The sequence below is a fragment of the Methylosinus sp. KRF6 genome, from assembly GCF_018887255.1.
GTDB classification, from domain to species: Bacteria; Pseudomonadota; Alphaproteobacteria; order Rhizobiales; family Beijerinckiaceae; genus Methylosinus; species Methylosinus sporium.
This window is the reverse complement of the sequence record NZ_JAHLJF010000001.1, coordinates 457,444-684,442: the sequence shown is the minus strand read 5'-3', so window position 1 is coordinate 684,442 and position 226,999 is coordinate 457,444. Positions and strand designations below refer to the sequence as shown.

Here is a 226,999-nt window from a genome sequence, read left to right as displayed (position 1 = left end):
ACCTTCGTCCCTTGCCGGTCTCGAAAGCCACCACGGCGGCGCAGCTCTTGCTCGCCGCGATCGTGCTCGCCGGCGAGGCCTTCGCTTTTCCGCTCGGGGAGGCGACGAGCCTCGTCTTCGCCGTGGTGGCGGCATTGACCGTCGCTTCGGCCAGCGTCTATCTCTGGCGCTGGATCAAGCTCATGGGGCCGGACGATGTCGGAACGTGAGGTGGAGGCGACGCGTGTTCCCGTCGGGCTCGGGCTCGAGCGGCCGCTGGCCTTGTGGGCGGCGGCGATTCTCCTCGTTTTCACGCTGTTTTATTTCCTGAGCTCGGTTCTCGCGCCTTTCCTGGCGGGGCTCGCGCTCGGCTATCTGCTCGATCCGGTCGCCGATCGGCTGCAGACGCTCGGCCTCTCGCGCCTCGGCGCCTCTTTCGCAATTTTGACGGTGTTCGTCGTGCTGACGGCGGCGATCGTGCTGCTGGTCGCGCCGGTGCTCACGCGGCAATTGACCGAATTCGTCGAGAGTCTGCCCGGCTATCTCACCACTCTGCAGGGGCTGCTCGCGCGCGTCAGCCGCGAGGCGACCGGCGACTTCATGCGCAGCGTCTATGAGAAGCTCGGTCTGCCGGTCTCCGACGCCTCGCTCGACACGCAGAAATATGTGAACGACATCGCCAGCGAGGCGGCGCGCATGGGCGCCGCCTTTTTGAAATCGCTGGTCTCCGGCGGGGCGGCGCTGGTCAATATGGCGTCGCTCGTGGTGATCACGCCGGTCGTCGCCTTCTACATTCTGCTCGACTGGGACGATATGGTCGCGACGCTCGATTCGCTGACGCCGCCGCGCTATCGCGAGGACGTGCGCGCCATCGCGCGCGACATCGACAAAGCGCTCGCCGGCTTTCTGCGCGGGCAGGCGCTGGTCTGCCTGTTCCTGGGCCTCTGGTACAGCATCGGCCTGTCGCTCATCGGCCTGAATTTCGGCTTTCTCATCGGCGTCGGCGCCGGCGTGCTCAGCTTCGTGCCCTATGTCGGCTCGATCACCGCCTTCGTCCTCTCCATCATCGTCGCCACGGTTCAGGGCTGGCCGGACTGGCGGCTGCCGGCCATGGCGGTGGCGGTCGTCTCCACCGGCCTTTTTCTCGACGGCAATGTTCTGTCGCCGCGGCTCGTCGGCGGCTCCATCGGCGTGCATCCGGTGTGGCTGATGTTCGCTCTGCTGGCGGCGGGATCGCTGTTCGGCTTCACCGGCCTGCTGCTCGCGGCGCCGGTGGCGGCGGCGCTCGGCGTCATCTTGCGTTTCGCGACGCGGCGCTATCGGCAGAGCGCGCTGTTTCTCGGCCCCGCCGCGCCGCCGCGGGAGAGCTGACCCCGATGCCCGGCGCAGGCGACGCTCGCCGCGGCCCCGCCCAGCTCTTTTTCGATCTGGTGGGCGCGCCGCGCCATGGCGACGCGGATTTTTTGATCTCGCCCGCCAATCGCGCGGCTCACGAGATGATCTCCCGCTGGCCGGACTGGCCGGACAGCGCGCTGCTGCTCGTCGGCCCGCCGGGTTCCGGCAAGACCCATCTCGGGGCGATCTTCGCGCGCCGACATGACGCTCTTCTCGTCTCCCCGACCGATATTCCCGAGCCCGGCGCGCTTTGCGGCGCCTGCGCGCTGCTCGACGGGCTGGAGGCGGTGACGGATGAGACAGCTTTGTTTCATTTGATGAATTTCATTCGTGAAAGCGGCGGGTCGCTGCTGATCTCGTCGCGCCGGCCGCCGTCCGCGCTGAAAATCGCGCTTCCCGACCTATTGTCGCGTTTACGTCGTGCGCCGGTCGTAGAAATCGGCGCGCCGGACGATTCGCTGATTCGCGCCGTGCTGGAAAAGCTGTTTCGCGACCGCCAATTGGCGGTCGAGGCGACGCTGGTCGATTATGTCGCGCTTCGGCTCGAGCGTTCGCTGGATGCGGCGCGCGCCTTCGTGCGGATGCTCGACGAGGAAGCGCTCTCGCGCGGCCGTCCGGTCACGCGCGCGCTCGCGGGCGAGCTTCTCCAGCTCATCGACGCTTCGCGCGGCGCGTGAGGGCTTTCGTATGGCGGAAAATCTGTCAGAATCGCGCCGGCGGGCGAGAGGTGGGAAAAGCATGACGAAGCATATTCAGGACAATCTCGAGGCCGAGCGGACCGGAGCCGACATTCCCGTCATGGACCAGCCGGGCGAGCTTCTGGAGCATCCCGAAGAGCTCGCCGCTCTGCCGCAGCGTTTCATCAATCGCGAATTGTCCTGGCTCGAGTTCAACCGCCGCGTTCTCGAGGAGGCGTCCAACCGCAATCATCCGCTGCTGGAGCAGCTGCGCTTCCTCTCCATCTCCGCCAATAATCTCGACGAATTCTTCATGGTGCGCGTCGCCGGCCTGCGCGGTCAGGTGCGCACCGGCGTCGCCACTCTTTCGCAGGACGGGCTGACTCCGGCCGAGCAGCTGGTGAAGATCAACGAGCGCGTGGCGCTGCTCACCACGGCGCAGACGCGGCGCTGGCGCGAATTGCGCCGCGAGATCGAGGATGTCGGCATCGTCATCGTGGAGCCGGGACATCTCTCCAAGGGCGACCGCGAATGGCTCGACGACCATTTCCTCTCGCGCGTCTTCCCGGTGCTGACGCCGCTCGCCATCGACCCGGCGCATCCTTTCCCCTTCATCCCCAATCTCGGCTTCACTCTGGCGCTGGAGCTGGTGCGTCCGGGCGACCGCAAGACGCTTCACGCTCTGGTGCGCCTGCCGCCCAAGATCGAGCGCTTCGTGCGCCTGCCGAGCGCGCAAGGAACGGGACATGGGACGGGGCAGGGGCGCGAGCGCTTCATGCTGCTCGAGACCTTGATCGCCATCAATGCGCAGAAGCTCTTCCCCGGCTATCAGCTCAAGGGGCAGGGGATTTTCCGCCTCATTCGCGACAGCGACCTCGAGGTGGAGGAGGAGGCGGAGGATCTCGTGCGCCTGTTCGAGACGGCGCTCAAGCGTCGTCGCCGCGGCTCGGTCATTCGCCTCGAGGTCGCCTCGGACATGCCGGAGGCGCTGCGCGCGCTGGTCGCCGAGGAGCTCGACGTCGGCGAGGACGAGACTTTCGTGGTCGATGGAATGCTAGCGCTGAACGATCTTTCCGAGGTGGTCGGGCTCGATCGGCCCGATCTCAAATTCAAGCCCTATACGCCGCGCTTCCCCGAGCGCGTGCGTGATAATGGCGGCGATTGTTTTCTCGCCATCAAGCAGAAGGACCTCGCGGTCCATCACCCGTACGAATCCTTCGATGTCGTCGTGCAGTTCCTGCAGCAGGCGGCGCGCGATCCCAATGTGGTCGCGATCAAGCAGACGCTCTATCGCACCTCCTCCAACAGCCCCATCGTGCGCGCTCTGGTGGAGGCGGCGGAGGCCGGCAAATCGGTGACGGCGCTGGTCGAGCTGAAGGCGCGCTTCGACGAGGAGGCCAATATCCGCTGGGCGCGCGATCTCGAGCGCGCCGGCGCGCAGGTCGTGTTCGGCTTCATCGAGCTGAAGACGCATGGCAAATTGTCGATGGTGGTGCGCCGCGAGGGCGGAAGCATCGTCACGTATTGCCATGTCGGCACCGGCAATTATCATCCGGTGACGGCGCGCATTTATACCGACATCTCGCTCTTCACCGCCGATCCGGCGATCGGCCGCGACGTGTCGCGCATCTTCAATTTCATCACCGGCTATGCGGAGCCCGCCGGGCTCGAGCGCATGGCGGTGTCGCCCATCTCGCTCAAGACCAGGCTGCTCGAGCATATCGAGCAGGAGATCGGCTTCGCCAAGGCCGGCAAGCCGGCGGCGATCTGGGGAAAATGCAACGCCCTCGTCGATCCCGAGATCATCGACGCGCTCTATCACGCCTCGCAGGCGGGCGTGTCGATCGAATTCGTCGTGCGCGGCATATGCTGCCTGCGGCCGGGAGTGCCGGGCCTTTCCGACAATATCCGCGTCAAATCGATCGTCGGGCGCTTCCTCGAGCACGCCCGCGTCTATTGCTTCGGCGGCGGCCACGCGCTGCCGCACGCCAAGGCCCATGTCTATATCTCGTCGGCCGATCTGATGCCGCGCAACCTCGACCGCCGCGTCGAGGTGCTGATGCCCATCACCAATCCGACCGTGCATCAGCAGATTCTCGATCAGATCATGCTGGCCAATCTCATCGACAACGAACAGAGCTATCGCGTCTTGCCGGACGGCTCGTCCTTACGCATAACTCCCCCGGAGGGCGAAGAGCGGTTCAACGCCCATAAATACTTCATGACCAACCCGAGTCTCTCTGGCCGTGGCAAGTCTCTCAAGGAATGGCGTCCGCGATCGCTCCTCAAGCCGCGCGAGGAGTGACGCGGTCGAGACCGAGGCCGGGGCGCTCTCGCGAGCGCAGCGGCCTGTCGCGATCGTCGACATCGGCTCCAATTCGGTGCGCCTCGTCGCCTATGTCGGGCTGCACCGGGCGCTGACGCCGATATTCAACGAAAAGGCCATGTGCGGTCTCGGACGCGGCGTCGTCACGACGGGCCGCCTGCCGGAGGACGCGATTCGCAAGGCGTTGCAGGCGCTGCGGCGTTTTCGCGCTCTCTGCGAGATCATGGAGATCGACGACATAGAGGTGATCGCGACCGCGGCGGCTCGCGACGCCGTCAATGGCGCCGCCTTTCTCACTGCGGCGAGCGAGGCGATCGGCCGCGAGATTTCGCTGCTGTCGGGCCGCCGCGAGGCCGAGCTTTCGGCGCTCGGCGTGATCTCCGCCATTCACGAGCCCGACGGCGTCGTCGGCGATCTCGGCGGCGGCTCGCTCGAGCTCATCGATCTGCATGGCGGCGAAATGGGCGAGGGGGTCACGCTGCCGCTCGGCGGCCTCGCGCTGATGGACGCCGCCAGCCGCTCCACCCGTCAGGCGGCGCGAATCGCCCGTAAGGCGATCGAGGACGCGCTGCCGTTGCAACGGCTCAAGGGCCGCGCCTTCTACGCCGTCGGCGGCACATGGCGTGCGCTGGCGCGGCTGCACATGCGCCAGCGCAATTATCCTCTCGATATGATGCATAACTACCGCATCCCGACCAGCGACGCGGCGGAATTCGCCAGCCTGCTGGAGCGCGTCGACAGCGAGGCGCTGGCCGACATCGCCGCGGTCTCGACGGCGCGCCGTCCACTGCTCGCCTATGGCGCGATTGTGCTCGACGAGGTGATTCGCAAGGCGCGGCCCAAGGAGATCGTCATCTCGGCCGCGGGCGTGCGCGAGGGGCTGCTCTATGAGCGCCTCACGCCGGCCGAACGCGCCGCCGATCCGCTGGTCGCCGCCGCGCGCGAGCTCGAGCGCGCCATGGCCCGCGCGCCCGGCTATGGAGATGATCTCATCGCCTGGACCGACGCGCTCTTTTCCTCTTCGGGCCTACAGGAGACGGAGGAGGAGGCGCGGCTGCGCCACGCCGCCTGTTTTCTCTCGGATGTCAGCTGGCGCGCCCATCCGGACTATCGCGCCAATCAGGCGATGAATGTGATCGCCAATTCCGCCTTCGTGGCCGTCGATCATCCGGGCCGCGCCTTTCTGGCGCTGGTGGCGGTGCTGCGTCATGCAGGCCCCGACAGCGAGGGCGCTCTGCCGGTGCGCGGCCTGATGTCGCCGCGCCTGCTGGAGCGCGCCCGCGTGCTCTCGGCGGCGCTGCGCGTCGGCTATCTGCTGAGCGCGGCCATGCCCGGCGTCTTGCCGCTCACGCCGCTCGTCGCGAGCGACGGGAGGTTGATTCTGTCTCTGCCGGGGGAATTCGCCGATCTCGTGAGCGAGCGGCTGGCCAGCCGTTGCAAGGCGCTCGGCCGTCTCATCGGAGCCGAGGCGGTGATAGAGGCGACCGCCTCCGTCGTCTGACGGAGGCGGCGCTCGTTTCAATAGGCGGCGCGCGGCGCGACACGCTCGCTCGACGTCACCGTCAGGGCGCCGGCGTCGTCCGAGCAGGCGAAGCGCAGCGTCTTGGCGACGGCGGTGTCGAGATTGGCGGAGGAGCCGCTGGAGATCGGCACGATGAAGCGCGTCGTCGCGGTGGCCGGCGTCGCCTCCTCGAGCGTGGGCGCGTCGAAGACGATCACCGTCAGCCGGCAGGCGCCGCCGCCGCCGACAAAATAGCTCAGCACATGCTTTCGACCCGCGTCGAAGCTGGCCGCAGCGAGCGGCTTCAGCGTCACCGGCGCAGCGACCGGCCCATAAGGCTCGGCGTGCAGGGCCACGCCCGCCGTGAGGCTCAGCACAGCGGCGAGGGCCAGAGCGAAGATGCGTTTGCCTGCAGTCATCATGGTCTTGTCCTTCCTCATACGGCGCTGGGGAGCGCCCCTCTGCGACCTGCGCGTCCTCGAGGCGCCGAAGCCGTCCCGAGTTCACGTTGCGTCGCAACATGAGCGTATGTTGCATCGCAATAGCAGAATTTCAAGGCGCGGTTTGTCGCAGGGGCGTCTCTATAGAACTATTCGATTCTACAATGAATTCAGATCGAAAGGCGGGTTGTGCGTCGCAAAATAGAGCGGGGGAGCCTATGCCGATCAGGTGGGCATAGCGCTACCCATACCCATACTAGAGGATGGGTCATAGAATGGGTGAATGGGTGGGATTATATCCTACCCATACGTCAGTCGGATTGAAGGGAACGGAAAGAGCGAGCCTGAAGGCGCGCCTCGCAGATCTCGCGTGGAGGGGCTCAGCGTCCGGCGGACTCGTCCAGCTCCTGCCAGTCGAGCGTGACGACCTTGCCCTTTTCGACCGCCAGAGCCAGCCTTCCGGCTTTCAGCTGCAGCGCTTTCTCGCCGAAAATCGCCCGCCGCCAGCCGGAGAGGGCGGGCACATCCGCCCCATCGTCGGCGGCGATGGCCTCGAGGTCCTCTACGGTGGCGATCATTTTGGTGGCGACGCCCGTCTCTTCGGCGACCTGCCGCAGCAGAACCTTGAGCAGCTCGACCGTGGCTCCGCTGGAGCTGCCGCGCTTCTCCCGCTCTATGCGCGGCAATGTGGCGGGATCGCGCGCCAGCGCTCTCTCCACGGCGGCGACGATATCCGCGCCGGAGCGCGAGCGCTCGAGCCCGCGCGGGAAGGCGCGCAGATTGCCGAGCGCCTCCTGCGTGCGCGGGGCGGCGAGGGCGATCTCGATCAGCATATCGTCCTTGAGCACGCGCGAGCGCGGCACGTCACGGCCCTGCGCCTCGCTCTCGCGCCAAGCGGCGAGTTCCATCAGCACGGCGAGGTCGCGCGGCTTGCGCACGCGATGGCGCAGGCGCTCCCAAGCGTTCTCCGGGCTCTGCTCATAGGTCTCGGGCGTGGTCAAGGTGCGCATTTCGTCGGCGAGCCAGTCGAGCCGGTTGGAGCGCTCCAGCCGCGCGCGCAAATGCGTGTAGATCTGCCGCAGATGAGTGACGTCGGCGATGGCGTAATCGATCTGCGCCGCCGACAGAGGCCGCTTCGACCAATCGGTGAAACGTGAGGATTTGTCGAGGCTCTCTTTGGAGATGGCCTTCACCAGCTCGACATAGGAGACCTGATCGCCGAAACCGCAGACCATCGCGGCGACCTGCGTGTCGAACAAGGGCGCGGGAATCAGCCGCGCGAGCCGCCAGACGATTTCGAGATCCTGGCGGGCCGCGTGGAACACCTTGACCACGCTCTCATTGGCCATCAGCTCGAAAAAGGGCGTGAGGTCGAGCCCTTCGGATAAAGTGTCGACGGCGAAGGCCTCCTCGGGCGAGGCCAGCTGAATGACGCAGACCTTGGGCCAGAAAGTCGTTTCCCTCAAAAACTCCGTATCGACGGTGACGAAGGGATGACGGGAGAGACGGGCGCAGGCGGCGGCGAGATCTTCGGTAGAGGTCAAGAGGCTCATCGACATTCAGTCTTAGAGTAATTTTTTGTGGTTCAGAAGTGTCTCAATGCATGTTTTCGACCGTTTTTCTGGCTCGGGGGCGATCGGAGCTGCGCCTTAGCCGCACTGCAAGGCCAAAAATCGCGGCGGCCGCGCGTCTCGAAGTCGTCGGCGCCGCCGTTTGCGCCGCTGCGGTTCCGGCGCGGGCTCGGTTTTTTCCCATTGCCCTCGAAGCGTCGAAATGAAATCATAGCGGAATACTCGACAATAGGAGCCCCTGGCCACATGGCGCCTCTCGCTTTCGCCTCGACACCGTTTCATTGCGCGGCCCGCTTCGCTCTCGCGGCGGCGTTTTTCCTCTTTTCCGCCGCGGCGGACGCCAAGGGCGACGCCGGGGCCAAGGGCGACGCTTGGGCCGGCTGCCGCGCCGCCGATCCCGACAAGCGCATCGAGGGCTGTAGCGAGGTGATCGCCCGCGGCGACAAGGAGATAAAGCCGAACCGCGTGGCGGCTCACGTCAATCGCGGCGGCGCCTATCACGCCAAGGGCGATTATGAGCGCGCGCTCGCCGATTACGACAAGGCGCTGGAGATCGATCCCAATTCGGCGGCGGCTCTGGCCGATCGCGCCGCCGCCTACCGCGCCAAGAGCGATTTCGACCATGCTCTCGCCGATTACGACAGGCTCGTCGCCTTACAGCCGAAATCTCCGGCCGCCTATCTCGGCCGTGGCGGCGCCTATCAGAGTAGAGGCGATCTCGGCAAGGCCATCGTCGAATACGATAAGGCGCTGGAGCTGGACAAGAAATCCGCCGCCGCGCTGAGCAATCGCGGCCGCGCTTGGCGCGCCAAGGGCGATCTCGACCGCGCGCTGGCCGATTTCGACGCGGCGGTAAAGCTCGAGCCCAAATCCGCGCAGGCCTATCTCAATCGTGCCGCGCTCTATCAGGCGAAGGGCGATCTCGACCATGCGCTGGCCGATTACGACAGAGCGATCGAGCAGGACGGAAAGCTCGCCATCGCCTATAATAATCGCGGGCTGACTTTGCACGCCAAGGGCGATTTCGACCGCGCCGTCGCCGATTTCAGCAAGGCCGTCGGGCTCGACCCCAAATATGCGCGCGCCTATCTCAACCGCGCCAACGCCTATCGCGGCAAGCGCGATCCCGAACACGCCAAGCCAGATCTCGAGCAGGCGCTAGCGCTCGACCCCAATCTCGCCGCGGCGAAGAAAGGGCTCGACGAGGTGACGAAACAGCTCGCCGGCCGCGCCGCGGCTGCGCCGGCGCAATAGCGCGCGCCGTCAGGAGGACTTCGAGGGCGCCTCGTCTATGGCGAGAAAGAGCCGATCGACGCCGGTCCCGGCGATCGGCGGAGATCGATGCGGCAGAGCGGGGAGCTCGGCGCTCGCCGCCTTTTCGCCCCGCATCAGCGCGACCCAGCCGCGCTCGAGCCGGCGTATTGGCTCCTCCGCGAGCGGATCGGCCTGCGGGCTCGGCGCGATCCATTGCGTGCCCGGCCCGCGATAGGTGGTGACGAGGCGAAAGCGCACGAAATCGACGTGGAACAGCCGGCAGGCGTCGTCCTCGATCGTCTCCATCCGGACCCGCAACTCGCCCGCCCGCGTCGCCTCGCGATAGAGGCGCGCGAGGCGCATCGCATCGTTCACCAGCCATTCGGCGAGCCAATCCGGCGCGACGCCAGCGTCGGCGAGAGCCTCGGCGATGGCGTGTGGCAGGGTCTCCTCGGCGCCGGCGACGCGCAATCGCACAGGCCGCGCGAGCGTCATCCTATCGAGCGCCTCGGCGATCCTCGGCTCCAGCTCGCGCGGCAATAGACAGATCGAGCGACGCTGCATCAGCTGGCGAAAGGAGCGCCGCGACGGCGGGGCGGCGGCTTCGTCACATCGCATCGGCGCTCTCCCAAGCGGGGAAGGGATCGACGAGCGAACGATAGGCGGAGGCGTCGAAGCGCTTCGGCTTTTGCGGCCCGACGAGGCAGGCGTCGAGCGCGGCGCGAATCGCAGCCTCGTCGATGCCGATTCCGATGAAGACGAGCTCCTGCCGGCGATCGCCCCAGACCTCGTCCCAATTGCGCTCGAAATGGCGCTTCCAATCGTGATGATCGGGCCAATGCTGCTTCGGCACCGCGATCCACCAATAGCCCATTGCGGTCACGCGGGCGATCGCGCCGGCGATCGAGAATTCGCCGACCCATTTCGGCCGGGTGGCGAGCCAGAAATGCCCCTTGGCGCGCACCAGTCCGGGCCAGGTCGCATTGATGAAAGCGTTGAATTTTTCCGGGTGGAAGGGACGCCGCGCCCGATAGACGAAGCTTTCTATTCCATATTGCTCCGACTCCGGCACATGCTCTTCCGGGCTGTAGAGCGCCTTGTGCCATAGCGGATGGCGCTGCGCCTTCTCTTCGTCGAAGAGGCCGGTGTCGAGAATGGCGTCCATCGGCGCCGCGCCGAAGTCGGTCTCCACGATGCGCGCGTCGGCGTTCAGCGACATCACCACTTTGCGCACCAACGCCAGCCGCTCCTCCGACACCGCCGAGGCCTTATTGAGGACGATGACGTCGGCGAATTCGATCTGCTCGACGAGGAGATCGACGAGGGTGCGGTCGTCGTCCTCGCCGGCGACTTCGCCACGGTCGCGCAGAAAGTCGTTCGAGCCATAGTCCTGCAGCAGGCTGGCCGCGTCGACGACGGTGACCATCGTGTCGAGCCGCGCGAGATCGGAGAGGCTGGCGCCATTCTCGTCGCGAAAGGAGAAGGTGCTGGCGATCGGCAGCGGCTCGGCGATGCCCGTGCTCTCGATCAGCAGATAATCGAAGCGGCCGTCCTCGCCGAGGCGCCGCACCTCCGCGAGCAGATCGTCGCGCAAGGTGCAGCAGATGCAGCCATTGGTCATTTCGACGAGCTTCTCGTCGGTGCGCGACAGCTCCGCGCCGCCGTCGCGGATGAGGTCGGCGTCGATATTCACCTCGCTCATATCATTCACGATGACGGCGACGCGCCGGCCCTCGCGATTATTGAGCAGATGATTGAGCAGCGTCGTCTTTCCGGCGCCGAGAAAGCCGGAGAGGACAGTGACGGGGAGGCGGGGGTCGGGGGTCTGGGCCATGGCGCGCCATATGTTATGTTATAACATGTAAAGGCGTAGCCGAGCGGGATAGCGGCGTCAAGCGGAGGCGAGGGCGGGCGTGGATTCGCTTATGTTTCGTCTATGTGCGCCTATATGACCATGCTATATAGGGACATTAACATGTGATATTAGGAGAAACGCATGGAAAATAAGCTGCTTGACATGTTTGACGAGGGATACCGAGAAGCCGGGATATCTCCTTCGGTTCGCGCCGAGGCTTTCGACGATTTCCTGACGATGAAGTCGATTGCCGCCAAGCGGACATGGACCTTCGGGAATGGTCTGGGAGCGAATGCCGGCGCCGTTTGCATGGGAAGCCATTCCAAGGAGCTAGTTCGCAATTTGTGCGTCCGCGTCGACGCCCTCACCCTCGCGCAACTCGATGCAGTCACAGACTTGATGGAGTGCTCGAAGCAAGAGTTCGTCTTGGAAGCCGTGTCGAGCGCAATAGCAAAGGCTACGACTAATTTGCGCGTGCAAGGCCTCTCTCAGCCATTGGAGCAATCGCTGCGGACTCAATTAGAGAAAGCCGAGTTGAGCTACGAATATTCCGATGATGCTAAAGGTGGTGCGCTGCGCTATCGCGGCGAAGTTATTCTCAATCGTGATTCTCGAAAGCATGAAAATACGGTCAATGCAGTCAGAAATCTGATTGCGAATGGCGAATAAGTCACGCCAATTCGCTAGCGTAGTCCGCGTCATGGCGGAGAGCGGACAACGCTGAACGTTCGAGCCCGGCTCGTCGTGGAAGTCTTGAACCGGCTAGACCTTAGGCGCCAAGTGGTGGGCGTAGGGCCTATTTCCCCTTCGCCGCCGCCAGCACCTCGGCCGCATGGCCCGGCACTTTCACCTTGCGCCAGATTTTCTCGATCTTCCCGTCCGGGCCGATCAGAAAAGTCGAGCGCTCCACGCCCATATATTTGCGGCCGTACATGCTCTTCTCCACCCACACCCCATAGGCGGAGAGCATTTCCTTGCTCTCGTCGGAGGCGAGCGGGAATGTCAGCTCATATTTGGCGCGGAATTTGTCGTGCTTGGCCGGCGAATCCGGCGAGACGCCGACCAGCGCAATCTTCACTTTGGCGAAATCCGCTTTCAAAGCGTTGAATTCGATCGCTTCCTTGGTGCAGCCGGAGGTGTCGTCCTTGGGGTAGAAATAGAGCGCCAGCTTCTTGCCGGAAAAGCCGGAAAGAGAGAGCGTCTCGCCGCCGGCGCCGGGCAGCTCGAAAGAGGGGGCGGCGTCGCCTTCGCGCAAGCCTGTGGATTTCTTCGCTTCGGTCACTGCGCCTTCCTTTCGTCTCATCCGCCGTTACAATCGGCAGGATGCAGAGGATGGCGCGCTCCGCAAGAGATTCTGGTAGAAATCCCCAGTTGCGCGCCATTCGAGTTGTGATCTTCTCGACGACGTGCAGATTCGGCGCCGGCGCGCGCGGACCCGCGCGGTGCAACCGAAGGGCTGGCGTTTGACGCAGAGGATAGACGAGAGCCCGGCGGTCGAAACGCTGGCCTCGCGCATTTTATTGGGGTTTTTCCCGCGCGGCTGCACCGCGATCCGGCTGCGCGGCTTTTGCGCGCTGCGTTGTCTTTCCGTCATGGCGGTGTCGACGCTGCTCGTCGTCGTGGTCGCCGTCGGCGCTTTTTTCGCCGCGCTCGCTCGCGGCCCCATCGCCTCCGACTGGCTCGCGCCCAAGATCGTCGAGGCGCTCGACGATCTCTATTCGCATCGCTATCAATTCGGGCTGAGCTCGGTGGCGATCGCCAGCACCGATCACGGCCTCACTTTCACGGTCAACGGCCTCGCCGTGAAGGACGGCGAACGCACGGTTCTCGCCGCGCCGCGCGCGCAATTGTCGGTCGACCCGCGATCGCTGCTCATCGGCCGCCTGACGCCGCGCCGGCTCGACGTGCTGGACCTCGAGCTGCGGCTGGAGGTGCTTCCCAACGGCGTGGTGGCGATCTCGGCGCCCGGCGCCGATCCCGTCGCCATTCCGCTGGACGCGCCGCCTCCGCAATCGGAGCCGACCGCCGAGCCGCAGGCGGCGTCCGCCGCGGCCGCGCCCGTCCCCTCGCTGCGGCAGGCCGCCGGCGCTCTGCGCGCGGTGATGAATTTCATCGTCGATCCAGAGAGCCCCGTCGCCGCTATCGACAAAATCGGCGTCTCCAACGCCCGTCTCGTCATCGACGATCGCACGCTGGACAAGACCATCGTCTATGACGATCTGGCGCTGAGCTTCGACAGGATCGTCGGCGCGCGGCGATTGCGTCTCGGCGCGACCGGCCCTTCCGGCCATGTCGGCGCCGAAGTGGAAGCCAAGGGCGCGATGGGCGAGCGGCGCTCGCTCGACGCGCGGCTGCGCGGCCTCTCCATGGAGGAGGTCGCGCTCGCCGCCGGCGCCCGCACGCTGCCCTTCGACACTGACGCGCCCCTGTCGCTCGATCTGCATTTCGCGCTCGCCGGCGACGGCCGCGTCGTCGAAGCGAGCGGGAAATTCTCCGTCGGCGAGGGCTTTTTCCGGCTCGAGGAGCCGGACGCCGAGCCTTTCATGCTCCAGGAACTGTCCATCTCCGGCCGCTGGGACATGGAGCGCCGGCTGCTCGCCATAGAGCCGGTCGAGATCCGCACCGGCGTCGCGCGGCTGACCTTCAAAGGCGCGCTGACGCCGCCGGCGGAAGGGGCGGGGATCGTCGCGCTTTCTTTCGATCTCGTGCGGCCGGGCGTCTTTCTGCCGGAGCGTCATGGCGAGGCGCCGCTGGCGATCGAGAGCGCCGGCCTCACCGCGACGCTCGATCTCGTCGCCAAGAGATACAAGGTCGAGCGCGTCTTCCTCGATGGCCCCGAAGTGCACGCCACGGCCTCTGCGGAGGTCGATGGCGCGCAGCCGGATGGAACGCATCTCAAATATGCGATCCGCGCGACGCAGACGCCGATCCGCTCGGTGCTGCGCATCTGGCCGACGCAGGTCGCCGCGCCGACGCGCATGTGGATGGACGAGCATATCGCGGCCGGCGTGATGCGCAGCGGAACGCTCACCGCCGATCTCGACCAGCAGGCGATGATCGCCGGGCGCTACGAACGGCCGCCGCCGGATGCGGCGCTGCGCGGCGATTTCGATCTCGACAATGCGACGCTCGTCGACGCCGTTCCGGGCCTGTGGCCGATCAACGGGATGAACGGCCATATCGCGCTCACCGGCCGCACCGTGTCTTTCGTCGCCTCCTCCGGCGTGATGGAGAGCGCGCCGGGCCGCAAGCTCGCCATCGCGGAAGGCGTCTTCCGCGCTCCCTCGCTCGGCCCCGATCCGGCGCCCGCCTGGATCGAATTGAAGCTCGTCGGCGGCGTCGAAGCGGTCGCCGACATACTTTCCCTGAAGAGCGTCGCCCCGGCCGCCAGCCTGCCGATGGACGCCAATCAGCTCAAAGGCCAGATCGAAGGCAAATTGCGCATCGATTTCGAGCTCGGGCTGTCGGCGAAAGAAGAGCATACGCGCATCACGGTCGACGCGGAGACGACCAATCTCTCCATGGAGCGCTTCATCGGCAAGGAGCGGCTGGAGGGAGCCGCTCTGCGGCTGATCTCGGATCGCGAGGGGCTGCGCGTCACCGGCGCGGGCCGCGTGTTCGGCGCGCCGGTGACGCTCGATCTGCGCCGCGCCGCCGGCGAAAAGGGACAGGCGCAGGCGCAATTGTCGCTGTCGCTCGACGACGCCGCGCGCCAACGCGCCGGCTATGGGTTCAACGGCGTTTCCGGCGTCGTCGGCGTGCAGGTGCAGACCAAGCTGCCGATCGAAGATTCCGAATCGCAATTCGAGATCGATTTCTCCAAAGCCGCGCTCGATCATCCTCTGCCCGGTGTGACCAAAGCGCCCGGCAAGCCAGGGCGCGCCAGCTTCACTCTGGTGAAACGGCCGGACGGCTCGGCGCTCGAGCAATTGCAGGCGGAGGCGGGGCCGCAGCAATTTTCCGGCGTCGTCGAGCTCGCTCGCGACGGAGCGCTGCGCTCGGCCAAGCTCGCCCAGGCGAAGCTCTCGCCCGGCGACGATATGCGTCTCGAGGCGACGCGCAGCGGCGAGGGGCTGAAGCTCGTCGTGCGCGGCGCCAATATCGATGCGCGGCCGCTGCTGCGTTACCTCACCCAGCCTTCGACCGAGCCGGCCGCCGCCGCGGCCGCGGGCAAGCCGCCCACGAGCGACGACTTCGATCTCGATCTCAAATCGCCGATCGTCACCGGACACGGCAAGCAGATCCTCTCGAATGTCGATCTTCGCTTCGAGCGGCGCGGCGGCAAGCCGCGGCAATTGTCGCTGACCGGCAATTTCGGCCGCGAGCCTTTCGCCGCAATGCTGACGCGCCATCCGAGCGGCGCGCCGCAGATCGATCTCTCGACCAGCGACGGCGGCGCCTTTCTCTCCTTCCTCGATCTCTATCATCGCATGGAGAGCGGCGCGCTGTCGGCGACCCTATTGCTCAATCCGGGCCGTTCCGACGGCACGATGCGCATTCAGGATTTCTATCTGCAGAACGAGCCGGCCATTCGCCAGCTCGTCATGCAGGGCGCAGCGCGCGTCGACGATAAGGGCGCCGCGCATTTCGACCCGGATTCGGTGAAATTCGCGCGCGTGCAAGCGGCCTTCACCTGGGCGAACGGGCGGCTCAATCTGCGCGATGCGGTGATGTCGGGAACCGACATCGGCCTCACGGTGGACGGCTATATCGACATGGCGCGTGACCGCATCGACGTGTCGGGCTCTTTCGTGCCGGCCTATGGGCTCAATAATCTCGTGTCGAATATTCCGGTCATCGGCCTGATGCTCGCCGGCGGCCAGCACGAGGGCGTCTTCGCGGTGAGCTTTCGCGTCAGCGGCGCCTTCAGCGCGCCGGTGCTGACCGTCAATCCGCTGTCGGTGATCGCGCCGGGCCTGCTGCGCAAGGTCTTCGGCGTCATCGACGGAACCGGCACGGGCCGGCTGCCCGAGAGCGCGCCGGCGCCGCGCTGAACGAATCCTATTCCTCGCCGCGCTCCAGCAGCACATGCTTCTTCTTGCCGAGCGACAATTTGGCGACGCCCTCGGCGAAATCCTTCTCCGATAGCACAGCCTTCTCGTCCGTCACCGCAGCGTCATTGAGGCGCAGGCCGCCGGCCTTGATCTGCCGCCGCGCCTCGCCCGTGGAGGCGACGAGCCCGGCTTTCACAAAGGCGGTGAGCACGCCGATCCCCGCCGCCACTTCGCTCGCCGTCACAGCGACCTTGGGCAGAGAAAGCGCCAGCGCGCCTTCCTCGAACGTGCGGCGCGCCGTCTCGGCGGCGAGCTCGGCCGCCTCGCGCCCATGCAGAAGCGCGGTCGCCTCGGTGGCGAGAATCTTCTTCGCCTCGTTGATCTCGGCTCCGCCGAGCGCGGCGAGCTTCTCGATCTCGTCCAGAGGCAGGAAGGTGAACAGCTTCAGGAAGCGGACGACGTCCGCATCCTCCGTATTGCGCCAATACTGCCAATAATCGTAGGGCGCGAGCATAGCGGCGTCGAGCCAGACGGCGCCCGCCGCCGTCTTGCCCATTTTGGCGCCGGAGGAGGTGGTGAGCAGCGGCGCGGTCAGCGCATAGAGCTGATGCGTCCCGAGCCGGCGGCCAAGATCGACGCCCATGACGATGTTGCCCCATTGATCGGAGCCGCCCATTTGCAGGCTCGCGCCATAGCGCTTGGCGATCTCGACGAAATCATAGGACTGCAGGCACATATAGTTGAATTCGATGAAGGACAGCTCCTGCTCGCGCTCGAGCCGCAGCTTCACCGAATCCATCGACAACATGCGATTGACCGAGAAATGCCGGCCGACGTCGCGCAGAAAATCGATGTAATTGAGCTTGGTCAGCCATTCGGCGTTGTCGAGCAGGATGGCGTCGGTCTTGCCGTCTCCGAAGCTGAGGAATTTCGCGAAGGTCTTCTGGATCGCCGCCTTGTTGGAGTCGATCGTCTCGATCGACAACAGCTTGCGGCTCTCGTCCTTGCCGGAAGGGTCGCCGACGCGCGTGGTGCCGCCGCCGACGAGCGGCAACGGCTTGCCGCCCGTGCGCTGGAGCCAGGAAAGCAGCATGATCGACAAGAGATTGCCGATATGCAGCGAGGCCGCCGTGCAGTCGAAGCCGACATAGGAAACCAGCTCGCCGGAGCGGGCCTTTTCATCCAGCCCCTCGAAATCGGAGCATTGATGCACGAAGCCGCGCGCGATGAGCGTCGCGAGGAATTCGGATTTGGGGCGGAATGCGTCGGACATGGGGGCAGGGTGTTACGGGGAAAGGGGGCCGGGCGCAAGGGTGGGGACGCGTTCGCGACGTCGGCGCGCGGCGCCCCCGACGATTTCGCGCTCCAGCCCACGAAAAAAGGCCCTCTGGAGAAAATCTCCAGAGGGCGAGTCTGTGAGGTCGAGAGTAGCGTTCGACAGGCCGAGCAGGGCGCGCGGGATGCGCAGCCAGCCGAGCCGGCCGAAAAGGCAATTCAGGTTCTGAAGTTCTCGCGGGTCCTCCTGGAGGGGCTCGCTTCGCCGGGCGCGAGCGTCCGGCGAAGTCTTTGTTGCGACGGAAGAGGATCAGCCGAACGCCGCCAGCGGATCGTGGAAGACGCAGCCGGCGCGCTCGATATCCTCGAGCGTCCACAAATTGTCGCCACGCACATGCGGCTGTGCGATCAGCGTCTTGCCGTCCGAGCGCACGCCATGGCCTTCGGCGATGACGTCCGAAAGCTCGCGATCGAGATATTGCTCGAACAGATTCTGGGCCTCGTAGCGCTCGGGCTCCGACAACCACTGGCGCTCGCCCCAATCATCCGTCAGCGAGTGCTTTTTGCCATTGTATTCGTGCACGCGCAGCGAGCCGGAACCCTTGGCGAGCGTCGGGATGAACGGCACTTGCGACACGCGGTCGACATAGACCTCGTGTCCGTTCTGGAGCAGCCAAGCGTAGGGGACGAAGCCGCTCTTGGGATCCTCGTAGCCGAGCCGCTTCCACTCATTGTAGATTTTGCCGTAGTGATCGGCCCAGCCGGGATAATTCGCCTCGAACCATTCCTGGTCCTGCTCGTCCGGCAGCGAGACGCGCGAGAAGCCGAGCGGCCACAGCGCGAAAGCGGCCAGCGCCAGATCGTGATGCGCCCAATAGGCGTCGCGCTTGGCGTCGCGCAGCGAAGCCGGGCTCTCGACGCCATATTTGCCGAGACGTCCGATCCAGATTCCACCCCAATCCTCATAGACCCAGCGGTTCCAGGTCTTCACCCACGGCTCGACCTTGAACTTGGAGCCATATTCGAACAGATAGCCGAGCGCCGGCGTGAAATATTTCTGCTGCGTCCAGAAGGCGTTGTTGAGATCGGTGTTGAGATATTTGGCCGCCGCCGGATCATTGGCGATCGAGACGATCGTCTGATAGCCGTTCGCCATATGGCGCAGTTCGTCCGTCTCGATCGAGAGGAAAACCGTCGGCGTGATCTCGTCGCCATTGGCGGCAGCCCATTCCGTCACCGCGACAATCAGCGGATTGGTGAAGCAGGCTTCGCCGACGAGCTGCAGATTGATCGAGCATTCGACCGCGTCGCCGGAGATGAATCCGTCGGAGAAGACGCGCTTCATGCCCTTCCACAGCGGGCCGATGGCGCGCGTGCGGCGCGCGTCATTATGGCCGGCCGGATCATGATAATGCTTGGAATAATAGTGGTTGATGAAAGCGCATTGATGCGTGTGACGAATCTCGTCGAGCACCTGCGCGAGATAGCCGTTCTTCTGCTCGGCGGCGGTGGCCGAATCCCACAGCATCGCCGAACCCGAGATCGCATTATATTCGCCGACCTCGAGGAAGTTCGAGATCACCTTCATCGTCTCGCCCCAGCGAGGATGAATCTTATTGCCTGCGCCGAGGCGCGTGAGGCCGTCGAGCAGCGTGCCGAACTGCCGCTCGTCCTTGGCCGCCTCCATGCGGGCGTATTCCTTGGCGATGACCTTGAACTGCTCCTTGGTCTGGTTCGCCATACGGTATTTGGTCGCGTATTTCGTGCGATTTTGCTTGAAGTCCCAATTGAAGCTCTGCAGCCATTTATGGACTTCCTGCGGCTCGATTCCGACCGGCGCGCGATTGACCTTCAACGCGTCGGTCGCCGCATTGGTTGCGAGACTGATAGGCATGATTCCTCCGCTGGACTTTATCTTGTGACGTCGCTTCGTTCGCGGTTGCCGCACGCGTGGCGGGCGCGCTTCCCAAAGCAAAGCGCGACACGCCGACGCCCTTGCGGTCCAAAGACCAAAAACAGTTTCGACGTCGGTTCTTTCACAGCAAGGTGTGTGCCGTAATTCCATGGTGACAGAAAAACGAAGCTAACATGCGGTGTCAGCAGAATATTTGTGCTTAAATAAAAGACATTTTCGGAAACATATAATACGATAGCATAGATACAGAACGTAAAAATTCATGCATACATGAAACTATGCGATAGCTGATATTATAATAAGAGATTTAAATCAAGTCTCATATTAGAATATTCAATATCATATTTATGCGGTTCGGCGCGCCGCCACGCGACATGTGACGAATTGCTGAATTGACGCCGAATTGGCGATTCGTGGCTCGCTCGCGATCAGCGTCTCGTCGTCGCCATGACGCGTGACGCTCTTCCTGCTAGCTTGCGGGTCACCGCGATCGACGAGGCGGGTGTCGATGAAGTCGAGCAATGTCGTTTTCGTCCATGGCTTGATGGGTTGGGGGCCGAATGATCTCGGCGGGCTTCCCTATTGGGGCGACGCTCCGGCGCAATTTGCGCCGCGCTTTCGTACCCATCTCGCCAAATGCGGGCCGCTCAATTCGGTCCATGATTGCGCCTGCGAGCTATTCGCGCAGATCGTCGGCGCGCGCATCGATTATGGCGAGAGCCATAGCGCCGGCGCCGGCCATGCGCGTTTCTCGCGCGATTACGCCGGCCGCGGCTTCGTCGATGGCTGGTCGGCCGACAATCCGGTGATACTGATCGGCCACAGCGCCGGCGCTCAGACCTGCCGGATGCTGCAAAATCTTCTGGCTCGGGATTTCTGGGGCGTCGGGTCGAGCGCCGATTGGGTGGAGGCGATCGTCGCCATCTCCGGCCCGCTCAATGGCTCGACGCTCGCCTATCGTTATTGCGACGAAGAGCAGGGCAAGCCGAAACTGCTGCCGAGCGCGCTGGTCGCCGGCGCGCTCGCTGTCGTTTCGGCGCTCGCACGCGTCGGCGCGTCGCGCCTCTATGATCTGCATCTCGATCATTGGGCGCATGAGGACGACAGCGGCGCGGCGTTCCTGAGGCGGCTGGATGCGACCCGCTTCGTCGAGAGCGGCGACAATCTCGGCTTCGACGTCACCTTGCACGGCGCCGCGCGCCTCAATCAGACGATGGAGACATTCGAGAATTGTCTCTATCTCGCATTGGTTTCCTCCGCGACGCGCGAGGAACGGTTTTTGAATTTGCCGTTTCTGAGCGCGCGGCATCGCCCCGACCGCACCATGGATCTGACGATGCGGGACTCGGCCGCCTATATCGCGACACGGCCCGAGTTTTCGGCGCCTCCGACGCCGGATTGGGGAAGCGGCGATTTGACGATGGCGCTCTGGCGAGAGAACGACGGCGTGGTCAATACGATTTCGCAGCGCTATCCGTTCATCGGCCGCGCGCATCCGGTCGGCGGCGAAGGAATATTCGGTTTCGAGGATCGCATCGAGCCCGGCAAATGGCGCTGGCATCGGCTCGACGAAATTTTCGGGCGGGCCTTCGACCACAATGACGCGATGCATGGCGCGCGCATGAAGCCTTTCGAGAAGGGCCGGAGGGAGGCGCAACGGGAACTCTATCGAAAGATCGCCGATTTTTTTGCGGCGTTCGATGCATCGCGTGACGAAACGATCGTTCGAAGGCAAATTGTATAAAGACGAGGATTGCCGTGACGCGGCGCGGCAATCCTCTGGCGCCATCAAAGCGGATTTGAAGCTCTTAAGGAAGAGCCGCGCGTCGAGGCGCGGCGGGTTTCGATGATGGCGAGACGCCTTTCCAGCCCTTGGATCGCTTTGACGACGCCGCCGAGCGTCGGCGTAGCCGCAGGAAGAGAAGCGACCGCGCGGCGAAGGGCCGACACCTCCGCCCGCAGCTCCTCGAACGCCGCCGCGTCGATCGGCGCAGAGCGGCGCTCCTTGTCGATCGATCCGGTCACATCTTTCGGCGCGGAAACTCTTGCGGCGATCTCCGCCGGCGGCAGCCAAACGAGAGGATCGGAGGCCGAAGCCGACGCGGATTTCGGAGATTGTGGCGCGCCGAGCGCTTCTCTTTGCCCGACGAAGGCGAAAACGACCAAAAAAACAAGCGTAGTGAAGAATAGCGACATAGCTCTCTCCTCGAGAATCGATAATTCGACGAACCGGGAGACGCTGACGATTTCAACAGGGGGCAGGCTGGCGCAGCTTGGTTAACAGAGGCACAACGACGCAAAAAATCGCGGCGCGCTGGAGAGCGCGCCGCTCGAGAATTCTCGCCTCGGAGAAGGCGGCTCACACGTCGAAGCCGCCGTCCCCGCCGCCGTCGTCATAGCCGCCGACATCGGTGTCGTAATCGGCGCTCTGCACATCGGGGCCGCTGGGCTCCGGGCCGCCATAGCCGGCGTCGGGATAGCCGCCCTGGTCGCCGTAGTAATTGTTGATGATCGTGTCGCCGCCGCTGCTCGCGTGCTCGAAGCCCGAGCCGATGCCGAGATTGCTCCCCGCGCCGCCCATGCCGCCGCCATGGAACAGGCCGCGGATCGAGTCGGCGAGCAGCACGCCGCCGGCGACGCCGGCCGCCGTGCCCAACGCGCCCTTCAGAAAGCCGCCGCCGGGGGCCGCCGCCGCCTGCTGAGGCGGATAGGCCTGCGGGGCGTAGCCGCCGGGAGGCGGGGCAGCATAGCCCGGCGCGCCGGCCGGAGCCGCGCCCCAGGGGCCGCCCTGCTGCTGCGGGTAGCCGGGCTGCTGGCCGTAGCCCGGAGGCGGGGCGGGACGCGGCGGGGGCGGGGCCTGGCGCTGAGCGCCGCCGAACAAGCCGCCCAAAAATCCGCCGGACTGCTGCGGACGGCTCTCGAGCTCCTTCACGCGGCTGTCCAGCTCCTGCAGACGTTGATTGGCCGCCTGCAGCGCCTGATCCTGCACCAGCACCGTCTGCGCCAGCAGATAGGGCGCGCCGGGCTGCGACTTCAGCTGCTCGGCGATGAAACTCTCCGCCTCCTGATCGCGCTGAGCGCCGGAGGCGCTGCGCGTACGCTCGAACAAACCGGCGAGCAGTTGGCGTTCTTCGGGTGACATGTGTCTCTCCCAGTTGGAACCAGCCCTCTTCGCGGGCGTGGCGCCAGAAATATGGGAGCGCTTTTTCGCTCTCACAAGGGCTGCGGCTGCGGTCGAGCCCGAGATTTTGCCGGCTCAGTCGCCGGCGAGCGCCATGTCGTCGCGGTGGATGATCTCGTCCGGGCCCTTGAAGCCGAGCAGCCCTTCTATGTCGCGGGACGAGCGGCCGATGATGCGGGCCGCATCGAGCGCGTCGTAAGTGACGAGACCGCGGCCGATTTCGCCGCCCGAAGGATTGCGGATCACGACGCAATCGCCACGCGCGAAGCCGCCTTCCAGAGCGGTGACGCCGGCCGGCAGCAGGCTCTTGCCGGAGAAGAGCGCGCGTTCCGCGCCTTCGTCCACATGCACGACGCCCTTGGGCTCGAGCGAGCCGGCGATCCATTTTTTTCGCGCCGTCACCGGCGTGGAGGGGGTCAAGAACCAGCTGCAAGGCCCGCCCGCGGCGATTCGCGAGAGCGGCGCCTCGACCCGGCCGTCGGCGATGACCATATGCGCGCCGCCCGTGGTCGCGATCTTGGCCGCCTCGATCTTGGTGCGCATTCCGCCCCGCGAAAATTGCGAGGCGGCGCCGCCGGCCATCGCCTCCACCTCCGCCGTGACGCGCGGCACGATCTCGAGCAGTTTCGCATCGGGATTGCTCGCCGGCGGGGCCGTGTAGAGCCCGTCCACATCCGAGAGCAGCACCAAGAGATCGGCGCTCGCCATCGTCGCGACGCGAGCAGCGAGGCGGTCATTGTCGCCATAACGAATTTCGGAAGTGGCGACGGTGTCGTTCTCGTTGATGACCGGCACGGCGCGCAACGCCAGCAGACGGGTCAGACATTCGCGCGCGTAGAGATAGCGGCGGCGCTCCTCCGTATCGCCGAATGTCACGAGAATCTGCCCCGCAGTGACGCCGATCTCGCCCAAAGTCTCCGCCCATATGCGGGCGAGGGCGATCTGCCCGACGGCGGCGGCGGCCTGGCTGTCTTCCAGCGGCAGCGGGCCGGAGGGCAGGCCGAGCACGCTGCGTCCCAGCGCCACCGCGCCCGAGGACACGACGAGAACATCGGCGCCGCGACGATGCAGGGAGGCGAGATCGCCGGCGAGCCGCGCCAGCCACTCGCGCTTCACCTTCGCCTCGCTCGGATCGACGAGCAGAGAGGAGCCGACCTTGACGACGATGCGGCGGAAGGAATCGAGCTTGGGGCGTTGCACGGAAGACCAGTCGGTTGGCGGAGGAGGAATGCGGCGACTTATAGCCCTTCCGCGCAGAAAGCCTACCCCATGGCCGCCGGCGAATGGAAACCCGCGTGAAACGAAGGAGATATTTTCAGCCGCGCATTCGACGCCGGGCGCCGTCATGCTTTCGGCCCGGCTTCACTGTGCGATCGACGCGCCGCGATTGCGCAGGAAGACGACATAGCCGAGAAAATTCGGGCGTTGCGCCAGAGCGCGCGGCGGCGACCATTCCGCCCCTTCGGCGAGGCCGAGGCGATAGGGAATGCGGAGCCGACCGAGCCGCGCGAGATAGGCGTCGATATTCTCGACCGTCTGCGCGCCGCGATAGGTCTGAAAGACCAGCTCGTCGACGCTTCCCGCCAGCGCGTTCAAATCCTCGGGCGAGGCCTGCGACGCCCAATCCATGAGGCCGGTAACGCCGAGCGCGCAACTCTCCGGCAGTTCCCGGCGCAAGGCCCGCAAAAAGGCGGCATAATTCTGCAAGCCGCGCGTCACCGCGTCGAAATCGATCTGCACGCCGGCGACAGGGCCCGGCTGCGCACGCCAGGCCTCGAGCCGACGGCGAATCTGGGCGACGATCTGCGGCGGCCAATCGAGGCTGCGCACGCGATAGACGAGCCATAGCGTCGCCTTGTGCGGGCCGGGCTCGGTGACGCCTTGCGCCTTCATGCGGACAAAGCCGTTGTGATCCGGCCCGATCTCGCCCGAATGCAGATAGATGGTCTTCGCCGCAGCGAGTTCGGCGCGCCCTCTGACGCCGGCCCAGAGCCAGAAGGCGTCGTAATCCGCCGCCTGCACGCGAGGGCCGGCCGCGGCGGCGGAGGCCGCGAGCAGGGCGCCGAGCGCGAGGAGAAAGACCGCTTTCGTCACCAGTAATATTGCAGGCCGCGCGCCCATTGCGTCGCGCCATAACGTGATTTCAGCGTCTGGAACCACGCCTTTCGCTGCGCCTTGTCGACGTCCTTGCCGCCGCAGTCGTTGCTGCCCGCCGGCGCATAGCAATTGATGGCGCGATAGAGCGCATAGGCTCTGTCGGCGTCTTTCGTCGCCGGATCGGCGATCAGCCGCTGATAGACGTCGCCGCGCGAAAAGGGCTCGCCGGGGAAGATGGCTTTGGCGCCGCCCAATTCATCCGCGGCGGGACGCCAGGCGTCGAAGTGGGCGAAGCCGGAACGGCGGACGAAATCGCCGAGGCAGAGCAGCCCATGCGATGAGCGCGGATCGGCGGCGAGTTCGGCGACCACCGCTTTGGGCGCCGGGCATTTGTACGACTCGTTCGCGGGCGACGAGAGGAAGATCGCCGATTTGGGAAGATCGGAGACGTCCGGCGCCGCGGCGTCGTCCTCGGCGAGGCCCTCGGGCGAGAAGTCGCGCAGGAAATTCGCATATTGGCCGCGCGTCGCCTCCTTGTAGAGGAGCAGGAATCGGGCGAGCTTTCTCTCTTCCGCGCTCGCCTGCGGATCGGCGACGGCCATGCGCAGCAGAATCGGCCCCGCCGTATGGCGCAGCAGGATCGCGCGAATGCGCGGCGAGGCGAGCCGCGTCTCCGGCAAAAAGACCTTGTTGGCCATGCCGGCGCGCTCATAGCTCATGGCGAGGCCGAGCTCGACCGCTTCTCTCCACAAGGGATTGGCGAGGGTCCCGCGCAATTTCGTCCAATGCTCGATCGCCGCCGGAAATTGCCCGGAGGCCATCAGCGCCTGACCGCGCAAAACCTCGCGGCTGAAGGCGACATAGGAGCGCGGCGTCGCATTGGGCGCTCCGAGCGCCTGCAGCGTCGCCGAGAAATCGCGATCGGCGTAATAGGCGCGCGCGGCTTTCAGAAAGCCGAACAATTCCTCGCGGCCGGCGAAGACGGACGCCTCGGCGTCGAGCGCAGCGGCGGAGAGACTCTTTTCGGCGCCGTCGGCGCGCAGCTTCATCAGATCTTGCGTCGCCAGCAGGATCGGATCGCGGCTCTCATGATCTTTGGCGGCGGTCAAATATTTGGCGTCGATCTCCTGCACCAGATCGACGCCGTCGAGACCGGTCCTCGCGCCGCTCTCTTGCGCGATCTGTCGGCCGTATTCGGCCGCAAGACGCTCCTCGTCCGCCGCCAGCCAATAGACGCGCCGCAACAGGCCCTGCGCCGAAGCGGCGTAGCGCCCCGCCGGATAGGATTTAAGATAGGTCTGAAACGCCGTCTGCGCCGCCGTCAGCGTGGCGCGATCGGTCACATTGGGCGCGGCGGTCCCGTCGAAATCGGCGAAGGCGCCGATCTGCGCCTTGTTGAGCAAGGCGCGGGCGGTCATGTAACGCGCCGCTTCGCGCAGCCAGGCGTTGCGCGCCGAATCGAGCTTGCCGAAACGCGCCAGCGCAGAATCGAAATCGCCTTCGTAGAAAGCGTCGGCGCCGGCGAGATAGGAGGCGAATTCCTGCGCCGTCGCGGCGGAAGGCGCGATTTGCGCGAGCGCGGCCGGAAGAGCGGCGGCGTCGGGCTTTTCGCCGCGGCAGGATGGGGCGATCTCGGCGCGCGCCGCGGTCAGCGCCCGGCGCTCCTCGGCGGAAAGGGCAGGCTCGGCCTCGACCGCTGCCGCAAAAGCGATACGCCCGGACTCCATCGAGACGCAGCGCGATCCCTCGCCGTCGGCGAAGGCGCTCTGCGCCCCGTCTTTCCCGCGTCGCGCGGCGGCGGCGGTTCGGCAGGCGTCGGTAAAATCGGGCCGCGGAAACAGCACGGAGGAATAGAAGTCGATCTTTTCGACGCCTTTCGAGACGGCCTCGTCCTCGGGCCGCAGCTTCGGATCGCCGTCGATCATCAAAAAGAGAAGATTGAGCCTACTGTCATTGGCGGGATTGAGAAAGGGCATGGCGCCGAGACCGGCGTAGCCCTTTTGATCGAGCGCCCAGCGCTCGGGAGAGGGGTCGCCTCCGCCACATGCGCGAGCCGCGCCGGCGACGATCAGAAAGACGAGGCAGAAGGCCGCCGAGAGGAGAGGGCGCATCGAAACGATCCCGATTACGAAACGCGCGCGGAACTCGGCCGAAGGCTCGCGATTCTCACCTGCGTCGAGAGGCGCCGCCCGCCGCCGTCTCGGAGTTCGGCTGGAGTGGAAGCCCGCAAGACTGGCAGGAGTGGAGGGACTCGAACCCCCAACCCCCGGTTTTGGAGACCGGTGCTCTAGCCGATTGAGCTACACTCCTGCGGTGACGGCGCGCCGTCGGGGCTCTCAATGCCGCATCACGGCCGCTGATGCAAGCGCCGGGGAGGGGCCTCGGCGCATTTTGCGGGTCAAGAATTGCCGCCCGACAGCACGGTGACGGCGCGGCGGTTCTGCGACCAGCAGGAAATGTCGTCGCAGACCGCGACCGGCCGCTCCTTGCCGAAGCTGGTCGTGCGGATGCGCGCCGCGGCGAGCCCGCGCGAGGCGAGATAGCTCTTCACCACCTCGGCGCGGCGAGCGCCGAGCGCGAAATTATATTCGCGCGTGCCACGCTCGTCGGCATGGCCTTCCACGGTGAAGGAATAGCGGCCATAGCGTTGCAGCCAGTCGGCCTGCTTGTCGAGCGTCGCCTGCGCCGTCGGCGTCAGCTCGCTCGAATCGGTCTCGAAATAGACTCGGTCGCCGACATTGACGACGAAATCCTGCGGGCTTCCGGGCGCCGCATAGCCGCCGCGGCCATTGGCGCCGGCGAGCGCGGCATTCTCATCCTCGGCGTTTTTGGCGCAGGCGGAGAGCGAGACAGCCGCCAGAACGGCGACGGCGAAGCGCAGGGCGCGCGCGGCGGAAAGCAATGCCAAGTCCTCGGCCATGACCTCGAATCTCCTCTGACGACGGCTGTCGTCGCCAGTCCTATCCGCGCAGGGGTTAAGCGAAGGTTCCGTCAACCTTGACGAAAGCTTGTCGCGTCCCGATGCGGCGCGCGAAATGTCGGCAAGGTTAACGTGAGCTCGATCGTCGATGCGATCCGTGGCGCGAGTGAGGCGAAAACGCGGCGCGAAAGAAGTCGCGCGCACGAAATCCCGCGCACAGGGAATTGCTTATGGGGAATGCGGGGGCTGGACCGCATTGCGGATCATTGTTAGCAGTTCGTTCATCATGTGGCGGGGGAAATTGAAGACGATGCGCGATTCGAAACGCTCCGCCTTCGGCGTTTGCGCGGCGCTCGGCGCCCTGGCGCTCGCCGGCTGCGTCGATACGGCGGTCGAGATCGGCCAGCCGCGCCCGGAGCAGCTCGCTCAGCGGCGGCGCGCGACGCCGCGTCCCGGCGTCAGCCCGCGCGGCGCGCCGATCACGCTCGCCAGTCTCGAAGGCGCGCCGGAGGAAGCGCTCGCGCGTTTCCGTCCGGCTTTCGCCCGTGCCGCCGAGAGTCGCGACATCGCCTCCGCCGTCGAGCCGGACGCCGCCTATCGTCTGCGCGGCTATCTCACCGCCTATGCCGGCGCCGAAGGGGCGACGCGCTTCGCTTATGTGTTCGACGTCTTCGACCGCAACGGACGGCGCGCGCATCGTCTCACCGACGAGGTCGCCGTGAAGGGCGTGGGCGATCCCTGGACGCTGCTCGACGAAAAGGCGCTCGCCGAGGTCGCGGCGCGCGGCGCCGACGAGCTCGCCGCTTTTCTCAGCGACACGCCCGAGGCGATCGCCGCCGCCGCCGGCAATGACGCGGGAGTGACCATCGCCGCCGCGACGCGCTCGGAGCCGGCGCGAACCGCCGAAAAGCCATTGGGCTTCGCTGACGCGAAGTGAGCGCCTCGGCCAGCGTTGACGATCTCGCCGGCTTTAGGTATCGAATTATGACACATGGTCGCGTGGGCGATAGCCGGCGCGCCAGGGGATGGGGTGCCCCCTATAACCGCCGAAAAGGCTGATGACTCCTGCTCTATGTCCGACGATCGACGAGATCGGCGAACCCGGGCGCTCGCGCGCCTATATGCAGGAGGAAACAGATGAATCAGGATCTCTCGGTTTTCGTCACCCCTTTCGCCCTCGTCATCGGATGCGCGCTGATCGCCGCCGGCGGCCTCTATTTCATCGACATCCAATTTCTGAAGTCGCGCCTCCAGGCGGTCGCGGCGCTCGTCGCAGGCGCGATTATTCTCGCTGCGCTCGAGGTCGTGCTCGCGGGCAGCAGCGTGTCCTTTTTCAAGGCGCAGCAGGTGCAGACTTCCGCCTGCGAACTCGAGGGCGAATCGGCGCATCCGGAGGCGCGCCTCGGCGTCGACGTCCAGATCATCCACAAGCACATTCTCGCCTGTATGCAGGAGGCCGGCTATGAATGGTCGCCGACGCATCGCAATTGCAAGGATGCGCCGGTCGCCACCAATCCCTATTGCTATCTGCCGGTCGCCGGTTTCGACCGCACGATCACGGCGTTCCAGCTGAGATTCGAATAGAAGCGACGCGCGGGCGAGGCTAAGCTCGCCGTTCGCCTTTGCGGGGCGCTTGCCGGTCGGAGGATATGCTCCATTTGACCTCGAGACAGAGGGGAAGGCGGCGCCCCGTCGGGAAGAGACGGGAGACTTGCCGATGAATGAGGACATTTCCGCCTTCGTTGCGCCGCTGACGCTCATGCTGGGCGGGGGGCTGCTCGCAATCGGCGGCCTCTCCTTCATCGGGATCGATTATTTCGACAGCAAGTTCAAAGCGCGCGTCGCCTTCGCCATCGGCCTCGCCTTCATTGTCGCGACCGAGCTCGTCTTCGTCACCAGCAGCAGCAGCGGGCGCTATTTCGCCGGGCTCAAGATCGACGTCACCGATTGCGAGCTCGACGGCGAGAGCAAGCTGCCCGAGGAGCGGCACAAGAACAGCCGCGTGCTGCACGATCACATCGTCGGCTGCATGGAGCGGCTCGGCTATGAATGGAACGCCGACCACGCGCATTGCAAGGAGGCGAAGATCGCCACCAATTCCTTTTGCTATCTGCCGACTCGGCCGGTGGCGCGGGCGATCGTGCGCTTTCAGACCGCCTTCGAGTGAGCGATCGCGCTCTCGATTTTCTCCGACCGATCGAACCAAACCATTCAGACGCGATCCACCGCCTCGCCGGGAACGAAAGCGTCGAAAGCCGCCCAGAACTGCTCGCGCAATTCGTCGCGCTCCATCAGCAATTCGTGACGCGCGCCGGGAAGCTCGATGAGGCTCGCGACCGGAAGCCGCTGAACGAAGCGCTCGATCGCGCGCGAGGACACGATTCGATCGCGTCCGCAGAGAAACGCCATGACCGGCGTGCGCACGGCGCGGGCGTATTGCGGCGCGGCGAACTGCTTCATCAGCCGGAAGGCGGCGTTGATCCAGCCGACCGTCGGATCGCCGATGGCGAGATGCGGCGCGGCGCGCACCACATCGGCGTTGCGGGAAAATCGCGCAGGATCGGATGTCAGCCGATTGCCCTCGAAGGGCAATTCCTCGAGCGATTTCGGGCCGCCGCCGGGCACATAGACCGCGCCGAGCCCGAACATGTCGAGCGTATCCGCCACGGCGCGCGCGCCGATGGGAAAGCGCAGTCCCTCGAGATCGATCATCGGCGCCGAGACGATGAGGCGATCGAAGGGCGAGCGCGCCGAATGGACGCGATCGAGCAATATGGCGCCGCCCATGGAATGCGCCAGCGCGTGCCAGGGAGACGGGCAGTTCAATGCCAGAACATCCGTGATGAAGGCGTCGAGATCGCGCTGATAGAGCGCGAAATCGTCGACATGGCCCTTGCGCGGATCGGAAAGATCGCGTTCCGAGCCGCCCTGTCCGCGCCAGTCCAGCGTCACCACATGAAAATCGCGCGCGAGCAGGTCGTTGATCGTCTCGAAATATTTTTCGATGAATTCCGCGCGGCCCTGGAACAGCGCCACTGTGCCGATCGCCCCGCGCGGCGGCGCGAAGCTCGCCGCCCGCAAGCTGCGTCCGTCCGCCGTGCGAATGGCGAAGACCGAGGCGTTGGGCGGCGCGGGATTGTCGGGCGTTCCGATGAGCTGCGTTTCGGTGAGCGGCATGTCGGGCGATCCTGCTGCGGCCGGAAAAGTCGCGGCGAATTTCCGTCTATCGCATGGCTCGCCCGGACGCAAAAGGGCGACGCTCGGGACATTGCAGTCGAGGGGCGGAGCCTCGGCCGCGGCGTCGACGCCATCGAAGCGGACGCGCTCGACAAAATCGCGGCTCCCGTCCCGGCGCCTCTTGCGGGTCGCAAAAGCCGCTCCCACATAGAATTCAGCGCGGGCCGTAGCGGACGCGCTTCATCCCCGGCGCGAGCGGGGACGGGCTCCCCATCGCGCTTCCACTGTCGCTTCTAGGAGGACAATGACATGCGTCACTTCGATCTTTCGCCGCTCTATCGCTCGACCGTCGGCTTCGACCGGCTGTTTTCCCTGCTCGATCAGGGACCGGGCGCGGAGGCTGCTCCGACCTATCCTCCCTACAACATCGAGCGCACGGGCGAGAACGACTATCGCGTGACCCTGGCGGTGGCCGGCTTCGCGCGAGAGGACATCTCCATCGAGACTCGCGAGAACACGCTGACCATCAAGGGCGCGAAAGAGCCGCAGCCCGAGACCGGCGTCAAGCGCGAAATCCTGCATCAAGGCATTGCGGCCCGCGCCTTCGAGCGCCGCTTCCAGCTCGCCGATCATGTCGTCGTGACCGGGGCGACCCTCGTCAACGGCCTGCTGCATGTCGATCTGGTCCGCCAGATTCCCGAGGCGCAAAAGCCGCGCCGCATCGAGATCGGCGCCGGCGCCCCGGCGCAGACGATCGACGCCAAAGCCGCCTGATCGGCTTTCGGAAGCGTCAAAAAAAATCGAGGCGTCCCGCGAGGGACGCCTCTTTTTTCGTTCAGCCGCCGGGCGTCGGCTTGGCCGGCTCGCCCACGGACGGCTCCTTGGATTGCTCCGCCGAGACCGGATTGGCGGGAGCCGCGGCAGTGGGCGGCGGCGTGGCGGGCGTCGCTGGAACGATGGTCTGTTGCGCCGGCGCCGCCTGCTGATGGCCGACGGCGGCCGGTTCCGGAGCCGCCGCGCGCGGCGGCTCGGGAGCAGCTTGGATCGGCTGGGCAGGGGCGGCGACGGGAGAAGGAGAAGGCGCAGGAGATGAAGGAGAAGGAGCGGACGCGGGCGCCGGGGCCGCGCCTTGCGGCTGGGTCGGACCGGAGTGCTGTTGCGCCGGCGCCTTGCGCTCGGCCGGCTTCGCGACGGCGGGCTTGGCAGTCGTCGGTCTATCCTGCGGAGCTGCGGCGCGCGCCGGCGGTTTGGTCGCCTCGGACGGTGACGAATGGGGCGGGCGCCGTGTCTCGGCGTTGTCCTGCCTGACGGCGGCATGGGCGCGCGCCGGCGTCTCCGCGCGCCGCGCGAGCGCGGCCGATTGCGGCGCGGGGCGACGCGGCTCGCCGCCGAGGCCGGGCACGACCAGAGGATCTTCCGCGGCGGCGCGCGGCCCGTCATAGGGCTCCGGCCCAGGCCCGCCACGATAGGCGGCGGGCGGCGCTTCGACGAAGCCCGGTCCGACCTCGTCCGGCCCAATGCGCCAGGAGCGCAAAATCTCGCCCTCATAGGGGTCGATCAGAAAGCGCCGATAATGGCCGCGGCGATCGACGCCGGTCGCCACCACCTGATCGCCGCGCCGGCCGAGCCCGCCGACCAGACGAAATCCCTCCTTGCCCAAAATGCCGGCGATCGCGCGAGGCGTGGCGTTGGGCGCGGGCTCCGGGATCGGCTGGTGAAAGGCGTAGCCGAACGGACGAAAGAAGAAATCCGCCGCGGCCGGCGTCGGCGCCGCCATCGGCGCGAGGCTCGCCATCGCGAGCAAGAGCTTCGGCCGCAGTCTCGATAGCGTCATGAACCGCTCCACATCCATCTCATCGTCTGGCCCCGTCTCGATTGCCGAGCTTGGGCGACCATTGCGGCGAGCTTTGGACGCAAGAGGCGCGCGCCGGCGACGGAATGCGCCGGGAATTCGGTTTTGTAGCGGCAGATTGCTTGTGCGAGGGACGCAAATCTGGCAACAATATTTCCCGCCGATATGTCAGCCATGCTGACCATTCTGCGCCAGACGCTCGCGCCACCCTGCGAGCGACGCTATGATTTCGACGACCAAGGACGGGGGAGCGGGCGCGGCGATCGGGCCGGGCGGCCCCCGGACTCGCCCGGGAGACGCCGCTATGACCGCGATCGACGCCAGAGATCCCTTCCTGCCGCAGGCTCAGGGCCTCTACGATCCGTCCAAGGAGCACGATTCCTGCGGCGTCGGCTTTGTCGCCAATCTGCACAACGCCAAGAGCCATGAGATCGTCGAGATGGGTCTGCAGATCCTGCTCAATCTCGATCATCGCGGCGCCGTCGGCGCGGACCCCAAGCTCGGCGACGGCTGCGGCATTCTCGTGCAGATTCCGCACCAGTTTTTCAAGGAAGAATGCGCGAAGCTCGGCTTCGCCCTGCCGGAGCCCGGTCATTACGCCATCGGCCAATTCTTCCTCTCGCGCGACGAGGCCGAGCGCGCCAAGGCGAAGGAATTCATCGAGGCCGCCGCCGCGAGCCAGGACCTCGTCGTGCTCGGCTGGCGCGACACGCCGGTCGATTCGAGCGATCTCGGCGAGGCGGTGAAGGCGGTCGAGCCGGTTCATGGGCAGGTCTTCATCGGCCGCGGCCGCTCTGTGACCGACGATATCGATTTCGACCGCCGCCTCTATCTCGCGCGCAAGACCGCCTCCAATGAAATCTATGCGCGGGGGCCGGCTGCGCGCGAGCATTATTCGGTTTCCGTGTCCTCGCAGACCATCGTCTACAAGGGCATGGTGCTGGTCTCGCAGCTCGGCGAATATTTCCTCGATCTGAAAGACCCGCGCTTCGTCAGCGCCCTGGCGCTGGTGCATCAGCGCTTCGCGACGAACACTTTCCCGTCCTGGCGCCTCGCGCATCCCTATCGCTTCGTCGCGCATAATGGCGAGATCAACACGCTGCGCGGCAATCTCAACTGGATGGCCGCGCGTCAGGCCTCGGTCGCCTCGCCGCTGTTCGGCAACGACATAGAGAAGCTGTGGCCGATCTCCTATGAGGGGCAGTCGGACACCGCCTGCTTCGACAATGCGCTCGAGTTTCTCGTGCAGGGCGGCTATTCGCTCGCCCATGCGGTGATGATGCTGATCCCGGAGGCCTGGTCCGGCAATCCGCTGATGGATAGCGACCGCAAGGCTTTCTACGAATATCACGCCGCGCTGATGGAGCCCTGGGATGGCCCCGCCGCCATGGCCTTCACCGACGGCCGCCAGATCGGCGCGACGCTGGACCGCAACGGCCTGCGTCCGGCGCGCTATCTCGTGACCGAGGACGGGCTCGTCGTCATGGCCTCCGAGATGGGCGTGCTGCCGATTCCGCAAGACAAGATCGTGCAGAAGTGGCGCTTGCAGCCGGGCAAGATGCTGCTCGTCGATCTCCAGCAGGGACGCATCGTCTCCGACGACGAGATCAAGAAGGAGCTCGCCTCCTCGCATCCCTATAAGCAATGGCTCGAGCGCACGCAGATCGTGCTCGAGGATCTGAAGCCCGTCGAGCCGCGCGCCTCGCGCGCCGATGTGTCATTGCTCAATCGTCAGCAGGCCTTCGGCTATTCGCAAGAGGAGCTCGATCTCCTGCTCTTCCCCATGGCCGTCACCGGCCAGGAGGCGGTCGGCTCCATGGGCACGGATACGCCGATCTCGGCGCTTTCCGACAAGCCGAAGCTGATCTACACCTATTTCAAGCAGAACTTCGCGCAAGTCACCAATCCGCCGATCGATCCGATCCGCGAGGAATTGGTGATGAGCCTCGTCTCCTTCATCGGCCCGCGCCCGAATATCCTCGATCACGAGGGCTCGGCGAAGCGCAAGCGGCTCGAGGTGCGCCAGCCGATTCTCACCAATGAGGATCTCGAGAAGATCCGCTGCATTGGCCATATCGAGGACAGCTTCGACACCAAGACGCTGGACATCACCTATGACGCCGCGACCGGCGCCGCCGGCCTGCGCGAGGCGCTGAACCGGCTCGGCGAGCGCGCCGAGAAGGCGGTGAACGGCGGCTATAACATCATCATCCTCTCCGACCGCATGGTGGGGCCGGATCGCATTCCGATTCCGGCGCTGCTCGCCACGGCGGCCGTGCATCATCACCTCATTCGCCGCGGATTGCGCACCTCGGTCGGTCTCGTGCTCGAGACGGGCGAGGCGCGCGAGGTGCATCATTTCGCGCTGCTCGCCGGCTATGGCGCGGAGGCGATCAATCCTTATCTCGCCTTCGAGACGCTCGAGGCTTCGACGGCGGAATTCCCCTCCGACGTCGATGGGCCGACGGCGATCAAGCGCTTCATCAAGGCGGTCGACAAGGGTCTGCTGAAGGTCATGTCCAAGATGGGCATCTCGACCTATCAGTCCTATTGCGGCGGGCAGATTTTCGACGCCGTGGGTCTCGCGCAGAGCTTCATCGACGAATTCTTCCGTGGCACGACGACGCGCGTCGAGGGGGTCGGCCTCGACGAGATCGCGGCCGAGACGGTGCGCCGTCACAAGGACGCTTTCGGCGACGTCGCCATCTATCGCGACGCGCTGGATGTCGGCGGCGATTACGCCTTCCGCATTCGCGGCGAGGCGCATAGCTGGACGCCGCATACGGTGTCGCTGCTGCAGCATGCTGTGCGCGCAAATGCGCAGGACAAATATCGCGCCTTCGCGCAGCATTTGAACGAGCAGGACGACAAGCTGCTCAATCTGCGCGGCCTGTTCCGCGTCAAGACGGCGGAGGAGGATGGTCGCGCGCCCGTGCCGCTCGAAGAGGTCGAGCCGGCGAGCGAGATCGTCAAGCGCTTCTCCACCGGCGCCATGTCCTTCGGCTCCATCTCGCGCGAGGCGCATACGACTCTCGCCATTGCGATGAACCGGATCGGCGGCAAGTCGAACACGGGCGAGGGCGGCGAGGAGCCTGAGCGTTTCAAGCCGCTGCCCAATGGCGACAGCGCGCGCTCGGCGATCAAGCAGGTGGCCTCTGGACGTTTCGGCGTGACGGCGGAATATCTCGTCAACTCCGACATGATCCAGATCAAGATGGCGCAGGGCGCAAAGCCCGGCGAAGGCGGCCAATTGCCCGGCGACAAGGTCGATGCGGTGATCGCCAAGGTGCGCCATTCGACGCCGGGCGTCGGCCTCATCTCGCCGCCGCCGCATCACGACATTTATTCGATCGAGGATTTGGCGCAGCTGATCTTCGATTTGAAGAATGTGAATCCCCGCGCCGACGTCTCGGTGAAGCTCGTCTCGGAAGTGGGCGTCGGCACGGTCGCCGCCGGCGTCTCCAAGGGCCGCGCCGATCATGTGACGATCTCCGGCTATGACGGCGGCACGGGCGCCTCGCCGCTCACCTCCATCAAGCACGCGGGCAGCCCGTGGGAGATCGGCCTCGCCGAGACGCATCAGACTCTGGTGCTGAACAATCTGCGCGCGCGCATCGCTGTGCAGGTCGACGGCGGCCTGCGCACGGGCCGCGACGTCATCGTGGGCGCGCTGCTCGGCGCCGACGAGTTCGGCTTCGCGACCGCGCCGCTGATCGCGGCCGGCTGCGTGATGATGCGCAAATGCCATCTCAACACTTGCCCCGTCGGCGTCGCGACGCAGGACCCTGTGCTGCGCAAGCGCTTCGTCGGCCAGCCCGAGCATGTCATCAACTTCTTCTTCTTCGTCGCCGAAGAGGTTCGCGAGCTGATGGCGCAAATGGGCTATCGCCGCTTCGACGAACTGATCGGGCAGATGCAGATGCTCGACAAGGAGAAGGCGCTCGTCCATTGGAAGGCGAAGGGCCTCGACTTCTCCAAGCTGTTCCATAAGCCGGCGGGCGAGGGCGCCGCGATCCGTCACAGCCTCACGCAGGATCACGGCCTCGACAAGGTTCTCGACAACAAGCTCATCGAGGCGGCGCGCGCCTCGATCGACCGCGGCGCGAAGACGTCCATCGAGACGGCGATCCGCAATGTTGATCGCTCGACCGGCGCCATGCTGTCGGGCGAGGTCGCGCGCGTCTATGGTCTCGCCGGCCTGCCGGAGGACACGATCGACATTCGCGCTTCCGGCACCGCGGGGCAGAGCTTCGGCGCCTTTCTCGCGCGCGGCGTGACGCTGCGTCTCGAGGGCGAGGCGAACGATTATGTCGGCAAGGGGCTCTCTGGCGGCAAGGTCATCGTCTATCCCTCGCGCGAGGCCAAGCAGATCGTGCCGGAGAAGTCGATCATCGTCGGCAATACCGCGCTCTATGGCGCCGTGGGCGGCGAGGCCTATCTGCGCGGCGTCGCCGGCGAGCGTTTCGCCGTGCGCAACTCGGGCGCCTATGCGGTCGTCGAGGGCGTCGGCGATCATGGCTGCGAATATATGACCGGCGGCGTCGTCGTCGTGCTGGGGCCGACAGGGCGCAATTTCGCGGCCGGCATGTCGGGCGGCGTGGCCTATGTGCTGGATGAGGACGGCGGCTTCGCCGAGCGCTGCAATCTCGCAATGGTCGATCTCGAGCCGGTGCGCGACGAGGAGACCGCGATGACGCAGGCCTATCATCAGAGCGGCGACCTCGAGCAGCATGGCCGCGTCGATGTGATGAGCGATATGACGCGCTTCGACGCCGAGCGTCTGAAGCATCTCATCTCCAATCATCTGCGCCACACGGGCTCGGCGCGCGCGCGCGCGATCCTCGACGATTGGGAGAGCTACAAGCCGAAGTTCCGCAAGGTGATGCCGGTCGAATATCGCCGCGCGCTCACCGAGCTTCTGGCGCGCAGCCAGAGCGGCGAGAAGCTGAAGGCGGCCGGCGAGTGAGGCGGACGCCGGCGCGTCACGCCGCCGGCGCTTCCACCCGAATATGAAGGACTTCCGGCGGCGCGCCGAAGCGCACCGGCAGTCCCGTGCATCCCAATCCGCCGGAGACGATGAGGTGCCTCTCGTCTTCGACTATATGGCCGTGGACATAGCGACTGCCGTAGATCGACGGCACGATCGGCGCCCAGCCGAAGATCCGCACCTGTCCGCCATGGGTGTGGCCGCAGAGCGTCAGGGCGACGCGTTCCGGCACGCGCGGAAACACGTCCGGCTCATGCGCCAATAAAATCACCGGATCGTCGGTGGCGACGGCGGCGAGCGTCGCGGAAAGATCGTCGAGCCCGCGCCATTTGCGCCGGCCGACGGTGATCGCATATTGGTCGGCGAGGCCGGCGAGCCATAGCGAGCGGCCCTTATGCGCCAAACGCACGGCCGCATTCTCATAGACCGGAATCCCATTGTCCTCGAGCGCGGCGCGGGCGATCGTCTCGCCGCCGCCGCGACGTTGCGCCGTGCGATCGTCCCACATGTCGTGATTGCCGAGGATCGCATGGACGCCGAGCGGCGCTCTGAGCCGAGACAGCGCCCGCGCCCATTGCGCCGACGGAATCGGCGTCGCGAAATGATGCAGTCCGGCGACATAATCGCCGAGCAGAACGACGACGTCGGGCTCGAGCGCGTTCATGTGATCGACGATCGCGTCGATGCGCTCGAGCGACATCCATGGGTCGCAAGCGTGGAGGTCGGAGAGCGCGGCGATCTCGAGCGGAAAACCCTTCGGCCACATGCGCGGCGCGACGCGATAGCGGGCGACCCGCGGCGCCTGCAGCGGCCCATAACCTAAGGCGTAGGCCGCTCCCGCGAAGGCGGAAGCCGCGCTCGCGACCGCGCCCCTCAAAAAGGCGCGGCGGGTCAACAGCGGCATGGTCTTCTCCCGAATGGACGCATGACGTCTAAGCCGATCAATGCGTCCGTTTCGAGTCGCGGCGACGCGGATCACCTCGAAGGGAAGGGGCCTTCATCGAGGAAATAGCCATAGGCCTGCGCCGGCCGCTGCGGAATCGGGTCGATCGCCGTATAGGCTCCAGGCCGATAGGAGCGGTCATAGGGATTGCGCTCCTGCGCATAATACACGGGCGCGACATAGGGGACGGGCGCGGGCTCCAACGCGCGATAGCGCATCAGGTTCCGCTGCGGCCGCGGCCACGGCGCCATCTCCTCCGACGCCACATCGATGCGCCGCGGCGCGAACGTGGCGCGACCATAGCTCGGCTCCTCGTCGCGCCAGTGGCGCGGCGGACGGGAAGCGTGAGGCGGCCAGAAATTCATGGTCGCGCGCGGCGCGAAATCATCGGGCCCGAGCCCGCGAATGACGACCGGTCCGCGCGCGCCGGCGTAGGCCGGCGCAGAGAAGCCGGCGAATGCGGCCAGCAAGGCCACAGGCAGAATCGTCGCACTGATACGCATAATCGACGCCTTTCGTCTCGAAGCGGAGCGCGGCAAGGCGGAAATTTGCGCCGACGTTTCAAATCGGCGCGGCTCCCTGTCGCGCGCCTCTTCGGAGCAAGGCGCGTTCCCAATTCGTTAACCTTGGATGCGCGTCGGCCGAAGCTTTCGTCAGCCGAGCTTCGCCTTCAACGCATGGCCGGCGAGCGTCTTGCCGAGCGACCACACCGCCCCCGGCGCGTGATGCGCCTCGGCGATGACCTTGTCGAAGGACCGCTCGATCCAATCGCAATCGAAATCGTCTATGGTGAGCGGCGGCAGCAGCTTGATCGTGTGATTGCCATGGCCGGCGACTTGCGTCAGCACCTTGTGCTGCTCGAACAGCGGTATGCTGATGAGCTGGCAGAACAGTCCTGAATTCACCGTCTCCAAAAGATTCCACGCCGCTTTCAGCTTCAGCGAGCGCGGCTCGCCGAATTCGATTCCGATCATCAGGCCCTTGCCGCGCACATCGGCGACGAGTTCGTAACGCTCGGCCATGGCGCGGAAGCAAGCGAGGAGGCGTTCCCCTCTGGCGGCGGAATTCTCGACGAGCTTCTCGCTCGCCATCACCTCGAGAGTGGCGAGGCCGGCGGCCATTGCGAGATCGTTCTTGCCGAAGGTGGAGCCGTGCACGACCGCGCGATCCATGCGGTCGAACATTTTATCGAAGATCCATTTGCGCGTCAGCACCGCGCCGACCGGCACATGGCCGCCCGAGAGCGCTTTGGCGACGAGCAGGAGATCGGGCTCGACGCCATAATGCTCGACGGCGAAGAATTTGCCGGTGCGGCCGAGGCCGGTCTGAATCTCGTCGGCGACGAACAAGGTTCCGTATTTGCGGCAGAGCGCCGCCGCCTGCGCGAGGTAGTCCTGCGCCGGCATGTTCACGCCCTTGCCTTGAATCGGCTCGACGAAGAAGGCCGCGACGTCGCGATGGCGCAGCGCCTCCTCGAGCGCGGCGAGATCGTCGAAGGGAATCTCGCGCGTATCGGGGAGCAACGGGCCGAAGCCCTTCTTGAAAATCTCGTCGCCATTGAGCGACAGCGCGCCATAGGTGAGGCCGTGGAAGGAATGCGCGCAATGCAGAATTCCCGCGCGTCCCGTCGCCGCGCGCGCGAATTTGATCGCCGCCTCGACCGCCTCCGCGCCGGAGTTGGCGAAGAAGACTTTCTCCATATAGGGCGCGAAGGAGAGCAGCCGCTCGGCGAGCAGCGCGGCGGGCACGGACACGTCGAGCTGCACGAGATTGGGCAGCTCGGCGCCGAGCACGCTCATCAAAGCCTCGCGCAGCGCCGGATGATTGCGGCCGATCGCGAACACGCCCCAGCCGCTCAACAGATCGAGATAGCGCGCGCCTTTGCGATCGTAGAGATATTGGCCGGCGCCGCGCACGAATCCGACATCGTAGCCGATCGTCTTCAGCACGCGCACCCACATCTCGTTGAGATGCTGCGCGTGCAGCGCGAAACGCTCGCTCTCGCGTTCCGCATAGAGCGAGGCGAGATCGAAATTCGGGGCGCCGCCAGCCTGCGTCTGCTCACGATCGTCTCGTGGTGTCATGAAGGTCATGCGTTCATTGTCCGTGTTTTTGCGGCGGCGCGCGGTCTTCTCGTGGGAATTGCGGCTCATCGGCCGCGCCACCAGCGGCGGCGAGGGCACTATGTCGCGGCTTCGCGCCGACCGCAACATATGGAGGCGCAAATTGTTTCTCGCCCCTACGTCCGGCGCCCGGCGGGCCGGATGGATCCGCGAGGGCCGAAAGCGATTTGGGCGAAAGGCGACAGCGCTCGCGCGCCGAATGTCGCTCTGGCGCCGAATGACGCCGCTTTGATGGCGAAGATTCGGCGTCGCGGAGCGCGCATGTCGCGTCGCTTTCCTACTCTCAAAGCCGTTATCGCAGCTTGGATGCGCTCGTACGGTATTTCGCGTAACCCGCGCCGAGGTCGCGGAACGCCAAGCATTTTCGGGCTTTGTATCCACAGCGAAGGCGCGCGAGACAAAAAAGTCGGTTGGAGGAAAGCGTGGCGATGATATCTTAACCACAGTGATTCACGGGCGAGCGTCGCGATTCGAGTCTTCGAAGGCGAGCGGAGCGCATTCGTTCCGAATCGGCAGGGGGAGTTGGTCTGTTGGGCGCAAAAATTTCATTCCAGAATGAGTTGAGCGCGTCGACGATAAATATCGAAAACGGCGAAGCCGGGCTCGATCTCGTCGAAGTGTCGGGAACCATCAAATGGTTCGACGTTTCGAAGGGATATGGATTTGTCGTTCCCGATGATGGCGGCGCGGATATTCTCTTGCATGTGACGATCCTGCGTCGGTCCGGCTTCCAGTCCGCCTATGAAGGCGCGCGCGTCGTTTGCGAGGCGCAAAAGCGCGTCAAGGGAATGCAGGTGTTCCGCGTCGTCGCGATGGACGAGTCGACAGCTGTTCATCCCTCGCAGAACGGAGCCGCGCGCACCCATGTCCAGGTGACGCCGTCGAGCGGCTATGAGATCGCCATCGTCAAATGGTTCAACCGGGTAAAAGGCTTCGGCTTCCTGACCCGCGGCGAAGGCACGGACGATATCTTCCTGCATATGGAGACCGTCCGACGTTTCGGACTGGCCGAGCTGAAGCCCGGCGATAGTGTGCTGGTGCGCTACGGCGACGGCCCCAAGGGCCTGATGGCGACCGAAGTGCGGCCGCTCGAATCGGCGCTGCCGGCCTCCCATTAGAGCCGCGCGAGACGCGAGTCGTCCGGGCTTGTTTTGTATTTCCCGATCGCATTTGGCAGAATGGCCGTCGAGCGCCAGCTCTCGACAGTGTCGTGATATGCGCGGCGGCCAGGATGCGGCGAGGATGAACATGTCGGGTGCGTTGTCGCGGAGCATGTCGAAGCTCGTCGTCGCTCTTCTTTTCCTTTTCTTCGGCGCCGTTGTCGCGAGTCGCGCGAAGGATGCGGGACCGCCGCCGCCCGCGGTCAAAATGGCCGTCGAATCGCTCGAGATCGTCACCGCCACCGGCGCGCATCGGCTGCGCGTCGAAGTGGCGCGCACGCCCGACCAGCGCGAGAGGGGCCTGATGTTCCGCACATCGCTCCCCTCAGACGGCGGCATGTTGTTCGATTTCCGCGAGGAGCGGCCGGTCGCCATGTGGATGAAGAACACGCCGCTGTCGCTCGATATGATCTTCGTCTCGCGTTTCGGCCGCGTCGTCTCCGTGGCGCTCGGAGCGGAGCCCTATTCGGAGCGCGTCATTTCCTCGGGCGGGCCGGCGCTCGCCGTCATAGAGCTGGCCGCCGGCGCGGCGCAACGCCTCTCCATCGCCGTCGGCGACACGGTCAAACATCCGATTTTCGAGCGATAGAGCGGCCCGTCCGCGCGCTCGCGCTTGTGAGCGGCGCGCCCGCGTGCTAGCGAGGCGTTCGGCGGAAATGGGCTCCGCGGCCTATTCGCGAGACGGGGTATGGCGCAGCCTGGTAGCGCGGAAGTTTTGGGTACTTCAGGTCGCAGGTTCGAATCCTGCTGCCCCGACCATTGGCGCGGAGTCCCCGCCACAGCGCCGATTTTTCGTTCCGGCCGGCTCGCGAGCCGGCTCTTGCCGAGGCCGATATGACCGCACGCATTCACCGCCCGTCCCCCAGCGCGACGCAATCTGGTCCCGGACCGGCCAAGCCCTGGGTGCTCGAATATGAGAACGAGACGCCCCGCGAGCTCGATCCGCTGATGGGATGGACCGGCACCTCGGACGCCAAGGCGCAGATCAGGCTACGTTTCGCCACCAAGGAAGAGGCGATCGCCTATGCCGAGCGCAAAGCGCTCGTCTATCGCGTCGAGGAGCCCAAGCCCGGCTCGCCGTCGCGCCGGATCATCTCCTACGCGGATAATTTCAAGACGCAGCGCGTCGGCCAGTGGACGCACTGACGGCCGTCACGACCCCGTAGCTCAGCTGGATAGAGCAACCGCCTTCTAAGCGGTAGGTCGCAGGTTCGAATCCTGCCGGGGTCGCCAGCGGTCGACGACCGGCGACTGCGGGTTCTCCCCAATCGAGGCCATATCGACGAGAAAGCGCCCGAGACGACGCCGGCCGAATATGCTAGAGAATAGGCGTCGACTCCGTAGCTCAGCTGGATAGAGCAACTGCCTTCGAAGCAGTAGGTCGTAGGTTCGAATCCTACCGGGGTCGCCAGCGAACACCCGAGAATCTCCGCCGTATTCGACCTTCACTTCAACGCGAACGGCACGATCGCATCGATGGCGAACATGCCGGTCGAGCGCCTGTAGCCGCTCGCGCCGAAGAATGGCGCCGCGCCGGTCAGGGATGCGTCATAGCGCAGTTCCGGCCGCAGGGTCAGGCCGGCGATCGGCAGGCCTTTGGGAATTTCCGGCGTGATCGTCAGCCCGGCGGTGATCGCGAAATAGCTCGTTCCGCGTCCCTCTGGCTGGAAGATCGCCGAGGGCGCGTAGAAGCCATGGTCGATGTTCATATAATCGAAATAGCCCGGATAGGCGCCGACGAAATAATTATTGTGGTCGCGCCAGAATTCGACGCGGCCATTGAGCTGGAACACGTCGTCGATCTTGTAGGACGCGTATTGCGCCACGCCATAGCCGTTGACGCCGCGCGGGCGACGCGGAATGAGCGCGGCGTTGAAACCATAAATGTCGGCGAGCCTGCTCAGAACGCCTTCGGATAGTCCGGTCGCCGAGAGCGCGTTCCATCCATCGTCGTGGACGTAATTGATATCCGTGCTCAGTGTGAGCCGATCCGTCGCCTTCCAGGTCAGCGTTACGTCATTGCTGTAGGACAGCGCCCGATTGGGATCGCAGGCGCATTCGTAAGGGATGTTCGGCCAGCCGACGCCGAGCGGATCGAGCTGCTTCGGATCTTCCGGCCCGATATGAGTCGTCCCCAATATGGTCAGTCTGTCGTCGAAGGCCTTTATGCGCAGGCCGGCTTGGAAAGAGGCGGCGCTGTTGTTGTCGCCGGGCCAGCCGAGGCTGGCGCTGTCGCCCGACATGACGCTCGCATGGACGAAGAGCCAGGAGGCGAGATCGGATGAGATCATCAAGCCGGTCTGCTTGAGCGGGATGCCGAAATTGAAAATATAGGAATGAGTGTAGAAAATGCTGTCGACGAGTTCCGCGCCCTCGAGCGTGACGAATTGGCCGATCTTCACATCGAAGCCTCTGTCGGTGATCCAAGGCAGATGCAGCGTTGCGAAGGCCTGGAGAATGTCGAGCTGCGTGCGGTCGCGCATCGCATAATCGAGCTCGCCGAGAAAATGCGTGTAGCGCGCATCGGAGCCGACCATCGCCTGAATCTTGAAGCCGAAGTCGAAGTCCTTGGTCGCCTTCGGATCGGGCAGGCGCTGCATGGCGATCACGCCGGCGTTGAATTGCGGCTGATCGGCGCGATCGGTGAACAGATGGCCCCAATTGAGCTTGTTGAAGGGATTGTCGAAATTGAAAGTGGAGCCGGCCTCGGCGAATCCCGTCACGGCCAGAGCGTCGAGCCAGGACGGCGGCGGCCTTTTTTTCTTCGCCGCGCTCTCGCTCGAAATTGCGCTCGAGGCCGTCGCCGCATTCGAAGCGGCGGGCGATGTCGGCCACCCGAGAAGCGCGCGGGAATCGTCGTCCTCCGCCGATGCGGGGGCGATCGCGAGCGCCATCGTCACGACGGCGGCCGCGAGCAACGACCGCCATGTCTCGACCGCCATGTCTCGACCTCGAACAGGTCAGCCTCTTTTAAAAATTCGAATGAAACGGAATGATCGAAAACGTCGTCGAACCGACGATGATCCCGGCGACGAATGCGAGAGCTATCCGATTCCTCCGCGGCGAGCCAGTCGGCTATTCCACGCGCCCGGCTCGCGGCTCGCAGAGATAATCTCGCGAGCGCATTTCGATCAGCCGCGATATGGCGCGGGCGAATTCCTGAGCCTCATGTCCCATCGGCGCATGATAGAGATCTTGCGCCTCGGTCTCTGCAGAGAGAATGAGCCGCGTCTTCTTCTCGTAGAGAATGTCGACGAGCGTGATGAAACGCTTGGCCTCGTTGCGCCGCTCGAAATTCATTGCCGGGACGTCGTCGACGAAAATCGTGTCGAAGGCCTCGGCGAGAGCCATATAGTCGGAGGCGCCGATCGGGCGCGCGCACAGATCCTCGAATGAAAATCGCGCGATGCGGCCGGCCGCTTGCGGAACGATCACATTGTGGCAAGCGACGCGCAGCTTCGTCGGTGCGCCTGTGGCGACGCCCGTGAGCCGAAGAAACAGATCGTCCAGCGCCGAGCGGGCGCCGGCGTCGGCGGGGGTGAAATAGGTCTCGCCGAGCGCGATCTTCTCGAGGCGGAAATCGGCGCGCGCGTCGAGGCGCATTATGTCGAGCCGCTCCTCGAGCAGCGCTATGAAGGGCAAAAAGAGATCGCGATTGCGGCCCCCCTCGTAGAGCCGGCGCGGCTCGACATTGGAGGTCGCCACCACGACGACGCCTTCCGCCAGCAATCTGGTGAAGAGACGCGCGAGAATTGTCGCGTCGGCGATATCGGCCACGGCGAATTCGTCGAAGCAGAGGACGCGCGTCTCGCGCGCGATCTCCTGCGCTATATGCGCCAGCGGATCCGGCGCGGCGCTGCGGCGGGCGGCGGCGAGGCGTTCGTGAACCTCCGCCATGAAGGCGTGAAAATGCGCGCGGCGCTTTTCCGCGAGCGGCAGCTCGGCGAAAAAAAGGTCCATCAGCGTCGTCTTGCCGCGCCCGACGAGGCCATGAATATAGACGCCGCGCGGGCCCGCGCAGGGCGCGTGGCGTCCGAGCCAACCGCGCAGCCGCGCGGCGAGACCGCCCGCCGCCGCCGGCGGCGATGGCTTGCGCGCCAGCGCGCGCGCCAGCGCCTCCAGCCGCTCGAGCCCGGCGAGCTGCGCCGGGTCGCGCTCGAGCGCGCCGCTCGCGACGAGCTCCTCATAGCGGGCGAGGAGGGGGCGCGGCGCCGTCATGAAAGGCGCCGCCGAGTCGAAGCGATCACAGCCGGCGCATCCTGCCGCTGGCGGCCGCGAAGGCGCCTTCGCGCAGCTCGCAATAGAGCAGGCGCTGCGGATCGACCGGGCCGGGCATGACGATCTTGCCGCGCGGCGTGCGGGCGAAGCCGAGGCGGGCGTAATAATCGAGATCGCCGACCAACAACACGAGGCCGTGGCCCGCGTCGCGTGCGGCGTCCAGCGATTTCTTGACCAGCGCCTCGCCGAGCCCCTGCGAGCGGAAGGCCGGCTCGACCGTCAGCGGGCCGAGCAGCAGGGCAGGGGCCTCGTCGATGAGGATGGAGGTCATGCGATTGGCGCCGACCAGCAGCGTGCCGACATGGGCGACGAAGGAGAGCGACAAATCCGCCTCGACGCCCTCGCGCAGCCGATAGGCCGTGCGCGCATAGCGGCCCGGACCGAAAGCCCGCTCCTCGAGCTTTTCGATTTGGGGCGCGTCGGCCGGGGTCTGCGGCGAGAAGCGGATGACGAGATCGATCATCGCTCGCGCATAACATGCGCGGCCCGGCCGGCAAAGACCGCGAGCAGCCGGGCGGCCGCATTGCTTCCTCGAAGTTCCGCCAAGGTCGAGCGATGAATCATTTCTGGAGCTCGATCGCATGAATCGCCGCCGATTTCTCCTCTGTCTCGCCGCGTCCGGGGCGACGCCCTTCGCCCGCGCCGCGGATGCGGCCGAACTTTCCGCACGCGTCGAAGCGATCGAGCGACGCGCCGGCGGGCGGCTCGGCGTCGCGGTTCTCTCCGGCGACGGGCGACGTTTCGCCCACCGCGCAGATGAACGATTCCCGATGTGCTCGACCTTCAAAGCGCTCGCGGTCGCGGCCGTGCTGAAGCGCATCGACGCTGGCGCGCTGTCGCTCGAGCGCAAAATCGCCTATGGCCAAGCCGATCTCTTGGATTATGCGCCGGCGACGAGGGCCCACGTCGCGGACGGAGCGATGAGCCTCCGCGATCTCTGCGCGGCGGCGATGCAGCTCAGCGACAACACCGCCGCCAATCTCATTCTGGGCGCGCTCGGCGGGCCGCAGGCCGTGACCGAAACGGCGCGCTCGCTCGGCGATGAGGCGACGCGCCTCGATCGCGACGAGCCGACGCTCAACAGCGCCATTCCCGGCGATCCGCGCGACACGACGACGCCAATGGCGATGGCGCGCGACCTTCGCGAGCTGATCATGGGCAGAGCCTTGTCGGAAACGTCGCGGCTCCTCCTCGAAGACTGGATGATCGGCAATAAGACCGGCGCGAAGAGGCTGCGCGCCGGCCTTCCGCCGGATTGGGGCGTCGGCGACAAGACCGGCAGCGGCGAAAACGGCGCAGCCAATACGATCGCTATTTTCCGCCCGCCGCGCCGCGCGCCGCTCTTCGTCGCGGTCTATCTCGCCGAGGCGGGCGGATCGAAAGAGGAGCGCGACGCCGTGCATCACGACGTCGCGAAATCGATCGCCGAGACTTTCTGACCGGCCCGAGTCTTGCTCGAAAATCGCGCATGACAGCGATCGAGATCAGACCGGCGACGCTGGCGGATGCGCAGACGATCGCCGCCCTCCATGTCTCCTGCTGGAGCGAGACCTATACGTCTCTGGCGCCGGCGGAAATTCTCGCCGAATACACGCTGGAGACCCGCCTCGCGCAATGGCGTGAGACCTTGGACGGAGCGGGGCCGCAACAGCCGCCGCCGAACGTGTTTCTGGCGCTGCGGGAGGGGAGCGCCATAGGCTTTTCCGCCTGCGGCGCGCAGCAGAGCGGCATTCTGGGCGAGCGCGGCTATGCCGGCGAGTTTCAGGCGATTTATCTGTTGAAGGAAGCTCAGCGGCTCGGCGCCGGGCGCGGCCTCATGCGCGTGATGGCGCAGGCGCTGCGCGAGCGCGGGATCGAATGGGGGAGCCTCTGGGTGCTGCGGCATAATTTCACGGCCCGGAAATTCTACGAGAAGCTCGGCGGCCGCAAGATCGGCGTCGAAGGCGATTGGCGCGGCGTGCCGGAGGTCGCCTATGGCTGGCGCGATCTTCGGCTGCTGATCGATCCGCCGCCGGCGAAGCCCTGGTGAATGCCGAGCGAATTTTCCATTCGCGCCGCGACGGCCGAGGATGCGCCGACGCTCGCGGCGCTCAATCTCGCCTGCTGGCGCGAGACCTATGAGGGGCTGCTGCCGGCCGAGACCTTCGCCGCGCTCACGCTCGAGGAGCGGCTCGACCATTGGCGTGGGGCTTTTCAGTCGAGCGGATCGCGCGTCGCTCTGGCTTTCGATGTGGACGGAGCGGCTGTCGGCTTCACGCATTGGCGCGCGCATGAGTTCGTTCTCGGCGGACGGCTCGGCCGCGGCGGCCAGATTTGCGCCGTCTACCTACGCCGCGCCGTGCAACGGCGCGGCCTCGGCCGCCGGATGATGCGGCAGATGGCGCGGGAGATGCGCGCGAGCGGCTGCAAATGGGCGAGTCTCGTCGTGCTGCGCGACAATCTTCCCGCCCGACGCTTCTATGAGGCGCTGGGCGGGCGCCGCTTCGGGCGCGAACTCTCCTGGCGCGGCGTTCCGCAGATCGCCTATGGCTGGCGGGATGTGGCGGGTCTTGCCGCTCACCAATAGGGAGAGACCGGCGCGCCGCCGAATACCTCCGCTATGCGGGCGCGCGTGGCCGGCGTCGCGCTCTCGGGAAGCGCGTCCAAGGGAAAGAATCCCGCCTCGGCGATCTCATGGTCGGGGCCGCGCGGCGCGCTCTGCCGAAAGGCCCGCGCGACGAAAAAGGCCACATGGTCGCGCTTGGAGATGCGGCGGTTGAGATAGACGCCGCGCAGTTCGGCCGGCTCCTCCAGCTCTATATTGCCTTCTTCCGCCAATTCGCGGGCCAGCGCCTGCTCGAGCGTCTCGCCCGGCTCGACGCCGCCGCCCGGCAGATAATAGCCCGAGATATAGGTGTGCCGCACCAGCAGCACGCGCCGCTCGGCGTCCACTACGAGGCCGCGCACGCCGAGCGTCATCGGTCGGATGACCGTGGCGGCGAGCACCACGAGACGCGTCGTCAACAAGGTCCGCCAGCCGGGCTCGCTCATCGGCGCCGCGCCCGCGAAGGAGACCCCGCCGATTCAAATGTCTGGCGTTCCATGGTTCGACACTCTAGAACCGCTCTAATTCGTCGCCGGCGCGACCGAGCACGCCGAGAGCTAACTAGCGCCGTCGCTCCGCCATGCGCAAGGAGCGCAAGATTGAAATCCTTCTGTGATCTCACGGAACGCGAGATACTCGCCGTCGCCATCGCCTCGGAAGAGGAAGACGGCCGCATTTATCAGAGCTTTGCGGAAGACCTCTCCGAGCGCTATCCCTCATCCGCCAAGGTCTTCGAGGAGATGGCCGAGCAGGAGGGCGCCCATCGCCATGCGCTGCTCAGCCTCTATCAGAAGCGTTTCGGCCCCAATCTGCCGCCCATACGCCGCGAGGATGTGAAGGGCTTTCTGCGCCGCCGGCCGATCTGGCTGACGCGCAATCTCTCGCTGGAGACGATCCGCAAGGAAGCGGAAGTCATGGAATATGAGAGCGCGCTCTTCTATCAGCGGGCTGCGGCGCGGGCGACCGACGTCGGCGTGCGCAAGCTGCTCGGCGATCTCGCCGCCGCGGAGCAGGGCCACGAGACGCTCGCCATGCGTCTCGGCGCGCAGATCCTCACGCCCGGCGCGAAAAAGGAGGAGGATCTCGCCTATAGGCGCTTCTTCATCCTGCAATATGTGCAGCCCGGCCTCGCCGGGCTCATGGACGGCTCGGTCTCGACTCTGGCGCCGCTCTTCGCGGCCGCCTTCGCCACGCACAATAACTGGGAGACCTTCCTCGTCGGCCTCGCCGCCTCCCTCGGCGCCGGCATCAGCATGGGCTTCGCCGAGGCGCTCTCGGACGACGGCTCGCTGACCGGTCGCGGCTCCCCGCTTCTGCGCGGCGGCGTCTGCGGACTGATGACGACGCTCGGCGGCCTCGGCCATACGCTTCCCTATCTCGTGCCGGATGCGATCCCCGACAGCTTCGCCATAGCGACGACGATCGCCGGCGCGGTCGTCTTCGTCGAGCTATGGGCGATCGCCTTCATTCGCGCGCGTTACATGGATACGCCGTTCCTGCAGGCGGTGTTTCAGATCGTGCTCGGCGGCGCCATCGTGCTCGCCGCCGGCATATTGATCGGCGGCGCGTGAGGACTGCCCATGGGATTTCTGCTCGCTCATCTCTCTGACGCCCATATCGGCCCGATCCCGCGGCCGAGCCTGCGCGAGCTCGCGGGCAAGAGGCTCACCGGCTACGCCAATTGGATCAATAAGCGGGCGCAGGCGCATGATATGGGTCTGCTCGGCCGGCTCGTCGAAGACATGGCGGCGCAAAAGCCCGATCATGTCGTGATGACCGGCGATATCGTCAATATCGGCCTCGATGCCGAGATCGCGGCGGCGCGGCTCTGGCTCTCCAACCTCGGCAGTCCCGAGACTGTGAGCTTCACCCCCGGCAATCACGACGCCTATGTGCCCTCTGCGGTCCCGCGCGTCGCCGAGACTTTCGCGCCCTGGACCACTTCGGAGGAAGGCGCGGGCTTCCCCTATCTGCGGCGGCGCGGCGGAGTGGCGATCATCGGGCTCGATTCCGCGATTCCGACGGCGCCTTTCGTCGCCTCGGGCCGGCTCGGCGCGGAGCAGCGCGAGAAATTGGCGGCTCTGCTCGACAAGACCAAGGCCGAAGGACTCGTTCGGGTCGTGCTGCTGCATCATCCGCCGCATCGTGGCGGCGCCAAGGCGTTGCGCGGCCTCGACGACGCCGCCGAGCTGGAGGCGATTATCGCGCGCCATGGCGCCGAGCTGGTGCTGCACGGACATAATCACAAGATCAGCCTGCATCGCCTGCCGGGCGCGCATGGCGAGACGCCGGTCGTCGGCGCGGCCTCCGCCTCGGCCAAGGCCGGCGGGCATAGTCACCGCGCGGCCTATAATCTCTATTCGATCGAGCGTGAGGGCGACAAAATCGTCATCTCCGCCCGCTCGCGCGGGATGCTGGAAAACGGCGAGACGATCGGGGATTTGGCCGCGCTCGCGCTTTGAAGAGCGTCAGCGCGTCAGATGCGGACCAATCGCATAGACGCCGAGCTGCCAAAGCAGAAAGAAGAACGCCGCCGCGCCCGCTCCCTGCGCGAGAAACAAAATCGCCCGATAGATTTTCTCGCCGACTCCGCCGAGGCGTGGGAGGGCGGGCAAGCTCGCTGATCTCGGGGCGATCTGCTTCTTTTTCTTCGCCGCCTCCTCGGTGAAGGCGCGGGCGCCGCCCTGTCCGGCGAAATCGAACCCCAGCGCCTTTTCACGCTCGATCAGCCGATGAGCGATATATTCGGTGATCGCCTCCACCACTGTCGCGACATTGTCGGTCTCGCCGATCGTGATGCGGCCGTGGCGCGTGTCCTGCAAGAATCGATAGGTGCGGCGGTCGCGCCCCATTTCGACGAAGCCGACATGATCGATGAACAGTCGCGGCCGATCGCCATGCGAGACGCCGATGTCGAAGAGATCGCAATCCTTCGGCGCCTGGGCGAGGACAGGCTCCAAATGATCCCGCAAAATCTCCAGCCGCGCGATCTCGGCGTCGCGCAGATCCGCGAGAACGCCGGAGCGCTCGGCATTGGCGAGCCGGGCCCGCCGCATCGCCCCGGCCAGATTGGCGACGCGGGTCTCCTTGGTCTCCGTCGAGAGGGCGCGCTGGCCCGAGCCGCTCCGCTCGACGGCGGCGGCCCGCCGGTCGGTCACGAGGGCCGCAGCGGCGGACGCATCGCCGGTCGTCGCCGCTTGGCTGTCCCTTTTCGACTCGTCCATCTCACTCATTCGCACGAAAGACCGCATGGAGTTGCTCATTCATTATACCCTGTCGCGACCGAGATTCGACCGGAAAGCGCCGGGCGCCGTGACGCTTCGGCCGGCGTTCCTCATCTCCTGTATCGCACCATTATCGGCGGCGGCCTTCGCCTTGTTAGACCATAATGGCGGATAAAACATGACCGTCGTTACAGACCCGCCAATAGGGTATCGGGAATAATACTTATAATTCGACGTGAATATTACGCGATCCAGCCTCTGTACCACAGTGGCCTCCTCGTCATCCATCGATGCGAGCGGCGGCTCCGCCGACAGCAGAGCTTGCGGAAGAGTCGACATTTGCGCCGCCTTCCGGCAAATCTCCGGCCGACGAGAGAGCGGGCGCCCGCGATTCGTGCGCAGGAGGAGGCCGCCGCCCGCCGCAGGCCGCGCGCAAGCTGGAGACCCATATGGCGCCTCATGACGCCGGCCTGCCGACGGTGGGCGCACGCTTCGGACGGATCGCATTCGGCTCGATCTGCTCGCTCGTCTCGATCATGGAAGCCGCTGGCGGCAGGGAGCATATGCTCGTCGCCGGATTTTTCGCAGCGACCGCCATGCTCCTCATGCGGCCGGCGCCGGGGCGCATTCGCCAAGGAGTCGATTTCGCGCTCGATTTCTGCGCAATAGGCGGGCTCGCCCTCCTTTGCGATCCGTCCGGCGTGCTCTGGCGTGCGCCGGAGACGCTGTCCAGCCTTTTCACATTGACGCCGATCGGCGCGGGCTCCGCGGTCGGCCTCTATCTCTTCGGCGTCTCCATTCTTCCTGGATCGCCTTTCGCGCTGCGCGCGGCGCTGTTCCTTCTCCCCTTCCTGTTCAGCCTCCTGGTCGCGCTCGGCTCGCGGGTCATCGGCGAATTGGGCGGGCTGATCTTCCTCGGCCTCGACGTTCCGCAGACGGCGCGCGTCGTCGCGGCGCGGACGCTCATTGTTTTTCTCTTGAACGAGGCGGTCATCGTCGGCGCGCCGCTGGCGCTCGGCCGCTATCTGCCGCAGCAGTGGCGCCCGCATGGCGTGCTGATCCTCGCCGCTCTGATCGCCGCCGTCACGCCGGAGATCGCCAGCCTCGGCGCGCATCCGCATGTCGCCTTGCTGCCGGCGCCGCTCGCCATCATCGTCGCCTCGCTGCTCGCCGCCGCCGCTCAGGCGGGCCTTTGGGGCGAGACCTATCTCGTCACCCAGGCCATGGCAGGGATGCTGCGCGGGACGCCGTCTCTGCCCGTCATCGTGCTGAACGACTGGAAGACGGGCGCCGCCAAGGGCGCCGTCTACGGCTTTGTCTTCATGGCGCTGCTGCTGGTCGCCGGGCTCATTGTGAGCTTCCCGCCGGCGCTCGGGCTTCTCGTCGCGGCGGGGCCGGTCGGCGGCGCGTTGATCGGCGCGGCGACATTTCCGCTGCTGCGCGCCATCGTCGAGAGCACGGATTCGACCCCGCCATTCTACGCGAGGCTACGTCACGAATATGAGCGGACCGCCAATTTCCCGCGCGGGCTCATCGCCGGCGCCGCGGTCGGTCTCGCGCTGCTATTCGGCCTGCCGGGCGAGGACGGCGGCGCGCGCTTCCTCTTCGGCGCCGGGGCGGGGCTGCTCGCCTATGCCGGCGTCGACATGGGCTTCGATCTCTATGCGCTTCAGCAGAAGCGCCGCCAGCATTTGCGCAGCTGGTGCGTCTATGCGCTCGGCGCGCTCCTCGGCGGTCTCGTCGGCGGGGCGGTGGCCTGGTATCTCGACGCCGATCAGCTCTCGACGATCACCAAGAAATTCTTCGCCTATATCTCGCTGAGCTACGCCGCCGACGGACGGCCGGTCGCCGATTATGTGATCCGCCCGCTCTTCTCCAAATGGGGCGCGACCAATCTCGGCTTCGTCGACGGCGGCGTTCGCCTCTTCTTCGACGAGTCGCTGTCGGGCGTCATTCAATGGGTGTTCGCCGCACCCTTGTTCTCGATCAATCTCTTTTTCCTGACGGCGCTGGTGCGCCGCAGCCTCGCGCCTTTGCGCCAGCTCGCGAGCTGGGAAGGTCTCGACATGCTGGTCGAGAATGCGGTGCGCGTGCTGCGCTGGGGCCTGTGGATGGCGCCGGTCATCTATTCCTTCCTGAAGGCTTCGCCCGATCCCGCTTGGTACAATCAGGACGGCCTCATCCGCACCGGCGTCGCCATATGGATGAATCACGCGCTGCCGGACCAGGATTTCCGTGCCTGGAGCCTCGATATTTTCACGGCTCTGCTCGCCTATGACGCGATCCGCGTGCTGATCTGGTTCGACCATATGGGTCTGCGCGTCGCGACCTTGGTGAACCTCTCCTTCGTCGGCGGCGATGTCGCCGACGAGAAGGCCGCGCGCTTCATCGGCAAGGCGCAGAAGAGCCGCGCCATTCCGGAAGGCCTACGCCGCTTCGCGACCTGGGCGCCGCTGCTGCTGCCCTTCTACATTCCGCGCGGCGCGGAATGGGATCAGGCCTGGAGCGCGGCCGAGCGCATGACGCATCTGAGGCCGCCGTCCTATTCCTATCTCATGGGCGGCTATATGGCCTATGCGGGCGCGCTCTCCATCGCGCTCGTGATCTTCCTGCTGATCCAGCTCGCCAAGGCCGGCAAGCTGCCGCTGGAAGGCATCACCGGCGCCGGCGGCGCGCCCGGCTCCAAGCCCTTCGAGCTGACCAATGGCCTCGTCACCAGCCAATGGTTCGAGGATGGCCAGGGCGCTATGCGCGTCGAGGGCGTCGCCCGCGGCGGCCCGCCGATCGATCTCACCCGCCGGCCGGACGATCACGCCCATCCGCGCGGACGCTTTCTGTTCTTCCGCGAGGATGGCCGCGATCTCTGGTCGCTCGGCTCTGCGCCGACCTGCGTTCGCTGCGAGAAGGTCTCGCTGGAAAGCGAGGGCTGCACTTTCCTCTATTTCCTAATGGAGCAGGGCGGCTTCGCCATTGAGGCGAAGATCGCGCTCGCGCCGGACGAAGCGGTCGAGATCACGCGCCTGCGCCTCGTCGATCTCGAGCAGCGCCCGCGCAAGATCACGCTCGCGACCTTGCGCGAATGGGTGCTGAACGAGACCGGCGTCGAGCAGCGCGACGCCGCCTATAACGCCATTCACATCGGCACATGGTTCGTCGGCGGGCTGAATGCGATCATCGCGCAGAACCGCCTGCTGAAGGGCGGCGCGCGCCGCGACGTCGATCGGCGCCTCTCGCCCGAGGTCGGCTTCCATGCGATCGGCGCCAGCGAAGGAACGCGGCTTCGCCTCATCGGCTATGAGGATGTGAAGGCGCGCTTCTACGGCCTCGGCGCCGCTGGCGCGCCCGACAGTCTCCGAGACGGGGACATACCGCGCGATCCGTCCGACGAAGGCTTGCTGTTCGGCTTCGAGCCGATCGCCAGCCTGCGTGCGGAGCTGGAGATCGCGGCCGGAGGCGCGGCGGAGATCGTGATCGTCGACGGCTGGGCGCGCGACATTGGCGCGGCGACGCGCATGATCGCCGAGCATCTCTCCCGCGACTTCGATTTCGCGAGCGTGGAAACGGCGCTAGCGCGCAAGCGCGCGCTGCTGCACCCGCCGGCGCCGACCGAGCATCGCTACGCCTTCGCCGAGGACGGCCGCAGCCTGACGCTTCGGCCCGACACGACGCGGCTCTACGCCCATGTGATCGCCAATGCGGTCGGGCAGGGCGCTGTCCTCGGCAATCATGGCGATATTTATTCCTTTCACGGCAATTCGCGGCTCAACAGCCTGACGCCCTTCCGCATGGGCGAGGGCCGCATGACCCCGGCGGGACAGGCCATCTATGTCTACGACCTCGCCCGTCAGGACGCCCATTCGGCGACCTTCGCGCCGATGCGCCGGCGCGACGCCGAGCATTCCGTCGAATATGGCCTCGGCTATGCGATCTATCGCTCGAGCCGCGACGATCTCGATCTGGAGCTGACCGTCTTCGTCTCGCCGGACCAGCCGGTCGAAATCAAGCTGCTGCGCATCATCAATCGGCGTGATCACGAGCGTCTGCTGCAGATCACGCCAGCGATGGAGATCGTCCTCGCAGAGACGCCGAACGAAAGCCTCGGCCGCGTCGAGGCCCTCGCGGGCGAGAATGAGCGCGCGCTCTACTTTCGCAATCCTGACAATAATTTCGTCCAGGGATGGGCCTTCGTCTCGACATCCGTCCCGGCGGAATTCGCCGAGACGTCGCGGCGGCGCTTCCTCGGCCATGAGAGCCGCGATCCGGCGCTTCCCTATATGGTCGAGCACGGCCATCCCGACGCCGGCGCGCCGGAGCATCAGCGCAAGGTCGCGAGCTTTTCCGGCGCGATCGACGTTCCCGCCAATGGCGAGTCGCTCGTCGTCGTCGCCCTGGGGCAGACGCCGACGCTCGAAAGCTCCAGGATTCTCGCCGCTCTCGCCAGCGACCCGGCCTATGCCGTGCGCGCGTTGGAAGAAACGAAGCGCGATTGGGAGCAGCGCCTCGGCGTGCTGCGCGTGAAGACCAATCGGCCGGAATTCGACCGGCTGGTGAACGACTGGCTACCCTATCAGCTGCTCGTCTCGCGGCTCTGGGGCCGCTCCGGCCCGGCGCAGCGCTCGGGCGCGACCGGCTATCGCGACCAGCTGCAAGACGTGCTGCCGCTCATCCATCTCGCGCCGGAGCTCGCCCGCGCGCAGATTTTGAAGCACGCCGCGCATCAGTTCATCGAGGGCGATGCGGTGAAATGGTGGCATGACGCGCCGAACGGCGGCTGCGGCATCGCCGACCGCACCCACGCCTCCGACCCGCATCTGTGGCTGCCCTATTTGACGGTCCGCTATGTGAAGGGAACGGGCGACGACGCCATTCTCGACGCGATCGAGCCCTTCCTCGAGGCCGAGCTGACGCCAGCCGACCGGGAAGGAAACGCCAGCGTCCCGCTGACCTCGCGCGACAAGGACAGCCTGCTCGGCCATTGCGCGCGGGCGATCGACTATTCGCTGGATCGCTTCGGCGCCCATGGCCTGCCGCTGATGGGCACGGGCGATTGGGACGACGGACTCAATCTGCTCGGCGCGCAGGGGCGCGGCGAGAGCGTCTGGGTCGGCTTCTTCCTGCATGGAATTCTGGCCGATATCGCGCCTTTGTTCGAGGCGCGCGGCGACGCCGAAAGAGCGGCCCGCTATCGCGCGCGCGCCGAGGCGCTACGCGCCGCGCTCGATTCCTGCTGGCGCGGAGACCGTTTCCTGCGCGCCTATGCCGACGACGGCAGCGAGGTGGCGCCGATGAGCGCCATGACCGCCTCTTGGCCGATCCTCGCCGGCGCAGTGGATTTCGCGCGCGGCAAGGAGACGCTCGACAATGCGCTGGCGGCGCTCGCGCGGCCGGATCGCATATTGCTGGTGACGCCTTTCTTCGACGAGAACTCGCGTCCCTATCCAGGCCGCAGCGCCGAATATCCGCCGGGCGTGCGCGAGAATGGCGGCCAATATTCGCATGGCGTCTCCTGGCTGATCGACGCGCTGACGCGCCTCGCGCTGGAGGCCGCCGCGCGTGGCGATCACGCAGAATCCGACACGCTGTTCGCACGCGCGTGGGACGCATGGTTCGCCATCTCGCCGTTGTCGCGCCTCACGACGCCGGAGCAGGCCGATATTTACGGCCTCGCGCCGCATCAGCAGCCGGCCGACGTCTATGAAGGCGAGGGCTATGAAGGCCGCGGCGGCTGGAGCTGGTACACGGGCGCCGCCGCGCGAATGCTGTCCGCCGCCTATGGGCTGCTCGGCTTGGAGATGATCGACGGCGAGCTCAGGCTGCGTCCCGACGCCTTCGAGTCCAAGGGCGAGTTGAAGCTCGAGAGCGTCACTTGGCGCGGAAAGAACTTCTCGGCCTGAAGCGTATGTTTTCACCATGAATCGGCGTCCGCGGCGCGGACGCTTGTGGACAAATTGATTTCATTTTAGCTTTTCGCCGCTCGATCGGCAGCTTTCGCTCGGGCCTCGATCTCGATGCGGCGTTTTTGTTCATGAGCTCATGGGCGCGTATCTGCTCCTGTGTCGCGGCGCTGTCGTTTCTGCATTCGACGGCGTGCCGCGCCGGCGCGTTTCTGCAAAAGCCGGGCGAGGGGATCATCATCCTCTCGACGAGCTTCTCCGACGCCCATAAGGCCTATGACTCGCGCGGCAAGCTCGTCGCCGCGCCCTCCTATGCCAAATTCGAGACGCAGGCCTATGTCGAATATGGCCTCATCGACGAAATCACCTTCGTCGCAGAGTCGAGCTACATGCGCTTCCGCGGCGCGAACGAGCAGCGCCAGCTCGAGCAATTGCAATATCTGACGGCCGAAGCGATCGCCGGCGCGCCAATCTATCTGCCGCCCGGCCTCGGCGGCGGCGCACGTTACGAGGGGCTCGGCGCAGGCTGGATCGGCGCCCGCCTGCGGCTGCTCGAATGGGGCGCGACCATTCTCTCCGTGCAAGGGAGCCTGCGCGCGGCGACGCCCGCCGCGCAGACCTATCTCGATATGAAGCGGCGATTGCAGGAGGATGTACGTCTGCAATTGGGCTGGCCTGTCGAGATTTTCGGTCTGTCCGGCTTCGGCGACATGAAGCTCGGCTATCGCTCTCTCGGCCAGAGCGGCGACGAGCTGCGCGGCGAGACGACCTTCGGCCTTCGGCCCGTCGATGGCGTGCTGCTGCTGGCGCAGAGCTTTCTCTCCTTTTCTCCCTGGAGCGGATCGGCGCCTTTCATGTCCTCGCAAAAAGCTCAGGTGAGCGCGGTTTGCGACGTCACAAGCGAGATCGCCGTGCAACTCGGCGTCCGCGCCTCGCTGCGCGGCGTCAATGATTCGGCCGAGCGCGGCCTGCTCGGCGCCCTATGGTATAGGTTCTGAGAGGAACCGCGGGCGAGGGGAAGATGACACGCTGTTTCGGACTCATTCTGGCCGGCGGCCAAGCGCGGCGCATGGGCGGCGTCGCCAAGCCGCTGATCGAGGTCGGCGGCGCGCCCATCCTCGAGCATGTCGTGCGCCGGCTCGCGCCCCAATGCCTGCGCCTCGCGCTCAACGCCAATGGCGATCCGGCGCGCTATGCCGCCTTTCATCTGCCGATCGTGCCGGACGAGGTGGAGGGTTTCGCGGGGCCGCTCGCTGGGGTGCTCGCCGGGCTCGACCATGTCGCCGCCAATTTCCCGGATGTTCCGCTCATGCTGAGCGTTCCGGCGGATACGCCTTTCGTTCCGCTCGATCTCGCGGCGCGGCTCGCCAGCGCGCGCGCCGCGGCGAAGGCGGAGATCGCCGTCGCCAAATCGGCCGACCGCGTGCATCACGCCGTCGCTCTATGGCCGGTGGCGCTGCGCGAGCCGCTGCGTCATGCGCTGGTGAAGGAGGATTTGCGCAAGGTGTCGGGCTTCATCGAGCGCTACGCCAATACGCTAGTGGATTGGCCGGTCGAGCCCTATGACCCGTTCTTCAACGTCAATCGGCCGGAGGACATAGAGCAGGCCGAGCGCATAGCGGCGGCCCTTGAGTCTCAGCGGTCGTAGACGAATTCGATACGACCGATGATGTTCTCGACCGGCACGAAGCCGACGCCGCCTTTCTCTGGAGCCAAACGCGAATCCGCCGCATTATCGCGATTGTCGCCCATCACGAATATATGATGCGCCGGAACGACGAATGTGGATGTCGTCGCGAGAGGCGGCGGCGTTTCGCCAAAGCCGATGACTGTCTCGTAATGCGTAAAACTTCGTCCTTCCGGCAAATGCTCGCGAATGATCTGTCGGCCCGAATAGACGACCGATGGAATGAGCACGCGCGACACAGGCTCGCCGTTGATCCAAAGCTTGTCGTGATCGAGCTTGACGTGATCGCCGCTCAAGCCGATGACCCGCGCCAGATGGTCGCTTCCATTCGGAGCTATGAAGACGATGACATCGCCGCGAATGGGCTCGAGATTTGGCCATCGGCCCGAGATCGGCAGAGGAAACCATTCATAGCTGTGTCGGCTCAATCCGTAGGCGAGGCGATTGGCGTAGACGGTCTGTCGGTATTCGATGGTCGGCTCCATGGACGCGCTCGCGGAATAAAAGCTCCGAAACGTCGGCCCGATATTCGGAACGACCGCCCATATGGCGAGAAACAACAGAATTCCGACCGTGATCACGCGACGGAAAAGCCGCCGATCCGCGACGTCCGACGGATCGAGCGTTTCTGCATCCCTCATGCTATGACCTCAGAAAAGCGTCGATGAAACGAGCGGCTCGCACGAGGAAATAGCGTAAAGCGCCGCAATAGTCACCCGAAGCGTCGGCGCGCGCTTATCCCTCACACAAACCCCGGATCGATCGTCCCCGTCCGCTCGAGCCAGGCCGGCGTCGGCAGATTCTGCCCGCGTAGGAAATCGAGATTATAGAGCTTGGAGGCGTAGCGCGTGCCGAGATCGGCGAGGATGGTCACGATCGTATGGCCCGGCCCCAGCTCCTTGGCGAGGCGGATCGCGCCCGCGACATTGACGCCCGAGGAGCCGCCGAGCAGCAGGCCTTCATTCTCGGCGAGATCGAAGAGAATGGGCAGCGCCTCAGTGTCCGGGATCTGATAGGCGAGATCGATCGGCGCGCCCTCGAGATTGGCGGTGATGCGCCCTTGGCCGATGCCCTCGGTGATGGAGGAGCCCGAGGCCTTCAGCTCGCCGGTCGTGTAATAGGAATAGAGCGCCGCGCCGAGCGGATCGGCGATGGCGATTTTCACGGAGGGCTTGCGCTCCTTCAGCGCAATGCCGATGCCGGCGAGCGTGCCGCCCGTGCCCACCGCGCAGACAAAACCGTCGATCGCGCCCTCGGTCTGCGCGAAAATCTCCGGCCCGGTGCCGCGAATATGGGCGTCGCGATTGGCCACATTGTCGAATTGATTGGCCCAGATCGCCCCTTCCGGCGTCTCCTTCGCCAACCGCTCCGCGAGGCGGCCGGAGAGCTTCACATAATTATTGGGATTGGCGTAGGGGACGGCCGGCACCTCGACCAGCTGCGCGCCTTGAAGGCGCAGCGTGTCCTTCTTCTCCTGGCTCTGCGTCTGCGGGATCACGATGACGGTGCGAAAGCCGAGCGCATTGGCGACCAGCGCGAGGCCGATGCCGGTATTGCCGGCCGTGCCTTCGACGATGGTTCCGCCCGGCTTCAGCGAGCCTTCCGCTATGGCGGCCTGGACGATGGAGAGTGCGGCGCGGTCCTTCACCGAGCCGCCCGGATTCATGAATTCGGCCTTGCCGAGAATGCGGCAGCCGGTGGCCTTGGACGCCGCCTTCAATTCGATGAGCGGAGTATTGCCGATCGCTTCGATGACATTGGCGGCGAATTTCATGTCGGACCCGTCCTTTGAGCGCTCAGAATTCGCGCTAGCCTATGGAGATAGAGGAAGCAAGGATTATTCCTCGCGAGGCGGCTCGCCACGCGAGAGGCGAAAGGTCGCGGCGTGGACGGCGCTCTCGCCGGGCGCGAGAATCCGCATCGACGGCTTCTCGTAGAGATCGCCGGAAAAATCCTCCGGGTCGCCATGACCTGTCCAGGCCTCGATGCAGAGAAAAGGCGCCGGCGGCAGCGACCAGAGCGCGATATGGGGAAAATCCTCGAGCTCGATCGCGAGAACGAGCCCGTCGCCATTGTCGTAAAGGAGACGGCGGCTCGCGGCGCCCAGAAAGCACAGCGCCTCTTTCTCGAGGAGCGCCGCCGAGAGCGACAGCCTCTTTCCGACGAGCGGAATCGCGCGACGTCGGTCCGAGAACAGCCCGCCCGGCGCGATGACCGGGACCTCGCGGTTTTCCTCCCGATCGAAATGGATGGCGTGCGGGAAGGGGGAGCCGTCGAGCGGCCAGCGGAAGCCCGGATGCAGCCCGCAGGCGTAGGGCAGGGGCCGCGCGTCCCGATTGGCGGCGGCGAGGGAGACGCGCAGCTCACCCGGCCGCAGCGCGAAATGCGCCTCGAGGCGAAAGGCGAAAGGATAGAGAGAACGCGTGTCCTCGTCCTCCTCGAGGACGAGGCGCGCCTCGTCCGCGCTCCGCTCGAGAAGGGCGAAGCGCTTTCTCCGCGCGAAGCCGTGCAGGCCGAGCGGGAACGTCTCTCCGTCGACCCGCGCGCGCCCGTCCCGCGTCCAGCCGACCACCGGAAAGAGCAGCGGCGCGGTCTGCGGCCAAACGGAGGGCTGCGGCGTCCAGATCGCCTCGACGCCGCCCGCGCGCCAAGAGCGGAGCTCGGCGCCGAGCAATGAGATTTCGGCGACGTCGAGAGAGCCGGCCGTCAAGCGAATCGTATCCATCATTCGGGGATCGTAGCGAGCCGGGCCGTGGTCTGGGAGCGACTTCCCGGCGTCTTGCGAAATCCGGGGGGACGGCGCATTTTTCGCGTCATCGTTCGCGCGGGCGCGCGATGCAGACGAGCCGGGACATTTCCGGCTCGCCCGCCGCGAGCGGTCACGACGGGCCGTCGCGCTCGAAAGGTTTCCTCGCCTATGTATTTCAGCCGTTCATGGATTTTGATCTCCGCGCTCGCGCTCTGCGCGCCGGCCGCCGCCGCGCCCACCCGCGAGCCCGCCTCCGCTCCGCGCCCAGACGGACCGCCGATGCGCGTGACCATCGTGCGCGGCGCCTATCCGGGCTGCGAGCCGAATTGTGAAGAATGGATCGCCGCGGAAGGGCGGATCGAGAAGCAGTCGCCGGCGCTGTTCCGCGCGGCGATCGACGCCGCCGAGCCGCGCAAGCCGCCGATCCTCATTCATTCGGGCGGCGGCGACGTCGATTCCGCCATAGCGATCGGCCGGCTCTTGCGCCGGAAAGGATTCCAGGTCGCGGTCGCGCGCACGGAATTCCTCGCCGAAGCCGCGCCGGCGGCCGCGGAGCCGGCGCGCAGAAAAATCAAAAAGCCCGAGCCGCCGCGCGCCAGAGGGTTCGCGCGCAGCCTCCAGGCGAGCTGCGCCTCCGCCTGCACGCTGATCCTCGCCGCTGGAACGCAGCGCTACGTCGGGCCGACCGCGCTCGTCGGACTTCATGAGATCGTCGTGCCGGAGACGACGGTCACCCAGACGATGCGCTATTACCGGATCCGCACGCTCACCAAGGGCGGCCGCGTGGTCTCGAAAGAAAAAGTCCTTGTCGGCGAGAAGAATTTCGTTCGCCACATCGGCCGCTCGAAACCGACGCCCGAGACCTATCGGCGCGTGCGCCGCTATCTCGCGGAAATGGGCGAGACCAAGGAGGTCGTCGATCTGATGATGACCGCCCCGCCCGAGAGCATGCGCTGGCTGACCCGCGCCGAGCTCGTCTCGACGAAGCTCGCGACCGACGAGCGCGGCGGGGAAACGCTGGTCGCCTATGTCCCTCCGCCGCCGCCACCGCCGAAATTCGCTGTCCGGCCGATCTACGAGACCTTCGTCGCGCTGCAGCGGGAGACGGCCGCCTCTTCTCACGCGCCGCCGTCGTCGCCGCCGTCGCCGCCATCGATCCGGCCGCCGAGCTGGCTCGAGCTCGATCGCGATTGGGCGCTTCCCGCGGGCCTCTCCGGCGGCCTGCTGCTGCTGCTCATCCTATCGAGCCTCTTCAGAACCTTGCGCGGTCCCGAGCCGCAGCGATGGCGCCCGCCCGTCGCGGGCGACGCGCCCTGACGCCGAGGAGCGCGAATGGCGGGAGCGGCGTGGCGCGTGGCGGTCATCGGCAGCGGCGGCCTTTTCATCGGACGACCTCCGCACGGGACATCCCGGCCGATCGCTGAATGGCGAGGAGAGGGACACAGCGGATTTTCGGGGGATCGGCGGGCGCGGCGCGCCTTGTCTCATTGACCGGCCGCATGGCCGCGGCGATGCTCAGCAGACGATTCCCTCTCGTCTCCCGAGTCTCGATGCTGGACAAAATCGCCGGAAGCGACCGGCCGCCCTTCCTCGGCGTCGAGCGCTCCGTTTCGGGGCGCGTCTGGCGCGCGCGGCTGCGGCCGCAGGAGGAGGCCCAGGCGAGCGCCATCGCGCAACTCCACGGCCATGGCGATCTTCTCTCCCGCGTGCTGGCCGGGCGGGGGATCACCCAGGAGACAGCGGCGACCTTTCTCGCTCCCACATTGCGCGAACTAATGCCCGATCCGCTCGTCCTGCAGGAAATGGATGCGGCGGTCGAGCGGCTCGCCCGCGCCGTCGAGGCGGGCGAGCAGATCGCCCTGTTCGGCGACTATGACGTCGACGGCGCGGCCTCTTCGGCCCTCTTCGCCGAATTTCTGGAGGCGGCCGGCTGCCCGCGACCCTTCCTGCACATTCCCGACCGCATTCTGGAAGGCTACGGCCCCAACTTCGAAGCGATCGCCGATCTACGGGCGAGGGGGGCGAACCTTCTGGTGACGCTCGACTGCGGCACGACGAGCCACGCCGCCCTCGCCTCGGCCCGCGCGTCGGGTCTCGACGTCATCGTCGTCGACCATCATCAGGCGCCCGAGCTGCTTCCCGAGGCGATCGTCGTCAACCCCAACCGCGCCGACGACCTCTCCGGTCTCGGCCATCTCTGCGCGGCCGGGGTCGCCTTCATGACGCTGGCGGCGCTGGCCCGCGAGCTGCGCCGGCGCGGACATTGGACCGACGCCCGGCCGCAGCCCGATCTCCTCGCGGGGCTCGATCTCGTGGCCCTGGCCACGATCGCGGACGTCGCGCGTCTGCACGGCCTCAACCGCGCCTTTGTGGCGAAGGGCCTCGCGGTCATGCGGGGCCGCGCGCGCATCGGCCTTTCGGCGCTGCTGGACGCCGCCCGGGTGGACGGGCCGCCACGCGCCTATCATCTCGGCTTCGTGCTGGGCCCGCGCATAAACGCCGGCGGACGCATCGGCGACGCGGCGCTGGGGGCGCGGCTGCTGACGCTGCGCGATCCCGTCGAGGCGGCTCGCATCGCCGCCGAGCTCGACCGGCTGAATGTCGAGCGGCAGGCGCTGGAGAAGGCCACTCTGGAAGAGGCGGAGGCCGAGGCGGATCGACAAATGATGCGCTCCAACCGTCTCTCCTGCCTCGTGGTCGCGGGCGAGGGATGGCATCCGGGCATTGTCGGAATCGTCGCCTCGCGGCTCAAGGACAAGTTCAAGATTCCCGCCTTTGTCATTGCGAAGACAGGGGAAGTCTGCTCAGGCTCGGGCAGAGGCTCGAGCGGCGTCGATCTCGGCCGCACGGTGCGTATGGCCGTCGACGAGGGCCTTTTGCAAAAGGGCGGCGGTCACGCGATGGCGGCTGGCGTCACGCTGGCGCGCGATCGAATCGACTCCTTCCGCGCCTTTATGAACGACGCGCTCGAGGATGACGTCGCGCGCGCGCGCGACGCCGATGCGCTGCTCGTCGACGGCGCGCTGACGGCGCGCGGCGCGAGCGTCGATTTCATCCGCGGGCTCGAGCGGGCGGGGCCCTTCGGCGCCGGCAATCCCGAGCCGCTCTTCGTTTTTCCCGACCAGAGCATCGTCGATTCGGCGGTGGTCGGCTCCTCCCATGTGCGGGCGCGGCTGCAATCGGGCGACGGGGCGCGGCTCGACGCCATCGCCTTTCGCGCCGTGGGAACGCCGATCGGCGACGCTCTGCTCGACGGACGCGGTCGGCTTCTGCATGTCGCCGCCCGACTCGGAGCCAATGTGTTTCGCGGCTCGGAGCGCGTGGAGACGCGGATAGCCGATCTCGCCCGGCCGGATCGCGAAACATGGTGAACGCCGCGCTACGCCTGGAGATCGCAGGACAATTGCGGCGTCGAACGCCGCATATGCCGCAATTTGGTCGCAATCTGCCTCTCTCATTGCAAAGCTCGAGGATGCGGGAGAGGGAGCGCGCGACGCGTTAACTCTCGAGTAAGTCGGGCGCGAGACATTGAGGCGTGCGGTCGCGCCAATTCGAGGTTTTCGGAGCCCGCCGCCGGCGTCGTTCCGCAGGTCGAGCGTTGGAAGCGAGCCGTCCCCCCATTTCGAGCGAATGCGCGCCTGACATGAGATCGAGACTGCCGGACTTTCGCATTTCCATCGCGCTTCTCGGCCTTTGCGCGCTGGCCGGGTGCTCTTCCGCTCCGCCCGCCGTTCAGAAGGTCGCGCGCGCGCAGATCGACCCTCGCTATGGCGTGGCGCCGAGCCCGCGCGTCGTCGCCGATGGCGAGGAGGTGCCGCGCGGCGGCGGCTATTATATGGTCGGCAAGCCCTATCAGATCGCCGGCAAGACCTATTATCCGAGCGAGAAGGCCTATTCGGCGACCGGCCTCGCTTCCTGGTACGGGTCCGATTTCCACGGACGCAAGACGGCGAATGGCGAAGTGTTCGACAGCGCCTCGATCAGCGCCGCCCATCCCACTCTGCCGCTGCCGAGCTATGCGCGCATCACCAATCTGCGCAATCACCGCTCCATGATCGTGCGCGTCAACGATCGCGGCCCCTATCATGGCGGGCGCGTGATGGATGTGTCGCGGCGAGTCGCCGAGGCGCTGGAATTCTACCGCGTCGGCACGGCGCATGTGAAGGTCGATTATGTCGGCCGCGCCGCACTCGCCGGATCGGACGACGCCAAGCTGCTCGCCACGCTGCGCGAGGACGGCCGGCCGGCGACGCTGCCGGGCGGCGCGCCGATCATGGTCGCGACCAATCTGCGCGAGCCGCCGGCCCGCGTCGCTCGGCTCGAGCGCGCGGAGGAGACGCAGCCGGAGCGCGCGACCCTGTCCCGCGCCGAACCGCGAGAAGAAGAGATCGCCACTCGCGCCGACGCGATCGACATCGAGAGCCCACGGCGCGCCGAGCCGCGCGCCGTCGAGAAGGAGCCGGTCTCGACCATTCCGACTCCTATTTCTTCCAAAGCCTTGGCCATGGCCAAGAGCGCGCCCTTGCCGCCGTCGCGTCCCTTCGATCTCGGGACCGCTTCCGCGCGCAATGTCCGGCTGAGGCAAGCGCTCAATTAACCTCGATGCCGCGGGCGCCGTCCGAGCGTCGCGCGAGGCCGTTGCTTTCTGCCGCCCGACGCGCCACATTTTAGCGGAACTCATTGCGTGGGGCCGTCGACGCGCTCCGACGGCGTTTCGAACGAAGGCGAAAGACGCGTGCCTGTCTCCCTTCCCAAATCCCTCATCCGCCTCGGCTTTGTCGCGGCGGCTCTCGCCATCGCGCCGGCGGCGGCCTTGGCTCAAGGCTTCCAGACCAGCGCCCCGCACGCCATTCTCGTCGATGCGGGAACCAGAACAGTGCTGCTCGAAAAGGGCGCCGACGACTATGTGACGCCGGCCTCCACTGTGAAGATCATGACCGCCGAAATCGTGTTCCGCGAGATCGCCGAGGGGCGGCTGAAGCTCGACGACGAATTCTCCGTCTCGGAGCACGCCTGGCGCAGCGGCGGCGCGCCCGCCGGCGGCTCGGCCATGTTCCTCGCGGTCAACAGCCGGCCGCGAGTCGAGGATCTGATCCGCGGTCTCGTGATCGACTCCGGCAATGACGCCGCGATCACGCTCGCCGAGGGCGTCGCGGGATCGGAAGAGGCGTTCGTCGGCCGCATGAACAAGCGCGCCTCCGAACTCGGCCTGACGAAGTCCGTTTTCGGCAATCCATGGGGGAAGGCCGGGCCCGACCAGAAGGTGACGCCGCGCGAGATGGTTCAGCTCTCGGCGCATGTCATCAAGACCTATCCCGACCTCTATCGCTATTTCGGCGAGAAAGAGTTCACCTGGAACAAGATCAAGCAGCAGAACCGCAATCCGCTGCTCACCATGAGCCTCGGCGCGGATGGGCTCAAGACCGGCAATATAGACGATTCCGGATTCGGCATGGTGGGCTCCGCCGTGCAGGACGATCGCCGTCTCATCGTCGCCGTCTATGGGCTGCGCACGGCCAAGGACCGCGCCGAAGAAGCACGCAAGCTGCTGCAATGGGGCTTCCGCAATTTCGAGGAGAAAGCGCTGTTCAAGGCGGGCGAGACCGTCGGCACGGCGCAGGTCTATGGCGGGACGGCCGGGACCGTGCCGCTGACCTCTCCGAACGACATCAAGGTGCTGCTGCAGCGCGGCGGCTCTGAGAAGCTCTCCGGCAAGATCGTCTATGAGGGGCCGCTGATCGCGCCGATCGAGGCGGGGACCAAGGTCGCCAAGCTCGAGGTCCGCCGCGGCTCGACGGTCGTGCTGGAGCAGCCGCTCGAGGCCGCAGAGACCGTCGAAAAAGGTTCGCTGGCGAGCCGCGCCTTCGACGCGGCCTATGAATATGCCGCGGGCGCCATTCACAACAAGCTGTCGAAGAAGCAATGAGCGCAGAGCCGCCGCTCGGCCCGGCGCGTGGGCAGGACAAGGGCCGCCCCGGCAAGTTCATCACGCTCGAGGGCGGCGAGGGGGCCGGCAAGTCGACGCAGATGCGCCGCTTGCAGGAACGCCTCGCGCAAAGGGGCGTGGAGGCGATCGCGACGCGCGAGCCCGGCGGCTCGCCCCATGCCGAAGTGCTGCGCGAGGCGCTGCTCGGCGGCAAGGCGGCTTCGCTCGGCCCGCTCGGCGAGGCGATCTTGTTCTCCGCCGCGCGCATCGATCATCTCGATCGGCTGATCAAGCCGGCGCTGGCCCGCGGCGCCTGGGTCATTTGCGACCGTTTCGCCGATTCGACGCGCGCCTATCAGGGCGCGCGCGGCGGCGTCGATCCGCGGCTGATCGCTCTGCTCGAGCGCATCGCGCTGATGGGCTCCGTTCCCGATTTGACGGTGATCCTCGATCTGCCGCCCGAGATCGGCCTCGAGCGCGCGCATCGGCGGCGCGCGCCGGACGTGGCGGCGGACCGTTTCGAGCGCGAGGGGCTGGAGTTTCATCGCGGACTGCGCCAAGCCTATCTCGACATAGCCGCGAGCGAGCCCGGCCGCTGCTGCGTCGTCGACGCGCTGGCGCCGGAGCAGGAAGTGGCCGAGGCCATTTGGCATGTCGTCGAAGCGCGCTTTTTTCGGCCCGAGATCGTCATTCCGTTGAAGAGCGTGGTGGCGTGAAGCGCGACGTCGAGGCTCCGCCCGAAAGCGATCGTTTCGCCGATCTCCCGCATCCACGCGAGACCTTCGCGCTATTCGGCCACGAAGCCGCCGAGAGCGAGCTGCTCGACGGCTTTCGGCGCGGCAAGCTGCCTCAGGCCATACTCATCGGCGGGCCGGAAGGGATCGGCAAGGCGACGCTGGCCTGGCGCCTCGCGCGCTTTCTGCTCGCCCATCCCGACGCCTCGAGGCCGGAAGCCGCGAGCACAGAATCGCTCTTCATCGCCGAGGAGGCGAGCGTCAGCCGGCGCATGGCGGCGCTGGCGCTGCCCGATCTCTTTTTGCTGCGGCGCGAGTGGAACGAGAAGACCAAGAAGCATTTCACGGAAATCCGCATCGAGGATGTCCGCAGGCTCATTCATCTCTTCCAGCAGAGTTCGGGCGAAGGCGGCTGGCGCGTCGCCATCGTGGACAGCGTCGACGATCTCAACCGCTCCAGCGCCAATGCGCTGCTCAAGCTGATCGAAGAGCCGCCGGCGCGCTCGCTGTTCCTGCTCGTCGCGCATCAGCCGGGCCGCGTGCTGCCGACCATCCGCTCGCGCTGCCGCAAGCTCAATCTCGCGCCTCTGGCCGAGGCCGACGTCATCGCCGCGATAAGGGCGCTGGGCGCGCCCTGGGCCGAGGAGAAACAGGAGACGCTCGCCGGCGCGGCGGCGGGGGCGGAAGGCTCGGTGCGTGAGGCGCTGCGCCTCTTGGACGGCGACGGCGTCGCCTTCGACACGGCGCTGCGGGCGATGTTCGCACGCCTGCCGCAAGTGGATTGGCTCGCCGTTCATTCGCTCGCCGACCGGCTCGCCGGACGCGACAATGAGCAGGCCTATGAGACCTTCATGAGCGGGCTCTATCGCTTCCTCGATTCCACAGTGCGGACCAAGGCGGGCGAAGGCGCGAGCGCGACGAGCCTCGCCCCTTACGCGCGCGCCTGGGAACGCATAGGCGAAGCGGCGCGCGAGACGGAAGTGTTCAATTTCGATAAGCGCGGGCTCATTCTGCAGGTGTTCGCCGATCTCGAAGAAGCGGCGAAAGGCGCTTGAGGCTTTTCGGCCGACGCGAGCGCCGGCGCGACGCTCGAAGGCGCGTCGAAGCAAAAGCAAGGAGTGATTTTCATCGCAGCATGCCGCTCAACGGAACGGAGCGTATATTCCTGTTCGACTCGATCGATGGACGCAGCTCGACTCGTGGGTCACATTTGCGCTGCGCGTCCATTGCACGGCTCTGAGGCCAGTCAGTCGTCGACAATCCGTTCTTCGAGACTTTGATCTCGGCCGGGTTCTTCAAAATCCAAATGCCCAATTCAGTGAAAGGAAGTCGATAGAGCGACGCCCAGCGCCGTAGCGCTGAGCAGAATCGACGGTTGCGATCGGCGCTGGCCGCTGCAGCGTAATCGCCGGAACTGGTTGTTTCGCCGTGTCCGAAGGCTTCGGATTTAAATCCCGCGAGCAGACCCGCAGGCGCGTTCTCGACATCGAAAGAGGCGGGCGCCTCTATCGCCAACTTGCCCTTTTGGCTGGCGTCGACATTGCGCAAGCTCCAAATGGTCGGGCCTTCTCCGATCAGCAGAACTGCTGCATCGCCAGCGTTCTTCAGATCGAGCGTGATGCGCGGCGTCGGTGAACCGATCGGAGCGGGAGGAGCGTCGATGATAGCGACATGAAGGGCGTGATTATAGCGCGCAGGCTCGGACACAGCGGCGACGGAGGCGCTCAGACGGCCGAGAACTTTCGATAGGCTCAACGCGTCGCCGCCAATTGCAAGATCCGCGGGCGTCGCCGAGGTCGCTACCGCGAGGAGAGCGGGGTCGGGCGCGGACGGGCGCTTTTGCTGCGCGTCCGGGTGATCGATTTCGACGGTCGTCGAGAATGGCGTCGCGACGACCCTTACGCGTGGACGTGGCGCAAGCTGCACGGAAATGCAGCTTACCAGAATGAGGACAGCGGCCGCACCGACGACGACGCGCCCGACGGGGTGGCTCCAAATCGCTGAAAGTGATTGAAACATGCATAAATCCGGATGCTAACGTGTTTTCTCGCCGAAGCTGACGCCGTTCCGGTGTTTGGAGGCGCCTTTAGAATGAAAGCTATAGAGTGATCTCGAGGATGATCGACCATATGACGAAGATGTTACTGAATTCTCTAGCTGAAGCTTGCATCGGGAACGATCTACCGACCTCGAAAGGCTTCCCGCCGGTCTCCCGCGCCGACGCGCGCGTGCTGATCCTCGGCTCGCTGCCTGGGCAGGTCTCGCTGGCGCGCGTCCAATATTACGCGCAGCCGCGCAACGCCTTCTGGCCGATCATGGGGCTGCTCTTCGGCGCCGCGCCGGAGCTTCCCTATGAGGAGCGTCTCGCGCGGCTGACCGAGAGGGGCGTCGCTTTGTGGGACGTCTGCGCGCAAGGGCGGCGGCCGGGCAGCCTCGACCAGAAAATCGACACCGCCAGCGTCGTCGTCAATGACATAGCCGGCTTTCTGGTCACGCATCCGCAGACGGCCCTCGTCTGCCTCAATGGCTGCAAGGCGGGCGATCTCTATCGCCGGATGGTCGCGCCGGCGCTCGCTGCATCAGCGCCGCCCAGCATGGTCTTGCCTTCGACCAGCCCGGCCCATGCGGCCATGAGCTTCGATCGCAAGCTCGAACATTGGCGGGCCGCGCTCGCGCAATCGATCTAGCCAGGAATTTTGCTGCGCCGCACGCCTTCCGCTTCCCCGCCGCGGCAAAGCGCGCTAGACCCTTGCCCATGGCTGAACGTCCGACCTTCATGATCACCACCGCCATTCCTTACGCGAATGGCGCCCCGCATATCGGTCATGCGTATGAACGCATCGCGACCGACGCTTTCGCGCGCTTCAAGCGGCTCGACGGCTTCGACGTGCTGTTCGTGACCGGAATGGACGAGCACGGCCAGAAGATGCAACGCACCGCCGAGCGCGAGGGGCTGAGCCCGCAGAAGCTCGCGGACCGCACCGCCGGCCAGTTCCAGACCATGGGCGAGACGCTGAACGCGCTCGCCGACGATGTCGTGCGCACGACGCAGCCGCGCCACGCGGAGGCGGCGCTCGAGATTTGGAAGCGCATGGAGGCGGCGGGCGATATCTATCTCGCCAAATATTCCGGCTGGTATTCGGTGCGCGACGAGGCCTATTACGACGAAGGCGAGATCACCGAGGTCGAGGGCAAGAAGCTCGCGCCCACGGGCACGCCGGTCGAATGGGTGGAGGAGGAGAGCTGGTTCTTCAAGCTCTCGGCCTATCAGGAGAGACTGCTCGCCCATTATGAGGCGCATCCTGATTTCATCACGCCAGAGAAATACAGAAACGAGATCGTCTCCTTCGTGAAGCGCGGGCTCACGGATCTTTCGATCAGCCGCACGACTTTCGACTGGGGCATTCCCGTCCCGGCGAAGCCGGAGACCAATTCGCCGCATGTGATGTATGTGTGGGTGGACGCGCTCACCAATTACATCACCGCGACCGGCTTTTTGACCGGGGAGGGGGAGCGCGCCCGCTTCTGGCCGGCGAACGCCCATGTCATCGGCAAGGACATAACGCGCTTTCACGCGATCTATTGGCCGGCCTTTCTGATGTCGGCCGGCGTTCCGCTGCCCAAGCAGATCGTCGTGCACGGCTTTCTGTTCAGCCGCGGCGAGAAAATGTCGAAATCGGTCGGCAATGTCGTCGATCCGATCGATCTCGCGCAGCGCTATGGCGTCGATCAGCTGCGCTATTTCTTCTTGCGCGAGATTCCCTTCGGCCAGGACGGCAATTATTCGCATGAGGCGATCGTCAACCGCATCAACGCCGATCTCGCCAATGACCTCGGCAATTTGGCGCAGCGCTCGCTGTCGATGATCGCCAAGAATTGCGGCGGCTCCGTCCCGACGCCGGGCGAATTGACCGAGGCCGATCGCGCGCTGCTCGCCGACGCCTCCGCCGCGCTGGGCAAGGCGCGCGAGGCGATGGACGTCTATGCGCCGCATCTGGCGCTGGCGGAGCTGTTCCGCGTCGTCGGGGACGCCAATCGCTATTTCGCCGGCGAGGAGCCCTGGGCCAAGAAGAAGACCGATCGCGAGCGCATGGAGACGATCCTCTATGTGACGGCGGAAGCGCTGCGGCGGCTCGCCATTCCGCTGCAGCCTTTCATTCCCGCCGCGGCCTCGGGCCTGCTCGATCTGCTCGGCGTCGCGCCCGGCGCGCGCGATTTCGTCCATGCGGGCGAAAAGGACGCGCTCACGGCCGGCGCGCCGCTTCCTGCGCCTGTGCCCGTCTTTCCGCGTTATGTGGAGGAGGGTGAGGCGCAAGGCGCCAAAAACTGACGGGAGCAGCAGATGAAACGATCGCGAGCGAGCCTTCTTCGAATGACGGCGACGGTCGCGGCTCTGCTCTGCGCCGGCTCGTCCCTCCATGCCGAAGGCTGGCGCCTTTATCGCAACGCCCGTTTCGGAACGACAGCTGTCGTGCCGAAGGACTGGACGATCGGCGCGGCGCCGGAGAATGACGATGGACGCGTCTTCACCTCGCCGGACCGAAGATCGGAAATCACCGTTTATGGCGGCTATCGTAGCTTTCAAAAGGAACAGGAGATCGCCGATCGGCTCGCGCCCGTCGAGGGCGAGACCGTCACCTATCGCAAGCAGGCCAAGGACTGGCTCGCGGTCTCGGGAACGAAAGGCGACCGCATCTTCTATCGAAAGTCGATACTGTCCTGCCGCGGAGCGATCTGGAATACTGTCTCCATCGAATATCCGGCTTCGGACAAGAAGAAATTCGACGCGCTGGTGACGCGCGTCTCGCATTCGCTGCGCCCGGGACGGGCCGACGAAGCGCCGACCGATTGCCGCTGACGAGGCGAAATAAATGCTCATCGACACACATTGCCATCTCGACTTCCCCGATTTCGCTCCCGAGCAGGAGGAGGTCGTGGCGCGCGCCCGCGCGCAGGGCGTCGCGCGTTTCATCACCATCTCGACCCATGTCGAGAAATTCGCCGCGATCGCCGCCATAGCCGAGCGTTACGAGGATGTGTTCTGCACGGTCGGCACACATCCCAACCACGCCCATGAGGAGCGAGAGGCGAGCGCGGCCGAGCTCGTCGCGCTGGCGCGCCACGAGAAATGTGTCGGCATAGGCGAGGCGGGACTCGACTACCACTATGACAAAGCCCCGCGTGAGCTGGCGCATCGCGTTTTCCGCGCCCATATCGCCGCCGCGCGCGAGAGCGGGCTGCCGCTCGTCATTCACTCGCGCGACGCCGACGCCGATTGCGCCGAAATTCTGCGCGAGGAAATGGGGAAGGGGGCTTTCAAGGCCCTGCTCCATTGCTTCACCAGCTCGCGCGCGCTGGCCGAGACGGCTGTCGAGCTCGGGCTCTACATCTCCTTTTCCGGCGTGGTGACGTTCAAAAACTCCGGCGAATTGCGCGAGATCGCGCGCGACGTGCCGCTGGAGCGTCTGCTGGTGGAGACCGACGCGCCGTTCCTCGCGCCCGTCCCGCATCGCGGCAAGCGCAATGAGCCGGCCTATGTCGCCGATACGGCGCGCACGCTCGCCTCGGCCAAGGGCGTCTCCTTCGAGGAGATGGCCGCGCAGACGACGGCCAATGCGCTGGCGCTTTTCTCCAAAATGACGCCGATCGAAACACGGCGAGCCGCCGAATGAGCCTTTCCGTCACAATTTTGGGCTGCGGCTCCTCCGGCGGCGTTCCGCGCGTCGGCCAGGGCTGGGGCGCCTGCGATCCCGCCAATCCCAGGAATCGCCGCCGGCGCTGCTCCATATTGGCGACGCGGACCGCGGGAGACGCGCGGACCAATGTGCTCGTCGACACTTCGCCCGATCTGCGCGAGCAATTGATCGACGCGAAGGTCGATCATCTCGACGCAATCCTCTTCACCCATCCGCACGCCGATCACACCCATGGCGTCGACGATGTGCGCGGCCTGGTGCTGGAGAGCGGCCGCCGCATTCCGGCCTATCTGGACGAGCCGACGGCGAAAATGCTCACGGATCGCTTCGACTATATCTTCAAGACGCCGCCGGGCAGCTATTATCCGCCGCTGCTCGACGAGCATCGCATCCATCTCGGGCGAGAAGTGACGGTGGACGGCCCGGGCGGCGCCATCGCGGCCATGCCGTTCCGGCTCGACCATGGCGATATGGACGCGCTCGGCTTTCGCATCGGCGGCCTGGCCTATACGCCAGACCTCAATTCCGTGCCGCAGGAGAGCTTCCGCCATCTCGAAGGGCTCGACGTCTGGATCATCGACGCGCTGCGCCACAAGCGTCACAGCACGCATCTCTCCGTCGGCGAGGCGCTGGAATGGGTCGCTCATTTCAAGCCGCGCCGCGCGATTCTGACCGATCTGCATGTCGATCTCGACTATGACGCGCTGGCCGCGACTCTGCCGGAGAATGTGACGCCGGCCTTCGACGGAATGCAGATCGCTCTGGCCTAGGGCGATCCGAAGAGCCGCATTATCCATGACCCGAGCGATCGGCGCTGTGCCGACCGATTTAAGTTCCATAATATCGATTATGCGATTTTTGTTTCGCAAACTCTCCGGATTTCAGGAGCTTGCTCGGCGGAGCCCGCCCCTCGCCTTCGTCGTCTCCTTGCGGCGACGTCATTTGCCGCGCTCGCGCCACTTTTGAGGATTTCGATCAAAGAGTTCATGCGGGCGATTCGTCGCGCGGCGAACAGCGGAGCCGGGATTTTTCGATCTCGCTGGCGAATTCATCTAGCCAGAACCGGCCGCTTCCTGGTAAAAAGGCGATTGCGCGGGACTATATGGCATTCAACTGGCACACTTACGAACGCACCGGAACCGGCTCTCCGCGAGATGCCGGCAGACGCGCGCGTCGCGGCGCATTGCGCTCGGCGAGAGGCCGTGCATGTGGCTATAGCGGTCTTTTGGCGGATGGCGGAGACGAGTACTAAGACATGAGCAGCAAAGGTCGAGACTTCCGGGGACCCAGAAAGCGTGGGTTCGACGACGACCCCCCGTATGGCTATGACAGCCCGCGGCCGAGCCGGCCGCCGCGGTCGCCCTTCGGCGGAGGAGGCGGATTTTCCGATTCGCCGCCCCCGTCTTCGAACGAGCCCGCCGTCGACGCGGTCGTCAAATGGTTCAAGCCCGAGAAAGGCTTCGGCTTCGTCGAGCTGGGCAATGGCACAGGCGACGCCTTCCTGCATGTGGGCGCGGTTCAGGCTGCGGGCTATGAAGCCCTGCCGCCCGGAGCCAAGCTGAAAGTGCAGGTATCGAGCTCCGTCAAGGGCCAGCAGGTCTCGCGCGTGCTCGAGGTCGATCTTTCGACCGCGGCCGCCGAGCGCCCGCGCAGCAGCGGCTTCGACCGTCCGCCGCGGCGTCAGGCTCCCGATCCGTCGACGGCCGTGCCGGTCTCCGGCAAGGTCAAATGGTTCGACGAGACCAAGGGCTTCGGCTTCGTGCAGTCGAACGACGGCGGCAAGGACGTCTTCGTCCATATCTCGATCCTCGGTCCCTCCGGCGTCAATCATCTCGCCGAAGGCCAGCCCGTGACGATGCAGGTCGTCGACACGGCCAAGGGTCGCGAAGCGCTGTCGATCACGCTCGACTGAGACGCTGAATCAGCGAGCCGCAAGTCGTTCTCGGCTTGCGGCGACGCGCGCCTCACCGCTGCGATAATCAAGCCCCTCGGATGCGCAAGTCGGGTCCGAGGCGCTGTCGTTTGCAAGGCGTACTACGGCCCCGGACCCTCGGATCGACTGCGGAGGGCGGTAGACCAAGGGCGCAGTCGAGATCCGGCACTCATGTTAGAGCAAAGCGTCTCGAATTCCTCGCCTTTTTTCCTGCGCCCTGCTGCGTCAAAACAACGCGTCGCTCGCGCTTTCGGGGCGCTTTTCGAGGCGCATCGATGACGCAGGAGCGCATCACGCGCCTTCTCGGCATTATGGCGGCGCTGCGCACGCCCGGGACCGGCTGTCCCTGGGACCTCGAGCAGAACTTCGCCAGCATCGCCCCCTATACGCTCGAAGAAGCCTATGAGGTTGTCGACGCGATCGAGCGCGGCGATCTCGGCGATCTACGAGACGAGCTCGGCGATCTGCTTCTGCAGGTCGTCTTCCACGCCCGGCTGGCCGAGGAGAGCGGCGCTTTCGTCTTCGCGGATGTCGTCGAGGCGATAAGCGACAAGCTCATCCGTCGTCATCCCCATGTGTTCGGCGATCGCTCGGCTGCCTCGACCGAAGATGTCGCTGTGCAATGGGCGCAAATCAAAGCGCAGGAGAAGAAGGCTCGCGCCGAGCGGCGTGGAATAGAGGATTCCGGCGGCCTGCTGGACGGCGTTCCGCCCGCCCTGCCCGCTTTGACGCGCGCCGTGAAGCTGCAGGAGAAGGCCGGCAAAGTCGGTTTCGATTGGGCCGACGCCCGGCTCGTGCTGGAAAAAATCCGCGAGGAGACGCTGGAAGTCGAAGCGGAGCTCGGCGAAGCCGGCGCGCCGCCCTCGCCCGCCGTGGCCGAAGAAATCGGCGATCTTCTTTTCGCGGTCGCCAATCTGGCGCGCCATGTCGGCGCCGATCCCGAGCAGGCGCTGCGCGGCGCCAACGCCAAATTCGAGCGGCGCTTCGGCTTCATCGAACGCGCGCTGGCGGCAAAGGGAACGAGCCCGCGAGAATCGACGCTCGACGAGATGGAAGCGCTGTGGCAGGCGGCGAAAGCCGCGGAACGGAAATAGGTCCGGCCTCTCGCACGATCATCGCAGCGACTCACTTTTCGAATTTATCGAGCGTCCAAGGTTCCGCGCGTCCGCTTTCCACCCATTCCCGATAGGCCGGCAGAGCCTCGATCGCGCGCATATAATCCTGCGCCTGCGGCGAAACGTCGAGCAGATAGGTCGAGAAGCGGCAGACGACCGGCGCGAACATGGCGTCCGCCGCAGAGAATTCGCCGAACAGAAATGGTCCATGCGCGCCGAAGCGCTCACGCGCATCGCGCCAAGCGGCGTCGATGCGGGCGATGTCGGCCGCCGCCGCCGGACTCGGCGACGCGATCACGCGCGGGGCCCGGCGGAAATTGGTGGGGTATTCGCCGCGCAGCGCGGTGAAGCCAGAATGCATCTCCGCCGAAAGCGAGCGCGCCAGTGCGCGCGCCGCCGGATCCCGCGGCCAGATCGCGAGATCAGAAAAGCGCTCGGCGATGAATTCGACAATGGCGAGCGATTCCCAGACGAGAATTGCGTCGCAGCGCAGCGCCGGAACCTTTCCCGCGGGCGAGAAGGCGAGGAGCTTTTCTTTCGACTCGGGCCCATAGAGCGGGACGAGGCTTTCCTCGAAAGCAATGTCGAACTGTTTCAGCAGGAGCCAGGCCCGCAGCGACCAGGACGAATAGGCCTTGTTGCCAATGAGCAGATTGAGAGTCATGGAAAATCCTCAATGCGCGGTCTGGGAAAAGAGGCTCAGCACGACGACGCCAGCGATGATAAGGCCCATGCCGGCCATTTCGCCGGCGTTGAGCCTCTGATGGAAAGCGAACCAGGCGACGACCGCGATCAGCGCCTGGCCGACGCCGGACCATATCGCATAGGCCACGGCGACCGGAATGCTGCGCAGCGCCAGCGACAGCAGAAAAAAGGACACGCCATAGCCGAGGACGACGATGACCGACGGCAAAGGCTTGGAAAAAGCCTCGCTCGCCTTGAGCGCCGAGGTGCCGACGACTTCGGAGAGAATAGCGACAATCAGATAAATGCGATCCATTGATGCGTTCCGCCGGTTCGAAGGCCTCGGGGCGCGAGGCGCTCCGAGAGGGATTTAGCGCGCGCGCCGCCTGGATGAAGCTTCCGCCCGCACTTCGGCTTGCGGATAGCGTCGCGTCACCCCGTCGAAACGCTCCGGCGCGACGCGCACCACGAGCCGCGCGCGGCCGTCCGCCAGCGTCTGGCGGTCGAGAACCTCGGTATGGGCGTGCAGCCATGCGATGCCCGCGCCGTCGGCGGGGTCGAGCTCGACCTCGAGCCGAATGCGGCCCTCGGCGAGGCGCGTCTCTATCCGCTCGAGCAGAGCGTCGAGCCCCTCCCCCGTCAGGGCCGAGACGAGCGAGGGACGATCCGCGCTCTTGCGGCCGCGCGCGGCGATGCGCAAAGCTGCGAGCCGATCGTCGTCCAGCGCGTCGATCTTGTTCCACACCTGCAGAATGCGCGTCCCCGCCTCGCCGGATAGGCCGAGTTCGCCGAGAATGGATTCGACGTCGGCAGCCTGCGCCTCCCAATCGGGATGCGAGACGTCCCGCACATGCAGGATCACATCGGCGAGCGTCACTTCTTCGAGCGTGGCGCGGAAGGCCGAGATCAGCATGGTCGGCAGATCGGAAATGAAGCCGACCGTGTCCGAGAGCAGTATCTTGGCGCCATGCGGCAAGCGGATTTGGCGCAAGGTCGGATCGAGCGTCGCGAACAGCATGTCCTCCGCCAGCACGCCGGCTTTGGTCAGGCGGTTGAACAGCGTCGATTTGCCGGCGTTGGTGTAGCCGACCAGCGCGACGACCGGATAGGGAACCTCGCGGCGCTTCTTGCGATGCAGGCCGCGCGTGCGCTTGACCTGATCGAGGTCGCGCTCGATGCGCGCCATGCGCTCCTCGATCAAGCGGCGGTCCGTCTCGATCTGCGTCTCGCCGGGCCCGCCGAGAAAGCCGAAGCCGCCGCGCTGGCGCTCGAGATGGGTCCAGCTGCGCACGAGCCGCGATTTCTGATAGGCGAGATGGGCGAGCTCCACCTGTAGCGCGCCTTCCTTCGTGCGGGCGCGGCGGCCGAAAATCTCGAGGATCAGCCCGGTGCGGTCGATGACCTTGGCGCCCCAGGCTTTCTCGAGATTGCGCTGCTGCACGGGCGAGAGCTGGCAGTCCATCGTGACGAGCTCGGCCTCCGCGGCTTTCACCGTCTCGGCGATCTCCTCCACCTTGCCTTTGCCGAGATAGGTGGCCGGCCGCACATCATGCAGCGAGACGCCGATCTCGCCCACAATGTCGAGATCGATCGCCTCGGCGAGGCCGACGGCCTCCGCCAGACGAGCGACCGGATCGCGCTCCGCCCCCTGCCCCGCTCCGCTCTCCGATGGCCGCGCCCGCGTCGAATAGGGACCGACCACGAGCGCTTTCGTGGCCGCGCCGGCCGTCGTCTGATCCTTCGACGCTGATGTTTTCTCGTTCAACCCGACCTCGGCCCGCCGAGCGAGGCGCCTCGCCAGCGTCATTTGATTTATGCGGGACTCTTCAAAAAAGCGCCGCCCTTTTGCAAATCCCGCTCAACGATGGCGTTCCGGCGGGCTCTGCTCGCCTTCTTCGCCCGGCTCGAACATATGGATCGGATGGCCGGGCATGATCGTCGAGATCGCATGTTTATAGACGAGCTGGGAGTGCCCGTCGCGTCGCAGCAAGAGGCAGAAATTGTCGAACCAGGTCACAATTCCCTGCAATTTGACGCCATTGACCAGAAAAATCGTGAGCGGAACCTTGTTCTTCCTCACGTAATTCAAAAACGTATCCTGGAGATTCTGCGCGCGTTCGGAGGACATCGGCTATCCTGTTCTGTTTTTCGTTATCGGGGCGATTGTGTCGCTCTTATCGGTCATAGCCATCCGACCGCACATTAGAGCCCGCGCCGGCGCGATGCGCAAGGCGCAAACCCTTCCTGCGGCGAAAGGCCTCCACTTACGGTTCTGTAACCCGCTGTTTCGACGAGTTTACGACGAGACGAAACGCATCAACTAGAGCCAAACCGCCGCAGAGCCAATAGGAATTTTTTACAACGCTTTGTATCGCCGAGATTTGCCGCTCATTCTATGGCCAGCGATTTCAACTTGCGATGGAGCGCCGATCGCTCCATTCCGATGAATTCCGCGGTTCGGGAAATATTGTTGCTGAAGCGATTGAGCTGAGCGATCAAATATTCTCGCTCGAACACTTCGCGCGCCTCGCGCAGCGGCAGGCTCATCAGCTTCTCGCCGCGCACGCCGGCCGGCGTCGAGGGCACGAGCTGGCCGATCTCGGACGGGAGCATGTCGGCCGAAACCTCCGCGGTCGCGTCGCCAGCGGTCAGAATCATCAGCCGCTCCACATTGTTGCGCAGCTGACGGATATTGCCGGGCCAATCATGCAATTGCATCACGGCGAGCGCATCCTCGCTGATTTTGCGGCGCGGCATTCCGGATGTCGCCGAGACCTGCTCCATGAAATATTCGATGAGTTCGGGAATATCCTCGCGCCGCTCGGCGAGCGAAGGGATGCGAATCGGCACCACCGAGAGGCGGTGGAAGAGGTCTTCGCGCAGAGCGCCCTCCTCGATCGCGGAGGTCAGATCGCGCGCCGATGAGGAGATGATGCGCACATCGACCTCGACTCGCGCGGAGCCGCCGACGCGCTGAAAATTCTGCTCGACCAGAACGCGCAGAATTTTCGCCTGCGTGTCCTTGGGCATGTCGGCGATCTCGTCGAGGAAGAGCGTGCCGCCATGGGCCTCCTCGAGCGCGCCGATCTTGCGCGGAGCGTCGCCGCCCTCGCTGCCGAACAGCTCTATCTCCATATTTTCCGGCGTGATCGTCGCCGCATTGATGACGACGAACGGGCCGGCGGCGCGCTGCGACGCGGCATGGATGCAGCGCGCGGCGAGCTCCTTGCCGGAGCCCGGCTGGCCGGTGATGAGCACGCGCGAATTGACCGGCGCGACGCGGGCGATGACCTGTTGCAGCTGATGCGCCGGAAAGGAGCTGCCGACAATGCGATCCGAGGCGCCGGCGCGCTGGCGCAGCGCGCTCAATTCGCGGCGCAGATGCGAGGCCTCGAGCGCGCGCTCGGCGACCAGCACGAGGCGATCCGCCTTGAAGGGCTTTTCGATGAAATCATAGGCGCCGAGCTTTATCGCGCTCACCGCGGTCTCGATATTGCCGTGGCCGGAGATCATCACCACCGGCAGGTCTTTATGCTGCTTCTGGACGATCTCCAGCACCTGCATTCCATCGAGGCGCGAGCCCTGCAGCCAAATGTCGAGGAAGACGAGATGCGGGCGGCGCTGCTCGATCGCCGCCAGCGCGCCATCGGCGTCCTTGGCGGTGCGCACGCCATGGCCCTCGTCGCCGAGAATGCCGGCCACCAGCTCTCTGATGTCTTCTTCATCGTCGACGATGAGAATGTCGCTGACCATATTCCTCACCATTCACGAAGTCCGCGCCCGTCCCTCGCCCGCCGCCGAGCCGGCCTCGCCGAGCGGAATGAACAGACGCACGCAGGCGCCGATCCCTGAAGGGGCGTCGAGCAATTCGAGTCGTCCGCCATGGTCCTCGATGATCTTGGCGACAATAGGCAGGCCGAGCCCCGTGCCTTCGGCGCGCGTCGTCATATAGGGTTCGAGCAGACGCTGCCGGTTGAAGGCCGGAAAGCCTTTGCCATTGTCCACCACATCGATCTCCGCCATGCCGTCCCGCACCCCGAGGCTGATGTCGATCCGCTTGACGTCGATCCGCTTGGCGTCGAGCGCAGCGGCGTCCTCGCGCGCCGCTATGCCCTCGGCGGCGTTCTTCACAATGTTGGTCAGCGCCTGCGACAGCAGCCGGCGATCGAACACCGCGAAGACCGGCGCCTCCGGCAGATTGAGAGTCATCTCGACATCGTTATGGGCGACGCGCGTCAGAAAAAAGGCCTGACGCATACAGTCGCAGAGATCGTCGCGCACCGGCCGCGCCTTTGGCATTCGGGCGAAAGAGGCGAATTCGTCGACCATGCGCTTGATGTCGTCGACCTGACGCACGATCGTGTCGGTGCATTGGTCGAAGACGTCGCGCTCGAAAGTGATGTGCTTGCCATATTTGCGCTTCAGCCGCTCGGCGGAGAGCTGAATCGGCGTCAGCGGATTTTTGATCTCATGGGCGATGCGCCGCGCCACATCGGCCCAGGCGGATGTGCGCTGCGCGGTGACGAGATCGGTGATGTCGTCGAGCGTGACGACAAAATCCGAGCCGCCCTGCTGCGTGCTCGCCGAAGTGACGCGCACGGCGAGGGTCAGTTCCTTGGTGCCGCGCCTTATGTTGATCTGAGTCTGAATGGCGCGCGGAAAGGCCTCGACGGCGTCGGCGAGAATGGGCGCGATCTCGGGAAGCGCCTCCGCCGCGCGCGCGCCGATCGCCGCCGCGGCGCCATCTTTCCCCGCTCCGTCCTTTCCCGCCCCCTCCTGCCCCGCCCCGCCGACGAGAAGCTCCTCGGCCGAACGGTTGAGCACATTGATTCGCCCCTCGGCGTCGACGCCGATCACGGCGGCCGGCACGCCGGAGAGCACCGCCTCGGTGAAGAGGCGGCGCTCCTCGTTTTGGCGATTGGCGGCGAGCAGCCGGCTCTGCTGCTGCTCGATCTCGCTGGTCATATTGTTGAACACGGCGCCGAGCCGCGCGAGATCGCCATGCGAACGCTCGACATCGACGCGCACATCGAGATTGCCGGCCGAAACCTGATCGGTGGCCGCGATGAGGGCGCGGATCGGCGCCACCAGCCGGTCGACGAAATCGAGCCCGACCCATACGGCCGACAGCAGCATTATGGTGGCGAGCAGCGCATACATCACGGTGAAGGCCTTCTTCACCGCGCCGCGATAGGCCTCGAAACTGTCATAGGTGGCGATGAGATTCGCCGCCTGCTCGGGAAATTGCACGCCGAAAGGATCGACCGGACGCGTCACATAGAGGAATGTATCCGGGAAGGTCGACAGCGGCCGCAACGCGACGAAGGTGCGCCCGTCGTCTATGACGAGGCAGAGCGGCTCGCCCTTGCGCGCATCCTCGAAATCGGCGGCCGGCGGCGCGATGACGATGGCCGAGCCGTCGGCCGTCACATCGACGCGCTCCAATATCTGTCCGTCGGTCTTGACGATCGCCGCCACCGAAAAGCCGAGGAAGCGCGCCCGCGAGACGAAGAACTCGTGGAACAGGCCGCGATCGGCGTTGAACATGGCGCGCGCGCGATCGAGGTCCGAGGCGGAGAGCTGCGCCTCCTGCAGCAGCGAGCGGCATTGCGTCTCGCGGAACACGCGCGCGGCCTCCGCCGTGCTGTGGACGGAGGTCTTCACCATGGCGAGGAATTGCGGATTGAGCGCTCGCTCCAGCGTCACCGAGCCGACAATGGCGAGGATGATCGCCGGCGTCAGCGCCAAGGCGGAAAAGAAAGCGAGAATGCGAATATGCAGCCCGGCCGCCGCGGCGCCGCGCCGCCAGGAGCCGATGAGCGTGCCCGCCTTGACGAGCACCAAGGCGACCAGAAGAACCAGCGCGACGGCGTCGGCGAAGAACAGCGGATAGACGACGTCGCTTGTCGGCGCGACCGGCGCGAGCTCGGCCATGACGAAAAAAGTGGCGAGCGCGCAGGCGACGGCGGCGACCACCGCGATCGGCCCGAACCAAAGGCGCCAGGACCGCTTCCTGGGCGCGGGCGCCGGAATCTCTCCCGCCATGGACATGCGCCTGTATAGGTCGTGGCGCCGGTTGAGGCAATGCGGGCCAGCAGCCTCAGCCGATCGGCGAACGTGCAGCGTGTCGGAAACGCAGAATCACGATCTCCACGCCGTTCGCCCGATAATCCACGAGGTAAGGATAAGGCGACACGGAAATGCGCCGTACCGACGGGACGCTGGTCCGACGGCCTGCGAGTGGACGCTCTTGCAGCAACGCCACAACCGTCTGCAGCCTAATTCGGATATTGCGCGCGCCTCGAGGAGAGCGCTCCGCCACAAAGGCGAGCGCAGCGTCGATCTGCTGCGCCGCCCGCGCGGTGAAGCGGAGCCGCATCACTCATATTTGGCCCAGATAGCGCGGATCGTCTTGTCGGAGGCGAACTCCCCCCGTTCGACCTCAGCCAGCGCTTCCGTCAGATCGCTTTCTTCCTCCGACGTCAGCGTGACGCATTGGGTCTCGCCGTCGGCGATCTCGAGGAGAAGCCGCGCGAGATCGTCCTGCACAGGATCGGGCAGCTTGCGAATGGTTTCGAAGGCCTGTTCCAGCAGACGAGTCATGGGCGAAGCTCCTGAAGCAGGATCCTACCGCGGCGAGCGCATCAGGCGGATGTCGAGATCGTTGACCTTCTTGCGCAGCGTGTTGCGGTTGAGGCCCAGAAGCTCCGCCGCTTTGATCTGATTGCCCCGCGTCGCCGCGAGAGCGGCGGAGATCAGCGGCACTTCTATTTCACGGATGACGCGATGATAAAGGCCGGGCGGCGGCAGCCGCTCGCCGTGGTCGCGAAACAGCTTGGCGAGATATTGCTCGACCGTGGTGGAGAGCGCCACCTCCTTGTCGGAGGCCGTATCCGCCAAACTCGCCGTCGCCGATTGCAGCCGATCGCCGGGCGAGGCCTGACGCATCTCGTGCTCGAGCTCGAGCTCGACCACCGCCTCGGTGATGACCTCCTGCGGATGCAGGGCCGCGAGGCGACGAATGAGATTCTCCAGCTCGCGAATATTGCCCGGCCAGCGATAGCGCTTCATGCGGTCGAGCGCCGCCTGCTCGATGTATTTCTGTGGCAGGCCCTCGCTCGCCGCCACTTTGAAGAAGTGATGCACGAGGTCGGCGATATCCTCCGAGCGCTCGCGCAAAGGCGGCAGGCGCAGCGGCACGACGTTGAGGCGGAAATAGAGGTCCTCGCGGAAGAGGCCTTGCTGGATCAGCGCGCGCAAATCCTTATTGGTCGCGGCGATGATGCGGACATTGGTCTTGATCGGCGTGCGGCCGCCGACGGTCGTATATTCGCCCTGCTGCAGCACGCGCAACAGCCGCGTCTGCGCCTCCATCGGCATATCGCCGATCTCGTCCAGGAACAGCGTGCCGCCTTCGGCCTGCTCGAAACGGCCGATAGAACGCTGATTGGCCCCCGTGAAGGAGCCCTTCTCATGGCCGAACAGCTCGCTCTCGATGAGATCGCGCGGGATGGCGGCCATATTGATGGCGACGAAGGGGCCTTTCTTGCGCTTGCCATAATCGTGCAGCGCGCGGGCGACCAGCTCCTTGCCGGTGCCGGACTCGCCATTGATCATGACGGTCAGATCGGTCTGCATCAGACGCGCCAGCGAGCGATAAATCTCCTGCATCGCCTGCGAGCGGCCGACGAGAGGCATTCCCTCCATATCGTCGGGACCGTCGATCTCGTTCTTCTTGCGCGGCTCGGCCATGGCGCGGCCGACGATGCCGACCAGCTCCTTCAGATCGAAGGGCTTGGGCAGATAGTCATAGGCCCCGCGCTCGGAGGCGCGGATCGCGGTCATGAAAGTGTTCTGCGCGCTCATCACGATGATGGGCAGGTCGGGGCGCAATTTCTTGATGCGCGGCAGCAGCTCGAAAGCGTTCTCGTCCGGCATCACCACATCGGTGACGACGAGATCGCCCTCGCCCGATTGCACCCAGCGCCATAAGGTCGCGGCGGTTCCGGTGGTGCGCACCTCATAGCCTGCGCGCGACAGCGCTTGCGCCACCACAGTCCTGATCGCGGCGTCGTCGTCGGCGACCAGAATCTCGCCGTGGGTCATCGGAATTCTCTCCAGCAGATCGTGCTCACGAGCGGCGCTCTGTCGGCGCAGGCTCTGTTTCCTCGGCGGCGGAATGGTGTCGTCTGGCGCGTCGCTCGTCTGCTCGCTTCTCCTCGTCCTTGTTGCGGTACATCGGCATCAAAATACGGAAAGTGGTACGCCTCGGGTGAGATTCGCATTCGACGATGCCGCCGTGGTCATTGACGATCTTGGCCACCAGTGCAAGTCCGAGGCCAGTTCCGGAAGTCTTCGTGGTGACGAAGGGATCGAACAAATGCGCGGCTATGTCCTCGGGCACGCCGCGGCCATTGTCGCGCACACAGAATTCCAGCGGCAGCCCCACCGGGCGCTTGTCGCCGGCGGTGCGCAGGCTGACCCCCGGCCGGAAGGCGGTAGACAGCTCGATCTCGCCGTCTATCGAGTCGCCGATCGCCTCGGCGGCGTTCTTGACCAGATTGAGGAAGACCTGCACCAGCTGATCGCGATTGGCGGCGACCGGCGGCAGCGAGGGGTCGTAATTCTCGATGAAGCGAATGTGACGGGCGAAGCCGCTGCGGGCGACGCGCTTCACATGGTCCAGCACCACATGAATATTGACCTTCTCGCGCTCCAGCGGCCGCGAGTCGGAAAATACTTCCATGCGGTCGACGAGGCGGACGATGCGGTCGGTCTCCTCGCAGATCAGCCGAGTCAGCGCCCGATCGGCGTCTCCCACCGAGCTTTCCAGCAATTGCGCGGCGCCGCGAATGCCCGACAGCGGGTTCTTGATCTCATGGGCGAGCATCGCTGCGAGCCCAGAAACCGTGCGCGCCGCCCCCCTATGGGTCAGCTGCCTGTCTATTTTATCGGCAATTGTGCGCTCCTGCAGCACGACCAGAACGCCGCCTTCGCTGTCCGGCAGCGGCGCGCAGTGCACATCGACGCGCCGCTCGCCCTCCGCCCCGGGGCGGCCGAGGTCGATGCGATATTCATTGATCGCCGAGCCACGCTCGCGCACCTGCTCGATCAGCGCCAGAATGGGCGAGCCGAAGGGCACGAGACGGCTCAGCTCCTGGCCGATGAGGATCGGCTTGCCGATCTCGAAAAAGGATTCCGCCGCGGCGTTGGCGTCGACGATGACGCCGTCCGGCCGGATCGCCAGGATCACATTGGGCAATGCTTCGAGAATGCAGGCGCGATTATCGTCGGCGATGACGCGCAGCCTCGCGCCGACGGGCGTGGCGAGCGCGCTCTTGCGCCGGTGCGGGTTGGATTCGGCGGACATCTCGACACCTCGAACTCGTTTTCCGGCGCGGCGCGCGCCGATCCTCTATCGGACTTGAACGCGTCAACAATAGGCCGAAGCCGGCTCCCCATGCGCCGGCTCGAGCGAGAACAAGCGGCGAAGAAGTCCGCGCGCTTCCGCCGCCGAGTCGGCGGCGACCAGCGCCCGTCTGAGACGTGCGCGCTCCTCCGCCTCCCCCTCCGCCTGCTCGGCATAGGCGGAGAGGTGTTTGCGCGCGTGGCGCAGACCCATATTCGCCCCCATGGCGATCAGCAGACCGTCCAAATGCTCGAGCGCGGCCTCCAGCCGCGCCATGGCGGAGGGCTCGGCGCGGCGGTGGCCGGTCGCCAGAAAATACGCGATGTCGCCGACGAGCCAGGGCCGCCCCTGCGCCGCGCGGCCCACCATCACCGCATCGGCGCCGGAGGCCGCGAGCATTGCGGCGGCGTCCTGCGGCGAGGCGCAATCGCCATTGGCGACGACCGGAATTTTCACGGCGGACTTGACCGCGGCGATCGCCCGCCAATCCGCTTTGCCCTCGTAGAATTGCGCGCGGGTGCGGCCATGCACCGTCACCATGACGGCGCCCTCGGCCTCGACCAGCCGCGCCAGCTCGGCGGCGTTGCGGGAGGACTCATCCCAGCCGAGCCGCATTTTGACGCTCACCGGAACCGAGACCGCCCCCACGGCGGCGCGGACCAGCTCGGCGGCGAGCGCCGGCTCGCGCATCAGCGCCGCGCCGGCGAGGCCGCCGGTCACGCGTTTGCAGGGACAGCCCATGTTGATGTCGATCAGCCTCGCTCCCGCGGCCTCGGCCTGCCGCGCCGTCTCGGCGACGCCCGCCGGATCGCGCGCCGCGATCTGCACGATATGGGCGTCTATGCCGGAACCGTCCAGGCGCTGGCGGGCCTCGACGTCGCCACGCGCCAGCGCGCTCGCCCCGACCATTTCGCCGACCGCCGCGGAGGCGCCGAAACGCAATGCGATCCGCCGCATGGCGAGATCGGTCACGCCGGCCATAGGCGCCAGAAAGGCGCGCCCTTCGAGATGAAGCGAACCGATGCGCAAAGGCGTGGCTCCTATGGTCTCGCCTATAAATTCATCAGTTGTCATCGTGCCTACACTATATGCAGATGGTCATACGTACGCAATGCGTACATCCCCGAGAATGGTGAAAATTGACGCGAGGCCGAAAAAGCGGGAGAGGTGCCCCCCATGAGCTCATCCTCGACCATTGCGATCCTCACCGTCGCCGGCGGCCGCGGCGTGCGGGCGGGCGACGGCCTTCCGAAACAATATCGTTCGCTTCTCGGCAAGTCTCTTCTGGCGCGCACGCTCGAAGCGATGCATCGGGCGGCGCCTCAGGCGCGGCTGATCGTCGCCATCCACGCCGATGACGCCGCGCTCTATCGCGCCAGCGTCGCCGAGCTTTCGGACGGCGCGCGGGCGCAGCTGCTGGAGCCGGCGATCGGCGGCGCGACGCGCCAGCAGAGCGTGCGCAATGGACTCGAGGCGCTGGCCGTCCTCTCCCCCGCCCCGGAGATCGTGCTGATCCAGGACGCCGCGCGGCCCTTCGCCGATCCGGCTCTCGTCGCCAGGGCGATAGAGGCGGCCCGCGTATATGGCGCGGCGGTGCCCGGCCTGCCGCTCGCCGATACGGTGAAGCAGATCGACGCGGAGAGCGTCGTCATCGCCACTCCCGACCGCGCGAGCCTGCGCTTCGTGCAGACGCCGCAGTCTTTCGCCTTTCCGCTGATTCTTGCCGCGCATCGCAAGGTCGCGAGCGGCTGCGCCGAGCTCACCGATGACGGCATGGTCGCCGAGGCCGCCGGCCACAAGGTCCATGTGTTCCCGGGCGACGCCGCCAATTTCAAGCTCACCACGCCGGAGGATTTCTTGCGCGCGCAAAACGCTCTGCTGGGCGACCTCTCCGACATTCGCACCGGCCAGGGCTATGACGTCCACGCTTTCGGCGAGGGCGACAAAGTCTGGCTCGGCGGCGTCGCCGTGCCGCACAGCCACGGCCTCGCCGGCCATTCCGACGCCGACGTGCTCGCCCACGCCATCACCGACGCTCTGCTCGGCGCCCTGGCCGATGGCGACATCGGCAAGCATTTCCCGCCCTCGGACCAGCAATGGAGGGGCGCACCCTCCTCCATCTTCCTCGCCTTTGCGGCGAAGCGCGTGCGCGAGCGCGGCGGGATCATCTCCCATGTCGACGCGACCATCGTCTGCGAGGCGCCGAAGATCGGCCCGCATCGCGACGCCATTCGCGAGAGCCTCGCGAAAATCATGGAGGTCGACATCGGCCGCGTGGCCGTGAAGGCCACGACCTCCGAGCGCCTCGGCTTCACCGGCCGTCAGGAAGGCATGGCGGCGCTGGCGCTGGCGACGGTGCGGCTGCCGATGTCCGCCGCGTGAACGAATTTCGCCGGCCGGACTCTCCGAAGGGTCCGGCCGGCGCTTCTATTAGGACTTGCGCAAGTCGAAACGGTCTAAATTCATCACCTTGACCCATGCTGCGACGAAGTCGCGCACGAACTTCTCTTTCGCATCGTCAGAGGCGTAGACTTCCGCCACCGCCCTCAGCTCGGAATTGGAGCCGAAGAGCAGATCGACGGCGCTCCCCGTCCATTTGAGCGCGCCGCTCTGGCGGTCGCGGCCTTCGTAGACGCCTTCCGTCTCGGCCGACTTTTTCCATTGCGTGGACATGTCGAGCAGATTGACGAAAAACTCGTTGCTCAGCACGCCCGGCCGTGAGGTGAAGACGCCGAGCCGCGAATTCCCCTCATTCGCGCCGAGGACCCGCATTCCGCCGACGAGAACGGTGGTCTCGGGGACGGTGAGCTCCAACAGGCTCGCGCGATCGACCAGGGCCTCGGCCGGCGATTTCTCGCCGCCTTTGGCGAAGTAGTTGCGGAAACCGTCGGCTTTCGGCTCGAGAACCGCGAAGGATTCGACATCGGTCTGCGCCTCCGTCGCGTCCGCGCGCCCTGTCGAGACCGGAACCTCGATCGTGACGCCGGCCTTTTTGGCGGCGTCCTCGATCGCGGCCGAGCCGCCGAGCACGATGAGATCGGCGATCGACACGCGCTTGCCGTCGGCGCGGCCCTTGTCGAAGCCGGCCTTCACCTCCTCCAACGTCTTCACGACCTTCGCCAGCTCGGCAGGATCGTTGACCGCCCAATCCTTTTCCGGCGCGAGGCGAATGCGCGCGCCATTGGCGCCGCCGCGCTTATCCGTGCTGCGGAACGAAGCCGCGGAGGCCCAAGCCGCGCGGACCAACTCGGCGTCGGTGAGGCCCGAGGCGAGGATTTTCGACTTCAATCCGGCGATATCCGCAGCCTCGATCGGCTTGTAGTCGATCGCGGGAACCGGATCCTGCCAGATCAGGTCTTCTTTCGGAACCTCGGCGCCCAAGAAACGCGCGCGCGGCCCCATGTCCCTGTGCATCAGCTTGAACCAGACTTTCGCGAACGCCCGCTTGAACTCCTCCGGATGCTCGTGAAATCGCTGGGAAATCTTGCTGTATTCGGGGTCGAGCTTCAGCGCCAGATCGGTCGTGAGCATCATCAGCGGATGCGTCTTCGTCGGATCATGCGCGTCCGGCACGATGTTTTCGGCGTCCTTCGGTTTCCACTGGATCGCGCCGGCCGGGCTCTTGGTCTTGACCCAGTCGTGGCCGAACAGATTGTCGAAGAACTGTGTGGTGAAGGAAACCGGATCGACCGACCAGGCTCCTTCCAGCCCGCTGGTGATCGTATCCGCGCCCTTGCCGGAGCCGCAGCGATTGGCCCAGCCGAATCCCTGCGCCTCGATCTTCTCCCCAGCCGGCGCCGGGCCGACGCATTTGGCCGGCGATTTCGCGCCATGCGCCTTGCCGAAAGTGTGGCCGCCTGCGATGAGCGCGACGGTTTCCTCGTCGTTCATCGCCATGCGCCCGAAGGTTTCTCTGATGTCCTTGGCGGCGGCCAGCGGGTCCGGCACGCCGTTCGGCCCTTCGGGATTGACATAGATCAGCCCCATCTGAGTCGCGGCGAGCGGTTTCTGGAGATTGCCTTTCTTGTCATTATTGCTCGCCAGAAATTTGGACGCGCCCCAATAGACGAGATCGGGCTCCCAATCGTCGCTGCGGCCGCCGCCGAAGCCGAAGGTCTCAAAGCCCATTTTCTCGAGCGCGACATTGCCGGTCAGCACCATGAGATCGCCCCAGGAGAGCTTCTGGCCGTATTTCTTCTTCACCGGCCACAGCAGCCGACGCGCCTTGTCGAGATTGGCATTGTCCGGCCAGCTGTTGAGCGGCTCGAAGCGCTGCTGCGCCCCGCTCGCGCCGCCGCGGCCGTCGTGGATGCGATAGGTTCCGGCGCCGTGCCAGGCCATGCGGATGAAGAATGGGCCGTAATTGCCATAGTCGGCCGGCCACCAGTCCTGCGAGGTGGTCAGGACGGCGGCGATATCCTTCTTCACCGCGGCGAGATCGAGCGTCTGAAACGCCTTCGCATAGTCGAAATCCTTGCCGAGCGGGTTCGACTCCGCGGCGTTGCGGCGCAAGGGCGAGAGATCGAGCTGGTCCGGCCACCAGAATTGATTGGAATGCGGCGCGCCCTCGGCCGAGGCGGCCAGCGTCGCGCCGACGACGATCGCCATCGCCGCGGCCGTCGTCCGCAGAAATCGCAGCAAGCCCGCGCGCGAGCGTGACTTCTCGGCGCTCGCCATCATCTTTTCCGTTGCAATCGACATTGCTTTCCTCCTCGTCGCGCCCCCGCCGAGCTTGCTATAGGACGCGAAATCGATTAGGTAAAATCCGAAATTATTCGTCATCGATCAGGAAAACTGATGATCACGACTAAGCAGCTCCGCTATTTCGAGGCCCTCGCCCGCACCGAGCATTTCGGCAAAGCGGCCGATCTCTGCGCCGTGACGCAGCCAGCGCTCTCCATGCAGATCAAGGAGCTGGAGGCCGAGCTCGGCGCGCAATTGGTCGAGCGGCGCGGCAAGCTGGTCATAGTGACCGCCGCGGGCGCGGAGATCGCCAAGGTCGCGCGCCGAATCCTCGCCGATATTTCGGAGCTGGAGACGATGGCGGATCAGAATTTCTGTCCGCTCCGCCTCGGCATCATCCCGACCGTCGCGCCCTATATTCTGCCGACCTTGTTCGATGCGTTCGGCGGCGGCGCGGCCGCTCTTCGACCTCTGCATATTCGCGAGGCGCAGACGGCCACATTGCTGGCCGAGCTGGACGACGGACTTCTGGACCTCGTCATGCTGGCGACGCCCGTCGATCCCGAGCTCGAATCCATGCCGCTCTTCGAGGATCGTTTCTTTCTCGTCGCTCCTTTGAGCGGATTGCCGGAGGAGGCCGGCTCCGTCAGCGCAGAGACGCTGAAAGCTCAACGGCTGCTGCTGCTCGAGGACGGCCATTGCCTGCGCGATCAGGCGCTCAGCTTTTGCGAGAGCCGCAATGTGCTGAACATCGACACTTTCGGCATGACCAATCTGACGACGCTGGTCCAAATGGTTTCGGCGGGCATGGGTTGCACCTTGCTGCCCGAAATGAGCCTGCCGATCGAGACGGCGCGCGGCTCCATCCGCGTGCTTCGCATCGAGTCGCCGGAACCGCGCCGGACCATCGGACTCGTCTGGCGCAAATCTTCGCGCCGCGGCGACGAGTTTCGCGCCCTCGGCCGAACGATCGCGGCGTCGCGACAAAACCGTCCCGAGCGGGAGATGTCATAAAAATGTCATTCAAAATAACGGCTTGAACAAATTCATCTTAGCTTTTTCGAAACTTGCGCAGCGGATGATGCCGTCACTCTCGGCATTGTCTCAACGCGTTTCCAACGCCGAGCCGGCGGCTGGAAACGCTCGCGCGCGGCGTCCAATGAAAATGAAATCGAGCATCGCAGGCAAGCTCGGCGCGGTCATCGCGCTGCTCGGCGCTCTCGCCCTCGGCCTCTCCCTTTTCGCCTTCTGGCAATCGCGCCACGACGCCGGCGGGATGGATGCGCTCGAGGCGAGCTACGCATTCGCCCTGCAGGCGCGCGGGCTCGCGCAATCCGTCCAGCATTCGGCGATCGTCGCCAACTCCGTCTTCGCATCCGACAGCAAGGCCGAGATCGAAGGAAAACTCGGAACGCTGCGGCGAACGCTCGACGATGTGCGCGCGGCGAGCGAGGCGCTGCTCGCTCGGGCCGGCGGCCGCATCCCGGACGAGCGCAAGACGCGCATCGCGCTCGCCGTGCAGGAATTCGTCTCCTATCAGAACGACACTGTGGAGCTCGGCCTCTCCATTTCTCCCAAGGCGGCGCTTCTGCAGGCCAATGACGAGGCGACCATCGCCAATCGCGAGAAAATGGTCGCGGAGATGGAAGCCTTCGTGCGCGGAACCCTCGACGGTCTCGCCGCCGAGCGCCACGCGCGCGAAAGCGTTCGCGGCCGCGACGAGGCGCTGACGCTCGCCGTGCCCGCCGCGGTGACGAGCATCGCTCTCGTCGCCGCCATATGGATCGTCGCGACGCAGATCCGCCGCCCGCTGGCGACGATCGCGCGCGCCATGAAGCGCGCCGCCGACGGAGATTTCGACGCGACCGTGCCTCATGTCGAGCGGCGGGACGAGATCGGCGACATGGCGCGGGCGCTGCTCGCCTTCGAGGCCGCGGCGCGGGACAAGCGCCGGCTCGAGCAGGAGGCCGAGGCGCAGCGCCGAGCGGCGGCCGAGCTGCGGGAAATGGCGGAGGCGGAGCGTCGCCGCGCGGCGGAGAGCCAGGCCGCGGTCGTCGCCGCTCTCGCCCGCGGGCTGGAAAATCTCTCCCATGGCGAGCTGACCTATCGGATCGACGAGGCTTTCGCCGCCGAATACGAGGCGCTGCGCCAGAATTTCAACATAGCGGTGGAAAAGCTGCGCCGCGCCATAGCGGCGGTGGCGGCCAATTCGCGCTCGGTTCTCGACGGGACCGCGGAGGCCGCCGAGGTCGCCGGCCGCCTCGCCGATCGCAGCGAAAGGCAAGCCGTCGATCTCGAGAAAGCGACCGCCGATCTCGACCGCTCGACGGTCGCGATCGGCCACACCGCCGAAACGACCGCCGAGGTTCGCGATCTCGTGCTGCGCGCCAGCGGCAGCGCGCGGCGCGGCGGCGACGTCCTGCGCGAGTCGATCGGCGCGATGAGCGCGATAGAGACATCGTCCCGGCAGATCGGCCAAATCGTCGACATCATCGACGAGATCGCTTTTCAGACCAATCTTCTCGCGCTCAACGCCGGCGTCGAGGCGGCGCGCAGCGGCGAGGCCGGCCGCGGCTTCGCCGTGGTCGCCTCGGAAGTGCGCTCGCTCGCACAGCGCTCCTTGCAGGCGGCGAAGGAGATCGGCCAGCTCGTCTCCACCGCTCAGGCGCAAGTGAAGCGCGGCGTCGGCCTCGTGAACGAGACGAGCCGCGCCTTGACGGAAGTCGTCGAGCTGACCGCGGCTTCCGACGCTCTGGTGGCGGAGGTCGCCGCTGCGGCGAAGGAGCAGGCCGCGAGCCTCGGCGGCGTCTGTCTCGCGATCGGCGAGATCGATCGGGCGACGCGCGAGAACGCCGCGATCGCGACGCGTTCCTCGGGCGCCAGCGCCGATCTCACGGCGCGCACGCGCGAATTGATCGATCTGGTCGCCCGCTTGCGGGTGGCGGCGACGCGGGACGCGCGCGCGGCGTGAGGGTCGGGGGTGATTTGCGCGCTCGACAATCTGAGCGATAGTCGTCCTATGACCGATTGGATCGAACATTTTCGAGCGGCGGCGCGTGGACTGATCGTCGCGCATGTCTGGCGCGGATACGGCTCGACGCTGTTCCTCGAACTGGGTGAGCTGACGCCGAGTCGTCGTCGTGACGAAAGTCCGGCTGCTCCTCGAGGCGAAATCGGATTAATGATCGAATGGAGTTGGCGGATCGAGGATCAGCGGTCCGTTTTATGCGGCAGCTTCAGCGACGAGGAGTTCTGGGCACCGACGTTTGGTCGCCTCGTGGGTCGCGAGGTCATCGGACTTTCGACATTCGGCCGTCTGCCGGAGATTTTGCTCTCGCTCCGAGACGGTCTCTATGTCGCGTCCTTCATGACGACGGAGGGCGATCCAGCATGGACGATGTTCGACCGGCGCGCGCCCGAGTGTATTGCGCTCTGCTGTAGAAATGGTCTGTTCCATATCGAGCGAGATTGACCGACCGCCCTCCGCGCCTCGTGGACCCTCGACAAGCCCTCGCCGAACGGCGACGCTTTGAAGGCGCGGAGGGCGGGAATATGGTCGCCTTCCAAGCCGCTCGAGACACGATCGCCTCATGCCCTCCCCCGATCTCTCCCGCCTCGCCCGACATCTGCTCGACCTCTGCCGCGCGCAGTCTCTACGCCTCGCGACGGCCGAATCCTGCACCGGCGGGCTCGTCGCCGGGGCGATCACCGATATCGCCGGCTCCTCGGAGTCCTTCGATCGCGGCTTCGTGACCTATTCCAACGCCGCCAAGGAGGAGATGCTCGGCGTCAGCCACGAGATTCTCGAGCGTTATGGCGCCGTCAGCGCCGAGACGGCGCGGGCCATGGCGAGCGGCGCCGTCGAGCGCTCCTTCGCCGATATCGCCGTCTCGATCACCGGCATAGCCGGCCCGGGCGGCGGCAGCGTGGAGAAGCCCGTGGGCCTCGTCCATTTCGCCTGCCTGCGCAAGGGGTTCGGGGTGGAGCATATCGAGCGCCGCTTCGGCCCGGAAACGCGCGAGGCGATAAGGGAGGCCTCGGTCGCCCAAGCGCTGGAGCTGATGATCGCGGCCGCTCAGCGGCGGCCGTAGACCTCGCCGGCGCGCTTGACGAAAGCGTCCGAATATTTGTGGAAGGCGGAGTCGAACATCGCCCCCATCACCAGCCCGAGCGTGCGGCTGCGGAACTCGTAATTAATGTAGAAATCGACGACCGAGCGCGCGCCGCCATCCGGCCCGGCCGGCTCGTCGGCGAAGGTCCAGCGATTTTCGAGCTTTTTGAACGGGCCGTCGACATATTCGACGAGTATCTCACGCTTGTTCGGATCGCAGGTCACGCGGCTGGTGAAGCGCTCGCATACCGCCTTGAAGCCCACCTGCATCTCCGCGAGGATGACCTCCACCCCCTCCTCGGTCGTGCTGCGGCGGCGCACGCGCAGCGCCTCGCAGAGCGGCACGAATTTGGGGTAGGATTCGACATCCTTGACCAGGGCGAACATGTCGTCGGCGCGGAAGTTCACGCGGCGGCGGTTGCGGAAGCTCTTCATGGGCGAAGCTATTACCACTATTGCGGAAGGCGCGAAAACGGCGATTTCGAGCATGAGACCGCGCCGCTCTTCGCCCTATCTGCGTCCCCAGCGGCTTCGGCCAGAGGAAAATCATGTTCAAGATCAAGCGCGCCTACGAGCCGGCGAGCGCCGAGGACGGCAAGCGCATCCTCGTCGACCGCCTGTGGCCGCGCGGACTCTCCAAAGCGAAGGCCGCGCTCGACGAATGGGATCGCCTCGTCGCGCCGAGCGACGTTCTGCGCCGATGGTACGCCCATTCGCCACGGCGCTGGCGGGAGTTCAAGACCCGCTACGCCCGTGAGCTGCGCGAGACCTGCCCGCAGGAGCTGAAACGTCTGCGCGGGCTCGGCCGCGGCCGCGTCGTGACGCTGCTCTTCGCCTCACGCGCGCCGGAGAGGAACAACGCCGCCGCGCTGAAGGAGATCATCGAGACGCGCCGAGCCGCTTCTCCCGCAGCCGCTCGAAATCCGCGCCCGCATGGTGCGAGGAGCGGGTGAGCGGCGAAGCCGAAACCATCGAGAAGCCCTTGGCGTAGGCGATCGTCGTGAAAGCCTCGAATTCCTGCGGCGTCACGAAGCGGACGACCTCGTGATGCTTGCGGGTCGGCTGCAGATATTGGCCGATGGTGAGGAAATCCACATCGGCGACGCGCAGATCGTCCATCACCTGGAGAATCTCGTTGCGCGTCTCGCCAAGTCCGACCATCAGGCCGGATTTTGTGAAGATGGCGGGATCGAGTTCCTTGACGCGCTGCAGCAGCCGCAGCGAATGGAAATAGCGCGCGCCCGGCCGCACCGTCACATAGAGCGACGGCACGGTCTCGAGATTATGATTGAACACATCCGGCCGCGCGGCGACCACTTTTTCGAGCGCGCCATCCTTGCGGAGAAAGTCCGGCGTCAGCACCTCGATCGTCGTCGTCGGACAGGCGGCGCGGATGGCGCGGATCGTCTCCGCTATATGTCCCGCCCCGCCGTCCCCGAGATCGTCGCGGTCGACCGAAGTGACCACCACATGCGCAAGGCCGAGCTTGGCGGTCGCTTCCGCCACGCGCTCCGGCTCGGTGGGATCGAGCGCGGACGGCAGGCCGGTCGCGACATTGCAGAAGGCGCAGGCGCGCGTGCAGACCGACCCCATGACGAGGAAGGTCGCGTGCTTTTTCTCCCAGCACTCGCCGATATTCGGGCAGGAGGCCTCCTGGCAGACGGTGGAGAGTCCGCCGCCGCGCAGGATCGCCCCGGTCTCACGCCAGGCCGCGGAGCCCGGCGCCTTGACCCTGATCCACTCCGGCTTGCGCGCCAGCGGCGTGTCCGGCCGATGCGCTTTTTCGGGGTGGCGGACGGCGGCCGCTTCACGCTTGCGCGGGTCGTCGTTGAGAAGATCGAGCAGGACGGTCATGGCTTTGCCTAATGTCTCGGCCTTTGGTCCGGCCGGAGGGGAGCTCCGCCGTCGACTCGCGCCCAGAGCGAGACGCTGATTATGGACCCGAGCAGGCCAGCGAGGAAATGGCCGAGCGAGGCGTCGAGTGCAAGCCCGCAGAACTCGGCGAATTGCGCTCCGAGCCACGCGCCGACGACGCCGATCGCCATATCTGCGAAGAGCTGATCGGAGCCGCGTAGCAGGGCGCCGACGAGCCAGCCGCCGAGCGCGCCGATGACGACGAGGGGTAGAAAGCCCGCGTCGAGCCTTCCGAGAAAAGCGATCGCAGCGTCCATTTCCGCCACCCCGATCGAGCGGGCGTCGCCTCACACGAGCCCTGCTTCAAGATAGGAGCCTCCTGCGCCGACAAGAAGAGGCGCAGCGTCGCAGGCCGTCGGCGAGATCGCCGAGGCGAAGTTTCGTATCAGCAGTATTGCTTAGTTATTTCAATAAATAAGCACTAATATCTAATGTCATAGATGAGCTATGAACCCCGCGCTCACACATGCTCCACGGCGAGCACGCCGGGGATCGTTTTCAGCGCCCCGGCGACATCGGCCGAGACCGAATAGCCGCCCGGCAGCTTGATCTCCACCTCGCTCGCCATGCGCTCCAGCGCCACGACGATCGACACCTCGCCCTCGCCGCGCGTCGTCAGCCGCGACTTCAGCGCGTCGAGCGGCGCGGCGTCCTGAAGGAAGATGCGCAGCCCTTTTTGCGCCTTCGCCGCGGCGGCGGCGAGCGGCTGCACCTCGGTGATGCGCGCCCGCACATCCTCGCCCTCGAGCGCGGCGGAGAGCGTCACCAGCACGGTCGCGCCCTTTTCCAAAAGGTCGCGATATTGGTTGAGCCCCTCCTGAAACAGGATCGCCTCATACTGCCCGCTGTCGTCCGAGAGCTGGACCACGCCCATTTTCGAGCCCGATTTGGTGCGCCGCTCCGCGCGGTCGAGCACCACCGCGGCGAGCCGCCCGGCGCTGGCGCCGCGCTTCACCGCGATGATGAACTCCGCCCAGCGCGTCAGCCGAAGCCGGCCGAGCACGCTCGCATAGGCGTCGAGCGGATGGCCGGAGAGGAAGAAGCCGGCGGCGTCGAATTCGCGCTTCAGCTTTTCCGACGCCGTCCAGGGCTGGCTCTTGGGCAGGACCAGATCCTCTTCCGCCTCCGCGCCGCCGAACAGCGCATTCTGCCCGGCCTGCCGATCCTCGGCGCAGCGATTGGCGCATGCGAGCACAGTCTCGATCGCGCCGACGACGCGGGCGCGGTCGGCGTCCAGCTCGTCGAAGGCGCCGCAGCAGGCGAGATTCTCCAGCACCTTCTTATTGACCTCGCGCGGATTGATCCGTCGCGCGAACTCCGAGAGATTGCGGAAAGGCGCGGCGCCGCGCGTGCGCACAATGGACTCTGCCTGCCCCTCGCCGACGCCCTTCACGGCGGAGAGCGCGTAGCGAATGGCGAGATTGCCGTCGGCGCCGGGCGCGACGTCGAAATCGACGCCCGAGCGGCGGATGGAAGGCGGCTCCACCGCAATGCCGAGCCGCCGCGCCTCATTGCGGAATTCGGCGAGCTTATCGGTGTTGCCCTTGTCCAGCGTCATGGAGGCAGCCAAAAACTCGACCGGATAATGCGCCTTGAACCAGGCCGTCTGATAGGCGATCAGCGCATAGGCCGCCGCATGGCTCTTGTTGAAGCCGTAATCGGCGAATTTCGCCAGCAGGTCGAAGATATCGCTGGCCTTTTGCGCCGTGAGGCCGCGCTCCACCGCGCCGGTGACGAAGCGCTCGCGCTGGGCGTCCATCTCGGCCTTGATCTTCTTGCCCATCGCGCGGCGGAGCAGATCGGCCTCGCCCAGCGAATAGCCGGAGAGGACCTGAGCGATCTGCATCACCTGCTCCTGGTAGATGATGACGCCGAATGTCTCCTTTAAGATGTGCTCGATCTTGGGGTGAATGTAATCTGGCTCCTCATCGCCGAGCTTCACCGCGCAATAGGTCGGGATATTGGCCATAGGACCCGGCCGGTAGAGGGCAACGAGAGCGATGACGTCCTCGAAATGGTCGGCGTGCATCTCGACCAGCGCCTTGCGCATGCCGGCGCTTTCCAGTTGGAACACGCCCACCGTCTCGCCGCGCCCGAGCATTTCGTAGGTCGCTTTGTCGTCCAGCGGAATGGCGGCGAGATCGAAATCCGGCGCGCGCCGGCGCACCAGATCGACGGCTGTCGCCAGCACGGTCAGCGTCTTGAGGCCGAGGAAGTCGAATTTGATGAGGCCGGCCGGCTCCACCCATTTCATATTGAACTGGGTGGCCGGCATATCGGATTTCGGATCGCGATAGAGCGGCACCAGCGCATCCAGCGGCCGGTCGCCGATGACGACGCCCGCGGCATGAGTCGAGGCGTTGGAATAGAGCCCTTCGAGAGCCGCCGCGATTTTGAACAGGCGGGCGACCTTTCCGTCCTCGTCGATCGCCTCGCGCAATTTCTGCTCGCCGGCGACGGCCTCGGCCAAAGTCACCGGCTTGGCGGGGTTCTGCGGCACCAGCTTGGCGAGCTTGTCGACCTGCCCCGGCGGCATTTCCAGCACGCGGCCGACGCTGCGCAGCACGCCGCGGGCCAGAAACGAGCCGAAGGTGATGATCTGCGCCACTTTCTCGGCGCCATAGCGCTCGCGGACATAGTCGATGACCTCGCCGCGCCGCGTCTGGCAGAAGTCGATGTCGAAATCCGGCATCGACATGCGTTCTGGATTGAGGAAGCGCTCGAAGAAGAGGCCGAAGCGCAGAGGATCGAGATCGGTGATGGTCAGCGCATAGGCGACCAGCGATCCCGCGCCCGAGCCGCGCCCCGGCCCGACCGGAATCCCTTGCGATTTCGCATATTTGATAAAGTCCGAGACGATCAGGAAGTAGCCCGGAAAGCGCATCTTCTCGATCGTGTCGAGCTCGAATTCGAGGCGCGCGTCATAGGTCTCGCGCGTCTGCCCCGGCGCGGGCGGCTGCACGAGGAGGCGTGCCTCGAGGCCTTCCTTCGCCTGCCGGCGCAATTCGCGCGCTTCTATATCCTCGAGGGATTCCCCGCCCCCTTCCCCGTCCAGCATGAAGCGCGGCATGATAGGCTTGCGCGTCAGCGGACGAAAGGCGACCCGCCGCGCGATCTCGACCGTCGAATCCGTCGCCTCGCGGAGATCGGCGAAGAGCTCGCGCATCTCCTTGCGCGTCTTGAAATAATGCTGCGGCGAGAGCCGCCGCCGCTCGGCGACGCTGGTCACTGTGCCCTCGGCGATGCAGAGCAGCGCATCATGCGCCTCGAAATCCGCCGCCGTCGCGAAAAAGGGCTCGTTGGTGGCGACCAGAGGCAGGCCGCGCCGATAGGCGAGATCGAGCAATTGCGGCTCGACGCGCCGCTGCTGATCGAGGCCGTGGCGTTGAATCTCGACATAGAGCCGGCCGTCGAAGTGCGGCAGCAGCGCCTCGAGACGGGCGAGCGCCTGCTCCGCCCGGCCCTTGGCGAAGAGCGTGTCGAGCCCGCCCTCCGAGCCGCCGGTGAGGGCGATCAGCCCCTCGCAACTTTCGGCGAGGCTCGTCAGCGAGACATGGGAGGCCTCCCCCTGCGCCGGCTCGAGATAGGCGCGCGAGGCGAGCCGCATCAGATTGGAATAGCCCTGCTCCGATTGCGCGATCAAGACGATATGGCCGCGCCCATCGGCGGCGCCGAGGGCGCTCTGCGTCCCGTCGCCGAAATCGATAGTGAGCTGAACGGCTGGAATCGGCTGCACGCCGACCTTGGCGGCCTTTTCGGAAAACTCCAGCGCGCCGAAGAGATTATCCGTATCGGTGACGGCGAGCGCCGGCATCTGGTCCTTCTGGGCCAGATCGATGACGCGGGTGAGGGTCAGCGCGCCTTCGCGCAGCGAGAAAGCGGTATGAACATGTAGATGAACGAAGCCGACATCGTCGATCGCGCTCATTGGACCGCCTCCTGCGACGCCTCATGCGCCTCCGGCGATCTTATCGCGCCGCAGCGCGGGGATTCGCAACGCACGCGTCGCGTCTCCTGGATTTTACGCACAGGCTAGGTGATTTTACTGCGGCGCCGCAGAGCCGATAAACGAAAAGCCGAGCGGAGGAGGCTCCGCCCGCCTTTTCCGAGACTCTTGTCGAGGACGTCTCTCGCGGCGATCACTCGCCCGCGGAATAGACTTTCGTCGCCGCCGCTTCGACCGGCTTGAACGCTTCCTTGGCGAGGCTGGAATAGAGCTCGCCGAGCTTGGTCGCCTCGGCGATGAAGTCCTCGTACGCGCCCTTGGCGTAATCCGACTGCAACTGGAGGGCTTCGTCGATCTTCTTGACGCCGATCAGCTTTTCCGCGAGGAGGCGGCTCTTTTCGAAGGATTTCTTCGAATAGTCGGTCGTCTCCGCCGCAATGGTCTGCCAGCCCTTGGTGAGGGCCGCCGCGGCCGCGGACGCCGCTTCGAATTGCTCCTTGCCCAGCTGCTGAACGCTTTCGAAAGTGGCAACCATCGGTTTCGTCCTCGTATCGAGCGCCTTCCGGCCTTCGCCCCTTGGCGGACTCCTTGCGCTCAGTTGACAAGATCAACTTATATGCATTGCACAATCGAAGTCAATAACAATGTTGCGATGCAAAACCACAATCCCGAACGGCTTTCGCCTTAACCAGGGGGTAACCTCGCATCGGTAAGATTGTAATCATGTGGCTTTTCGGCAACGCCCGGGCGGACGGGACCGCCGCGAGCGCATGACGGGGCAAGTGAACGGGATCTGGATAGATGACGAAGCGTGGCGTCGCCGATGGGCTCGAGCGTTGGAAATGGGTGGTGGCGTTGGTCGCGGCGATCGCGGCCTTGTCAGCGCTATTCGCCGCCCCCGCCGAGGCGAGGCGCCATCACCATTCCGGCCGGGCCTATCACGCGCGTCACAGCTTCATTCACCATGCCGCGCATCATCGGCGCGGCGGAGCCCATCTGTCTCATGCGGCGCGGCGCGGCGCTTCGACCGCGAGCGGCGGCGGTCCGGCCTTCGCGGCGATCGTCGTCGACGCCAATAGCGGCCGCACGCTCTATGCGCGCAACGAGCACGAGCTGCGCCACCCTGCCTCCGTCACCAAGGTGATGACGCTCTATCTTTTGTTCGAGCAGCTCGAGAAGGGCCGGCTGCGGCTCGATTCGCCGCTCGTCATCTCTTCCCACGCAGCGGCGCAGGCGCCGACCAAGCTCGGCCTCGCGCCCGGCCAGACCATCGACGTCGACAGCGCCATCAAGGCCGTCGTCACCAAATCGGCGAACGATATCGCCGCGGCCATCGCCGAGAACATCGCCGGCGACGAGGAGACCTTCGCCGATATGATGACCCGCAAGGCGCATCAGCTCGGCATGAGCCGCACCCATTACGCCAACGCCTCGGGCCTGCCCAATGACGAGCAGATCACCACGGCGCATGATCTCTCCGTGCTCGGCCGCGCGATCCAGGACCGCTTCCCCCGCTATTATCGCTATTTCTCCACCCACGCCTTTGTCTGGCGCGGCCAGTCGCATCGCAATCACAATCATCTGCTCGGGCAGATTCGCGGCGTCGACGGCATCAAGACCGGCTATACCCACGCCTCCGGCTTCAATCTCTTGACCTCGGTGCGGCGCGACGGCCATCACATCGTCGCCGTCGTCATGGGCGGCCGCACCGCCGCCGCCCGCGACCGCGTCATGGCCGGGCTCATCGCCGAGCATATCGGCGACGGCGCCGCGGTCCGCACCGCGCGCGCCATCTCGGAAGGCGAGCCCGCTCCGGCTCCGGTCGCCAGAGCCGAAGAGGAGAAAGAAGAGACGCCCATCGTCGCCGCAGCCGTTACGGCCCCCGCCGCGCCGGCTCCTGCTGCTGCTGGTCCCGCTCTTGCGCCGCGCGTTATGGCGCTCGCCTCGGCGCCGCCGCTTCTCGCGGTTCCGACGCCCGAGCGCGCAGACAAAATTCGTCCGGCTTTCGTCGCCGGCGGACATAAGGCCGCAGAGCCCGCTCCCGTGCAAGCCGGCCGCCGCCAGCTGGAGCCCGCGCGTCGCGACAGCGCCCGCGCGACGACGGACGGCTCCACCGCCGCCAAAGCCGGACATGCGACCAAGCTGGCCGCTGTGACGACGCCGAATGCGCTGCCCGCCCGCATGACGGATACGGATCGCACGCTCGTCGCCCGTAGCGACCGTGGCGAGCCGTCCAAGGCCGAGCAGGCGCGGCCGAATCATTCCGGCTGGATGATTCAGATCGGCGCCACCGACGATGCGGAAAAGGCCCAGCAGCTGCTCTCCCGCGCCCGCGCCAAAGGCGTGCCGGCCACCGCCAAGGCCTTTACCGAAAAAGTGCAGAAGGGCCGGGAAACGCTCTATCGCGCCCGTTTCGCCGGGCTCGAGGAGAAGAGCGCGGAGACCGCCTGTCGCGCGCTGAAGCGCTCCGGCTTCTCCTGTTTCACGACGAAAAATTGATTCACCGACCTATTTTTCAAAAAGAGCGACGAGCGTCGAGCGAACAAGGTCGAGCTTCAATGATGATGACGACGCATGAGGACATCTTTGGCTTCGTTGACCCGGGCCGCGAGATCGGTCGTCCCGCCATGGTCCGGATGAAGCTTCTTCATCAGATCGCGGTGCGCCCGCGCAATGTCCTGGCGCGCCGCTCCCTTTTTGAGGCCCAGAATTTCATAGGCCTCATCTTCCGAAATCGTGCCGCCGCGGCGGCCTGGTCCGACGCCGCCCGCATCGGCGCCCCCCGCGTCGCGTCGACCGTCTCCTGTCTGACGCCAGCCGGCAAACCGGCGGTCCATATACACCTCTAGGAGACGCGCGCCTTCCGGGTCGACGTTGCGGCAATGGCGGTAGAGCTCCATCACCGCCGATCGCGTCAGCGCGTCGAGCCTTTTGCCCTCGTCCTTGCCGGCGAGGATCGTGCCGCGGATGGAGCCGCTCGCATGGTCGAGCTCCATCTCGATCATGGCGGAGCGCACGCGCGACACGCCGCCGCCGGCGCTCGCATGGCCGAAGCGCTTGACCCCGCGCGAGAAGGCGCCGAAGAGCCACATGCCGGCCGAGGCCAGCAGCAGGCCGATGTCTATGCGCCCGCGCAAAATGAAGAACAGGCCGAGCGCGATCGTCGCCGCGCCGCCGCCCTTGCGTATCGTGCGGGCCATGGCCGCGGGCGAAGCGCGCGTGAACATGCGCAAGCCGTAGAGCGCGAGGATCAATGCGAGAAATCCGATCAGAACCGGCATGAAGCGGGCTCCTCACCCCATTTGTGACAGAAGAAGACGCGCTGCGTCCTCGCCTTTTGTAGCGCGCCGTTCGAGCTCGGCCAGTCCGCCGGCCGCATAAGCCGCGGCCGCGGACAGAAGCTCCGCGAGGCGGCGCGGCGCCGAGGCGTCGAAAGCGGCATAGGCGCCGCCGCTCAGCCGCGCGATCTCGCGAAAAGCGGCCCCGGCCTGCGCATCGACGCCCTCATGGAACATGAAGGCCTTGACGCCGAGAAGGCCGAGCCGGCCGGCGAGCTCGCAGAGTTCGTCGACATTCTCCTCCAACGCATCGCCGACGAAAACGAGAGCGCCGATGCGGCGCGCGCTCGTTTCCTCGAGCGTATGACGAAACACTTTGGCGATCTGCGTGCGGCCGCCGCGACAGGAGATTTTCGCCATCAGCGCCGCGAGCCCCTGCCCGCCGCCGACAAAGTTCGACGCGCGGCATTCGCCGAAGCCACGAAAATACACGAGCTGCACATCGAGCCCGCCGAGCGCCGACGTCGCCTCGAACATGCGGCCCTGCAGCGATTGCGCGAGATCCCATGTCGGCTGACGGCTCATGGTGGCGTCGAGCGCGAAGATCAGCCGGCCCCGCTCGGCCGCTGCGCCGACGCGCCGCGCCTCCCGAATGAACGCTTCCACCGCCTGCGCCCGCGCAGAGGGAGAAAGCGGCGCATTGCCTCGTTCATCGCTCACGGCTGTTCACGTCGCGTCCCTGACCGTTTATATCAGATCGGTCGCCGCCCCGGAATGACAAGAGGCGCGAGCCTCGCCGAGCAAGGCCGGCCGCCCATCGACCATGCGAGGATAGGCGAGTCCGCCACGTCTTTCGACCGAAATCGCGACGTGAGAGACATGAGATGACCCTTTACGCTTCCTTGCCTGCAACGGCGCCGATCGCCGCCCTTCCCGGCGAGCCGAGCGCTCAGGCGCAGGCGCTGATCGCCGATTTCGCCCAGCGTCTCGCCGAGAGCGGAGCGCGCGTCGCCGGCGTCACTCAGGCGCGCATCCTCGACGAAGCGACCGGCCGCAGCCGCATCGTGCTGCGTGACGTCGCCGATGGCGCGCTCTATGCGATCTCGCAGGATTTGGGGGCCGGCTCGGTCGCCTGCAATCTCGACTCGAGCGAATTGGCGCTCGCTTGCGCCGCGATTGAGCGGCGCGTCGCCGAAGGCGTCGATCTCGTCGTCATCAGCAAGTTCAGCAAGCAGGAGGCCTCGCGCGGCGGCCTCGCCGACGCTTTCCGCGCGTCCATGCTGGCGAAGGTTCCCGTGGTGACGGCGGTGTCGCCGCATTACGTCGAGGAGTGGCGCCAATTCGCCGGCCCGCTGGCGGAATTCCTCGCGCATGATCTCGACGCGCTCCTCGCCTGGTGGCAGCGCGCGCAAAAGGCTCAGCTCACGGGCGCGGAATGATCCGCCAAGCGGCGGCGATGACGCTCGCGTGAGAGTTCCAGCGGCTGGGCGTCCGGCGCGCGCGGCCGCTTGACCGCTATGACCAGCGCATAGCTCACGATCTGCAGCAGGAACCACGAGCCGAGCTTGGCCGCGCCCACGGGCGACCAGACCGCGAGCTGGCTCGGATAGAGCCAGGTGCGGGTGAAGGTTCCGACATTCTCGGCGAGAAAGATGAAGCTCGCGGCGAGCAGCGCCGCCAGCAGCAGCGGCATCGACCGCCAGCTGTGATGCACGCGGTAATAGATCCAGGTGCGCGCGAACAGCGCCGCCGTCGCCGCGAACAGCGCGATCCGCAAATCCCCCAGGTAATGGTGCAGGAAGAAATTGCCGTAGATCGCCGCGGCGAGCGCCGCGACCATCCAAATCGGCGGATGGCGGATGAAGCGGAAATCGAACACCACCCAGGCGCGCATCATATAGCTGCCGATCGCCGCATACATGAAGCCGGTGAAGAGCGGAACGCCGCCGATGCGGAAAAAGGCCGGATCGGGGTAGATCCAGGAGCCGACCGCGGTCTTGAACACCTCCATCGCCGTGCCGACGAGATGAAACAGCAGGATCACCTTGGCTTCCTGCAGGCTCTCGAACCGCGTCGCGAGCAGCAGCGCCTGGATGGCGAGCGCGACGAGGAAGAGAAAATCATAGCGCGCGAGGAAAAATTCGCGCGGATAGACGAAATGCGTCGCGATCAGCAGCCCAACCATCAGAAAACCGAACAGGCACGACCACGCCTGCTTCACGCCGAAGCGTAGAAACTCGTAACTGAGGCGTCGCAATGGCCGCTGCGACGCCCAGCGCGCGAGGCGCGCCTCGGCGATGGCGAAGCGCGCCAATGGCGCCCATTGCGCCGCCGCGCTCGCGCGAGGATCGAAGAATCCCGGCTCCATATCCCCGCTCACCGCACCGGCGGCGCATACATCAGCCCGCCCTTGGTCCATAGCGCGTTGAGCCGGCGCTCCAGGCCGATGGGCGAGCCGGCGCCGAGATTGCGCTCGAAGGCCTCGCCGTAATTGCCGACGTGCTTGACGATGCGATAGACCCAATCGGCCTCGAGCCCCAGCCCATCCACGCGGCCGCCGTCGACGCCGAGCAGGCGCCGCACGCGCGGATCGGCCGATTTCAGCTGCTCGTCGGCGTTGGCGGAGGTCACGCCCAGCTCTTCCGCATCGACCATGGCGAAATGCGTCCAGCGCACGATGTCGAACCATTGGTCGTCGCTCTGCCGCACGATGGGGCCGAGCGGCTCCTTGTCGATGAGCTCGGGCAGAATCGCATGTTCGGCCGGCGCGGCCAGCTCTTGCCGCTTGGCGGCGAGCGTCGAGAGATCGGCGGTCAGCGCCTCGCATTTGGCCTCGGAATAGGCCTTGGCCGCCTCCTCGAATGTCGGAAAGAGCTTGGGCTCGATCGGCTTCACGCCCTCGCGATGAAAATCGACGAGATCGAGCTCGAAGGGCGTGCCCTGCTGCACGCAGACGGAGAGGCCGCCGAGATCGCGCAGCGCGGCGACGGATTTTTTGCGCGCGAGAAATCCCTGTCCGTCGAAAAAGCTGATCGCCGCATAGGAGAGTCCCTGCCCGGCGTCGCGCGCCAGCGTCCAAGCGGCGCCGCGCGCCAGGAGATCGACGACGCCCGATTGCAGCGCCTTCACGCGATCCTTGGCGGAGAGCGTCACGAAGCGCATTTTTTCCGGATCGTCGAAAATGGCGGCGGCGAGCGCGCGGCAGAAATCGACGTCGAAGCCGCTCCAGCGGCCGGCCTCGTCCTGATGCGCGAAGCCCGGCAGGCCATTGCTCGCGCCGCAGATCAGAAAGCCGCGCTTTTGCGCCTGCTCGAGCGTCGAGGCCTGCGCAGCGGCGGCGAGAAGCAGAGATGAGGCGATGACGAGGAAGCGGAACGGAAAGATCATCGGCTCCTCGGGTCGCGGCGTGTGCGGCGGACGATCATTGGACAAATCCTTCTCTATCGCCCATGTCCTGCGCGAGCAGCCTATACTGCGGCGCGCGGTCGGCCGCCGCAAATCCGTTCGACGAAACCGATGGGCGAGACATGAGCGAGACTAGAGGACAATCTGGGCGAAAAAAGAAAAGCCGCACCCGCCTCGCCCATGCGGGGCGCGCGCCCTCCGAGCAATTCGGGTTCGTCAACACGCCGATCTATCGCGGCTCCACCGTGCTGTTTCCCGACACGGCGTCGCTCCTCGCCAATCGCGGCGCCTATACTTACGCCACCAAGGGCACGCCGACGATTCGCGCGCTCGAGGAGGCTTGGATCGATATCGCCGGCGCGGCGGAGGCCGTCGCCGTCCCCTCCGGCCTCGCGGCGATCGCCATCGCTCTGCTGACGGCGCTGAAGTCCGGCGACCATCTGCTCGTCACCGATTCCTGCTATCTGCCGGCGCGCATGTTCTGCGACAGCGTGCTGAAGCGCCTCGGCGTCGAGACGAGCTATTACGATCCGCGCATCGGCGCCGATATCGCCGCTCTGATGCGGCCGAACACGACGGCCATATTGGCCGAATCCCCGGGCTCGCAGACGCTGGAGGTGCAGGATATCCCCGCCCTCGCCGAGATCGCCCATGCGAAAGGCGCCTGCGTCATCCTCGACAACACATGGGCGACGCCGCTCTTTTTTCCGCCGCATGAGCGCGGCGTCGATCTTTCGATCGAGGCCGGCACCAAATATCTCGGCGGCCATTCCGATCTCTTGCTCGGCCTCGTCTCGGCCAATGACAAATGGGCGCGGCGCCTGCGCGCCGCTTACGACGCCTTCGCCATCTGCCCCGGCCCGGAAGACGTCTTTCTCGCTCTGCGCGGGATGCGGACGATGGAATTGCGCCTGCGCGAGGCCGAACGCGCAGGGCTCGAAATGGCGCGCTGGCTGGAGGCGCGCGAAGAGGTCGCGCATGTCATTCACCCAGCGCTCGAGAGCCATCCCGATCATGCATTGTGGAAGCGCGATTTTCTCGGCTCGACAGGCCTGTTCTCCTTCATTTTGAAGCCGGTTCCGCCGGAGGCCGTCGCCGCCATGCTGGATGGGCTGGAGCTGTTCGGCCTCGGCTATTCCTGGGGCGGCTTCGAGAGTCTCGCTCTGCCCTTCGACTGCGCCTCCTATCGCACGGCGACGCAGTGGACGCCCGGCGGCCCGGCGATACGGCTCTCGATCGGGCTCGAGGATTTGGGCGATCTGAAAGAAGATCTGAGCCTTGGTTTCGCGCGGTTGCGCGCGGCGGCGCAAACCCCATGAATTCGAACGGCCGAGATACGTAATTCCCCCCGATTTCGCCTATCGGCGAAAGCGCTTACTGACGGGGAGAGACGCGACGGAATGTCGCGGAGCGGCGAGCTCGAGGGGAACGGTTTCATGTATGCGCAACGCAGAGCTTTCGATGCCGCGCCGACCTCCAACGAGGTGATGTCCGGCGTGCGGCCTTCTGCCCAGCATGATGCGCTGCTCGCCTCCTATCTGCTCGGCCTCGGACGTGGCCCGTCCGCCGTGCGCAATCTCATCGTCGCCGATCTCGATGGTTTTCTGGACCTCGGACTGAAGCGCCGCGCGGCCGATCAGCTCGTGGTGCTGCGGGCGTTTCTGGCGAAGTTCCCGGAGACGCGACGCTTCGGCGATTGCTGAGGGACGCAGAAGAATCCGCCTCTCTTGCATCGGCGAAATCAGCGCCTATTTCCTCGAGCAGACCGATCGACCGAAGTCTCGGCCGGCCGCAATCGACGCCCCGACCTCGGATGAACAGGCGGGGCGTTTTTGCGTCCGCTCCCGTGCTCCCCGTCAGCGGCGGCCTTCCCAGGCCCAGGCCAGCACGATCACGCCGAGCAGCGCCGCGAGACCCCATAGGCCGATCGCCAGCGGCGCCGTCTCGACGCCGATCAGCGCGCTCGCGCCTGTGCGCTTGACTCCGATGTAATCCGCGCCGCCGAAGACCGAGGCTTCCCGCATCTCGACGATGCGGGGGAGAATGACCGCGCCGCCCCTGTCTTTCGACAGACGTCGCACCGTGCCGCCGCTGGCCTCGGCGAGAGGCCGCAGCTTCTCGGAAGTGGAAACCACCTCGCGAAGCTCGCGCGGATTCTCCGGGCCGACATTGACGAGCGCCGTCAGATCGCCGCTCTGAAAGCGATAGAGCCCCATCTCCTTCGCCAGATGATGCGCGCGCGACAGGCCGGGCTCGCCGGGCGCGAGCGTGATCTGCGAGATCGCGCCCGAGGGCGTCGTCATCGTCACCGGCGCGACATTCTCTTCGAGGCTCTGGCGCTCGATCTCTATGTCGCGGCCATGGGCGCTGGCGCGCAGCGCCTCCTCCTCGAGGTCGGGCTCCTTCATCAGCCAATGGGCGAGGCGGCGCATCAGATCGATATGCGGGCCGCCGGTCTGATAGCCGCGCGCCCACAGCCACAATTGATCGGTGAGCAGAGCGGCGACGCGCCCCTTGCCCTCGCGCGAGAGCACGAGCAGCGGCTTGTCATTGGCGCCGGTGAGGATCGAATTGCCCTTCACCACTTCCGTATCGACCTGGCGGAACCACTCGCCCCAGGACGGCGGATTCTTCGCGCCCGCGAGCCCGCGGGTGACGGGATGCTTCTCGCCCTCCTTGCTCACCTTTGCGCGAAAGGCGCGCTCATAGAGCGAGCCGTTCGGCCGCGCCGGAATAATGCTCTCCAGCGGCGAGTAATACAGCCCTTGCACGGTCGCGAAATCCGGCCCGGTCGCGACCAGAAAGGCGCCGCCATTGTCGACATAGCGCAGGATATTGTCGAAATAGACGGAGGGCAGGATCGTCTGGTTCGAATAGCGATCGAAGATGATGAGGTCGAATTCGTTGATCTTGCGGCCGAAGAGATCGGCGGTCGGAAAGGCGATCAGCGAGAGCTCGTGCGGCGGCGTGCCGTCGAGCTTCTCCGGCGGCCGCAGAATGGTGAAATGCACGAGATCGACATTGGCGTCCGAGCGCAAGAGATTGCGCCAGCTACGCTCGCCGGGATTGGGCTCGCCGGAGACGAGCAGAACTTTCAGCTTGTCGCGCACGCCCTCGATCGTGACGACGGCCTTGTTGTTGACCGCGGTCAACTCGCCCGGCAGCGTCGGCGCCTCCAGCTCGACGACATTGGCGCCGCCATGCGCCACGCGCACCGGAATATCGACGATCTCGCCTGCGCGGGCGACGATCGGCTCCAGCGCCTCGCCGTCGCGGCGCGTCGCGATGACGACCGGCTCCTTGCCGCCGAGATTGCTGTCGACGACGCGCGCGCGGATCGTCTGATCCTTGCCGACAATGCCGAAGCGCGGCGCCTCGATGAGTTCGAGCCTACGGTCGCGCTCGCCCTCATGGCCGGTGACGAGCACATGCAGCGGAGCCTTGAAGCCGAGCGCTGCGGCGCTCGCCGGTATGTCGTGAACGATTCCGTCCGTCACCATGATGGCGGCGCCGATGCGCTCGCGCGGAACGTCCTTCAGCCCTTCTTCCAGAGCCTGGAACAATCTGGTGCCGTCTGCCTCTGCGCCGGAACGCGCGGCGTCGATGAAGCGCGGCTCTATGTCGCCGAGCTTCTGCAGCGCCGGCTCGAGCGCGGCCTTCGCCGCCTCGGTTTGCGCCATGCGCTCTCCGAAGCTCTGGCTCTCGCTGCGGTCGAGCACGATGGGAACGATCGTCTTCAAAGGCTCGCGCTGCTCGCGCAGCAGCGACGGATCGGTGAGCGCGAGCAGCACCAGCGCCAATGTCGCGAGCCGCAGAGGCGCGCCGCGCCCGCCCGCGCGCAGCGACAAGAGCGCGACGACAATCGCGGCGACGCTCAGAGCGGCGAGCGCCGGCCAGGGCAGCAGCGGCGTGAAGGCGAGGGAAAGCTCGCTCATTGGCCGAGCCGCTCCAATAGGTCGTGAACATGGACCTGATCGGATTTGTAATTGCCGGTCAGCGTGTACATCACGAGATTGACGCCGCCGCGTATGGCGAGCTCACGCTGGCGCGCGCCGCCCGGCGTCAACGTGTAGAGCGGCTGGCCGTTGCGATCCGCCGCCCAGGCGCCGGCGAGATCATTGGAGGTGATGACGACGGACGAGACGCTGTCGGTCGCGCGCACGGGGCGCGCCGGATCGTCCTTGCTCTCGGGCGGCAGCGCCTCTACCCAGGTCTTGCCGTTGATCGTGCGGCCGTAGAAATTGTCGAGCAGATAAAACGTCTTGGTGATGACGTGATCGCGCGGCGTCACTTCGAGCGGCGGAATGTCGAGATTGCGCGTCAGATCGCGCAGCCATTGCGTCTCCGGCGTCGGCGGCCCGCCCTCATGCGCCGTGAGCGCGTCGCGCGTGTCGAAGACGATGGTGCCGCCCTGCTTGAGATAGAGATCGACCTTGGCGATCGCCTGCGCCGCAGGCAGCGGCGCGGAAGCGACGATCGGCCAATAGAGCATCGGATAAAAGGCCAATTCGTCGCGCGCCGGATCGACGCCGACCGGCGCGCCGGGCGCGAAGGAGGTGCGCTGATTGAGCGCGCGCGACAGAGCCTCGAGGCCGAGCTTGCTGGCCTCGTCGACGCGGGCGTCGCCGGAGACCACATAGGCGAGCCGCGTCGTCAGCGCCGCCTCGCGGTCGCGCGGCGAAGCGGCCGAGGCCGAGGCCGCATCCTTGGCGCGGGCGCCCTGCGGCGCGGCGCTCAGAACGGCCAGCGCGCAAAAAGCGCCGAGAGCGATCGGCGCGGCGCGGCGCAATGCGCCGGACATTGCGAGCAGGATCAGCCAATCGGCGAGCAGCGCGAGGAAGACGAGGCCGAGCAGCCAAGGACGCAGATCGATCGGCGCGCCGGCGCGCAGAGCGGAGACGGCGAGCCCCTGCCCCGAAAAATCGAAAGCGCGCAGATCATCGCCCGCGCGCAGCGGCTGCACGGCGATGGGCGCATCGGCGACGCCATAGAAGCCCGGCGGATGCTCGCGATTGGCGCCGCCGTCATAATCGGCGCCGATCGGCCGGGCGGTGGGCGGCGGCGCGCCGAGACGGCCGCGTCCGTCCAGAGTGACCAGCGGCGCGAGAGCCGGCGCATCGCTGCGCGGGCCGTCCTCGGCGCGGCGGGCGGCGGCCTCGCCGCTCTCGGCGGCGATTCGGTGCAGCATGTCGATGAAAAGACCCGAGATCGGCAGATTGGACCAGACGGCGTCGGCGCTCACATGGAACAGCACGATGAGCCCTTTACCCCGCCGCTCGGCGGTGACGAGCGGCGTGCCGTCCGTGAGCGCCGCCCAGGTCTTGGCCGGCAGGCCCGGCTCCGGCTCGGCGAGAACCTGACGCGTCACCGTCACCTCGTCGGGAACCGCGAGCCCATAGAAGGGGCTCGAAGAATCGAAGGGCGCGAGCTTTTTCGGCGTGTCCCAGGACATGGCGCCGCCGAGCACGCGGCCGTTGCGGCGCAAGCGCACCGGGGTGAGATCGTCGCCGGCGTTGGCGAGGCGCGCGCCGGCGAAGCGCAGCAGCACGCCGCCCTCCTCGACGAAATGGATCAGCGCCTCATGCGCGTCGCGCTGCAGCGCGCCGATATCGGCGAGGGCGACGATATTGGGCTGCTCGGCGATGAGCTGGGGCAGCGGATCGGCGGCGCCCGGCCGCGGCTCGCGCACCTCGGCGAAAGGCGCGAAGGCTTTTTGCAGATAAAATTGCGGCTCCAGCAAAGGCTGCGCGAGATCGGCGCTCACGCCGCTCAGCACGGCGACGCGGCGAACCTTGGAGCGCCCGTCGAGCAGGGCCACCGCGCCGGCCGAAGCCTCGCCGTCGAGACGCAGCAGCGCCGCCTCATTGCGCAATTCGATCGGCAGATCGAAGCGCGCTTTCGCTTTGTCTCCCGAAAAATCGAAACGCGCTTGCGCCAGCGCGCGTCCCTGCTGGTCGAAGGCGGAGACCGCCCCGGACGCGGGCGCGCCCCCGGCGGCGCGCACGATCTCCACCTCGAGGCCGGCGGCCGTGTTCTGCGGCGCGAGAAGCGCGCGGGGCGCATGATCGCTGGTCAATGTCTCGACTTTCGCGCCGGCGGCGGACGCCGAGCTCAGCGCTTTGGCGAATTGGCTCGCGCCGCCCTGCTCCAATCCATCGGCGATCCAGATAATGCGCCCGTGCGGATTTGCGGCCGCGAATTCGCCGAGCCGCGCGGCGGCGGCGGCGCGATCCGGGACGAAAGGTTGCGGCGCGAGCGCGCGCAGGCTCTCGTCGATCTTGCCGCCATCCTCTCGCGTCGGCGCGGTCTCGGCCTGCGACATGGGCAAAAGAGCGATCGTCGCGCCGGAACGCGCCGCGTCGGCGGCGAGCGCGCGCGCCGCCTCGATGCGGGCGTCGAAATCCGGCGCCGCCGGCCAGCCGTCGTCGATCGCGATCAGCAGCGGCGCGCCGGAAAAGGAGGCGGTCGCCGTCGGCGTGATCGCCGGGCCGGCCATGGCCAGAACGGCGAGGCCGGCGAGCGCGAGGCGCAGGGCCAATAGCCACCAGGGCGTGCGCGAGGGCGTCTCCTCGCGGCGCAACAGATCGAAGAGCAGGCGGATCGGCGGGAACACGATCTCGCGCGGGCGCGGCGGCGTCACCCGCAGCAGAAAATAAATGGCGGGCAGAGCGAGCAGCCCGAGGAGCGCGAGCGGCGCGGCGAAGGTGAGTCCCATCAGACGCGCTCCAATCCCGAGGCGAGCGCAAAGCTCAGGGACAAGGCCGCCTCCGCCGCGGGCCGGTCGGTGCGGTGAATATGCAGCGAGAAGCCGACGGCGGCCGCGGCTCTGGCGATCTCGTCCCTATGCCGGGCCAGACGCTCGACATAGGCGTCGCGCCAGGATTGGGCGCGGCCGGCGCGCAGCGTCGCGCGGCTGTCGGTGTCGAGAAAAATCGTCTCGCCTTCGAAGGGAAAGGTCTCCTCCGCCGGATCGGCGATCATCATCAGCGCGCCCGCAGCGCCATTTCCCGCGAGCGCCGCCAGACGCTCGGCGAGCGCCTGCGGATCGCAGAGAAAATCGGAGATCAGCAGCGCCTTGGCGCCGCCGGGGAGCGCCGCCCCCTCCGGCAATTCGCCGCGCGCCGACGCACCCGCCGAGACGAGCGCCTGAGCGAGGCGCTCGATAATGTCGCGCGTCGACATGGGATGTGTGAGGCCGAGAAGCCCGATCCTTTCTCCGCCGCGCATGAGCACGTCGGCGAGCGCGAGGCCGAGCGTCAGCGCGCGGTCGAGCTTGGGCTCCAACGCCAGCGAAGAGACGAAACCCATGGAGGGCGAGCAATCCATCCACAGAAAATAGGAATGGGCGGCCTCCCATTCCCGTTCGCGCACGAAGAGCCGATCATCGCGCGCCGAGCGGCGCCAGTCGATGCGATGCGCGGCCTCGCCGGCGCCGAAGGGCCGGAACTGCCAGAAATTCTCGCCGGTCCCGGCGCGGCGGCGACCATGCGCGCCATGAACGACCGTCGCCGCCACCTCCCGCGCGCGGATGACGATATCCGGCAGCCGGCCGGCGAGCTCGGCGGCGTCCACGCCGCGGGCGCGCGCGAGCCGTTCGGAAATATCGAAAGCCTCGGTGGAAACCGCCGGTCCCGCCACCTCAGCCGATCCTCGAGACGAGCTTGTCGACGAGGCCGGCGACGGTCTTGCCCTGCGCGCGCGCGGCGAAGGTCAAGGCCATGCGATGACGCAGCGCCGGCGCGGCGAGCGCGGCGACATCGTCCAGCGAGGGCGATAGCCGCCCGGAGAGCAGCGCGCGCGCGCGGGTGGCGAGCATCAGGGCCTGCGCCGCGCGCGGGCCCGGCCCCCAGGCGACATGGGGCGCGATCTCCGGATCGCCCTCCCCCGGCCGCGCGGCGCGCACCAGATCGAGGATCGCATCGACGATCCTGTCGCCGACCGGCAATTGCCGCACCAGCCTCTGGGCGGCGATCAGCTCGTCGGCGGAAAGAGTCTTGCGCGCCTCGGTCACGCGGTCGCCGGTGGTCTCCAGCAATATGCGCCGCTCGCTGGCGCGGTCGGGATAATCGACGTCGATCTGGAGGAGAAAGCGATCGAGCTGCGCCTCCGGCAGAGGATAGGTTCCCTCCTGCTCCAACGGATTTTGCGTCGCCAGAACATGGAAGGGCCGCGGCAGATCGTGACGCTCACCGGCGACGCTCACATGATATTCCTGCATCGCCTGCAGCAGCGCCGATTGCGTGCGCGGCGAGGCGCGGTTGATCTCGTCCGCCATCAGCAATTGCGCGAAGATCGGGCCTTTGACGAAGCGGAAGACGCGCTTTTTGTCGGCGGTCTCCTCGAGCACCTCGGAGCCGAGAATATCGGCCGGCAGCAGGTCCGGCGTGAATTGCACGCGCCGCTCGTCGAGGCCGAGCACGCGGCCCAATGTCTCGACGAGCTTGGTCTTGGCGAGTCCGGGCACGCCGACGAGCAGGCCATGGCCGCCGGCGAGCAGAGTGACGAGCGCCTGCTCGACCGCCTCCTCCTGGCCGAAGATCACGGTGGAAACGGCGGCGCGGGCGCGGCCGATCTCGTCGAGGACACGCTCGGCGGCGGCGGGAGCGCTGGCCAGATCTTGCTCGGTCATTGACTGTCCTTCGATGACTGCCCTGCGATCGGCGACGACGGCCGCGTCGCAGTTTCCCCCTAGGATAAGCCGGAAAGGACGCTTGTCGACGTTAAAGAATGTTTAATTTCGGCCCCGGGATCGGCTCGGCCGGACAGATGGGTCGGCGGCAAAAATGGCTTTTTGAGGCTCGCGCGACGGGACGCTCGGCGGTCGATATGCGCGCCCTTTGCGCGGCTGCCGCTCCCGAGGAGGCCGGCGGCGGCCTGTGCTATAGTTTCGAGCGAAGTCCGGCGAGCGATTCCGGAGATCGTCATTCCTTCGAACGTCTTCGCCGGCTCCGGCCGCCGATCTACCGAGAGGCGTCCCCATGTGGCGGGTCATCGTTCAGCCGGCGTTGCTCTTCGTCACGCCCTTCGTCGCCTATGCGCTCTATCTGTTGGCGCGTCGGCGCTGGCCCTTCGTGGCGGCGCTGTGGACACGCGGCGTCGTCTCGTCGCTGGCCATCGCCGGGCTCGCCATCGCGATCGCCGGATTTGTTTTTCTGGCTCTGCTGTCGCCGCGCAACGAGGGAACCTATGTCCCGGCGCATATAGAGGACGGCCGGCTCGCGCCCGGCCGCTTTCAGTGATTTGCCGATCCGCCTGCTCGACAATCCGAAAATCATCCGCCTGCTCGAGGCGCTGCGCGCGACCGGCGGCGAGACGCGCATCGTCGGCGGCGCCGTGCGCGACTCCCTGCTCGGCCGCGCGCCGCACGAGATCGACCTCGCCACCACGGCTCTGCCCGAGGCCGTGACCAAGGCGGCGGCGGCGGCCGGACTCAAGAGCGTGCCGACCGGCGTCGAGCATGGCACGATCACCGTGGTCGTCGAAGGAACGCCTTTCGAGGTGACGACGCTGCGCGAGGATGTCGAGACCTACGGCCGTCACGCCAAAGTGCGCTTCGGCGACGATTTCGAGACCGATGCGCTGCGGCGCGACTTCACCATCAACGCTCTTTCCCTTTCGCAGGATGGAAAGCTCCATGATTACGCCGGCGGGCTCGCCGATCTCGAGGCGCGGCGCGTGCGCTTCATCGGCGATCCTGCCGTCCGCATCGCCGAGGATCATTTGCGCGTCCTGCGCTTCTTTCGCTTTCACGCGGCTTTCGGCGAGGGGGCGCTCGACGCCGCCGGGCTTCATGCGGCGATAATCGCGCGGACGAGCCTCGCCAAGCTCTCCGGCGAGCGCATCCGCGCCGAAACGCTGAAGCTTCTCGCGGCGCGCCGCGCGGTGGAGGTGGCGCGCGAAATCTCGCAGGCCGGCGTGCTGGAAGTCGTCGTCGGCGCCACTTTTCCAGCGCGGCTCGCGCGGTTGGCCGCGGTCGAGGCGACGCTCGCCCATGCGGTCGATCCGTTGCTGCGCCTCGGCGCGCTGGCCGCGCTCATTCCCGAGGACGCCGATCGTCTGCGCGAGCGGCTGCGGCTCTCCAACGCCGAGCACCGCCGATTGGCTCATGCGACGCGACTGCTCGAGGGACTGCACGGCGCCGCCTCGCCGCCGTCCGAACTGGAGCTGACGCGGCTTCTCTTCGAGCATGGCCGTCAGAGCGCCCGCGACGCTCTGACGCTGGCCCATGCGGAAAGCTCCGCCGCGCCCGATGCGGAATTCTGGCTGCGCGCCGCGCGCTTTCTGGCCGAGGCGTCGGCGCCGGATTTTCCGGTCAAGGCCGCCGATCTGATGGCGCGCGGTCTCTCGCCCGGCCGCGCGCTCGGCGCTATGCTGAAGGAATTGCAGGCGAAATGGATCCGGGCCGGCTTTCCGCGCGATCCGGCGACGGTGACGCGGCTCGTCGAAGAGGCGACGCGCGAGGCTCTACTCCCAAAATCACAATAGGCTGCGCCCGAACATCAGCACCGCCGCGAACAGGCAGAGCATGGAAAGAACGAAGAGAAGATCGGCGATCAACTCGTAATTGATCGGCGCGGGCAGCTGCAGCATGGAGGCGAAAGAAAAGAGGCAGGCGCCGACGAAGCCGACAGCCGAGACCATGGCGACCTCGTCCAGCAGAGTGCCGCCGCTCGCGCCGCTGATTTTCAGGCCGGTGATCAGCACGAAGCATATGCCGAGCAGGCTGGAGGCCGCGTTCAAAATATGCGGCTGGCGATTTTGTGACATATTTCCGCGTCTTGCTCCGCTGGAGCGGCTCCTTCCGAACATCTGGGGCGGAGCATCGCTGCGGCCAGAGCCTCCCCGCTGCGACGCGCGAGGCCGCGCCGAAGGCGGAAAATACTCGGCGTCGCTTTGCGTACGGCTTTTCTTTTCGGCGTCGAGCGCGCTATCATCCCTCCTGTCGGGGCCGCAGGAGTTGCGTATGGGCGTCGAGACGAGACAGCCGAGAGACGTCGCGCGTCGGCTCGCCGATCGCGCCCGCTACGTCAAAAGCGCGCGCAGCGACGGCTGGCGACGCGAGACCTTCACGCTCGAGCGTGGCGAGGCCCGCGCCAAAGCGCGCGAATGGTTCGACCTCTACCCCAAAGCCGCCTATATGACCGAGATCGAGTTCTGGCGAGAGCTCGAGGACGGCCGTATCGAATTCACCATCCGACGCCTGCCCAGCGCGGACTGAGCCGCGCCCTCCTCCGATCGCTCCGGCGCTCGAATTGCTCTATTCGAGGGTCTCGCGTTCCAGGAGGGAAGATGCAACACGGAGTCGATCTCGTCACGACTCTCGCCGCCGCGCTCGGCCTCGCGCTTTTCATGGGGCTCATCGCCGCCAAGCTGCGGCTCTCGCCGCTCGTCGGCTATCTCTTCGCCGGAATATTGATCGGCCCGGCGACGCCCGGCTTCGTCGCCGATGTGGCGCTCGCCGATCAGCTCGCCGAGATCGGCATTATTCTGCTGATGTTCGGCGTCGGCCTGCATCTCTCGCTCGACGATTTATTGTCGGTCCGCCGCATCGCCGCGCCGGGAGCGGTGGTGCAAATGGCCATCGCCACTGCGCTCGGCGTCGGCGTCGCCAGCTATTGGGGCTGGCATTTCGGCGCGGCGCTGATCTTCGGCCTCTCGCTCTCTTGCGCCAGCACCGTAGTGCTGCTGCGCGCGCTGGAGGAGCGCGGCGAGATGGACACGATCAACGGCCGCATCGCCATCGGCTGGCTCGTCGTCGAGGATTTGGCGACCGTGCTGCTGCTGGTGCTGCTGCCGCCGGCCGCCGGCCTGCTCGGCGGCGGCGTTCCCGACGCCATGGCGGGCGAGACGAATCTATGGCCGATCGTCGGCCTGACGCTCGCCAAAGTGGCGGCCTTCGTCATTCTCATGCTGGTGGTCGGGCGCTGGCTGTTCCCGCGCCTCTTGTTCTGGGTGGCGGGCGTCGGCTCGCGCGAGCTGTTCACGCTCTGCGTCGTCGCCACGGCGATCGGCGTCGCCTATGGCTCGGCCAAGCTCTTCGACGTCTCCTTCGCGCTAGGCGCTTTTTTCGCCGGCATGATGATGCGGGAATCCGAGTTCAGCCATCGCGCCGCCGACGAGTCCCTGCCGCTGCGCGACGCTTTCTCCGTCCTGTTCTTCGTCTCGGTCGGCATGGCCTTCGATCCGCGCGCTTTCCTCGAGGAGCCCTGGCGCGTGCTCGCAGTCGTCGGCATCGTGATGGTGGGCAAGACGCTGGCCGCCGTCGGCCTCACCCTCACGCTGCGCTATCCGCTGGACACGGCGCTGACCGTCGGCGCCAGCCTCGCGCAGATCGGCGAATTCTCCTTCATTCTGGCCGGGCTCGGCGTCTCGCTCGGCCTCATCTCGCCGGACGGCCGCGATCTGATCCTCGCCGGCGCGCTCGTCTCCATCGCGCTCAATTCGCTGGTCTTCGTCGCGATCGAGCCGATCCGCGCGCGCCTCGGACAAAAGGCGCGCTCATTGGATCCGCTCGCGGAATTGCCGGCGAGCGTCGACGATGCGCGGCTGACCGGCCAGATCGTTCTGGTCGGCTATGGGCGCGTCGGCCGCCGGATCGGCGAGAAGCTGCTCGAATGGCGAACGCCCTTCGTGGTGATCGAGCAAAATCGCGAGCTGGTGGAGTCGCTGCGCGCGCAAGATATCGCCGCCGTCTGCGGCGACGCCTCCGAGCCGGCTTCGCTGGCGCAGGCGCATATCGCGCAAGCGAGCGCGCTGATCGTCGCGACGACCACCGACAGCTGCGACCTCCAGCGGATGATCTCGGCGGCGCGACGCGTCAATCCCGCTGTAAGCGTCGCGCTGCGCGCCCGCGACGCGGCGGAAGCCGATCTGCTCGAGAGCGAGCAGATCGGCCGCGTCTTCACGCCGGAAGTCGAGCTCGCCGCCGGTATGCTCGACTATTTGCGCCAGCGTCTCGACAAGGACGGCTGACTATTCGATCTCGACGTCATAGCTCGGCGCCTCGCCCGCGCCGGCGAAAGCGAAATGCCACCATTCGGTCGGCAGATTGTGGAAGCCGTGGCGGCGCATCAGCGTCTCGAGGCGGCGACGATGCTCCTGCGCCTCGGTGCTCACATCCCTATTGGCTGTCCACGAGCGCTCGTCGAAGAAATCGAAAGGCGTGCCGAAATCCCAGCCCAGCACGCCGAGATCGACAGCGAGCCCGGTCGAATGCGAGGATTTCTCGGCGATATAGCCGCGCGCGAACAGGTCGCGCTTGGTCTCATGCGGATAATATTGCGCCTTCATGCTTTCGTCCGGGCTCTTCGCCCAATCGATGAAGGCGGCGACGGCGCGGCGCGGACGATAGCAATCATAGAGGATGAGCTCGAAACCTTGCGCCTTGGCTTCCGCCTGCACGGCGATGAGCGCCTTGGCCGCATCCTCGCGCAGCCAGCATTGCGCGGCCTTATAGCCGGGCACGGGGCGGCCGGTGAAATTATCGGCGCCGGCGTAGCGCATATCCTGCACGATCTGCGGCGCGAGATCGGCGAGCCGCACGAAGCCGGGCGGAAGCGATGCGGCAGCGGCGGCGCAAGCGACGCAGGCGCCGGCGGCGGCGACAATGTCGCGGGTGGCTTTGGAGGTCATGGGGCGGCCCAAGTGTTGACGGTGGCGCGGCGTGACGTCAGTCTTACCGTAGAGATCGGCCCAATCAAAGGCATAGAGACATGCTCATCCGGGACGAGAGCGGAGCGGATCGCATCGCGATTCGAAAGGTCGTCGCCGTCGCCTTCGAAGGTCATCCATTCAGCAATGGGCGGGAAGGCGAACTCGTCGACGCGCTTCGCGCGGCCGACGCCCTGACGCTGTCGCTCGTGGCGGAAGATGACGACATTGTCGGCCATCTCGCCGTGTCGCCTGTCTCGATCGACGGAGCCTCGCTCGGCTGGTTCGGCCTCGGTCCGATCGCCGTCCTGCCCGAGCGTCAACGGCGAGGAATCGGCGCGGCTCTGATCGGCGTTGCGCTCTCACGCCTGCGCGCCGCGAATGCAGCGGGCTGCGTCGTCTTCGGCGATCCGAAATATTACGGCCGCTTCGGATTCGATATCCATGCCGGCCTTCGCTTCATCGGCGGTCCGCCGGAGCTGTTCTCGGCGCTTCCCCTGGCGTCGCCGATCGCGACCGGCGTTGTCGATTATCATCCGGCATTCGCGCTGGTCGGCTGAGGCGCTAAATCCGTCGCAACGTCACCACGCGGTTCGTGTTCGTGCCTTTGGCGTTGTTGCCGACTCCCCAGCAATTGCTGGTCTTGGTGAAGCTCTGGCTGTTCACCAGCACGAATAGCCGCTCGAAAGGCAGCCCCTCGGCGGCGCGCCAGACGAGCCGCTCCAGCAAGACTTTGCCGCCGCGCACCTCGCCGACCTCGAAGGCCACATGCCCGCCGGGTGCGACGATGCGCGCGAATTCCGCGAGGCAGGCGCGCACCATCCGCTCCCAGTCCGCCTCGCTGCGATGCGCGGAGATGCGGACCGCATCCGTATCGACGCCGGCGAACCAATTGCGCATCCAATTGTCGCTCGCATATTGCACAACGTCCAGAAAGGGCGGCGAGGTGACGACGAGCCGTACTTCCGCGTCGCCGGCATAGGGCGCGCGCCAGGCTTCGCTGGTGGCGAGCACGGCGGGCGGATGCGGCGGCGGCGCGCCATCGGCGAGCAGCGCGCGCGATTTGCGCAGGATCAGCGCCGCCACATCGCGCAAAGGCGGCGTCTGCTTGCGCTTGGCGTTGATCTTGGCCTGCGCCTCGACGGAAACCGCCTGGTTCGGCGGCAGCGAATAGACCGAGAAAAAGCCGGGCGAGTGGCCGGTCAAGCGATTGATCGCGACCATGCGAATCCAATCGTCGACCGCATCCGTGTCGCGCTCAAGCAGATGCCGGCGCAGCGCGCAGAGGCGGCGCAAAGTTTCGGGATGATAGAAGACGAGAAGATCGCTTCGCTCGATCTCGCCTTGCTCCCAAGGGATTTCGACGAGGCGTTTCTCTATGGCCGCGAGCGGCGGCGGCGAGAGGCGCGGGCGCGTCAGCAGAATGGAGAGCGGATTGATATCCGCGCCCATGGGTCGCCGTCCTTGCAACGCGGCCTCGAGCGGCGTGGTCCCGCGGCCCATGAAAGGATCGAGCACAGCCTCGCCCGGCGAGGTGAGACGCGAGATGAAAAAGCCCGGCAGCTGCGGCTTGAAGCAGGCGCGATAGCTGATCTCGTGCAGAGAATGCGCCTGCCTTTGCGCCGAGGTCCAGAATTCATTGACGAGATAGAGGAGGCCCTCCTCCTCTATCCGCCGCGTCGGCGCGCCGAAAGCGTCGAAGCAAGTCACCTCCCGCATCAAATCGGCGATGTCGAATGTCGATCGCGCCATCCCGGAATACATCAAATGTCCCTTCGGACGAAAAACGGCATCCGGCTCCCCGACTGCGCTTTCGCTTCGCTCGACCCTCTGCTAAAGTAACGTTCTAGCCATTAGAATCTCGTTTTGATCGATATAAAAAATTGGAGGAGAAAGCGATGTCCATCTGGACTGACCTCGTCGATTTCTACAAAAACTTCAGCGACGCGTCCCCCGCGCTGAAGGCCGCCAGCCTCGCGCAGTGGATCGTCGAGTCCGCGCGAGGAACGAGCGTTCTCGCGACACAGCATCTCAATTTCGGCGGAATCAAATTCAGGCAGAGAATGCAGGGATACGCCACGCCCGTCGATTACCGTGGCAGCGACGGCGAACTGACAACATACTGCAAGTTCGCCACGGTGGACTCATTCGTTCAAGGATATTGGCATTTCATCTCGTCGGGCCCATATGACGATTATCGGACGTATGAAAACGACGCCGCCGGCTACCTTCGTTATATCGCGGGACAAGGTTACGCCGCCGATAGCAACTACGTCGCCGTCGCGCTCGGCGTGCTCGACGAAGCGGAGCGCCTCCTCGGTCAGAGCGATCGGAACTCAACGCGCTCACCATCGTTCCGGGTCGCCATAGTTGTCGGGCACAATCGCAGGTCGCCCGGCGCTTTCGCTGAAGCGCCGGTCAATGATCACGAATTTCATTTCAACAGTATAGTCGCTCAAGCCCTCAAGGAGGAGGCTTGGCATTACAATCTCGAAGCCAAAGTATTTCTACGTGAGCCCAACACGTCCTATAGCGCCGAGATCAAAGCTGTTTATGATCAAGTGAAGGCGTGGGAGGCCGGCTGCTCGGTCGAGTTGCATTTCAACAGCGGGCCGCCCAGCGCCACCGGCGTGTCCGTGCTGTGTCGGCGAGATATCACACGACCGCGTGCACTCGCGGAATCGTGCCAGTCTAGCACGGTTGAGGCGATTGGCCTGCGCGACCGTGGCGTCACGCTCGTCGATCGATCGGATCGGGGAGGCGGCTCTTTGTATGCGCTCGACGACGTGCCGAGCATACTCGTCGAGCCGTTCTTCGGCTCGAACAGAGACGATTGCGTGAAAATCGCTAGTCTAGGACCAACGGCTTTGGCGCTCGCTTATCTGCGAGGGGTCCGCAGCTGGGTGGAGTCGACGATCGCTTGATACAGCAATTCTGAAGAGTGCTCATGGGCGCGCCTCTCCGCGCGCCCAGCCTTCCTTCGTCTCCGCGATGAAATCGGCGAGCCGCCCCTGCTCTATCGCCTCGCGCAGCCCGGCCATCAGCTCCTGATAATAAGCGACGTTGATTTCCGTCAGCAGCATCATGCCGAGGATTTCTTGCGCCTTCACCAAATGATGCAGATAGGCGCGGGAATAATCGCGCGCCGAGGCGCAAGCGGCGCCTTCATCGAGCGGCGCGGCGTCGTCGGCATGACGCGCATTACGAAGATTCACGCGGCCGAAGCGCGTATAGGCGAGGCCATGGCGCCCGGCGCGCGTCGGCATCACGCAATCGAACATATCGACGCCGCGCAGCACGGATTGCACGATATCGTCCGGCGTGCCGACGCCCATCAGATAGCGCGGCTTCTCCTCGGGCAGATGCGGGATGACGATGTCGAGCATCGCCAGCATCACATCCTGCGGCTCGCCGACGGCGAGGCCGCCTATGGCGAGACCGTGGAAATCCATGCCGGCCAGCGCCTTCGCGCTCTCTATGCGCAGCGGCGGCGAAGCGCCGCCCTGCACTATGCCGAAGAGCGCCTTGCCTTTGGCGTCGCCGAAAGCCTTGCGCGAGCGCTCCGCCCAGCGCAGCGACAGGCGCATGGCGCGCTCCGTCTCCGCATCCGTGCAAGGCAGGCGCACGCATTCGTCGAATTGCATGTGAATGTCGGAGTCGAGCAGACGCTGAATCTCCATCGAGCGCTCGGGCGTCAGCATGTGACGCGAACCGTCGATATGGGATTGGAAGGCGACGCCCTCCTCGTTCAGCTTGCGCAGCTTGGACAGCGACATCACTTGAAAGCCGCCGGAATCGGTGAGGATCGGATGCGGCCAATTCATGAATTTATGCAGCCCGCCGAGCGCGGCGACGCGCTCCGCGCCGGGGCGCAGCATCAGATGATAGACATTGCCGAGCACGATATCGGCGCCGGTCGCGCGCACATCCTGCGGGAACATCGCCTTGACCGTCGCCGCCGTGCCCACGGGCATGAAGGCCGGCGTGCGTATGTCGCCACGCGGCGTCGAGACGAGGCCGCGCCGCGCCGCGCCGTCTTTCGCGAGTAGCCGAAAAGAAAATTGCTCGGTCATGCGTCTCTCATTGTCAGCACTTGGCGCCGAGAGACGCCACTTTGACGATCTCATAAACACCGAAATCGCGCTCGTTCCAATGCATTGTGAAGCGCTCGCCGACCTTGATCGCGACGCTGCGTAGATCAGTGCGCCACGCTTCCGCCGCGCCCATGCCGAAATCCAGAGCGCCGTCGCGCCGCAGCACGAAAGGCCGGCATTTGCCGCCGGAAAGATCGCAGGCGCCGAAGGTCTCCCAATGCGAGATCACGCGGCGACTGTCGGCGTCTATGCGCAGATCGAGCGTCAGCGGACATTCGGTGCGATCGTCGCGCCAGAGCGCCAGCACGCGCACATCGAGAAAAGCCGGCTCGCTCATTTACGCAACAGCAGGCAAGCGTCGCCGTAGGAATAGAAACGATAACCGGAGGCGATCGCATGCGCATAGGCCGCCTTCATGCGTTCGAGCCCGGCGAAGGCGCAGACCAGCATGAAAAGCGTCGAGCGCGGCAGATGGAAATTGGTGAGCAGCGCATCGACGGCGCGAAAGCGATAGCCGGGCGTGATGAAGATCGTCGTCTCGCTCGCGAATTCCGCGAGCGTTCCGTCCGCGTGCGCCGCGCTCTCCAGCACGCGCAGTGCGGTGGTGCCGACGGCGACGATGCGCCCTCCTCGCGCGCGCGTCTCGTTCAGCGCCTGCGCCGTGGCGGCGTCGATGTGGCCCCATTCGGAATGCATCTTATGTTCTGCCGTGTCCTCGACCTTCACCGGAAGAAACGTCCCGGCGCCGACATGCAACGTCACGCGATGCAGCGAAACGCCTTTCGCCTGCAGCATTTCGACGAGGCGCGGCGTGAAATGCAGCCCTGCCGTCGGCGCGGCGACGGCGCCGGCATTGGCGGCGAACAGCGTTTGATAATCGGTCTCGTCGCGCGCGTCGGCGGCGCGTTGGCCGGCGATATAGGGCGGCAGCGGCATGACGCCGGCGGCCTCGACAGCTTCGTCCAAGGCGGCGCCCGCGAGCGAGAAGCCGAGCAATATCTCGCCATTCTCGCCCTTCTCGAGCGCTGTCGCCGCGAGCGCGCCATCCGCGCCGAAGCGCACGGTCTCGCCGAGAGCGAGCTTCTTCGCCGGCTTGACCAGCGCGCGCCAGCGATCGGCCGCGACGCGTTCGATGAGCGTCGCCTCTATATGGGCGCGCGTTTCGCCGCGCGCGCGAAAGCCGGAGAGGCGCGCGTGAATGACGCGCGTGTCATTGACGACGAGCGCATCGCCGGGCGCGAGAAAATCGGTCAGATCGCGAATGGAGCGCTCGAGGAAGGCGCCGTCCGGCGGAACGACGAGTAGACGCGCGCTGTCGCGCGGCTCGGCGGGGCGCAGCGCGATCCTCTCTCGCGGAAGCTCGAAATCGAAGAGATCGACGCGCATGGGTGTTTTTTTTTGCGAAGCCTGCGTGCGCGACTCCTTCTCCCACTCGTGAGAGAAGGCGGCCCTCGCGTCAGAGAGGGTCCGATGAGGGCGACGCCGCTCGATCGGCGCCGCCTCGAAATTTGTTCGACGAGGGCGATGGCGAGAGCCCTCATCCGACCCGGCTTTGCCGGGCCACCTTCTCCCGCGAGCGGGAGAAGGGAGCGCGAGCCTTTATGAGCGACGGAAAATCAGACCAGCGAGGCCTTGACGATCTTGTCCGGATCCTTGACCGGCTCGCCGCGCTTGATCTTGTCGACATTCTCCATACCGGAGATCACCTGGCCCCACACCGTATATTTCTTGTCGAGGAAGCGGGCGTCGTCGAAGCAGATGAAGAATTGCGAATTGGCGGAATCGGGGTTTTGCGCGCGCGCCATGGAGCAGGTGCCGCGCACATGCGGCTCGGCGTTGAACTCCTGCTTCAGGTCGGGATATTTCGAGCCGCCGGTGCCGGTGCCGTGCGGACAGCCGGTCTGCGCCATGAATCCGTCGATGACGCGGTGGAACACGATTCCATCATAGAAGCCTTCGGAGACGAGCTTCTTGATATGCGCCACATGATTGGGCGCGAGATCGGGGCGGAGCTTGATCAAAACGTCGCCCTGCGTCGTCTCGAGCTTCAGATTTTCGGCTTCGGACATGTCCACTCCTGTCGGTTCTACATTTCGCCCGGCGAAGCAATCCGAGGGCCGAGGCGCTCGGATCGCAGCGCGAGAAGGCGCGATCAGCTATTGTCGCCGGCGAGGCGCAGCTTGATGATCTTGTCCGGGCTCGACACTTTGCCATTGTCGGCCTTGTCGCCCTTCTTGATCTTGTCGACGACATCCATGCCGGAGACGACCTCGCCGATCACCGTATATTGCTCTTCGAGATAGCGCGCCGGCGCGAGGCAGATGAAGAATTGCGAATTGGCCGAGTCCGGGTTCTGGCTGCGCGCCATGCCCAGAGTGCCGCGCACGAATTTCTCCTTGGAGAATTCGGCCGGAATATTCGGCAGGTCGGATTTGCCCATGCCCGTGCCGGTCGGATCGCCGGTCTGCGCCATGAAACCGTCGATGACGCGGTGGAAGACGATTCCATCGTAGAAATGGCGCTTGGCCAAGGTCTCGATTTGCGCCGCATGCTTGGGCGCTATGTCGGCGCGCAGCTTGATGACGATGCGGCCGTCCTTGGTGTCGAGATAGAGCGTATGCTCGGGCGCATCCTCGGCGCGGGCGGCGCAGGCGGAAGCGGCGGCGAGAGCGGCGAGCGTGAAGCTGCGGCGATCGATAGGCAATCGAGCCTCCCTTTGCGTTGTTTTCTGTCAGCGTCTGGAGAGCGCGCGGCGCAGAGCCTCCGCCGCCTCGGGCGGAACAAAGGCCGAAACATCGCCTCCGAGCGAGGCGATCTGCCGCACGAGCGTCGCGGTAATGTGACGAACCGCCGGAGACGAAGGGTGAAAAATGGTCCTGATCTCCGGGGCCATGGCGAGATTCATCCCCGCCATCTGCATTTCATAGTCGAAATCGGCGCCGTCGCGCAATCCGCGCAGAATCAGCCCGGCGCCATGCTCGCGCGCCGCCTCCACCGCGAGCCCGGCGAAGGAGACCACCTCGAAACGGCAGGAAGCGGCCTCCGCGAGCTCGGCGCAGACGGATTCGATGAGCGCGATGCGCTGCTCTAGCGAGATCAGAGGCGTCTTGCCGGGATGCGCGCCAATGGCGATGACGAGCCGGTCGCAGAGGCTCGCTCCGGCCCGGATCACGTCCAAATGGCCGAGGGTCAGCGGATCGAAGGAGCCGGTGTAGAGGGCGGTGCGAGTCATAGCGCGGATATAGGCGATTTTCTGGGCGTCGTCAGGGCGTGAGCGCACATCGACCTTCTGTCGTCACGCGGATTTTGGGACCAGCCGTTCGACCTTGATCGACCCCGCTCTCGCGCGCACCAGCGAGAGGTCATGGTTCGCCTGCAGACGAAGCCAAGCGTCCGCTGTGCTTCCGAGCGCCGCCTCCAGGCGGAACGCCATCTCCGGCGTTATCGCCGATCGCCCGGCTATGATATTGTGTAGCTGTTGCCGGGTGACGCCGAGAGCTTTCGCCGCTTCGCTCACAGAGACGCCCATTTCCTCGATGCTGTCTCCGATGGTCTGCCCCGGATGAGGGGGGTTTTTCATCGCCATTGCCAGCCTCGCTCAGTGATAGTCGATGAGGTCGACATCTGAGACCTCTCCCTTTTCCAAACGAAAAACGATCCGCCAATTCGCGCGAACCGTGATCGACCAGAAGCCACGCAGCTCACCTTTGAGCGCATGCAGTCGAAAGGTCGCCAAATCCATGTCCGCCGGCGTTTCGGCAATATCCAGCAGAGCGAGGATCTGCTTGATCTTGCGGACCTGATCGGCGCTGACGCCCTTTGGATCGTCCTGCTCGAACAGCCGCTTCAGACCCTTGTGCCGAAAGCTCGCGATCACTCGATCCAGCCGCCATTGTAAAACATCGATTTACATTTGTCAGCTCACCCAAGGCTCGCCTTCACCGTCTCGATCAGCTGCTTCAGGCTGAAGGGCTTGGGCAAAAAGCCGAAATCCCCCTCGGGCAGATTCTTGGCGAAAGCCTCCTCGGCATAGCCCGAGACGAACACCACCTTCGCCGTGACGCCGCGCTTGCGCAGTTCCGCGAACATGGCCGGGCCGTCCATCTCCGGCATCACCACATCGGAAACGATGAGGTCGATGCGCTGGCCCTCGCGCTCCACCACTTCCAGCGCCTCGAGGCCTGAGGCGGCCTCCATCACATTATAGCCGCGCGAGCTCAGCGCCCGCGCCGCGAAGGCGCGGACGGCGTCCTCGTCCTCGACCAGCAATATGGTCCCCTGCCCCGTGTAATCGGCGGCCGGCTTGGCGGCCTCCGGCTTCGCCGTAACCTCGCCGACCTCCGGCACATGGCGCGGCAGGAAGATGCGGAAAACCGTGCCGCGCCCGACCTCGCTGGCCGGGAAGACAAAGCCGCCCGATTGCTTGACGATGCCGAACACCATGGAGAGGCCGAGGCCGGTGCCCTTGCCGACCTCCTTTGTGGTGAAGAAGGGCTCGAAAATCTTGGCCATCACATCCGGCGCAATGCCGGAGCCATTGTCCTCGACCTCGATCAGCACATAGTCGGCCGGCGTGAGCGAGGCCTCGCCGAAGGCGCCGCATTCGCCGGCGGCGACATTGCGTGTGCGCAATTGGATGCGCCCGCCCGATTCGGGCATCGCGTCGCGGGCGTTCACCACGAGATTGATGATGACCTGCTCGAATTGATTGATGTCGGCCTTCACGAACCACAGGTCGCGGCCGTGCTTCAGATCGACCTCGACCTTCTCGCCGACGAGCCGGCGCAGCAGCAGCTGCAGTTCCGTGAGAACGTCGCCGAGCTGCAGCACCTGCGGGCGCAAGGTCTGGCGGCGCGAAAAGGCGAGCAGCTGGCGCGTGAGGCCGGCGGCGCGATTGGCCGTCTGCTTGATCTGGATAATGTCCTGGAAGGACGGATCGGTCGGCCGGTGATTGGCGAGCAGCAGGTCCGAATAGCCGATGATGGCGGTGAGCATATTGTTGAAATCATGCGCGACGCCGCCGGCGAGCTGGCCGACCGCCTGCATTTTCTGCGATTGGGCGAAGCCCTCCTGCAGCTTGCGATGCTCGGTGGTGTCGAGCGCATAGATGGTCGCGCCCTTCTTGCCGGCGTCCTCCGAGGGGGCGACGAAGAAGCGCGCCGAGCGCGTCGGCAATCCATCCTCCTCCTCGAGGGCGGCGTCGATGGGCGGCACGTCGCCGCGATTGTCGAGAGCCGCGGCCATAGCCTCTTTCAGCGCGGCGCGGTCGCGCTCGACGACGCTGGCCAACACGGGCCAGGCGGCTGCGCCCTTCAGCGCCTGCGGCAGCAGCTTGGCGAAGGCGGCGTTGGAGCGCGTGACCTTGCCGTCGGGATCGACGGCGGCGATCGCCATGGGAGTCGAATTGAAGAAACGCGCGAAACGCACTTCGGCGGCGCGCAGATCCTCCTCCGGCTCCTCGCCAGCGGTGCGGTTGAGCACCAAGGTCCGCGAGGCGCCCGGCGCGCCGTCCTGGCCGAAGGCGACGCGATGCAGCAGCCGCACCGGCAGAGAGCGGCCGTTGCGGCGCTTCAGATCGAGGTCGATCTGCGCAGTGCGCACCTCGCCCGAGCCGCCGGTGATGGCAGTGAGCAGCGTCGAGCCATTATTGGCGACGATATCGGCGAGCGAGACGCCGCCCGAGCCGACCTGGGTGAGGTCGTAGCCGAGCCAGCCCGCCAGCGTCTTGTTCATATAGGAGATCGCCCCGTCCGGGCCGGCCGAGAAAAAGCCCGCCGGCGCGTGATCGAGAAAGTCGATCGCGTGCTGGAGCTCCTGAAAGACATTCTCCTGGCGCTGGCGGTCGGCGGTGGCGTCGACGACTGTCCACAGATTCGTGTGGCGCGCGCCGTCGCGCCCGAGGGGACGCACGCGAATGCGATACCAGCCGACCTCGGCGTCGCCCGTGAGCGGCGGGACGAGGCGCACATCCTCGGCGTGGGCGCGTCCGGCGCGCGAGGCCTGGGCGAGGCGGTAGATCGCCTCGGACACTTCCGCCGGGCCCGAGAACAGTCGCTCGACTGTCAGCAGCCCGGCCGGATCGCGCGATCCGCATAGCTCGAGATAGGCGTCATTGGCGTAGACGATCTGCGTGTCGCCCTCGGTGACGAGCAGTCCCTCGGAGAAGGAATCGGCGATCCGCCGGGCGATGTCGAGATGCGTGGAGCGGCCAGGAAAGCGTAAAAAACCAACGGCATAGGCGAAGGCGCAGAAAACCCCCGCGACGGCGAGCAGCGCCAAGAGGCCGACGGCGAATTTGGGTGCCGCCGGCGCCGGCAGCAGAGAGGCGACGACGATCGCGCCAACGAGGGCGATGGCGAGAGCCAGAACCAGGCCGACGTTTCCGGGGCGTTCGGTGCGGTCGTAAGCGGGCGGCGCCGTCCTGTCGGTCACGGGTATCGTCTCGGCTGTGCTCCTGCGCCGGGCAAAGCGCCACGGCGCAGGCAGAATCACGCGGAACAATGGCCCCGGCCGGAGCCGATGGCAATGTCCTTGCGCATTTTCCACAAGCGCGAATCACGAAGCTCGCCCTATTAACCATTGTTTAACCTTTGAGGCGCGCTTGCGTCCAACGCCGATAGACTGCATTCTCGCGCCGCGTCACGACGAAAGAAAAATCGATTCATGCCGTCCAGCATCACACAGTCGCAACTCCTGCCGATACTCGCCGCAATTGTCGCGTTCCTGTTCGCGGCGCTGCTGCTCGTCTACATCTACCGGCTCCTGTTCGGACGACGCATCAAGGCTCCTGGGCCGCGCAACCGGCCGCGCCGCCTCGATATCGTCGATACTTTCGACGTCGACGGCGACCGCCAGCTGGTCATCGTGCGGCGCGACAATGTCGAGCATCTTCTGCTCATCGGCGGGCCCAATGATCTTCTGGTCGAGGCCTCGATCAGCCGCGTCGAGGCGCGCGAGCCGCGCCCACGCGAGAAAGAGGCCGCCGGCCCGGGCTGGCCGCTCGGCCCGGCCGCGCCTCAGGCGCCCGCGCCCGTCCTGCCGCCGCTCGGCCCCTCCGCTCCTTCGATAGAGAGCGAGGCGCCGAAGCCGGAGCCGGCCGCGCCGCCTCAGGCGCCCGGCCTCGCGCCGCTGCCGCCGGATTTATTCGGCCCGCCGCCGTCCAAGCCGCCGGCGCCGCCAGCCGCTCCCGAGGCGCCCGCGCGCGCGGGAACGCCGCGCTTCACGCCGCAGCGGCCGCCCTTTACCCCCACGCCGCGCCCGCCGCGTCCAGCCCCGCCGCCCTTCCTGTCGCGCGCCGCCAAGCCGGCGCCGCCGTCGGCCGTCGAGCCGCCGCCGCCCGCTCCCGAGCTTCCGCCGCAGGAGGTCGTCGTCGAGCCGCCGCCCCCTCCTCCGCCGCCGGAAGAGCCGCCGCCGGCTCCGCCCGTCGATCCGCTCGACTCGCTCGAGGCGGAAATGGCGCGACTGCTCGGCCGTCCGGAATCGAAACCCTGAACCGACAAAAACAGCGCCCGCGGAATTCTCCGCGGGCGCTGTTTTTTATCCCTGTTCGGATCTTTCGAAAGATCGAAGCTGCCCGTTCAGTCGTCCCGGTAGACGCGCTCGCGGCGCTCGTGCCGCTCCTGCGCCTCGATCGACAGAGTGGCGATCGGCCTCGCGTCGAGCCGCTTCAGCGAAATCGGCTCGCCGGTCTCTTCGCAATAGCCATAGGTGCCGTCCTCGAGCCGCGACAAAGCGGCGTCGATCTTGGAAATGAGCTTGCGCTGCCGGTCGCGGGCGCGCAGCTCGATCGCCCGATCGGTCTCCGATGAAGCGCGATCGGCGAGGTCGGGATGGTTCTCGTTCTCGCTCTGCAGAGTGGCGAGCGTGTCGCGGCTCTCCTGCAGTATCTCGTCCTTCCACGCGAGCAGCTTGCGCCGAAAATACTCGCGCTGCCGATCGTTCATGAAATCTTCTTGCTCGGACGGTCTGTAGCTAGCGTCTAGATCCACCGCCATTGCCGCGAATCCTCCCTAAGCCTGAACGCGGCGTCTATATAGCCGCGCCGCTCGGGTAGCACAATCACTTCGTCGATCCCTTATTTTCCGAGCGAAAGCGCGGCTGCGAGGTTGGAATCGATCTTGTCCAGGAAGCCGGTGGTCGACAGCCATTTCTGATTATGGCCGACGAGCAGCGCCAGATCCTTGGTCATGAAGCCCTGCTCCACTGTGGAGACGCAGACCTCTTCCAGAGTCAGAGCGAAGCGCGCCAACGCCTCATTGCCGTCGAGCTTGGCGCGATGCGCGAGCGCGCGCGTCCAGGCGAAGATGGAGGCGATGGAATTGGTCGAGGTTGCATGGCCCTTCTGATGCTCGCGATAGTGACGCGTCACCGTGCCATGCGCGGCCTCCGCCTCGACGGTCTTGCCATCCGGCGTCATCAGCACGCTGGTCATCAGGCCGAGCGAGCCGAAGCCCTGCGCCACCGTGTCCGACTGCACGTCGCCGTCGTAATTCTTGCAGGCCCACACATAGCCGCCGGACCATTTGAGCGCCGAGGCGACCATATCGTCGATGAGGCGATGCTCATAGGTGAGACCCTGCGCCTGGAATTGCGCTTTGAACTCGGCGTCGAACACTTCCTGGAACAAATCCTTGAAGCGCCCGTCATAGGCTTTCAAAATCGTGTTCTTGGTCGAGAGATAGAGCGGGAACTTGCGGTTCAGCGCAAAATTCATCGAGGCGCGCGCGAATTCGCGGATCAACTCGTCGAGATTGTACATCGCCATGGCGACGCCGGCGCCGGGGAAGCGGAACACTTCCTTCTCGATCACCGTCCCGTCGTCGCCCTCGAATTTGATCGTGAGGCGGCCCTTGCCGGGCGTGCGGAAATCGACGGCGCGATATTGATCGCCGAAGGCGTGGCGGCCGATGACGATGGGCTGCGTCCAGCCGGGCACGAGGCGAGGGACGTTCTTGCAGATGATCGGCTCGCGGAAGATGACGCCGCCCAGAATATTGCGGATCGTGCCATTGGGCGACTTCCACATTTCTTTCAGGCCGAATTCCTGCACGCGGGCTTCGTCCGGCGTGATGGTGGCGCATTTGACGCCGACGCCATGCGTCTTGATCGCCTCGGCCGCGTCGATCGTCACCTGGTCGTTGGTTGCATCGCGATTCTGGATCGAGAGATCGTAATAGAGCAGCTCGAGATCGAGATAGGGATAGATGAGCTTGTCTTTGATATAGGCCCAGATGATCCGGGTCATCTCGTCGCCGTCGAGCTCGACGACCGGATTCTCGACCTTGATCTTGCTCATAAAATGCCTCTCCCCGCGTGAGCCGCCGGCCTTATAGCGCGCGTAACGCGCGAGGCAAAGCAGGCGCCATGGGCAAATCTGCGAGGCGAAGCGGTTTGCGCGTCTCGTGACAGCGATTTTGATCGACTGCTGCCGAATGTTCAGGCGCCGACGCCTACGGCGCGCTCGCGCCGAGAGAAAAGCCGACGGCGCCCGCAATAGCACGTTATGCGCATATCGTGCTATAATCCGCCGAGGAGGCTCGCCATGAACGTATCCGTCGGCAAGCATTGGGAAGAGTTCATCGACTCCCTGGTCAAGCAGGGCCGCTACGCCTCGGCCACCGAGGTGATGCGCGAGGGCCTGCGTCTCGTGGAGGAGCGCGAGGCGAAGCTGAAGGCGCTGCGCGAGACGATAGAGGCGTCGCTCGCAGAGGGGGGCTCACATTCCGCCGAGGACGTTCGCGCACATATCGACGAAAAATACCGGGAACTGAAGGCGGCGAGGGAAATAGATGCGCGAGTTGACGATGACCGACGCCGCGCTCCGAAATTTGGATGAGATTTTTCTGTATCTGTCGGATCGGATGGATGATCTCGTTCGAGCGCGCGACATCATCGAGCAACTCGTCGAGCAGTGCGAAAAAATGGCCGCTTTGCCGATTCTTCTCGGTCGGCCGCGCGACGAGCTGTCCCCCGGTTTGAGGAGCTTTCCGTTTCGGGGATATATGATCTTCATGATCTATCGCGAAAGCGCGCTGGAAATCGTCAACATACTGCATGGGCGCCGCGACATAGATGCGTTCTTCGAAGACGACGCCTGATCGATGACCGGCGCTGGAACCGACCACACCAAGCCAAAGCTCGAAGGCGGGCCGACCATCGTGCTCGTGCGGCCGCAGCTCGCCGTCAATATCGGCATGTGCGCGCGCGCCATGGCCAATTTCGGCCTCTCGGATCTACGGCTCGTCGCGCCGCGCGAGGGCTGGCCGACGCGCGATCCTGTCTATCGCGAGGCCTCCTACGCCGCCGCCGCCGGCGCCGCGCATCTGCTCGATTCCGCCAAGCTCTACGAGAATGTGCGCGAGGCGATCGCCGATCTTACCTTCGTCTATGCGGCGACGGCGCGCGGGCGCGGCCAGGTGAAGCCCGTGGTGACGCCCGCGACCGCAATGTCCGATACAGTCGTGCGTCTCGCCGCGGGCGAGCGTCATGGCGTGATGTTCGGGCCGGAGCGCACGGGGCTCGACAATGACGATGTCGCGCTCGCCGATTCGATCCTGACCTTTCCGGTCAATCCCGCCTATGCTTCGCTCAATCTGGCGCAAGCTGTGCTGCTCACCGGCTATGAATGGTTCCGCTTCGCTCATGGCGAGACGCTGCCCTTCGACGTCACCGAGCGCTCGCCGCCCGCCACCCGCGAGATGACGCTCGCTTTCTTCGACTATCTGGAGAAGCATCTCGACGAGCGGCAATTCTTCCGTCCCGAGACGAAGAAGCCGGTGATGTCGCGCAATCTGCGCAACATGTTCCACCGCATGAACATGACCGAGCAGGATGTTCGCACGCTCTGGGGCGTAGTGGTGCGGCTGGTGGAAGGCCCGCGGCGCGAGCCGAAGAAGGCGAGCCGGCGCAAGAAAGAAGAGCAGAGCGGGACGCCCGGCGACTGAGCGCCGCCGGGCGCACGCCGGTCAGTCCGGCAGAGCGAAGACGGTGAGCACGCCGCCGAGCGCGGTGTAATTCGACAGGCTGCGATAATTGCCGACCGCGCCGAGACCGTCGCTGCTTTTGGTGAGGCCGGCCGCGAGGCCGATGCCGGCCCAGCCGCCGACGCCCGAGAGCACGGCGACATATTGCTTGCCGCCGACCTCATAGGTGATGACATTGCCGATGATGCCGGAGGGCGTCTTGCGCCGGAACAGCTCCTTGCCGGTCTTTGTGTCGACCGCCTTGAGATAGCCTTCCAGCGTTCCGTAGAAGGTCACGCCGCCATCGGTCGAGACGGCGCCCGACCACACGGAGAATTGCTCCTTGTTCGCCCAGACGATCTTGCCGGTCTTCGCGTCCCAGGCGATGAAATTGCCCGTATGCGTCTCGCCCTTGTCGCGATCGGCGGGGAACATTTCCACCGTCGCGCCGACATAGGGCTGGCCGGCGGAATAGCTGACGCGGAACGGCTCGAAATCCATGCAGACATGGTTCGTCGGCACGAGGAAGAGGCCCGTGCTCGGATCATAGCTCGCCGGCTGCTCGTCCTTCGAGCCGAGAGTCGTCGGACAGGCGCCGCGCGTCGTCTCGTCCTCGCCATGCGCCTCGGTCGAGAAGCGCTCGTCGAGGATCGGACGGCCATAGGTTTTCGACTTCTTGTCGAGGTCGATCTTCTTGGCCCAATTGACCGCCGGATCGAATTTCTCGGCGACGAGCAATTCGCCATTTGTGCGATCGAGCGTGTAGGCGAAGCCGTTGCGATCGAAATGAACGGCGGTCTTCGTCTTCTTGCCGCCGATCTCCTGATCGACGAGCACGATCTCATTGACCGCGTCATAATCCCATTGGTCGTGCGGCGTCGTCTGATAGACCCATTTCGCCTTGCCCGTGTCGAGATCGCGCGCCCAGAGCGTCATCGACCAGCGATTGTCGCCGGGACGCTGCACGGGATTCCATGTCGAGGGGTTGCCGGAGCCGTAATAGATCAGATCGAGCTCCGGATCATAGCTGTACCAGCCCCATGTCGTGCCGCCGCCCAGCTTCCACTGATCGCCTTGCCAAGTGTTGATCCCGGAGTCCTTGCCCACGGGCTTGCCGAGATGGGTCGTCTTCTCGGGGTCGATCAACGTCTCTTCGTCCGGCCCGGTCGAATAGCCGCGCCACAGCAGCGCGCCGGTCTTGACGTCATAAGCGCTGATATGGCCGCGCACGCCATATTCGCCGCCGGCGTTGCCGACGAGCACCTTGTCCTTGAACACATGCGGCGCCGCCGTGGAGGTCTCGCCCTTCGACGGATCGCCGAATTTGACGGACCAGATCGGTCTGTCCTTGCCCTCGCCGGAAGACGCGCCCGTCGCCGCATCGAGCGCTACGAGAGTCGTGTCGGCCTGCGCGAGAAAAATCTTGCCGTCGCCATAGGCGAGACCGCGATTGACCGTGTCGCAGCACATCACCGGAACGACGGAGGCGTCCTGCTGCGGCGCATATTTCCACAGCACCTTATGATCCGGGTCTCGCAGATCGAGCGCATAGACGACATTCGGAAACGGCGTGTGCAGATACATCACATCGGTGACATAGGCGGACTTCGTCTTGCCGTCCTTGTCGGCGGCCGCCGGAATCGTCACATCGTGAATGACGAGCGGCGCCCCTTCGTGACCGCGCAGAACGCCGGTCGAAAATTGCCAATCGACAGAGAGCTTGTGCACATTCGCGGTGGTGATCTGCTTCAACGCCGAATGACGACGATTGGCGTAATCTCCCGTCGGCGACACCCATTGCCGCGCGTCCTTCTGCAGCTCGAGCAGCGTATCCGCAAAGGCGCCGCTCGCCGCGAGCGCGAACGCGCCGACGGTCATCGACAGTCGGAATTTTCTCATCTGCATTCATTCCCTCCGCAGCCCGACGTTTTTTAAGCTTACGTTTTCTTCGCGACAGACGGCGACGGCCCGGGAAACCGCGCGCCGTCTGTCGCGAGCTCATGCAGCGGCCGCGACGCCGCTCGCAACGGAGGTTCCACGAATGCGCGCGCCTTCGCCAGATCGCGAAACCGCGACGCGTCTTTGATCGTCGCAGTTTTGCGACAGTTGCGACGACGATCGAGCATCGCCGCCTCGCGACGCACGCGCCAGCGACACGTGCGCCCCTTGCCCCTGCTCGGGAAATGCGGGACAATACGTGAACAAAATGCGCGCCCGAGCTTGCGATGCCCCGCTACGCCGAATTCGCGACGACGACGAACTTCTCCTTCCTGCGCGGCGCCTCGCATCCCGAGGAGATGGTCGCGCGAGCGATGGCGCTCGGCCATGTCGGCATAGGCGTGGCCGATCGCAATTCGCTCGCCGGCGTCGTGCGCGCTCATTCCTATCTGCGCGAGCACGCGGCCGAAGCGCCCGGCTTTCGTCTCGCCATAGGCGCGCGGCTCGTCTTCGCCGACGAGACGCCGGATATTCTCTGCTATCCGAAGGACCGCGCCGCTTACGGGCGTCTCTGCCGGCTGCTGACGCGCGGCAATATGCGCGCGCAGAAGGGCGAGTGCCGCCTTTTCCTCGACGATCTCTTAGAATTCGCCGAAGATCAGCAGCTCATCCTCATGGAGGGCGCGGCCCTTCCCCCTGCCCTGCTCGCTGCGGCCGACGAGCGGATGTGGCTGGCGGCGACCGCGCTCTATGGCGTCGACATGCGCGCCGCCCTCGCCCGCCGCATCGCGCTCTCGCGCGAGACCGGCCTGCCGCTCATCGCGGTGAATGAGCCGAACATGCATGTCCCCGAGCGACGCCCGCTCGCCGACGTTCTCGCTTGCGTGCGCGAGAAGACGACGCTCGACAACGCCGGCTATCTGCTCTCCGCCAACGCCGAGCGCGCGCTGAAGAGCGGAGCGGAAATGGCGCGACTATTCACGCAGGCGCCGCAGGCGGTCGAGGAGACGGCGCGCTTTCTGGAAGGCCTATCCTTCCGTCTCGACGCGCTGGCGCATAATTATCCGAGCGAGCTGCGCGAGGGATTTTCCAGCGAGCAGGAGGCGCTCGAATTTTACGCGCGAGACGGCGCGCGGACGCGTTATCCGGGCGGCGTTCCCGATCAGGTCGAGACGCTGCTGCGCCATGAGCTGCAGCTGATCGCAGAGCTCGGCTACGCCGCTTACTTTCTCACCGTGCACGACATTGTCCGCTTCGCGCATTCGAAGGACATATTCGCGCAGGGGCGCGGCTCGGCCGCCAATTCCGTCGTCTGCTTCTGCCTCGGCGTCACCGAGGTCGATCCGACGAAGCATGATCTCCTCTTCGAGCGCTTCGTCTCCGCCGCGCGCAACGAGCCGCCAGATATCGACGTCGATTTCGAGCATGAGCGGCGCGAGGAGGTGATGCAATATATCTACGCGCGCTATGGCCGCGAGCGCGCCGGACTCACGGCGACGGTCGTCTCCTATCGCTCGCGTTCGGCCATTCGCGAGGTCGGCAAGGCTTTCGGCCTTTCGGCCGACGTCGTCTCGCGGCTCTCGAACAATGTGTGGGGAGGAATAGCGCAAGGAGAGGCGTCCCCACCTCCCCCTCGAGGGGGGAGGTCGAGCGCCGAAGGCGATCGGGAGGGGGTGAAACCCCAAGTCTCTGCCGTTGAACCCCACCCCGTCCGGCTATCGCCGGCCGACCCTCCCCCTAAAGGGGAGGGTGAGCGCGAGCCGCGCCTCGCCAAGGCGCTGGAGCTGACGCGCGAGCTGACCGGCTTTCCGCGCCATCTCTCGCAGCATACGGGCGGCTTCGTCATCACGCGCGATCGGCTCGACGAGATCGTCCCGCTCGCGCCCGCCGCCATGGAAGGCCGCACGACGATCGAATGGGACAAGGACGATCTCGACGCGCTGCGCATATTGAAGATCGACGTGCTGGCGCTCGGAATGCTCACCTGCCTGCGCAAGGGCCTCGCTCTGCTGGCCGAGCGCTATGGCGTCGTGCATCGCCTCGCGTCGATCCCCGCGGAGGAGGAGAGTGTCTATGACATGATCTCGCGCGCCGACACGATCGGCGTGTTCCAGATCGAGAGCCGCGCGCAAATGTCCATGCTGCCGCGGCTGCAGCCACGCGAATTCTACGATCTCGTCATAGAGGTGGCGATCGTGCGCCCCGGCCCCATTCAGGGCGATATGGTGCATCCTTATCTGCGCCGTCGCATCGGCAAGGAGGAGGTCTCCTTTCCCTCGGCGGAACTCGAGGAGGTGCTGCGCAAGACGCTCGGCGTGCCTTTGTTCCAGGAGCAGGCGATGCGCATCGCCATTGTCGCCGGCGGCTTCACGCCGGATGAGGCGGACCGGCTGCGCCGCGCCATGGCGACGTTCAAGCGCGTCGGCACGATCGGAACCTTCCGCGCCAAAATGCTCGCCGGCATGGAGGCGCGCGGCTATAGCCGCGATTTCGCCGAGCGCTGCTGGGGGCAGATCGAAGGCTTCGGCTCCTATGGCTTCCCGGAGAGTCATGCGGCCTCGTTCGCCCTGCTCGTCTACGCCTCCGCCTGGCTCAAATGCCGCTACCCGGACGTATTCTGCTGCGCTCTTTTGAATTCGCAACCCATGGGCTTCTACGCCCCGGCGCAGATCGTGCGCGATGCGCAGGAGCATGGCGTCGGCGTGCATGAAGTGGATGTGAATTTCTCCGATTGGGATTGCGCGCTGGAGGCGCGCGCGCAGGCGACGCCGCTGCATCCACGCCATGTCTCCATGGCCGGCGACATTCGCGCGACGCATGACGTGCGTCTCGGCTTTCGTCAGATCGTGGGCCTGCGGGAAGAGGATATGAAGCGGCTCGTGGCGCGGCGCGGCTCCGGCTATGATTCCGTGCGCGATCTGTGGCTGCGCGGTGGGCTCGAGCCGGCGACGCTGGAGCGCTTGGCGGAAGCCGGCTCCTTCGCCTCGCTGGGCCTGCCGCGCCGCGACGCGCTCTGGGCCGTGCAGGCGCTCAATCGCGCCGGCGACAAGGACGATCTGCCGCTGCTGCGCGCGCTCTCCTTCGCGCCGCAGGAGGAGGACGCGAACCTTCCGCCCATGCCGCTCGGGGCGGAGGTGGTGGAGGATTATCGCTTTCTGTCATTATCGCTGAAGGCGCATCCGATGGCGTTTTTGCGGGGACGGCTCGAGGCGAAGGGAATCATGCCCTGTAGCGCGCTCGGCGGCGGCCCCCTCCCCAACCCTCCCCTGCGAGCGGGAGAGGGAGCAGGCGCCGCGCTTCATCGAGATTTCGCGCAACGCGGGCCGCCCCCCTCTTCCACGCAGAGAGTGAGGGAGGGCGCCCGCGTGAGCGTCGCCGGCCTCGTGCTGGTGCGGCAGCGGCCGGGTTCGGCGAGCGGCGTTATTTTCATGACGATCGAGGACGAGACGGGGATCGCCAATATCGTCGTCTGGCCGAAACTGTTCGAGCGCCAACGTCCCGAGGTCATAGGCGCGCGGCTTGTCGTGGTCACAGGGCGCGTGCAGAACGAATCCGGCGTGGTCCATGTGATCGCGCAGAAGGTCGAGGATCTGAGCGCCGATCTGCGCCTGCTCGAGCAATCGCGCGGCGCCAAGGCGCGCGAGGCCATTCCGAAGGGACGCAATTTTCAATGACCCCAGATGATTTCCTCACCACCTTCGACTCTCCGCCGGGCGCGCTGCAACGCGTTTCACGGCTGACGCGCCGCATTGTCGCGCCCAATCCCGGCGCCTTCACCTATACGGGCACTTGCAGCTACATCCTCGGCGAAGGCGAGGTGGCGATCATCGACCCCGGCCCGGCGGACGCTTCGCACATAGAGGCGTTGCTCGCCGCCATAGCGGGCGAAACGCTGCGCTATCTGCTCGTCACCCATACGCATCGCGACCACTCGCCGGCGGCGCGTATTCTGGCGGAGAGGACCGGCGCGACCATCGCCGGCTGCGCGCCCTATGCGCCGCCGCCCGATCTTTCGGTCACAGGCCCAGGCCTCGACGCCTCGCATGACAAGAGCTATGCGCCCGACCATCTCCTCGCCGATGGCGATCGGCTGAGCTTCGGCGGCCTCGCCATAGAGGCCGTCGCGACGCCGGGCCATACGACGAACCATCTCTGCTTCTCGCTGGCCGAGGAGGCGACGCTCTTCACCGGCGATCACGTGATGGGCTGGGCGACCACGGTCATCGCGCCGCCGGACGGCTCGATGAGCGAATATTTCGCCTCGCTGGAAAAGCTGCGCCGACGCGACGATCGTCTCTATTGGCCGGCTCATGGCGGCCCGGTGAAGGAGCCGCAACGCTATTTGCGCGCCTTGCGCCAGCATCGCCAGCAGCGCGAGGCGGCAATTCTCGAGCGGCTCGAGGCCGGCGACGAGACGATCGCCGTCATGGTCGCACGCATTTACGAGGGTTTCGACGCGCGGCTCCAAAAGGCGGCGGCGTTCTCCGTCTTCGCGCATCTCGAGGATATGATCGAGCGCGGCCTCGCCCGCTGCGAGGGGCCGGCGACATTGGAGGCGCGGTATTTCAAGGGCGGCGAATAGCGGCGTCCCGGTTCAATTCGCTACTCGCTCATTTCTCATTCAGCCCCGCCTGCAATTCCTCCGCGAATTGCCGGATGCGCTTGGCGTTGGCGCCGAAGTCGTGGCGTCCGTAGCGGGAGGCCGAGCGCACGTCTATGCGGGTCTGGCCGGCGAGCGGACGTAGCCGCACGGCTATGTCGTCGGCGAAACCCATGACGAGGTCCCGATCGAGAAAATCGAGATGGCCGACGCCCGAGCGCCCGCCCGGAGGACGCTGGTCGATGACCCGCCAGCCGCGGCTCTGGGCCGTCTCCAAAACCAGCTGATAGGCCTCGTCCGGCTCGAGATCGACGACGATCGGCTCAATGTCCGGATAGCCGTCCCTCTGCCGCTCGGCCTGATCGGCGTCGAAGCCGGCGGGCGTGAAGCCGGCGCGCGCCGCCACCGCCGCCCGGGAAGCGGAAAAGCGGGGCGGATCGGCGGTGTCGGTCGACACATCCGACAGCACCGGCAGGCGCACGGCCTGAACGGCGAGATAGGCCGGATAGGAGAGCGTCAGCACGGCGAGAAAGGCGCCGCCCAGCGCCGCGCCCAATCCGCGCCGGCCCTCCTGCCAGATGACGACACAGGCGGCGAAAAACAGCAGCAGAGCGATGAGCGCCACGACGATCGCGCCGCCGAGCACGGCGAGCGACGCCTGCGGCTCCACCGCATTGGAGCGCGCGAGAATCACGGCGATCGCCGCCACCGGCAAAGCGAAAACCGCGAGGCGTCGGCACCAGACCGCGGCGTTGGAGACTGGCTCTTCTGGAATATGGCGCAGCATGGCGGCCATCATAGCATCGATCGCGGCGGCGCTCACCCATTGCGCGATCGGGAAAAAGGCGCGGCGGTCTCCGCGATTTTACGAATAGTTTACCGGGGTAAGGGAGACTTTAAATCAAATGCGCGAAATTTCTCGAGCGTCCCGCCCCCGTCAGTAGAAGAGTCAGCCGCCATGTCGAATCTCGTCGCCTCCGATTTCAGCGAAACTCAATCCGCCGACCGCCCGCATGACCTGCTCGCCCGCCTCTATCGCGAAATCGGCATTTCCGCCGTCGCCGCCGCGCTCGAGGTGATGCTGCATTCGAGCGAGAACGAGACCGAGGCCGCCGAGGATGCGCGCCTCCCGGCGATCCTCCTCGAGGAGCAGCTCGCGGCCTGACCCCAGAACGAACCGAGCGAATGAACGCGGACCGCGAGCCCTCCGGCTCGCGGTCCTGTCATTTTGCGTCCACGGGTTCGGCTCACGATGAAGCATGGCGAGTGTGACGTGTCGCGCTCGCCCAGACGAATGCCCATATTCGATGATCGAGGCGACGACGCCGGGCGCAAGTGCGATGTTTCGCACTTGCGCAAACGCAAACGAATGTGCGCCGTCGCGACGGCGCGCTCGCTCCAATCACTCGATGATCGAGGCGACGACGCCGGCGCCGACGGTGCGGCCGCCTTCGCGGATGGCGAAGCGCAGCTTCTCCTCCATGGCGATCGGAACGATGAGGTTCACCTCCATCGCCACATTATCGCCCGGCATCACCATCTCGACGCCCTCGGGCAGCGTCACAATGCCGGTCACATCCGTCGTGCGGAAGTAGAACTGCGGACGATAGTTGGTGAAGAACGGCGTATGACGGCCACCCTCTTCCTTCGTCAGAATATAGGCTTCCGCCTTGAACTTGGTGTGCGGCTTCACCGAGCCGGGCTTCGACAGAACCTGACCGCGCTCCACGTCCTCGCGCTTGGTGCCGCGCAGCAGCGCGCCGATATTGTCGCCCGCCTCGCCCTGATCGAGCAGCTTGCGGAACATTTCGACGCCGGTCACAGTCGTCTTCACCGTCGGGCGAATGCCGACGATCTCGACTTCCTCGCCGACCTTGACAATGCCGCGCTCGACGCGGCCCGTCACCACCGTGCCGCGGCCCGAGATCGAGAACACGTCCTCGACCGGCATCAGGAAGGGCTGATCCTTCGGGCGCTCCGGCTGCGGGATGTATTCGTCGACAGTCTGCATCAGCTTCAGGATCGCGTCATGGCCGATCTCGGGGGTCTTGTTCTCGAGCGCCGCCAGGGCCGAGCCCTTGGTGATCGGAATATCGTCGCCGGGGAACTCGTATTTCGACAGCAGTTCGCGAACCTCGAGCTCGACGAGCTCGAGCAGCTCCGGATCGTCGACCATGTCGACCTTGTTCAGGAACACGACGAGCGCCGGCACGCCGACCTGGCGGGCGAGCAGGATGTGCTCGCGGGTCTGCGGCATCGGGCCGTCGGCGGCGGAGACGACGAGGATGGCGCCGTCCATCTGCGCGGCGCCGGTGATCATGTTCTTCACATAATCGGCGTGGCCGGGGCAGTCGACATGGGCGTAATGGCGATTGGCGGTCTCATACTCGACGTGCGCCGTCGAGATGGTGATGCCGCGGGCGCGCTCTTCCGGGGCCTTGTCGATCTGGTCATAGGCCGTGAAGGTCGCGCCGCCCGTCTCGGCCAGAACCTTGGTGATCGCCGCCGTCAGCGACGTCTTGCCATGGTCCACGTGACCGATCGTGCCGATGTTGCAATGCGGCTTCGTGCGTGAGAATTTTTCCTTGGCCATGCGTTCTCGTTCCCGGTTGCGGCGCGCCTCGCGTCCCGCGCGCGCGAGCCTTTAAGGCGGTTGCCGCCTTTCTTCAAGTGCGTTCGTGATTCGGGCGGGTCGCCAATGAACATAGGGGAGGCGCCGCTGATCGCCGCCTCCCCCTCCGATAAAGAATATCGCCTCGCTAGATCATAGCCTTAGGCTCAAAATCTGACCTTGACTCCGCCATAGGCCGCGAGCGGCGCGCCGGGGCCGACAGTGCGCGGATTGCTGAAGCCCGCCAACGCGCTGCTTTCGAAATATGTGCCGAAAGTATAGTAGCGCCGATCGAACAAATTCTGCACGAGCGCATAGACCTCGACATTGTCCATGACCTTATAGGAGGTCTTCAGATTGACAATGCCCCAGGATGGCAGCGTCTTGTCGAGATTTGCCTCGTCGCCCGCCAGATGCACGCCGCTCGTGAAGACATAATCGAGACCGAACTTCCACTCCGGCGTGATATTGTAATCGAAACCAAGCTTGACGCGATGGCGCGGAATTCCCGGCAGCACATTGCCCGGACGCACATGAATCTGGCCATTTTCGTCGGCGTAGGGATTGTCGCCGGAGTTCAACGTCATCGAATTGCGGAAGGTGGCGTCGACGAGCGCGTAATCGGCGTAGAGGGCCAGGAAATCATTGCGCCATGTGGCGCCGGCTTCCACGCCCTGCCGGCGCGTCTGTCCGACATTGGCGTAATAGCCGCGGCCCTGGATCACGTCGGACGGCAGCGCGAGAATGTCGTCCGTGCTCTCGGTGCGGAACAGGCCTGCGTGATAGTCGAGACGGCCATTGTCGGGGCCGATGGGGTGATAGCCGCGAAAGCCCACTTCCCAGGTCCTCGCCACCACCTGCTTCAGCGGCGGATCGGAGACGAGAAAGCCGTCGATCATGCAGGGATGCAGGCGATCCGAGCAGCCGTTCTCCAGCGCCGTCGGCGCGCGATTGGCTTCCGAGTAATTGCCGTAGACAGTGAATTCGGGAAGGAAATTATAGGTGAGGCCCGCGACCGGATTGACCCGCTGATAGACCGCGTTGCTATTCAGCGAGACGCCGCGATGGTCGAAGAGCGCGATATCGGCGCTGTTGAAGCGCAGGCCGGCGGTGACGGTGAGCTTGTCGGTCACATCCAGCGTGTCGAGCGCATAGACGCCCCAATAGAAATTGCGGCCGCCGACGCTCACCTGCTGGAAGCCGCCCTCGGGAACGGCGTTCTGATAGACGAGCCCGGTCGATGCGACGGAGAGATCGGGCTGCAGCACGCCGAGCTCGGAATAGCCGCGGAAGTCGACATGCTGGCGATCATGCGAGCCGCCGACGACGAGCTTGTTCTTGAAGCCGAAGATCGCCTCGTCATAGGTCCCCTGCAGCGCGAAGCCGAAGGAGCGCGAGTCGGTCCGCGTCTTGTCGACGCTCGCCGGCACGCCGCCGGCGAGGACAGAGGCGGGAATGAAATTACCGGAGACATCGCGCAGGCGGCGCTGGGCGTTTGTCGGCTCGTTGACGAGGAACGGCTCATCCTCCTGACAGATGAAAGCGCGCGAGCTGCAGCGCTCGACATCGGCCAGATTGCCGTCGACATGCTCCTGGCGGAACTGCCGAAAATAGGCGTTGCCGTTGAATTTCAGATGATTCGTCGCCTCATAGGCGCCTTTGAAATTCACGAAGGCGAGGTCGTTATTGGAGGTCTGCGGCGTCGTGAAGATGGAGCCGTAGCCGCCCCGCTGCAACAGATCGACCGGCGTCGCCGCCGCCGCGCCCAGGCGCGTGCCCGCGCCGGTGAAATTCAGATGGAACTCGGTCTTGTCGCCCTTATAGCCGAGATCGGCGTAGCCGCGCAGCACGGAGGAGCCCGAACGCTGGCGCCAGCCGCCGTCGCCAATGCCCTCGAAGGCGAGATAGGCGGCCCAATTGTCGATCTGCTTGCCATATTGCAGCGTGCCGACGCGGCGCCCATAGGAGCCGCCGCGGCCATCCGCCTCGAAGCCCTGCCAGGTGAAGCCGTTCTTCATCTCGAGCGTCAGCGCGCCGCCGAGCGCGTTGAGGCCGAACAGCGGATTGCCGCTGACGATGTCGCCATTGGCGATGGCGACAGTCGGGATCAGATCCCAATTGACCGCATCGCCGAAGGCCTCATTGATGCGCACGCCGTCCTGATAGATGGCGAGGCCCTGCGGCGTGCCGGCCACCGGCGAGGCCGAGAAGCCGCGATAAGTCACATCCGGCTGGAAAGGATTGCCGGCCACCTCGTTGATGTTGATCGAGGCGTTGCGCCGCGCCAATGTCTCGGTGAGGGTGAGCGCGTGATCGCGGTCGAGATCCTTGCGCGAGATGGTGATCGGATTGGTGGAAATCTTCGACTTTTCGATCCCCGCGCCCGCCTCCGGCGATGTCGCGACAATGTCGATGTCGGGCAGCGTCTCCTGGGCGTGCGCCTGCAACGCAGGCGCCGAGGCGACCATTAGCGCGACGAGGGAAATTCGGGAACCAAGCATCGTTTCTCTTCCACTTCCGGCCCGGCCGCTCGGGCGATTGTCTCGTCGAAGGCGGCGCGTCGCGGGTGGACGAACGCAGAATCAGGGCCAACGCCCCGCCTTCGGTTCGTGGAAGTTACGGGGAGTTAACCTACGTACCTATTTCAAAGATTCACATTCGAATTGCCTGTTTTTCCCGTTTTTGTCCGAAACCCGGCCGTAAATCGCCATATTCGCCAAAGCCGAGCTCTAGTCGCTGCGCCTCTCGAAGACAGATTGTCCCGCGACGAAGGTGGATTTCACCCGGCCTTGCAGCCGCGCCGTATCGAAGGGCGTGTTCTTGCAGCGGGAATGCAATTCGGCCGGATCGACCACGAAGGGCTCATCGGGATCGAAACGGATGAGATCGGCCGGCGCGCCTTTGGCGAGGCGACCCTGCTCGAGGCGCAGAATTTCGGCCGGCCGCGTCGACATGGCCCGCAGCAGCGTCGGCAGCGGAACATCGCCCGAATGGACGAGCCGCAGTCCCGCCGCCAGCATGGTCTCGAGGCCGACGGCGCCGGCCTCGGCCTCGGCGAAGGGCATACGCTTCATTTCCACGTCCTGCGGATCGTGATCGGAGACGATCACGTCGATGAGCCCGTTCGCCACCGCCTCCACCAGCAGCCGGCGCTCGTCCTCATGGCGCAGCGGCGGCCGCAGCTTCAAAAAGGTGCGGTAGTCGCCGATGTCGTTCTCATTGAGCGTCAGGTGATTGATCGTCGTCCCGCACGTCACCGGCAGGCCGCGCGCCTTCGCCTCCTGAAGCGCCGCCAGCGACAGGGCATTGGCGACGATGGAAGCATGGTAGGGCGCGCCGGTCAGCTCGACGAGGCGCAGATCGCGATCGACGATGACGGCCTCCGCCTCCTTGGGGACGCCGGCGAGGCCGAGGCGCGTCGCCAATTCGCCGTCATTCATGACGCCCTCGCCGACAAGGTCGCGATCCTCCGGGAAATGGATGATGAGCGCGTCGAAATCGCGGGCGTAGGTCAGCGCCCGACGCATGGTCTGGGCGTTGCGAAGCGAGCGCTTGCCGTCGGAGAATGCGATCGCGCCGGCCTCGCGCAGCAGGCCGAATTCGGAGATTTCCTTGCCCTCGCGGCCTTTGGTGAGCGCCGCCATGGGCAGAACGCGGACGCGGCCGGTGTCGCGGGCGCGGCGCAGGACAAAGTCGACGACGGCCGGATCGTCGATCGGCGGCGAGGTGCCGGGGGCGGCGACAATGGTGGTGACGCCGCCGGCTGCGGCCGCCGCCGTGGCGGTGGCGATGGTCTCGCGATGCTCGGCGCCCGGCTCGCCGAGAAAGGCCTGCATGTCGATGAGCCCGGGCGCGAGCACATCGCCCGCGCAATCGACGATTCGCGCGCCCTGCGGCGCGGATTCGGCCGTGAGAGCCGGGCCGAGATCGGCGATTTTACCGTCGAGGATGAGGAGCCCTCCGCGCGTCTCCACGCCAGAGGCGGGATCGACGAGGCGGGCGTTCACGAAGAGGAGAGGCGCATGCGGCGGCATGGGGCCTGCTTAGGCCATTTCGCGCGTCAAGGGAACGCGCTGAGGAACGCGGCGCGGCTATCGCGCCGATTTCTCCGCATCCTCGAGCGCGGCGAAGCGCACCTGCACATCGGCCCCGTCAGCGGGCGGCGAAGCGAGGCGCGCGCGGAACTGCACGCTCTCCCCGGCCGCGAGCCGCATTTTCGGCGCGGCGGCGGTCCAGCTGTAACGCTCGCGGCCGTCGGCGCCGCGAATGGCCAGCGCCATGGGCGGCACGCGATTGGCCGAGCGCCGCAGATTGACGATCTCGCCCTCGACGGTCAGCACCTTGCGCGATCCTTCGGTGACGATCTTGGAGGTGACGCCGCGCAGATCGAGCCCGGCGGCGTTGACCTTCAGCCCCATGGCCGAATAGAGCGCCGTCGCGAAGGGCATGACCCGCACGATCTTCTCGCGCATGCCGATCAGCGCCATGGCCCCGAAAACGACGGCGATGATCGCCGCGATCAGCGGCAGCAGGCGCTGGCGCCGCTCATCGACGAGGTCGCTCTCGCGCGGCGGCTCCCGCCACAGCCGGGCCTCGTCCAGATCATGGGCCTTCGGGGCCGAGCCGACCGGAGAATTGTGCGGGGCGAGGTGGTTGCGCATGGCCGGTCTCCGAACCGTGGGCGGCCGCTTCGGAATCGGCCGCCGACATGTCGTCGATTAGCCGCCGATATGGTTAATGGGCGGTGAACTGCTAATCTCCCCGCAGCGCGATTCTGAGCCCGCCAATGGATACACGCCTTTGCTGACCTTCGAGAACGTCGGCCTGCGCTATGGAAACGGCAGCGAGATATTGAGCGATCTCGCTTTTTCCATAACGCCGCGGTCGTTCCAATTCCTCACCGGACCCTCCGGCGCCGGCAAGACGACGCTGCTCAAGCTCGTCTTGATGTCGCTGAAGCCGACGCGCGGACGAATCAGCCTCTTCGGCAAGGATACGCAGACGTTGGACAAGGACTCCGTGACCGACATCCGCCGTCGGATCGGCGTCGTCTTCCAGGACTTCCGCCTGCTCGAGCATCTCAATCTATACGAGAATGTCGCTCTGCCTCTGCGGGTCATCGGCCGCGAGGAGACGAGCTATCGCGCCGAAGTGCTGGAGCTCTTGCGCTGGGTGGGGCTCGACGAGCGCATCGCCAGCCGGCCGAGCGTGCTCTCGGGCGGGGAGAAGCAGCGCGCCGCCATCGCCCGCGCGCTGATCGTGCGTCCCGAGTTGCTGCTCGCCGACGAGCCGACCGGCAATCTCGACCCCACTCTGGCGCGCCGGCTGCTGCGGCTGTTCGTGGAACTGCACAAGAGCGGGACCTCGGTCGTCATCGCCACCCATGATCTGGCGTTGATGGAGCAATATGAGAGCGCGCGCCGGCTGGTGCTCGCGGACGGGCGGCTGCATGTCTTCGAATGACGCGAAATCCCGCGCCGCGCTGCGCCGCCTGTCGCCGGCTGCGAGCTCGGCTCCGGGCGACGCCACGCTGGAGGAGACGCTCGGCCGCGAGACGCCGCTGGTGCCGACCTCCTCCATCGCCGGCCGCTCGCTGGTCATCGTCATCGCCATCATGACCTTTCTCGCCTCGCTCTCGGCCGGAGCGGCGCTGATGGTCGCCGACGCCAGCGTCGATTGGCGGCGCGAGGTGGCGCGCGAGGCCAGCGTCCAGATTCGTTCCGCGCCCGGCCGCGACATAGAAGCCGATGTGAACCGGGCGACCTCGGTCCTCGTCGCCGCCGAGGGCGTGCGCGACGTGCGCGTCTACACCAAGGCGGAATCGGAGGCGCTGCTCGCGCCCTGGCTCGGCCAGGGCCTCGATTTCGCCGAGCTTCCCGCCCCGCGCATGATCGTCGTCAAGCTGGACGAGAACCGCCGCGCCGATCTCGATGCGCTGCGCCGCGAGCTCGCTCAGGCGATCCCGACCGCTGCGCTGGACGATCACCGGCTCTGGGTGGAGCGCCTCGGCCAGATGGCGCGCACCGTGGTGGCGGTGGCGGCGCTGGTCTTCGTGCTGATCGTCGTCGCCATGGGCCTCGCCGTCGCCTTCGCCACGCGGGCGGCCATGGTCGGCAATCGCGAGATCATCGAAGTGCTGCATCTCGTCGGCGCGGCGGACAAATACATCGCCCAGCAGTTCCAGCGCCGTTTTCTGGCGCTGGGGCTGCGCGGCGGCTTTATCGGCGGCGCCTCCGCTATGGCCTTTTTCCTGTTCTCCGGCTATCTGGCGAGCCGCTGGACGGCGACGCCGGACGGCGACCAGCTCGAGGCGATGTTCGGCAGCTTCTCGCTGGGGCCGCTCGGCTTCACCGTCGTCGGCTGCATTTCCGCGGCGGCGGGCCTGCTCACCGGCTTCATGTCGCAGGAGATCGTCTTCCGGCAGTTGCGACGGTTGGACGGAGCCGAATAACCCCCTCCGCATAATTGCTTCTCGGCCCTGGACGGCCTCGAGCGCCGCTTCCATCTTGTCGGGGGAGCCGACGACCAGGGAGCCGACGACGAGGTGAATCGCTTGCGAGCGCGAGGACGAGACGCGGGAACGGCGCGGACTGCAGCGCTCGGTCGCTGGGGCATGGCGGCGCTCGCCCTCGTCTCGTTCCTCGCCGCGGCCTTCGTCGCCGGCTTCATCGGTTTCGCCCTCTCGCTCGAGCGGAGCGAATCGACTCTGACCGTGCAGGCCGACGGCGTCGTCGTGCTGACCGGCGGCTCCGATCGCGTCTATGAGGCCGGCGGGCTGCTGGCGCGCGGCCAGGCGCGGCGTCTGCTGATCACCGGCGTCAATCGCGCGACGCGCGGCCATGAGATCGCCAAGCTCCTGCCCGTCTCGCGCGAGCTCTTCGACTGCTGCGTCGATCTCGGCTATCGGGCCCGCGACACGATCGGCAACGCCCTGGAGACGCGCGATTGGGCGCAGGCGCGCGGATTGGACCGCGGCTCGCTGATCGTCGTCACCTCCAATTATCACATGCCGCGCGCTCTGGCCGAGCTCTCGGCGGCGCTGCCCGAAGCCTCGCTCTATCCCTTCGCCGTGGTCAGCGATCATGTGCGCGTCGAGGACTGGCTCGACGACATCGCCGTGACGCGGCTCATCGCGGCCGAATATTGCAAATATCTCTATGTGGCGCTGCGCAACCGGCTGCTGGAGCGAAGCCCGGCGGCGCCGATCGGAAGCGCCGCCGTCGCGGAGCCGCGCTGAAGCCGCCGAGCCTTTTGGAAAAACCCGATTTTATCGAAAATGCGGCTCCGGCGCTGCCGAACGGCGAGAAATGCGCTAGGAAGGCGTCCCCGCCCCGGCCCCATGCGAAACCATCAGGCGACAAGGCTATGCTCTTCCTGCGCTCGCTGCTGTTCCACATCGCTTTCTTCGCCAACCTCATAGCGCTGCAGATCGTCTGGCTGCCGGCGCTGCTGATGAAGCGGCAGGCCTCCATGACGCTCGGCCGCGTCTGGGGGCGCGGCTCGCTCTTCCTGCTCGACAAGATCGTCGGGCTGAAATTCGAGTTTCGCGGGCTCGAGAATATTCCGCAAGGCCCGGTCATCGTCGCCTGCAAGCATCAGTCGACCTGGGAGACCTTCGTCCTGCCGCTGCATTCGCCGGACTTCTCCTATATTCTCAAGCGCGAGCTGGTGCTGATCCCGTTTTTCGGCTGGTATCTGATGGGCGCGGAGCAGATCGGCATCGATCGCGCCAAGGGCGGCAAGCTGCTGCCGCAGCTGATCGAGAAGACCAAGGCGCTGTTCGCCCAGGGCCGGCAATTGTTCATTTTTCCCGAAGGAACGCGGAGGCCGGCCGGCGCGCCGCCCGTCTATAAATTCGGCGTCGCCCTGCTCTATCGCGAGACCGGCGCGGCCTGCCTGCCGGTGGCGCTGAATTCCGGCCTGTTCTGGCCGCGCCAGGCCTTCATCCTGCGGCCGGGGACCGCGGTCATCGAATATCTGCCGCCGATCCCGCCGGGATTGGAGCCACGGGATTTCTTCGAGCGGATGCAGGACAGGATCGAGAGCGCCTCCGACCGCCTCATCGCGGAGGCGGTCGCGCGCGATCCCTCCCTCGCCGCGGTGGTGGAGCGCGGACGCCGAACCGCCGAAACGGCGGCCTGAGCGCGAAGAGCCTATCTTCCGTAGGCGCGCAATTCGCTCGCGCCGGCGGGAAACGCCCGGCGATCCTGCAGCGGAAAGGCGGCCTCGACGAGATAGGGGCCGCCGCCGACCGAATCGCGCGAGGAGAACAGCACGAAGCGGGCCGCCTCGAAGCGCAGGGGCGGAAAATAGCCGCGCGTTCCGAGATAGGTGGCGACCGAGGCGCAGGACGCTCCGCGCAGCCGGGCGAGCGTCACATGCGGCGCGAATTTGCGCGGCTCGGGCGGAACGCCGATGCGCCGCAGCAGCCGCTCCTGCTCCGCCTGCAACTCGGCCAGCGCCCGATCGGCGCGCGCCTTCACCACCACCGCGCGCGGCTTGTCGCCGCCGAAACTCGACAATTCCTCGAGCGTGATCGTGATCGGGGAGCGGCGGATGGCGGCTAGCGTCATGGCCGCGTCATGGGCGAGCGCGTCATCCACATCGCCGATGAAGCGCAGCGTGATGTGGTAGTTCTCGGCGTCGATCCAGCGGGCTCCCGGCAGGCCTCCGCGCAATGCGGCGAGACTGCCGGCGACGAGAGGGGGGATTTCGAGGGCGGTGAACAGTCTGGGCATCGGAGGTCCTCCATCCTGGCCTCGCAAGGCGCGCGGGAGCGGGTACAGGCCGAAGTCGCTGTCTGTTCGCTGGGCCCCGTCTCGGCCGTATCGCGGCGGAAACGAAGGGCCTCGTGTCGGCGCCTCCTCGCAGATCGGCGCGCCGCGGCGGGCGCGCGCAAAGGATGGTGAGCGCACTATAGCCCGAATGCGACAGCTGTAACGACGATCGCGTGCGGGCCGACGGATTTTTTGACGATGGCGGCGCGACCTCGGCGCCTGGCCATGCGCAATCGGGGACCGTCCCCTCCCTCTCCGGCCGGCGGCCCTACTCCTCGATCGGCTCCGGCTCCTCCGGCGCGTCCGGCTCCTGCAGAAAATCCATCTCGAGCGCCGCCTCCGCGTCGCCCTCCAGCGGATCCTCGTCCTCCTTGAGCGCGGCGTCGTCGGTCGGCTGCGGCACGTCGAAGCCCTTGGGCAGGCGGCCGTCGAAAAGGCCCGCGCCCTTCAGCTCGTCGAGGCCGGGAAGATCGCCGATCTGCTCGAGGCCGAACTGCATGAGGAAACTATCGGTCGTGCCATAGGTGAGCGGCCGGCCGGGGGCGCGGCGACGGCCGCGCAGACGTACCCAGCCGGTTTCAAGCAGCACGTCCAGCGTGCCCTTGGCCACGGCGACGCCTCTTATGTCCTCGATCTCGGCGCGCGTGACCGGCTGATGATAGGCGACGATGGCGAGCGTCTCGAGCGCCGCGCGGGACAGCTTTTTCTGCTCCACCTGCTGGCGCGCCAGCACCCAGCCGAGATCGGCCGCCGTGCGGAAGAACCATTTGTGGCCGGCCCTCGTCAGCGTGACGCCACGGTCGGCGTAATCCTGCTTCAGCCGCGCCAGCACCGCCTCGACATTGGTTCCGTCGGGAAGACGGCGGGCGATCTCGCTCTGCTCCAGGGGCTCGCCGGCCGCAAACAACAGCGCCTCGGCGATGCGGGCGGCCTCGCGCAGCGCCGCCTCCTCACCTTCGAGGGCCGCATCGTCTTCGAACAATTCGACGGGTCGCAAGGCTCGCGCCAAATTTCTCTCCCTCGCCTTTGGATCATGAGCCTATGGCTCACGGCTCCGAGGCTTCGCTCAATGAGCCCGAAGGCTCGCGGTCCAGTTCCGTCTCCCGCCGCCGCAGCCAGATCGGCGCGAAGGCGCGGTCCTGGCGAATGTCGAACCGCCCTTCCCGCACCATTTCCAGAGAAGCGGAAAAAGACGAGGCGCGGACGGTGCGCGCGGTTTGAATATCCACACAATATTCCAACAGATAATCGTCGAGCGCGGTCCATTGGGCGGCGATTCCGGCGAGCCGCTCCAGGGTCTCGCGCGCCTCCGCCAGCGACCAGACATTGCGCTGGCGCAGCGTGACCTTGGAGATCGCCTGCTTCTGCCTTTGGCGGGCGTAGGCCGACAGAAGATCATAGAGGCTGGCCGTGAAGGTCGACGCCGTCTTGGTCTCTATCCCTTCCGGCCCGCCGCGCAGGAACATGTCGCGGCCGAGCCGCGCGCGCTCCTGAAGCTTGTCCGACGCCGCGCGGATCGCCTCCAGCCGGCGCAGCCGATCTGCGAGCGCCGCCGCCAGCTCTGCCGCCGAGGGCTCCTCGCCCGTCTTGGGCTGCTCCGGCAGCAGCAGGCGCGATTTCAGATAGGCGAGCCAGGCGGCCATCACCAGATAATCGGCGGCGAGCTCCAGCCGGACGCGCCGCGCCTCCTCGACGAAGGCCAGATATTGCTCGGCCAGCGCCAAGATGGAAATGCGCGCGAGATCGACCTTCTGGCGGCGGGCGAGCTCCAGCAGCAGGTCGAGCGGACCTTCGAAACCGTCGACATCGACGAGGAAGGCGGGCTCCGCCTCCGCGCGCTCATGTTCGCCGGCAATGTCGAAAGCCAAATCCTGCGCCATCTCGCCTCACGGCGTCGTCTCACGCCTGACCCATCGGGAAGGCGAGAGATTGGGCCGATCAGACGCCGGCCGCAAGAGCCGTGTCGAATTGGCGGGCGCCGTCCACAGGATCGAAATCCTTCGGCGCGGCGATTTTCGCCTTCGCCGCGCGCGCCCGCTCCAGCGCCCGGCCGGCGAGATCGCCCGCCCCTTCCGCGACGGCGCGGGCCTCGGCCAGATCGCCGTTGCAATGCAGGACCACATCGCAGCCGGCGGCGATCGCGCCCTCGGCGCGCGCGCGAAAGCCGCCCGAGAGCGCCTTCATCGAGAGATCGTCGGTCATCAGCAGGCCGTCGAAGCCGATGAGGCCGCGAATGATCTCTTCGATCACGGCTCTGGAGAGCGTGCCGGGATGATCGGGATCGATGGCCCGATAGACGACATGGGCGGTCATGCCGAGCGGCAGATCGGCGTCGGCACGGAAGGGAATGAAATCCTGCGCCTCCAGCTCGGCGCGGGAGGCCTCGACGACGGGCAGCTCGAGATGGCTGTCCGCCCGCGCCCGTCCATGGCCGGGGATATGCTTGATGACCGGCAGCACGCCGCCATCGAGCAGCCCCTCTGCCGCCGCGCGGCCGAGCCGCGCGATCTCGGTGGGAACACGGCTATAGGCGCGGTCGCCGATGATATTGTGGGAGCCGTCCACCGGCGTGTCGAGAACCGGCAGGCAATCGACGTCGATCCCGACCTCGCGCAGATCATGGGCGATCAGCCGCGCGCTGAGACGCGCCAGCGCCGCCGTCTCCTCTGGCGGAAGCCCCAGTCTCTCGAAGGCGGCGGCGGCGGGATAGGCGCGCCAGACCGGCGGGCCGAGGCGCTGGACGCGCCCGCCCTCCTGATCGACGAGAATCGGTGCGTCTGTTCCCAGCGCTCCGCGAATGTCCGCAGTGAGGGCGGAAAGCTGCGCGCGCGAGGCGACATTGCGCTTGAACAGGATCGTGCCCCAGGGCCGCGCCTCGCGCAGAAAGGATATTTCCTCCTGCGAGAGGGAGAGGCCGGCGCAGCCGCAGATGAAAGCGCGCGTCACGGAGCCGCTGTCTCCATCAATTGGCCGCGACGAAGCAAGAGCCGCCGGAGGCCTTCACCTTCTCGCAGACGCCGACCGCGGCCTCACGGCTCATGCCGGCGGCGCGAACGCGATAGACGCTCTTCTCGCCGACCTTGGCGAGGCGGAAACCGAGCCGCTTGCCGCCGAGCTGCGCGCTGAATTTAGAGTTCACCGTCTGGATCAGCCGGCGCGCTTCATCCTCCGAGCCGGCGGCGCCGAATTGCACGGCGAAGCCGCCATTGCCGCCAGTCGCCGCCTCCGTCTGCGCCGGCTCGATGGCGGCGGTCTGCTCGAGCGGGGCGGCCGGGGCGGCGGGCTTGGGACGCGGCGGCTGCGCGACCTTCGGCGTCGTCGCCGGCTTGGCCGGGCTCTTGGGCGTCGCGGTCGGCGGCTCGATCGGCGCCTCGACGGCGCTCGGCCGGGCGGCGAGAGACGGCGGCCGCGCCGGCGGCGCGACATTGGTCGCCGGACGCGCAATGGCCGGCGTCGGCGCGTCATTGTCGATCACAGTGCCATCGGGCCGCACCGAGACAGTCTTCACCCGTCGCGGCTCGGCGCCATAGGGATTATTGGGCCCGCCGACGGGAGCCGGCTCATGCGGCGCATCGACCGGCCCTTCGCCGCCGAGCTTGACGACGCGCACCGCCGCCGCCGGATCGACGGGCTGCTCCTGCTTGGAGACGACCTTCTTGACCGGGGCGTTCTGATTGCGATCGAGCACGGCGGCGCCGCGCTGGGGCGCAGCGGCTTCCGCCACGGAGGAAGGCTGCACCTTGGCCGGCCCCTCCGGCGCTTTGATGGTGGCGAGCTCTTTCGGCGCGACGACGCCGCCGCGATGGCCCAAGGCCAGTCCGACGCTCAGCGCGCCGACGCCGGCGAGCGCGACGACCGCGTGCCAGGGACGCAGCCGATCGCGCAGCGCGCCGAACAAGCCTCGACGCGCGGGCGGCTCGTCATAGGGCTCGTCCTCGACGCCATAGTCGAGATAATCCTGCGGCTCGTGATGCTCCCATTGCGTCTCACCGGACGCGTGCGCCGCGTAATAATCGTTCGATTGCGGCTGCGATTGCGACATAGGCGGCGGTGCGACAGACGGCGACGGCGACAGCGCGCCGCGCAGCTCGGCGGCGTCGAAAATATCCCTGTCTCTCTGGCCGATGGTCGGCTCCCGCCGCTGCCGATCGGCGAAGACTTTGCCGTAAGGGTCCGCCGCGGCGGCCGCCTCGTCGCCGTGCAGCAACCGCGCCAGCTCGGCGAGCGGATCGCTCTTCCCCTCGCCTTTGCCGGGCGGATTCGCCTGGCCCGGCTGATTTCCCTGCGGCTCGCCGCCACGCAGGCGCCGCTCGAACTCGCTGATGTCGATGGAAGGCCCTCGGGCCGTCGCCTCGCGCATGATGCACCTTCCTGCTCACTACCCGACGGACGCGACGTCGCCACTCCCGGATGCGAGCGCGCGCCGCGCTCTTGCAAAGCGCCGGCCGCGATCACCGCATCTCGTCGGGGGCGCTCACGCCTAGGAGTCTCGAACCCGACGCCAGGACGCAAGTCAAAGAAACGACCAACGCCATCCGCGCATAGGTCGAATTTCTATCATCTGCATTAACAAAGCGTAATTGTGGCCGATCTTTGCCTTTGTTCCAATGCGAATGAAAGACGCTGGCGAGATCGTAGAGATAGAAGGCGATTCTGTGCGGCTCATGCGCCGTGGCGGCCGATTCGATCAACCTCGGATATTGCGCAATGGCTTTGGCGAGCGCGATCTCGCCTTCGTCCTGCAACAGATCCAGCGGCGCGGCCGCGAGCGCCTTGGGCGTCAGATCGAGATCGGGAAAAGCGCCGAGCGCCTGACGCAGCGCCGATTTCGTCCGCGCATGAGCGTATTGCACATAGAAGACGGCATTGTCCTTCGACTGCTCGATGACCTTGGCGAGATCGAATTCCAGCGGCGCGTCATTCTTGCGATAGAGCATCATGAAACGCACGGCGTCGACGCCCACTTCGTCCACCACCTCGCGCAGAGTGACGAAATCGCCGGCGCGCTTCGACATTTTCACCGGCTCGCCATTGCGCATCAATTTCACGAGCTGGCAGAGCTTCACATCCAGCGTGACCTTATTGTCGGACAGAGCGGCGACGGCGGCGGTCATGCGCTTCACATAGCCGCCATGATCCGCGCCCCACACATCGACGAGCGTGGTGAAGCCGCGGTCGATCTTGGATTTATGATAGGCGATGTCGGCCGCAAAATAAGTGTTGGAGCCGTCGGATTTCTTCAGCGGACGATCGACGTCGTCGCCGAAATCGGTGGAGCGGAACAAGGTCTGCTCGCGATCCTCCCAATCATCCGGCAATTGCCCCTTGGGCGGCGGCAGGCGGCCGTCATAGACGAGGCCGCGCGCGCGCAGCTCGTCTATTTCCTTGTCGATCTGCGAGAGGCCATTGATCTTCTCATGCAGCGTGCGCTCGGAGAAGAAGACCTCATGGCGAATGTCGAGCGCGGCGAGATCGTCGCGGATCATCGCCATCATCGCGTCGATCGCCGCGCGCTTGACCGGCTCCAACCATTCGCTCTCGCTCTTGTCCAAAAGCTCGCGGCCATATTGCGTCGCAATGGCTTCGCCGGCGGCCTTCAGATAGTCGCCCGGGTAGAGCCCCTCCGGAATGGTGATCGTCTCGCCGAGCGCCTCGCGATAGCGCAGGAAGGCCGAGCGGGCGAGAACATCGACCTGCGCGCCGGCGTCGTTGATGTAATATTCGCGCGTGACCTCCGCGCCCGCGAAGGCCAGAAGATTGGCCAGCGCATCGCCGAACACCGCGCCGCGGCCATGGCCGACATGCATCGGCCCGGTCGGATTGGCCGAGACATATTCGACATTGATCTTGCCCGCGAGCGCCCCCCTGCCCTGCGGCCTTCCATAGGCGTCGCAGTCGTTCAGCACGGCGCGCAGCACATCGGCGTAGAGGCTCGGCTTCAGGCGGATGTTGATGAAGCCCGGCCCTGCGACCTCGGCCTCGGCCACATTGGGCAGATCGGCCAAAGCGGCCGCGATTTCCACCGCGAGCTGGCGCGGATTGGCGAAATTGGCCTTGGCCTCCTTGGCGAAGACCATGGCGGCGTTGGTGGCGAGATCGCCATGGGCGGCGTCCTTGGGCGGCTCCACGACAAAACGCGAATAATCCAGCGTCTCCGGCAGGCGGCCGGAGGCCTTGATCGAATCGAGAATGACGGCGGTGGCGACGTGGAAGTCGGAGAAGATGTTCATCGAATGTCCGGGCCGGGGGCGATTGCGGCCGGGGGTTTAGCAGAATGGGGAGCGGAACGCATCTTTCGCGAGCCGTGGCCGATCGAGTTGCGAGCCTGAAGGCTCACCCTCTCACTCGTCTATGCTCCAGCTCGCGACCTCCCGCCCATCGCTGTCCAATATGCGGAAGCCATGCGGCAGCGGCTTATGCTTGCGCTGGACGATCACATTCGAGAACAGTGACTTGGCGTGAGTGACCGCCTTGCGCACGTCGCTGATGTCGGTGTTCATCCGATCGATGACCTGCGCGGTCATTCCCTCTGGAGCGGCGCCGACGAATTCGATGACGAGCATGGGAGCCTCCCGGTCAGAATCAGGAGGTCGGGCGCGCGAGGGGCTCCGTCAAGGCGAGCTGTGGTCCGCCCTCAGCCCAGGGACATTTTCTCCCCGAACAGCTTGCGATATTCGCCGAGCGCGTAGCGGTCGGTCATTCCGGCGATGTAATCGGCGACATGGCGGGCGCGGGCGGCGCCCTGCTCGGCGCGGGCGAGCTCGGCCCATTCCGGCGGCATTTGCGCCGGATCGTCGAAATAGACGGGGAAAAGCCGCGAGATCACCTGCTCGGCGCGGTCCCAGACGCCCACGACTTTCTCGTGCCGATACATTTTGGGGAAGAGAAAGGCCTTGATCGAGCGATCGGCCTCGGCCATGGGCGGCGAGAAGGCGATCGTCGCCACGCCGGCGCGGCGCACATCCTCGACGCTTTTCGCCCCGACGAGGCGCAGCCGCTTCTCCGATTGGATGATGGCGTCCTCGACGAAGCGGGTGATGACGCGCCGGCCCAGCTCGTGAATGACGCGCGTGCGCTCCAGCGCGCCATAGACGGCGCGTATCTCGTCCAGCATCACGCCGATGAAGGGCACGGCGGCGATATCCTCGAGCGAGAACAGGTTTGCGCGCAGCCCATCGTCAATGTCGTGGGCGTCATAGGCGATATCGTCGGCGAGCGCCGCCGCCTGCGCCTCGGGCCCGGCGAATGTGTCCAGCTCCAGCGGAAACAGCGCGTCGAATTCCGCCACATAAGGAGCGAGCGCGCGATTCGCGCGAGGCCCGCGCAAAGGGCCATTGTGCTTGACGAGGCCTTCCAGCGTCTCGAAAGTGAGGTCCAGCCCGTCATAGCGGGCGTAGCGGCGCTCGAGCAGGGTTACGACGCGCAGCGCCTGGGCGTTGTGGTCGAAGCCGCCATAGGCCTCCATGCAGCGCTGCAACGCATGCTCGCCGGCATGGCCGAAAGGCGTATGGCCGAGATCATGGGCGAGCGCCACTGCCTCGGCGAGGTCCTCGTCCAGCGCCAGCGCGCGGGCCAGGGCGCGGGCGATCTGCCCCACCTCTATCGTATGGGTCAGCCGCGTGCGGAAATGGTCGCCGTCCAGCGGCACGAAGACCTGAGTCTTATGCGCGAGGCGGCGAAAGGCGGTCGAATGGATGATGCGGTCGCGGTCGCGCTGGAACTCGCTGCGCGTCGGCGAGGCGGATTCGGGAAAGAGGCGCCCGCGCGAGGCCGAAGGGTCGCTGGCATGGGGGGCGCGGCCGCGGACGGCGGGATCTTCGATCGCCAATCGTCTGCTCCTGTCATTGCAAGGTCACGCGGGCGGCCATATTTTCGCTTCGCATATCCCGCCCGCCCCGTGAAGCGCAAGCGACGAGGCCGGCGAGACAAAAGCCAAAAAAGAGGAAGGCGCGCCCAAATGACCGATACGGCGACGATTGCGAAGATCGAGATGAGCGAGCGCGCGGCCGAGCGCATCAACGCCATTCTCGCCGGCGAGACCGAAGCGAAGGCGCTGCGTCTCTCCGTCGATGGCGGCGGCTGCTCCGGCCTGCAATACGCCTATACGATCGAGACCGAGCCCAAGGCAGACGATATCATCGTCGAGCGCGACGGGGCGCGGCTCGTCGTCGATTCGATTTCCGCCGCCTATCTCGCCGGCGCGCGCGTCGATTATGTCGAGGATCTGATGGGCCAATCCTTCCGCGTCGAGAATCCGAACGCCACGGCCTCCTGCGGCTGCGGCTCCAGCTTCTCGGTCTGACGACGCCCTCCTCCTCTCCTCCTATCGAAGAGTCCTCGCTTGCAGTCACTATTCATTGGCCATTCCTATATCGACGTGACCATGCGCACGCAGGTCATGCCCAAGGGCGACGAGAAGGATGTGGCGGAGGATTACGCCGTTTCCTTCGGTGGCAACGCCGTGACGGCCGCCTTCGCCTGCGCCAAGCTGATCGGCGACGGCGTCGATCTGCTGACGCAGCTCGCGCCCGACTGGCTCGGCCATATGTTCATGGACATGGCCGCGACCTATGGGCTGCGCGTGCATCCGCGCCGGGTGCGGCGCTCCTCGCTCTCCTTCGTCCTGCCCAAGGACGGCAAGCGCGCCATATTGCGCGCCCGCGACAATAAATTCCTCGAAGATTTCCCGCGTCTCGATCTGACCGGAGTGCGCGCCCTGCACAGCGACGGGCATATCGCCGACGCCGCCCTGCATTACGCACGCGCCTGCCGCGAATCGGGCGCGCTGACCTCGCTGGACGGCGGCGCGCTGCGGCCGGGAATCACCGATCTGCTGGAGTTCATCGACGTCGCCATCGTGGCCGAGCGGCTCTGCGAGCAGATGAATCTATCGGAGGCCGACATGCTGGCCTTTTTGAAGAGCAAGGGCTGCCGCATCGGCGGCGTCACCAATGGCGAGCGCGGAATGCTCTGGTACGACGAGAATGGCGAGGTGCAGCGCCTGCCTTCCCTCCCTGTGCCGGCGGAGCGCATCGTCGATACTTCCGGCGCGGGCGATGTCTTCCACGGCGCCTATATGGCGTCCTATCTCCAGCGGCCGGAAGCGCCCTGGCGCGAGCACTTCCGCTTCGCGCGCGTGGCCTCCGGCTACAAGATTCAGCACCTCGGCAATGAGGCCGGCCTGCCCTCGCAAAACGACATAGTGGCGACACTCGCGCTTTTTCCCCCTGCCGATTGAAAGGCTTGTGGGCGAATGTGAAGGAAATCGAGAAAGGCTGCGAACAGGGCTTGGCAAGAGTGCTTAGAGCTTGCTATATGCCCGCCACCGTTCCCCGATAGCTCAGCCGGTAGAGCAAGCGACTGTTAATCGCTGGGTCGCAGGTTCGAGTCCTGCTCGGGGAGCCAGTAAATTCAATCGGTTAGGCTCGATTTCCGAACCCTCGCCCCAGCCTCATCCCGCAAAAATAAGCAGAAAGTAAGCGCGCGGTCGGCCTGCTACCCCGCCGACCGCCGTAGGCGGGCCGTTTCAATGCCCCAGTGAATTCGCGCCCTTCTTCCTCATGTTTTCCGCAATGAGGTCCATCGGTGTCCGCTGATCGCGAATGTTCACCGCCGGACAGCTCCTCTTCTTTTTCATTTTTCCTGAGAGAAGGAAAAAAGTCGTCCAGTCGTTCATTCCTGTCCATATATATGAATATTCAATGGTTTATGTCGATTTCCAGTTGTCCAAAATGACCATTGCAGCTGTCCAAGGTGTCCAATCCGTTGGCGTTCAAAAGCTTGCGCCGTCAACTCGGTAGCCATCCTCGGGCAAACGAAAAGCCCGAGGATCCCGATATCTGCCTTAGACATTTGGTTTTGTTATCTAAAGGACGGTCCTCGACAGGTTTATTCGATTTCCACACTGTCCAAGACGAATCGCGATGGCGCGCGAGGTCACCGCTCTCGTCCGCAAACCTGGCAGGTTCGCTCATCACCGGCAGCGCGCCGATGAAGGCTTCGACGGCCGGCGGAATCGCTTGATGTCAGGGGCGGGTGTCAGGTCAGCGGGACCGACCAAATGCGTCTCGATGCTAGAAAAATGCGCGCGAAGCGCGCAGATAGTATCCCATCGCACAGAAATCCTCGGCAGCGTGTCAGGGGTGTCAGGTCGGGAAATTTTCGGTCCGGCTACCGTTCAGTCGCGACTTTTACAGCCGTGCGTCGGCCGGGGCCCCGGGAAGGACCCGCGACCTCTCCGCGGGGTCGGTCGCCGGGCCGCTGGGCTGGCTCGGTCGTCGCGGGGAGCAGGATCCCGGCCCCATGAGCCCGAGGAGCCCAGCGACGGCCGGGACATGATCCGACGGGTGGGGAAACGAAAGACGAAGGGGGTGGGTCTCACGCCGGCGAGGTGGCGCCGGCGGGCTCGGTCTTGATGGGCGCGATCGTGATGACGCGCTCGCCGGAATGCTTCCGCGATACGAGGACGCCGTTGCGGCGGAGGACCGGGCCTATACGCGCCAGTCGATTGCCCAGGCTGATCGGACTCGCCGGCCAATCGCGAGAGCGCCGAATCGTCTCATTGACCTTTTGCGCGAGCAGCTCGAGCAGCCGTGACGCCGTGCCGGACCAGCCGCCCGGATGATCGTCGCGAACGAGCGAGAGGATCGCCGAGGCGACGACGTCCGATTCGATCGCCGCAGAATCGAGCTCCGCCTGATTATCGAGATAAATTCGCGAAAACTCGCCGGAAGCCCATTCGAGCGCCGGCGACGCCGCTTCGATCAGCTTCTCGAAATCGGCCATTCGCGCGGCGCGCGCGAGCTTCACATTCGCGATATTGTTCAACGCGCAGGTGAGCGCGTCGAGAAGTCCGCCAAGAACGAGCGGAAAGGCCTCGGCCCATGCGGCTTCCTGCTCCTCCTCGGTCTTGCGGCGCTCGTCCGGGATAGGGTCCAAATGAATGACGATCGCTCGAGAAGCGAGGTCCGGCCGACTCGCCAGTGACGGAATACCGTTCAGTATGACGGGATTGCGCGTATAAACAACGAATTCGTCTCCGTCGGTGAATTTGGCGCGAGACGCGAGGCCGCCGCCCGTAGCGATTCGACAAATCGCATCGGACATTTCGGCGCTCACCTTCGAGATATTGTCGATCGCCACCACATGCGAGTGAGTGGCGGAAACGAGCAGGTCCGTTTCATCCTTCGGCATGGCGCGCAAGGGCGCGATATTGGGATCGACGAGGTTCCGCAAAAGCTTCGAGAGCGTCGACTTAGCGGAACCTTGCTCGCCGTTCAGAATGAGGACCGGATAAGGCCCCCGAGGCGCGAGCGCCGAGAGGAGCCAGGCGACGACGAGCTTGAAGGCGTCGTCATGGGAGTTCACGAAAGGCTTCAACGTCTCGACGCCGTTGTTGAGCCGCGCCGGCTCTGGGAGCTCGCACATCGCCGTCGAGCGAACCATCGGCAAATCGTGATCCTCGAGGATCGACCAGCCGGCCGGCCGAATTTCGACGACGCGCCATCGAGGATCGCCGAGATCGAGATACCATAGGCCGTCCCTCATGCCGACGCGTCGAAACGGTTTTTTCAGAGGGCCGTCGTTCAGCGCGCGGGCTTCGAGAACGCGAAGCGCATCGGCGAGGGTCGACGAGGACGGCGGTGTCACGCCTTGCGCATAGGCGCGCGCCGCGACGAAGCGAGCGAACTCTTTCGACGAAAGAGCGCAATTTTCGCGGTGATCCTTCGTTCGAAACGATGCGTAAGCCGTCTTGTCGGGACCATGCCAGAATTCGACGTCGTCGACGAGCTCGACGATCGCGCCGACGCCGCGCTTTCTCGGCGGATCGTCGTCCTTTTTCGTCCCGCGACGCCTCGGCGCCGGCGCGATCGACGCCGCTTGCGCTGCCAGGATCAATCGCTCGGCTTCCGCCCTGCTCCACCCCTCCGCTTCCGCATCGGCTGCGTCAAACCCCTCGTCGACGTCAGCCGGCGGCTCCGCGATCGCGACGCTCGCGGCGCCGGCCGCGAAGGCGAGGCCGCTGGCTTCTTTCGCATAGGCGGCGCCAGGCGCGTCGGCGTCGGGCCAGATCGTCACCGCGCGGCCGCGCAGCGCGCTCCAGTCGGCCTTTCGGGCGCTCTTGGCGCCGTTCGGCGAAGCCACTGCAACAAAGTCCGGCATCAGCCGCTGCGCGGCGTCCGCAGCCTTCTCTCCTTCGCACAACACGACATGCGCCCCGGGCCGCGTGGCGAGCCGATCCAGGCCGTAGAGTGGTCGAGGATCCGGCCACATGGCCCAACGCCATTCGAGGGCGCCTATCCTCTCGTTTCGCCACAGCGCGAGCGGGCGAAACTCCTTGCCCGTCGCGTCATCGAAGCGAAGAACATAACCGAGGATGGCGCCGGCAGCGTCCAAGTAGGTCCAAGTCGCGCTCGGGGCGCCGAGTTTCGGATGCTTGTCGGGCCGACCCGGAGCGTCGACGGGGACCGGCGCGACGATCGACACGCCCTTTGCATCTGCGACAACTCGCAATTTCGGCTTACCGCGCCCGCCGTCGATCGGCGCGAATGGGTCATCTGCCATAAGGATCGACGCCGATCATTTCTGCGACTTTGAGAGCGGCTTCGTCCTGACGAAGATCGAAGAGAAACGCGGCCAGGGAAACGAGATCGCCGCCTTTGTCATCCGTCGCAAAATCGGCCCATCGGCCGGAGCGGAGATTGACTCGGAACGAGCCCGGCCGAGAATCCGCGCGCTTCGGATTCTTGGCCGTCCATTCTGCGCCATCACGCCGACCGTACGGCAGCCATCGCGTGACGATCGTTTCGCTGGACACGAGCGCAGCGCCGGCGATGCGTGCGAAATCGATCGAGCGGCGCCGCGAATTCATGTGCGTCGCTCTTCGTTCTTCGGAGCGCCCCGATCGACCCAGCGGTCGACCGCGGCGGCGATCTCCAGCGCCGCCGTCGCATCGAACCGGGCGTTCGTCGTCGCCTCCAATATACGCACGGCCGCAACGCCTCGCGGAATTCCATAGAGCTCCGAAATCAAGCTCAAGAATTCGTCGCCGAACATCACGCGGCCGTCGGGAAAGCGAATTGAGAATTGGCCGAAATCCGCCACGGTGAAGGAGATCTGCTGTTTCACGAGCGAACGCGTCATGATCGAGCGTGGCCGCTTCAGGAACATCGTGGAAAATAAAGCGCGGCGGAGAGCGTCCGCCGAGATTTCGACCGAGCGATGGAACCTCGAAATCCCGGCCATCGGAATCTCCGGAAAGACCGCTTGCTCCCGATAGTCGCGACGAGACGCGACCTGTGGAGAATAACCCGCGAGCGGCGAATTTCCGTCGCCATTGGCGCATCGCGCGCCGAGCCCGCCGGCCGTCTCGCCGTGATGATGGACGCGCTCGCACCATGGGCACCAGACGTCATGTCGATGCGAGCCATCGGGAAAATCGATGCGTTGCGCTTGGAGAACAGGCCGCAGCAGTGACATGTCGCGTCTCACGCCGTATGGGTTCGCTCGCTCGAAGAGATGTAATCTTCGAGATCGCTCTGCCGATAGCGAACGGCGCGCGAGAGCTTGATGAACTTCGGTCCTTTGCCTTGAACGCGCCATTGCTGGAGGGTCCGAACGGCGAGGTTGAGATATTCGGCAGCCTGCTGCTCGGTGAGCAACGGACGACTTTTCGGTTTCGTGGGCGTATTCATTGCCGCGGCCTCTTCTCGGTTCTCCGGAAGGACTATTCAATGGCACACAGCTACTTGTTTTCTCAAACGGATACTTGCTGCGAATTCCGAAGGGCGAAATCGATCGTTTCCGACGAAATCCGATTTGGATGTCAGGTGTCCCATCCGACCCGCCAAGCGGCCCTTTTCTCATCGCCGCGGCAGCTCATAGACCCCGTCACGCCGAACCAATTCGATTGCTCCGATGCACGGCCCTCGCCCAGCGACCAAGGCAACCGCGCGCCTGGCAATATCGGCCAGCGCATAGCGCCGAGCGAGACCTCGAACGCCGGCGACGAGCGTCGGACCGAGCGTCTGCGACAAGGTCGGCGGCAAGCGGAGCGTCGCCGTGCTGGCGACGGGCGCCGGGACGCCCGCCGGCGGCGCAGCGGCGAGGCGATAGCCATTTCCGCGCTTGGCTTCGACCGAGACGCCCTTTCGACGGAGGCGCGCCACTGCGCTGGACAGCGATGCGACCTTGCCCTGATCGCCGTAGACGGCCTCAGCGAGCTTCCGCCGAGAGACGAAACGGTTGCGTGCGCGGCGCAGGCGGGCGACGATCCTCGTCTCGATCGGCGACAGCGCCATCATGACCTGACCTCGCGCAGCTCAGAGACATGAAGCGGCTCCAGCACAGCGAGAGCGCGATTTATCGCGAGAAAGGCCTTGGACTCTCCGCTGTCGCCCATCGAGATCCTGTCCGCGTCCAACGTCGAAGCGACCGTGCGGAGCAAGATGAGGCTGCCTCCGGCGCTCATCGGCGTCATATCGAGGATTTCGTCCTCGAGACCTCTGAGAGCCCTTGCTTCCCGTATGACTTCGGCCTGTGCGGCTGTCAGGCCATACTGCCGATCTCGCGCATCGAAAATTTCGGACCGTTCGACGAGCATTCGTCGCAGTTCCACGACCTTTGGATGATCCGAAAAAAGCGACGTTTGAGCATCGAATGCGGCGAGATCGACGAACGTCTTACCGCCCCACTCGACAGGCGCCGCAGCCGCAGAGATCGCGGGATCCGAATAATAGAGTTCCTCGACGCGATCGAGGTTCTCGCAAGCCGCATCGTAGCGAGCCTGAACGACGTGCAATTTCTCGAGCGCCGCGAAAATGGATTCGTCGATCTGCAGGCTCTCCGCGGCCACGACGCTGGTCGCGAACGGAGCCGCGCCAAGGCCTCCAACGACCGCGCGGCGGGTGGGATTGTTTCTCGACATGTTCGAGGTCCTTTGCGCGTCAGATTGCGACGGGAGGAGCGGGGACGACCGTTTGCACGAAGCGTTCGAGAACTTCGCCCTCGTTGGCGAGATCGGAGATATAAGCGAGAGCCGCCAGCAGGCCGGCCACCGTGGGGGCGCGGTCGAGACGAGCGCGTCCATCGCCTCGACCTCGCGGTCATCCGCCTGGTCATAGATTTCGTGGTCGAGCGGCGTGACGACGCGGCCTTCTTGTCTCGCCGCCACATGGTCAATGAGAGGGCAGACGTCTTCGAACGCGGCGCGCGCCAGCCGATAATGCGCGATAGCGGCATAGATCGGATCGATCCTGCACGGAGCCGCGTCGACGACCGCCGGCAGCCCTGCGAAGGGCATAGCTGCGAGGCCGGCAAGGACGGCGCGGCGAGAAGCTTCAGTCATTGGCATTGTCCTCCGCAAGAGCGTCGAGCCGAAATGCGCGAGACGATGATTTCTTTACGTTCCGCCGCCTCGAGCAAATCACCGACGTTACCGATGAGCGCGCGATAGACGCTGGTCGTAGCGGAGGCTTTGATTTGTTCACTTGCGCAGGATTCCTTGATCGCGAAGATGGCGTCCACCAAGCCGCAAACGCTATAGAGCGCGTCGATCAGTTCAGATTGCTCGTGAAATAGCGTTCGGCGCGAAGGGTTTGTCATGGCGGCCCCTCACGCTGTTTTCGACTTACGTCGCCGAGCGGCGGAGCTCGCGAGGGCGCCGACGCATTTATGCAAGGCGAGCAGATGGTCGACCCGAAAGGTCACGCTGCGGGGCGGGTTCAACTGCTCGGCGAGGACGGCGAAAACGACATCGCTTTCAGGGGACATCTCGCACGGAATGGACAGGCCCGAAGGCGGCCCCATGACGAGCCTCTTGACCATCGCCTGCGGACAGCCGGGAGGAACGATCTCCGGCCGGGCGATCAAGATCACGAAGTCGCCGGGGGCGATCGGCGCGCGCTTATCGAAGACGAGCGTCTGGCCATCATGAAATTCGGGCTCGATGCAGCTCCCTTCGAGGATCATCCCGTATCTGTCCGGGAAGCTTTCGGGGTCGAGCTCGAGGGAGAGACCAGGCGCGACGCCAGGAGTGTGGCAGGCCGCCAGTTCGCGGCGGCGGTCGACAGGCAAGCCGGGGGCGGCTGCCGGAACGAGAGTGTTCGGCATTTGGAAAACCTCGCTTGATTTTTTCTCAAGTGAAATTGAATTAACCTCAATTGCATGTTTGGTCAAGCGCACTTGATAAAATTTCAATCCGACAGCATAAAAGGCGCATGATCACGCCTCAACAGATCCGCGGTGCCCGGGCCATGCTGGGCATGACACAGGCGAGCCTCGCCGAGGCCGCTGGCATTTCGACTACGGCAGTGAATAATATCGAAAGGGGAGCGGCCGACCCGAAGACCTCGACGTTGGTGGCGATCCAGCGTGCCCTCGAAGCCGCCGGCGTCGAATTCATTCCGGAAAACGGCGGCGGCGCCGGGGTAAGATTGAGGAACAAGCGCCATGACGCCACATGAGCCAGACGAAGGAATCACTCTCATTTCGGCCAAGGAAGCCGCCGATCGCCTCAACATCTCGACAAAGACATTGCGCGCGCATGTGCGAGACGGCGCTCTTCCTTGTGTATTGGTCGGGCGTGGCGAAAAGCGTAAGCATTACGCCTTCGATCCTGCCGACGTAGACGCTTTCATCCGAGCGCATAAGCATTTCGAAGCGCCAAAGGTGATCCCTACATCACGACGCCGCTCAAAGCTGCCGAAATATTCAATCCCATCTCTCGACGACGTCCGGGCGGAGTTGGAACGTCGAAAAGCGAACAAGAAGAAGACATGATCGGAATCTGCACTTATGCGCGAGTGAAGATAAAGGCGACTGTGAGAGGAGATCGACAGTGAGCTACGCGATCGCCGTCATTCATGAGGAACAGGGCGTCTACGGGATTTCCTTTCCCGATTTTCCAGGGTGCGTCAGCACGGGGTGTTCGCTCGAGGAGGCTATGACCAAGGGCGGTCAAGCTCTGGCCCTTCATGTGTCAGGCATGGTCGACGACTGCGAGCCGCTCCCGCAGCTGCGCGGGTTCGCGGAGCTGCGCGCCGATCCGGAGCTCGCCGGCTGGTTCACGGAGGCGATAGTCGCCGCCGTCTTCGTCGACCTCCCGCGGCGCGCTGTGAAGGTGAATGTCTCGATCGACGAGGGCTTGCTCGAGCAGGTCGACCGCGCGGCCGAAACCACCGGGCTTTCCCGTTCCGCCTATTTCGTCGAGGCAGCGAAAATCGTCTCGGCGCTCCAGGCAAGGGGTATGAGCTTTTTCGACAAGAAGGAAGAAGGCGCGTCCGTGCGGAAGAGAGTCTCCGCACCGGACGATACGAAGGCGGCGCCGCGCGATTGACGGCTGCGATGTAAGGGCATACCTTACAAGAATGATCCGATCCTTTCGCAGCAAAGCCCTCGAAAAATATTGGGAGCGCGGCGAGGCGAAGGGGATCAAGCCCGAATGGCGGGACAAGACGCGCATCATTCTCTCCCGTCTCGACGCTGTGGCCGGTCCCGAGCAGATGCGTCTGCCTGGCTTAGGCTTTCACCCGCTCTCGGGAAACATGAGGGGGCGCTACGCCGTCAGCGTTTCGGGCAATTGGAGAATCACCTTCGCCTGGGACGGCGAGGACGCGATCGAAGTCGACCTGGAGGATTATCATGGTCGCTAGGACCCGCCGACATGAAGCGCTCGAGCCGGCGACGCCGGGCGAGCTCTTGCGCGCGATCGTCATTCCAGCGACCGGACTGTCGAAGACGGCCGTCGCCGAGGCGCTCGGCGTGTCGCGCCAGACGCTCTATGACGTGCTCTCCGGCAAGCAGGCCGTGACGCCGGCGCTCGCGCTGCGCCTCGGCAAACTCTTCGGCGACGGCCCTGAGCCCTGGCTGCGCATGCAGCAGGCGCATGACGTGTGGCGGCTGTCGCGGGAAATGAAAGACGAGCTGGCGGCGATCGAGCCGCTCGATGCGGCATGAGCCGCCGCAAAAGCCTCCCGGAAAGCTCTCTACGATGAGCACCCGCACGCTCGCCCCTTCGGAAGGCGGAACAACCGGCTTTCGCCGTCTGAAATTCGCGAACGCGATCGACCCGCGCCGTTTGAGGGCGATTCTCGATGGGGCCGGAGAAGATATTCCCGCTTCCGGTTTATCCGAGGATCAGATCACCGGACTCAACGCTTTGAACGACGATCTCGGCCGAACCATTTTCCTTCTCCAGGCACCTGAACAACACCCCAGCGAGGACATCTGTTTCATTCTCGGTCTCGACAAGAAGGAGCCCCGCGCAAGAATTCGAGCAATCGTTTCGCGCGCCTTTTGGATCGCAGACAGCTATGCCGCAGCCTATGCGCGGGAACTCGATGACGCTGTTCGGGCCCGCGAGGAAGCCGAGCTGCTCGAACACTTCTTCTCGATGTGGGCCGGGAACACGGATTCTGTCTTCGATAAGGGCCATCGATACCGCGGCGGTTTCAATACCGATAGCCGTATCTCGAATGCCGTAGAGCGCTGGAGTCGGCTCTATGATCGCTCAGCTGACGAAGTCGTGGAACAGGAGAACGAAATCGCCAGAGGCATGGCCGCGCTCGATGGCCTTTGCAAGGACCTCAAACGAGCCGCCGATCAACGGGCGCCTGGCGTCGGGCCGACGGAGCACAATGCACAGTTTTTCTTTTTGATCCGTCTCGCCGAAGTTTTCACGATATGGAGTGGCCTTGCTCCATCTTTCTCCTACGACCAGGGGAAGAAGTACCGCAAGCGAGGAAAGTCATGGCACACGTTCGTGACCGCTGCTTTCCAGATCACAGGCCTCGGAAAAGAAGGACTCGGGAATCTTCATAGGCGGCTGGGAGGTAAAGGTCCGGGAGCAATAGCCTCTTACGCCAACGAAGAATATCGTTTCAAAATCCGAGAGGTAGCTAAAAAGCTAAATTTCAATTTCTTCGGTCGAGCCCAGGAGCACGAGAATAAAATCGAACTCATCGAGACATTACTCGATGCTACACAAATTTCTTCAGAGCCGCCAGAGGTGAATGACCTACGGGAGGCACTTTCCGCGATCGGCGCGAATATACAGCAAATGACCTTTCACATAGGACTTGATGATTTTGACCGACAGATTTTCCTCAAATGGTATGACGGACACTATCCTTTTTCAAACAATTCTATTGCGAGAGGAATCTCGTGCCTGCGCAAGACATTAGAAGACATGGGACTGAACGAGCTCGACCTCATAGAACTCCGAAAAAAAGCCGCTCGACCCTCGTCTGCCGAAGTCGAGTTGGCCAGACAGTTAGGATCACCGGATAGAGAACAGCAACCGCTCCTCGCCGAATGGTATTATTCGAAGGATCGAGGTAGACCCTTTTGCAGCGGCGATTTGCCGTCTTCCGGATGGCTGATCGATTACAAGCTTGCGCCGGAACCGGCGGACTATGATTGAGGTGGCAGCGGCAACAGCGCCAGGCGCGCCGATCGGTGAGGACTTTGGCCCAAGGTTAGACTGGCAAAAATTCGATGGTGATGTTTCCGAGCCGCTGACGTCAAGTTGATCCGGGAGAAAATTGCTATGCCGCTGTTGCCTCTTCGCCCATACTTCAGGACATATCGAGGGTCGAATGAGCAAAAGCGAAGGAAGTGCGACCTTTATAACCAAACAGCGCAACGCATCGCGGATTACGTCCATACGCAGATCGTTAATAACCAAAGCGAATTTCAGACATATATGTTCCGCATGATCTCAATAGAACTAGGAATTGACGAGAATATCATCCATGAAGCCATTTCTGATGGTGGCAATAACGGAATAACATTTCGCGTTACAGAAGAAGACCGCGTCGCACTCGCTTCCCATCTTAAGTCGCGCGACCAATAGGAGCCCGCGACGCGGCGCTATCTTGTCCGGCGCGTCCAGCTCTGAAGGGGCAGCGACGAACAGTCATCGCGCTCTGGTTGCCGCCGGCGCAGCATTCGCGAACGCGTCGGCGCCGCTATCTGACTTGCCGCCCTCGATAACTCGGAACCGCGGGCGCGCGCCGAGGATACGGCGCGCATGCTCGAGCGCGATCGGATTGTCCGCCATCGAGGAAACGATTCCGAAGACATGATCCGGGTCGAGGCGCCGCCGCCCAAAGACGAGGGAAACGAGCGTCCGGTTCACGAGCGTCAGGGCGTCGATATAGTGATGCAGGCCTTCGATCAATTCGAGATGGCCGCGCAACGCGGAGGCCGTCTCGTCGATCGCCGCCTGCGTCTTCGCGGCGAGGCCATCGATCGCTTCACGGTGATGCTCAAAAGTCAGGACGATGCGCTTCATGTCATCGTCGGTCGGATTCGACATTTCGACGCTCCCTATTTGCGATCATCATCTCCCACTTTCCCCTGCGGCTGCTCGACCTGGCAGGCGGTCGTCCATCCGCCGTGGCGGCTGTAGGTGTGCGTCACGCCCGTGATCCGATACACACCATCGATCCCCGGCCGGGCGCCGGACAGCGTCAACAACGTCTGCGGCTGCGCCGCCGGCTCGCCGTCGATCGTGACCGATCCGCCACCCTTGTCGCGTTTCGCTTCTTCAGAGTTCGAGGACGCCCTTTGCTGCGCTATATTGCTGTCCGCCGCTCTGCGCCGGTCGATCAGATCGACCTGAGCGCCATTGTCGCCGATCGCAACCTTCTTCGTGAGGTGCTTCGCCTTCTTGGGGTCGTAATAGCCGACGACCGACTGCGAATAGCGCGGGCGATTGCGGACCGGCGACAGACTCCAATCGATCAGATTCTCGCCATAAGTCGCAGTCACGCCGGAGAGCGCCTTGCCGCTCGTCGAGCTGCCCGAATTACGCGACACGAAGACCGCCTTTGCGCCGAAGACTTTGAACGTGGCGCCGAGCTCGCGCGCCATGCGCTCGCCCCAGGCGAGGAAGCTCTCGTTCGATATAAGCCAGTAGCTGCGCCGGATATTGGCGAGCGCGCTGTCGACCTTCGCCTCCAGCCCCGCCTTCTTGGCCCATGATGTCGCGACCTCGCCGAAAGTGGCGTCATCCCTGTGCGCCAGGAGCTTCTGTTTGGGCAAACCTTTGAAGTCGACAGATCTCGCGGTGATCGAAAGCGTGATCCCAGCGCTGCGAGACCCATGAGATTCGATCTCGTCGACCTTTCCATCGAACGAGATCGCCTTACCGCCACTACTCCAGGCCAATGTCACCGATATGTCCGCGCCCTCGCGCGGCAATCTGAGCGACCCATGCGCGTCGTCGAGCTCGATAGAGAGGGAATCGCTCTCCCCGCCATCGCTGAGCGAGATCGACAGGGAAATGAGAAAGGGAGCGAAATTGTTCGTGACTGCATTACCGTCGACGATGATCGTATAGTTCGTCATCTCGGTCATCTCAATCACTCTCCTTGAACTCCGCTGGCGGTGAAACTGCCGCGTCGAATACTGCCGAGGCTGGGGAGCGTCGCGCCTCTCACGCCGCGCGCGGCGCTGTGGCCGGCAGCCTCGACTGAATTGATGACCGATAGCAACTCGCGCCATTTCGCAATCGCGGCGTCGGCCGATGTCGTCGAGACGATCGGCGACACGGTCGTATCGAGCGCCTTGAATGCCTCGAGCGTCTCCTCGGCCTTCCCCTTCGCGAAGACGACGCTCTTCGTGTCGACGCGCTCGCTTTTCTTCATCTCCGCTGCGGGCGAGACGAGCGCCTTGATCTGCTCGCTGGTGAGGCGGCCGAAGATATTCAGGAACTTCAACCAGCCGCCGGCCTGCATGGCGACGTCCGGCGCCTGGGAGGCTTTCTGAGCGGCAATGCCGAGCGCGTCGGCCGAAAATTTGATGAGCGCCTGGTTCGCCTCGCCGAAACGGAGCTGCAACGTCTCGGCCGAGGCTTCGAGCTTGTTGAGCGATCCGGACACGCCTTCCATGCGCTTATCGCCGATCTCCTTGGCGAAGCCCTCGTGAACGTCATTGATCGCTTTAACGATCTCGCGAAATCGGTCGAGATTTTCGGCGAGCGCGCCGACCTTGGCGCCATGCTCCGAGGTGAACATCGCATTGAGCTGCTGAAGCGCCGGATGCTTCTCGAGGATCGCGCCGAGCAGGCCTTCGACGTCGACGCTCTCGGTCATCATCTTCGCGAAGTCCCGCGCGAGCTTCGCGACCTTGGCGGCGTCCTGCGCCTTCACCTGCCCATTTTTCGTTTTCCCGAAAGACTGCAAGATGACGTCGGAGAGCGCCGGAATGAGCTTGTCATAGTTGCCGGTCATCTCCTCGTCGCCGAGGATATCATTGATCGCCGTCGTCTGCGAGGAGGAGAAGCCCTTGCCGAAGCGCCGCCGCAGCATGGATTCCAGCGAGCCGGTGCGCGCGCCGGCTGGCATGGTGGTGAAAGCGTTGTAGTTCACGCCCATGGCCGAGAGCGCGTCGAGCCCCTTGGCCGTCGGCGAAACGAGTTTCGAAGCGATGGCGCGCGCCGCGACGCCAGCTTCGGATCCATGATAGCCGGAGCGCGACAGCGCGGCGGTGATGCCCCACAGCGTTTCATTGCGGAAGCCGGCCGCATGGCCTGCGGCGGCGCCGAACTTCGCCGCTTCCTGAATATCGGCGTCCTCGAGACCGCCGAGCTTTGCCGCCTTCACCGCGATATCGATCTGCCGGCGCATCGTCTTCGCCGCCTCGACCGCATTCTCGACGTGCTGATTCGTGCTGAAGATGATCGTCTCGAGCGTTTTCGCCGCCGATGAAAGGTCGGTATTCATGGCGCGCGCATAATTCGTCAACTCTTCGGTGAAAGGCTCGACGAATGCCTTCTTCACGCCGCGGCCGGCGAGCACCTGTTGCGCTTTCATGATATCCGTGGGCCGCAGGCCCGTCGTCGGCCCGAGACGATAGGCCTGCGCCGCGCGGCTCGCCATTTCCTGGGGACTGAGGTCCGCCATGGCGCCCTGATAGCGCAGCGTCGCATCGGCTTCGCGATACTTCCGAACGATGTCCTTCGCCTCTTCCGCCGAGACATAGCCCGCGGCGATCCCCGCCGCAGTCTTCAACCCGCCGCCGATCACGGCCGGCAGGCCTCCGCCGCCAGCGGCCCCGAGCTGGCGAGCATAAGCGGTTTGCTCGGCTTTCACCTTGCGGAGAGCCGAGACCGTTTGCGTCTCCCAGCGACGCACGTCCGCCGCCTGCGCCTTGGTCCATTTCGACGAGTCGGCCGCGATCGCCGCGGCCTTGGCGTAATCCTTCCAGGACGCCGCGACCGCCTCTATGTCTTTGGCGGAGAGCCTCAGCCGCGACAGCGATTTGACGAAACGATCCGTCGTTCCCGTATCGGCCATGCCAGCCGCGACTTTCTTGGCGGCCTGCTCGGCGTCTTTGAGCGCCTGAGAGACCGTTCGCGCGGGTTTCGAAACATTGTCGATCGCCCGAATGTCGATTGTCGCGGAGAGATTGGGCATATGACGTCTCTTTCCTTACTCGGACAGCTTTCTGCCGCCGATCATCATGGTCAATATCCCGCTCATTTCCGAGGGAAGCTCTTTGTTCACAATTCGGTTGAAGGCTCTGAGCGATTCTCCGCGAACCATCTCTTCCGGAATGAAAACGCCGCTCTTCTGCTTTTTGATCTGGCCGCCCCACGAGCCTTTCCATTTCGGCTTTCCATTCATCGAAATGTTTTTGCCTCCGGAGATGCGCGTATAGACTTGGCCGTTGAGCTTCGGAGACGGCTGCCGGTTCGGCTTGCGACCGCTCTTTATGAACGCCCCCGCAAAATGCGTTCGAACGCCGCGCGGAAATGCGGTGACGCCGTCTCCATCCTCCCGCGCTCCGAAATATTTGAGGTTGATATCGCCACCGCGCGCCACGATCTGGTAAGCGAGACCGTTCTCGCCCGCCGGAGAGTCGTGCAGCGCGCGCGGGATGGTCGATCCTTTCAACCCCGTCTGTATTTTGAGAGGCTCGATCAACGCATCATGCACATGCCCGCCGACCTTGTTGATCGCTCCGGCGATATTGGTCCGGATTTTACCCTGCCCAGCCTCGTCGAGGCCGGAGATCAGCGTCTGCAATGCAGAAGCATCATATGTGACCAGCAGGCGCATCGCGTTTACTCCACGATCTTAGCGGCGAGTGCGTGACGTCGTTCGACGGATCGACTGTAAATGGCCACCGCGACTTCCATGACCGAAGGACTAACCCCCTAGGCCCCGGAGGATGTCTTCCCGTGGTTGGATAGGTGACAATACCCGCATATCTCGCCTAGCGAATTCTGACTCGATGTCGGCGCCGGAAAACTGGCGGCGATTGAAGATGCGGCCGCGCTCTCCTTGACCGGATGGAAATAATCTTCGGGGCCGGAGAAGAGCTTACCGTTATTGGACGGGCCGCAACGCCCGCAAGGTCTCCCCTGAAGAATTCATTCGACGACGAGGGATCAAGCGATCGTCAGCTCGATCTCTCCCGAGAAAAGCGCTTGCCGACCCTGCAGCGACCGGTCACCAGAGCGGTCGAGCAGCATCAAGTCGCGTCGCCGCCGCTGAGACCGCCCAACGCCGCGACCACCGCAGCCGGGACCATCTCTCCGCGTGAGGGATGCAACGGGTCCCTACTCGTCGCAGTCGAAGCCGATGGACTGTGGATGCGGAAGGGTCGCGCGATCGGAGCCGACGGCTCACTCGTTGCTTTGTCCGTGATCGGTCGCAACTCGATCTGCGTGCGACGATCGACCGCGGACTCGAATTCGAGATCGTCTTCCTTGCAAAGGATCTCGAGCACTCGATAGGGAGAAACGCCCCGCTCTCCATTCCATTCAGTGAATTTGCTCCCTGGAAGCCGTGGGAGAGCCAGGCGCTCGGCTAAGGGCGGCTGGTATCCCAATTTCTGCTCGGGAATGAACTCGACCTTTTCGAACGGCCGGAGTTCGACAGCCATATCGCCCCGCATGTGCTGTGTTTGACGCAACCAACCGAGCCCTTCGCCGCGATCGACGACCTCCATCTGCAATGCTTCCGATAAAGGTTGTCCCGACCACGGATAGCACCAAAGAGAAATTTGCTCCCGCTTCAGTTCCTGACGCGGCCGACTCCCCTGCCTGCGCATGCTTTCTTCGACCACGATCAATTGTTCGCTGACCGGCACGCGGCGATTATATCGATCGACGGCGACGTCGGCCTCCGCGACTTTTACGAGGATATCGAGAATCGCCCGGGCATGGCTGGAATATTCGGTTTCGAGCAAATGTCGCGCGACCGAATTCAGCTTCAGCGCCTTTTCACGAAGCTCGGCGATCTCCGCTTTCTCGGTGGCTTCGCGGACTCGCGCAACACGTTCGGCGAGCGCCGTCTCCATCGCGTCCAATCGTTCGCGCCGGCGATCGATGGTCGTCAGCTCTACGTCGACCTTCGCGCATTCCTTTTCATTGCCGGCGAGAAGCAGATCGTGGCGCTTCTTACAGATCGCGTCGCGTTCGCCCGACGCGAGCGATTTGTGCGAAGCGAGGGCGTTCAACGCCGCTTCGAGCTCCGCGACCGTCGCCTCTTTGGAAAAGATGGCCTTATGAATCGTCTCGAGTTCCATCGCTGTGACCTCTCGCTCGTTTGATACCGAATTCGTCGACTATGACGTTTGCGCCCGTTCTCTGCGCCTCATCCTGCCCTTTGAAATCGTGCGAGCACGGTTTCGAGCAATGCATCCGCCGCTCGCTGGCTTTCTATCGAGCGAGCGCTCTGCGCCGCGAGCTCGGCGCTCGAAGGCTTTTGCGCCAAGCGAGAGGCGATCCGCGTTTCGAGCTTGCCTATCGCTTCCAAGCGCGTGTCGAGTTCCGCGATCGTCTCGCTGATCGACGCCTGCGCTCGCTCCGCGCCAGTGCATCGGTTTTCATGGAGCTTCGCGCTCCACCTGTCGCGCTCGCCGCGCGCTATCGCCTTATGGAAAGCGAGCGATTGCGACGCCGTTTCGAGCTCCGCGACCGTCGCCTCTTTGGAAAAGATGGCCTCATAAATCGTCTCGAACTCCACCGCAGTGCCCCCTCGCTCGTTTGAAATCGAATTCGTCGACTGGGGCGTTCGCGTCCCTTCCTCTCGACCCGTCCCGCTTATTGCATTCACGCGAGCGTGACCTGAAGCAATGCGCCCTGCGCTCGCCGGCTTTTCCGTCGCGAGAGCGTTCCGCGCCGCGAGCTCGGCGCTCGAAGGCTTCTGCGCCAAGCGAGAGGCGAGTACCGCTTCGAGCTTGTTGATCTCTTCCAGACTCTTTCTGTGTTTCGCGACGGTCCCGGCATCTCGACCGGCTCCATACTTTGAGAACGACTTGATCGATAATTCTGTCATTGCTCTATGGTCACGGAGCCATCTCGACGCCGCCTCGAGGTCGACCATAGACGCGCGTTGCGAATTGGCGATCTGGACAATTTCTGCGATTTCCATCGCCGGTCTCCTTCAGAAAGCTAAAAGTCGCGGCTATCCGGAGGCTCCGGCTTCAGATTGCCGCTACCGTCGGCGCTCCCTGTGATCAGCCCTTTCCGCTGCCCACATCGGGCGACCTCGTCGTCGATCTGTCGGAGGATCGTCGCGTCGAAATCGCCGGCGGCGGACTGAAAGTCGCCCTCTCGGCCAGCGCCGAGCTCCGCGACGAATGCGGTCGACGGTTGCGAAATTTCGGCGACCGCGGCGCCGACCTTCTGAAGCTCGCCGTCTCGACTCGCGACGAAGGCCGGCTCTCGCCGAGCGCTGGCGGCGATCCTCGCAGCAATTTCTGGAATCTTCATGCTTTGGTCCACTTCCAATATCGGCTCGTGTCGCCGCTATGTCTCTTTGTATATGCGATTTTGGAAGCGGAGAGTGGTGTCAGGCGGTCGAATATTCTCTGCGTTTTTATCTCGTTCGACGGAATGGATTTCGAAAAAATGCTGTGGCGACGTCAGGGCGTCGCATAGCCCCGCCGGCGCAGCGATTGCAGAGTTGAAGGTAGACCTGCGAGCTTAGTCGCCTCGATGTCAGTCGGCTCGCTGCCTTCGCTTTTTTTTCAACGGAATGACCTTTGCCTCTGTCCCCGCGAGGCTCGCCGCGATGCGCGCGCCGACGTGATCGGAAAGCTCGCGAACCGGTTCAGCGTCGAAATTGACGTATTTGTTCGTCATTGCCGTCGATGCGTGGCGCAGCAGGTCACGCACGGCGAACGAGCTGACGCCGGTTCGCCCTGCGACTGTCCCGACCGTGTGGCGCAGATCGTGAAGCCGCACATCCTCGATGTCGGCGCGCTTCCGCAACCGCTGCCAAGCGTTTTCGACGACTTCCTTGCTGACCTGCCGCGAAGGGTCTGTCGTTCGAGGGAATACCCAAGGCGAGTCGTCGACGCGCGTTATTCCAGCCAGCAGCTCCAGAACATCCGTTCCGACCGGATGCGTCTTGCGGACCCCGCCTTTTCGACCCGGCAGTCGAAGCGTGCGCGCTTCGAGGTCGACATGCTCCCATTTCAGTTCGCAGATTTCAGAGAGTCTCGCTCCCGTGAAGAGAAGCGTGAGAATGATGTCGAGCGGCGCCCGCGCTATCAATGTGCGCCGATTCTCCGGCTTCGCCAGATGCCTGCTCTTTGGACTTCCGTCGTCTTCCCAGGGCAGCCCGACCGTCTCCGCTTCTCGGATCGCCGCGCCGAGCCGCTTGAGCTCGGCCGCCGAGAGAAATCGCTCCCGGTGATTTTCCTCGTAACGCTTGACGCCGCGGCATGGATTCGAGAGCTTCGGGCGCATGCCCCAGACTTCGGCATTGCCGAAGGCCTTCGACAGAAGCGCTATCAGGAGATTCGCCTGCCGCGGTGTCTCGCGCAGGGAAAGATGGAGCTTGGAGACGTCCTGAAGCGTCACGCTCTCGACCTTCAGCGACCCGAGCGCCGGCCGCGCGAATCGATTGAAATCGCGCTCCGTCAACTCCAGCATCCTGGGGCTGTTGTGTATTTTCACATGGTCGTCAATGTGCCGGTCGAGCAGCTCGTTGACCGTGGGAGCCGCGCGGAGCGCTGAACGATCCGCCATCGGATCGGCTCCGTCCGAAACGGCCACGAGAACCTTTCGCGCTTTAGCCCTCGCTTCGTCGACCGTGAGAACGCCGTGCCGGCCGAGCGTCATCCGTCGTGAGCGCCCTGCCCTGGTCCTGTATTGGACGACGTAAGCCTTCGCCCCCGCTTCTCCCACCCGCACGCCGAAGCCTTTCAATTCGCTGTCCCAAACGAATCGAGTAGCGCCGTCGGCCGGAAGCTCGTCGACAGATCGTTTCGTGAGTTTCGGCATATCAGGCGGCCCGCCGTGAAATGGCGACGAAGCGTGAACCCGAGTGTTTCCGCTCGAAAATGACGCCACGGCCATGCAGCCATGCGCGCAATCGATTGAGACGCATCCCGAGCCCGGCCGCGGTCTTCGGCCAACTGGGGCGGAGGCCATCGGAGACGAATGGCTGAAGCGTTTCGAACAGTTGCGACGGCGAGCCCCTCCACCTGCCTTCCGGCTCGCAGGCCAGAAACGACAAGAGAACGCCCCCGATTACGATCCGGTCATGGTCGCGCCTCTCGATCGTCAAGGATCCGTCGTCCCGGCGCTCGATCAGAATTCCATGAGCTCGCAAAGCCTGCTGAAATCGGACGATCCGGCGCATGAGCCCCGCCGGCGTTCTCGGCAGCGAGCCGATATCTGCAGAATCGACGAGAGCGAGTTCGTCCGAGAGCTGCGAAGGAGTTCCGCGCCAGGAGGATGATGAGGCGCGATCGAGCACGCGCTCCAGCACCTCCACGAGCCCAGCAAAATGCGTGGCGGCCGACGCGCCAGATCGAGGCGCTGCGGCTTCTGAACGACGGCTATCCACGAAAGCTTCTCCAAAAAGTAATCGAGTGCAACCATAGCAAAGCTCGCTGAGCCGACAACGCCCTTCACCGTTGCGGATATCGCCCCTCCCCGTCTCGAATTTGCATTCTGCGCGCGGAGAAGTCGTGTAGCCTTGTCCAGACTTATTTATAATCATATGCTTACAATACATATTAGCGGCTCGTGACCGTGAGGGAATCAGCAAACCGCGATTTTTCCTCGATCGTAACTATCTGAGTTTGAATGACTTGGACAGGTTGGACAACCTGGTTCCGAGTTTTGGACAACACGAATTTTCACATAATTAGTTGATCTAAATTGGTTATGGACGAAGTCCGAAGACCTGGACAGCTTGCGCCCCTATGTTCCTATATGTTTACGGAGCTAAGATGCACTCCCCATATCGCCGGAGCTTTCGCTTTTTTCCGGTAAGCACATGGTAAGCAGGAAGCGACGAAATCGACCGTAGACCGTGCGACTGGAGTGAAGACTAACCAGTTGATTTTATATGAAGTATGTTAGTCCAGCGTAGGCCATGTAAGCAGGCGGCAACGTAGCTTTATCGACTGTTAATCGCTGGGTCGCAGGTTCGAGTCCTGCTCGGGGAGCCAGCCACCTGTTCGCCGGTGTCCGCAGGCGTCCAAAACAACCCAGAAAATCAGCAATTTAAGCGCCATGTTGGACGATCGGTGTCCGATTTTGTCCGCCCGTGTTCGCCCGTGTCCGGACTTTTTGTTGGTAACTGTGCTGGTATTCTCCTCCGGCTAGCCGGAGATACCAACACATGGCGCTTACAGCTAAACAGGTTCAGCACGCCAAGCCCGATCCTGCCAAAAAAATCACGAAGTTATCGGACGCCGGCGGCCTTCAGCTCTGGGTCAGCCCAGACGGCGCGAAGCGCTGGCGTTTCTCATATCGATTCGCCGGAAAGCAGAAGACACTCGCCCTGGGCGTCTACCCTGACATGACCCTCGCAGAGGCCAGAGAGGCCCATGCCGAGGCGAAAAAGACGTTAACGAGCGGAAAGGACCCTTGCCTCTCCAAGAAGCTCGACAAACTCGCCAAGGTCACGGCTAACGCCAATACCTTCGACGCTATCGCCCGGGAGTTCATCGACAAAAAGCGGGCGGAAGGAAACAGCGCCGCCACGTTGGAGCGGGACGAGCGATTCTACCGATATACCAGCAAGGCCTTTGGTCCTCGGCCAATCTCCGATCTGGAAAATGAAACCCTCGAACTTCTGGAGTTTTTACGGGTCCGGGCAAGAGCGCAGAATCATGAGACCGTCGCGAAGCTCCGAACCTTCATCGGGGGCGTGTTCCGCTACGCGATTCAAACAGGCCGAGCGAAGCATGATCCTACAGTCGGGATGCGTGGAGCGCTCCCCAGGGTCAAGGCCAAGCCGATGGCGGCCATCACCGACTCCAAGAGGCTAGGCGATCTGCTGCGGGCCGTCGACGGCTACAAGGGCGGCGTAACCACGGCACCAGCCATCAACCTCCTAATCCTGACGTGCTCTCGGCCCGGCATGGTCTTCGGAGCGAGGTGGGCGGAAATCGATCTCAAAGAGCGGAAGTGGAGCCTGCCAGCCTCTCGGATGAAGGCGCGACGCGAGCACGCCATCCCGCTATCTCCACAACCCGATGGCGGTCGAACTCGCGAAGGTCCTCTGTGGCTTCATTCTTTTACCGTAGGCGCGCCCCTCTCCTTCCTCGATCACCATTTGCGGGCAGGCGACAGCATTCTCGGCGCCTTCGTGCGACCCACAGTGGAGGCGCTCAAAGAACGTGGAGCGCTCTTCAATCTCGGACAAGTGACCCGCGTGGAGCAGATCGCCGGCGTGATGGCGGAGATCGAGGCGATCACCGACAACGACATCGCCGAAGTCAAAGTGTCCAAAGCCAAGTTCGGAGCCGTCGAAGACGTCACAGAGCCTGTCGCACATTTTTTCTCTCTGCTCACCGCCGAGCGCGTCATGGGCATATTCGACGCTGCGCCGAAGCGCGCGCCGGACTTGCGCAAGCTCGCAGGCAAGTCGGAAAAGCAGATCGCAAAAGCGAGAAAGGATAACGCCGCTTTCGAACGCGCCGCCGCACTGCAACTCGTGTTGGAAGGCGCCTGCGGCGACCCCCTCCTCATCGCGGCTGGGAAGCAACGCGTCGCAGCTCCTGGCGTGGCCGAGCAGCTCGCTCTGCTGGAGAGCCCGTCCCCCGAGCAGACGAGCTTCTTTCCCGCCATCAACATCGACGATCGCCGTCGCGTGGAAGCCGATAGAGTCGTCGACGCCGCCCGCTTGCTTACGAAAAAGCATCGCTTCCTGCATTGGGAAATCGGCTTTCCCAATGTGTGGTCGAACCTCCTGTCGCTGCAGCCAGAAGGCGGCTTCGACGCCGTGATCGGTAATCCCCCCTAGCCGAAGCCTCCGGCGGCAAGCATCATCGATGTCGTCTTGCCGTGAGAAGAGGTTCCGGTCAAAGCGATGATCGGCGTCGAGCCCAGATTGATGAACTGAACTAGAGCGCCAGCGACCCCCGCGAGACAGCCGATGAAGTGGTGAGCGCCACCATGATGAAGAGCAATACCCCAAGCGGCGAGTTGGCCGTCCAGATTCCCGGCTGTCTGGTCCGTGAAGGCGTTTTCCAGGTAGACTCCTTCACCGTCTTCGACGCCGATCATCACGCCCGCCGGAGTGACGAACTTCTTACGACCTGGACGCCAACCCGGCTTGCGGACGATGATCGAGCGTTCCTTCACTGAAACCAATCGAGCGAACAGGGCGTTGAAGCCCTTGCCGAGCGGATGGATGTCGAGTCCCATATTGGCAAGGCGCGGGCGAAGATCGCTGTTGCTCTTGTGAATGTCGGACAAAGCGATACGCGCCACATGCTCCCGACCGTCGAAGTCGTCGAACTTTATGCGCAGACTCCATCCTTCGCCGGACTCGTCGCGAGCCATGTCGAGAACATCGAACGCTCGACAAACGGGATAAGTCTTCACGTCCTTTCCGTTCTTTTGGATTTCGTCGTATTCGATCCAGTCATACTCGTTCACCGCGAACGGCTTCTTCCCGAGAAGCTTCTTCAGCTTCGCGCGATTCGGCTTGCCGCCTGCGGAGGTGCCGCTTTCAGATTCCTCCGTCACGAAATTTTCGAGTGCTGGCAAGTCGCTATCGACCGTCGCCTCGATGACCTCTTCACAGACCATTGTCAGAAAGTCGCGCGTCTCGAAATGACGGCAGTGGGCGTGCTGACAGGTGATCAGAAACGCACCGTTCTTGTAATGTGATCCGGGATTGATCGCGACACAGCCCGCATCATTGACGTTCGGGTAATCGGAGTGCTGAGTTTCGTTCGGACACCGGATCGATACCTTACCTTCCCGAACCTCGCCGCGCGTCTCCCAATCGATCGCGTTGAGCCATCCGATTCCGTCGAAGTCGTCAGCGTGGCGGCGCATGAACTTGGTTGTATCTGGGATTCCGTCGAGCTGCTTATCACTACGACGCGCCTGACGTTCCGCCAGTGCCTTCTTTCGCTTTTCCTGATTCTTGAAGCCTGCGGCCTCGCGCATCTCATCCGTGCAAGCAGGAAGGACCAACAGCGACGACCCACCAACTACGGCCCGATAGCGGTCATAGGACTTACAGCGCGCGCCATAGAACGCGCGCCCCACCTGTCCGCTTGTGCTATCGAACCAGAAGCCCAACTCTCCGGCGAGGTGATCCACGATCGCCTTGAAGTCGTTCATTGCCGCGAATGCTTCGTCAGGTTCGTCCGGAATGACGTATTCAGTCGCAAGCGGAAGGATGATCCGACACTTGTGGATCGGAGAGTGAGCAAGCTCGACCTGAAGCGGGTCCTTCGTCGGCTTGTCGTCGAAAGCGCCGATCGTGTCGACCTTCACAATCGAAGCGCTCTCGACAATCATCGGATGAAGCTTCAGTTCATTGGCGAGATAGCGCTTCACATCGGCAAGCGACGGGTTATATGGGACGCCATTCGGCGACTTCACATATTCGCGAAGCGCCTTCAGATCGATCTTCGTGCGGGCCTTACCGTTCGAATGGCTCGTGTAATAGACGAAGTTCAATCCGGACTTCAAAAGCGGCGGGAAGATTTCCTCTTCGGGCTGTCCAGCGTCCAGATCGAGCACGACAGCGTTGAGGCGCTTTACGCTCGCCTTCTTACGCGCAATCGTGGTCTTACCAGCCGCCGGCGCAACCTCGCCGAACATGATCATATGACCGTTCTTGTTCGGCGACACGTATGGATCATCGAAATAATTGATCAGCTCACGCCATGTGACGCGTTGCGGAACCCAGCCGATATGTCCCTTGTGCGGATGCTTCCATTCGGAATCCGCGCCCCACATCGCTTGAGGTGCGCGCATGACGACTGTCTCGCGGTTGAGGAAGTCATCCGACCAATCGTCGGCGAGTTCGATCGCGTGAAACCCTGGCACCGCGATCGGGTAGCCAAAGAACGTATCTGATGCGACCGGAGCGCCTTCAGTTTCGAAGCTGTCCGCTTCGTCATCCGTCAAATTGTCGAAAAAGCTCACGGCATCGTTGAACGCTGACAGCATGTCTGAAGTAGGATGATCCTGATTTTCGCTGGCATTCAGCACATTTTCGTTGAACTCAGGCACTGACATAGGTTATAATTTTCCTGTCGGTAGAAGCCCTCTCGAGGCGTAGGTTGAAGTTTCTCGGCGAGCGAAAGATTGATGCTCTTTCGCGCGCTTTTTTTGTCAGTCGCGGTCGTCGGACAATGAACCGGGCAACCGCGTCGACAATTCCTCCATCGAAGAATGGATATCGCGAAGAATGTCTTCGATGGCCTCGCTGCTTGCGTTGATGGCCTCGGCCATCAAGAGCGCGCCCAACAGGTCCGGGTGATTCTTCGCATAGCCGACACCAAGGTGACGGTCGATTGTCTTGACACTGGACGCGAAGACATTTTCAAAATGTGGTAATGCCATCTTCTATTGCTCCTTATGCGCGCCGATCGCGTCGGCAATGATCGTCGCCGCAATCAACTTAGCGCTGGCCTCGACGATCGCCGGCAAGACAGCATGTAACTTGCTCGCGTTACGCTGGAGGCCTACAGCGTCGAAATAGTCAGAGACTTCGAGACGCTACTTATCGAGGGGATTCATATATTACCTTTCGGATTAGGCAGCGCTCTGGCGCTTCTTTGCATTGATCCAATTCGCCACGTCGTCGACGGCGAACAATCGCTTCCCGCCGATCACGAGGTTCGGCGGCGCTTCACCGGATTCGATCATCTGGTAAAACTTGGTCCGACCGATCCCGAGAACACGGATGGTTTCCTGGACGCTCAACAGTCGCGGCAGTCCTGCGATCACCGGATCGAGGATAACCGAGCTATCGAGCAAGTTCTGGGTAGGCTGATTAGATGACATGAACGATCTCTCTGTGAGCCGTCACAGCACGCAGCAAAGCGCACGAGTGGCGGCGTTTCGATTACAGTTTCTGTTTCTGTATGGCTGTTTGCTTCGCCGCTGAAAGCGGACCCGCCGCGCTGTTTGCTCAATCCCATGAGTGGGAGAGCATTACGCTGATACCCTTCGTCCGCGCTGCGGATCGAAGGACCTTATGTGCAGTCTCGGCGAATGCCGGAATGATGTCAAGAAAACTAACCGCACGGCTCAGAATGAATTCGCGGTCCGGAATCCTGTAGGGAGAGGGACGAAGGCCACGGCTGAGGCCGACACCATAAAATAGGGGATCGAGAGAGAGGGCTCTGAAAACTCGTCCCGATGCCCAGTAATCGACGCCGGCAGGACTCCCACCAGTCAATTGTGGCGTCAAAGCTGGTAAATCTGCTGGTATTAATAATTTTTGTGGACATTTTTATCGCATAAAAACATGTAAATAGCTAAATAATGTGAGTCCTGCTCGGGGAGCCAGCCGCCTTTTTCCGCCAGCGTCCGGCAAAGGCCGCACTTCCCTTCAGACCCGCGATATTCGCCAGCGCGTCGCTACGGCCGAGACCCGAGCCCGCGCGCTTCTGTCCACGATCCCGTGTAGCGCCGGCTCACCTCATTCATCAAATCGAAAACCATCATCCGCAAAAGATGATGCTGGCCAGGAAAAGCGCTCCGCTCTCGCTCCGACGATCGTCGCGCTCTAGCAACAGCCCTGCCATTAGTTGTTTTCCGATACGTAATAGCTACACATTGATAATATATATGTTATAAAACTGATTACAGTTATTAATATATCTAAATACGTGAAATATCTAATCCACCATGGATTGACATAATCGCTATTAATACTATCATATAGTTGTTTTATATCTTAATAGACTCGGAGAATCACAATGCTGAAGGGAATCGTGTTGGCTTTTGCTATCGGCCTCGTTTGCTCCTCCGCGCTCGGAGTTCCCGCTTTCGCTCAAAGCAACGGAAACGGAAACGTCGGCAGCAACAATGGCAATTATAATCGCGGAAGCGGAAACGGAAGCGGAAACGTCGGCAGCAACAACGGCAACTCGAATGCCGGAAGCTTTAACGGCAGCAATAATTACGGCAGCAACAACGGCAGCAATAATTACGGTAACAACAACGGCAGCAATAATCGCTGAACAATCGGACGAAGGGCGGTCGAAGCCGCCCTTCGCTCCTCGCAGATCGGCCCTTCGAACCCCTCGGGCAAACCGCAGACCCTGCGTGAATTTCGGTGGATTTGCTTGAAATTATTCCGATAGGGGAGCGGCCCCTGTGAAATCCGTCTCTCGGCGCCTAGATTGGCGGCACGGGAGCCTCGCTATGCAAAAATCCATCGTCGTCACCGTGAGCCATGATCTCGGCGTCGAAACCGCGCGGGCGCGCGTCGCGGCCGGGCTCGATCAGCTGCGGCGGGACTATGTGGACAAGCTCGCCCATTCCGAAGTCGCCTGGACCGAAAACGCCGCCGATCTGAAAATCGGCGCCTTCGGCCACAATATGCAGGCGCGCATCGACGTGCTCGCCGATTCGCTGCGTATAGAGGTTTGGATGCCGTGGATTCTGGCCGTGCTGACCGGCCGCATCCAATCCGCGCTGGCCGATCGCGCCGGCCAGGCGCTGCGGATCGATCATCGGCCGAAGGGCTGAGCTCGGCGACCATCCACAAAATGAAAAAATCTTGCACAAAAATTGAAAAAAATCTTGCGGCGCGCCGGCGAGCGAGAGGCGCGCTTAACCACATCCGCGCGCGGCGCGGACGATCGGCGGCGCCATGGTCTAGACTACGCTTCGATTCATGATCGGAGCCGCTCCATGTCGAAAGTCCTGCTCGTCGCATCGATCGTCGCCGGCGTCGCGCTCGCGACCGCCGCCGAGGCCGAGCCTTTCGGCGCCCCGCGCGCCCGGGAGAGCGCAGCCCCGCAACAGTCCCGGGCCGCCGAGGAACAGCGCCGCCATGATCTCTGGGAGGCGCGCGAGCGTCTCGCCGAGCAGCGTGAGCGCCAGCGCAGCCGTCACCGGAATGCGGGCGATTATCCGGGGGGCGGTTACCCGGGACAAGCGCCCTACGCCTATGGCGCCCCGTATGGCGGCTATGGCTATGGCGACGACGTCGCCCCGCCGCCGCGCCCGGCGCCGCCGCAGTCGCCGCGCGGGCTGCACAATGGCCTCTGGTATTACTGAAGCGTCGGCGTCGCGTTCTCGCCGCCGGAGCGGCGCTCCAGCGCCGAGGTCACGATCTCCAGCGCGATCGCCAGCAGCGCCTCAGCATCATTGGGCTTGACGAAGACCTTGTCGGCGCCGGCGCGCATCGCCTCCTCATGGATCGACGGCGCGGTCGAGGTCGTCAGCACATAGACCGGCAAGTCCTTCAGCAGCAGCGAGCGGCGCAGCGACTTGAGAAACTTCACCCCGTCGAGCCGCGGCATGTTGAGGTCCAGCACCAGCACGTCCGGAAGCTTGTCCGTGATCTCCTCGCGCGAGACGAGAAAGATCGCATCGAGGCCATTGTCCACCTGCTCGCATTCTATGTCGCGCTCCAGCATGGAACGCACGGATTCGAGCGCCCGCTTGAACAAGAAGACGTCGTCCTGATCATCCTCGATGATTAAAACGCGGCAGGCCCGGTTCTTCGTCTCGACAGCCGACATCACAATCCCCATCTTCTCGATTGCGCTCGTTTCTCCGACGCTGTTTCCTCTAAGATAGGATGCGGCCGCCCCGCGCGCAGCCGACGAGCGCCGCGAATGCGCACGAAAGGGGTGCGAGGATGAGTTTCGACAGCATAGGCGACGACCACTTTCGCCTGGCGGTGGAATCGGCGCCCGCCGCCATGATCGTCAGCAGCGCCGACGGCCTCATCCAATTCGTCAACGCGGAGACCGAGCGAATGTTCGGTTATCGTAGCGACGAACTGGTCGGCAAGTCCATCGATATTCTCGTCCCCGCGCATATGCGGGCGACACACGCCAGCTTGCGGCGGAGCTTCTTCGCCCATCCGAGCAAGCGACCGATGGGAGTGGGCCGCGATCTCAAGGCGACGCGCCGCGACGGCAGCGAGTTTCCTGTCGAGATCGGGCTGACGCCGATCGAGAGCGAGAGCGGCCCCATCGTGCTGGCGACCGTGCTCGACATCACGGCGCGACGAGAGGCCGAGAATGCGCTGTCGCAACGCGCGGCGGAGCTCGAGCGCGCCAATGAGCGGCTCGCGCAATTCGCCTATGTCGCCTCGCATGATCTGCAGGAGCCGCTGCGCAAGATCGCCGCCTTCTCCGATATTCTCGAACATGCGATCTCCAGCGCCAATGCGACCGACATGAGCTACGCCAATAGCGTCATGCGCTCCTCCGCTCTGCGCGCGCGCGAGCTCGTCGACGATCTTCTCACCTATTCGCGCGCGATCAATGACGCGCAGAATGTGCAGGAGCTCGATCTGCGCGAGGAGATAGAGCTCGCCGTGAACGATCTCTCCGAGACGATCGCGGAAACCAACGCGCGCCTGCGCATCGAGGCGCCGCATGTCCCCATTCGCGCCGACCGCTCGCAATTCGCGCGGCTGACGCATAACATCGTCTCCAATGCGCTCAAATATCGCAAGCCCGATTGCGCGCCGGACGTCGTCATCCGGGCGACGCAGAGCGAGCGCGAGATCGTCGTTTCCTTCGCCGATAATGGCATAGGCTTCGAGAGCAAATACGAGCATCTCGTCTTCGAGCCGTTCAAGCGCCTGCATCCCAAAGGCAAATATCCCGGCACCGGCATCGGCCTCGCGATCTGCAAATCGATCGCCGATCGCCATGGCTGGCGGCTGTCGGTGACGTCGCAGCCCGGGCTCGGATCGATATTCTATGTCGCGATTCCGTTGGGAAGAGCGAGTAACGAGTAGCGAGTAGCGAGTAGCGAGTAGAAAATAGCGGCGGAGCGATCGACTGCGCAATTATTCGCTACTCGCTCCCCTCACGCGACACGGAGCCGCGACATGATCGACCTCCACTACTGGCCGACGCCCAATGGCCATAAGATCACGATCTTTCTCGAAGAGGCGGGGCTCGCCTATAAAATCGTTCCGGTGGACATTTCCAAAGGCGAGCAATTTGCTCCCGCCTTTCTCGCCATCTCGCCGAACAATCGAATGCCGGCGATCGTCGATCATGCGCCGGCCGATGGCGGCGCGGCCGTGTCGCTGTTCGAATCCGGCGCCGTGCTCGTCTATCTCGCCGAGAAGACGGGCCGCTTTCTGCCGAGCGATCTGCGCGGCCGCGCGCGCGTTCTGGAATGGCTGTTCTGGCAGGTCGGCGGGCTCGGCCCCATGGCCGGGCAGAACCATCATTTCCGCAATTACGCGCCGGAGAAGATTCCTTACGCGATCGATCGCTATGTGAACGAGACCAATCGCCTCTATGGCGTGCTGGACAAGCGCCTCGCGGGACGGGACTACATCGCCGACGATTATTCCATCGCCGATATGGCCGCCTATCCTTGGATCGTCCCCTATGAGCGGCAGGGACAAAATCTCGACGATTTTCCCAATGTGAAACGCTGGTTCGAGACGATGCGCGCGCGGCCGGCGGTCGAGCGCGCCTATGCGAAGGGCGAGGCCGTTTCGCGCCCGCGCGACGGCTTCACCGAGGAGGAGCGCAAAATCCTCTTCGGCCAGACGGCGGCGAGCCTGCGCGGCGGCTGAGCGCGTTCACTCGCCCTGTTTCTGGCGGCGCTTCTTGTTGCGCCAGGAGGCGAAGAAGATGACGGCGAGAAAGACATTGATGGCGAGGACCCATTTGTCGCTCCACGACAAATAGCCCCAGATCGTCTGCAGATAGGACAATTGGCTCTCCCTTTGCGCGCGCTCGCGGCCCGCTTTTTTATCGTTCTCGCCGCCGCGGCGGCGCAGGTCTGGAATTTACGCGCAACGGCGCGCGCGATAAAGGCCCGGCGCTCCGACCGAACGAATGAGGCGCGCGTCGGAAGCGGCGCTTCTATCTCGGCCTCGAGGGCCCTCGCGACATCCTGCCCCGGCCAGGACGGCCGCAGCGCTCGATGATGTGCGAATCCGGTCGCGCTATCGCGGGCGGGGCGAACCCTACTCTTTCTCCAACGGCAGATTTGCGTCGGCGACGCCGCCGATCAAATTGGCGGACAGCAGCAATTCCGTCGAAATCTCCCCGCCCATGGGACGGAGCCGCACGCCCGCGTCGACCGCCTCGCTCTGCGCGCGCCGCGCCGCGACGGCCTCCTCGATCGACACAGCGGCAAAGGAAAAGGCCTCGCCCGGCCGCCGCTGCGCGAAGCGGCCGATATCGGCGCCGATGACATTGGCGATCTTCGGATAGCCGCCGGTCGGCTGGCGATCCGCCATCAGCACGAGCGGCGCGCCATCGCCCGGAACCTGTATCGCGCCGAGCGCCACCCCATCCGAGACGATGTCATGGCCTTTGGCGTGAGCGAGGCGCGCGCCCTCCAGCCGATAGGCCATGCGATCGCTCCTCTGCCCGACCCGCCAGCGCGTCGACAGAAATTCGCCGATCGCCTCTGGCGTGAAATAATCCGCCTGCGGCCCGAGCACGGCGCGGATCGGCTCCTCCGAGGCGGCGAGCCAAGGCGCCTCGAGCGCCAGCAACGCCCGCGGCGGCGCGGCGAGATCGGCGAGCGGCAGACTATCGCCGGCGCGCAGTCCCCGCCCCTCGAGCCCGCCCATGGAAGAGCGCGTATGCGTGGCGAGCGAGCCCAGCGTCGGCGGCAGATCGATGCGGCCCGCGATTGCGACATAGCACCAGGCCCCGCTCCGCCCCGCGCGAATGGAGAGCCGGACGCCCGGCTCCAGCGCGAGAGCGCAAGCGGAGGGAAGCGGCGCGCCGTCCAGGCGAATGTCGAATTCGCCGCCGGCGATGGCGAGGCCGATCGTCTCGCCTTCCGCCGTCAGCTCCAATCCGCCGAGCGAGACCTCGATCGCCGCAGCGCCCATAGCGGCGCCCGCCGCGAGATTGGCGGCGGCGAAGGCGCGGGCGTCCATCGGCCCGGCCGGCGTCACGCCGAAGCGCAGGCTGCCGCGTCGCCCGGCGTCCTGCACAGTGACGCCCGGCCCCGCCGCGCGCGCAATCAGCCGCGCGCTCATGCCATCGTCTCACGTCGCGCGATCATCTCGCCGCGCGCGCTTTTCTGCTCGAGCGCGCGAAATGTCGCTTCGTCGATCGGCTCGAAGCGCAGCGCGTCGCCGACCTCGACGAAAAAGGACGGATCGCGCTCCGGCGCGAACATCCGCTCTGGCGTGCGGCCGAGGACATACCAGCCGGTCGGCATGGGATCGGCGCCGATGAGCGAGAGGCCGCCGCCGATGAGCACGGCGCCGCGCGGCGTCGGCCCGCGTGGAGAGGCGCGGCGCGGAACGGCCAGCGCCGAAGGCAGGCCGCCGAGATAGCACCAGCCCGGCGCGAATCCATACATGTAGGCGCGATAGTCGGCGCCCGAATGAAGCGCCGCGACTTGGCTGGGCGAAAGCGAAAGCGCCTCGCCCGCCGCCGCGATATCCTCGCCATGCGGCGGCGCGTAGCAGCAGGGAATGATCCAGCGGACGCTCGCAGCGGCGCGCGCCGGCGCCGCTCTCTCCAGCGCCTCGACATGAGCGACGAGCGCGGCGCGCGTGAGCGCCAGCGGATCGTAGTGAATCATCAGCGAGCGATAGGTCGGAACCGTCTCGACGATTCCAGCGAGCGGCGCGGCGCGCAGAGCCGCGTCCAGCGCCAGCGCCTCGGCGTTGATCGCAGGATCGACGCTGTCGCCGAACTCGACCACCAGCGCCGCCTCGCCGGCGTCGAGACAGCGCGGCGCGGCGTAGCGCATCGGCTCACGCCTGCGATGCCGCGAAGGGCAGCAACTGATAGCCCGCGCGCTCTAGCGCCGCGCGCAGGCGCCGCGTCATTTCGACGGCGTGGGCGGTGTCGCCATGCACGCAGATGGAGTCGATCGGCGTCGGCAGCCGCTTGCCGCTCTCGGTCACGATCGCCTGCTCGCTCAGCATGTTGACCGCGCGCGCCGCGGCCCAATCGGGGTCCTCGATCACCGCGCCCTTCTGGCTGCGCGACTTCAGCCGTCCATCGTCGAGATAGGCGCGATCGGCGAAGACTTCATGGGCGATCGCAACGCCCGCATGTTCGGCCGCCGCCACCTGCTCGCTGCGCGCGATGGCGAGCAGAGTGAGGCCGGCGTCGACGGCGCGCATCGCCCGCGCCACGGCGAGCGCGATCTCCGGCTCGACCTCCGCGACATTGGCGAGCGCGCCATGGCATTTCACATAAGTGAGGCGATGGCCGCTATAGAGCGCGAGCGCCTGCGCCGCGCCGATCTGATAGGCGACGAGACGCTCCACCTCGGCGGCGGAATAGGGAATGCGGCGCCGGCCGAAGCCGGCGAGATCGGGAAAGGACACATGCGCGCCAATGGCGACGCCGCGCGCCTTCGCCAGAGTGAAGCAACGCGCCATTATGTCGGGATCGCCGGCGTGATAGCCGCAGGCGACATTGGCGGAGGTGACGAGATCGAGCATGGCCTCGTCGTCGCCCATGCGCCAGGCTCCGAATCCTTCTCCGAGATCGGCGTTGAGATCGATTGTCACTGTCACCGGGCTCCCGCGCGCCACGACCTCGGCGATATCTGCTCCGATCGGAGATGCGCTTCGAAATGCTCCTCATCAATTCAGGACGGCGGCGCTCGCGGCCGCTTCTACTCCGCTGCGAGGACCTGCGGCGGCGGAAAGGCGACCTCGATCAAAGTGCCCTGATTCTTGCGGCTCTTGATCGAGAAGGAGGCGCGATTGGCCTCGATCAGCGCTTTCGTCACCGGCAGGCCGAGGCCGGTGCCGCCGCGCGACGCGCCCACCTGTCGGAACGGCTCGAGCGCCGTCTCTATCTCATTCTCCGACATGCCGATCCCTGTATCCTTCACGCGGATCACCACATAGCCGGCGTCGGTCAAGGCGCTCGACACGATCACCTGCCCGCCCGCCTCGTTGAACTTCACCGCATTGGACAGAAGGTTGAGCAATATCTGCCGCAGCGACCTGCCGTCGGCAAGGATGCGCGGCAAACGCGGCCACAGCGACAGGCGGATCACCACGCGGCTGCGGTTCGCCTGCGGCTGCATGATCGACACACATTCGGAGATCACGGCGTTGGCGTCGATGCGCTCGACGTCGAGCTCGAACTTGCCCGCCTCTATCTTCGAAAGGTCGAGCAGATCATTGACGAGGCTCAGCACATGCTCGCCGGAGGTGTGGATGTCCTTGAGATATTCCTTGTAGCGCTCATTGCCGAGGGCGCCGAAGCGCTCCTCCATCATCACCTCCGCGAAGCCGATGATGGCGTTGAGCGGCGTGCGGATCTCATGGCTGACCTTGGCCAGAAAATCGGTCTTGGCGGCGCTGGCGCGCTCGGCCTCGCGGCGGGCGGCCTCGAGCTCGTCGTCCGAGCCGCGGCGACGAACGACATGAAGAATGACGCACCGCCTCTGCTCGGGTGGCGGGCCGAGCGGCGCGAGGGTCAGCTGTACCGGGAGCAATTGGCCGATGCGCATATGCGCCTGGAGCGGGAGCTGAAGCCCCTCCTCTTGCGGCGGGGGCCGGCGGAGGAAATCGGCGACCGCGCCCTGATCGGCGTCGCAGAACAATGAGGCGAGGCCGGAGCCGAGCAGCACGCGCGCCTCGCCGCCGACGAGCCGGCCGAAAGCGGCGTTGACGCTGCGCAGACGTCCATCGGCGTCCACCACCACCACGGCGTCGCTCACCGCGTCCAGCGTGGCGCGCAACTCCTCCGCCTCCAGGCGACGCGCCTCCAGCTCCTTGCGCAAGGCGCCGGCTCGCGCCGACACGGGCGCGGCCGAAGCCGGGCGCGCGCTGCGCAAGGTGACGAGCGTGGCGGCGAGGCCGTCCCATTCGATCGGCTCCAGCCGCGCGTCGGCCTCCAGCGGCTCGCCATCGCTATCGATCACTTCGAGGACGCCGCCCGCGCTTCCGTCGGGCGCGGTCGGCGGGCGGCGGCCGGCGAAGAGCCGAGTGGCGCCGCCATCGCCGGCGAGCGCCGCAGCGTCGCCATAGCCGAGATAATCGAGCAGCGTGCGATTGGCGTAGAGGACCTCCGCCCCGCGCGCGACCATCACGCCTATGGGCAGGCGGTCGAGCAGCGCCTCGGCGCGCGAAAGATCGCGCGGAAGGACGTTATTCTCATTCGACGGCGACGGCTCGCAGACGGATTCGGGCTCGTGGACCGGCTCGGGCTCCGCCGGAGCCGCGGCGGCTTGTCCGGTCGTCGCCTGCTCGATCGTCTCGAACAAGTCGCGCACCGAGCCTTTGGCGGGTTTTTGCGCGGCGGCGAGCGCGCGGGCGATCTCGTCGAAGGCTGTGCGCTCGCTCGCCGACAGCGCCTCGCCGATGGAGGCGGTCGCCTCCTCGAGCCGCGGCGACGGGCGCAGCGCGACGACCTTGGCGCCGCCGGCGATTTGCGCCGGCTCGGCCTCGGCCTGGACCACCGCCAGGGTCGGCGGCTCGAGCGCGGCCGGCGGCGATTCTTTCTCCGGCTCCCGATCCGGCTCTTTGCGCAGCCTGTCGACATGCAGCACGCCATAGCCCTGATAGCCGCCGAAACAGCGCCCGTCGTCGAAGACGGGCAGAGCGCCCAATGTCACCGGCACGCGCGCCGAATGATCGTCGAGCGGCCAGTCGAGCTCGACCCCGCTCCAGGAGCGATGCGAGGCGAAGGCCTCGGCGAGACGGCCGTCCGGGGCGAGCCGCAGCCCGCTGGCCAGATCGAGAAACCGGCGACCGGCGATGGCGCCATTCTCCCGTCCGACGATTTCGGCGAGGGCGGAAGTGACGTCGAGAATCCGGCCATCGGCGTCGGAACGCCAGAGAAAGCGCTCCGGCCGCGCCACACGCGCCGGTTGCGGAGCCTCGGGCTCCGGCGCGGCGGCCGGCTCCGGCGCGGAAGAGGCGGCAGCTTCCGCGGCGACGCCGGGAGCCGCGCTCTCTTGCCCCGCGGCGCGCATTCCGAGCATTGCGACGAGGAAAAGAGGCGATCCATCGTCGCCGGCGAGGACACGGCACAACACGGTCGCCGTCTGCGCGATCGGACCGAAAGAAAAGCGCAGCCGCTCGAGCCGCGGAGCCGCCGCATGGCTCTGCGCTCCGGCGAGCTCGCGGAGCCGGCGCGCGCCGGGCTCCTCGCCGCCGAACAGACGTTCGCTCAGCGCGGCGATATCCCCGCCGAATATCGCTATGGCGGATTCATTGGCGTAGACGACCGAAAGCGGCGCGCCGGCGGCCGCGATGATCGGCGCCCCGGACGCTTCGAGCGCGGCGAAGGCCGGATCGGCGCTGATCCGCGCGGCGACCGCCTCGCTCTCGATCCCCAGCCTGTCGTGCTCGCTCATATCGACAGCGCCTCTTCGGACGCGACAAGCGCCGGAACGGCGCGGAACAAAGCGGCGCGGAACGCGCGTCGCGGCCGATCGAAGGTGAAGGATCGGTTAAAAGAAACTTAAAGGTTCGGCGCGGCTTGGTCTATGCGGCGTCGGACATTTTAACAAGCTTCGACGATTCATCATGAACGGATGCGCCGCCTCGAGGCCATAAATATGTTGCAATGCAGCATGAGTTGAGCCATATTCGAATCGGCGGTACCGTTCCTGTCGCGATGCGCGAGAACGGCCGCAGGCGGTCGGCCGGCGCCCCTTCTTCGGCCGACGGGCGGCCTCGGGCCGACCCGACCAGAAGGAAGCATTCGTGAACGATCCGATCTATCAGATACCGAACGAGGTCCGCGACTTCGCCGAGAAGAGCGTCGAGCAGGCGCGCAAGGCGTTCGAGGGATTCGCCGGAGCCGCGCATAAGGCGATCGGCTCCGTCGAGACGACGACCGCCACCTTCCAGGTCGGGGCCAAGGATGTGAGCGCCAAGGCGCTCGGCTACGCCGAAGCCAATGTGAACGCCGCTTTCGACCTCGCCCAGAAACTGCTCCGCGCCAAGGACCCGCAGGAGGTTCTCCAGCTGCAGGCGGAATATGTGAAGAGCCAGGTCGAGACCATTCAGAGTCAGGCCAAGGAGCTCGGCGCCGCGTTGCAAAAGGCGACGACCGGCAAGTGAGCCGGCGCAGTGAGATTGCGACGGCGCCGCGCCGCTGACGCGCGGCGCCTCGACGAATGACGATATGGCGTGCGTTGGCGGGTGAGTAAGGCGACCGAGCCGAAGACGATTCGGGCGCGCGCGACACCAAAAACCAGGAGCCCGAAGCGATGGCCACCCATACGAGAGGTTCTTCCAAACGCCCGGCGCCGCCGAAGGAGCCGCCGATCACTCTGAAAGACGCGCTGGACGACGACGAGCCCGAGGCGGCGCCGCCCGCCTCCTCCGTCCCGGCCGCTGAGATCGAGGCCGTCGCCGCGGCGCTGGAGGCCGTGGAGATAGAGACCGTCACTGCCGCGTTGGAGCCTGTCGAATTGGGCGTGACGACGGCCGAGCCCGTCATCGAAACATCCGAGCCGGCGCTGGAGATCGTCTCCGAGCCCATCGCCGAAGCGCCGATCGCCCTCGTCGCAGTGATCGCCACGACGATCGAGACCCCTGCGCCGACACCCGAAGCGATCGCGCTCGATCCGAGTCTCTGGCCGCTGAAGACGATCGACCTCGTCAATGAGAACGCCGCCGCCGTTTTCGATCTGGCGCTCGCGCTCGGCCAGGCCCGAACGGTCGGCGACGCGCTGGAGGCGCAGTCGCGCTTCGCCAGCGAGCGCTATTCGACTTTCATGAAGCGCGCCAATGAATTCGTCGAGCTGTCGAGCCGCTGGTCGCCCTTTCGCTTCGCCGTCTCCGCTTTTGTTGCATGAGGCGACAGCGCTCGGCCGAATGCGAAGCCGGGGTCGAAGGGTTTCGAAAAGCGAGCCTCAAGGCTCGTTCTCACGTCAATTTGTTTTGACGCGTTTCCGACGCCGAACCGGCGTCCACTTCGGCTGGAAACGCTCTAAAGCGTGGCCTCGATCAGCGCGCGCAGTTCCGGCGTCGCCTCGGGCATGACGCCGAACCAGTCGCGGAAGGCCGGCCGCGCCTGATGGATCAGCATTCCGAGCCCATCCACGGCGACATTGCCGCGCGCTCGGGCCGCGGCCAGCAGCGGCGTCTCCAAAGGCGCATAGACGATATCGGAGACGAGCGCCGCCGCGGGCAGGCGATCCAAAGTCAGATCGAGCGGCGGCTCGCCGACCATGCCCTGATTCGTCGTATTGACCAGGAGTCCGGCGCCGGTGAGGCCCTCGGCGCGCTCCTCCCAGCGGAACGCCGAAACCGGCGCGCCGAAATCTGCGGCGATCTTCTGCGCCCGCTCGAGCGTGCGGTTGAACAGCCGCACCTCCGCGGCGCCGGCGTCGATGAGCCCGGCGATGACGGCCCGCGCCGCCCCGCCCGCGCCGATGACGACCGCCGGCCCGGCGTCCGCCCGCCACATGGGCGCCGCCGCGCGCAGCGATGCGGTGAAGCCGAAACCATCGTAATTGCGGCCGACGAGCGTTCCGTCCTCTTCCACCACGACGCAGTTCACCGCGCCGATTCGCTCGGTGCCGGCGTCCAGAGAGTCGACGACGGAAAGCGCTGCTTCCTTATGGGGGATGGTGAGATTGCAGCCCGAAAAATTCAACGACGGCAGCGCGCGCAGCGCCGCCTCGAGACGTCCCGGCTCTATGGCGAGCGGGACATACGCGCCGGCGAGGCCGTAGCGCGCGAGCCAGTAATTGTGGATTTTGGGCGAGCGCGAATGCGAGATCGGCCAGCCCATCACGCCGGCGAGGAGAAAGCGGTCCTGCCCATGCATCTGCTTCTCCCCGCTCGTTCTTCCGCCAGCGGCGCCTATTGCTTCGCCGCGCAGCCCCCCTGCCCTCGCGCGGAGAGCGCCGAAAAGAGCGCGGCGTCGGCGTCGAGGCCGGGATTGCCGGCCGTGAGCAGCTTCTCGCCATAGAAAATAGAATTGGCCCCGGCGACGAGGCACAATATCTGCGCCTCGCGCGAGAGGCCGGAGCGGCCGGCCGACAGGCGCACGCGCGACTTCGGCATGAGGATGCGCGTCGTCGCGATCATGCGCACCAGCTCCAGCGAATCGACCGGCGGGCGGCCCTCGAGCGGCGTGCCCTCGATCGCGGCCAGCGCATTGATCGGCACACTCTCGGGATGCGGATCGAAGGAGGCCAGCACCTGCAGCATATGGGCGCGGTCGCGCACGCTCTCGCCCATGCCGATAATGCCGCCGCAACACATTTCTATGCCGGCCCGGCGCACGGCGGCGAGCGTCTGCAGCCGATCCTCGTAAGTGCGCGTGGTGACGATCTCGCCGTAGAACTCCGGCCCCGTGTCGAGATTGTGGTTATAGGCGGTGAGGCCCGCCTCCACGAGCCGCTCGGCTTGGCCGTCATCGAGCATTCCGAGTGTGACGCAGGCCTCCATACCGAGCGCGCGCACGCCGCGCACCATATCCAAAACGGATTCGAAACGCTCGCCCTCGGGCGCCTGGCGCCAGGCCGCGCCCATGCAGAAGCGATCCGCCCCGGCCTCCCGCGCGCGCTTGGCGGCGCTGAGGACCTCGTCCACCTGCATCAGCTCGACGCGGTCCAGCCTGACCTCGCGGTGATGCGCCGATTGCGAGCAATAGGAGCAATTCTCCGGGCAGCCGCCGGTCTTGATGCTGAGCAGCGCCGCCTTCTGCACGTCATTGGGATCGAAGAAGCGGCTGTGCAGCGCACTCGCCCGCGCGATCAGCTCGAGCAGGGGCGCGTCGTGGATGGCGACGATCTCCTCCAGCGTCCAATCGTGACGGAGAGTGAAATCGGCGGGAGCGTTCATCGAGCGGGCCTCTCTGCGGCTTTGCGTTTCAGCGCGATTTTTTGGCGATGCGGCGTTCGTTGCGCGTGAGCGGGCGCCCCGGTTCGTCCAGGCTCTCGCCGAGGGCCGCGGAGGGCCGCCTGCGCTGGAGCTGCGGATCGGCTCCGCGCAGAATGGCATAGACGACATAAGCGGCGACGGCCAGATCGAAACCGGTGAGGCCGAGCGTGAACCACGCCGGCGTGAACTCCGAGCCCGTGCCGAGATAATGGAACTGCAAATGCCAGAACGGATGCAGCGCGAAGCCCACGGCGAGCCACCAGGGCGAGCCGACGAGGCCGAGCAGAGCGAAAGAGCCGAAAATGGCGAAGCCGGTCATTTCTATGCCGAACCAGGCCTTGGGATTGTCCGAGGCGAAAGCGAGGCCGACATAGAGCGCGGCGGTGGCGATGAGCCCATAGGCCAGCGCGCGGCGCGAGCCCGCCTGCGGATAACGCTCCGACCAGCGCGCGAAAAAGGCGAAAGCCACGCCGATGAGCGCGCCGACGGCGGCGGGGATCAGAATCGAGGACGCGTCTTCCATGGTCGTGAGCTCACTGAGGGTACGGCCGCAGCGAGGTCTATAAGTCGGACAGGCGGAGGGGACAAGGGAGGGAGCGGGATGGCGGGGTCGGCGGGAGATGGCGGCGCTCTCGCCCATACGAGAGCGATCGGGTGAAGGTTTCCTCATCCTGAGGAGCCGCGAAGCGGCGTCTCGAAGGACGAGGAAACCTTCATGCGCGGCCATCTGGAACTCCCCCTCGTGCTTCGAGACGGCTCCTACGGAGCCTTCTCAGCATGAGGGGGAGGATTATTGGCCTCTTCACCCGATCGCCGTACCCCTCGCCTCGCATCGCCTCCGGTCCAAAATCTGCTATAGCTCGCAGGACCTACCGCGCCAACGGCGCCCCCGCTCGAGGATCGACGCCCCATATGCAAGTCGAAACAGACGCCGCCAATTTCAGCTCCTCCGCCCTGCTCGACGATCAGTCGCTGCTCGCCGATATTCGCCTCCTCGGCCGCTTGCTCGGCGACACTGTGCGGGAGCAGGAGGGCGTCGCCGCCTTCGAGCGTATCGAGACCATCCGCCGCCTCTCCGTGGCCGTGAGCCGCAATGGCGATATGGAGGCCGATCACAAGCTCGAGGCGCTGCTGCGCTCGCTCTCGGCGAGCGAGGCGGTCACCGTCATCCGCGCCTTCAGCTATTTCTCGCATCTCGCCAATATCGCCGAGGATCTGCATCCGCTGCAGGGCGACGAGGCCTCCGGCGCGCCGAGCCTCGCCAATACTTTCGCCCATTTGCGCAAGGCGTCCATCGGCCCGGGCAAAGTGGCGCAAGTGCTCTCCAATGGCTGGGTCTCGCCCGTCCTCACCGCGCATCCGACGGAGGTGCGGCGAAAAAGCCTGCTCGACGCCGAGCACGCGATCTCCGCCCTGCTGCAGGCGCGCCAGCACGCGCGCAGCAAAGCGGAACTCGCCCATAATGAGCTGCAATTGCGCGCCCGCGTCTCGCAGCTGTGGCAGACGGAGCTCTTGCGGCAGGCGCGGCTCACCGTGCGCGACGAGATCGCCAACACGCTGAGCTATTATCGCAGCACTTTCCTGCGCCAGATTCCGCTGCTCTACGCCGACATCGAAGAGCGTCTCGGCGGCTTGCGCATTCCGCCCTTTCTGCGTATGGGCACTTGGGTCGGCGGCGATCGCGACGGCAATCCCAATGTGCGCGCCGACTCGCTCGCCAATGCGCTGCGAATGCAGAGCGAGACGACGCTGCGCTTCTATCTCAGCGAGGTGCATGAGCTCGGCGCAGAGCTCTCCATCTCGCGCCGCTACGCCGGTTGCAGCCAGGCGTTGGAAGCGCTCGCCGCGCGTTCCGGCGACGATAATCCGCATCGCGACGACGAGCCCTATCGCCGCGCGCTGATCGGCGTCTACGCCCGCCTCGCCGCGACGCTCGAGGAGCTGACCGGCCAGGAGGCGCAACGCCATGCCGTCGCGCCGGCGAACCCCTACCCCAATGCGCGCGCCTTTCTCGCCGATCTCGAAATCGTCGACGATTCCCTGCGCTGCCATCACAGCGAGGTGATCGCGACGCAGCGGCTCGAGCCGCTGATCCGCGCGGCGGAAGTCTTCGGCTTTCATCTCGCCACGGTCGATTTGCGCCAGAGTTCCGACCGTCACGAGGAGACGATCGCCGCGCTGCTGCGCGAGGCGCGCGTCGCGCCGGATTACGCCGCTCTCTCGGAAGAGGAGAAGCGCGCCCTATTGCTGAAGCTGCTCGGCGATCCGCGGCCGGTGCGGCTGGTCGACGCCGCCTATTCGGAAGATGTGGCGAGCGAGCTGGCGATCTTCGAACGCGCGGCGGAGATGCGCAAGACCTATGGCCACGAGTCGATCCGCCATTACATCGTCAGCCATACGGAGACGGTGAGCGATCTCTTGGAAGTGCTGCTGCTGCAGAAGGAATGCGGCATGATGCGCGGCACGCTCGATCCGCGCGACGCCAATATCGTCGCGGCCGATCTCATCATCGTGCCTTTGTTCGAGACGATCGGCGATCTGCGCAACGCCGCCGTCATCATGCGCGAGTTCTACGCGCTGCCCGGAATCGTCAAGCTCGTCACCAATTCCGGCGCGCAGCAGGACATCATGCTGGGCTATTCCGACAGCAACAAGGACGGCGGCATTCTCGCGAGCATTTGGGAGCTCTATCGCGCCTCTACAGCGCTCGCGGATTTTTTCTCTAGCCTGCCGTCGATCGCCATGCGTCTCTTCCACGGCCGCGGCGGCACGGTGGGGCGCGGCGGCGGACCGAGCTATGACGCCATTCTCGCGCAGCCGCCGGGAACGGTGAACGGGCAAATCCGCCTCACCGAGCAGGGCGAGGTGATCGCGGCCAAATACGCCAATCCGCAGATCGGCCGCATCAATCTCGAGCTGCTGGTCGCTGCGACCCTCGAGGCGACGCTGCTCTCGCACAGCAAGGCGCCGCCGCCGGAATTCCTCGAGGTGGCGGAACAGCTGGCGCAATGGGGCATGGACGCCTATCGCGGCCTCGTCTACGAGACCCCCGATTTCGTCGATTATTTCTTCGCCTCGACGCCGATCTCCGAAATCGCCTCGCTCAACATCGGCTCGCGGCCGGCCTCGCGCAAGCCGTCGCGCAAGATCGAGGATCTGCGCGCCATTCCGTGGAGCTTCTCCTGGGGTCAGGCGCGTCTCGCTCTGCCCGGCTGGTATGGCTTCGGCTCGGCGATCGCGCGCTTCCGCGAGGGCGACGACGGCTCCAAGCTCGAGCTGCTGAAGCGCATGTATCGCGAATGGCCTTTCTTCCGCACGCTTCTGTCGAACATCGACATGATCCTGTCGAAGACCGATCTCTCGATCGCGCGTCACTATGCGGGCCTGGTGCAGGATCACGCGCTCGCCGACCGCATTTATGGGGAGATAGAGGCGGAGTGGAGCCGATCCAACGCCGCGCTCGCCGATCTCACCGGATCGAGCCAGCGGCTCGCCGACAATCCGGCGCTGGCGCGCTCGCTGCACCATCGCTTCCCCTACATCGCGCCGCTCAACTATCTGCAGGTGGAGCTCATTCGCCGCTTCCGCGGCGGCCAGACCGGCGACGACATTCGCCAGGGGATTCTCATGTCCATCAATGGCGTCGCGGCCGGCCTGCGCAACACGGGGTGAACAGAAAAGGGCGACATTGCGGCGCTGTCGTCAAAGCGTCATGCGCCGCCGCCATTAGGGGTTCCGATCCAGCTGGAACGGAACCGCAATGTCGCCTCTCCTCTCGCGCGTCAGCCCGCTCGCGCTCTTCGCCTCTCTCTCATTCTCATCCGCGGCCGTCGCAGCCGACATAAATGTCCCGGCCGATACAACCGTCTCCGGCCAAAAGACATTCGGCGGCGCCGACAAGATCACCGTGGGCGCCGGGGGCAAGCTCACCTCCTCCGCCAATCCGACGCTGAATCAGACGTCGACGTCGACCGGCGTCGCCATCGACAATTTCGGCACGATCGAATCGACCGGCACAGGAACGCGCGCGATCCGCTTCAACAGCGGAACCGCGATGAGCTTCACGCTGACCAATGAGGCGGGCGCGACGATCCAATCGCAGAACGATGCGCTGCAAATCGGAACCGCTGTCAAATCCGGGACCATCACCGTCAATAATTACGGGCTGATCCAGGCGACGGGCACGGGCTCGAACAATGGCCAGGCGATCGACTTCGGCAATGTCGTCGCCGGCACGGCGTCGATCACCATCAATAATTTCGCGACAGGCGTGCTGCAGACGGCCGACGCCGACGGCATACGCCCCGGCAACAACGCCACGGTGAATAATTACGGCCAGATCATCTCAAATAATTTCCAGACCAACACCGGCGCCGACGCGATCGACTTTCAAACCAGCACGGGCGGAACGGTCAATAATTACGCTGGCGGAATCATCTCTGGCGGGCGCCACGGAATCAACATCAGCTATGATTCCACGGCGAATACGACCAGCTCCTCCATCACCATCACCAATTATGCGGGCGCACAGATCATCGGCCGCAACGGCTCGGGCTTCGGCTCCGACGTCGGCGGGACGGTGATCAATTACGGCCTCATCTCGGGCGATATCGACAATATCGCCGGCGTCGCCAATGGCGATGGCGATGGCGTCGATATCGATTACATCGGCAATATCACCAATTACGGCACGATCCGCGGCACGGGCGCCAAGGGCGTCGGCTCCGACGGCAAGACCAACACCAGCCAGGGCGTCGCCATCGGCGGCGGCGTCATCGACAATAAGGCCGGCGCGACCATTATCGGTCAGGCGGACGGCATTCTCGTCGACAATAGCTCAGAAGGGCCCGCCTTCGGCGCGGTGACGATCACCAACGCCGGGACGATCGAGGGCACGACGCGCTATGGCATCGCCATCACCAGCACTCTCGACAATACGATCACCAATTCCGGGACCATCACCGGCGGCGGCGGACAGGCGATCGTCTTCGGCTCCGGCGACGACACGCTGAATATTCGCACCGGCTCCGTCATCAACGGCACGGTGGATGGCGGCGCCGGAAACGACCGCATCTCGCTCTCGGGAACGGGGACTTTCGCCGGGGCGCTCAATTTCGAGACGCTGAGCGTCGATGACGGCGTGTGGACGCTCACCGGAACGCAGAGCTATTCGAGCGGCGTCACTGTCGCCAGCGGCGCGGAGCTGGTCGCCGCCGGCGCGATCGGCAATCTCGTCACGGTCGCAGCCGGCGGGCGCCTGTCGGGCTCCGGCGCGCTGGGCGCGCTCGATCTGTCGGGCTTCGTCTCGCCGGGCTCGGGCGCCGGCGCGATCTCCACACTCTCCATCACCGGCGACGCAACTTTCCGCTCGGGCTCGGTCTATCAGATCGACGCCAACGCCGCCGGCGCGGCGGATAAGATCGTCGTCGGTGGAACGGCAACGCTCGGCGGCGTGGTGCAAGTGAGCGCCGCCTCCGGCAATTACGCCCCCGCCACGACCTATTCGATCGTGCAGGCGACGGGCGGCGTCAGCGGCTCTTTCGCTTCGGTCTCCACCGACCTCGCCTTTTTGACGCCCTCGCTCTCCTATAACGCCAACAACGCCTTTCTGACGCTCTCGCGCAATGGCGTGTACTTTCAGAGCGTCGCGGCCAATCGCAATCAGCGCGCCGTCGCCGCGGCGCTCGACACGACGCCGACGGCGAGTCCCCTGTTCCTCGCTGTCGTCGGCAAATCGGCGGCCGGCGCGCGCGCGGCCTTCGACGGACTCTCCGGCGAAGGCGTCACCGGCGCGCTGAATGTCGGCCTCGAATCGAACCGCCTGTTCGGCGGGACGCTCGCAGACGCCGGACAATTCTGGCGCTCGGGCGAGACGCGCGACGCCAATGGATTCTCCGTTTCCGCGACGACTCCCGCCCTCGGCTATGCGTCGCTGGAATCGAAAAAGGGTCCGATCGCCCTGCGTCCGACGCAGGAGCCGGCGCGGCTCTGGGCCTGTGGATCTCCGGCTTCGGCCAGAGCGCGCGCCTCGGCGGCGACGCGGCGCAAGGCTCGGCGACGCAGCGCACGAGCCTCGGCGGCGGCGCCATCGGCCTCGATGCGGCGGTGCTTCCCAATCTTCTGCTCGGCTTTGCGGGCGGCTATAGCGCCGGCGGAGCCTCGACCGATCTGCGCTCGACCCATGTGGACACGCATGGCTGGCACATCGGCGGCTATGGCGTTTTCACCTTCGATCCCAACTATATCTCCGCCTCGCTCGCCTTCTCCGATTTCGACAATTACTCCCGCCGCTCGGTCTTCGGCCTCGGGACGGGCGAGACGGCGAATGCGAATTTCGGGAGCCGCGTGCTGCGCGCGCGCGTCGAGATCGGACGCGACGTCGATCTGTTCGGGCTGAGGGCCACGCCTTTCGCGGCTGTCGAGACGGCGCATATTTGGACGGATGGATTCACCGAGACGACGGCGGCCTTCCCGGGCTTTGCGGGCCTCGGCGCGCTCACCTTCGCTGCGCGCGAGACGGACTCGCTGCCCCTCTATTTCGGCGCGCGCGTCAAGCGCAGCTTCGCGCTCGACAATGGCTGGCGGCTGACGCCCGATCTCTCGCTCGCCTATGTGCATGAATTCGAGCCGACGCGCGCGCTTCTCGCATCCTTCGCCTCGGCCCCCTCGGCGGCTTTCACCATCGCCGGCGCGCGTCCCGACGAGAATTACCTGCAGGTGAAAGGCGGATTGCGCCTCGATGTGAGCGCTTCGGTCGCGCTCTTCGCCTCCTTCGAGGGCGAATATGGCGGACGCACGCAATCCTATGCGGGACGAGGCGGCCTCAAACTGGTCTGGTGAGGCCGCCCCTGCTCTTTTACGCGTTCTGCGAAGCGCTCGAGGACTGAGAGCCGTGCTGAGCGACGAGATCCTTCAACAACGCCTCGACGCTCGATTGCGCGGCGCTGGCGTCGCCGCTCTTGGCGGCGGTGATCAGCGTCTTCAGATCATCGACTATGGTCGAAGAGGAAGACGAGGAATCGGTCGTCGTCGAGGACAATGAGGAGGAATCCGTCGACGATGTCGACAGCAGCGAAGCGAGATCGCTCTCGAGGCTCGCGGCGGAACTCTTCTGCGTCGTCGTATCGCCCGATTGCACCGCGCTCAGCAGCGTCGCCAGATCGGAGACGAAGGAGGACGCGGTCGAATCCGAGCTGTCGGAAGAGGAAGAGGATGCAGAAGTAGGCGGCGGAGGCGGCGCCTGCAAATGGCTCTCGATCGTCTTGGCCGTCGATTGCGCGGTCGTCGTGTCGCCCGACTGCACCGCCGAGACCAGCGTCTGCAGATCGGAGAGGAAGCCGGATTGGCCGTCCGACGAGGTCGACGATGAGCTCGCCGAGTCCGAGGTCGACGACGATTGCAACAGGCTCTGTAGGCTCGACGCGGCGGTCTTGGCCGCCTCGGTATCGCCGGCGTCGACCGCCTTCAGCAGACTGGCGACTGTCGAGGCGAAACTCGAATCCGAGGACGAAGAGGAATCGTCGCTGGAGCTGGTCGAGCTGGAATCGCTGGCGAAGAGCAGCGAGGCGAGTTGGCCCGAGCTCGGGCTGCGGAAGTCGATCGCCGAGCTGGGATCGACAGCGCTGGTCTGCGTGGTGGAGGTGGAGCTCGTCGTCGTCGAAGCGCTCGCGGCCGCCGCCGCTGTCGCGTCGTCGACGTCTTTCGGGGGACGGGAATGATGATGATAGGCGGTTTGAACCGCGCTGGAGGCCAGACTCGATATGGACATTCTGCGTATCCTGAGAAGGAGAGCGGACGCGCGAGACTGTCCGCGCGCCGCCTTACGCAAAACTTACCCGCGCCGGCCGCCCAGAGGCTATTTTTCCTAGAAATACTTGTAAAATCTGGCTATTTCTTCCCTTATCCGAAGAGTATCGGAATGTTTCTATAATATATATGCTAGGCTCCACTTTCGTTACGCGCCGCGAGCTCGCGCTCCCAATCCAACGCCTGGCGCACGATCGTCTCGAGATCATCGTGACGCGGCGTCCAGCCGAGGCGCGAGCGGATGCGGTCATTGGCGGCGACGATGGCGGCGGGATCGCCCGGCCGGCGCGCGGCGAAATCCACCTTGAAATCGACGCCGGAGACGCGCTTGACCGTTTCGATCACCTCGAGCACCGAGAAGCCATGCGCATAGCCGCAATTGCAGACGAGGCTCTCCCCGCCCCCGCGCAAATGGCGCAGCGCGTCGAGATGGGCGCGGGCGAGATCGGTGACATGGATATAGTCGCGCAGGCAGGTGCCGTCGGGCGTCGGATAATCGGTCCCGAACACCTGCATGCCGGCGCGCAGCCCCAGCGCCGCCTGCACAGCCACCTTGATGAGATGCGTCGCCTTGGGCGTCGATTGGCCGGAGCGGCCTCGAGGATCGGCGCCGGCGACATTGAAGTAGCGCAGCGCTACATAGGAGAGATCATGCGCGCGCGAGACATCCTCGAGCATCCACTCGACCATCAGCTTGGAGCGGCCATAGGGCGAGACCGGCTTCAGGCTCTCGTCCTCCGTCACCGGATTATGCTCGGGATCGCCATAGACGGCCGCGGTCGAGGAGAAGATGAAACGCCTCACGCCGGCCTCCACCGCCGCCTCCAGCAGAGCCCGCGCTTTTGCCGTATTGTTCGAATAATAGCCGAGAGGATCGGCGACGGACTCGGGGACCACGATCTTGGCCGCGAAATGAATGATCGACTGAATATCGTGCCGCGCGAAAATATCGCGCAGCAGCGCCGCGTCGCCGAAATCGCCCACGATGAGCTGAACCTCTTGCGGAACCGCCCAGCGAAACCCCGTGGAGAGATCGTCGAGCACGACGACCTTCTCGCCGGCGTCGAGCAGCTCGAGCGTCATATGGCTTCCAATATAGCCGGCGCCGCCGGTCACGAGGATGGTCATTCCGCGCCCTTCCTGCTGAAGACGTCATCACGGGAAATTAACGGGCAATGGTTAAGGACGAATCCTGGCCCGGCTCGGACTAGGCGTTGGTCTTTCGCCATTGCGGGATATTCTCGGAAAAGCGCTAGCGCCTTTTCCGAAACCCTGCTCGGGCGTCGCGCGCTCGCGCTCGGGTCACACTCGCTCGAAATGGACTAATCATGAGCAAACGCATTCGCAAGGCTGTTTTTCCTGTGGCCGGCCTCGGCACGCGCTTTCTCCCGGCGACCAAAGCGGTGCCGAAGGAAATGCTGACCGTCGTCGATCGCCCCGTGCTCCAGCATGTGGTGGACGAGGCGCGCGAGGCCGGGATCGAGCATTTCATTTTCGTGACCGGACGCAACAAGGGCGTCATCGAGGATCATTTCGACATCGCCTACGAGCTCGAGGACACGCTCAAAAGGCGCGGCAAGGTCAAGGAATATGACGCGCTGGTCGCCGATCTGCCGGCCGCCGGCGCGACGAGCTTCACCCGCCAGCAGGCGCCGCTCGGCCTCGGCCACGCCGTCTGGTGCGCGCGCGAGATCGTCGGCGACGAGCCCTTCGCCGTGCTGCTGCCCGATATGGTGACGCTCGGCAATGGCCCCAAGCAGAGCCGCTGCCTCGCCCAGGCGGTGGAGGCCTATGAGGCCCATGGCGGCAATGTGATCGCGGTGGAGGAAGTGCCGCCGGAGGAGACGCATCAATATGGCATCGTCTCCGTGGGCAAGGATTTCGGCGCCGCTTTCGAGATCACCGGAATGGTGGAGAAGCCGCCGCGCGGAACCGCGCCGAGCAATCTGATGATCTCGGGCCGCTATATTCTGCAGCCGGAGATTTTCGACATTCTGGCGAAAGGCGAGAAGGGCGCGGGCGGCGAGATTCAGCTCACCGACGGCATGGTGACGCTCAGCGGCTCACAGGCCTTCCACGGCGTGCGCTTCGACGGCAAGACCTATGACACGGGATCGAAGCTCGGCTTCCTCGCCGCCAATCTCGCCTTCGGCCTGACGCGCCCGGACATAGTCGACGGGCTGAGGGCGGAGATCGCCAAGCTGCTCGGCTGATCGGAAAAGGCCCCTCCCCGACCCTTTCCCGCGAGGGTGAGGGAGGGGCGCTAACCAAGCCTCGAAAGCTACGCCTTCCGCTTCGGCCGCAGCCGGATGATGACGTCGCAGCCGACGATCTCCATGCCCTCGGGCGGAGCGGGCAGCTTGGCGAATTCGATGGAGCCGTCCACCACGTCGAACATGCGCTTGCTGACCTCATCCATGAAATGATGATGCGGCGCGGTGCGTGTGTGGAAATAGGTGCGCGGTCCCTGCACGGCGATCTCCCGCAGCAGGCCGACGTCGGCGAATTGGTTGAGCGTGTTGTAGACGGTCGAGAGCGACATTTGCAGCCCGGCCTCGCGCGCTTCGGCGTGGAGCGCTTCGGCGCTCACATGGCGGTCGCCATTGCCATAGAGCAGCTTGCTGAGCGAGATGCGCTGCGAGGTGGGACGAAGGCCCGCCGCCCGCAGCTTGGCCTTCAGCTCATGCTCCTCCTTGGCGGGAACCGCCTTTTTTCCGAGTTGGATCGGCGCACGAAAATTCGTAATCATGGGGTGATGCGTCATTTCCGTTTCGCCTCAGATCCTGTCCTGCTCGCGGCTCCTAGTGGAAGTCGAGACATGCCGATTGAAAACGCAGCGCAGCGAAGTGTCAAACAAAATGGCCAAAAGTGTAAAGATTCCAAAGAATGGCCAAGCTCGTGGGCAATTCTGCAACAAACTTTCGGCCACGCTCGCGCCAGTCGCCGCGACGTGTTCAGAACATTGCCCGCCGTTTTCCTACTCTTTGTCCTGACGGCTATTTTCAGTTCCTTCGCCGCCGCGCAGGAAAGCGCCGGCGATTCAGATCTCGCGCATTTCCTGCAGCGATTATGGCCAGCGGCGCAGGACGCAGGGGTCTCGCGCGAGACTTTCGATTCCGCGGTCGCGGGCCTGACCGTGGAGCCTGGATTGCTGCGGCGCCCACAGGCTCAAGCCGAGTTCACCATTTCCATCCCCTCCTATGTCGCCGGCGCCGTGAGCGCGGCGCGTGTCCAACAGGGACGCGCGCTCTCGGGCGAGCTCTCCGCGCCGCTGGCGACGATCGAGGAGCGCAGCGGCGTTCCTTCCGAGATCGCTCTCGCCATACTCGGGGTCGAAAGCAATTTCGGTTCCGCGACCGGCGGCGCCGACACGCTGCGCGTGCTGGCGACGCTGGCCTTCGCCGGCCATAGGGGCGCGATCTTCGCGGACGAATTCGTCGCGGCGCTCGTCATGCTGCAGCGGGGCGACGTCACCCGCACGCGGCTGCGCGGCTCTTGGGCCGGCGCCATGGGACAGCCGCAATTTCTGCCCAGCGCCTATCTGAAATATGCGACGAGCTATGCGGGCGGCGCCGCGCCCGACATTTGGACGAACCGGCTCGATTCGCTGGCCTCCATCGCCAATTTTCTGAAATTCTCCGGCTGGGACCCGCGCCTGCCTTGGGGCCTCGAGGTCATCCTGCCCAAAAATTTCGACTATGCCGACTTCGATCTCGACTTCGCGCAATGGCGCGCGCTCGGCCTCGCCGCGGCGAATGGCGAAGCGCTGCCGGCGAGCGGCCCGGCGAGCCTCTATCTGCCGGCCGGCGCGGCGGGGCCGGCCTTTCTCATCACCGATAATTTCGAGGTGATTCGCAAATACAACACATCCGACGCCTATGCGCTGTCGATCGGCCTGCTCGCCGACCGAATCGCCGGGCGGCGCGCGCCCGTCGCCCCCTGGCCGAAGAAGATCGCGGCCCTCTCCACCGCCGACTGCAAGGAACTGCAACGCCTGCTCGCCGCGCGCGGCTTCTATCGCGGCGCCATCGACGGCAAGCTCGGCCGCACCAGCCGCAACGCCGTGCATGCCTTTCAGCTGAGCGAAGGTCTGCAGCCGGCGGACGGCTTCGCCACCAAGGACGTGCTGCAGCGGCTCGCGCGCTGAGCCTGTCGCGCCGAAGCTGCAGACGTCAACGCGAGAAATAAGCTATCTGTGACGCTGAAGAGGCGTCGAGCCGCTCCGCGAGAGCTCCGCCCGCCTGGAGACTTACGTGAGCGATCATATTCTGTATCTGGTGATCGCGGCCTCGTGGACGCAGTCGGTGGCGGCTGTGGCTTCCGCCTATTCGAAGACGATGATCCGCCTGCGGATCGCATCCATGATCGCGAATTTCCTCGGCGTCATCGTCGGCGCGGCGAGCGGCAATATGGCCGTGCTGGTGCGCCACCTCATTCTGTTTCCGCTCGACCTCACGCGGCTGCGCGAGATGCGCAAGCTGGTGGCGAGCGTGAAGCGCGCGGCGGATGGCGAGCTGAAGGTCGAATGGCTGAAGCCGTTCATGCATCCATGCAGCGTGAAGGCCGGCGCGCTTTTGTTTCGCAAAGGCGAGGAGGCCGACCGCGCCTATATGCTGATCGAAGGCGAGATCGAGCTCTCGGAGATGGGGATCGTCCTACCCCCGGGAACATTGTTCGGGGAAATGGCGCTATTCACGACGCAAGGCCTGCGCACGGCCACCGCGCGCGCCCGCGACGATTGTCGGCTGCTATCGATCACTTACGAAGAATTCGAGCAGCTCTATTTCCAGAACCCGCAATTCGGGCTCTATCTCGTTCGGCTGATCGTTCGGCGCTGTCAGACAAACATGCAGCAGCTCGAGGCCGTCGCCTGGCGCGGAACAACGGAAGATGTCGGCGCCTGAATCGAGGCGCTTGTCGCCGAGCAGACGCGACAAGGCTGCCGCTCGGCGCTATTTCGTAGCGAGCTTCTGCACCGCCTGCAGCGGCACCTCGTCGAGGCCCGCGCCGCCATGGGCGACATGATCGATGATGCCGGCGCGCATACGCGGGTCCCAGAATTTCTTCAAATGCTCGGCCGTGCCGGCCACCGCGTCGGAATGCCTCTGCGCAGCGAAGAATTTGCCGATCTGATTGGCCATTTTGACGAGCCGGTCAGCCGAATTATGCGACATGGGTAGAGACCTGTTCCAGAATGCGTTCGGGGTGGGTGAAGATTTCGAAGTCGCGGCCGCGCACGACCGCCACCAAGGTCATGCCACATTTCTCCGCCGTGCGCACGGCCAGAGCCGTCGGCGCGGAGACTGCGGCGATAATAGGCGCGCCGATGCGGGCGGCCTTTTGAACGAGCTCGACGGAAATGCGGCTCGTCATCAGCACGACGCCCTGCGCTGCTGGAAGCCGCTGACGCGCCAGCGCGCCGGCGAGCTTGTCCAGCGCATTGTGGCGGCCGACATCCTCGCGGACGATCAGCGCATCCGACTCCGGCGCCCAGAAAGCGGCGGCGTGGACGGCGCGCGTCTCGCGATTGAGCATTTGCGCGCCCGGCAGACGATCCATGGCGGCGACGAGCGCCGTCGACGAGACGCGCAGCGCATTGGCGAGAACCGGCAGCGGCCGGCTCGCCTGCTCGAGGCTTTCGATGCCGCAGAGGCCGCAGCCGGTCGGCCCGGCCATGGAGCGCTTGCGCGCGGCATAAACTTCCTGCCGTCCGCCGGCGAGCCAGCTGCGCAGCTCTATGCCGGCCTCGGAGGCGACGATCTCGAAATTGCCGGCCTCGTCGATCGAATCGATGAGGCCTTCGGTGAGCGCGAAGCCGATCGAGAAATCCTCGAGATCGGCCGGCGTCGCCATCATCACCGCGTGCGTGGAGCCGCCATAGGTGAAGGCGATGGGGGTCTCTTCCGGGATGATGCGGGAGCTGTCCGACAGAGCATCATTGCGCCGCACGATGCACGGAACGCGAATGCTGGCCGCGGGGAGGTCCTCGTTCATCCAGATCTATCTCCAGCGCGCGCCCCTTCTCCCGCTTGCGGGAGAAGGGGCGCGCCCATCGATACCGCTCTGCTCTACTCCGCGGCCGTCGCGATGCGACGGGCGTTCTCGGAAAGCTCGCGATATTGCTCCTGCCACTCGGTCGGACCGTTGGAGGGCGAGATCTGCACCGCCGTCACCTTATATTCGGGGCAATTGGTGGCCCAATCCGAATTATCGGTGGTCACGACATTCGCCTGCGAGAGCGGGTGATGGAAGGTGGTGTAGACGACGCCCGGCGCCACGCGATCCGTGACCTTGGCGTGCAGCGTGATCTCGCCGGCGCGGCTCGCGATGCGCACCCAATCCCCATCGCGCACGCCGCGCAGCTCGGCGTCATGCGGATGGATCTCGAGCACGTCCTCCTCGTGCCAACGGCTGTTCTCGGTGCGGCGGGTCTGCGCGCCGACATTGTACTGAGACAGGATGCGGCCCGTCGTCAGCAGCAGCGGGAAGCGCGGCCCGGTCTTCTCGTCGGTGGGAACATATTCGGTGATGACGAACTTGCCCTTGCCGCGCGTGAAGCCGCTGATGTGCATGATCGGCATGCCTTCCGGCGCGGCGTCATTGCATGGCCACTGAACCGAGCCGTCCTTCTCGAGCTTCTCATAGGAGACATTCTTGAAGGTCGGCGTCAGCCGCGCGATCTCATCCATGATCTCGCTCGGATGCGAATAGTTCCAGTCGAGGCCGAAGGCCTTGGCGAGCATTTGGGTGATCTCCCAATCGCCATAGCCGTTCTTCGGGCTCATCACCTTGCGGATGCGCTGGATGCGGCGCTCGGCGTTGGTGAAAGTGCCGTCCTTCTCGAGGAAGCTCGCGCCCGGCAGGAAGACATGGGCGTAATGCGCGGTCTCGTTCAGGAAGAGATCCTGCACGATGACGCATTCCATCGCCGACAGAGCCGCCGAGACATGCTTGGTGTCCGGGTCGGACTGCAGAATGTCCTCGCCCTGGCAATAGAGGCCCATGAACTCGCCGGCGATCGCCGCGTCGAACATATTGGGAATGCGCAAGCCCGGCTCATTGTCGAGTTCGACGCCCCAGGCCTGCTCGAAGCTGTGACGCACATCGTCGTTGGAGACGTGGCGATAGCCGGGCAGCTCATGCGGGAAAGAGCCCATGTCGCAGGAGCCCTGCACATTGTTCTGTCCACGCAGCGGGTTCACGCCGACGCCGCGGCGGCCGAGATTGCCGGTCGCCATTGCAAGATTGGCGATGGCCATGACGGTGGTCGAGCCCTGGCTGTGCTCGGTGACGCCGAGGCCATAATAGATGGCCGCGCGGCCGCCGGTGGCGTAGAGGCGCGCCGCGGCGCGAATCTCTTCCGCCGGGACGCCCGAGAGCTTCTCGACCTCTTCCGGGCTGTTGCGATCGTCGGAGACGAAAGCCGCCCAATCCTGGAACTCGTCCCAATCGCAACGCTCGCGCACGAAGGCTTCATTGACGAGGCCTTCCTTGACGATCACATGCGCCAGAGCGGTGACGACCGCGACATTGGTGCCGGGCTTCAGCGCCAGATGATGATCGGCCGAGATGTGGGGCGAGCGCACCAGATCGATGCGGCGCGGATCGACGACGATGAGCTTGGCGCCATCGCGCAGGCGCTTCTTCATGCGCGAGCCGAACACAGGATGCGCGTCGGTCGGATTGGCGCCGATCACCAGAATGACGTCGGAATCGTCGACCGAGTCGAAGTCCTGCGTGCCCGCCGAGGTGCCGAAAGCCTGATTGAGGCCATAGCCCGTCGGCGAATGGCAGACGCGCGCGCAAGTGTCGGTGTTGTTGTTGCCGAAGCCGGCGCGGGTCAGCTTCTGGACGAGATAGGTCTCCTCATTGGTGCAACGCGAGGAGGTGATCACGCCGACAGAACGCTTGCCATGCTTCTCGATGATCGACTTGAAACGATCCGCCGCGAAGGCGATGGCCTCGTCCCAGGACACGACGCGCCAGGGATCGGTCGCCTTGTCGCGGATCATCGGCGAGGTGACGCGCTCCTTGTGCAGCGCATAGCCATAAGCGAAGCGGCCCTTGATGCAGCTATGGCCGTGATTGGCCTTGCCGTCCTTCCAGGGAACCATGCGGACGATCTCCTCGCCGCGCATTTCCGCCTTGAAGGTGCAGCCGACGCCGCAATAGGCGCAGGTGGTGACTTCCGAATGCTCCGGCTGGCCGACGGCGATCACCGATTTCTCGGTCAAGGTCGCGGTCGGGCAGGCCTGCACGCAGGCGCCGCAGGAGACGCATTCGGAATCCATGAACGCCTCGGCCATGCCGGGCGAGACGCGGCTGTCGAAGCCGCGGCCGTCGATCGTCAGCGCGAAAGTGCCTTGAGTCTCCTCGCAGGCGCGAACGCAACGATTGCAGACGATGCATTTCGACGGATCATAGGTGAAATAGGGATTGGATTCGTCCTTCGGCATCCAATCGAAATTCGCCTTGCCGTCGACGCGGCTGCGGGCGAACACATGGTTGGAGCCGTCATAGCCATAGCGCACGTCGCGCAGGCCCACGGCGCCCGCCATCGTCTGCAGCTCGCAATCGCCATTGGCGGCGCAAGTCAGACAGTCGAGCGGATGGTCGGAGATATAGAGCTCCATCACGCCGCGGCGGATCGCCTTGAGGCGCGGCGTCTGCGTGTGCACGCTCATGCCCGGCAGCACCGGCGTGGTGCAGGAGGCCGGCGTGCCATAGCGGCCATCGATCTCGACGACGCAGAGACGGCAGGAGCCGAAGGCCTTCAGGCTGTCGGTGGCGCAGAGCTTGGGGATTTCCGTCCCCAGCTCCATGGCGGCGCGCATGATGGACGTGCCTTCCGGCACGGTGACCGATACGCCGTCGATCGTCAGAGTGACTTCTTTCTCGGACTTCGACGCGGGCGTGCCGTAATCGATTTCTTTGACGAGGCTCATGGCTTTGCTCCTCACTCGGCGGCGGCGGGAAGCGTCGCTTTGCGGAAATCTTCTGGATAATGACGAAGGGCGCTCTCGACCGGATATGGGGCGAAGCCTCCGAGCGCGCAGAGGGAGCCGAACTTCATCGTGTTGCAGAGGTCGGACAGCAGCTCGATATTCGCCTCCACATCGACGCCTTCGACGATCTTGTCGATCGTCTCGACGCCGCGGGTGGAGCCGATGCGGCAGGGCGTGCATTTGCCGCAGCTCTCTATGGCGCAGAACTCCATGCCGAAGCGCGCCATTTGCGCCATGTCCACGGTGTCGTCGAAAACGACGAGGCCGCCATGGCCGATCAGGCTGTCGTGCTTCTGGAACGCCTCATAGTCGAAAGGCGTGTCGAACAGCGACGGGGGCACATAGGCGCCGAGCGGGCCGCCGCATTGCACGGCGCGCACCGGACGGCCGGTCAGAGTGCCGCCGCCGATGTCGTTGACGATCTCGCCCAAAGTCAGGCCGAAGGGCGTCTCATAGAGGCCGCCGAACTTCACATTGCCGGCGATCTGCAGCGGCATGGTGCCGCGCGAGCGGCCGACGCCGAGGGAAGCGTAATATTCGCCGCCCTTGGCGAGGATCGCGGGGGCGGTGGCGAGCGTCAGGACATTGTTGACGACCGTGGGGCGACCCATGAAGCCGACATGCGCCGGCAGCGGCGGCTTGGCGCGCACAATGCCGCGATGGCCCTCGAGGCTCTCCAGCAGAGAGGTCTCCTCACCGCAGACATAGGCGCCGGCGCCGATGCGCAGCTCTATGTCGAAGGCGAAGCCGGAGCCGCGCACATTCTCGCCGAGCCAGCCGGCCTTGCGCGCCGCCTCCAGCGCCTCGGTGAGCACCTCGGCGCATTGCGGATATTCCGCCCGCAGATAGATGAAGCCCTTGCTCGCGCCGATGGCGTAGCCGCAGATCGTCATGCCTTCGATGAGGACGAAGGGATCGCCCTCCATCACCATGCGATCGGCGAAAGTGCCCGAGTCGCCCTCGTCGGCGTTGGTGACGACGTAGCGGCGGTCGGCCGGAGCGTCGGCGACCGTCTTCCATTTGAAGCCGGCCGGGAAGCCCGCGCCGCCGCGGCCGCGCAGGCCGGACTTCGTCACTTCCTCTATGACCTTGGCCGGGCCGATCTCGAAGGCCTTGGCGAGCCCCTGCCCGCCGCCATGGGCGACGTAATCATCGAGATTCACGGGGTCGATAATTCCGACGCGCTCGAAGGTCACGCGCGTCTGCTTGGCCCAATAGGGATGCTCCTCGACCTTGCCGATGGAGAGCGGATGCGCGCCGCCCTTCAGAAAGCCGGCGTCGAACAGCGACGGAACGTCCGAGGGCTTCACATTGCCGTAGCCGATGCGGCCTTCCGGCGTCTCGACCTCGACCAGAGGCTCGAGCCAGAGCAGGCCGCGCGAGCCGTTGCGAATGATCTGAATGGTCTCGCCGCGCGCGGCGGCCTCTTTTTCAATGGCGGCGAGGACGCGCTTGGCGCCCACCGCGAGCGCGGCCATGTCGCGGGGCACATAAATCTTGGTCATGATTTTTGCGCCTCCGACGCCAGCTCGTCCAGAATCTCCGCATCGACGCGGCCGATCGGCTCGCCGTCGTAGAGAGCGCCGGGGCTGTGAGCGCAAAGGCCGAGGCAATAGACCGCCTCGACCGTCAGCGAGCCGTCATTGGCGGTCCCGCCCCATTCGAGCTTGATACGCTCGAGGAAGTCCTTGGCGATCTTCTCCGATCCCATGGACTGACAGGACTCCGCGCGGCACAGCTTCAGCACATGGCGGCCGGCCGGCGCGTGGCGGAAGTCGTGATAGAAAGTGACGACGCCATGCATCTCGGCCCGGGAGATGTTCAGCGACTGCGCCAATTGCGGCACGACGGCCTCGGGCACATAGCCGAATTCTTCCTGGATAGCATGCAAGATAGGCAGGGCAGGACCCTCGAGCCCGAGATGGGCGTCGATGATCTCCTGCGCCCGCGCCTCGTTCCACGGAACAGCGCCAGACATTTCTTCCCCGTTCTTATCGAGCCGGCCCGTTCTTGAAGAGCGGACCTTTGTGAGCGACAGCCGCCCATTTTAGGTAATTGCCCCAACAGTGCCGCAAAAAGCCGGCGGGATCAATAATCTGGAACAGTTACACGATAGGCGAATCCTATAGATCGCCAACTATCGGATTCCGCGCGAGCTTCTTCGCCTCGGCGACCAGCGCTGCGACCTGCGGAATGGTCGGCTCGCGGTGCGGGACGACCAAACCGATCTCATGGACCGCCTCGGGCTCGACGATGGGAATAGAGCGCAAAGGGGCGGTGACGCGCAGCGAGTCGACCAGCTTTTCGGGTAGGATGGTCGCCCAGCGTCCAGTCTTCACATGGGCGAAGAGCACGATGACCGAATTCGATTCGAGCGCGGGCTCGGGCTCGCCGCCGGCGTCGCGAATCAGCCGCTCGACGATGCGGCGATTCTGCATGTCGGGCGTCAGCAGGCAGAGCGGGATGAGGCCGACCTCGGCCCAGCTCACCTTGTCGCGATTGCCGAGCGGATTGTCGGCGGCGGTCAGCAGCCGGTAGCGCTCGGAGAACAGCGGCACTGTGCGCACGCGGCCCAAGGGCTCGTTGTCGAGATAGGTGAGGCCGGCGTCGATCTCGAGATTGTCCAGCATGGACAAGATCTCGGTCGAAGAGCTGGTCAGAATGGTGAAGCGCACATTGGGGTGCTTTTCGCGGAAGGGCGTCGTCAGCGCCGGCACCATGGTCAGCGCCGTGGGAATGGCGGCGATCTTGAGCTGGCCGCCGAGCCCCTCCTTCAGCGTGCGGACCTCCTGGCGCATCGCCCGCGCGTCGGCGACGATGCGTTTGGCCCACTCCAGCACGCGCTCGCCCTCGGCGGTGAGGCTATGGAAGCGCGAGGAGCGATTGACGAGCAGGACGCCGAGACTGTCCTCGAGCTGCTTGATCCCGGCCGAGAGCGTCGGCTGCGTGACGCCGCACAGCTCGGCGGCGCGGGAAAAGCTGCGCTCTTTGGCGACGGTGATGAAGAATTCCAGCTTGTCGATCAAGTTGCGCTCGCGCTCCCTCTCGCGCCCTCGCGGGACCTTATGGGACGCTGGCGGGAATTATATACATAATGGCCCAGCTCGGCGAATGCCTCGCACGAATGGAGGAGGTCGTCGCTCCGCTCGCCATGACGGCGGGCTTGGGCTATCTCTCCGCTCAGAGCCCCTAGAATCACATCCCGAAGGCAAAGATGAAACGCGCTCTGTCGGTCACGAGAGAAGAGAATTTCGCGCAATGGTATCAGGCCGTCGTCGCCGAGGCCGATATGGCCGAGACGAGCCCCGTGCGCGGCTGCATGATCGTCAAGCCCTGGGGCTATGGCGTCTGGGAGCTGATCCAGGGCGCGCTCGACCGGCGCATCAAAGAGACCGGCCACGACAATTGCTATTTTCCGCTGTTCATCCCCATGAGCTTCATCGCTCAGGAGGCGAGCCATGTCGAAGGCTTCGCCAAGGAGATGGCGGTCGTCACCCATCACCGGCTGAAGGCCGTCGACGGCAAGCTCGTCGTCGATCCCGACTCCAAGCTCGAGGAGCCGCTGATCGTGCGGCCAACCTCGGAGACGATCATCGGCGACGCCTTCCGCCGCTGGGTCTCCTCGCATCGCGACCTGCCCGTGCTCATCAATCAATGGGCCAATGTCGTGCGCTGGGAGATGCGCACGCGGCTCTTTTTGCGCACCAGCGAATTCCTCTGGCAGGAGGGCCACACCGCCCATGCCGACGAGGCCGACGCACGGGAAGAGACGCGCAAAATGCTCGAGGTCTATCGGCAGATCGTCGAGGATGTGCTCGCCGTTCCGGTGATCGCCGGCGAGAAGCCGGAGAATGAGCGCTTCCCCGGCGCCGTGAACACTTATTCCATCGAAGCCATGATGCAGGACGGCAAGGCGCTGCAGGCCGGCACGTCGCATTATCTCGGAACCAATTTCGCCCATGCGCAGAATATCCGCTTCCAGAGCGCGAGCGGCGAGCTAGAGTATTGCCATACGACGAGCTGGGGCGTCTCGACGCGACTCATCGGCGGCGTCATCATGACCCATGGCGACGATGACGGGCTGCGCCTGCCGCCCGCCATCGCCCCGCGCCAAGTGGTGATCGTGCCCATGCTGCGCGAGAAGCCCGAGGACGCCGAGGTTCTGGCCTTCTGCGACCGGCTGAAAGCCGAGCTGGACGGGCTCTACGCGCTGGGCGCGCCTTTGCGCACGATCGTCGACAAGAAGCCGGCGCGCGCCGCCAATAAGCGCTGGGATTGGGTGCGCCGCGGCGCGCCGATCATTCTCGAGATCGGCCCGCGCGACGCCGCCAATGACGTTGTGACGCTGATCCGCCGCGATCGGCTGCGCGACGGCGACAAGATCGTCTCGTCGGCGACGCCCCGCGAGGAATTCGTGAGCGCGGTCCCTGCCCTGCTCGCGGAAATCCAGGCGGCGCTGTTCGCCGAGGCCAAGGCGCGCCTCGAGGCGAATATTCGCTCCGATCTGACGAGCTTCGCCGAGATCGCCGATTATTTCGGCAAGGCGGCGGAGGACGACGAGGCCGCGGCCTTCAAAGGCTGGGTGCGCGCGCCCTGGGCGCGGCCGACCGGCCCCGAGCTCGAGGAGGTGGAGACGCGGCTGAAGGCGCTGAAGCTGACGCTGCGCAATATTCCGCTCCAGCAGAGCGCGCCGAAGGGCGTTTGCGTCTTCACCGGCCGGCCTGCGGTGGAGGAGATTTTGATCGCTCGCGCTTATTGAGCGCGGGCGTAGAGCCGCCGCTATCGAGCCCGAGCGCGATGCGTTTCTTCTTCGAGAGGCCTTGCGAAACGATGTCGTGGGACTGACGAATGTAGTCCCGGAGTTCGTCGTCCGATAGTCCGGGCCTCGCAAAATGCTGGATCCATTTCAAGCCACGCGAGGCGAGATACGGCGCCGGCCGCAAGCCCGGCTGCTCCGCGAGCACTTCATATGCAATGTCGCTCACCTTGAAAGTGAAGCTCGGCTCGTCATCCTGCCACCCGCCGATCGCGAAGACTTTCTCGCCGACTTTCCAGACCTGCGATCCACCCCACTGGACCACATGTGTCGTAGCGGGAAGCGACCGACAAAATATGTTGAATTCCTCGTAAGTCATGTCGATTGGTCCTATTTTTGTTCTGGAATCGATGCGCCTTGCCGATCATGATTTTGGTCGGACTATAAAGCTTCCGCGTGAATGCTTCGCACGCCACATGGTCGTCCCCCAGGAGCCCGAGCGACGACGCGAGCTGGAGCAGTGTCTGGCGTCTGCTCTCAGCTTTCGCGGTCATCAGCTACACGTCCAATTGGGCCTATGTCCTTTTCGCCGCGCTCGATCGCGTCGCCCCGCCGCACGGCGCTCTCGGCGCCGAACGGAAAGGCCGAAACGCTAGACGGGAAAGCGAGCCGCGACGCGTCCACATGATATTGACGGCGCGACGCGTTCCGATATTCATGAGGCTTCGACGCGCGGGCGGCGCATTTTCCAGCGTTATCTTTCGTTCGAGGACAGATACTATGAAAGCGGCGGCGGTTTTTTTGGCCTTTCTGCTCATGCTCGCCCAGCCGGCGGCGGCCCAATCGATCTTCGACGCGCTCGGCGGAACCGGAGACCCAGCGCAGGACGCCGCCTCGGCGGAATATGACCAATGGAAGCGCTCGATCGCCCGGCAGATTCGGGACCATAGCTCGGGCCTCTGGCTCGGGCGCGGGACTGTGGTCGTCCATTTCTGCGTCGACTCGGCCGGCCGCGTGGCTGATATGAATGTCGTGAAAGCCGTCGACAACGAGCGGGCGCTCCTCGCCTTGAGCACGATATCGTCGCTCAAATTGTCGCCGCCGCCCGCCTCGGCCCATGCGGCCGCCGGAGGCAAGCGCCACTGCTTCTCGCAGAGCTTCTATTATCATTGAGCGCGGCGGACAGGAGGCCTCGCATCATGGTTCGAGCAGTGATCGTCTTCGTTCTCGTCGCCGCTTCGCAGTCGGCCTTCGCGCAATTTCTTTTCGGTCCCTCGGAGCGGCCGACGCTGGCCGCCTGCATGGCGATCCCCGAGAACAAGGCCTGGATACAGACCGTCACACGGCAGCTCCGCGAACGCGCGCCGAAGCTCGATCTGGGACGCGGGATAGTCACCGTCAAATTCCATGTCGATTTCAGAGGCCATGTCACCAGGGCCACTTTCGCGAACTCCGACAATAACGCCCGAACGCTGGTCGCGGCCGGCATGATCACCTCGCTGAAGCTGCCGCCGCCGCCCGACGACATGGACAGCGGCTGTCGCGACCTCGAGCAGACTTTCAAATTCCATTGACCGCTTCGATCGGCATCTCGGCGGACGACGAAACCTCGAACGAAAGCCTCTCCGACCGGAAGTTGGAACGAAATTTGATCGTCCGGGCGTACTAACCGTTGTCCATAACGGCGCTTTTCGGCGTCCCGAAACGGCGCAGAGCGCGTTTACGCCACATTCGGCCCATA

The 226,999-nt window shown here is 65.2% G+C and carries 207 protein-coding genes, 5 tRNA genes, 1 pseudogene and 1 riboswitch (1 of these 214 cut by a window edge); of the genes and pseudogenes, 94 read left to right on the top strand and 119 right to left on the bottom strand.

The genetic code is table 11. From position 1 onward, the window contains the following. From KP010_RS03245 to KP010_RS03225, 5 genes are all read left to right on the top strand, one after another. Positions 1-209, top strand: partial view of a CDP-alcohol phosphatidyltransferase family protein gene (locus KP010_RS03245; RefSeq protein WP_142863805.1) — the final stretch only. 361 nt of this gene lie to the left of the window's left edge; 209 of the gene's 570 nt are visible here — the last part of the coding sequence; its start codon lies beyond the left edge, outside the window; the stop codon is at positions 207-209. Beyond that, a complete protein-coding gene (locus tag KP010_RS03240) occupies positions 196-1,350 on the top strand; it encodes an AI-2E family transporter (protein WP_142863798.1) in 1,155 nt (384 codons plus the stop codon). The genes KP010_RS03245 and KP010_RS03240 overlap by 14 nt, the downstream gene beginning before the upstream one ends. Before the next feature lie 5 nt (positions 1,351-1,355). Next, positions 1,356-2,051, top strand: coding sequence for a DnaA ATPase domain-containing protein (locus tag KP010_RS03235; RefSeq protein ID WP_142863797.1), 696 nt, complete (start codon positions 1,356-1,358; stop codon positions 2,049-2,051). 61 nt (positions 2,052-2,112) lie between these two features. Continuing rightward, a complete protein-coding gene (locus KP010_RS03230; protein WP_142863796.1) occupies positions 2,113-4,356 on the top strand; it encodes an RNA degradosome polyphosphate kinase in 2,244 nt (747 codons plus the stop codon). Positions 4,357-4,432: 76 nt separating this feature from the next. After that, on the top strand, positions 4,433-5,878 hold the full coding sequence (locus KP010_RS03225; protein ID WP_246659937.1) for a Ppx/GppA family phosphatase: 1,446 nt from the start codon (positions 4,433-4,435) through the stop codon (positions 5,876-5,878). Positions 5,879-5,895: 17 nt separating this feature from the next. On the opposite strand, the gene KP010_RS03220 is transcribed toward KP010_RS03225, so the two are convergent. Both KP010_RS03220 and rnd read right to left on the bottom strand, forming a co-directional pair. After that, complete coding sequence (locus KP010_RS03220; RefSeq protein ID WP_108918165.1) at positions 5,896-6,300, bottom strand: hypothetical protein; 405 nt, start codon at positions 6,298-6,300, stop codon at positions 5,896-5,898. A gap of 398 nt (positions 6,301-6,698) precedes the next feature. Beyond that, positions 6,699-7,871, bottom strand: a complete 1,173-nt coding sequence (gene rnd / locus KP010_RS03215) for a ribonuclease D (protein ID WP_142863794.1) — start codon at positions 7,869-7,871, stop codon at positions 6,699-6,701. Positions 7,872-8,135: 264 nt separating this feature from the next. On the opposite strand from rnd, the gene KP010_RS03210 reads away from it, so the two are divergent. After that, positions 8,136-9,143 (top strand): lipopolysaccharide assembly protein LapB, encoded by a 1,008-nt coding sequence (locus KP010_RS03210; protein WP_142863793.1) that lies wholly within the window; start codon positions 8,136-8,138, stop codon positions 9,141-9,143. Positions 9,144-9,152: 9 nt separating this feature from the next. On the opposite strand, the gene KP010_RS03205 is transcribed toward KP010_RS03210, so the two are convergent. Further along, positions 9,153-9,761: a DUF1826 domain-containing protein gene (locus KP010_RS03205; protein WP_142863792.1), complete on the bottom strand. Its 609-nt coding sequence runs from the start codon at positions 9,759-9,761 to the stop codon at positions 9,153-9,155. Beyond that, a complete protein-coding gene (gene zigA / locus KP010_RS03200) occupies positions 9,751-10,977 on the bottom strand; it encodes a zinc metallochaperone GTPase ZigA (RefSeq protein WP_142863791.1) in 1,227 nt (408 codons plus the stop codon). The genes KP010_RS03205 and zigA overlap by 11 nt, the downstream gene beginning before the upstream one ends. 162 nt (positions 10,978-11,139) lie before the next feature. Here zigA and KP010_RS03195 point away from each other — a divergent pair, with 162 nt between their 5' ends. Beyond that, the gene (locus KP010_RS03195) at positions 11,140-11,667 is read left to right on the top strand and encodes a hypothetical protein (RefSeq protein ID WP_142863790.1); all 528 of its coding nucleotides are present in this window, start codon (positions 11,140-11,142) and stop codon (positions 11,665-11,667) included. A gap of 127 nt (positions 11,668-11,794) precedes the next feature. Here KP010_RS03195 and KP010_RS03190 read toward each other — a convergent pair whose 3' ends face one another. Beyond that, positions 11,795-12,301, bottom strand: a complete 507-nt coding sequence (locus tag KP010_RS03190; protein WP_142863789.1) for a peroxiredoxin — start codon at positions 12,299-12,301, stop codon at positions 11,795-11,797. Between the two features lie 139 nt (positions 12,302-12,440). On the opposite strand from KP010_RS03190, the gene KP010_RS03185 reads away from it, so the two are divergent. Then, positions 12,441-15,992: an AsmA-like C-terminal region-containing protein gene (locus KP010_RS03185; RefSeq protein ID WP_371824186.1), complete on the top strand. Its 3,552-nt coding sequence runs from the start codon at positions 12,441-12,443 to the stop codon at positions 15,990-15,992. A gap of 7 nt (positions 15,993-15,999) precedes the next feature. On the opposite strand, the gene tyrS is transcribed toward KP010_RS03185, so the two are convergent. The 3 genes from tyrS to KP010_RS03170 form a co-directional block, all read right to left on the bottom strand. Further along, the gene (gene tyrS, locus KP010_RS03180) at positions 16,000-17,265 is read right to left on the bottom strand and encodes a tyrosine--tRNA ligase (RefSeq protein ID WP_216280414.1); all 1,266 of its coding nucleotides are present in this window, start codon (positions 17,263-17,265) and stop codon (positions 16,000-16,002) included. Between the two features lie 312 nt (positions 17,266-17,577). Then, positions 17,578-19,161 (bottom strand): aromatic/alkene monooxygenase hydroxylase subunit alpha, encoded by a 1,584-nt coding sequence (mmoX, locus tag KP010_RS03175; RefSeq protein ID WP_108918167.1) that lies wholly within the window; start codon positions 19,159-19,161, stop codon positions 17,578-17,580. A 366-nt stretch (positions 19,162-19,527) separates the two neighbouring features. After that, on the bottom strand, positions 19,528-19,704 hold the full coding sequence (locus KP010_RS03170; RefSeq protein ID WP_216280413.1) for a hypothetical protein: 177 nt from the start codon (positions 19,702-19,704) through the stop codon (positions 19,528-19,530). On the opposite strand from KP010_RS03170, the gene KP010_RS03165 reads away from it, so the two are divergent. After that, positions 19,691-20,926, top strand: coding sequence for a hypothetical protein (locus KP010_RS03165; protein WP_142863785.1), 1,236 nt, complete (start codon positions 19,691-19,693; stop codon positions 20,924-20,926). The genes KP010_RS03170 and KP010_RS03165 overlap by 14 nt on opposite strands. Positions 20,927-20,970: 44 nt before the next feature. Here the strand turns inward: KP010_RS03165 and KP010_RS03160 are convergent, their stop codons facing one another. From KP010_RS03160 to pal, 7 genes are all read right to left on the bottom strand, one after another. Further along, on the bottom strand, positions 20,971-21,378 hold the full coding sequence (locus KP010_RS03160; RefSeq protein WP_142863784.1) for a hypothetical protein: 408 nt from the start codon (positions 21,376-21,378) through the stop codon (positions 20,971-20,973). 163 nt (positions 21,379-21,541) lie between these two features. Continuing rightward, a complete protein-coding gene (locus KP010_RS03155) occupies positions 21,542-22,324 on the bottom strand; it encodes a DUF2076 domain-containing protein (RefSeq protein ID WP_142863783.1) in 783 nt (260 codons plus the stop codon). Between the two features lie 114 nt (positions 22,325-22,438). Next, positions 22,439-23,563, bottom strand: coding sequence for a glutamate 5-kinase (gene proB / locus KP010_RS03150; RefSeq protein ID WP_142863782.1), 1,125 nt, complete (start codon positions 23,561-23,563; stop codon positions 22,439-22,441). A gap of 162 nt (positions 23,564-23,725) precedes the next feature. Further along, a complete protein-coding gene (locus KP010_RS03145) occupies positions 23,726-24,484 on the bottom strand; it encodes a DUF3142 domain-containing protein (protein ID WP_142863781.1) in 759 nt (252 codons plus the stop codon). Next, on the bottom strand, positions 24,454-26,571 hold the full coding sequence (locus KP010_RS03140; RefSeq protein ID WP_142863780.1) for a hypothetical protein: 2,118 nt from the start codon (positions 26,569-26,571) through the stop codon (positions 24,454-24,456). The genes KP010_RS03145 and KP010_RS03140 overlap by 31 nt, the downstream gene beginning before the upstream one ends. Positions 26,572-26,693: 122 nt before the next feature. Further along, positions 26,694-26,770, bottom strand: a tRNA-Trp gene (locus KP010_RS03135). 88 nt (positions 26,771-26,858) lie between these two features. Further along, complete coding sequence (gene pal / locus KP010_RS03130) at positions 26,859-27,380, bottom strand: peptidoglycan-associated lipoprotein Pal (protein WP_142863779.1); 522 nt, start codon at positions 27,378-27,380, stop codon at positions 26,859-26,861. Positions 27,381-27,690: 310 nt separating this feature from the next. On the opposite strand from pal, the gene KP010_RS03125 reads away from it, so the two are divergent. The 3 genes from KP010_RS03125 to KP010_RS03115 all read left to right on the top strand — a co-directional run bounded on the left by KP010_RS03125 (position 27,691) and on the right by KP010_RS03115 (position 29,547). Beyond that, complete coding sequence (locus tag KP010_RS03125) at positions 27,691-28,317, top strand: hypothetical protein (RefSeq protein ID WP_253203526.1); 627 nt, start codon at positions 27,691-27,693, stop codon at positions 28,315-28,317. A gap of 75 nt (positions 28,318-28,392) precedes the next feature. Then, a riboswitch (Fluoride riboswitch) is annotated at positions 28,393-28,455 on the top strand. 62 nt (positions 28,456-28,517) lie between these two features. Next, entirely contained in the window at positions 28,518-28,964 is a 447-nt protein-coding gene (locus tag KP010_RS03120) for a hypothetical protein (protein ID WP_142863777.1), read from the top strand. 133 nt (positions 28,965-29,097) lie between these two features. Further along, on the top strand, positions 29,098-29,547 hold the full coding sequence (locus KP010_RS03115) for a hypothetical protein (RefSeq protein ID WP_108917814.1): 450 nt from the start codon (positions 29,098-29,100) through the stop codon (positions 29,545-29,547). 44 nt (positions 29,548-29,591) lie between these two features. Here KP010_RS03115 and KP010_RS03110 read toward each other — a convergent pair whose 3' ends face one another. Continuing rightward, on the bottom strand, positions 29,592-30,557 hold the full coding sequence (locus KP010_RS03110; protein ID WP_142863776.1) for an alpha/beta fold hydrolase: 966 nt from the start codon (positions 30,555-30,557) through the stop codon (positions 29,592-29,594). A 309-nt stretch (positions 30,558-30,866) separates the two neighbouring features. On the opposite strand from KP010_RS03110, the gene KP010_RS03105 reads away from it, so the two are divergent. Next, a complete protein-coding gene (locus KP010_RS03105; protein WP_142863775.1) occupies positions 30,867-31,331 on the top strand; it encodes an Hsp20 family protein in 465 nt (154 codons plus the stop codon). A 61-nt stretch (positions 31,332-31,392) separates the two neighbouring features. Here the strand turns inward: KP010_RS03105 and KP010_RS03100 are convergent, their stop codons facing one another. Next, on the bottom strand, positions 31,393-32,391 hold the full coding sequence (locus KP010_RS03100) for a hypothetical protein (RefSeq protein ID WP_142863774.1): 999 nt from the start codon (positions 32,389-32,391) through the stop codon (positions 31,393-31,395). Between the two features lie 322 nt (positions 32,392-32,713). Between KP010_RS03100 and gltB the strand changes: the two genes are divergently transcribed. Further along, a complete protein-coding gene (gltB, locus tag KP010_RS03095) occupies positions 32,714-37,375 on the top strand; it encodes a glutamate synthase large subunit (protein ID WP_216280411.1) in 4,662 nt (1,553 codons plus the stop codon). Positions 37,376-37,391: 16 nt separating this feature from the next. On the opposite strand, the gene KP010_RS03090 is transcribed toward gltB, so the two are convergent. The 3 genes from KP010_RS03090 to KP010_RS03080 form a co-directional block, all read right to left on the bottom strand. Beyond that, complete coding sequence (locus tag KP010_RS03090) at positions 37,392-38,294, bottom strand: metallophosphoesterase (RefSeq protein ID WP_246659938.1); 903 nt, start codon at positions 38,292-38,294, stop codon at positions 37,392-37,394. A gap of 77 nt (positions 38,295-38,371) precedes the next feature. Then, positions 38,372-38,842: a hypothetical protein gene (locus tag KP010_RS03085; protein WP_142863771.1), complete on the bottom strand. Its 471-nt coding sequence runs from the start codon at positions 38,840-38,842 to the stop codon at positions 38,372-38,374. Between the two features lie 150 nt (positions 38,843-38,992). Further along, positions 38,993-40,432 (bottom strand): aspartate aminotransferase family protein, encoded by a 1,440-nt coding sequence (locus KP010_RS03080; protein WP_108917810.1) that lies wholly within the window; start codon positions 40,430-40,432, stop codon positions 38,993-38,995. A 560-nt stretch (positions 40,433-40,992) separates the two neighbouring features. Here KP010_RS03080 and KP010_RS03075 point away from each other — a divergent pair. From KP010_RS03075 to KP010_RS03050, 6 genes are all read left to right on the top strand, one after another. Further along, positions 40,993-41,580, top strand: coding sequence for a cold-shock protein (locus tag KP010_RS03075; protein ID WP_108917809.1), 588 nt, complete (start codon positions 40,993-40,995; stop codon positions 41,578-41,580). A gap of 250 nt (positions 41,581-41,830) precedes the next feature. Beyond that, entirely contained in the window at positions 41,831-42,211 is a 381-nt protein-coding gene (locus KP010_RS03070) for a DUF192 domain-containing protein (RefSeq protein ID WP_343219805.1), read from the top strand. Positions 42,212-42,304: 93 nt separating this feature from the next. Then, positions 42,305-42,381, top strand: a tRNA-Pro gene (locus KP010_RS03065). A 75-nt stretch (positions 42,382-42,456) separates the two neighbouring features. Continuing rightward, positions 42,457-42,768: an ETC complex I subunit gene (locus KP010_RS03060; protein WP_108917825.1), complete on the top strand. Its 312-nt coding sequence runs from the start codon at positions 42,457-42,459 to the stop codon at positions 42,766-42,768. Between the two features lie 10 nt (positions 42,769-42,778). Beyond that, positions 42,779-42,855 (top strand) — tRNA-Arg (locus KP010_RS03055). Between the two features lie 101 nt (positions 42,856-42,956). Next, positions 42,957-43,033, top strand: a tRNA-Arg gene (locus KP010_RS03050). Positions 43,034-43,067: 34 nt separating this feature from the next. Here the strand turns inward: KP010_RS03050 and KP010_RS03045 are convergent. The 3 genes from KP010_RS03045 to KP010_RS03035 all read right to left on the bottom strand — a co-directional run bounded on the left by KP010_RS03045 (position 43,068) and on the right by KP010_RS03035 (position 46,363). Then, the gene (locus KP010_RS03045; RefSeq protein WP_142863770.1) at positions 43,068-44,564 is read right to left on the bottom strand and encodes an outer membrane beta-barrel protein; all 1,497 of its coding nucleotides are present in this window, start codon (positions 44,562-44,564) and stop codon (positions 43,068-43,070) included. Positions 44,565-44,697: 133 nt separating this feature from the next. Continuing rightward, the gene (zapE, locus tag KP010_RS03040; protein WP_142863769.1) at positions 44,698-45,840 is read right to left on the bottom strand and encodes a cell division protein ZapE; all 1,143 of its coding nucleotides are present in this window, start codon (positions 45,838-45,840) and stop codon (positions 44,698-44,700) included. A gap of 25 nt (positions 45,841-45,865) precedes the next feature. Further along, positions 45,866-46,363: a GNAT family N-acetyltransferase gene (locus KP010_RS03035; protein WP_108917806.1), complete on the bottom strand. Its 498-nt coding sequence runs from the start codon at positions 46,361-46,363 to the stop codon at positions 45,866-45,868. A gap of 118 nt (positions 46,364-46,481) precedes the next feature. Here KP010_RS03035 and bla point away from each other — a divergent pair, with 118 nt between their 5' ends. Genes bla through KP010_RS03020 form a run of 3 tightly spaced genes read left to right on the top strand, consistent with a single transcriptional unit; the run spans position 46,482 to position 48,466 of the window. Next, complete coding sequence (bla, locus tag KP010_RS03030) at positions 46,482-47,339, top strand: class A beta-lactamase (protein WP_108917805.1); 858 nt, start codon at positions 46,482-46,484, stop codon at positions 47,337-47,339. Between the two features lie 29 nt (positions 47,340-47,368). After that, positions 47,369-47,929, top strand: a complete 561-nt coding sequence (locus KP010_RS03025) for a GNAT family N-acetyltransferase (RefSeq protein ID WP_142863768.1) — start codon at positions 47,369-47,371, stop codon at positions 47,927-47,929. Next, on the top strand, positions 47,930-48,466 hold the full coding sequence (locus tag KP010_RS03020; RefSeq protein WP_142863767.1) for a GNAT family N-acetyltransferase: 537 nt from the start codon (positions 47,930-47,932) through the stop codon (positions 48,464-48,466). On the opposite strand, the gene KP010_RS03015 is transcribed toward KP010_RS03020, so the two are convergent. Next, complete coding sequence (locus tag KP010_RS03015) at positions 48,457-48,930, bottom strand: NUDIX domain-containing protein (protein ID WP_142863766.1); 474 nt, start codon at positions 48,928-48,930, stop codon at positions 48,457-48,459. The genes KP010_RS03020 and KP010_RS03015 overlap by 10 nt on opposite strands. Before the next feature lie 153 nt (positions 48,931-49,083). Here KP010_RS03015 and mbfA point away from each other — a divergent pair, with 153 nt between their 5' ends. Both mbfA and KP010_RS03005 read left to right on the top strand, forming a co-directional pair. Continuing rightward, positions 49,084-50,055: an iron exporter MbfA gene (gene mbfA / locus KP010_RS03010; RefSeq protein ID WP_142863765.1), complete on the top strand. Its 972-nt coding sequence runs from the start codon at positions 49,084-49,086 to the stop codon at positions 50,053-50,055. Positions 50,056-50,064: 9 nt separating this feature from the next. Continuing rightward, entirely contained in the window at positions 50,065-50,946 is an 882-nt protein-coding gene (locus KP010_RS03005; protein WP_142863764.1) for a metallophosphoesterase, read from the top strand. Positions 50,947-50,952: 6 nt separating this feature from the next. Here KP010_RS03005 and KP010_RS03000 read toward each other — a convergent pair whose 3' ends face one another. Next, the gene (locus tag KP010_RS03000; RefSeq protein WP_244594698.1) at positions 50,953-51,735 is read right to left on the bottom strand and encodes a hypothetical protein; all 783 of its coding nucleotides are present in this window, start codon (positions 51,733-51,735) and stop codon (positions 50,953-50,955) included. Positions 51,736-52,157: 422 nt separating this feature from the next. Between KP010_RS03000 and KP010_RS02995 the strand changes: the two genes are divergently transcribed. The 3 genes from KP010_RS02995 to mobA all read left to right on the top strand — a co-directional run bounded on the left by KP010_RS02995 (position 52,158) and on the right by mobA (position 59,250). Further along, entirely contained in the window at positions 52,158-57,602 is a 5,445-nt protein-coding gene (locus KP010_RS02995) for a GH36-type glycosyl hydrolase domain-containing protein (RefSeq protein WP_142863763.1), read from the top strand. 131 nt (positions 57,603-57,733) lie between these two features. Continuing rightward, complete coding sequence (locus KP010_RS02990; protein WP_142863762.1) at positions 57,734-58,600, top strand: hypothetical protein; 867 nt, start codon at positions 57,734-57,736, stop codon at positions 58,598-58,600. A gap of 23 nt (positions 58,601-58,623) precedes the next feature. Beyond that, entirely contained in the window at positions 58,624-59,250 is a 627-nt protein-coding gene (gene mobA / locus KP010_RS02985; RefSeq protein ID WP_108917797.1) for a molybdenum cofactor guanylyltransferase MobA, read from the top strand. Here mobA and lepB read toward each other — a convergent pair. The 3 genes from lepB to KP010_RS02970 all read right to left on the bottom strand — a co-directional run bounded on the left by lepB (position 59,238) and on the right by KP010_RS02970 (position 62,017). Then, positions 59,238-59,930, bottom strand: coding sequence for a signal peptidase I (gene lepB / locus KP010_RS02980; RefSeq protein WP_142863761.1), 693 nt, complete (start codon positions 59,928-59,930; stop codon positions 59,238-59,240). The two genes, mobA and lepB, sit on opposite strands and share 13 nt — an antisense overlap. A gap of 101 nt (positions 59,931-60,031) precedes the next feature. Continuing rightward, positions 60,032-61,063 (bottom strand): cysteine synthase A, encoded by a 1,032-nt coding sequence (locus KP010_RS02975; RefSeq protein WP_142863760.1) that lies wholly within the window; start codon positions 61,061-61,063, stop codon positions 60,032-60,034. A 63-nt stretch (positions 61,064-61,126) separates the two neighbouring features. Next, the gene (locus KP010_RS02970; RefSeq protein WP_142863759.1) at positions 61,127-62,017 is read right to left on the bottom strand and encodes an aldose 1-epimerase family protein; all 891 of its coding nucleotides are present in this window, start codon (positions 62,015-62,017) and stop codon (positions 61,127-61,129) included. A gap of 189 nt (positions 62,018-62,206) precedes the next feature. Between KP010_RS02970 and KP010_RS02965 the strand changes: the two genes are divergently transcribed. The 6 genes from KP010_RS02965 to KP010_RS02940 all read left to right on the top strand — a co-directional run bounded on the left by KP010_RS02965 (position 62,207) and on the right by KP010_RS02940 (position 69,753). Beyond that, entirely contained in the window at positions 62,207-63,355 is a 1,149-nt protein-coding gene (locus KP010_RS02965) for a hypothetical protein (protein ID WP_142863758.1), read from the top strand. 233 nt (positions 63,356-63,588) lie between these two features. Beyond that, positions 63,589-65,409, top strand: coding sequence for a single-stranded-DNA-specific exonuclease RecJ (gene recJ, locus KP010_RS02960; RefSeq protein WP_216280410.1), 1,821 nt, complete (start codon positions 63,589-63,591; stop codon positions 65,407-65,409). A 272-nt stretch (positions 65,410-65,681) separates the two neighbouring features. Beyond that, the gene (locus KP010_RS02955) at positions 65,682-66,635 is read left to right on the top strand and encodes a septal ring lytic transglycosylase RlpA family protein (protein WP_216280409.1); all 954 of its coding nucleotides are present in this window, start codon (positions 65,682-65,684) and stop codon (positions 66,633-66,635) included. A 138-nt stretch (positions 66,636-66,773) separates the two neighbouring features. Then, the gene (locus KP010_RS02950) at positions 66,774-67,964 is read left to right on the top strand and encodes a D-alanyl-D-alanine carboxypeptidase family protein (RefSeq protein ID WP_216280408.1); all 1,191 of its coding nucleotides are present in this window, start codon (positions 66,774-66,776) and stop codon (positions 67,962-67,964) included. Then, the gene (tmk, locus tag KP010_RS02945) at positions 67,961-68,680 is read left to right on the top strand and encodes a dTMP kinase (protein WP_216280407.1); all 720 of its coding nucleotides are present in this window, start codon (positions 67,961-67,963) and stop codon (positions 68,678-68,680) included. The genes KP010_RS02950 and tmk overlap by 4 nt, the downstream gene beginning before the upstream one ends. Continuing rightward, entirely contained in the window at positions 68,677-69,753 is a 1,077-nt protein-coding gene (locus KP010_RS02940; protein ID WP_216280406.1) for a DNA polymerase III subunit delta', read from the top strand. Before tmk ends, KP010_RS02940 begins: the two co-directional genes overlap by 4 nt. A gap of 70 nt (positions 69,754-69,823) precedes the next feature. On the opposite strand, the gene KP010_RS02935 is transcribed toward KP010_RS02940, so the two are convergent. After that, positions 69,824-70,246 carry a hypothetical protein gene (locus KP010_RS02935; RefSeq protein ID WP_216280405.1) on the bottom strand — a complete coding sequence of 141 codons (423 nt, stop codon included), beginning with the start codon at positions 70,244-70,246 and terminating at the stop codon, positions 69,824-69,826. A 581-nt stretch (positions 70,247-70,827) separates the two neighbouring features. On the opposite strand from KP010_RS02935, the gene KP010_RS02930 reads away from it, so the two are divergent. The 7 genes from KP010_RS02930 to mazG all read left to right on the top strand — a co-directional run bounded on the left by KP010_RS02930 (position 70,828) and on the right by mazG (position 77,421). Beyond that, positions 70,828-71,385, top strand: coding sequence for a DNA-deoxyinosine glycosylase (locus tag KP010_RS02930; protein ID WP_246659979.1), 558 nt, complete (start codon positions 70,828-70,830; stop codon positions 71,383-71,385). A 68-nt stretch (positions 71,386-71,453) separates the two neighbouring features. After that, positions 71,454-73,028: a methionine--tRNA ligase gene (metG, locus tag KP010_RS02925; protein WP_256448881.1), complete on the top strand. Its 1,575-nt coding sequence runs from the start codon at positions 71,454-71,456 to the stop codon at positions 73,026-73,028. 42 nt (positions 73,029-73,070) lie between these two features. After that, positions 73,071-73,556 carry a hypothetical protein gene (locus KP010_RS02920; protein ID WP_142864247.1) on the top strand — a complete coding sequence of 162 codons (486 nt, stop codon included), beginning with the start codon at positions 73,071-73,073 and terminating at the stop codon, positions 73,554-73,556. Between the two features lie 13 nt (positions 73,557-73,569). Further along, a complete protein-coding gene (locus tag KP010_RS02915; protein WP_142864246.1) occupies positions 73,570-74,370 on the top strand; it encodes a TatD family hydrolase in 801 nt (266 codons plus the stop codon). Then, entirely contained in the window at positions 74,367-75,164 is a 798-nt protein-coding gene (locus KP010_RS02910; RefSeq protein ID WP_142864245.1) for an MBL fold metallo-hydrolase, read from the top strand. The genes KP010_RS02915 and KP010_RS02910 overlap by 4 nt, the downstream gene beginning before the upstream one ends. Before the next feature lie 485 nt (positions 75,165-75,649). Continuing rightward, positions 75,650-76,306, top strand: coding sequence for a cold-shock protein (locus KP010_RS02905; RefSeq protein WP_108917785.1), 657 nt, complete (start codon positions 75,650-75,652; stop codon positions 76,304-76,306). Positions 76,307-76,602: 296 nt separating this feature from the next. Continuing rightward, positions 76,603-77,421, top strand: a complete 819-nt coding sequence (gene mazG / locus KP010_RS02900) for a nucleoside triphosphate pyrophosphohydrolase (RefSeq protein WP_142864244.1) — start codon at positions 76,603-76,605, stop codon at positions 77,419-77,421. A 31-nt stretch (positions 77,422-77,452) separates the two neighbouring features. Here mazG and KP010_RS02895 read toward each other — a convergent pair whose 3' ends face one another. The 11 genes from KP010_RS02895 to dusB form a co-directional block, all read right to left on the bottom strand. Next, on the bottom strand, positions 77,453-78,106 hold the full coding sequence (locus tag KP010_RS02895; protein ID WP_142864243.1) for a glutathione S-transferase family protein: 654 nt from the start codon (positions 78,104-78,106) through the stop codon (positions 77,453-77,455). A gap of 9 nt (positions 78,107-78,115) precedes the next feature. Further along, positions 78,116-78,442, bottom strand: a complete 327-nt coding sequence (locus KP010_RS02890; protein WP_142864242.1) for a multidrug efflux SMR transporter — start codon at positions 78,440-78,442, stop codon at positions 78,116-78,118. 54 nt (positions 78,443-78,496) lie between these two features. Beyond that, on the bottom strand, positions 78,497-79,891 hold the full coding sequence (gene hflX / locus KP010_RS02885; RefSeq protein ID WP_142864241.1) for a GTPase HflX: 1,395 nt from the start codon (positions 79,889-79,891) through the stop codon (positions 78,497-78,499). A 93-nt stretch (positions 79,892-79,984) separates the two neighbouring features. Then, positions 79,985-80,254, bottom strand: a complete 270-nt coding sequence (gene hfq, locus KP010_RS02880; protein ID WP_018265371.1) for an RNA chaperone Hfq — start codon at positions 80,252-80,254, stop codon at positions 79,985-79,987. A gap of 260 nt (positions 80,255-80,514) precedes the next feature. Next, positions 80,515-81,879, bottom strand: coding sequence for a sigma-54 dependent transcriptional regulator (locus KP010_RS02875; protein ID WP_142864253.1), 1,365 nt, complete (start codon positions 81,877-81,879; stop codon positions 80,515-80,517). Between the two features lie 12 nt (positions 81,880-81,891). Then, on the bottom strand, positions 81,892-84,177 hold the full coding sequence (locus KP010_RS02870) for a PAS domain-containing sensor histidine kinase (RefSeq protein ID WP_216280404.1): 2,286 nt from the start codon (positions 84,175-84,177) through the stop codon (positions 81,892-81,894). Between the two features lie 49 nt (positions 84,178-84,226). Further along, positions 84,227-84,505: a type II toxin-antitoxin system RelE/ParE family toxin gene (locus tag KP010_RS02865; RefSeq protein ID WP_142861554.1), complete on the bottom strand. Its 279-nt coding sequence runs from the start codon at positions 84,503-84,505 to the stop codon at positions 84,227-84,229. Then, positions 84,505-84,729, bottom strand: coding sequence for a hypothetical protein (locus KP010_RS02860; protein WP_216280403.1), 225 nt, complete (start codon positions 84,727-84,729; stop codon positions 84,505-84,507). Before KP010_RS02860 ends, KP010_RS02865 begins: the two co-directional genes overlap by 1 nt. A gap of 24 nt (positions 84,730-84,753) precedes the next feature. Then, positions 84,754-86,232 carry a nitrogen regulation protein NR(I) gene (ntrC, locus tag KP010_RS02855; protein WP_108917927.1) on the bottom strand — a complete coding sequence of 493 codons (1,479 nt, stop codon included), beginning with the start codon at positions 86,230-86,232 and terminating at the stop codon, positions 84,754-84,756. A gap of 25 nt (positions 86,233-86,257) precedes the next feature. Beyond that, complete coding sequence (locus KP010_RS02850) at positions 86,258-87,496, bottom strand: nitrogen regulation protein NR(II) (RefSeq protein ID WP_174800247.1); 1,239 nt, start codon at positions 87,494-87,496, stop codon at positions 86,258-86,260. A 63-nt stretch (positions 87,497-87,559) separates the two neighbouring features. After that, entirely contained in the window at positions 87,560-88,564 is a 1,005-nt protein-coding gene (dusB, locus tag KP010_RS02845; RefSeq protein ID WP_216280402.1) for a tRNA dihydrouridine synthase DusB, read from the bottom strand. A gap of 147 nt (positions 88,565-88,711) precedes the next feature. Here dusB and KP010_RS02840 point away from each other — a divergent pair, with 147 nt between their 5' ends. After that, positions 88,712-89,917 carry a bifunctional 2-C-methyl-D-erythritol 4-phosphate cytidylyltransferase/2-C-methyl-D-erythritol 2,4-cyclodiphosphate synthase gene (locus tag KP010_RS02840; protein WP_216280401.1) on the top strand — a complete coding sequence of 402 codons (1,206 nt, stop codon included), beginning with the start codon at positions 88,712-88,714 and terminating at the stop codon, positions 89,915-89,917. Positions 89,918-89,965: 48 nt separating this feature from the next. Here KP010_RS02840 and katG read toward each other — a convergent pair whose 3' ends face one another. Next, positions 89,966-92,143 carry a catalase/peroxidase HPI gene (katG, locus tag KP010_RS02835; protein ID WP_216281448.1) on the bottom strand — a complete coding sequence of 726 codons (2,178 nt, stop codon included), beginning with the start codon at positions 92,141-92,143 and terminating at the stop codon, positions 89,966-89,968. A 189-nt stretch (positions 92,144-92,332) separates the two neighbouring features. On the opposite strand from katG, the gene KP010_RS02830 reads away from it, so the two are divergent. From KP010_RS02830 to KP010_RS02815, 4 genes are all read left to right on the top strand, one after another. Beyond that, entirely contained in the window at positions 92,333-93,232 is a 900-nt protein-coding gene (locus KP010_RS02830; protein WP_216280400.1) for a hydrogen peroxide-inducible genes activator, read from the top strand. Positions 93,233-93,383: 151 nt separating this feature from the next. After that, a complete protein-coding gene (locus KP010_RS02825) occupies positions 93,384-95,189 on the top strand; it encodes a methyl-accepting chemotaxis protein (protein WP_253203524.1) in 1,806 nt (601 codons plus the stop codon). Between the two features lie 48 nt (positions 95,190-95,237). Next, positions 95,238-95,690 carry a hypothetical protein gene (locus KP010_RS02820; protein ID WP_216280398.1) on the top strand — a complete coding sequence of 151 codons (453 nt, stop codon included), beginning with the start codon at positions 95,238-95,240 and terminating at the stop codon, positions 95,688-95,690. Positions 95,691-95,808: 118 nt separating this feature from the next. Next, complete coding sequence (locus KP010_RS02815) at positions 95,809-96,309, top strand: CinA family protein (protein ID WP_166141704.1); 501 nt, start codon at positions 95,809-95,811, stop codon at positions 96,307-96,309. On the opposite strand, the gene KP010_RS02810 is transcribed toward KP010_RS02815, so the two are convergent. Beyond that, positions 96,294-96,764 (bottom strand): type II toxin-antitoxin system RatA family toxin, encoded by a 471-nt coding sequence (locus tag KP010_RS02810; protein ID WP_018265360.1) that lies wholly within the window; start codon positions 96,762-96,764, stop codon positions 96,294-96,296. The two genes, KP010_RS02815 and KP010_RS02810, sit on opposite strands and share 16 nt — an antisense overlap. Positions 96,765-96,877: 113 nt before the next feature. Here KP010_RS02810 and KP010_RS02805 point away from each other — a divergent pair, with 113 nt between their 5' ends. Next, complete coding sequence (locus KP010_RS02805; protein ID WP_216280397.1) at positions 96,878-97,282, top strand: DUF488 domain-containing protein; 405 nt, start codon at positions 96,878-96,880, stop codon at positions 97,280-97,282. Here the strand turns inward: KP010_RS02805 and lipA are convergent. From lipA to KP010_RS02785, 4 genes are all read right to left on the bottom strand, one after another. Beyond that, on the bottom strand, positions 97,209-98,183 hold the full coding sequence (lipA, locus tag KP010_RS02800) for a lipoyl synthase (RefSeq protein WP_216280396.1): 975 nt from the start codon (positions 98,181-98,183) through the stop codon (positions 97,209-97,211). The two genes, KP010_RS02805 and lipA, sit on opposite strands and share 74 nt — an antisense overlap. Before the next feature lie 8 nt (positions 98,184-98,191). Continuing rightward, positions 98,192-98,500 (bottom strand): GlsB/YeaQ/YmgE family stress response membrane protein, encoded by a 309-nt coding sequence (locus KP010_RS02795; RefSeq protein WP_108917919.1) that lies wholly within the window; start codon positions 98,498-98,500, stop codon positions 98,192-98,194. Between the two features lie 203 nt (positions 98,501-98,703). Continuing rightward, entirely contained in the window at positions 98,704-102,171 is a 3,468-nt protein-coding gene (gene dnaE / locus KP010_RS02790) for a DNA polymerase III subunit alpha (protein ID WP_216280395.1), read from the bottom strand. 211 nt (positions 102,172-102,382) lie between these two features. Continuing rightward, a complete protein-coding gene (locus tag KP010_RS02785) occupies positions 102,383-102,724 on the bottom strand; it encodes a phasin family protein (RefSeq protein WP_018265355.1) in 342 nt (113 codons plus the stop codon). A gap of 266 nt (positions 102,725-102,990) precedes the next feature. Between KP010_RS02785 and KP010_RS02780 the strand changes: the two genes are divergently transcribed. Next, entirely contained in the window at positions 102,991-104,688 is a 1,698-nt protein-coding gene (locus KP010_RS02780) for an SPOR domain-containing protein (protein WP_142861553.1), read from the top strand. Between the two features lie 56 nt (positions 104,689-104,744). On the opposite strand, the gene KP010_RS02775 is transcribed toward KP010_RS02780, so the two are convergent. Continuing rightward, positions 104,745-105,470 carry a DnaJ domain-containing protein gene (locus tag KP010_RS02775; protein ID WP_108917916.1) on the bottom strand — a complete coding sequence of 242 codons (726 nt, stop codon included), beginning with the start codon at positions 105,468-105,470 and terminating at the stop codon, positions 104,745-104,747. A gap of 12 nt (positions 105,471-105,482) precedes the next feature. Next, complete coding sequence (locus KP010_RS02770) at positions 105,483-106,187, bottom strand: VWA domain-containing protein (RefSeq protein WP_142862398.1); 705 nt, start codon at positions 106,185-106,187, stop codon at positions 105,483-105,485. 164 nt (positions 106,188-106,351) lie between these two features. Here KP010_RS02770 and KP010_RS02765 point away from each other — a divergent pair, with 164 nt between their 5' ends. Then, positions 106,352-106,906 (top strand): DUF2478 domain-containing protein, encoded by a 555-nt coding sequence (locus KP010_RS02765; RefSeq protein ID WP_142862397.1) that lies wholly within the window; start codon positions 106,352-106,354, stop codon positions 106,904-106,906. Here the strand turns inward: KP010_RS02765 and KP010_RS02760 are convergent. Both KP010_RS02760 and KP010_RS02755 read right to left on the bottom strand, forming a co-directional pair. Then, a complete protein-coding gene (locus tag KP010_RS02760; RefSeq protein ID WP_142862396.1) occupies positions 106,885-107,835 on the bottom strand; it encodes a DUF817 domain-containing protein in 951 nt (316 codons plus the stop codon). The two genes, KP010_RS02765 and KP010_RS02760, sit on opposite strands and share 22 nt — an antisense overlap. A gap of 8 nt (positions 107,836-107,843) precedes the next feature. Then, the gene (locus KP010_RS02755; RefSeq protein ID WP_174800246.1) at positions 107,844-108,899 is read right to left on the bottom strand and encodes an amino acid ABC transporter substrate-binding protein; all 1,056 of its coding nucleotides are present in this window, start codon (positions 108,897-108,899) and stop codon (positions 107,844-107,846) included. Between the two features lie 95 nt (positions 108,900-108,994). Here KP010_RS02755 and metC point away from each other — a divergent pair, with 95 nt between their 5' ends. Then, positions 108,995-110,191, top strand: coding sequence for a cystathionine beta-lyase (gene metC, locus KP010_RS02750; protein WP_142862395.1), 1,197 nt, complete (start codon positions 108,995-108,997; stop codon positions 110,189-110,191). Positions 110,192-110,272: 81 nt separating this feature from the next. Next, complete coding sequence (locus tag KP010_RS02745) at positions 110,273-110,575, top strand: hypothetical protein (protein WP_246659789.1); 303 nt, start codon at positions 110,273-110,275, stop codon at positions 110,573-110,575. 153 nt (positions 110,576-110,728) lie between these two features. On the opposite strand, the gene KP010_RS02740 is transcribed toward KP010_RS02745, so the two are convergent. From KP010_RS02740 to KP010_RS02725, 4 genes are read right to left on the bottom strand one after another with little or no spacing between them, the layout of a single operon-like run. Beyond that, positions 110,729-112,807, bottom strand: a complete 2,079-nt coding sequence (locus KP010_RS02740) for a hypothetical protein (protein WP_142862394.1) — start codon at positions 112,805-112,807, stop codon at positions 110,729-110,731. Next, on the bottom strand, positions 112,804-115,587 hold the full coding sequence (locus KP010_RS02735; RefSeq protein WP_142862393.1) for a DUF4159 domain-containing protein: 2,784 nt from the start codon (positions 115,585-115,587) through the stop codon (positions 112,804-112,806). The genes KP010_RS02740 and KP010_RS02735 overlap by 4 nt, the downstream gene beginning before the upstream one ends. Beyond that, positions 115,587-116,510, bottom strand: coding sequence for a DUF58 domain-containing protein (locus KP010_RS02730; protein WP_142862392.1), 924 nt, complete (start codon positions 116,508-116,510; stop codon positions 115,587-115,589). The genes KP010_RS02735 and KP010_RS02730 overlap by 1 nt, the downstream gene beginning before the upstream one ends. Before the next feature lies 1 nt (position 116,511). Continuing rightward, positions 116,512-117,501 carry a MoxR family ATPase gene (locus tag KP010_RS02725; RefSeq protein WP_142862391.1) on the bottom strand — a complete coding sequence of 330 codons (990 nt, stop codon included), beginning with the start codon at positions 117,499-117,501 and terminating at the stop codon, positions 116,512-116,514. Between the two features lie 349 nt (positions 117,502-117,850). Here KP010_RS02725 and KP010_RS02720 point away from each other — a divergent pair, with 349 nt between their 5' ends. Both KP010_RS02720 and KP010_RS02715 read left to right on the top strand, forming a co-directional pair. Further along, a complete protein-coding gene (locus KP010_RS02720; RefSeq protein ID WP_108917906.1) occupies positions 117,851-118,111 on the top strand; it encodes a DUF6111 family protein in 261 nt (86 codons plus the stop codon). A 1-nt stretch (position 118,112) separates the two neighbouring features. Beyond that, positions 118,113-119,357, top strand: a complete 1,245-nt coding sequence (locus tag KP010_RS02715; RefSeq protein WP_142862390.1) for a CCA tRNA nucleotidyltransferase — start codon at positions 118,113-118,115, stop codon at positions 119,355-119,357. Here the strand turns inward: KP010_RS02715 and KP010_RS02710 are convergent. Continuing rightward, positions 119,349-119,639, bottom strand: a complete 291-nt coding sequence (locus tag KP010_RS02710; protein WP_108917904.1) for a hypothetical protein — start codon at positions 119,637-119,639, stop codon at positions 119,349-119,351. The genes KP010_RS02715 and KP010_RS02710 overlap by 9 nt on opposite strands. Before the next feature lie 196 nt (positions 119,640-119,835). Between KP010_RS02710 and KP010_RS02705 the strand changes: the two genes are divergently transcribed. After that, positions 119,836-120,090: a hypothetical protein gene (locus tag KP010_RS02705; RefSeq protein ID WP_108917903.1), complete on the top strand. Its 255-nt coding sequence runs from the start codon at positions 119,836-119,838 to the stop codon at positions 120,088-120,090. Between the two features lie 71 nt (positions 120,091-120,161). After that, the gene (locus KP010_RS02700; RefSeq protein ID WP_142862389.1) at positions 120,162-121,844 is read left to right on the top strand and encodes a cation:proton antiporter; all 1,683 of its coding nucleotides are present in this window, start codon (positions 120,162-120,164) and stop codon (positions 121,842-121,844) included. On the opposite strand, the gene KP010_RS02695 is transcribed toward KP010_RS02700, so the two are convergent. Then, positions 121,845-122,504: a M15 family metallopeptidase gene (locus KP010_RS02695; protein WP_142862388.1), complete on the bottom strand. Its 660-nt coding sequence runs from the start codon at positions 122,502-122,504 to the stop codon at positions 121,845-121,847. Positions 122,505-122,584: 80 nt separating this feature from the next. Here KP010_RS02695 and KP010_RS02690 point away from each other — a divergent pair, with 80 nt between their 5' ends. Continuing rightward, the gene (locus KP010_RS02690) at positions 122,585-123,082 is read left to right on the top strand and encodes a GNAT family N-acetyltransferase (protein ID WP_142862387.1); all 498 of its coding nucleotides are present in this window, start codon (positions 122,585-122,587) and stop codon (positions 123,080-123,082) included. A gap of 4 nt (positions 123,083-123,086) precedes the next feature. Here KP010_RS02690 and KP010_RS02685 read toward each other — a convergent pair whose 3' ends face one another. Further along, entirely contained in the window at positions 123,087-124,274 is a 1,188-nt protein-coding gene (locus tag KP010_RS02685; RefSeq protein ID WP_253203523.1) for a DNA methyltransferase, read from the bottom strand. A 146-nt stretch (positions 124,275-124,420) separates the two neighbouring features. Between KP010_RS02685 and KP010_RS02680 the strand changes: the two genes are divergently transcribed. Continuing rightward, positions 124,421-125,446, top strand: a complete 1,026-nt coding sequence (locus tag KP010_RS02680; RefSeq protein ID WP_142862385.1) for an N-acetylmuramoyl-L-alanine amidase — start codon at positions 124,421-124,423, stop codon at positions 125,444-125,446. A gap of 21 nt (positions 125,447-125,467) precedes the next feature. Here KP010_RS02680 and tgt read toward each other — a convergent pair whose 3' ends face one another. The 9 genes from tgt to cckA form a co-directional block, all read right to left on the bottom strand. After that, on the bottom strand, positions 125,468-126,595 hold the full coding sequence (gene tgt, locus KP010_RS02675) for a tRNA guanosine(34) transglycosylase Tgt (RefSeq protein WP_142862384.1): 1,128 nt from the start codon (positions 126,593-126,595) through the stop codon (positions 125,468-125,470). Positions 126,596-126,608: 13 nt separating this feature from the next. Beyond that, positions 126,609-126,953 (bottom strand): hypothetical protein, encoded by a 345-nt coding sequence (locus tag KP010_RS02670; RefSeq protein ID WP_142862383.1) that lies wholly within the window; start codon positions 126,951-126,953, stop codon positions 126,609-126,611. After that, on the bottom strand, positions 126,950-128,002 hold the full coding sequence (queA, locus tag KP010_RS02665) for a tRNA preQ1(34) S-adenosylmethionine ribosyltransferase-isomerase QueA (protein ID WP_216280394.1): 1,053 nt from the start codon (positions 128,000-128,002) through the stop codon (positions 126,950-126,952). The genes KP010_RS02670 and queA overlap by 4 nt, the downstream gene beginning before the upstream one ends. Before the next feature lie 230 nt (positions 128,003-128,232). Next, positions 128,233-128,685: a peptidylprolyl isomerase gene (locus KP010_RS02660; RefSeq protein WP_108917895.1), complete on the bottom strand. Its 453-nt coding sequence runs from the start codon at positions 128,683-128,685 to the stop codon at positions 128,233-128,235. A gap of 83 nt (positions 128,686-128,768) precedes the next feature. Continuing rightward, positions 128,769-129,320: a peptidylprolyl isomerase gene (locus KP010_RS02655; RefSeq protein ID WP_142862381.1), complete on the bottom strand. Its 552-nt coding sequence runs from the start codon at positions 129,318-129,320 to the stop codon at positions 128,769-128,771. A gap of 27 nt (positions 129,321-129,347) precedes the next feature. Next, positions 129,348-129,848, bottom strand: a complete 501-nt coding sequence (coaD, locus tag KP010_RS02650; RefSeq protein WP_142862380.1) for a pantetheine-phosphate adenylyltransferase — start codon at positions 129,846-129,848, stop codon at positions 129,348-129,350. Positions 129,849-129,911: 63 nt separating this feature from the next. Next, on the bottom strand, positions 129,912-130,202 hold the full coding sequence (locus KP010_RS02645; RefSeq protein ID WP_024880011.1) for a HigA family addiction module antitoxin: 291 nt from the start codon (positions 130,200-130,202) through the stop codon (positions 129,912-129,914). 12 nt (positions 130,203-130,214) lie between these two features. Continuing rightward, complete coding sequence (locus KP010_RS02640) at positions 130,215-130,493, bottom strand: type II toxin-antitoxin system RelE/ParE family toxin (protein WP_142862379.1); 279 nt, start codon at positions 130,491-130,493, stop codon at positions 130,215-130,217. Between the two features lie 44 nt (positions 130,494-130,537). Beyond that, a complete protein-coding gene (gene cckA, locus KP010_RS02635) occupies positions 130,538-133,048 on the bottom strand; it encodes a cell cycle histidine kinase CckA (protein WP_142862378.1) in 2,511 nt (836 codons plus the stop codon). Between the two features lie 231 nt (positions 133,049-133,279). On the opposite strand from cckA, the gene KP010_RS02630 reads away from it, so the two are divergent. Beyond that, complete coding sequence (locus KP010_RS02630; protein ID WP_216280393.1) at positions 133,280-134,107, top strand: flagellar biosynthetic protein FliO; 828 nt, start codon at positions 133,280-133,282, stop codon at positions 134,105-134,107. A gap of 86 nt (positions 134,108-134,193) precedes the next feature. Here the strand turns inward: KP010_RS02630 and dksA are convergent, their stop codons facing one another. Then, complete coding sequence (gene dksA, locus KP010_RS02625) at positions 134,194-134,610, bottom strand: RNA polymerase-binding protein DksA (protein WP_108917890.1); 417 nt, start codon at positions 134,608-134,610, stop codon at positions 134,194-134,196. An 80-nt stretch (positions 134,611-134,690) separates the two neighbouring features. After that, positions 134,691-135,911, bottom strand: coding sequence for an NADP-dependent isocitrate dehydrogenase (locus tag KP010_RS02620; protein ID WP_216280392.1), 1,221 nt, complete (start codon positions 135,909-135,911; stop codon positions 134,691-134,693). A 246-nt stretch (positions 135,912-136,157) separates the two neighbouring features. Here KP010_RS02620 and KP010_RS02615 point away from each other — a divergent pair, with 246 nt between their 5' ends. Genes KP010_RS02615 through KP010_RS02605 form a run of 3 tightly spaced genes read left to right on the top strand, consistent with a single transcriptional unit; the run spans position 136,158 to position 137,559 of the window. Continuing rightward, positions 136,158-136,451 (top strand): type II toxin-antitoxin system ParD family antitoxin, encoded by a 294-nt coding sequence (locus tag KP010_RS02615; protein WP_142862375.1) that lies wholly within the window; start codon positions 136,158-136,160, stop codon positions 136,449-136,451. Next, complete coding sequence (locus KP010_RS02610) at positions 136,420-136,713, top strand: type II toxin-antitoxin system RelE/ParE family toxin (protein ID WP_142862401.1); 294 nt, start codon at positions 136,420-136,422, stop codon at positions 136,711-136,713. Before KP010_RS02615 ends, KP010_RS02610 begins: the two co-directional genes overlap by 32 nt. A 3-nt stretch (positions 136,714-136,716) precedes the next feature. Then, positions 136,717-137,559 (top strand): RNA methyltransferase, encoded by an 843-nt coding sequence (locus KP010_RS02605; RefSeq protein ID WP_142862374.1) that lies wholly within the window; start codon positions 136,717-136,719, stop codon positions 137,557-137,559. 21 nt (positions 137,560-137,580) lie between these two features. Here KP010_RS02605 and KP010_RS02600 read toward each other — a convergent pair whose 3' ends face one another. Further along, positions 137,581-139,476: a methanol/ethanol family PQQ-dependent dehydrogenase gene (locus tag KP010_RS02600; protein ID WP_142862400.1), complete on the bottom strand. Its 1,896-nt coding sequence runs from the start codon at positions 139,474-139,476 to the stop codon at positions 137,581-137,583. 326 nt (positions 139,477-139,802) lie between these two features. On the opposite strand from KP010_RS02600, the gene dnaE (KP010_RS02595) reads away from it, so the two are divergent. Together dnaE (KP010_RS02595) and KP010_RS02590 are read left to right on the top strand one after the other, a co-directional pair. Beyond that, complete coding sequence (gene dnaE, locus KP010_RS02595) at positions 139,803-143,189, top strand: DNA polymerase III subunit alpha (RefSeq protein ID WP_216280391.1); 3,387 nt, start codon at positions 139,803-139,805, stop codon at positions 143,187-143,189. Next, positions 143,186-144,097 (top strand): MBL fold metallo-hydrolase, encoded by a 912-nt coding sequence (locus KP010_RS02590; RefSeq protein ID WP_142862372.1) that lies wholly within the window; start codon positions 143,186-143,188, stop codon positions 144,095-144,097. Before dnaE (KP010_RS02595) ends, KP010_RS02590 begins: the two co-directional genes overlap by 4 nt. 28 nt (positions 144,098-144,125) lie before the next feature. On the opposite strand, the gene KP010_RS02585 is transcribed toward KP010_RS02590, so the two are convergent. Then, the gene (locus KP010_RS02585) at positions 144,126-144,938 is read right to left on the bottom strand and encodes a DUF1499 domain-containing protein (protein ID WP_371824185.1); all 813 of its coding nucleotides are present in this window, start codon (positions 144,936-144,938) and stop codon (positions 144,126-144,128) included. A 135-nt stretch (positions 144,939-145,073) separates the two neighbouring features. On the opposite strand from KP010_RS02585, the gene KP010_RS02580 reads away from it, so the two are divergent. Next, positions 145,074-145,280, top strand: a complete 207-nt coding sequence (locus KP010_RS02580) for a hypothetical protein (RefSeq protein WP_142862371.1) — start codon at positions 145,074-145,076, stop codon at positions 145,278-145,280. Between the two features lie 237 nt (positions 145,281-145,517). Here the strand turns inward: KP010_RS02580 and tuf are convergent, their stop codons facing one another. The 4 genes from tuf to KP010_RS02560 form a co-directional block, all read right to left on the bottom strand. After that, positions 145,518-146,708, bottom strand: coding sequence for an elongation factor Tu (tuf, locus tag KP010_RS02575; RefSeq protein ID WP_018265311.1), 1,191 nt, complete (start codon positions 146,706-146,708; stop codon positions 145,518-145,520). 185 nt (positions 146,709-146,893) lie between these two features. Continuing rightward, positions 146,894-149,227 (bottom strand): TonB-dependent receptor, encoded by a 2,334-nt coding sequence (locus tag KP010_RS02570; RefSeq protein WP_142862369.1) that lies wholly within the window; start codon positions 149,225-149,227, stop codon positions 146,894-146,896. 228 nt (positions 149,228-149,455) lie between these two features. Beyond that, positions 149,456-150,760, bottom strand: a complete 1,305-nt coding sequence (locus KP010_RS02565) for a dihydroorotase (RefSeq protein ID WP_216280390.1) — start codon at positions 150,758-150,760, stop codon at positions 149,456-149,458. 57 nt (positions 150,761-150,817) lie between these two features. Next, positions 150,818-151,387 carry a hypothetical protein gene (locus tag KP010_RS02560; RefSeq protein WP_142862367.1) on the bottom strand — a complete coding sequence of 190 codons (570 nt, stop codon included), beginning with the start codon at positions 151,385-151,387 and terminating at the stop codon, positions 150,818-150,820. Positions 151,388-151,526: 139 nt separating this feature from the next. Here KP010_RS02560 and ftsE point away from each other — a divergent pair, with 139 nt between their 5' ends. From ftsE to KP010_RS02540, 4 genes are all read left to right on the top strand, one after another. Then, positions 151,527-152,189, top strand: a complete 663-nt coding sequence (ftsE, locus tag KP010_RS02555) for a cell division ATP-binding protein FtsE (RefSeq protein ID WP_142862366.1) — start codon at positions 151,527-151,529, stop codon at positions 152,187-152,189. Then, entirely contained in the window at positions 152,176-153,177 is a 1,002-nt protein-coding gene (locus KP010_RS02550) for an ABC transporter permease (protein ID WP_246659786.1), read from the top strand. Before ftsE ends, KP010_RS02550 begins: the two co-directional genes overlap by 14 nt. A 93-nt stretch (positions 153,178-153,270) precedes the next feature. Further along, positions 153,271-153,963: a YdcF family protein gene (locus KP010_RS02545; protein WP_246659785.1), complete on the top strand. Its 693-nt coding sequence runs from the start codon at positions 153,271-153,273 to the stop codon at positions 153,961-153,963. Positions 153,964-154,091: 128 nt separating this feature from the next. Continuing rightward, positions 154,092-154,868 carry a 1-acyl-sn-glycerol-3-phosphate acyltransferase gene (locus KP010_RS02540; protein WP_142862364.1) on the top strand — a complete coding sequence of 259 codons (777 nt, stop codon included), beginning with the start codon at positions 154,092-154,094 and terminating at the stop codon, positions 154,866-154,868. Positions 154,869-154,879: 11 nt separating this feature from the next. Here KP010_RS02540 and thpR read toward each other — a convergent pair whose 3' ends face one another. The 8 genes from thpR to KP010_RS02500 form a co-directional block, all read right to left on the bottom strand. After that, positions 154,880-155,464: an RNA 2',3'-cyclic phosphodiesterase gene (thpR, locus tag KP010_RS02535; protein WP_142862363.1), complete on the bottom strand. Its 585-nt coding sequence runs from the start codon at positions 155,462-155,464 to the stop codon at positions 154,880-154,882. Between the two features lie 307 nt (positions 155,465-155,771). Then, positions 155,772-156,512, bottom strand: coding sequence for an SMC-Scp complex subunit ScpB (gene scpB / locus KP010_RS02530; RefSeq protein WP_108917666.1), 741 nt, complete (start codon positions 156,510-156,512; stop codon positions 155,772-155,774). Between the two features lie 37 nt (positions 156,513-156,549). Beyond that, entirely contained in the window at positions 156,550-157,383 is an 834-nt protein-coding gene (locus KP010_RS02525) for a ScpA family protein (protein WP_108917665.1), read from the bottom strand. A 58-nt stretch (positions 157,384-157,441) separates the two neighbouring features. Next, positions 157,442-158,449, bottom strand: coding sequence for a beta-N-acetylhexosaminidase (nagZ, locus tag KP010_RS02520; protein ID WP_142862362.1), 1,008 nt, complete (start codon positions 158,447-158,449; stop codon positions 157,442-157,444). Positions 158,450-158,465: 16 nt separating this feature from the next. Next, complete coding sequence (locus KP010_RS02515; RefSeq protein ID WP_142862361.1) at positions 158,466-159,863, bottom strand: SPOR domain-containing protein; 1,398 nt, start codon at positions 159,861-159,863, stop codon at positions 158,466-158,468. A 91-nt stretch (positions 159,864-159,954) separates the two neighbouring features. Next, positions 159,955-161,733, bottom strand: coding sequence for an arginine--tRNA ligase (gene argS / locus KP010_RS02510; RefSeq protein ID WP_142862360.1), 1,779 nt, complete (start codon positions 161,731-161,733; stop codon positions 159,955-159,957). 111 nt (positions 161,734-161,844) lie between these two features. Then, positions 161,845-162,066, bottom strand: coding sequence for a hypothetical protein (locus tag KP010_RS02505; protein ID WP_142862359.1), 222 nt, complete (start codon positions 162,064-162,066; stop codon positions 161,845-161,847). A 71-nt stretch (positions 162,067-162,137) separates the two neighbouring features. Continuing rightward, on the bottom strand, positions 162,138-163,331 hold the full coding sequence (locus KP010_RS02500; RefSeq protein ID WP_142862358.1) for a deoxyguanosinetriphosphate triphosphohydrolase: 1,194 nt from the start codon (positions 163,329-163,331) through the stop codon (positions 162,138-162,140). A 129-nt stretch (positions 163,332-163,460) separates the two neighbouring features. Here KP010_RS02500 and erpA point away from each other — a divergent pair, with 129 nt between their 5' ends. The 3 genes from erpA (at position 163,461) to KP010_RS02485 (ending at position 164,908) form a co-directional block, all read left to right on the top strand. Further along, complete coding sequence (gene erpA, locus KP010_RS02495) at positions 163,461-163,805, top strand: iron-sulfur cluster insertion protein ErpA (RefSeq protein ID WP_142862357.1); 345 nt, start codon at positions 163,461-163,463, stop codon at positions 163,803-163,805. 39 nt (positions 163,806-163,844) lie between these two features. Next, positions 163,845-164,741 (top strand): sugar kinase, encoded by an 897-nt coding sequence (locus KP010_RS02490; RefSeq protein ID WP_142862356.1) that lies wholly within the window; start codon positions 163,845-163,847, stop codon positions 164,739-164,741. Between the two features lie 91 nt (positions 164,742-164,832). Further along, positions 164,833-164,908: transfer RNA gene (locus tag KP010_RS02485), tRNA-Asn, on the top strand. A gap of 972 nt (positions 164,909-165,880) precedes the next feature. Here the strand turns inward: KP010_RS02485 and KP010_RS02480 are convergent. From KP010_RS02480 to KP010_RS02445, 8 genes are all read right to left on the bottom strand, one after another. After that, complete coding sequence (locus KP010_RS02480; RefSeq protein ID WP_216280389.1) at positions 165,881-168,067, bottom strand: ATP-binding protein; 2,187 nt, start codon at positions 168,065-168,067, stop codon at positions 165,881-165,883. Beyond that, a complete protein-coding gene (locus KP010_RS02475; RefSeq protein ID WP_216280388.1) occupies positions 168,057-168,374 on the bottom strand; it encodes a hypothetical protein in 318 nt (105 codons plus the stop codon). Before KP010_RS02475 ends, KP010_RS02480 begins: the two co-directional genes overlap by 11 nt. Beyond that, positions 168,371-168,631: a hypothetical protein gene (locus tag KP010_RS02470; RefSeq protein WP_216280387.1), complete on the bottom strand. Its 261-nt coding sequence runs from the start codon at positions 168,629-168,631 to the stop codon at positions 168,371-168,373. Before KP010_RS02470 ends, KP010_RS02475 begins: the two co-directional genes overlap by 4 nt. Before the next feature lie 359 nt (positions 168,632-168,990). Continuing rightward, positions 168,991-169,197 (bottom strand): AlpA family transcriptional regulator, encoded by a 207-nt coding sequence (locus KP010_RS02465; protein WP_216280386.1) that lies wholly within the window; start codon positions 169,195-169,197, stop codon positions 168,991-168,993. Positions 169,198-169,365: 168 nt separating this feature from the next. Then, the gene (locus tag KP010_RS02460) at positions 169,366-169,806 is read right to left on the bottom strand and encodes a helix-turn-helix domain-containing protein (RefSeq protein WP_216280385.1); all 441 of its coding nucleotides are present in this window, start codon (positions 169,804-169,806) and stop codon (positions 169,366-169,368) included. Continuing rightward, positions 169,803-170,429 carry a hypothetical protein gene (locus KP010_RS02455; RefSeq protein ID WP_216280384.1) on the bottom strand — a complete coding sequence of 209 codons (627 nt, stop codon included), beginning with the start codon at positions 170,427-170,429 and terminating at the stop codon, positions 169,803-169,805. Before KP010_RS02455 ends, KP010_RS02460 begins: the two co-directional genes overlap by 4 nt. 416 nt (positions 170,430-170,845) lie before the next feature. After that, entirely contained in the window at positions 170,846-171,106 is a 261-nt protein-coding gene (locus KP010_RS02450; protein ID WP_216280383.1) for a hypothetical protein, read from the bottom strand. Between the two features lie 9 nt (positions 171,107-171,115). Continuing rightward, positions 171,116-171,679: a S24 family peptidase gene (locus tag KP010_RS02445; protein WP_216280382.1), complete on the bottom strand. Its 564-nt coding sequence runs from the start codon at positions 171,677-171,679 to the stop codon at positions 171,116-171,118. A gap of 41 nt (positions 171,680-171,720) precedes the next feature. Between KP010_RS02445 and KP010_RS02440 the strand changes: the two genes are divergently transcribed. Genes KP010_RS02440 through KP010_RS02415 form a run of 6 tightly spaced genes read left to right on the top strand, consistent with a single transcriptional unit; the run spans position 171,721 to position 174,923 of the window. Further along, positions 171,721-171,966 (top strand): helix-turn-helix transcriptional regulator, encoded by a 246-nt coding sequence (locus KP010_RS02440; RefSeq protein WP_216280381.1) that lies wholly within the window; start codon positions 171,721-171,723, stop codon positions 171,964-171,966. Continuing rightward, positions 171,953-172,282 carry a helix-turn-helix domain-containing protein gene (locus KP010_RS23190; protein WP_216280380.1) on the top strand — a complete coding sequence of 110 codons (330 nt, stop codon included), beginning with the start codon at positions 171,953-171,955 and terminating at the stop codon, positions 172,280-172,282. The genes KP010_RS02440 and KP010_RS23190 overlap by 14 nt, the downstream gene beginning before the upstream one ends. 58 nt (positions 172,283-172,340) lie before the next feature. Next, positions 172,341-172,838 (top strand): type II toxin-antitoxin system HicB family antitoxin, encoded by a 498-nt coding sequence (locus KP010_RS02430; protein ID WP_216280379.1) that lies wholly within the window; start codon positions 172,341-172,343, stop codon positions 172,836-172,838. Positions 172,839-172,869: 31 nt separating this feature from the next. Beyond that, positions 172,870-173,154: a type II toxin-antitoxin system RelE/ParE family toxin gene (locus tag KP010_RS02425; RefSeq protein ID WP_216280378.1), complete on the top strand. Its 285-nt coding sequence runs from the start codon at positions 172,870-172,872 to the stop codon at positions 173,152-173,154. Then, positions 173,144-173,458 carry a HigA family addiction module antitoxin gene (locus tag KP010_RS02420; protein WP_216280377.1) on the top strand — a complete coding sequence of 105 codons (315 nt, stop codon included), beginning with the start codon at positions 173,144-173,146 and terminating at the stop codon, positions 173,456-173,458. Before KP010_RS02425 ends, KP010_RS02420 begins: the two co-directional genes overlap by 11 nt. Next, positions 173,448-174,923 (top strand): hypothetical protein, encoded by a 1,476-nt coding sequence (locus tag KP010_RS02415; protein ID WP_216280376.1) that lies wholly within the window; start codon positions 173,448-173,450, stop codon positions 174,921-174,923. Before KP010_RS02420 ends, KP010_RS02415 begins: the two co-directional genes overlap by 11 nt. A 495-nt stretch (positions 174,924-175,418) precedes the next feature. On the opposite strand, the gene KP010_RS02410 is transcribed toward KP010_RS02415, so the two are convergent. The 7 genes from KP010_RS02410 to KP010_RS02380 all read right to left on the bottom strand — a co-directional run bounded on the left by KP010_RS02410 (position 175,419) and on the right by KP010_RS02380 (position 183,749). Continuing rightward, positions 175,419-175,820: a hypothetical protein gene (locus tag KP010_RS02410; RefSeq protein ID WP_216280375.1), complete on the bottom strand. Its 402-nt coding sequence runs from the start codon at positions 175,818-175,820 to the stop codon at positions 175,419-175,421. A gap of 11 nt (positions 175,821-175,831) precedes the next feature. Continuing rightward, on the bottom strand, positions 175,832-176,863 hold the full coding sequence (locus KP010_RS02405; RefSeq protein ID WP_216280374.1) for a phage late control D family protein: 1,032 nt from the start codon (positions 176,861-176,863) through the stop codon (positions 175,832-175,834). 5 nt (positions 176,864-176,868) lie between these two features. Further along, positions 176,869-178,923, bottom strand: a complete 2,055-nt coding sequence (locus KP010_RS02400; RefSeq protein ID WP_216280373.1) for a phage tail tape measure protein — start codon at positions 178,921-178,923, stop codon at positions 176,869-176,871. A gap of 15 nt (positions 178,924-178,938) precedes the next feature. After that, entirely contained in the window at positions 178,939-179,568 is a 630-nt protein-coding gene (locus KP010_RS02395; protein ID WP_216280372.1) for a hypothetical protein, read from the bottom strand. Between the two features lie 415 nt (positions 179,569-179,983). Next, positions 179,984-181,042, bottom strand: a complete 1,059-nt coding sequence (locus tag KP010_RS02390) for a hypothetical protein (RefSeq protein ID WP_216280371.1) — start codon at positions 181,040-181,042, stop codon at positions 179,984-179,986. A gap of 868 nt (positions 181,043-181,910) precedes the next feature. After that, complete coding sequence (locus tag KP010_RS02385; protein WP_216280370.1) at positions 181,911-182,231, bottom strand: hypothetical protein; 321 nt, start codon at positions 182,229-182,231, stop codon at positions 181,911-181,913. 228 nt (positions 182,232-182,459) lie between these two features. Then, entirely contained in the window at positions 182,460-183,749 is a 1,290-nt protein-coding gene (locus KP010_RS02380; RefSeq protein WP_216280369.1) for a site-specific integrase, read from the bottom strand. 1,351 nt (positions 183,750-185,100) lie between these two features. Between KP010_RS02380 and KP010_RS02375 the strand changes: the two genes are divergently transcribed. Then, positions 185,101-186,729 carry an integrase arm-type DNA-binding domain-containing protein gene (locus KP010_RS02375; RefSeq protein ID WP_216280368.1) on the top strand — a complete coding sequence of 543 codons (1,629 nt, stop codon included), beginning with the start codon at positions 185,101-185,103 and terminating at the stop codon, positions 186,727-186,729. Here the strand turns inward: KP010_RS02375 and KP010_RS02370 are convergent. From KP010_RS02370 to KP010_RS02360, 3 genes are all read right to left on the bottom strand, one after another. Continuing rightward, entirely contained in the window at positions 186,726-188,969 is a 2,244-nt protein-coding gene (locus KP010_RS02370) for a DUF927 domain-containing protein (RefSeq protein WP_216280367.1), read from the bottom strand. The genes KP010_RS02375 and KP010_RS02370 overlap by 4 nt on opposite strands. Positions 188,970-189,065: 96 nt before the next feature. Then, positions 189,066-189,296 (bottom strand): hypothetical protein, encoded by a 231-nt coding sequence (locus KP010_RS02365; RefSeq protein ID WP_216280366.1) that lies wholly within the window; start codon positions 189,294-189,296, stop codon positions 189,066-189,068. Between the two features lie 192 nt (positions 189,297-189,488). Next, positions 189,489-189,740, bottom strand: coding sequence for an AlpA family transcriptional regulator (locus KP010_RS02360; protein ID WP_142864621.1), 252 nt, complete (start codon positions 189,738-189,740; stop codon positions 189,489-189,491). A 920-nt stretch (positions 189,741-190,660) separates the two neighbouring features. On the opposite strand from KP010_RS02360, the gene KP010_RS02355 reads away from it, so the two are divergent. The 3 genes from KP010_RS02355 to KP010_RS02345 all read left to right on the top strand — a co-directional run bounded on the left by KP010_RS02355 (position 190,661) and on the right by KP010_RS02345 (position 191,969). Next, positions 190,661-190,924 (top strand): hypothetical protein, encoded by a 264-nt coding sequence (locus KP010_RS02355; RefSeq protein ID WP_142864622.1) that lies wholly within the window; start codon positions 190,661-190,663, stop codon positions 190,922-190,924. Positions 190,925-191,108: 184 nt separating this feature from the next. Then, the gene (locus KP010_RS02350; protein WP_142864623.1) at positions 191,109-191,435 is read left to right on the top strand and encodes a polyhydroxyalkanoic acid system family protein; all 327 of its coding nucleotides are present in this window, start codon (positions 191,109-191,111) and stop codon (positions 191,433-191,435) included. A gap of 165 nt (positions 191,436-191,600) precedes the next feature. Continuing rightward, entirely contained in the window at positions 191,601-191,969 is a 369-nt protein-coding gene (locus KP010_RS02345; protein ID WP_142864624.1) for a hypothetical protein, read from the top strand. Here KP010_RS02345 and KP010_RS02340 read toward each other — a convergent pair. Further along, positions 191,963-192,436, bottom strand: a complete 474-nt coding sequence (locus KP010_RS02340) for a response regulator (RefSeq protein WP_108917653.1) — start codon at positions 192,434-192,436, stop codon at positions 191,963-191,965. The two genes, KP010_RS02345 and KP010_RS02340, sit on opposite strands and share 7 nt — an antisense overlap. Positions 192,437-192,555: 119 nt before the next feature. On the opposite strand from KP010_RS02340, the gene KP010_RS02335 reads away from it, so the two are divergent. Further along, positions 192,556-193,671 (top strand): PAS domain S-box protein, encoded by a 1,116-nt coding sequence (locus KP010_RS02335; RefSeq protein ID WP_142864625.1) that lies wholly within the window; start codon positions 192,556-192,558, stop codon positions 193,669-193,671. A gap of 93 nt (positions 193,672-193,764) precedes the next feature. Beyond that, entirely contained in the window at positions 193,765-194,469 is a 705-nt protein-coding gene (locus KP010_RS02330) for a glutathione binding-like protein (protein WP_142864626.1), read from the top strand. A gap of 6 nt (positions 194,470-194,475) precedes the next feature. On the opposite strand, the gene KP010_RS23020 is transcribed toward KP010_RS02330, so the two are convergent. The 5 genes from KP010_RS23020 to KP010_RS02310 form a co-directional block, all read right to left on the bottom strand. Beyond that, complete coding sequence (locus tag KP010_RS23020) at positions 194,476-194,610, bottom strand: hypothetical protein (protein WP_255461818.1); 135 nt, start codon at positions 194,608-194,610, stop codon at positions 194,476-194,478. A gap of 255 nt (positions 194,611-194,865) precedes the next feature. Continuing rightward, positions 194,866-195,897 carry a biotin-dependent carboxyltransferase family protein gene (locus KP010_RS02325; protein WP_142864627.1) on the bottom strand — a complete coding sequence of 344 codons (1,032 nt, stop codon included), beginning with the start codon at positions 195,895-195,897 and terminating at the stop codon, positions 194,866-194,868. After that, positions 195,894-196,622 carry an allophanate hydrolase subunit 1 gene (locus tag KP010_RS02320; RefSeq protein WP_216280365.1) on the bottom strand — a complete coding sequence of 243 codons (729 nt, stop codon included), beginning with the start codon at positions 196,620-196,622 and terminating at the stop codon, positions 195,894-195,896. Before KP010_RS02320 ends, KP010_RS02325 begins: the two co-directional genes overlap by 4 nt. A gap of 4 nt (positions 196,623-196,626) precedes the next feature. Continuing rightward, positions 196,627-197,394: a LamB/YcsF family protein gene (locus KP010_RS02315; protein WP_142864633.1), complete on the bottom strand. Its 768-nt coding sequence runs from the start codon at positions 197,392-197,394 to the stop codon at positions 196,627-196,629. A gap of 107 nt (positions 197,395-197,501) precedes the next feature. Beyond that, positions 197,502-200,201 (bottom strand): HAMP domain-containing sensor histidine kinase, encoded by a 2,700-nt coding sequence (locus tag KP010_RS02310; RefSeq protein WP_142864629.1) that lies wholly within the window; start codon positions 200,199-200,201, stop codon positions 197,502-197,504. Between the two features lie 352 nt (positions 200,202-200,553). Between KP010_RS02310 and KP010_RS02305 the strand changes: the two genes are divergently transcribed. Together KP010_RS02305 and KP010_RS02300 are read left to right on the top strand one after the other, a co-directional pair. Then, entirely contained in the window at positions 200,554-200,913 is a 360-nt protein-coding gene (locus KP010_RS02305) for a phasin (protein ID WP_108917646.1), read from the top strand. 149 nt (positions 200,914-201,062) lie between these two features. Next, positions 201,063-201,653, top strand: coding sequence for a phasin family protein (locus KP010_RS02300; RefSeq protein WP_142864630.1), 591 nt, complete (start codon positions 201,063-201,065; stop codon positions 201,651-201,653). 134 nt (positions 201,654-201,787) lie between these two features. On the opposite strand, the gene KP010_RS02295 is transcribed toward KP010_RS02300, so the two are convergent. From KP010_RS02295 to KP010_RS02285, 3 genes are read right to left on the bottom strand one after another with little or no spacing between them, the layout of a single operon-like run. After that, positions 201,788-202,630, bottom strand: coding sequence for a shikimate dehydrogenase (locus tag KP010_RS02295; protein WP_142864631.1), 843 nt, complete (start codon positions 202,628-202,630; stop codon positions 201,788-201,790). A 35-nt stretch (positions 202,631-202,665) separates the two neighbouring features. After that, positions 202,666-203,652, bottom strand: a complete 987-nt coding sequence (gene bioB / locus KP010_RS02290; RefSeq protein ID WP_216280364.1) for a biotin synthase BioB — start codon at positions 203,650-203,652, stop codon at positions 202,666-202,668. 28 nt (positions 203,653-203,680) lie between these two features. Beyond that, positions 203,681-204,214 (bottom strand): hypothetical protein, encoded by a 534-nt coding sequence (locus KP010_RS02285; RefSeq protein WP_142863988.1) that lies wholly within the window; start codon positions 204,212-204,214, stop codon positions 203,681-203,683. 389 nt (positions 204,215-204,603) lie between these two features. On the opposite strand from KP010_RS02285, the gene ppc reads away from it, so the two are divergent. From ppc to KP010_RS22580, 3 genes and pseudogenes are all read left to right on the top strand, one after another. Then, complete coding sequence (gene ppc, locus KP010_RS02280; RefSeq protein WP_216280363.1) at positions 204,604-207,363, top strand: phosphoenolpyruvate carboxylase; 2,760 nt, start codon at positions 204,604-204,606, stop codon at positions 207,361-207,363. Between the two features lie 88 nt (positions 207,364-207,451). Next, positions 207,452-209,440: pseudogene (locus KP010_RS22585) on the top strand (beta strand repeat-containing protein); the annotation flags it as partial. Further along, a complete protein-coding gene (locus KP010_RS22580; RefSeq protein WP_142863991.1) occupies positions 209,425-210,531 on the top strand; it encodes an autotransporter outer membrane beta-barrel domain-containing protein in 1,107 nt (368 codons plus the stop codon). The pseudogene KP010_RS22585 and the gene KP010_RS22580, both read left to right, overlap by 16 nt. A gap of 16 nt (positions 210,532-210,547) precedes the next feature. Here the strand turns inward: KP010_RS22580 and KP010_RS02265 are convergent, their stop codons facing one another. After that, on the bottom strand, positions 210,548-211,459 hold the full coding sequence (locus tag KP010_RS02265; RefSeq protein ID WP_142863992.1) for a hypothetical protein: 912 nt from the start codon (positions 211,457-211,459) through the stop codon (positions 210,548-210,550). Between the two features lie 170 nt (positions 211,460-211,629). Then, the gene (galE, locus tag KP010_RS02260) at positions 211,630-212,625 is read right to left on the bottom strand and encodes a UDP-glucose 4-epimerase GalE (protein WP_142863993.1); all 996 of its coding nucleotides are present in this window, start codon (positions 212,623-212,625) and stop codon (positions 211,630-211,632) included. Positions 212,626-212,825: 200 nt separating this feature from the next. Between galE and KP010_RS02255 the strand changes: the two genes are divergently transcribed. Further along, entirely contained in the window at positions 212,826-213,710 is an 885-nt protein-coding gene (locus KP010_RS02255; protein WP_216280362.1) for a UTP--glucose-1-phosphate uridylyltransferase, read from the top strand. Positions 213,711-213,778: 68 nt separating this feature from the next. Here KP010_RS02255 and irrA read toward each other — a convergent pair whose 3' ends face one another. Next, a complete protein-coding gene (gene irrA, locus KP010_RS02250) occupies positions 213,779-214,261 on the bottom strand; it encodes an iron response transcriptional regulator IrrA (protein WP_108917636.1) in 483 nt (160 codons plus the stop codon). Positions 214,262-214,459: 198 nt separating this feature from the next. On the opposite strand from irrA, the gene KP010_RS02245 reads away from it, so the two are divergent. Next, complete coding sequence (locus KP010_RS02245; RefSeq protein ID WP_343219806.1) at positions 214,460-215,644, top strand: lytic murein transglycosylase; 1,185 nt, start codon at positions 214,460-214,462, stop codon at positions 215,642-215,644. 106 nt (positions 215,645-215,750) lie between these two features. After that, positions 215,751-216,401, top strand: coding sequence for a Crp/Fnr family transcriptional regulator (locus tag KP010_RS02240; RefSeq protein WP_108917634.1), 651 nt, complete (start codon positions 215,751-215,753; stop codon positions 216,399-216,401). A 48-nt stretch (positions 216,402-216,449) separates the two neighbouring features. Here the strand turns inward: KP010_RS02240 and KP010_RS02235 are convergent, their stop codons facing one another. From KP010_RS02235 to KP010_RS02210, 6 genes are all read right to left on the bottom strand, one after another. Continuing rightward, positions 216,450-216,671: a formate dehydrogenase subunit delta gene (locus tag KP010_RS02235; protein ID WP_108917633.1), complete on the bottom strand. Its 222-nt coding sequence runs from the start codon at positions 216,669-216,671 to the stop codon at positions 216,450-216,452. Next, a complete protein-coding gene (fdhD, locus tag KP010_RS02230) occupies positions 216,661-217,491 on the bottom strand; it encodes a formate dehydrogenase accessory sulfurtransferase FdhD (protein WP_142863996.1) in 831 nt (276 codons plus the stop codon). The genes KP010_RS02235 and fdhD overlap by 11 nt, the downstream gene beginning before the upstream one ends. Before the next feature lie 74 nt (positions 217,492-217,565). Beyond that, positions 217,566-220,442 carry a formate dehydrogenase subunit alpha gene (fdhF, locus tag KP010_RS02225; protein ID WP_108917631.1) on the bottom strand — a complete coding sequence of 959 codons (2,877 nt, stop codon included), beginning with the start codon at positions 220,440-220,442 and terminating at the stop codon, positions 217,566-217,568. 11 nt (positions 220,443-220,453) lie between these two features. Further along, positions 220,454-222,007, bottom strand: a complete 1,554-nt coding sequence (locus tag KP010_RS02220) for an NADH-quinone oxidoreductase subunit NuoF (RefSeq protein WP_142862104.1) — start codon at positions 222,005-222,007, stop codon at positions 220,454-220,456. Further along, entirely contained in the window at positions 222,004-222,480 is a 477-nt protein-coding gene (locus KP010_RS02215) for a formate dehydrogenase subunit gamma (RefSeq protein ID WP_142862105.1), read from the bottom strand. The genes KP010_RS02220 and KP010_RS02215 overlap by 4 nt, the downstream gene beginning before the upstream one ends. A 145-nt stretch (positions 222,481-222,625) precedes the next feature. Continuing rightward, positions 222,626-223,528 (bottom strand): LysR family transcriptional regulator, encoded by a 903-nt coding sequence (locus KP010_RS02210; RefSeq protein WP_142862106.1) that lies wholly within the window; start codon positions 223,526-223,528, stop codon positions 222,626-222,628. Between the two features lie 188 nt (positions 223,529-223,716). Between KP010_RS02210 and proS the strand changes: the two genes are divergently transcribed. Continuing rightward, positions 223,717-225,261: a proline--tRNA ligase gene (gene proS, locus KP010_RS02205; RefSeq protein ID WP_142862107.1), complete on the top strand. Its 1,545-nt coding sequence runs from the start codon at positions 223,717-223,719 to the stop codon at positions 225,259-225,261. On the opposite strand, the gene KP010_RS02200 is transcribed toward proS, so the two are convergent. Continuing rightward, complete coding sequence (locus KP010_RS02200; protein ID WP_142862108.1) at positions 225,212-225,637, bottom strand: MmcQ/YjbR family DNA-binding protein; 426 nt, start codon at positions 225,635-225,637, stop codon at positions 225,212-225,214. The genes proS and KP010_RS02200 overlap by 50 nt on opposite strands. Positions 225,638-226,038: 401 nt before the next feature. Between KP010_RS02200 and KP010_RS02195 the strand changes: the two genes are divergently transcribed. Together KP010_RS02195 and KP010_RS02190 are read left to right on the top strand one after the other, a co-directional pair. Beyond that, positions 226,039-226,431 carry an energy transducer TonB gene (locus tag KP010_RS02195; protein ID WP_166143880.1) on the top strand — a complete coding sequence of 131 codons (393 nt, stop codon included), beginning with the start codon at positions 226,039-226,041 and terminating at the stop codon, positions 226,429-226,431. A 26-nt stretch (positions 226,432-226,457) separates the two neighbouring features. Then, entirely contained in the window at positions 226,458-226,832 is a 375-nt protein-coding gene (locus KP010_RS02190; RefSeq protein ID WP_142862110.1) for a hypothetical protein, read from the top strand. Positions 226,833-226,999: the final 167 nt, after the last annotated feature.

What these genes read in the sequence shown, in the direction of transcription:
- KP010_RS02905 (WP_108917785.1), top strand. Translation starts at nt 75,650, where the DNA reads ATGAGCAGCAAAGGTCGAGACTTCCGGGGACCCAGAAAGCGTGGGTTC.
- KP010_RS03160 (WP_142863784.1), bottom strand. Translation starts at nt 21,378, where the DNA reads ATGTCGCTATTCTTCACTACGCTTGTTTTTTTGGTCGTTTTCGCCTTC.
- KP010_RS02235 (WP_108917633.1), bottom strand. Translation starts at nt 216,671, where the DNA reads ATGTCGCATAATTCGGCTGACCGGCTCGTCAAAATGGCCAATCAGATC.
- KP010_RS02360 (WP_142864621.1), bottom strand. Translation starts at nt 189,740, where the DNA reads ATGTCATCTAATCAGCCTACCCAGAACTTGCTCGATAGCTCGGTTATC.
- thpR (WP_142862363.1), bottom strand. Translation starts at nt 155,464, where the DNA reads ATGCCCAGACTGTTCACCGCCCTCGAAATCCCCCCTCTCGTCGCCGGC.
- KP010_RS02910 (WP_142864245.1), top strand. Translation starts at nt 74,367, where the DNA reads ATGAGCCTTTCCGTCACAATTTTGGGCTGCGGCTCCTCCGGCGGCGTT.
- lepB (WP_142863761.1), bottom strand. Translation starts at nt 59,930, where the DNA reads ATGAGGGATGCAGAAACGCTCGATCCGTCGGACGTCGCGGATCGGCGG.
- KP010_RS02825 (WP_253203524.1), top strand. Translation starts at nt 93,384, where the DNA reads ATGAAATCGAGCATCGCAGGCAAGCTCGGCGCGGTCATCGCGCTGCTC.
- KP010_RS02805 (WP_216280397.1), top strand. Translation starts at nt 96,878, where the DNA reads ATGTTCAAGATCAAGCGCGCCTACGAGCCGGCGAGCGCCGAGGACGGC.
- KP010_RS02335 (WP_142864625.1), top strand. Translation starts at nt 192,556, where the DNA reads ATGAGTTTCGACAGCATAGGCGACGACCACTTTCGCCTGGCGGTGGAA.
- rnd (WP_142863794.1), bottom strand. Translation starts at nt 7,871, where the DNA reads ATGAGCCTCTTGACCTCTACCGAAGATCTCGCCGCCGCCTGCGCCCGT.
- coaD (WP_142862380.1), bottom strand. Translation starts at nt 129,848, where the DNA reads ATGACTCGCACCGCCCTCTACACCGGCTCCTTCGATCCGCTGACCCTC.
- ntrC (WP_108917927.1), bottom strand. Translation starts at nt 86,232, where the DNA reads ATGACCCACGGCGAGATTCTGGTCGCCGACGACGACGCCGCGATCAGG.
- KP010_RS02995 (WP_142863763.1), top strand. Translation starts at nt 52,158, where the DNA reads ATGGCGCCTCATGACGCCGGCCTGCCGACGGTGGGCGCACGCTTCGGA.
- KP010_RS02265 (WP_142863992.1), bottom strand. Translation starts at nt 211,459, where the DNA reads ATGTCCATATCGAGTCTGGCCTCCAGCGCGGTTCAAACCGCCTATCAT.
- KP010_RS03195 (WP_142863790.1), top strand. Translation starts at nt 11,140, where the DNA reads ATGGAAAATAAGCTGCTTGACATGTTTGACGAGGGATACCGAGAAGCC.
- KP010_RS03155 (WP_142863783.1), bottom strand. Translation starts at nt 22,324, where the DNA reads ATGTCACCCGAAGAACGCCAACTGCTCGCCGGTTTGTTCGAGCGTACG.
- KP010_RS02645 (WP_024880011.1), bottom strand. Translation starts at nt 130,202, where the DNA reads ATGGCGATGAAAAACCCCCCTCATCCGGGGCAGACCATCGGAGACAGC.
- KP010_RS02685 (WP_253203523.1), bottom strand. Translation starts at nt 124,274, where the DNA reads ATGGCGCGATCGACATTCGACATCGCCGATTTGATGCGGGAGGTGACT.
- dksA (WP_108917890.1), bottom strand. Translation starts at nt 134,610, where the DNA reads ATGGCGGTGGATCTAGACGCTAGCTACAGACCGTCCGAGCAAGAAGAT.
- tyrS (WP_216280414.1), bottom strand. Translation starts at nt 17,265, where the DNA reads ATGTCCGACGCATTCCGCCCCAAATCCGAATTCCTCGCGACGCTCATC.
- KP010_RS03220 (WP_108918165.1), bottom strand. Translation starts at nt 6,300, where the DNA reads ATGATGACTGCAGGCAAACGCATCTTCGCTCTGGCCCTCGCCGCTGTG.
- KP010_RS02785 (WP_018265355.1), bottom strand. Translation starts at nt 102,724, where the DNA reads ATGGTTGCCACTTTCGAAAGCGTTCAGCAGCTGGGCAAGGAGCAATTC.
- KP010_RS02920 (WP_142864247.1), top strand. Translation starts at nt 73,071, where the DNA reads ATGACGGCGACGGTCGCGGCTCTGCTCTGCGCCGGCTCGTCCCTCCAT.
- bioB (WP_216280364.1), bottom strand. Translation starts at nt 203,652, where the DNA reads ATGAACGCTCCCGCCGATTTCACTCTCCGTCACGATTGGACGCTGGAG.
- KP010_RS02795 (WP_108917919.1), bottom strand. Translation starts at nt 98,500, where the DNA reads ATGGACGCTGCGATCGCTTTTCTCGGAAGGCTCGACGCGGGCTTTCTA.
- KP010_RS03100 (WP_142863774.1), bottom strand. Translation starts at nt 32,391, where the DNA reads ATGACGCTATCGAGACTGCGGCCGAAGCTCTTGCTCGCGATGGCGAGC.
- proS (WP_142862107.1), top strand. Translation starts at nt 223,717, where the DNA reads ATGAAACGCGCTCTGTCGGTCACGAGAGAAGAGAATTTCGCGCAATGG.
- KP010_RS02740 (WP_142862394.1), bottom strand. Translation starts at nt 112,807, where the DNA reads ATGAGCGAGCTTTCCCTCGCCTTCACGCCGCTGCTGCCCTGGCCGGCG.
- KP010_RS02385 (WP_216280370.1), bottom strand. Translation starts at nt 182,231, where the DNA reads ATGAAGATTCCAGAAATTGCTGCGAGGATCGCCGCCAGCGCTCGGCGA.
- KP010_RS02930 (WP_246659979.1), top strand. Translation starts at nt 70,828, where the DNA reads ATGACGAAGATGTTACTGAATTCTCTAGCTGAAGCTTGCATCGGGAAC.
- KP010_RS02505 (WP_142862359.1), bottom strand. Translation starts at nt 162,066, where the DNA reads ATGCTCGTCATCGAATTCGTCGGCGCCGCTCCAGAGGGAATGACCGCG.
- mobA (WP_108917797.1), top strand. Translation starts at nt 58,624, where the DNA reads ATGACACGCTGTTTCGGACTCATTCTGGCCGGCGGCCAAGCGCGGCGC.
- KP010_RS03210 (WP_142863793.1), top strand. Translation starts at nt 8,136, where the DNA reads ATGGCGCCTCTCGCTTTCGCCTCGACACCGTTTCATTGCGCGGCCCGC.
- KP010_RS02710 (WP_108917904.1), bottom strand. Translation starts at nt 119,639, where the DNA reads ATGTCACAAAATCGCCAGCCGCATATTTTGAACGCGGCCTCCAGCCTG.
- KP010_RS02405 (WP_216280374.1), bottom strand. Translation starts at nt 176,863, where the DNA reads ATGACCGAGATGACGAACTATACGATCATCGTCGACGGTAATGCAGTC.
- KP010_RS02615 (WP_142862375.1), top strand. Translation starts at nt 136,158, where the DNA reads ATGAACGTATCCGTCGGCAAGCATTGGGAAGAGTTCATCGACTCCCTG.
- lipA (WP_216280396.1), bottom strand. Translation starts at nt 98,183, where the DNA reads ATGACCGTCCTGCTCGATCTTCTCAACGACGACCCGCGCAAGCGTGAA.
- KP010_RS02610 (WP_142862401.1), top strand. Translation starts at nt 136,420, where the DNA reads ATGACCGACGCCGCGCTCCGAAATTTGGATGAGATTTTTCTGTATCTG.
- fdhF (WP_108917631.1), bottom strand. Translation starts at nt 220,442, where the DNA reads ATGAGCCTCGTCAAAGAAATCGATTACGGCACGCCCGCGTCGAAGTCC.
- KP010_RS03115 (WP_108917814.1), top strand. Translation starts at nt 29,098, where the DNA reads ATGAATGAGGACATTTCCGCCTTCGTTGCGCCGCTGACGCTCATGCTG.
- KP010_RS02830 (WP_216280400.1), top strand. Translation starts at nt 92,333, where the DNA reads ATGATCACGACTAAGCAGCTCCGCTATTTCGAGGCCCTCGCCCGCACC.
- KP010_RS02390 (WP_216280371.1), bottom strand. Translation starts at nt 181,042, where the DNA reads ATGGAACTCGAGACGATTCATAAGGCCATCTTTTCCAAAGAGGCGACG.
- gltB (WP_216280411.1), top strand. Translation starts at nt 32,714, where the DNA reads ATGACCGCGATCGACGCCAGAGATCCCTTCCTGCCGCAGGCTCAGGGC.
- metC (WP_142862395.1), top strand. Translation starts at nt 108,995, where the DNA reads ATGAGCGAGACTAGAGGACAATCTGGGCGAAAAAAGAAAAGCCGCACC.
- KP010_RS03015 (WP_142863766.1), bottom strand. Translation starts at nt 48,930, where the DNA reads ATGAGCGAGCCCGGCTGGCGGACCTTGTTGACGACGCGTCTCGTGGTG.
- KP010_RS03105 (WP_142863775.1), top strand. Translation starts at nt 30,867, where the DNA reads ATGCGTCACTTCGATCTTTCGCCGCTCTATCGCTCGACCGTCGGCTTC.
- KP010_RS02200 (WP_142862108.1), bottom strand. Translation starts at nt 225,637, where the DNA reads ATGACTTACGAGGAATTCAACATATTTTGTCGGTCGCTTCCCGCTACG.
- KP010_RS02630 (WP_216280393.1), top strand. Translation starts at nt 133,280, where the DNA reads ATGCCGTCCAGCATCACACAGTCGCAACTCCTGCCGATACTCGCCGCA.
- KP010_RS02410 (WP_216280375.1), bottom strand. Translation starts at nt 175,820, where the DNA reads ATGTCGAATCCGACCGACGATGACATGAAGCGCATCGTCCTGACTTTT.
- mmoX (WP_108918167.1), bottom strand. Translation starts at nt 19,161, where the DNA reads ATGCCTATCAGTCTCGCAACCAATGCGGCGACCGACGCGTTGAAGGTC.
- KP010_RS03085 (WP_142863771.1), bottom strand. Translation starts at nt 38,842, where the DNA reads ATGCGTATCAGTGCGACGATTCTGCCTGTGGCCTTGCTGGCCGCATTC.
- mazG (WP_142864244.1), top strand. Translation starts at nt 76,603, where the DNA reads ATGACGCAGGAGCGCATCACGCGCCTTCTCGGCATTATGGCGGCGCTG.
- KP010_RS02775 (WP_108917916.1), bottom strand. Translation starts at nt 105,470, where the DNA reads ATGCCGGTTCTGATCGGATTTCTCGCATTGATCCTCGCGCTCTACGGC.
- KP010_RS03045 (WP_142863770.1), bottom strand. Translation starts at nt 44,564, where the DNA reads ATGGCGGTCGAGACATGGCGGTCGTTGCTCGCGGCCGCCGTCGTGACG.
- KP010_RS02285 (WP_142863988.1), bottom strand. Translation starts at nt 204,214, where the DNA reads ATGGAAGACGCGTCCTCGATTCTGATCCCCGCCGCCGTCGGCGCGCTC.
- KP010_RS03025 (WP_142863768.1), top strand. Translation starts at nt 47,369, where the DNA reads ATGACAGCGATCGAGATCAGACCGGCGACGCTGGCGGATGCGCAGACG.
- KP010_RS03140 (WP_142863780.1), bottom strand. Translation starts at nt 26,571, where the DNA reads ATGCGCCCTCTCCTCTCGGCGGCCTTCTGCCTCGTCTTTCTGATCGTC.
- KP010_RS02375 (WP_216280368.1), top strand. Translation starts at nt 185,101, where the DNA reads ATGGCGCTTACAGCTAAACAGGTTCAGCACGCCAAGCCCGATCCTGCC.
- KP010_RS03110 (WP_142863776.1), bottom strand. Translation starts at nt 30,557, where the DNA reads ATGCCGCTCACCGAAACGCAGCTCATCGGAACGCCCGACAATCCCGCG.
- KP010_RS02455 (WP_216280384.1), bottom strand. Translation starts at nt 170,429, where the DNA reads ATGTCGAGAAACAATCCCACCCGCCGCGCGGTCGTTGGAGGCCTTGGC.
- KP010_RS02425 (WP_216280378.1), top strand. Translation starts at nt 172,870, where the DNA reads ATGATCCGATCCTTTCGCAGCAAAGCCCTCGAAAAATATTGGGAGCGC.
- KP010_RS02850 (WP_174800247.1), bottom strand. Translation starts at nt 87,496, where the DNA reads ATGTCCGCCGAATCCAACCCGCACCGGCGCAAGAGCGCGCTCGCCACG.
- zapE (WP_142863769.1), bottom strand. Translation starts at nt 45,840, where the DNA reads ATGACGGCGCCGCGCCCCCTCCTCGCCCGCTATGAGGAGCTCGTCGCG.
- metG (WP_256448881.1), top strand. Translation starts at nt 71,454, where the DNA reads ATGGCTGAACGTCCGACCTTCATGATCACCACCGCCATTCCTTACGCG.
- KP010_RS02320 (WP_216280365.1), bottom strand. Translation starts at nt 196,622, where the DNA reads ATGCGCTACGCCGCGCCGCGCTGTCTCGACGCCGGCGAGGCGGCGCTG.
- KP010_RS02365 (WP_216280366.1), bottom strand. Translation starts at nt 189,296, where the DNA reads ATGGCATTACCACATTTTGAAAATGTCTTCGCGTCCAGTGTCAAGACA.
- KP010_RS02215 (WP_142862105.1), bottom strand. Translation starts at nt 222,480, where the DNA reads ATGTCTGGCGCTGTTCCGTGGAACGAGGCGCGGGCGCAGGAGATCATC.
- recJ (WP_216280410.1), top strand. Translation starts at nt 63,589, where the DNA reads ATGCTGGACAAAATCGCCGGAAGCGACCGGCCGCCCTTCCTCGGCGTC.
- KP010_RS02400 (WP_216280373.1), bottom strand. Translation starts at nt 178,923, where the DNA reads ATGCCCAATCTCTCCGCGACAATCGACATTCGGGCGATCGACAATGTT.
- KP010_RS02345 (WP_142864624.1), top strand. Translation starts at nt 191,601, where the DNA reads ATGTCGAAAGTCCTGCTCGTCGCATCGATCGTCGCCGGCGTCGCGCTC.
- KP010_RS02875 (WP_142864253.1), bottom strand. Translation starts at nt 81,879, where the DNA reads ATGGTCAGCGACATTCTCATCGTCGACGATGAAGAAGACATCAGAGAG.
- KP010_RS02480 (WP_216280389.1), bottom strand. Translation starts at nt 168,067, where the DNA reads ATGGCAGATGACCCATTCGCGCCGATCGACGGCGGGCGCGGTAAGCCG.
- KP010_RS03235 (WP_142863797.1), top strand. Translation starts at nt 1,356, where the DNA reads ATGCCCGGCGCAGGCGACGCTCGCCGCGGCCCCGCCCAGCTCTTTTTC.
- KP010_RS02820 (WP_216280398.1), top strand. Translation starts at nt 95,238, where the DNA reads ATGACCGATTGGATCGAACATTTTCGAGCGGCGGCGCGTGGACTGATC.
- KP010_RS02310 (WP_142864629.1), bottom strand. Translation starts at nt 200,201, where the DNA reads ATGAGCGAGCACGACAGGCTGGGGATCGAGAGCGAGGCGGTCGCCGCG.
- KP010_RS02810 (WP_018265360.1), bottom strand. Translation starts at nt 96,764, where the DNA reads ATGAAGAGCTTCCGCAACCGCCGCCGCGTGAACTTCCGCGCCGACGAC.
- KP010_RS03070 (WP_343219805.1), top strand. Translation starts at nt 41,831, where the DNA reads ATGGCCGTCGAATCGCTCGAGATCGTCACCGCCACCGGCGCGCATCGG.
- KP010_RS02190 (WP_142862110.1), top strand. Translation starts at nt 226,458, where the DNA reads ATGGTTCGAGCAGTGATCGTCTTCGTTCTCGTCGCCGCTTCGCAGTCG.
- KP010_RS02460 (WP_216280385.1), bottom strand. Translation starts at nt 169,806, where the DNA reads ATGATGGCGCTGTCGCCGATCGAGACGAGGATCGTCGCCCGCCTGCGC.
- KP010_RS02860 (WP_216280403.1), bottom strand. Translation starts at nt 84,729, where the DNA reads ATGACTCGTCTGCTGGAACAGGCCTTCGAAACCATTCGCAAGCTGCCC.
- KP010_RS02450 (WP_216280383.1), bottom strand. Translation starts at nt 171,106, where the DNA reads ATGACAAACCCTTCGCGCCGAACGCTATTTCACGAGCAATCTGAACTG.
- KP010_RS02915 (WP_142864246.1), top strand. Translation starts at nt 73,570, where the DNA reads ATGCTCATCGACACACATTGCCATCTCGACTTCCCCGATTTCGCTCCC.
- dnaE (WP_216280395.1), bottom strand. Translation starts at nt 102,171, where the DNA reads ATGAGCGCGATCGACGATGTCGGCTTCGTTCATCTACATGTTCATACC.
- KP010_RS02870 (WP_216280404.1), bottom strand. Translation starts at nt 84,177, where the DNA reads ATGTCCATGGCGGGAGAGATTCCGGCGCCCGCGCCCAGGAAGCGGTCC.
- KP010_RS03080 (WP_108917810.1), bottom strand. Translation starts at nt 40,432, where the DNA reads ATGACCTTCATGACACCACGAGACGATCGTGAGCAGACGCAGGCTGGC.
- KP010_RS02605 (WP_142862374.1), top strand. Translation starts at nt 136,717, where the DNA reads ATGACCGGCGCTGGAACCGACCACACCAAGCCAAAGCTCGAAGGCGGG.
- KP010_RS02420 (WP_216280377.1), top strand. Translation starts at nt 173,144, where the DNA reads ATGGTCGCTAGGACCCGCCGACATGAAGCGCTCGAGCCGGCGACGCCG.
- KP010_RS02690 (WP_142862387.1), top strand. Translation starts at nt 122,585, where the DNA reads ATGCTCATCCGGGACGAGAGCGGAGCGGATCGCATCGCGATTCGAAAG.
- KP010_RS03190 (WP_142863789.1), bottom strand. Translation starts at nt 12,301, where the DNA reads ATGAGACGAAAGGAAGGCGCAGTGACCGAAGCGAAGAAATCCACAGGC.
- KP010_RS02970 (WP_142863759.1), bottom strand. Translation starts at nt 62,017, where the DNA reads ATGATGGATACGATTCGCTTGACGGCCGGCTCTCTCGACGTCGCCGAA.
- pal (WP_142863779.1), bottom strand. Translation starts at nt 27,380, where the DNA reads ATGGCCGAGGACTTGGCATTGCTTTCCGCCGCGCGCGCCCTGCGCTTC.
- KP010_RS03020 (WP_142863767.1), top strand. Translation starts at nt 47,930, where the DNA reads ATGCCGAGCGAATTTTCCATTCGCGCCGCGACGGCCGAGGATGCGCCG.
- irrA (WP_108917636.1), bottom strand. Translation starts at nt 214,261, where the DNA reads ATGACGCATCACCCCATGATTACGAATTTTCGTGCGCCGATCCAACTC.
- KP010_RS02580 (WP_142862371.1), top strand. Translation starts at nt 145,074, where the DNA reads ATGTCGAATCTCGTCGCCTCCGATTTCAGCGAAACTCAATCCGCCGAC.
- KP010_RS02440 (WP_216280381.1), top strand. Translation starts at nt 171,721, where the DNA reads ATGATCACGCCTCAACAGATCCGCGGTGCCCGGGCCATGCTGGGCATG.
- KP010_RS02550 (WP_246659786.1), top strand. Translation starts at nt 152,176, where the DNA reads ATGTCTTCGAATGACGCGAAATCCCGCGCCGCGCTGCGCCGCCTGTCG.
- KP010_RS02840 (WP_216280401.1), top strand. Translation starts at nt 88,712, where the DNA reads ATGAGCTCATCCTCGACCATTGCGATCCTCACCGTCGCCGGCGGCCGC.
- fdhD (WP_142863996.1), bottom strand. Translation starts at nt 217,491, where the DNA reads ATGAACGAGGACCTCCCCGCGGCCAGCATTCGCGTTCCGTGCATCGTG.
- KP010_RS02760 (WP_142862396.1), bottom strand. Translation starts at nt 107,835, where the DNA reads ATGGAGCCGGGATTCTTCGATCCTCGCGCGAGCGCGGCGGCGCAATGG.
- KP010_RS02660 (WP_108917895.1), bottom strand. Translation starts at nt 128,685, where the DNA reads ATGTCCGAAGCCGAAAATCTGAAGCTCGAGACGACGCAGGGCGACGTT.
- galE (WP_142863993.1), bottom strand. Translation starts at nt 212,625, where the DNA reads ATGACCATCCTCGTGACCGGCGGCGCCGGCTATATTGGAAGCCATATG.
- KP010_RS02340 (WP_108917653.1), bottom strand. Translation starts at nt 192,436, where the DNA reads ATGTCGGCTGTCGAGACGAAGAACCGGGCCTGCCGCGTTTTAATCATC.
- KP010_RS02330 (WP_142864626.1), top strand. Translation starts at nt 193,765, where the DNA reads ATGATCGACCTCCACTACTGGCCGACGCCCAATGGCCATAAGATCACG.
- KP010_RS03120 (WP_142863777.1), top strand. Translation starts at nt 28,518, where the DNA reads ATGAATCAGGATCTCTCGGTTTTCGTCACCCCTTTCGCCCTCGTCATC.
- KP010_RS02890 (WP_142864242.1), bottom strand. Translation starts at nt 78,442, where the DNA reads ATGGATCGCATTTATCTGATTGTCGCTATTCTCTCCGAAGTCGTCGGC.
- KP010_RS02475 (WP_216280388.1), bottom strand. Translation starts at nt 168,374, where the DNA reads ATGAATTCGCGGCGCCGCTCGATCGATTTCGCACGCATCGCCGGCGCT.
- KP010_RS03005 (WP_142863764.1), top strand. Translation starts at nt 50,065, where the DNA reads ATGGGATTTCTGCTCGCTCATCTCTCTGACGCCCATATCGGCCCGATC.
- argS (WP_142862360.1), bottom strand. Translation starts at nt 161,733, where the DNA reads ATGAACATCTTCTCCGACTTCCACGTCGCCACCGCCGTCATTCTCGAT.
- hfq (WP_018265371.1), bottom strand. Translation starts at nt 80,254, where the DNA reads ATGTCCTCCGAACGCGCGCAGAATCTCCAGGATACGTTTTTGAATTAC.
- KP010_RS02815 (WP_166141704.1), top strand. Translation starts at nt 95,809, where the DNA reads ATGCCCTCCCCCGATCTCTCCCGCCTCGCCCGACATCTGCTCGACCTC.
- KP010_RS02380 (WP_216280369.1), bottom strand. Translation starts at nt 183,749, where the DNA reads ATGCCGAAACTCACGAAACGATCTGTCGACGAGCTTCCGGCCGACGGC.
- KP010_RS02540 (WP_142862364.1), top strand. Translation starts at nt 154,092, where the DNA reads ATGCTCTTCCTGCGCTCGCTGCTGTTCCACATCGCTTTCTTCGCCAAC.
- KP010_RS02745 (WP_246659789.1), top strand. Translation starts at nt 110,273, where the DNA reads ATGTCGCGGAGCGGCGAGCTCGAGGGGAACGGTTTCATGTATGCGCAA.
- KP010_RS02705 (WP_108917903.1), top strand. Translation starts at nt 119,836, where the DNA reads ATGGGCGTCGAGACGAGACAGCCGAGAGACGTCGCGCGTCGGCTCGCC.
- KP010_RS02895 (WP_142864243.1), bottom strand. Translation starts at nt 78,106, where the DNA reads ATGACTCTCAATCTGCTCATTGGCAACAAGGCCTATTCGTCCTGGTCG.
- KP010_RS02525 (WP_108917665.1), bottom strand. Translation starts at nt 157,383, where the DNA reads ATGGCGCAGGATTTGGCTTTCGACATTGCCGGCGAACATGAGCGCGCG.
- KP010_RS03145 (WP_142863781.1), bottom strand. Translation starts at nt 24,484, where the DNA reads ATGGGCGCGCGGCCTGCAATATTACTGGTGACGAAAGCGGTCTTTCTC.
- zigA (WP_142863791.1), bottom strand. Translation starts at nt 10,977, where the DNA reads ATGGCCCAGACCCCCGACCCCCGCCTCCCCGTCACTGTCCTCTCCGGC.
- KP010_RS02325 (WP_142864627.1), bottom strand. Translation starts at nt 195,897, where the DNA reads ATGAGCGCGCGGCTGATTGCGCGCGCGGCGGGGCCGGGCGTCACTGTG.
- KP010_RS02300 (WP_142864630.1), top strand. Translation starts at nt 201,063, where the DNA reads ATGGCCACCCATACGAGAGGTTCTTCCAAACGCCCGGCGCCGCCGAAG.
- KP010_RS02695 (WP_142862388.1), bottom strand. Translation starts at nt 122,504, where the DNA reads ATGACCTCCAAAGCCACCCGCGACATTGTCGCCGCCGCCGGCGCCTGC.
- KP010_RS03000 (WP_244594698.1), bottom strand. Translation starts at nt 51,735, where the DNA reads ATGCGGTCTTTCGTGCGAATGAGTGAGATGGACGAGTCGAAAAGGGAC.
- KP010_RS02975 (WP_142863760.1), bottom strand. Translation starts at nt 61,063, where the DNA reads ATGAAATTCGCCGCCAATGTCATCGAAGCGATCGGCAATACTCCGCTC.
- KP010_RS02965 (WP_142863758.1), top strand. Translation starts at nt 62,207, where the DNA reads ATGTATTTCAGCCGTTCATGGATTTTGATCTCCGCGCTCGCGCTCTGC.
- KP010_RS03205 (WP_142863792.1), bottom strand. Translation starts at nt 9,761, where the DNA reads ATGCGATGTGACGAAGCCGCCGCCCCGCCGTCGCGGCGCTCCTTTCGC.
- KP010_RS02670 (WP_142862383.1), bottom strand. Translation starts at nt 126,953, where the DNA reads ATGAGCGAGCCGGCTTTTCTCGATGTGCGCGTGCTGGCGCTCTGGCGC.
- katG (WP_216281448.1), bottom strand. Translation starts at nt 92,143, where the DNA reads ATGGCGATCGTCGTCGGCGCGACGCTGGCCGCCTCGGCCGAGGGCGCG.
- KP010_RS02560 (WP_142862367.1), bottom strand. Translation starts at nt 151,387, where the DNA reads ATGCGCAACCACCTCGCCCCGCACAATTCTCCGGTCGGCTCGGCCCCG.
- KP010_RS02620 (WP_216280392.1), bottom strand. Translation starts at nt 135,911, where the DNA reads ATGAGCAAGATCAAGGTCGAGAATCCGGTCGTCGAGCTCGACGGCGAC.
- KP010_RS02700 (WP_142862389.1), top strand. Translation starts at nt 120,162, where the DNA reads ATGCAACACGGAGTCGATCTCGTCACGACTCTCGCCGCCGCGCTCGGC.
- KP010_RS02355 (WP_142864622.1), top strand. Translation starts at nt 190,661, where the DNA reads ATGCTGAAGGGAATCGTGTTGGCTTTTGCTATCGGCCTCGTTTGCTCC.
- KP010_RS02395 (WP_216280372.1), bottom strand. Translation starts at nt 179,568, where the DNA reads ATGCGCCTGCTGGTCACATATGATGCTTCTGCATTGCAGACGCTGATC.
- KP010_RS02465 (WP_216280386.1), bottom strand. Translation starts at nt 169,197, where the DNA reads ATGAATACGCCCACGAAACCGAAAAGTCGTCCGTTGCTCACCGAGCAG.
- KP010_RS03165 (WP_142863785.1), top strand. Translation starts at nt 19,691, where the DNA reads ATGAAGTCGAGCAATGTCGTTTTCGTCCATGGCTTGATGGGTTGGGGG.
- KP010_RS03060 (WP_108917825.1), top strand. Translation starts at nt 42,457, where the DNA reads ATGACCGCACGCATTCACCGCCCGTCCCCCAGCGCGACGCAATCTGGT.
- KP010_RS02590 (WP_142862372.1), top strand. Translation starts at nt 143,186, where the DNA reads ATGACCCCAGATGATTTCCTCACCACCTTCGACTCTCCGCCGGGCGCG.
- dnaE (WP_216280391.1), top strand. Translation starts at nt 139,803, where the DNA reads ATGCCCCGCTACGCCGAATTCGCGACGACGACGAACTTCTCCTTCCTG.
- erpA (WP_142862357.1), top strand. Translation starts at nt 163,461, where the DNA reads ATGACCGATACGGCGACGATTGCGAAGATCGAGATGAGCGAGCGCGCG.
- KP010_RS02600 (WP_142862400.1), bottom strand. Translation starts at nt 139,476, where the DNA reads ATGAGAAAATTCCGACTGTCGATGACCGTCGGCGCGTTCGCGCTCGCG.
- KP010_RS02515 (WP_142862361.1), bottom strand. Translation starts at nt 159,863, where the DNA reads ATGCGCGAGGCGACGGCCCGAGGGCCTTCCATCGACATCAGCGAGTTC.
- KP010_RS02725 (WP_142862391.1), bottom strand. Translation starts at nt 117,501, where the DNA reads ATGACCGAGCAAGATCTGGCCAGCGCTCCCGCCGCCGCCGAGCGTGTC.
- KP010_RS02765 (WP_142862397.1), top strand. Translation starts at nt 106,352, where the DNA reads ATGACCCTTTACGCTTCCTTGCCTGCAACGGCGCCGATCGCCGCCCTT.
- bla (WP_108917805.1), top strand. Translation starts at nt 46,482, where the DNA reads ATGAATCGCCGCCGATTTCTCCTCTGTCTCGCCGCGTCCGGGGCGACG.
- KP010_RS02735 (WP_142862393.1), bottom strand. Translation starts at nt 115,587, where the DNA reads ATGGGACTCACCTTCGCCGCGCCGCTCGCGCTCCTCGGGCTGCTCGCT.
- tgt (WP_142862384.1), bottom strand. Translation starts at nt 126,595, where the DNA reads ATGACCGAGCAATTTTCTTTTCGGCTACTCGCGAAAGACGGCGCGGCG.
- KP010_RS02955 (WP_216280409.1), top strand. Translation starts at nt 65,682, where the DNA reads ATGAGATCGAGACTGCCGGACTTTCGCATTTCCATCGCGCTTCTCGGC.
- KP010_RS02370 (WP_216280367.1), bottom strand. Translation starts at nt 188,969, where the DNA reads ATGTCAGTGCCTGAGTTCAACGAAAATGTGCTGAATGCCAGCGAAAAT.
- tuf (WP_018265311.1), bottom strand. Translation starts at nt 146,708, where the DNA reads ATGGCCAAGGAAAAATTCTCACGCACGAAGCCGCATTGCAACATCGGC.
- KP010_RS02295 (WP_142864631.1), bottom strand. Translation starts at nt 202,630, where the DNA reads ATGCATGGGCAGGACCGCTTTCTCCTCGCCGGCGTGATGGGCTGGCCG.
- KP010_RS02680 (WP_142862385.1), top strand. Translation starts at nt 124,421, where the DNA reads ATGTCCATCTGGACTGACCTCGTCGATTTCTACAAAAACTTCAGCGAC.
- KP010_RS03125 (WP_253203526.1), top strand. Translation starts at nt 27,691, where the DNA reads ATGCGCGATTCGAAACGCTCCGCCTTCGGCGTTTGCGCGGCGCTCGGC.
- KP010_RS02990 (WP_142863762.1), top strand. Translation starts at nt 57,734, where the DNA reads ATGAGCTCATGGGCGCGTATCTGCTCCTGTGTCGCGGCGCTGTCGTTT.
- KP010_RS03035 (WP_108917806.1), bottom strand. Translation starts at nt 46,363, where the DNA reads ATGATCGATCTCGTCATCCGCTTCTCGCCGCAGACCCCGGCCGACGCG.
- KP010_RS02415 (WP_216280376.1), top strand. Translation starts at nt 173,448, where the DNA reads ATGCGGCATGAGCCGCCGCAAAAGCCTCCCGGAAAGCTCTCTACGATG.
- KP010_RS02780 (WP_142861553.1), top strand. Translation starts at nt 102,991, where the DNA reads ATGACGAAGCGTGGCGTCGCCGATGGGCTCGAGCGTTGGAAATGGGTG.
- tmk (WP_216280407.1), top strand. Translation starts at nt 67,961, where the DNA reads ATGAGCGCAGAGCCGCCGCTCGGCCCGGCGCGTGGGCAGGACAAGGGC.
- KP010_RS02570 (WP_142862369.1), bottom strand. Translation starts at nt 149,227, where the DNA reads ATGCTTGGTTCCCGAATTTCCCTCGTCGCGCTAATGGTCGCCTCGGCG.
- KP010_RS02865 (WP_142861554.1), bottom strand. Translation starts at nt 84,505, where the DNA reads ATGCGGCTCCGCTTCACCGCGCGGGCGGCGCAGCAGATCGACGCTGCG.
- KP010_RS03230 (WP_142863796.1), top strand. Translation starts at nt 2,113, where the DNA reads ATGACGAAGCATATTCAGGACAATCTCGAGGCCGAGCGGACCGGAGCC.
- KP010_RS02720 (WP_108917906.1), top strand. Translation starts at nt 117,851, where the DNA reads ATGTGGCGGGTCATCGTTCAGCCGGCGTTGCTCTTCGTCACGCCCTTC.
- KP010_RS02255 (WP_216280362.1), top strand. Translation starts at nt 212,826, where the DNA reads ATGAGCAAACGCATTCGCAAGGCTGTTTTTCCTGTGGCCGGCCTCGGC.
- KP010_RS03240 (WP_142863798.1), top strand. Translation starts at nt 196, where the DNA reads ATGTCGGAACGTGAGGTGGAGGCGACGCGTGTTCCCGTCGGGCTCGGG.
- KP010_RS02350 (WP_142864623.1), top strand. Translation starts at nt 191,109, where the DNA reads ATGCAAAAATCCATCGTCGTCACCGTGAGCCATGATCTCGGCGTCGAA.
- ppc (WP_216280363.1), top strand. Translation starts at nt 204,604, where the DNA reads ATGCAAGTCGAAACAGACGCCGCCAATTTCAGCTCCTCCGCCCTGCTC.
- KP010_RS02220 (WP_142862104.1), bottom strand. Translation starts at nt 222,007, where the DNA reads ATGACCAAGATTTATGTGCCCCGCGACATGGCCGCGCTCGCGGTGGGC.
- KP010_RS02565 (WP_216280390.1), bottom strand. Translation starts at nt 150,760, where the DNA reads ATGCCGCCGCATGCGCCTCTCCTCTTCGTGAACGCCCGCCTCGTCGAT.
- KP010_RS23190 (WP_216280380.1), top strand. Translation starts at nt 171,953, where the DNA reads ATGACGCCACATGAGCCAGACGAAGGAATCACTCTCATTTCGGCCAAG.
- queA (WP_216280394.1), bottom strand. Translation starts at nt 128,002, where the DNA reads ATGCGCGTCGATCTCTTCGATTTCGAGCTTCCGCGAGAGAGGATCGCG.
- KP010_RS02195 (WP_166143880.1), top strand. Translation starts at nt 226,039, where the DNA reads ATGAAAGCGGCGGCGGTTTTTTTGGCCTTTCTGCTCATGCTCGCCCAG.